Here is a 228,295-nt window from a genome sequence, read left to right as displayed (position 1 = left end):
CCTGAGTGGTCTCGAAGGTGCCGTTGGGCAGGTCACCCTTGGCTTTGCCTGTGCCCTCCCAGGAGATCTCCCAGGTGACGGAAGCCTTGAGCTGGTAGGGCTCCCCGCTCGTGGCGCGGAGGTAGGCGAGGCCGCACGGCGGGTTCTCCTGGGAGGCGCCCTTGGTGTAGGGAGTGCCGATGGAGCCGTCCTCGTTGACCGGGCAGTCGCCGGAGGCAGGGAAGGTCTGCGCGTCGCCAGTGCCCGGGTCCAGGTGCAGGGCCACCGGTTTCGCGGTCGTCACCGCGTACAGACCGGTGTGGGGCAGCGAGGCGCGTACCGTGACGTCTTTGAAGACGGCCTTGTCCAGCCACACCCAGGTGGGCAGGTTGACCGTCGACTTGCCCTGCGGCTTGAGCTCCACTTTGGTGTCCGGGACCCGGATCTTGTCGTAGGCGTAGGCCGCGAGTACTTCAGGAGTGGGGGCATTCGGATCGTCGGGGACGGTGCCGGCCTTCTGCCAGAACAAGTTCTTTGAGCAGTCCAGGCTTTCGGGGTCGTTCGCGCGGTCCTGGCGGGCAACCGCACGCCAGAACATGCCCTTCTTGCCGACGTTGTAGTTCTTGGTCGGGGTGTCTGTGAAGGTCGCATCGCCCTTGTCGAACGCGTCGACAAGGAGGTCCTTGCCCCAGCGGCGACCGAAGTTCACGGAGAACAGGTCGCCCTTGTTCATCTTCTCCGTCGCGTCCTTGAGCTGCTGTGGTGTGGCGAGTGGTTCGTACCAGCAGGCCGGCGGTTTCCAGTTCGGGTCGACAGCGGCCAGGCTGCCGGCGGACGGCTTGGTCGTGCCACCGCCGGGCTGTGTGACGACGATGCGGGTGCGGGTGACCTCGGCCCCCAATTCCGGTCCGCTAGCCGTGCCCTTGGCGCTGTCCTCGGCGGGCGGTTTGGCAGCCTCACCAGGGTCCGTTCCCCAGGCGAAGGCGGCCGATGGGGTCAGCAGCGTGACCACCAGGGACGCTGCGGTGAGCGTCACTGCGCGAGGGAGCGGCTTCCTCACTTGCAGGCTCCTCGCTCCGTCTGGACCATCGTGGTCTTCCAGACGCCTTCCTTCGTCTTGCGCAGCTTGGTGCGGTAGAGCACGAGGGCGTCATCCGCGGGGGTGGCGGTGACCTTGCCGGTCTTGGTGTCCTTGGTGGATCCCTTGCCCTCGTCCACGCAGTAGAAAAGCGTGCCGGAACCGTCTGGGCTGATGCGGGGCTGCGGCTGGAAGACCCGGCCCTTACCGATCAGGACGAGGTTCTTGTCCGTGAACCCCTTGACCCACTCGGTGCCGGTGCGCAGCGCGTCGCTCTCGCTGTAGAAGGTGAAGGCATCGTCCTGCGGGTCTTTGTTGATGATCGCGGCGTAGGAGGCACGGAGGCGCTCCTTGCCGTCGTCCAGGATGGCCTGCAGCTTCGGGTCGCTGTTCGTCCAGCCCTCGAAGGTGACTTGGACGGACTTGGGCAGCGTGATGTCCGGTCGCATGGCTCCGCCCGGCTTCGCCGATGGGCCGGCAGACGCTGAACTGTCCGTGTCTGCCCCGGAGCCTTTGATCTTGTCGGGCGCGTCGTCGTCACTGCCGCCCGAGCTGCAGCCGGTCAGCAGCAGCGCGGTACTTGCGGTGATGGCGACCGCAACGGACAGGAAACGGCGAGTCACGTCTGAACTCCTAGGAGGTATGGGGATTCTGAGCTGTACACGCTACCTACGGTGCAGATGTTTTCACGAGGGGTTTCCCTGGCACGGGGCCGGGTCCACGGTGTGGCTGAGATCCTGCCCAACCAAGCCGCGCAACCCAGGCATCACGCTGCGAACAGGACAACAGCGTTCCAAATGCGAACGTCTCACCAGGCCACGCCGGTGAGGACGAGGAGCGGGCCGTCGTGCGGCACCCCACACATGCCAGTCAGCACTCCTACAGCTCGCGCGGCGAGTTGGCCAATTCTGGACGTGGCGCAGGGACCCCGCGTACTGCCATCCCATGAAGCCCACGATGCGGGGCAGTAGCAGGACCCGACGCACCGACGGAGGTCAGCGTGAGCCCCAGGTGCGCACTTCAAGGTTGGTGATGTGGGCGCCCGAGTGGATGCGGCCGCTCTCCACGAGCCACTGGTGTACGGCTGCAGTGACATCGCCGCCCGATGCATCCACCTGCCGGGCGAAGTCGGTGGCGTCGAAGCCGCCGGTGGTGGCCGATCCGTAAGAGCGTTCCTCGGTGTGGTCGGTCCGTTGGATGACGTCGCGGCGGATGCCGGGTGAGTCGGTGCGACTGCCGGAGGGGTGCACGTAGCCGATCTTGGCCAGGCGGACGGTGAAGGCCAACTTCAGGTTCTGTCGGGCGGCTTCTGCGATCAGGAGGGCAGCCGGGTGGAGCCGGAGGCGATGGCCTGGACGGCGACGCGGCCGGTGCCGGTGGGGTGATCAGGACGGCTTTGGCACGTACCCGGGCGCGGGCGCCGGAGGCGGTGGTGCAGCGGGTTGACGTGGGGGGGCCAGGGCCGCGAGTTCGGACACCTCGGTGATGCCGCCGGTGGTGGCGGCGGGCAGGGCATGGACGAAGGCGGCTCCCTTGTGTTTTGTGTAGAACTGGGAGACCAGGGAGGCATCGCGGTTGATGATGCGAGCGATGTCACGTTTGGTGTAGCCGACCTCCCGGAGCTGGTCGGCGAGTTGGGCGGCCTCGTTGAGCTCCGGCGCCGGGCGGGCGCCGGGGCAGCGGCGGTTGCTCGCTGGTATCAGGTCCCCGTGGTGGTCTGGGTGAGGGCGGCGCGTCTGGCATCGCGCAGGCCAGGAGCTGTTCTTCGCTGGTGGGTGCGGGCAGAGGGCCGGTGAAGTGCCATTTCAGAAGGTAGTCGCTGGGCTGGTGCTGGTAAGGCCAGTCGTGGGCGCCGGTCAGATAGAGGGCATCCGTGCGGAAGGCGACAGCACTGCCCGGTGGTGTGTGCAGCGCTCAGGCGTAGGTGCCATGTTCGCGGTGGCGCTGGCTGAGCAGGGCGGCGCGTGCCCCGGACCAGATGGCAGCAGCCCATTCGGGGTGGGCGCTGGGGCCGTGGGCAAATCCGGTGGGCTTCTGCCAGGTGATCTGCTCGGCGTCGAAGTCGACGATTTCGTCGTCTGCGGGCACCTCGCGTTCCAGGGTGCGGGGGGGTGGTGCCGGTGACCATGCGGGGGCGTTGGGCGAAGGAGCCGATGCCATACAGGAGGATGGCGCGCACCGCGCGGGAGGCCAGGTGCGCGGCACGAGCCTGTGCAGGGTCCTGCTGGAAGTGGGACTGGGTGGCCAGGTTGGTCCAAACTTCTTTGAGTTTCTTGGCCCACTCGTCCAGGGGTTTGCCGTCGTCCCAAAGGATGCCGTCGAGGATTTCGATCCTCCACGGCTGGATGGTATTGGCCAGTGCGGTATGGATTTCGGGCACCTTCAGCTGACGGCAGGAGACTCCCGTGGAAACAAGATGTGGCATCCGCTCAGCGATGCATCGGCGCACCGGCAGCGGGTCCCAGGTGGACTGGTTCACGAACTGCTGCAGGTTCTGCTCGTTGCCCTCCGGCAGCGCGACGCCATGGCCTGGATGGACTTGCGGCGTCCGTCCAGCATCAAACCTCGCAGGTAGCAGTCGCTCTTGGCCCGCCGGTCTGTGCGCGGCACGGTGGCGAACACGTCATCGACGAAACGCCAATTTCGCCCGGACACGGTTCACTTCGTCGCGCCAGATCTGCTTCCTAGCTTCTGGCGCCCCGCTCGATGCGCGAGAGGAGCCCGATGTCTTCACCTTCAGCTGACGGCAAACGTGTTGCAAAGGCGTCTCCGCTCCAGTAGCCATTTCCGAACAGATACGAACCCATATCGGATCGTTCAACCTGCCGACCGTTCTTCCATCGGCGCGGCACCCAAAGCCGGAATCCGGTCACGGCTCACGCGCCGGCGTTCACGCCGAGGCCACACAGTCGCCTGGGCATCCCAGCCCTAAAGCACCCCAGGACCACAACGTCCGCACTGGCGCACACCTCGATTCACGCTCGCAACTCCTCACCCTCCGACGGTCTCACAACCACTGCCCCGCCCCTCGGCGAGCCGGCACCCCGAGCTCAGCCATGTGTCCATCTCACACAGCGATGCTGCCGGTGGGATACCGCGGTTGGTGCCGCCCCGGCACGGTGGTCCTGCGCGCGGCCATGCACGGAGCATGCGCCCAAAAGGGTCGTCGCCGAAGTACTGATAGCACACCAGATCGACGCTCCACCCGGTACTCGCGCAACGCGTGCGCGAGTACCGGGTGGAGCCGCCAGGAACACAGATCAGCCGCGGTACGCTCCGCGCGGCGCCACGCAGATTCGGTCGGTGAAGTACCAGCCCCCCTTGGACCGGGTCGCCCCCAGAACGCGTCCCTTCTCCCGAAGCCACGAGTAGCGACTTTGCAGTTCCGCGAAGTTGTCGTTCGTCACAACCATCGCCCCGGAGTCGTCTGCAATGGCCGCCACGAGGGCATCCCCCTTGCCTTCAGTACCGGCCGGCGGCTGGATGATGTCGCCCTTGCTGAGCGCAGCCTCTACTGCTTTCCGCTCTACCTCAGCCACCTTGTGCCTGAAGCTGGCGTCGACCACGACGTGGATCTCGGCCGCGGGGTACTTCTTCGCCAAGGCGGCCCGTGCGTCCTGAAGCTGCCTGAAACTCGGATGATCGCCATCCTCGTAGACACCCGGGCGAACCGGAGAACGACCGATCCAGGCAAGGTTGGAACCGTCCACCACCAAGGCGTGAGGGCTTCCGTCGACCGTCATTGGCCGCGCCTTCGGAGGCACGGGCACGGGGCGAGCGCCGTTAGCCGAAGGAGCCGTCCCCAGAAAGGCGGGGCCCGAATTGGCCTTCATCAGCCGGTCCAGCTCTGCGCGGACCTCGGGCGTGGGGCCACCTGACCCGAAGCTCTCGACCTCCTGGTCGACCACCACGTCCCCGGTGTGCTCCAGGGTGGCCTTGACATGGAGCAGACCGTTGGAGTCGTACGTGTACTCCAGGTTGAAGCGGGATTCGTCGCGGACCCGCGCAGTGGGGTACGTGAGGGTGAGCTCGGTGAGCTGCACGTTGTCCCTGTGGGCGAGCTCCTTGTCCGGGTCCCCCTCCCAGATCTCCACTGACAGCTTCCGCGCGTGGTCCTTGTGCGGTGTGTAGCTCTTGCGTTCCTTCCAGGGCAGCGGCGAGTTCCTCGGGATGATCTGGCTGAACCGCTTCCGTCCCGAGGAGTCCTTGACCATGGTGCCGAGCGCGTGACTGGTGGCCACCTGAATGACTCCCTCGGTCTCGCCAGCGAGCACCGCCGCCGCGATGGACGCACCGCGCGCCACCGCCGTCATCGGATCACACAGCTCAGTGGGCACGGGCTCTGTCTGCAGTGCCTCGGCCACTGCGGCCCGCACACTGGGGATCTGGCTCGTACCGCCGATCATGAGGATCTCGTCCACGTCGAGTGGCGCCATGTGCAGGTCTCTCAGGCACTGTTCCACCGGCGCGAGTGCGCGGTCGACCAGGTCGCCAATCGCCTCCTCCAGCTCGCCCTGGTAGATCTCGACGCCGATCCCGTCCGGGGTGATCACTGTCACGCTCGTCTGGGAAGAGAGAAGGATCTTGTTCCGTTCCACGTCAAGCCGGAACTGCCTTTCCTGCGCCGGAGTCCACGCCCTGCGTGCGGGTGCCCGTTCGAGGATCAGATCGCGCAGCCGCCGATCTATTTCCAGGCCGCCGAGCTCTGAAACTCCGCGTGATGCGCGCTCCTCGAAGAACCCGTCCGCGTAGTCCAGCACGGTGACGTCTATAGTTCCGCCGCCCCAATCGAAGACCAAGATCTGCGAATCCTCACGGAAGTCGTGGACGTACGAGATGGCAGCGGCGGTGGGTTCGTTGAGTAGAGCCTGAACCTCGATGCCGGCGAACCGCGCCGCAGCCCTGGTGCGGTAGCGGGCGGCTCCCGTAGCGTTGGCGGGCACGGTGATGACGGCACGATCAATATCGGTGAGGTTGTGCTGGGCACCATCGCGCATGGCGGTGAAGACACCCGCCGCGACGGTGGTCGCCGCGAAGCGCCTGCCCTGGACGGTCACGTACTCGTCGCTCTTGAGGAGCCGCTTGCAGGCTTCCGCCGCTTCCTCCGAGCGGAGCTTCGCCTCCCACCCGAACAGAGGGCCACGCCTCAGCGAGCTGAGCCCCACGACCGAGGGGAAGAGCTGCTCAAACCCCGGGTGGCGCCAGTCGGCGTCGATGTGGTGGGCGTCGAGTGGCAGGACCTCGGCGTCGTCCCCCTGCCACTGGGCCACGACCGAGTTGGTCGTTCCGAAATCGATTCCTGTCGCGGTCACTTGGCACCGCCTCCTGGCACATCCGCCTCTTCGGCCTGCTCCTGCGTCGACAGGTCGCTCGGCGTCGGGATACGGCGCAGCTGCCCGGCCAGCAGCAGCTTGCCGGTCGCCTGGTCCACGTAGGCCGGCCGAACTAGCTCGAAGCCTCGGCCCTCGCCTTCGACCACGACGAAAAGTTCGTGCTCGTCAGCCTCCTCAACCACACGGACCCCCATGTCGACGAGCGAGGACCGGACCGCCCGGCGGATGGCTTTCGCCCCGCGCTCGGGCGTGCTCGCGAGGAGGTCGGTTTCAACCAGGCGCGCGATGTGTTCATCCCGCGTCCGGAATGCGTCGAGCACGCCCTGCCGTAGCGCCGTGCTGACCGCTGCGGGCGCAGGCCGGGACTCCTGTGGAAGTTGTGCAAGCAGCGCTTCGGCCCGTTCCGTGAATCGGGCCAAGAGCTGGGCCGGATGGAGCAGTTCTTCTGGCCGGAGGGTGCGTAGCTTCATCTCTTCAACGAACTCACGCTTTTCCTTACGGCGCGTACGCCCTGTGGGCTTCTTCGCCGCTCCGGCCGCGCCCGGATTGTTCTTTCGGCCTGCAGACTGGCTACTCATGACGATGTCCTGTGGTCGTGATCGGGGCGCCTGGGCGCGGACAGCAGAGTGGGAAGGAGGGTGGCCAGCGCGCGATCGCGTACCGCCGAGAGGTCGGCGGCGGCCCCGGATGGGGTCCGGCGGGGCATGACGGCGGGCCGGGGAGTCAAGGATCTCGGGCGCACGGTCGGCAGTCGCAGGGCTGTGGGATCCAACGGCAGTACGAAGAAGTCGGACCAGTCCTCAGCCCTTTCGGCCTGCTCGATACGGCGCTTCGCCCAGTTGGCCTGCGCTGCCAGGTCAAGGTTGTCCCGGTCGGCACGACGGCGCTCACGCCACTGATGCTTCCACTGCTCGCTCTTGTGCGGCAGCCCCAGCTCCAAGTACGGATTGGCCGGCTGGCTCCTGTCGTTGCGCTTGGTCCGCCGTCGACGATCCAGGAGGGCCAGGTTGTCCTCAACCCTCCGGTCAGTACGGGCGACGCGTGCCAGGGAGACGTAGGCCAGATCGAGGTCGTCGTTGAGCAAGGCGAGATAGGCGAACATGTTCCAAGCCTCGGTCGCGGCACCGGCCTCGGCGTCCTCGTGATCGACAAGCTTGTTTACCTGTGCCTGGGCCTTCTTCCTCTCGCCCTGGCAGATGAGGTCGTAGGCATGTCGCAGCGCAACGAGGGCATAGAACGGGCCGCGGGCTGGATTGATTGCGGCTCTCGGCTCCCACAGGGCGCACAGGAGTCGCCACAGTCCACGATCGGCAGGGATGTCGGGATCCCACGTGCCGGTCACGGCGCCCTCCTGGATCTTGCGCAGTTGCAGCACCAAGTCGCGGGGCAGAAGCTCTTCGAGTTCCTTGAGTACTTCCGGCTCACCGTCCGCCACGCGCAGGAGCAGGTCATAAAGGCTGCCTGGTTTCGGATCGACCGGCTCGCCGGCCAGGAACGCCTCACGCTCGCGGGGCTCGTTCCAGCAGAGCGACTGAGCAAGGGCAGCTTCAACCTTTTCCGGTGCAAGCCTGGCCAGCAGGTAGCCCTGCTCAGCAGTATCCGAGCGCAGACTCCACGGCCTATTTCCACGGTCCAGCACGTCGGCGTCTATGAGGTCGTCGATGATTCCGAGGGGGGCCCAGGGGATAACGGCCCGCAGGGAATGCGCGGGTAACTCGTCCAAGTGCCCCCTGATGAGGGCGTGATACAAGGCGTAGGCGCCGACGGGATCGTCCTCAGCACGAGGGACATCAGCCGGTCCAAGTTCAGACGTTGCGACCGTCCCGGCGATCACTGCGAGGCGACGCTCACCAACGGGCGAGAGCCAAGGCATGCCGACTTCGTGAATGACGGAGAGCACGGCGGCGGTCTGCGCGACGGCCCGGTTCGGTTCGGCGGCTTCCAGCAGGGCTTTAACCGCAGGCAGGAGTTGGGGCGTTGGCTGCCCATCCAAACATGCGCGAATGGTATCGGCGCCCCAGCTCAGCGTGCCGTCTTCGGCAGCCACGGACGCCAAGAGAGCCCGCAGCACGTCCTCGACGCGGGCCACCGCCTCCGCGCCGAAGACTCCGGCCTTGCGCCACTTCCGCAGGGCGAATCCGTCAACCGGGTCCTCGGGGCCGCTCACCGCAGCAGCGCGGCGGGCGGCCCTGTGTGTCCGCCAGACCTCAATCATCTCAGCACGCGTCATCGCCCCCGTGATCGGAGTGTTCCCCCCGCCGAATCCGCCGCCGAGCCGCCCTGCCGACGCGTCTTCGTTCCCCATGCGTCCCCGTTCGTCTCTTGCATTCACACACCTGCATCATATTTTGACAGGTCTCCGCCCGGCGGTCACAAGGCCCTCACGTCTTCGAACAGGGCACTGCGTGAGGGGTCAGCGGCGATACGCCGAGCGCCGGCTCGGCCCAAGTCTCACCGACGCCGATGAGCAGCACACTGAGAGTGCGGCCAGCTCACTCACAGCCTGGCGCCCATGAGCTCCATGGCCCCTCCCCCCCCACCACCACCCGCACGTACGCCCCCGCTCTGCGAACCTGCACCGTACAAAACGCTGTCTGCTACCTGGGCAATGTGAACCGCAGCCGCAACGCATTCCCCACCAGGCGATACCCGGCAAGCCCAGGCGCCCCGTTGGGCAAGGGCGTGACGCGGCGACGGGCACCGTCCAACACATGCGAGACGTACACGACGATGTACGTCTCATCGGGTTTGAGGGTGCGTGCGCGCTCGACCTCGGACTCGTCCAACTGAATCTCCCCGTCGGCTCCCGCGGATGCCTTCGCCTCGAAGTACAGAGTCCGCTCCGGGGTGCCGACCCGGAAGTCGTAGCCGAGCCGGTCGTCCCCGACTCTGTCCGGGTAGACGTGCGAACGCAGGCTGGAACGCCACGACTCCTGCTCCGGCACACCAAGATGGCGGTGCAGCCACGCGCCGACGATTTTCTCTCCGGCCAGCCCGATGACCAGTTTCATCTCGGGATGCGCAGGCGTCACCACGTAGCCCTCACCGCTTTCGCCCCGCTCCCCACGGGGGCGGGGGATTGTCGGTGGAAGGGGGGCCAACGGTGTTGGCAGAACGGCGAGTTGGTCCTCGGTTACATCGGCTGCCACCTCGCGGGCCAGCGCGCGCAGGCTGTCCCGATCGATGGGTAGGCGCTTTCCGCTGAGCGGCATCCCGGTGCACGTATGCCTCCCGGCGGGGCTGGAGAACACGTCGGTCCTCACGGTCAGCCCCGAGGCGAAGGAGCAGTGCACCAAGGCGGCGATGGACGAGCTGCAGGAAAAGGCCGACAAGGCCTTCCTGTGAGCTAGTGCTGGATTCCTCAAACGGTGTACACATATCGGCGCCGGGGCAGGCGGGTTGGTGGTGTGGGTCTGCCCCAGATCCAGGGAGCAGCATGGTTGTTGAGCTGGCCGGTTGCCAGGTTGGTGGCGTGGTCGATGTCGTGGCGGTTGGCGAATGACTGGCCGGCGAGCGCGGCTTTGCGGAAGATGCGCCACCAGCCTTCTTGCAGGTTGAGCCAGCACGCTCCTACCGGGATGAAGGCGTGGTGGATGCGGGGGTGGTCTTCGAGCCAGTTCCGGGTGGACACGCTGTTGTGACTGGACAGGTTGTCGGTGACGATCCAGATATCCCCGTCCGGATTGGCGTCCTCGAGCAGTTGCAGGAACTGCTGATAGAACACGCTGTTGCGGGAGGAGGCGGTCATGGTGACTGCCTGGCCATCGGCCGGCCGCAGACCGCCGTAGATCCAGGTCTTCTCCGGTCCGCGGCTGTAGTCGAGTTCCGCTTTGATCCGGTGCCCGTCCGGTGACCAGCCGGGCGCGGGCGGGAAGGTACGCGGGATCACCGGCCCCAGTTCGTCGGCGCAGATCACCGTCGCACCGTCGGGCGGGTGGGTGTAGAGGCCGATGACCCTTGTCCTTTTGGGACGAAGTCCGGGTCCTTCGAACGTGTCCAGGACCGGGTGCGGCGCCAGCGCACACCCTCGGCGAGCAGGATGCGTCTGACCTGCGAGCGGCCCACCTCGATCCCTTCGGCACGCGCCCCCGCGGCCAGGGAATCCAGGGTCCACTCCGATGGGCCCTCTTCGTCGAAAGCCCACAGTTCCCCGACCGGCTCCCACCGCAGCCGCCCCGGCGGCACGCCCTTGACCAGGGCGATAATGCGAGAACGTTCCTCCTCGGTGATCCGTCGTTTGCGGCCCTGCCCACCCAGATCATCCAGCCCCGGCAGGCCCGAGCGATTGAAGCGATGCAGCCAGCAGCGGACCGTCCTCTGACTGCAGTCCAGTTCCGCAGCGATCGCCGGCACCCGCAGCCCCGACCAGCTCCACTCGACGATCCGGGCCCGCATCACGACATCGCGCGGAGCCTTCCGAGCCCGCGACAAGCGGCGAACGACGGCCCGCTCGTCCTCATCACGCCCTGGCCGTGCCCGTAAAACCATGACCCAGCACCCGCCCCGAGCACCATCAACTACCCCGCCACCAAGACATATACCCAGTGAAAGAGGAATCCAGCACTAGTAGTGCTTCGTTAGGTTCTGGCTCTGGTGAGTGGTCGGCCGCAGGTGGTGCAGGTGCCGGTCCAGCACCGCAGCATGTCCTGCAGAGTGTCGAGGACTTGGTAGAGGCTCAGGCTGGAGTCGGTGCTTTGGGGTGGAGCCGCCGGAGGGTGAGGAAGGCCTGGGCGGTGGTGACAAGGGTGACGTGGTGGTGCCAGCCGCGCCAGGTGCGGCCCTCGAAGTGGTCCAGGCCCAGGCCGTGTTTGACGCCGACGGAGTAGACGATCCCGAAGCGCCCGGCGGACATCAGCACGGCGTTGAACAGGTCGTCGCTGCGTCGTATCTCGAAGTTGCCCGGCCCGCCGTAGCGGGGCGTCCCGTAGAGCGCCCGCAGTTTCGTGTCGTCGGTCATCCGTACGGTAGTGGGGCTGGTCTCGGGTTCAATCCAGTAGTGCTTGCCGCCGTCGGTGACCAGGTGCATCGCCAGCACCGAATCCGCGATGGGCAGGGCTCGGAAGTCGCCTCCGTGCGTACCGGTGGTCAGCGCCGTGAAGACGGTCTGCCCTCCGGCGCCGCCCATGGTGCGAAACGCCCAAGGACCGAAATACGAGGTGTTGTTGTAGGCGTGCTGGAGGAGCACCGCCAGGCTGTCCGGGTTTCTGGTCGTCACCCCAGTCCATTTCGGCGTAGGCCTGGTAGACGCGTTTCCCGGTCTCGATGTGGAAGGGGTACAGCCCCACGTCCTCTTCGGAGTGCTCGGCGTCGTACGGTGCGGGGTGCTGTGTGGCGAGTCGCTCGATGAACTCTTCGGTGAGGCACCCCGGCACGACGTCGTACAGCGTGCGTCCCATGGCCGGGTGGACGTTGTTCGGATCATGGGTTTCGACGAAGACGTCGTCGCTCACGGCAGCCCGGGACAGCGCCCAGTGACTGCCGGCCGCCCGGACTCGCTCCGCCGGGTCACGGTTCTTGAGGAGATCGATCAGGTCTTCCAACGATGTCGGGTAGGCGATGGTCGGAGCGGACGGGATCAGGTCGACAACTGGTTCGTCATGCTTGCGTGTCCAGGGAACCTTGTGCACCTCAGTGGCAGCCATTGAGAATCCTTCCGTGGACCTGAGCTGAACCTTGGGGCAGCGCAGCCCCCGCACGTGGCGTCACGTCGTCTCCTCGTGGTCGAGCTCCTCGACCACGTCGTACCGGAGCCCGCTCGTACGAGCCCCTTGCCCGGCACTCCGCCGCTTCCCCACCCACAGATGGACGCTGCCGTCCGTCCAACGGGCGCGCTGCCAGGACCGGTTGACGACGGCGCCGGTGGCGGAGATCTCCTGCTCCGCGACGCGCAGCGGCGTACCGCCGGGATTGCGCAGCACCTGGGCGCGCGGGGCGCGGGTGCCGGAGAGTTCCAGCACCACGTTGTTCCAGCTGACGCCCGCGACGGTGCGGGAGATCAGCGAGGGCAGCAGCGGATACCAGGGGTCCGGGACCGCGGTCGCCATGCGGTACGTCAGCGCGGGCCCCGGCGCGGGTGGTGGCTCCTCGGCCGGGCCGCGCCGGCGGCGGTCCTCGGCGAGTTCGTGCGGTACCGCCGTGGTCCCCGCGGCTGTCTGGATCCGCTCCTCCACCGCCCAGACGATGTTGGCCGTCTCGTCCCGTACGAAGGCCACTTCCTCAAGTGCGGGACCGGACAGGGACGGGCCGAGCACGGGGGGCAGGAACAGGAAGTCGCCCCGCTCGGGGCGCCCCGACGGCGTCAGGCGGGTGAGGCGGAACATGCTCCACAGGCCCGCTCCGCCATCGGCCTTCTCGACGGGCCGGATCCCGACCCTCTCGCCGAACGAGGTACGCACCGTCAGCCCGTCGATCCAGCACAGCGAGCCGACGTCAAGATCGAGCGGAAAGTACAGGAAGTCGTTGCCGTAGACGAGGGCGAACTCCAGGAGCAGCAGCCGTCCCAGATCGTCGGGCGCGGCATCCACCGCACCGAGGTTCGTCGCGTCCTCGAACTCCCACCAGCGGGCGTTCGGCATGCCGGGAAAGCGGACCGGGGTGGGAATCGCGACGTTCCGCCACTCCTTCGTGGCCCCGGCCGCCCCCAGGGAAGCCCCGGCCTCGACGTCAAAGGCGTGCCAGTCGAGGCGGCCGCCCGGGAACGCCGGCGCCGACAGGACAGCTTCGCCGTCGTCGGCCGGTCCGGGTGCCGGTGCGGCGACGGCGAAGCGGTGAGCAAGCCGCTCCGGCTGCCACGCCTGCGGCCGGGATGCCGGACGCCTCCGCTCGTACCAGCCGAGCCAGGAGAGCGCGGTCGCGAGCACCGCGGCGGCATCCGCCGGCGCGATGGGCGGCTCTTCGGGGAGTACGGGGGCGCCGCCGCCCGGTGGCCGCAGGGCGGCGGAGAGTTCGGCGTAAAGGGCGTGCCCGTCGGGGACATGGCCGACCAGGACGTCAAGGAGCCGGAGGGAGGCGTCGTCCAGGGCGGTGGGGTCGGGCGGGGCCGTCAGCGGGTGGCGCAGGATGTACGCGGCGCGGTAGCGCGGGCCCAACTCCGGTCCCAGAGACCGCAGGAAGCACTGCCCGGCCTGCGCGGCGAACACCGTGCCCGAGGTCGCGGGGCCCTGTCCGGTCTCCGCCTCGACGACGGCCTCCAGGGGCGTCCCGGCCGGATACGGCTGCGGGGGCGCGCCGTCTGCCGGGGTGCCGGGCCGGTATCGGGTCAGGCGGCTGGTCCGCCCGGCCGCTTCGACGCTGATCGCGGACCCGGCGTCCGTCCCGAGGAACTCGCCGAGCTGCGCCTGCCGGGCGAGCAGCCACGCCGGGTCGTGGACCCGGGCCCGGATCGAGTCCAGCGTGCTGCTGCGGGTACGGGGTTCCAGGCGCTGCCACGTCGTGAGGGAAGACATGGGCGCCTACGCGATCGGGGCCTGGGTGGAGATGGTGTCGCCCTGCGGATCGCCGCCCACGTTGCAGGCGAGCATCAGGGCCGGCAGGTACTGGCCGAGGTCGGGCAATGCGTCGGGGTCGACGGCGCGCACGCGCGCGAGGTCGATCGTCTCCGCCAGGACGTCCTGGAGCGTGTCGGTGTCCCACGGCTGTCCGACGACCGGGGGTACTGCGAGCAGCAGTGCCTGCGGAGCGGTGTTGCCCGGGTTGTCGTAGTGGAAGGCCACGGCGGTTGTCTCCTCGTTGTTGGGGACGACTTCGACCCAGTCGTCGACGGCGAGCCCCGAGACGGTCGCGTCGGCGGCGGCCGGCGGCGGCCCGAGCGGCGTGTGCAGGGCCAGCGACAGGCGCCCGCCGGGCAGCCGTTTTCCGGCGGCGGGTTCGAGCCCGGCCCAGCGTTCCGGGGTGTCGCCCGCCAGCGGCAGTTGGGCGATGTCGACGCCGCCCAGCAGCGACTCCGTATGGGCCTCGGCGCACAGCAGGGCGCGGTCCAGGCGGCCGACTCCCTCGCGCACCTCGGCGAACCCGGCCAGCCAGGGCGCCGTGACGCCCGCGGTGGCGTCGCCCGCGCGGCGCCGCTCGGCCAGGGCCAGGACGTAGTCCTGGCTCGGCGGGGCGAACGTGGGAAGGATCCGCGTGTCCGCGCCAAGGAGTTCGGTGAGTCCGGTGGCGGGGTCGGCCGCCCGGCGGGCCGCGTCGAGCCGGCCAGCGCACTCCCGGCCCACCGCTGCGGTCTGCACGCTCAGGACGTCCCAGGCGTCGCCGTCGGCCGCCGAGCGGGGCACCGCCCCCTGCACGGCGCAGTCGGCGAGGGCGAGCAGCGCGTCGCGGATGGCCTCCGGCGCGGACCGGGCGGGGACCGCTGCGGCGTCGCCCGCGCGGGCGATGTCCAGCCCGGCCGGCAGGTCCAACAGGTTGTCCATCGTGCCGAGTTCACCCACCGGCACACCGAGGGCCCCGGCGATCGCCGCACGCGCGGCGGCCGGGTCGGTGAACGCGAAGAGTGCGCGCAGCGCGGCCACCGCCGCCTTCACGACGGTCACGGCGTCGGCGAGACGACGGGCCAGGTCGAGGCGCCCGGCGTCGGCGTCCGGGGCGCTGCCGGACACGAGGTCGGCCGGCCGCAGCGGCCGGCCCCCGCCGACCAGGTCACGTACGGCCCGGGCGACTTCGAGCAGCGCGCGGACACTGCGGGAGCCCGGGCCCGCGGCGGGCCCGAGGCGCAGGCGCGGCGGCGGACCGCTCCAGCCGGCCGGGGCGTGGCGCACGGCGTGCAGCAGCATGCGTCGTTCCAGGTCTCCGCCCGGTTCGGCGCCCGGGCAGGACAGGACGTCGAGCGGGCACAGGCCGAGGTCCCCGAGGGTGAAGGTGACGACCGAGTCGGGCAAGTCGCCGCCGGGGCCGGGGAATTGGGCCTGCCAGGTGACGCGCGCCGGGTCGCCGAGCAGCCGCGCCGCCCACGCGTCGAGCCGGGGCTCGGCCCGCGCGCGCAACGGCGGCCCGCCGGTTCGGGACGCGCTCCAGGCCCGTACGGCCGGATCGTCCGGGTCGGGCGGGGCGAGCAGGACGAGGACCCGGTGGGTGACACCGATGCCACTGCGGGCACTGGCGCTCACCTCGATCTCGGGGGGCGGGAGTTCACCTCGGTTCAGCGCGTCCAGGACCGCTCCGGCCCGGACCGGACGGCCCGACGCCGTCTGGTGGACGGCCTCCGCGACGCCGAGATCGGCGACGGCGTCGACCCGGTCGCCGAGCGCGTCGAGGATCGTCTTCAGCGCCTGCGCGTCGGTCGAATCCGCCTCCGGCAGCCCCGGCGGAGTCTCACCCCAGGGAATCGCGGACTTCTGGTGCAACCGCAGCAGGGCCAGCCCGTCGCAGACGCTCCGCGCGGCCACGGCGTCGGCGGGCACCCCTTCGGGGAGGGGCACCCGCTTGCCGGCCACCGACGGGCACAGCTGCCGGAACGCGCCGAGGTGGCGGGCGAGCGGCAGGTCGGGGTGTTCCACCAGGGCGCGCTCGAAGACCTGGCCGAGGAGCGTGCCGAGCGACTGGCCCGCGCGGATCCCGTCGAGCAGTTCCAGGGCGGCGCGGACCCGGGCGGACGACAGGTCGACGGCGAAGGTCTCGGCGGCCGGGGTGCCCCGGTGGCTGAGGTGGCCGCCGCGCAGCAGTGCCGCGGTGGTGGCGTGGGCGAGGGAAGGGGCGTGCACAAAGCCGGCGCTCTCCTCGGCGGCGTCGGCGTCGGCGGCGACCAGGTCCTCTGTCCAGCCGTAGCCGCCCAGTTGAATGCCGGTCGGCCGCTGCGCGCGCAGGGCGCGCAGGCGGGAGGTCGCGACCGCTGTGATCCACGCGTCGAGGCGGTGGCCGGACAGGTCGAGAGTCTCGGCCAGCAGCCGGTGCAGGGCGGCGGTGGGGCGGTCGGCCAACAGCCGTAGCGCGTCCCGCAGTTCGGTCACGTCGGCGACGGCGCCGTCGCCCGCGTTGCTGCGTACCTGTATCTCCCCGCCCAGGTCGCGGCCTTGCTGGTTCTCGCCGATGTAGCGCCAGGCGGTCAGGGTGCGGGGCGGGGCGGGCGGCGGGTCGGCGTCGGGGTGGGCGAGGGAGAACAGGTCGACGAGTTCCGGTTCGTGCCACGGCGGCCGGTCCGCGGGCATCGGTGGCGGTACGAGGCGGAGGGCGGCGTCGGCGTACCCCCGCAGCGTCGCATGACGCACGAGGCGCAGCAGGAGCGGGCTGCTGTCAGCGATGCCCCGGTGGCCGTGCAGCGCCTGCGGGTGGACGGTGGCGGCCCAGCGGAGGTAGTTCTCGGTCAGTGGTTCGGTCTCGGACAGCGGTCCGCTCTGGATCCATGGCGCGGTCCACTCGACGGCGGTGTCGGCGTAGCAGGAGCTGTCCAGGCGGGTGCGGACGGCGAGTCCCAGGTGCATCAGCTGGGTGTCGCAGCGCGCGGCGATCCGTGCGGGGAGGTCCGGCAGCGGCCCGGAACCCATGAGGGTGGACAGGGACTGCAGGTAGTCGGGTCCCATCAGACGCCTGACGTGGAGGCTGGTCGCATGGGCGTCGTGGGCGAGGATGTCCAGGAGGGTGCGGCCGGGATCGCCGCGGCCGACGAAGGGGACCCGCGGGGACGCGGCCCGGGCGAGCCACAGGCGGCGGGCGTCGCTCAGCAGGTCGACGAACGCCGACGGCGAGCCGAGCGGTGCGGGAGCGGGCGGGCGGCCCGCGTCGAGGAGTCCGAGGCACAGCCCGGCCGGACGCTCCCACGAGGGCGCGGCGGGGAACGGGCCCTGCCAGCCCGCCGCCACGCCGTCCTCGCCCAGACCGGAACCGATCCAGTAGGCGGCGTCGGTCAGCGGGGAGTGCGAGGCGACGAGCAGGAGGTCGTCCCGGCCGTCACCGTCGAGGTCGTGCAGGGCGACCCCCGCGGTGCGGACGGGGCCCGGTCCGGTGGGTGGCGGTGTCAGCGGGTCGGCCCAGGTGACGGTGAGGCGGCCGCGCTCGGAGAGCCGCCCCAGGCGGTACGAGAGCGTCTCGTCGCCGGCGGCGTCGGGCACCGCGAGCAGCGCCACGATCTCGGTTGGCCGCCCGCCCGTGGCGTGACCGGCCGCGAGGCCGACGAGCCGGTGCCCTGCCTCGGCGGACAACTCCCCTACGTCCACGGCCTGGTCCCAGCGGACCCGGTTGCCCTGCAGCGGGGTGCCGAAGGCGAGGTGCAGCCGGAACTGGCCGCGCCGGGCGATGAGTTGAGCGGCCAGCAGCCGCGGCCCCTTGTCCGCCGCCAGCGTCGTCAGGGCGACTCCGCGGTGTTCGGCGGCCAGGAAGGGGGGCGGGAAGGGGCCGAGCCAGTCGCCCTCAAGGGTGCCGCTCCGCTCGGCCCTCGGCCCGAGCCAGTGCGACGGGGCCTGCTGGGGTGTGCCGGGGTCGAGCAGGACCACCCCGGGCCGGGTGTCTCCGGGAAATGTGAGAAACGTGCCCGCGGCCCGTGCCGGATCACCGACGAGAGGAGGAGCCTCCCTGTCATGCCCGGAAGCGGCGGCAGACTCCCCCTGGGCGTCCAGCTCCCATCGGACATGGAGCCGGGACTGCGCCGCCGTGTCGGCGATCCGGTCAGAACAACAGGTCCGGACGGGACGGGTGGGGCCGCCACTGCGTCAGCGAGGTGACGGGCAGGACGCCGTACGGCTGATCACCGACCCGCACCGCGGGCAGCGGACCGCGGGCGCGCACCGTGTCGATCGTGAAGCGGCGCCAGTCTGCCAGGGGCATGCCGTCGAAGCCCGGCGAGAACAGTTCCCGCAGGTAGTAGCCCCAAGTGGCCGGCCACAGCGCGGCCGCCATCGCCGATGCCTCGCCCCCCTCGGTGCCGGCCGCGTGCGGCAGCCGCCACAGCGGAGACGTCCGCTCGGTCACCCCGAGGGCGTGGGCCAGGGCCGCGGCGTCACTGCCGTCGCCCGGCGCAGCGGGCGCCGCGTCCAGCGCGGCCAGGACGCCGGCCCCGTCCAGGGTCCGCGGGCGGCGTCCACCCGGGCGACCGGGTCCGTCGTTGTTGGTCGGGGTGCCCTGAGGCACCAGGTCCAGCCCCCAGGTGGCGGCGTGCGCGTCCAGCAGGCCGGAGAGCGCGGCCGTCGCCTCCGCCGCGTCGAGGGATTCGGCGACGCCGAGGACCGTGATCCGGTCGAAGCGGTCCGGGCTGCCCGGCGGCAACCGGACGCTGATCCCCATGCCGGCCAGCTCGGCGGCGGCGAAGTCGACCATCCAGCGCATGCCCGGGCCGACTTGGCCCACCTCGTTCAGGTCGTCGGCCGGGTCCGGCCCGGTGGCCAGCGGCCGTGTGATGGGCGCCCCGCGCTGCTCGAAGACCTTGCGGCCCCCGAAATGGCCGGTGGCCAGCCATCGGTCGGGCAGTACGGCGATACGGGACGCGCGCGTCCACGCGGCGTCCGCCGACGGGACGTCCGGCCACTGCGGCGGCGGCGACAGCGGAGCGTCGGCCGGGATCCGCTCGTCCGGACGCTGCCCCGGATTGACCGGGGTGAGCCGTTCGGCGATCCAGCGCGCCCGGTGAGCGCCGTGCCGTGCCACCAACAGCTGCCAGGCGGTGAGGCGTTGCTGCTCCCCTTCGACGCCCCGGCCCGCCCGCCACAGCGCCGCCCAGAACTCCTTCCCGCCGGTCGACTCCGCCGCCGTGAGGCCCGGCTCATGACTGTCCTGGTGGACATCGTCCGGATAGATCCGGATCTTCAGGACGCGCGCCCCGACGGCGTCGCGCGGGGTGAACCGCGTCTCCAGGCGGACCGGCAGCAGCAACAGCGGGATACCGGCGTCCAGTTGGGTGAACGTGGTCATGGCGGGGGCTCCAACAGGTCGCTGGCGTGGATCGCGGCACGGAAGGGGGCCTGCGTCGTGATCGCGGCCTGATGGGCGCTGGTGGCTCCCCACCGCAGCCCCAGCGGGTTGTCGGTGCGGTCGCCGAAACCTTGGAGCGGCTGGTCCAGGTCGATGTGGCCGCTCGGCGTGAGGGGCACGTTCCCCCACCACAGGTCGCGCCAACTGCCGGTCAAGGCGGTGGGTTCGGCGGTGTCGATCCCGAAGCGCAGCTCGGTGAGCTGCTGTTGGATGACGACGAAGAACCCGGGTCGGGACCCGGCCGGATCGGGGTCTCCAATGGCGGCCTCCGGTGTGACGGGGAAGGCGATGAAGGTCACGTCGGGTGCGAGGCTTCCCCTGAACAGCGGGTATTTCTCCGGGTGTTCGGGGGCTCCGGGGCTCAGTCCGGGCGGTGCGGACTTGGGGCGGCGCCGGGACGGCAGGCCCGTCCCCGGCTCGTACCACTCGCCCTGGGCGAGGTAGATCACCGCGTCGGGATAGCGGCGCAGGAGATCGCCGCGGAGCAGCAGCACGAAGTGCCGGCCGCCCCTCAGGTGCTCTCCCAGATCGCTTGCGGCGGTCCATTCGTGGAGCGCGGGGATGTCGTGGCGTTCCGCGGCGGTCGCCGGGGCCGGGACCCGGCCGGCCGGATCCCAGAACTGGCGGAAGCAGGTGCCTCGTTGGTCCGTCGGGAAGTGGCGGGCCAACAGCAGCCGGCCGACGTGGTGGTTGAGCCCGACCAGGAACGCCTCGACGAAGCGGGGGTTGATCGCGAGCCCGGCCACGCAGTTCGCCGGGATGTCGCCGACGCCCGGCAGTAGCAGGTCCTGTGAGAGGTCGGCGAGCGCGCGGTACATGGGCGTCGGGAAGGACGGCGCCACGAGGAGGGGGTCGAGGGGGTCGGCGGGGTGCCAGTCCGACGGAGCCGACACCCGGCCGGCCACGCGCTTGGGCACCGTCAGCTCCGGGTCCAGGGCGTTCAGCACGGAGACGGCGATGTCACCGGTGGGCAGCCGGGTCGGGGGGCGCGGCGGTGGCGGATGGCACGCGGGCATCGTGGACTGCTGCCGCACCGCGACGCTGCGGAAGTCCAGCCAGGCCCGGTACCGCGGGGAATCCTTGGGCGGCGGTTCGGCGTCCAGGAGGGCGTCCGGGGTACGGGTGCACAGGCCCGGCCCGTCGACGGCGGAGTCGAACGTCACCGTGCCCGGCGGGCCACGGCGGGGCCGGACACCGTGAGCGTGCCGTCGTTCACGGCGCGCAGCAGATCGGCGGCGCCGACGCCGGTACGCCGCCCGAGCGGCCCGCGCGGGCGCAGCGCACAGCGGAACGCGGCTCCCGTCATGGCAGGCGGCACGCGGCTGCCGCCGCCCTGCACCGTGCCGGCGACGGTGCGGGTGCCGTGCCGCACCCGAGGAGCGACCGGCGAGGTGATCTGGAGCAGCGCCTCGGCGTCCAGGGCGGCCAGCCCGCGGTGCAACAGGCGGTCGGCGGCCCGCGCGAGCTGTGCGGAGCGCAGCAGCTGATTGGCGCGGATGACCTCCCCGGCCTGCGCCCACGCCGAGGCCATCAACTCCTCCTGCTGGAGCTCCACGATGCGGGCACCGAGGCCCGCGGCCACCCGGTGGCACGGGTCGAGGTTGAGCCGGCGCAGCCAGGCCGCCCCGCCCACCGGCGGCACGGTCGGCTGCCCCGCCTGCCAGTGCCCGTACAGCGGCGGCGGCAGGACCAGGCCGGCCGGCGCGGGAGTGCCCGCCGGTGCCGGCAGCAAGGTGTTCAAAAGCGCGCGCAGCGCCTCCGTGAAGGACGGGGCGAGCGGGGTGCCCAAGTCGTCGCTCGCGGCGGAACCGGTCAACTGGTCCGGGCTCACCGCTTCCAGCGCCCCGGCCAGCGGGACCTCACCGAGGTCGGGCAGTCCGGCGGGCAGGCTCCGCACCGACAGGGGGCGGCGGCCGACCCGGCCCGGATCCAGTGCGACTCTCCGCAATTTGGTGACCAGCGCCTCGAAGTCCCCTTCCTCGCCGGTGCTGAACTCCCAGGAGTGGAAGACGGGCAGCTCCAGCGGACCGGTGTCGGTACGCCACGCCGGAGCCGTCTGCGCCGTCGACGCCACCTCGCCCGTCAGCCGCCCCAGCCCCGCGAGCCGGCCCTGCTCGAAGGTGGGCACGACGAGGGCCACGTACGCCGTGCGGGGACGCAGGAGGCGCGGGCAGAACAGCCGGCTGAGCGCCTGGCCGGGGCGGGCGGAGCGCAACGCGTCGGCGGGGGCGCCGGATCCGGGGACCTGGACCACCGCCCAGGCCCATGACTGCGCGAGGTTCGGCAACGTACGCCCGGCGTGTTCGAGACGGGCGATGGCCGGCCGGTCGTCCGGCCGCTGCACGGTCACCTCGGATGCTTCGAGGACCGCGAGACAGAGCCAGGGCCGCAGCCGGTCCTCGGAGTTGGCCGATGCCGGGGTGAACAGCCAGGGAAAGTCCGGGCGTTGGAACTCGATCAGGGGCAGATATCCGGGCTCGACGGCCGTACCGGGCGCCGGGTCCGTCCGCCGCACCTGGCGCGGGTCGATGCCGACGACGTCGGCGGGTCCGTGCAGGTGCAGCTGCACGGACGCAGTGCCGGAAGCCGATCCGCCGACGGCGGTGGTCACCTTCAGCGGTACGCGCAGGGGCAGCGGTGCGTCGCCGACCGGGTCCGTGGTGGTGAGCGCCGTGGCCAGCCCTTGGCGGGCCCAGGGCAGAAAGCGCGCGTCCGTCATGACACCACCTCCTGGGCTCCGACCACCTGAAGGGTCTCCGGCCGGGCCGAGCCCCGCAGGGCCTCCTCGGCCTCCGCCCGGCTCACGTACGTCACGGCGGACACGGCGGCCAGCGTGCTGCGCAACGCCAGCCGGTAGCCGGGGTCGCGTACGGCGATGCCCAGCCCGTCCCCGGCGAACCGGTTGGCTCCCGGCGAGGCCAGCGGGGATCGGGCGCCTGCCGCGTATCCGGCGAAGACCGTGAGGAGGTCCGGGTGCGCCGCGTAGGCGTCCGGGAGGTGCTGCTTGGGCTGCGCGGACGCCTCGTTGATGACGACGGTGTCGTAGGTGTCGCCGGGGCGAGCGACCGGAGCGCCGTGCGCCACCGGCATCCTGGGTTCACCGGTGTCCGGCGCGGCCGGGAATCCGATCGCGGAGCGCCCCGCGGGAAGCGGCTCGAAGGCGGGACGGCTGAGCTTCTCGTCGTCGGTGAGCAGCAGATAGTCGGCCGCGCTGAAGTGTTCGCGTACGTCCGCGCCCGCGTGCACGGCCGTCGGCCCGAAGCTGACGGAAGCGATGTCGAACAGGGCCGGCGCGGCCAGCTCCACGTTCTGGTAGCGGTCGATGGTCAGCGCCAGCGGGACCTCGCGCTGCCGCACCGCAAGCGAGCCGAAGGGATGAACGACCGTTCCCGCGCCGGGATCCAGGGAGCGCAGGGTGACCAGCCCCGCTTCTGCGGGGAGCGCGCCGGTCCAGTTCTGCGGATCGGCCAAGGCGGTCAGCAGGTCGCCCAGCGGATCCACCATGGCGCGCAGGACGGCGGCCACTTCCTCACCGACGGTGACGTCGAAGGGGATGGTGCGTTTGCCGATGAACTCGAAGGTGGCCTCGCCCCAGGCGTGCCACGGGGCCGGCCCGGCCAGGCTGAGCCGGATGTCGATGCCGAACAGCACCTTGCCGTTGCGCCGCAGCGACAGCCCTCCGGCCATGTCTACGATGAACGACGGAGGGGCGAGGACGAGCAACGCGTCGAACGACAGGTAGCCGGTCACCGAGAAGTAGCCGAAGATGCCGGCGTCGGCGGCGACGAAGACGTCCAGCCGGGCCCCGAACTGCACCGTGGCCGGGGTCGTCGCGAAGTACGACTCCAGCTGGAGCCGCGGGTTGTCCGAGTCCGCGAGGGCGATGGTCATACGGCGCAGTTCGGGGAAGCCCGGCGGCGGGGTGAAGCGCGGGTTGAAGCCGCCCGCGGACAGCGCGAAGGCGGGCGCGGCACCGAAGTTGAGCCGGACGGCCATGTCACCGCTTATGGTGAAGGCCGCGATCCGGGAGTCGTAGATCGTGGCGTCGACGGAGGCCTCACGACGGTCGAAGTCGAGGATGCCGACGACGTCCATCTTCAGCGACACGACGGGCTCGCCCTCGGGCAGCGCCAGCGCCAGACGTCCCAGGAGCGCGATCCGTACCGGGGAGGGCAGTTCGAGGATGATGCCGAGGTCGAGGGAGATCAGGGTGGGCGTTCCCCAGCCGAGGCGGGCCATGAGGCCGATGACGAACCGGCCGGGAGCGACCGGGAACACGGCCTGCACATCGGCAATGACCTGGGAGGCGTTGGCGACGGGGTCCTTGGGGAAGAGGATCGAGTCCAGGACGTGGTTGCGGACCCCGGCGCGCAGCGCGTCCACGGACATGGTCCGGTTGGCGCCGAGCAGACCGCCCAGTCCGTTGAGGGTGAACGAAGCCGAGCTGGATCCCCGGGAATTCGGCGGCGATGATGACGAGCAGCGAGAATCCCGGGGCGCCGTCCGGTAGTTTGGTGGTGATCAGGGCGATCGCGGTGACGGTGAACCGGTTCTGGATCTCCAGCTGGAGGATGCCGACGTAGAGGCCCCGGGCCTCGTCGAGCCGGATGTATCCGCCCCCGCGGACCGCGGTCGCGTCGAGGGAGAGTCCGGCGCCGTCCGGGGCTTTGAACCGGAACGCGAGGTCGGCTCCGCCCAGGTTGCCCGGCGGCGCCGGGGGACGGCGCGCCTCCAACTCGGCGCGCAGCCCGACCCGTTCGACGACCGCGCGCACCGGACCGAGGGAGAGGCGACCGCTGAGCGCGACGGTCAACGCCGCCCGGCCGGTCCCCGGCTGTACGCCGAGGACGACCTGGATGTTCTCCACGTCGACCACGCCGAGGATCGACAGGTGCACGGCGAGCGTCACGTCCAGCGTCGCCTGGCCGATGAACCGGAATCCGGCCGAGCGGCTCCAGCCGACACCCGCCCCGAAGTCGAAGCGGAGCGGCTTGCGTCCCAGGGCCTTCTGCAGGAACCCGTCGCCCTCCCCGAAGTCGACGACCAGGGCAACCCGGTCGGCGGCCGCCTCGATGTCGATGTCGAGATCGGGCGGTGTGCCGCGCACGCCGAGGGCGAGATGCGCCGCCCCGAGTTCCATCCGCGTCGAATCGCGAGCCCCGAACAGCAGCCAGGGGAGCGCGGGCATCGCGTCCAGCCGGACGGCGGCCGCCATCCGGCCCGTGACGCCCGAGGTGGCGATGCCCGCGCCCGTCGGGCGGATCTCCACCCGGATTCCTCCGGAGGCCTCAAAGCCGCCGGTGAAACTCAGGGACAGGGCGTCCGTGATCCTGATCGTCTCCGTGAGGTCTCCGCTGACCATCGGGAAGACGGAGAAGCCGACGGGGTCCGCGGTACTCGTGCCGAAGGCCGCGGGGGGTGGGATCGGTACCACCGCGAGCGCGGCCAGCAGCATGACGACGGACGGTCCGGCCTCGACGATGTCCCGGTGGAGCGGGATGTCCAGCTGTACGATGCGGGCGCGGGCTGGCGCGTCGGGGACCCAGTACGGATCGAGGGCGGCGGACGGCGCGGGGCCGAGGCCCGCGGGCAGCCCGAAGCATGCGCACAATTCGCCGAGGCCGGTCAGGAAGCGGACGTCGTCGAACGTACCGCCCCATCCGTAGACCTCGGCGAAGAGCTTGCCGGGATCACTGGCGAGCGTGGCGACGCGCGCCCAGTGGACGGTGTCGCGCCGGTAGCTGCCCCGGGTGGGCGTCGCCGGCTGCACCTCGGCGGTGGCGATGCCGGTGAAGCGCAGCAGCCCCCAGAGCTTCGGCTGCCTGCGCGAGAGGTAGCGGGCGATGAGCAGGTTCGGCACGTCCTGCGCGAGCGAGTTCCAGAAGGCGGGGTCGTCGAGCAGCGGGGGCGGGCCCTGGGCGGGTGGCCCGAGCGCGCTCAGCGCGGAGACGACGTCGGCCACCGCGCCGCCCAGCTTTCCGATGGCCGCGGCCACCGCGAGGGGGTCCGTGTCCTCGGGCAGGGCTGCCAGTTCGGCCGCGCGCTCGGCAAGCCGCGTCAGGGCGCCCGGAAGCGGCCCGAACGCGGTGGTGAAGGCGTCGGCCGGCAGGGTGGGCGACAGACTCCAGCCGAGCCGGCCGAGGAAGGCTGCCGCGGCCTCGGGTGAGGCGAGCGCGTCGGTCAGCGGCTCGAAGGCCTCGGCCAGCGCGCCGAGGACGTCGCCGACGAAGTTCTGCGCACTCATGAGGGCTCCCGGTAACCCTTGCCGTACTCCAGGCGGCGGACCAGGTCGGCCAGGTCAGGGGGGCGCAGGCCGCCCTGGTCGTCGCGTACGTCCTGCTCCAGCGCGGAGCCCACGCCGCTCGGGTCGGCGATCGTGCCGTAGTAGAGGTCCCACAGCAGGTCGGACCGTGTGCGCGTGACGCCGTTGTGCAGAAGAGCGGGCGTCTGGGCCCACGGGTCGGGGGCCAGGAGCGAGGGTCCGGTCTTGACCGCGGCCCGGAAGGACTGGAAGAAGGTCTCGCCGGCGCCGCTCTGCTAGAGGTCCGTCAACGGGGGCCATGGCTCGTTCGTGAACAGCCTTTGCCACAGGGCCTTTTGGTGGGCGAGGACGACGGCGGGGTCGAGCACCGCGCAGCACAGTTCGGTGTCGCACAGGAAAGAGCGCCGGTTCAGGTTCGCCGAGCCGCACACCAGGAGCGCCCCGTCGTACGTGTGGGCCTTGGCATGCACGTAGATGCCGCGATTGGCCGGTGCGTTCCCGGACGCCGACACGACGTTCCACGGGTTGAACACGGCGACCCGGTCCTGCATGCCCGAGGCGGTGAGCAGGGTGAGCGCGCGAAAGCGAGCCTCGTGGGCGGTATCGGTGAGGACGTCGGCATGCGGCGGCAGGACAATGATCACCCGCAGGCTGCCGACGGCACGCAGCCGCTGGTTGAGCAGGCGGGCGAAGGCCTCGCTCCACAGGTACTGATCGAAGATCCAGATGAGTTCGGTGGCCTGCTGCACCGCGTGGGCGATACCCGCCATGACCGTGAACTCGCCGCGCTCGAAGGGCGGTCCGACCCGATAGCGGCGCAGCGGAATCGTGCGCCACATCTGGACGAGGGAGGCCGCCCCCTGGAGGTCCGGCGGTGGCCGTGGGATCGGCAGTGGCCTGATGCCGTCGGGCTGCTGAATGGCGTGGCTCGTACTGAAGATCACCTGCTGGCCGGACCAGTTCCCGTCCTGGCTCAGGTCGAAGACACGGCCCGAGTCACGCCAGCGCTCCCCGAACTGGTGCTCCAGGGTCGCGACCGCGGGTCCTTCGATCTTCAGGTGCTGGTCGTGCCAGCGCTGACGGTGTCCGACCGCGGTGGGATCCGAGTCGCTGTACACCGCCGTGGGCAGGTCCGAACTGGGGACGGCGCGCTCAGGCGGCTTCACCTCGTCGGGCTTCGGGTAGCCGACGCCCGCCTGCCGGGGCCAGCCGCGCTGCGGATCGGGCATGCCGGCGCCCGCCTGCCAGTCGCCCGCTTCGGAGGTGCCCGGCGCGACGGCGTCCCGTCGGGTGAAGCCGAAGTCGACCCCGCCGACGAAGGCCAGATGGGTGGCACCGCTGCGGATGACCATCGTCTTCTGATGGTGCGACGCGGTGAGCCGGTCCGCGGTACGCAGGTCGAGGGCGACCACACCCAGCGGCTCGCCGTCCGGCAGCGGAGTCGGTCCCTTGGTCTGGTCCGCCACGATGCGGGCCGCGTAATGGTGGTCGAGCACATGGGCGTGCAGGTCTGCCGGGCAATACTGGCTGACGTGCAACGGCTGCCACAGCAGGACGCGGACCATCACGCCCGCCTGGACGAGCTGCAGCAGGAGACCGATGACCGTCTGATCGCGGGCGGCCTGCGTCCCGGCGAGGAACTGGTGCCACGGGCCGATCCCCCAGGCGTTGTCGGTGGACAGGTCGCGCAGGCCGTTCATCCGCCAGTCGCTGATGTACACACGCCCCTTGGCCGGCCCCTGCTGCTGCTTGGCCTCGGCTATGACGGCGACCAACGCGTCGCGCATGGCGTTCATCGCGTCGAACCCGCTGGTGTACGTCGTCACTCGGCACCCTGAGTCCCACGGGAGATACGTGGGCTGCCCCTGCGGCGGCTGCGCACGGCTGGCCATCTCGGTGCCGTCCGCCCAGGGCCGCCCCGCGCCGTGCGGCGCGAACTGCAGAAACCACTTCGCGGGATCAGGCGATGCCGCCATGGCGTGTCCCCCCCCAGCCCTGGACCCGCGCCACCGCCGGACACCCCCTGCGGCGTGGCAGGTCTCCCCCGGGAGCCATCAACCCATGGGGCGCGCACCAGGGGGAAGGAGGGCGAACCACGCTTTGTGTAACAAACCACCCCCCTAGACCCTGTTCTCCCCCGGCTTCACGCCTGTTCGGCCCAGGTCTCCGGAACGCGGCTTCCCTCCCCCTGTCGTCGGCGATCTCGAAGCGCGAGTCCTGGGTGGAGTCCGCCCTTGGGTGGGTGCGTCAGCCGTCGCTTGTCTTCCGTTCGTTCTCGGGCCCTCGCTCGGGCGACCGCGCATTCTGCGCCCGAGCCGCAACGGTCCGCTCCATCCACGCGGTCATCGGCGGAGAGGTGGTCTTCGGCACGAGCATCGCCGAGGGCGCCCTCGCCTACGACACCACCGCACCGGCCGGTGCCCGCTGCCCGAACTTACCGACCACGGCCTCGAGGTGCTCCGGCTAGTCGCTGAGGGCCGAAACAGACGCGCCCTCGACCCGACCGATTGCCCGCAGGGCACGATGGCGAGCACCGTTACACCGCGCCCCCAGTGGGCCAGTTGGGCAGCCACCGCGCCGAAGCCGCCGAGCAGTCCCTCGGCGAGGACAGTCCGACCGTCACCGGAAACGGCACGGTGGTGGGCGCCCGGTCGGCCATCAGACGGTCACGGAACTCACTCAGCACTGATTGGTCGAATCCAGGATCGGTTAACTCCAGCCCCAGAAGAACCTTCCAATCGGAAAAGCCTCCATCGAGCACTGTCGAGCAGCACGACGCAGACCGCCTCCGGGGTGAGCGCGGCCCGTCCTGAAGCCCCCGGGCTGCCGCGAAGGGTAGAGCTTGGGCTGTCCGCGATTACGGGGTGTCAGCGGACATGCGGCGCCGGACAACGCGTAGGTCGCGATGGGCAAGCGCGGTAGCGGCGACGGTAACCACGGCAAGTACGGCGACGATCCACCACTCGGTCTCACCGCTCCCGCCATCGGGCTTGAGCCCGAACAAGCCCTCGATCCACGTCGGCCAGACGGCCGTCACGATCGTCGTCATCCCGAGGGGGGCCGAGAGAACCACTTCGATCCGCGCCCTAACGAGTTGGTGCGTGATAGCGGGTGAGGTGTCGTGTCAGGTGGGTGGCATGATCCCGCTGTAGCGATCATGGTCAATCGGGCGGTGCTGGCGCAGCGGCTGTTCACGGGGCTCTCTCGGTCTCATCTTGCTGGTCTGATCGAAGAGTTGTCGGAGCCGTGGCAGACCGGGGTCGAGGGTCGTCGCCATGCAACGCGGGGCGGGGCCAGGAGGCGGGCCGCGGGTGCCGGCGCCCGCCATCAGCTGGTGTTCGTCGACAGGCTGGTGGCCACACTGATCCATCTGCGGCACGACCTGCCGCACTCGGTGCTGGGCTTGCTGTTCGGTGTCGACCGTTCCACGGTCACCCGGGCGATCGCAGAGGTGCGCACGCTCCTGGCGGAGCGGGGGTGCACGGTTCCCGACCCTCCCGGCCTGCGACTTCGGACGCTGACGGATGTATGTGCCTATGCCCAGGCCGAAGGCATCGAGCTGCGGCTGGACGCCACCGAGATCCAGGTCCGCCGGCCACCGGCCGGCCGCGGCGGACGTCGTGCCTTCGTCTCGGGCAAGAAGAAGCAGAACACGATGAAGGCCACCGTGATTGCCGACTGGCGAGGCCGCACGTTATGGACCGACGCCCTGCGACCTGGGCGTATGCACGACGCCACGGCCGCCCGCAACGCAGGCATCTCCGTCTGCTTCCGGCACTTCCCCGACGTCGAAGTCCTCCTGGACGACGGCTACCTCGGCCTGAGCCGCGAACACCGTGGCCAAGCCATCACACCGCCCAGAAAACCGCGGCCGGGAGCATTGCCCGGCAGAGTCGAGCAGTGGGAGCGGGACCGCCACGGGCACTCGTCCGACCGCATCACCGTCGAACACGCCCTTGCCGATCACAAACGCTGGAAGCAACTGACCCGCTGGACACGCCGGCGAGATGTCCTGCCCGACACCTACCGCGCCATCGCCGGCCTCGTCTCCGACCGCACTGCCAACATCTGAAAACCGGCCACGGCAAGGCCGAACACACCTCACCCGCTGCACCAACTCGTAAGAGCACCCGTGATCTTGGTGCCAACTAGCCGTCTTTTGTGCCAACTAAAAATCCTCGTCACAGTTCTCCGTCCGTCCGTCTGGCACTCGTCCTCGCAGGAACGACAGGTCAAGCTCTGCGCCTCTTCACGATCAGCAACAAATGGCGCTGCCTGCTTATAGGTTGGCGGGATGTCTGATCAGAGCGACATACAGCAGATCACTGCGATGTGGCAGCGGCTTACTGGTTGGCTGGCCGAGTACGCGCCTGCGTCTTATGCCTCGCTGCTTCCTGCGGCAGCGCCGGAGACAGTCGGTGCGGCGGAGACCCGTCTGATGCAGGCGCTCGACTATGGTTTCCCACCCGAGCTGAAAGCTCTGTGGCAGGTATGCGGTGGTGTCCAGAAGGTTGAGGTGCCGGGCAACGAGGACGGCGAGCTCTGGGCGGGAAAGTTCCTGCCCGGCGGGATCTTCCTCGATCCTGAAGCCGCGCTCTGGCAGCGTCTGCGCTTCGGTCCGGGGTAGGACGATCTGTGGAGGGACGCCGATTTCGTGTCGTTCCTCGACGGCGAGGAGCCAAGTGGCGCAGGCGAGTTCGGCTTGTACCTCTCCTACTCGCAGGACCCCACCCTGCGGGGGGTCGCTGGCTGGTCAACGATGACCGGGGGATCTCTCTCCCCCGGCCTGGCCCTCTGCGGCTGCCTACCTGGAGGCAGTCTACGAGTTGCTTCAGACAGGCGGCGGCCCTCTGCTGGACGCCCTAGGCGAGCAGCGTCCGGTGCTGGCGCTGGGGTGCTTGGCGTGGATTGACCCTGCTGAGGGTCTGGAGGTTCCCTGGCGACCGGTCCACGCGTGACATGTGCTTGGTGCGGGCCCGCCCTGGGCCCGCACGAAGCGGTCAGGTGCAGGGATCTACCTCGCGGTCATGGTGCACCGCAGGGGCTTCAGGGTCGCGTCGGTGGGGTCGCGCTTCCCGGTCATGCGGGTGTCGAGCCGGTAGGCGTCCTTGTCCATGATGCGCATCTGCTTCATGAAGCTGGCGAAGTTCGCGCCCATGGACTCCTGGTTATGGATACCTGAGATCGTTGAGCGCCCGCACACCGCGGCCGTCAGGTATCGCGTCCTCGACGGCGACCCCTTCTACGTGAAGATCACCGACTAGCCGGGAAAACACATGCCGCTCCTTCACGAGTACACCTGCACCGCCACACCGGGCCGCCGCGTCCTGGAGGTGTACGACGCCGAAACCTACCTCGGCGACACAGAAAGCCTGCACACCGCCGAAGAACAGGTGGTAGCCGGCGAGCGCCATCATCTCTACCTGGTCAGCCTCCAGCCAACGATCAAGGCCCAGGTCAGCATCCGTATCTGGGACACCGTCCCTCAGGTGCCTGCCGACGCCGAGGGCCGCGTGCCGGTCACCATCGAGTCGCGCACGGGCACCCTGGTCGTCAACGAGCTCGAGTTCGGCCCCGCCGGCGAGACGAATCTGCCCCGCCCCGGCGTGTATGAAGGCCACGCCTGGTGGCGCGGCCGACAAGCCGCCGGCGACTACTACGACAGCTACTTTGACCAGGAGACCGACGACTGGACCCTCGAACAGACCCGTAGCTACTTCGCCCAGTGCCCCGCCGGCGAGCACTACGTCCTCGACCTCGCCTACCACCGCGAGCCGGACCCACTCGACGCAAACGAAGCAGGTAATTGAGCCCCGTAACCAGTCGACCCGCGGGTGCCCTGAACAACAACCCCGAAGCGCGTCAACAGGCTGGTCTGCTGCCCCAGAACCTCCGGGACAGCAGACCGGGGTTCAGGACAGGCCCACCTTCCTGTCGGACCCGCTGGGGCGGAGCACCACCGACGGCAACGTGTTCTGCTTCGTGGGCGCCGCGAAGATCCCGGTGGTGTCGGAGGTCGTGTGCCCCCGTCGGCCTGAGCTAGGTCTCCCAGGTGTCGGACGGCAGGTCCGCCATCGCCTGCCGCCGCGCCGCAGTCCAGACCGCTCGATCATTCCTCCGGCCGAAGCCGCTGACGAGCAGCCTCAAGTCGCTGGTCATAGTCGGGCGTGAACAGCTCGGGAAGGGTCTTGTCGAGTGTTCCGGCGATTCGATGGATCGGTGCCCAGACCGCCGGATCATCGACAACACGGCTGAGGTCCGTCATCTGGAGCTTCTCCAGCCAGTGCGACAGCACCAGTGCCTCGTCACGCGTGAGCTTGATCGTCACCTGGCTAGCACTCATGCACACTCCTACGGTTCGGCCCACCCCTGACCGCACGAACCTACTGACCTCGGACCTTGTCCAAACACATAGGGCCGTCATCTGAGGCAGAGCCCATGCCCGGCCTCGGCCATGGCTGGCTCCCCAAACGAGCGACGGCCCCGAGCGCGCCGGTCACGGCGCACGGGGTCGCCGGTGATTAACGTATGAAGGGTCAGCAGCTTTCGAGCGTCCAGTGGTCGGCGTCGAGCAGAAGATAGCCGGGGCCGGTGACACTGATCGTTTCTCGGGTGCGATTGTCGTTGTGGAATTCCTTGCCGCCCCCGGACCCGGGACCGAAGAAGGTCAGAGTCCCCGGATGTTTCCCCTCGTTCCAGGTGATCCGCAGTTCCTTGCCAGAGTCCTCGACCCGCAGGACCCACGGCCCACGGCCGGACATGCGGCCCGCGACGAGCTCGATCTCCTCATCAGCCAAACGCGTCACCTTCCACGGGCCGAATCCCGACGTGCTGCTACTGCCGACGCTCCGGCGGAACACGTCCACGGAATCGAATTCCGAAGGCACGATGAAGCGGCGTCGTCCCGCACCCCAGACCGTGGCGGAGGGGCCACCCCCTCGACCGTCGTTTCCGTGCGCCGTAGTGAACTGATGTCTATCGCTGCCCCGAGAACACCCCGTACCGCAAGCACGATGGGCCCGGTGTCGCCCGCCTCGCGGACGACGAACTCGCGGCTGCGCCATGAGGACCACCGTTGTACCTGACTCTTCACGCCATTCCCCTCCCGAGCCATGCCTGTACGGCAGATCATCATGTCAGCGAAGGCAGAAAGGAAAGCCCACATGAAGAAGGCGACCAACTCTGCCCGTCCCGGGCGGGAGTGAGTCCGCAACGGCAGGCCCGACTCTTCGGCAGGATCATCGCCCGACCGCGGCCTCGGCGGGTCCAAGGGATCCGCGTCCTCGTCCTGGTTGACCGTCGCGAACATCCAGTACGCCCGAGTCAACTGGTCCACGGCATGAGCCAGCAGAAATGATCCACCGACCACTCCACCAGCGTTGAAGACGAAGGCACCGCCATTGAACTCGCTCTCGAATGCCGTCACCTCAACCTTCTTGACGTTACTAGCGCTCCGTGACGTCTTTGATCAGCTTGACCGTCTGGTCTGCCAAGGAACCGTCGTCAGCCATCATCCGCACCTAAAACGGGTGACGACCCCACATGCTGTTGGACCAGGCATGAAAAGCTGCCGCTCGGGGTCGGTGTGTTCAGTCGGTGGTGAGGCTCCAGTGCTGGGCGTTCAACAGGACAAACCCGGGTCCGGTCACACTGATGGTCTCGTGCGTGTGGTTCGGCGCGGACAGTTCCTTGCCGGCACCAAAGGCCGGGCCGAAGTGCGTCAGAACCCCTGCGTACTGCCCCTTGTTCCACGTGATACGCAGCCACTTCTTCACACCGTCAGCCACGCGCAGTACCCACGGCCCTTCGCCGGACATCTCGCCGGTGACAAGTTCGACTTCTTCCTCGGCCAACCGTCTGACCTTCCACCCGCCCACTCCTGTGAAGGTGGCCTTGCCTCCATGGCGGAAGAGCCGGAGGGAGTTGAAATCCGACGGCAGCACGATCCGCTGGCGGCTCCTGCCCCACATCGTGGAGCCGTACCCCGCCTTCTGCGTAGTCGCTGTGCGCTGCATGATGTGAGCGTCGAGCTGCGCGCCGAACACTCCTCGGATCTCCAATGGTATGGGCGCGGAATCACCGTCCGCCCGGATGAGGATTTCGCGGCTGCGCCAGGATGACCACTGCTGTTCCGGACCGTTCACGAGGCTCCCTCTCCTGATCCACACTGTCCCACAGATCATCGCCCGTCCGCCGTCGCGGCGGGAAGGCCAGGAGAAGAAAGCCGCCAGTTGCACCGCCGCCAGCCTGGGAGCGGCAGGAATCGCGTGCCGTACAACACCGGCATCCTCTGGGAGAGAGGCCACGCCCGGACGCGGGACGGGCTGCGGCGGGTCCAAGGGATCCGCGTCCTCGTCCTGATTGACCGTGGCGAACATCCAGTTCGCCTGCGCCAGTTGGTCCAGCGCGTGGGCGAGCAGGTAGTCCCCCACCGACCACTCCGCCACTTCCCCCCCAACCCTCCAACAACTCACTCCAATAGAACCAGTAACCACCATTCACCCAGGGCCTGTTGTGGAATTGCACTGCTGAGCACCTGGATCCTGCGGGTCGGTACAGTCGCATGCATGCTTAAACCATTGCTGCGCGTAGTTGAAGCGAGCGGTCGCACCGTGGACGATCCGACCGAGGAGGCCCTGGGCGACCTGCTGTCCGAGATGAACCTGGCGCACCGGTTCGTGATCCTGGAAAGGCTCGATCTGGAGCCCGCGGACCAGCACTACATCCACGTGTACCTCAACGACGACCGCAGCTACCAGATCGAATACCGCGAAGGCAGCGCAGACCAGCACTACCAAGCCCACATCCCAAGACTCCACGAAGTATTCGGCCCAGAAGCAACAATCGCCAAAACGATGATGGACTGGGCCCACAACCGGACAGAATGGCGGAAAGCACTGCCCTGGACCCCCATGTCACCGCAGTAACCCCTCGTTGACCACCACAACCACAACTGCCCCCCAGAGCGGCCAGCGAGCCTGTCCCAGCACCTGGCAACCGCGCCGATCCTCACGAAACAGCCAATCCCACACTCGACCACATAACACTCGCGGTAATCAGCCAACTCGAAGCGCGGCAGCCGACCGGCCCTGTACGCTGCGGGCACTGCACGAGCGGCTGGACCGACCGCGAGGCACCGCTCCTGTTCTGGAGGTAACCACCACGGCCTCCCCCTGATCGTCGCCCGGCGCCGTCTCCCCCGTCGGCTCCGGGCGACTTCCACGAAGCCCCCGGCGACCGCTGTACGCCCGCAGTCGCCGGGGGCCAGATCCAGTGCGCGGCCGCGGCATGCAGTTTCTCGCGCAGGCGGCCCTGCAAGACACCGACGCGTGCTCGGCCCTCTAGAACCTGTAATCCGCTGCCCATCGGGTCCAGGAGGCGCCGGTCGAAGAGGAGCGGCGGGCGGACCCCCCCCCACTACTTTCTTCGTAGCCCCGCAACTGGGTTACCGGCCTTCGGAGTTGGTATGACTACCTCCCCTTGTCGAGTGCATGGCCCGGGGGGTGGTGTCACCAGCTCCGAAGGCGCTGACAGACCGCTGATTAGGGGCATGACCACCAGCCTTTCCCAGGTCGGGAGGCTCTTCGTGATGTGGATGTGGCGATCGGCGCCGTGGCGAGGCCGGGTGAACAGCACCGAAGGAACCACGACGTGATCGACATCAGCAACATCGACGTCTTCCTCGGCCTGGACGTCGGCAAGGGCGAACACCACGCCACCGCCGTCACCACGACCGGGAAGAAAGCCTTCGACCGAAGGCTGCCCAACAGTGAACCCAAACTCCGCGAGGTCTTCGCGAAACTGCAGGCCAAGCACGGGACCGTGCTCGTCATCGTCGACCAGCCGCCTCGATCGGGGCCCTGCCGCTAGCCATTGCCCGAGCCATCGGCTGCCAGGTCGCCTATCTGCCGGGGCTGACCATGCGGCGGATCGCCGATCTCTATCCCGGCGAAGCCAAGACCGATGCCCGCGACGCGTTCGTCATCGCCGACGCGGCCCGGTCGATGCCTCACACCCTCCGCTCGATCGAGCAGGACGACGAGGCGGTCGCCGAGCTGGAGATGCTCGTCGGGTTCGACGACGACCTCGTCTCGGAGGCGAACCGGCTCTCCAACCGGCTCCGCGGCCTGTTCACGCAGGTCCACCCGCACGTGGAGCGGGTGCTCGGTCCGCGCATGCAGCACCCGGCCGTCCTGGCCCTGCTGGAACGCTTCGGATCCCCGGCCCAGATCCGCCGGCTCGGACGCCGACGGATCACCAGCCTGATACGTCCCAAGGCCCCGCGGATGGCTGACCGGCTGACCGGCGAGATCTTCACCGCGCTCGACGAGCAGACCGTCGTCGTCCCCGGCACCGACGCGGCCTCGTTGATCGTTCCCAGCCTCGCCCGGTCCCTGACCGCCGTGCTCGACCAGCGCCGTCTGCTGGACAAGCGACTCAACGAGCTGCTGGACGTCCACCCTCTTTCGAAAGTCCTGACCTCGATGCCGGGCGTCGGCGTCAGGACCGCAGCCCGCCTCCTCATCGACGTCGGGGACGGCTCCCGCTTCCCGTCCGCCGCCCACCTCGCCGCCTATGCGGGTCTCGCTCCGACGACCCGCAGCTCGGGTTCGTCCATCCGCGGCGAACAACAGTCGAGGAGAGGAAACAAGCAGCTCAAGCGGGCCTTCTTCCTCTCCGCGTTCGCCGCCCTGTCCGACCCCGCCTCCCGCACCTACTACGACAAGAAGATCAAGGAGGGCAAGCACCACACCCAAGCCCCTTCTCTGCCTGGCCAGACGCCGAGCCGACGTGCTCTTCGCGATGCTCCGCGAGGGCACTTTCTACCAACCACCAACCCCAGTTGCCTCTTAACCGAAGTCATAGAGGCGCCCCCGCCTCGACGAGGCTCTGCTTAAGACGAGGTCCCGCCACGACATCCCCACAGCTGCCGGCCCTCCCGCTCCCCTCGTGATCCGCCTCGCGCGACGAGGCTAGTGTCGACCACTGATAAGCAAAGTGTCCGCGGACTGCGGCCATCGCCCCGTGCATCCCTGTAAGGCCGGTGCACCATCCACAGCTGACCGGGGCCCCGGTCCTCTTGCGGTGCGCGTAGAGGTCGGCGGCCGCGCTCGCGGCGCAGGCAGTGGTGATCCGGCTGGCCCGACCGGCGGTTCGGCCCGGTTCTTCGTGAGCGCGTCGATCAGCTCGACGCCGGTCTGCTTCTGCTCGGCGTCGACGCACGTTCTCATCTGACCCGGATACGCGAAGGCCCCGCCCAGATGTCTGGACGGGGCCATCGTCTACCTTGCCCTTGCCCTGCGTTGCCGACTCCGGACCACCCAGAGCCCTATGAAAGTGAGCAGAGCGGCGGTGAACAGCGCTGATGCTGCGACGCGTATGACAAGCTACGCGTTGCCAGGCGGGTGCCACAATGCTTCTACCAGGTTCAACATACCCGCGAGTGAAAAGGTAAGCCGTACAGCGCTTTTAGTGCCGCTGGCGTACTTTCCGAACTCACTGATTTTCCTCCCACCCAGCCACCGGAAAACGGTACGCCGGGGGAAATCCTATCCGGCTTGCTTGAGTGTTCCTCGCCCCGTAACCGCACGCCCGGGGCCGTACCATGAATCATCTTCTGCCCTTGGCGGTCTGCCGCCTGATCATCAAGCCGCCGAGGAAGAGACCGAACCCTACGGCGGCCACACCCGCTCCCAAAAGCCAGTAGTCCCCCTGGCTTACGCCTATTAAGATGCAGAGAACCCCGAATAGTGTTGCCAGAACGGTGAACACGGTCAGTTTCACTTCGGGTCGCACGGGATTCCCCTTTGGCCAGGTTGATAGGAGTGGCCGCAGACTCTTCGCGGCCACTCCCAGTCAAGCGTTCCGATGAAGCATCATCCGTAGGAGATGATGTCAGCGTTCATGAATGCAGCCCCCGCTCCGACTGCGCATGCGGCACCACCTGCGGCTATCGTGCCAGGAGTCCCGAAGACCCCCGTGGCAGCAGTAAGAATGCCGGATTCACCGGCAGCACCGACCCCAGCGAGGCATCCTGTGGCTGCGGTGACGACCTTCTCAGCCACGTCCATCACGTCGGAGAAGCCAAAGAGCCCGGTCGGGTCGATGCGGTTGACGGAGTCGCCTCGGCGTAGAGGTAGGGGTTCTCTTCTTGGCCGGATGGGTCGGGCTGGGTGAAGCGGCCGATGTTGGGGTCGTAGTAACGGGCCGCAAAGTGGTAGAGGCCAGTCGGATCCTGGTAGCCGCCGGCGAACCGGTAGGGCTGGACGACCTTCTCCGCGGTCATCGACCGCTCTACGCCACGGAGGCTGTAGCTATACGTGTTGGCCTTCGCCCCCGATTCGTCGGCGAGTGCGATGACGGAGCCGATCGCGTCGGTGAGGTAGAAGTACGTCTTCCCATCCCGAGTCATGGAGTTGAGTGTGCCTCCGGGTTCGCGGTTGAAGCCGGTGTCGACGCCGCCGGTGGAGGTGGCGGAGAGGCCGTGGGGGCCGTTGTAGAAGTAGGTGTCGCTGAGCTTGATGCGTTCGCTCTGGTCGGTGGAGCCGTAACGGCCGTCATACGTCTTGCCTGCGACGGTCAGCGAGGTGAGCTGGCTGTGATCGGACCACTTCTCCCCGGTCCGGGTGCCCTCCGGGGTAGACGCGCCAGCGGTCTCGTTACCTGCCAGGTCGTAGGACCAGTTCGTCGATGAGCCGTTCTTCGCGGTGATCTGCTGGGCGTCGTTGACGCTGTACGTGGTGCCGCGCGGGCAACCCTCAGCAGTGCCCTGGCTCGTGAGATTGCCCGCCAAGTCGTAGCAATACTGCCAAGACGAATTGAGCGTAGGGCCCTTGTACTCGGCGGCGTAGAAAAAGCGTCCTGCGCCATCGTAGGTGTAGTTGGTCTTCCTGCCGGTCACCGCGTCGGTCTTGGTGCGGATCTTGTCACCGTCGGTCTTAGCGTCGGTGCCGTAGCCGTAGGTGTAGGCCAGGTCGACCAGGGTGCCCTTGCCGGACTTGACCGTGATCTTCTCCGGCCGGCTGGAGTTGTCGACATCGATGGTCTGCACGGTGCCGCCGGGGTAGGCGGTCTCGGTGCGCACGTCGTTTCGGTTGTACTTGTAGGAGGTGATATTGCCCGAGGGATCGGACAGTTCCTTGAGCTTGTTGACCTCGTTCCAGGCGTAGTCGGTCTTGCCGGCCGGGTCCTGGTAGAAGTCCGCGTTGCCCGTGGGGGTGTAGGTGAGCAGGGTCTGGGAGCCGTCCTGGAGGGTGCGGATCGTTTCGTAGGTGATGGTGCCGGTGGAGTCGTCGCGCTGGCGCAGGTTGCCGTCGCCGTCATACCAGTAGCGGACCGTGCCGTTGCTGGTGGAGACAGTTTTGATCCGGTCGAGGTTGTCGCAGGTGAAGGTCTTTTTGATGCCGCGGCCGTCGGTGAGGGTCTCGGTGCGGCCCAGGCTGTCGTACGTGGAAAAACTCACTGGCGTGGGGTAGCACGAGCACATGCCTCATAGCGTCGGCTTATGAGTCCATAGAGCTGCAACGCGTACCGGAGCTGCGGGGTGAAGTGTGAGGATAAAGATGTGGCTCAGCTCAGTTGCTGCCGGAGAGACACGGAAATAGCAAATCGCCACTCCTTCAGCACCAAGTAGGTGCAGCGTCAATGAACTCCCGCTGCTGAGAGCCACGTCATCGTGGCTGAGGCATCAGCAGCTGAACACGGACAGGATCCTCATGGCAGCCGCTACTACACAATCACCATCCGCCGTCGAGACCATCGGTCCGGTTACAGAGACCCGGCCCAGGCGACCGGGAAATGCGGTCGTGAAGTATCTGGCCTCCACCGACCACAAGGCGATCGGCACGCTGTATCTGGTGACGTCGTTCGCGTTCTTCTGCATCGGCGGTGTGATGGCGCTCCTGATGCGCGCCGAACTGGCTCGTCCCGGCACGCAGATCATGTCGAACGAGCAGTTCAACCAGGCGTTCACGATGCACGGCACGATCATGCTGCTGATGGTGGCGACGCCGCTGTTCACGGGCTTCGCGAACTGGATCACCCCACTGCAGATCGGAGCCCCCGACGTCGCTTTCCCACGGCTGAACATGTTCGCCTACTGGCTGTACCTGTTCGGCTCTCTGATCGCGGTCGGCGGGTTTTTTACACCGAGCGGGGCGGCCGACTTTGGCTGGTTCGCCTACAGCCCGCTCTCGGACGCGGTGCATTCACCCGGTGCCGGCGCCGACATGTGGATCATGGGTCTGATTCTCTCTGGCTTCGGCACGATCCTCGCTTCGGTCAACTTCATCACCACCATCATCTGCATGCGCGCACCGGGCCTGGCCATGTTCCGCATGCCGATCTTCGTGTGGAACGTCCTGCTGACTGCGGTGCTGGTCCTGCTGGCCTTCCCGGTCCTGGCCGCCGCACTATTTGCCCTGGAAGTGGACCGAAAGTTCGACGCCCACATATTCGATCCAGCCAATGGCGGTCCCTTGCTGTGGCAGCACCTCTTCTGGTTCTTCGGCCATCCAGAGGTGTACATCGTCGCTCTGCCGTTCTTCGGCATCATTTCCGAAGTCATCCCCGTGTTCTCCCGAAAGCCGATGTTCGGCTACACGGGACTGATCGGCGCGACGATAGCGATCGCGGGTCTCTCCGTGACCGTGTGGGCCCACCATATGTTCGCCACGGGCGGCGTCCTCCTGCCGTTCTTCTCCTTCACGTCCTTCTTGATCGCCGTACCCACAGGTGTGAAGTTCTTCAACTGGATCGGCACGATGTGGAAGGGGTCCTTGTCCTTCGAGACTCCGATGCTCTGGGCCATGGGGTTCCTGATCACGTTCGTCTTCGGCGGCCTGACGGGCATCTTCCTGGCGTCACCGCCGCTCAACTTCCACGTCACCGACACCTACTTCGTCGTCGCGCACTTCCACTACGTCATGTTCGGAACCATGGTGTTCGCGATGTTCTCCGGATTCCACTTCTGGTGGCCGAAGTTCACCGGCAAGATGCTCGACGAGCGCCTCGGAAAGATTACCTTCTGGACGATGTTCGTGGGATTCCACGGCACGTTCCTGGTGCAGCACTGGCTCGGTGCCGAGGGCATGCCGCGCCGGTACGCCGACTACCTCGCCGCCGACGGCTTCACCACACTGAACACGATCTCCACGATCTCCTCGTTCCTGCTCGGCCTGTCGATCCTGCCGTTCTTCTATAACGTCTGGAAGACCGCTAAGTACGGCAAGAAGATCAAGGTCGACGACCCATGGGGCTTTGGCCGTTCGCTGGAGTGGGCGACATCCTGCCCACCGCCGCGGCACAACTTCCTCACCCTGCCGCGCATTCGCAGCGAATCGCCGGCATTCGACCTGCACCACAAGGCCCTAGCAGCGGAGCAGACAGATGAATGACTTTCCTTCAAGTGGAGAGGTCACGCACGGCCTGCACCAGATGGAAGGATTCTTGTACTGGAAGGCAGAGGAGACGGGGGCACGCCGAGAAGCTGCGGCCTTCAGTGAAGAATTCCCATGGCTCAGCAACGCTGAGCGCCATGAAATCGCAGAACGATACTTCCGTATGCGGATGGAGCTGGCCGCGACCACGACGCGCCACATAGCGAAACGGCACATGGAGATCCGCGCAGATTTCGAGGACGCTCTCCAGCGTATACGTCGGCGCGCAGCATGCGGGCTGACGACCATGATCTTCTCTCTTTCCCTTCTCCTCACCCTGCTGCTGCTCACATGAACTCCGCGCTCCCAGCGCGCCTTTACTGAGCGGTTGCCTCACCTGGTGCAGGCACTCCCCGCTGAACACCACACGAACGCGGCCTTCATGGGCCGCACCCGCCCCTGCCTTCCCCTCCCCGTCGCTACAGCCATACGAAGGCCTTTTCATGAAAAGCCTCATCGATCTCGCCCGATACACCGCACTCGCGGTGTGTGCCACCAGCGCGGTCTTCGCTACGGCAGGGACGTGCGAGCAGTCCTGGTGGTGGTGGACGGTGGCCGTGCCGACGCTGGGGCTGACCGCGCTCGGGGTATGGGACATCGTGCAGCGTCGGCACGCGATCCTGCGCAACTATCCTCTGCTCGGACACGCCCGCTTCATGCTGGAGAGCATCAGGCCGGAGCTCCAGCAGTACTTTGTCGAGCGGAACTTCGACGGCCGCCCCTACGATCGCGCGGTACGGGACGTGGTCTACCAGCGCGCCAAGGGTATCGAGGCGAAAACAGCCTTCGGCACCGAGCGGGACATCTACGCCGAGGGCCACGAGTTCCTTGCTCCGTCCATGGCACCCAGGAGGGTTCACGAAATGCCGCCCACCGTACTCGTCGGCGGGCCGGACTGCACCCAGCCGTACGCCATGTCGCTGCTGAACATCTCCGCGATGAGCTTCGGTGCCTTGTCGGCCAATGCCATTCTCGCTCTCAACAAGGGCGCCCAGGGCAGGTTCGCCCATGACACCGGCGAAGGCGGGATCTCCGAGTATCACCTACGCCACGGTGGCGACCTCATCTGGCAGATCGGAACCGGATACTTCGGCTGCCGCACGCCGGAGGGGGACTTCGACGCCGATGCCTTCGCGGTCAAAGCCCGCCACCGGAACGTCAAATGCGTCCTCCTGAAACTCTCTCAAGGGGCCAAGCCCGGCTTGGGAGGGCTGCTGCCGGGTGCCAAAGTCGACACCGAGATCGCCGAAATCCGCGGAGTTCCGCCAGGCCGCACTGTCGCTTCCCCTCCCCATCACCGAGCCTTCTCGACGCCGCGCGAGTTGATCCGGTTCATTGCCCACATGCGAAACTTGGCAGAGGGAAAGCCCATCGGCATCAAGCTGTGCGTGGGGGACCGCGTCCAGGTCCTGGCTCTGTGCAAGGCCATGCTCGCCGAGGGTGTGAGCCCTGACTTCATCGTCGTGGACGGATCCGAAGGCGGCACGGGAGCCGCGCCGCTGGAGTTCGCCGACGAACTCGGAATGCCCCTCACCGAAGGGCTGATGACGGTGCACAACGCACTCGTCGGCACCGGGCTCCGCAGTCGGATACGCATAGGAGCCAGCGGAAAGATCGCCACCGGCGGGGACATCGTCAAACGCCTCGCCCAGGGGGCGGACTTCACCAACGCGGCCCGCGCGATGATGTTCGCCCTCGGATGCATACAGGCCCGAGCCTGCCACACCAATGCCTGCCCTGTCGGCGTCGCCACACAGGACACCCGCCGGGCCCGAGCACTGCATGTCACCGAAAAGGCCGACCGAGTACGCCGATACCAGGCCGCCACGGTCCGCAGCGCCCAGCACATCATTGCCGCCATGGGACTTGATAGCCCTGAGCAACTCCACCCTCGGATGCTGCGACGCCGACTCGGCGCCAGCGGAGAGATCCGCTCGTACGCCGATCTCTATCAGTGGCTGGACGAAGAGCAGCTGCTGAATGACCCTCCGGTGTCGTGGCGGGGGGACTGGCACGCCGCCGACCCCGACCGGTTCACGGCGTGACACGACAAACAACTTGGTTCGCGGCGTCGGCTGTTGACCCGCTGGCCCTTCGGCTTCCGGAATGGTGTGCTTGATCCGGCGTCGGCGCAGGTAGCGGAGGTTACGCCAGAACGAGTGTGAATCCCTCCCTTTCGCCTGAGTCTCACCCGCAAAGGCCCCCGCAAGGACTGGTCGAAGAAGATCTGATTCCTCCCGGCCACCGCCCCCTTCAGCGGTCCCACCTGCCCGAATGGCAAGATCCACAATGTGACCGGATGGATGCGCCACTCCCCGCGCTGGGCAGTCATCACCACCTGCTGCATCGCAGCCGCCATGCTGTTCATCGGTGCGCTCTCACACGTCGTCGACCTTCTCGCCCACGGCGTGAAGCCCTATGACTGGGCCCCCGGCTGGCTCAACCTCTACTGGTCGTCCTTGGCCGTGCTCGACACACTCGCCGCCATCTACCTGATCAGAGGCAAGCGCCGAGGGATCGATCTGGCCTGCGTGATCATGATTACAGACACAGTTGCGGACTGGTACGCAGTCCACACCCTCCAGAACAGCAGCCTCACCGCGCAACCCGGCCTCCAACGAATCATCGTGTTCAGCGCACTCGTTCTGGGATCAGCACCACTCATCCGACGGCACCTTCACGCCTGACCCCACCACCGGCGGTTCTCAGACACTCACTAAGCACCACCGAACAGCGCTGGGCCCCTGCCCTATGCATTTCGGCCGCAGCGCTACGCCCTCTGAACGCTTGTCCAGAGAAGAGGGTCTGAGCCTTCAGAGCCTGGCCTTGGGCCCCGGCCGGGCGACCTCGGTGACTGAATGATCTGTTGTGTGGGCTAGAGGCTGTCCCGCAACCGGTGTGGCTGTTGTGCCGCTGTCCGGCCATGGGTGGGGGGCTCAGCAGATGATCCGAAGTGGATCGAACCGTTCTCCGGGTTGAGCCCGGTACAGTTCGACCGGCTTGTCGCGCTGGTGCGGCGGCGGGCGGTGACCTCCAGCGGGCCCGACCGTGGCGGTTGCCCTTGGCGGGCCGGGGGTTACTGGGGGCCACGTACTGGCGCACGAACCTGACCTTGCGGCAGGTGGCGCCGCTGTTCGGGATCTCGGAGTCGGCCGCGGACCGGATCCTGGACCATCTGGCGCCGCTCTTGGCGATCTCTCCGCCCCGCCGCAAGTGAGAGGACACTGTCCACATCGTCGACGGGACACTGGTGCCCACCCGGGACCGCAGCATCGCGACCTCGAGCAAGAACTACCGGTACTCGGCGAACCTGCAGGTCGTCATCGACGCCGACAGCCGCTTGGTGGTGGCCATCGGGAACCCACTGCCCGGCAGCCGCAACGGCTGCCGGGCCTTCACCGAATCCGGAGCCGACCGGCCCTGCCGCGGGATTCCCACCATCGCGGACGGCGGCTACCAGGGCACCGGCCAGGTCAGGACCTTTTGAGCCCGCAGCAGGAGGCCGAGAACGCCGTCCACCGCCGGGCCCGGGCACGGGTCGAACATGTCTTGTCCCGGCTGAAGAACTGGAAGATTCTGCGGGACTGCCGACTCAAGGGCAGCGGCACCCATCAGGCCATCCTCGGCGTTGCACACCTGCACAACATGGGCGGTCAGGGGCTGCTGTGGATCGGGGGCGCTGGGTGGAGGCTTGGTTGTCGGGCCGGGGCTTGTCGCCGAGGAGGGAGAGAGCCGTCGCCCGTGCCGCAGGGGGTGGGCCTGATGCCGCAGTTGTCAAGGTCGGAGTGTCTCGCGCGAGCGGTATGAGGAGCTTGCTGCGCGGGAGCGTCAGCTCGTGCTGGACGAGACGAAAAGTCAGTTCAGTATGGGGAACGGCGCGTTGGATCTCTTTACCGACCGCAGGAGCTCGTGAACCGGCTCTGAACTGCGACGATTCATAGACTACATGTCCACGACGGTCGGTCAACGTTCTCCGAGGGATGACGAGCACTGGTGACGGCGGTAGCTGTCAGAGGTGTGCAGTACGGTCCTGTCATGGCAGCCAAAATCGATCTGACCCTCGATTGCGCGAACGCACAACTTCTCGCCGATTTCTGGAAGACGGCACTGGGCTATATCGACGAGCCGCCGCCTGCTCCCTTCAAAACCCGCGAGGAGTGGCTCGCGCAGTTTGACCTGCCGGAGGACGACTCCGAGGACGACGGGGCGTGGCTCTGTGATCCCGACGGCGTCGGCCCCCGCCTCTCCATCCTCAAGGTCCCCGAAACGAAGACAGCGAAGAACCGGCTTCATATCGACGTTCGGGTGCCGGGACACGGCAGTGCCGGTGAGCGGTGGGCGCGGATCAAGGCGGAGTCTGAGCGGCTGGTGAAGGCGGGCGGGGCCGTCCGGCAGGAGTTCGACGGGCACCACGTTGTGATGGCCGACCCGGAGGGCAACGAGTTCTGCGTCGCCGCAGCCTCGGCCTGAGGCTGGCAGAGGTCGGAGACGTTCCCCGGCCTCTGCTTTGGCTGGCCGAGCGCCGCTGCCACCGTCAACAATCCGTCGATGCCCCGTGATGGCAGCTCGGGAGTCCGGCCGCTGCAGGCGGCCGGACTCTCCGAACCGAGTCGTGCCGTCAGGCGTGTTTCCCGGCACTATCGCATCACTGCTGAACTCCCTGTGAGGGATTGGTGATCTGGGCTTCGAGATCGGCGAGGCGTCGGTCCTGAAAGCGAAGGTTGGAACGAGCGGCCTTGAGCCGCTCGTCGAGGGTCCGGTTGTCGGCGGTCAGCTGGCGGACCCGCTGCTTGAGGGTGATGTTCTCGGTGGTGATCCGCTGGATGCTCTCCTCGGTCCACTCGCTCTCCAAGTCGCGGACCTGGCCGAGGAGTTCACCGATTCGAGTCCGTTGGGCGAGGATCTCGGTGCGGGCAGCCTTGAGAGCGTCCTCGGCATTCAGCGCGCGTTCGCGCCAGGTCGCCTCGTGTTCGGCATCATGATCGGCGAGGCGCTGGGTCCGCTGTTCGCCGACGCTTGCCATCGCCGCGGAGACGGCGGCTCTGGCCTGCGGGTTGTCGTAGAGGAAGGTGCGGGAGACATTCGCGCGGCGGGCGATGGCGGCGACGCTGATCAGGGCCCCGTCTCGGCGGAGCCGGGCGAGAGCGTCGTGGACACGTCCCACGGCGGTCTCGGTGCTGCGGCGGTGGGCTACAAGAGCTGCGGCCGTCCGCGGTTCGGGGACAGTGCTGGTGTTCATGCGTATCCCTTCTCGTCGTCGGCGGTGTCCTCGTCGCCGTACGCGTTCTGGTCAGAAGCTGCCGCGTCGGCGAGGTCTGTGGCCCGGAAGGCGGTGGACCACATCCGGTGGAAGTAGTCCTGGGGGCGGCGTAGATCGAGTGCGAGGGCGTCCTCCAGGAGCCCGAGGCCGGCCAGGGCCTTCTCCAGGCCGTCGATGGCGCGGGCTGTGGGCTCGAAGACCTGGTGCAGGTAGTCGGCGGTGGCATCGTCCGGGGCCCGCTCCGCGATCGACATCCACTGTTCGCGTTTGCGGCGCCAGTAGAGGAGATCGGCGCCGGACATCACGAACTTGTCGCAGCTGTGGCAGTTCAAGTTCCAGGGGCAGGCGCCTCCGTCGACCACGGGCTGGAAGGTGCAAAGTCCGCCCTCGGCCGGAGTGCTGCGGCGGGTGAGGTCCAGGGCGAGGGCCTCGGCCTGGCGCCGGTCGAGCGGGGCGGTGCCGGTAGACAGCATCTCGCCGGGCCGGGCGGCGCCTGGGCCGGCGACCCAGACGTGCTGCAGCACGTCCTCGATCTCCGAGACCGCGACCTTCGCGTAGTGCTCGGCCATCCGGTTCGAGACCTGGCCGAGGAACCGCTTGATGTGGTGCAGGCCCGCGCCATTGGTTAGCAGCTTGGTGGCCAGAGTATGACGGGCCTGGTGGGTGACACAGGAGCCCAGGTCGAGCTTGGACACCCAGTCGTGGAACGCGGCCCCATACCAGCCGTAACTGACGGAACGTTCGAAGCCGGGATTGTGCTTCGGAGCAGGGAACAGCGCCATCCGGGCCCTCTCCGCGGCAGTCGCGGGACGGCCGAACCGGCCCTCGAAACGGACCAGGGTCTTGCGCTGACGATCGCGGATGCGCTGGTGGGTGTACTCGGGGATGCGGATGGCCTGGTCGTAGTTGCCGACCTTGGTCTGGTCGTGCCAGAGCATGGGGAGCTTGTTGTAGCGGCCGACGCAGTCCAGCTTCAGGTTGAGCACTTCGCTGGCCCGGCGACCGGTCACGATGATCGTCTCCCAGATGTCCCGCAGCCCCCGGTCACCGGCATCGTGCTCGTCGGCGAAGCGCTGGAGGTTCTCCTCCGCGGCGAGAGCGCGGGCGACCTCGTCGGTGAAGGGGCTGCGGGTCCGGTGGGGGCCAATGCCCATCGGCGGGAAGGCGATAACGAACTCACGGTTCAGGCCGCTGCGGTCAGCCTCACCGCTCTCCAGGCCCCACCGCATGATCTTGCGAGCGTGGCTGAGGATGAAATGCGAGGTCGTCGCGGTCACGGTGCTGGGCTCACCCGACTTCAACCGCACGACAAGCGACGGCAGTTGATTGCGGGCCCGATGGCGCTGGTCGGCCAGGAAACGGTGGACGTGATCGGCCTGCAAGAGCGCCGGGTCGCGTCCCCCGCCCTCAGCACTGACCTCGAGGAAGGCGCTCAGCTCCAGACAGGCTCGCCGCGTGTCGTCGTAGGACGACCTGGTGCGCGGACTACCCGGGGTGCGCAACTGGTGGGCGAGGTAGTCCCAGAGCAGGTCGCGCAACCAACGCTGGGCCACCCCGATCAGGTCGTAGTGGCTGGAGAAGCCGCGGATGCTCGATCCGAAGTGGTCGAGTTCGAGATAGCCAGCCTCCCGTGTCTCTGCCGGCGTCACGTAGACCACCCGCAGGGACTGCAGCATCACCTGGGCTAGGCCCCGGGACCGGCGGGGCAGGCCGTCCAGGTCGAGTTCGGTCAGCGTGTCCAGTGTCCGGCAGGAGTTCACCAGGCTCTGCACCGCGATCGGTGTCCAGCGGGAGCGGACGCTGTGCTGGAGACGTGCAAACAGGGCCCACTGGAACTCGGCCCGCAGCAGCGGGTGCAGGCCGAGCAGGTTGATCTCCCCAATCCGCAGTACCGGCTCGACGTGAGCGCACCACCTGCGGAACGCCTGCTGATCGTCGTAGCGGACGGTGACCGACGAGGGGTCCCGTTCGTAGGCGTGGGCCTAGTACCTCGGCGGATCGAGGTCGGCCCCGCCCGGTCGGCCCTCGCGCGTGTAACGCTGGTCGTGATTGGGACACAGGCCCAGCGGCGAGAGCGCTCCGTCGTGGCAGCAAGCCGCCAGGCAGACCCCGAACCCGGGGTAGGGCTCCTCTTCGCTCAGCCAGGCATCGAGGTCGAACTCGAGGCCTTGTGCCTGTGCACGGGCGGTCGCGCGGCGCCACCGGTTGTCGTGCCGGGGACAGAACCGGTGCTTGTGGCCCAAGGCCATGCGCTCGCAGCCGACGACCCGGCAGGCGCCGGGACGGACAGCCCTGGTCAGCTGCAGCGGCACGGCAGTGCGGAAGAACTCGGCGCGGTCGGCCTCGTCACCGCCCAGGGCACTCCACTGTTGGCGGTGGGTGTCGCAGAGGTCGCTGGTGCCGTGGGCGGCCCGCTCGCAGTGCGGGACCCGGCAGCACCAGCCGAACACCGGGTGCTCGGACGGGACTTCGATCACGTCGGCCCGCAGCAGCGGGTCGAATCCGGGCCCGTTGATCAGGGCGGTCAGGATCTCCAGCCGGTCGCGGGACTCACGCTGATCCGTGCCGGGAAGCAGCCGCAGGACTTCATGTCCTCCCGTCACGCTCGCTCACCCCAGACCTTGCGCAGCGCGGCGTCGAAGGCCGGGTCGTAGATGTCGACGTGGCCGTAGATCTCATCGGGGGTGCTGGTCGAGGCCCATCCACCCGCGTCCCGGGTGATTACCAGGTTGCCGCGGGAGGCGTCGAGGACCGCGGAGGCGAACTCGTGCCGGAAGGCATGGGGGTTCACGTTGCCCAGACCCGCGCGGGCTGCGGCCCGGCCGAGCATCCGCCGGGCGCCGACCGTCGCCCACGGCTGTCCCCGCTGCGGGCCGTGGAGTTGGACCAGCAGCATGCCGTAGCCCGCCTGCTTGGGGTACTCGCTGGTGATGTACTCGAAATGGGTGTGGATCATGTTCGGGCTGACGCGCTTGACCAGCCCGCCAGTCACCACTCCGCTCTCCACCGACCAGGGGTACTTCGTCTTCGCCCTCGCCCGGTTCGGATTCGTCTCCCGGTGACAGATGTGGACGTGCGGGGCCCGGCAGTCCCCGCAGGCCGCCCTCTCACGCAGATGCAGGTCCGCGAGGTGCAGGCCGCACATCTCGCCGATGCGGAAGCCGCCATCGGTCAGCCAACTCACCAGCATGCGGTCCCGGGCGGCGCGGACCTCCGCGAGCAGCCGTTCCTTCGCCCCCTCGGGCAGCATCTTCGGATGCCGCCGCCGCACCCGGCGCGGGGCGAGCGGGTTCGCCGGCAGAGAGCGGGTGACATGCCCGAGCAGAGCGCGGTCCCGGTCGGCCCGGGTCGGCAGCCGGGAGATATTCAGGGCCGAGCCCAGGTCCGTGTTGACGCCCAGCGACGCCAGCTGCAGATAGAAGCCCTTCAGGCAGGCCGCAGCCGTGGACAACGCCGCCTGCCCGTACGGGCGCTTGCCCAGACGCCATGGCTCGCCGAGAGGCAGCCGAACCTTCGCGCCGACGAGGCCCATGTACCGTTCGAGATCCCGCAGCACCACCGCATCGACGCCGCGGCACTCGTGCTCGAGCCAGCGCAGATGGTCCACCAGCAAGTACGCGTATGTCCGCTGAGTGCCCGAGCCTTCGTACTCGCGCAGGAACCGGTCCGCCTCCTGGTGAACAGTGCCTTCGGGCCACACGATCGTCCACGACCGCCGCCCATCCTTCCGGTCAATCTGCTGGACCCTCAAGTCCCCGATGACCACATGCCGTACCACTCGTCCTCCGTACCGACCCCAGGACATGACTGACGTCCTGGACCCGGTCGGTAAACGAGCCCGTGACGCCCACGTCACAGGCCCAGACGAACATCACGGGCACCACTATCTGCGGTCGGTAAAGAGATCGAGCCGCCGCGTCCGCATGGTGGTTCCCGTCCCGTACCGAAGAGTCGCTGATGGCGGTAGAGGTGGGGGATGGAAGCGGACACCTTCCAAGGCCGCTGCCTTGCTCAACCAAGCTTTCGAAGCGGAAGGCATCAGTGGAGGATGGGTTTTGGGGACTTACGTATAGAGAGAACGCCGGGTGGTGAACGAGTAGGCGCCGGCGAGAACAGCCGCCGTCACAGCCACGAGAGCCAAGGCGGCAACAGCTCCCGGCAACGGGGTGGGGGCAGTGGGGCTGAAGCCTCCGGTGAAGGTCATGTGGGGGTAGGCGAGAGCCATCAGGAGGTTGCGGGGATCGAAGCGCCCCATGATCGGCAGGACGAAGAAGAGGGAGATGAAGAGGGGGATGACGTGCAGCGGCCGTCGGGCGATCGTTCCTGTGCCCATGCCCAGGAGTGCGAAGAACGTGCCTGTGAGCAGGAACAGCAGCAGTGGCGGAATCAGGTCGGTGAGGGGCAGGTCGCCGGGGACGGAGACCAGGGGATCGTCGAGGCGTCCGGATGCCGCCCAGCTCAGGCTTGAGCTGATCAGCAGGCAGGCGGCCAGCGCCGCTGCTGTCAGGGCCGTCACCATGGTGACGAGCGTGGCGATCTGAGAGGCGAACAGGGTGCGGTGCCCGTCGCGTACGGCGCGGAACTTGAGGGTCTTGAAGTGGGCATCACGGGTCGCGGTGACTGCTCCGTGGGTGAAGAACAGGACCGGGGCGAGGACGAAGCACAGGACTTGGAGCAGGCTGACCGTGCCCTGCACGACGTGCAGGTTGGCCACCGCACTGCCGGCTTGGCGCCAGGTGTCCTCCAGCGGTGCGTCGGTCGGGTCGTTGCCCTGTCCGATGGCTCGAGTGAAGGTGTATCCGCCGTCCTCATGGAGGAATGTCCACTCCTGATGCAGGCTGCTGATCGCGCTGTGGGCTGTGCCGTAGGCGCCCACAGCGAAGGCCGCGGCGACGAGCACGCAGACGGCGAGCGCGTACAGGCCGTAGCGGGAGGTCCACTGGTAACGCAGGTCAGTCCGGATCGCGTGGGCAGTGCGCGAGGTAGGCGCCTTCGAGGCGGTCGCCGTTGGCGGGATGGAAGTCAAGCCGGGTGAGCCTGTTCTGTGCCAGGGCGAACACGTCGTCCGCCACGCGGTCGTAGAAGTCGAATTGGTGTCCCGCAGCGATCACGACGCTGTCCTTCTTGAGGTCTGTGATCACGGCCTGAAGCCAGGCCAGGCTGTCGTAGTCGAGCCCGTTGGCCAGCTCGTCCAGGAACACGTAGGGCGGCCGGGCCAGGGCCAAGGCGGTGATGAACACCTTCTTGCGCTGTCCGTACGACAGCGCTTTGCCCGGCTTGGTCAGCAAGGTGGCGGACACCTGCCCGCCTGTGGCTGCGTGCACATCGGCGATGGTGACCTTCCGCCTCACCAGCAGGTGCAGGTTCTCCCAGCCCGACAAGTGGGGGTACAGGGCGCAGTCGTCGAACACGGGGAACAGCTCCGGGCGTATCTTGCCCAGAGGCTGGCCGCCGAAGGTGATGGTGCCCTGGAAGGGTTCCAGCCCTGACAGGCATTTGAAGAAGGTGGTTTTGCCCGCGCCGTTTCTTCCGAGTAGGTAGCTCACCCGGCCCCGTCGGAACGTGGCGGAGACCTCGTGCAGGACGGGATGTGCTCCATATCCTTTGATGACCTGCTCGGCTGCTATCACCGGGTGTTCGTCCTCATCAGTTCGGGGAGCCGGCCATCCGGCAGACCACCAGGGAAGAAGAGAGAAGTAGTGTGGCGGCCAGCCGCATGGGGCAGTCCGGTGCGGCTGGCCGTATGCTGAGCTGCTGGCAGGTCAACCCTTCCATTTCCAGGCGCCGGACTTGCTGCCGGTGAAGTAGTGCATGTAGTCCTTCGAGTAAGCTTTCACGCTTCCCCAGGGAGTGGGGATTCCGGCTCCAATCGTGTTCTTGGCCCGCCACTTATGGGTCGCGCTCGTCGCGTGGTAGCGCGTTATTCCTTTGTTCTTTGCGATGTTGGGGAAGATATGCCCATTCGCCTGCCATCCCTTTGACGAGGTCACCTTGCCGCCGTTGAAGCCGAAGTAGACCGTGTCGCGGGTCCACATCAGCCGCCCGCCCCGCTTGAACTCTGCCTTGCGATACCGGGTCTTGGCGCGGGTCATCGGCTGGGTGCCGGAAGGATCGATGAGTCCGGCTTCTGTGGCGGATACTTCTCCACCGGTTGCCTGCGGCTCACCGGTGAGCGCTGCTATCTGTTCTGTACTCAGCTCGGACGGGTCTACGGCATGTCCGTCGGCGCTAGTCGCCAGAGGCTCGTCGGCAGCCGCAGCCAACGCGGCTGGGGCGGCGAGGGCAAGAGCAATACCGCCCGATACTGCCACTATGGCCAGTCGTTTACGCATTAGTGACCTCCAAGTAATTGCATATCGCCATTGCTTGCTACCTGCCGATACATCAGGTAGCCGGACATCCTCGAGGGGCGAAAGCCCTGCACCTTCAGGACCTCAGAAGTGATCTCAGTCGGTGTGATCGCTAGCCTGTCCGCTTAGGGTCTTCCTGGGCCGCTCGACCGCGCCGCACGCCGTCTCCAAGGCCTTCTCTCTTGCGCTGCGAGCGCCATAGCGCGACGGCGGAGCGCAGCATGCCGACCGTGTGCGAGGTGTGGTATCGGCGCCCGCCTTCTTAGGGAGCTACGCGTCGACGCCGATGGGCTGCCGCGGCCAGGACCGTGCCCAGCGCGACCGAGGTGCTGTCGGCGCCGAGTATCCACTCGGAGGCGTGGTTGCCCGTCTCGGCCAGGGAAGTGCCGCTCCCGTCGTGCCGGTCTCGTCCCCGTCGCTCTTCGGCCCGGCCCGTCCTCCTCCGAGCCCTGGGGCGGGAGCCGGTCAGGGGCGGTCACCGTTGCGTCCGGAGCCTCGGGCGCCTTCGCGGGTATGACACCAAGAAACGTCGGAGCAATCGTGGCGACCGTAGTGACGGCGGCGGCCATGTACATGAGTTTCACTGCGTCAATCCCTCTGTGTGGACCGGTGCTGCGGGTCTCAGCTTCGACGCAGTCAACGCATGATTGTAGGGGGTTTCATCTTATGTACTAATAAACCCTGCTTATGCCCAGTAGGCAGATACTTGGCCTGGCTCGGGGGATCCGACGCGGTCATGGCCGACCTGTGCGAGAACGACCTTTCAGAGCGCACCCTGCGCAACGCCGCTTCGGAAACGCGTCCGCCGGAAAGTACGCCCCTTGTCGTTGCAGGCGCGGCATGCCACGGGAAGCCGTGCGTGGCTGCCTGCGGGCTGTTCGACTGGGACCCCAATGATGAGGCCGAGGGGCTGACTGTTGCAGGATGCGCCACTGCTTCCTGACGGGTTCGGTTCCTCGGGCCGGGCGCTGCAGCCCTCACCTAGGCCGCCACCTGGACCGGCTTTCAGCTGCTGAACCTCTCCCCCGGCCCCCGACGGCGCCTACGCCACGCCCGGAGCACCGGCTGGGAACTGGTGTGGAACCTCAACGCCGCCCTGGTCGAGGAGACCATGCTGCTCGCCCTGCCAGTCGCGGTCATGACCCGCCGCGGCTTGACCTGGCCCGCCCAGTTGACCGTCCTCATCCTTCTGCGGCTGCCCTTCCACCTCTACTACGGCCTCGGCGCCACCGTCATGGTGAGTGTGCGGATGACCGGCTGGCTGTTCGTCTACCAGCGGACTGGCTCCCTCTGGCCCCTGATGCTGGCTCACTTCACCCTCAACTCCCTCCAAACCACCTGTGCCTTCCTGCCGCCTGGCACCGGACCGCTGCTCGGCGCTACCGCGCTGACGCTCGCGGCTGTGACCGCTTTCCGGTGGGCCCGCCAGAAACCATGACCCGATGGCTTCACATCGGCGGGTGAACCTGCGGCCGTCCGGCTGCGAAACTCTCGTGTCTCAGCGGCCGATACCGATGCCATAGGTCTGGCTCAGGAGTTCAGCTCGGGGCAACAGCAGCCTCGTTCGCGGCACTGCCGCGCTGAAACAGCTGCGGATTTCCGGAGTCGCTCCACCCTCCCCACAATCCTCTATGCCAGCCCTGGTGTGCCTCCGGCATCGGATTTCGCGTAGCGGTCAGGCGGGCTTCGCTGTAGGCGGTCCCGTCGGTGGTGGCGCGTCGGCGCCAGTGGGCGGCGGTGATGCGGGTGAGGTGCTGGCCGAACAGCAGCAGGATCGCTCCGGCTGCCCGCACTTCGAGTGGGAGACCGGTGTCGGTGAGGCGCTGATGCAGCAGGTCCCACTTGGAGTCTTCGTCCAGTCCGACGGGATCGGCCTTGGGCCGGTGCGGGACCTCCAGGGCGCGGGCGTGGTGGCGGCGGTGGGCCCAGATCATGAAGTCCCGGACGTCGTGGCGGGCTGGGTTCCCGGCGAGCCAGGCGTCGACGTCGTGCTGGGTCGCCTGGCTGATGGTCATGCCGCGGTCGGCCAGGGTGGCCAGGAAGGCGGCTGCGAGGTTGATGCGGGTGTAGGCCCAGTGGACCCGGTGCTTGAAGCTGCCGCCGCGCAGGCGCTGGCGGCGGCGTGCGCGGGGCAGCAGGGACCAGCGGACATAGGAGCGCAGCAGCACCGCATGGTCGGGGTGCCGGGTAGTGACCCGCTCGAGGTGGCGGGTGATGCGGGCGCCGAGTTCGTCGCGCTCGGGCAGCACCTGGTAGGCGATGAGGAGGCCGCCCAGGTACTCCGCGGTCATCGCCGTGGCCCGGCTGGTGGCGGTGGCGTCCAAATCGGCGTGCGTGAGCGGGCGGCCGGTGGCGACCAGGTCGGCGAGCAGGCGGGCGGAGCGGGAGTTGCGCAGCCAGTTCACGACGGTGCCCGGCTCCGGGCAGTCGGCCAGGGCCGCGCGCATGTGGGCGTACCGCTGCCGTCCTGATCGGGAACCGCGTCGAAGAGTGCGGCGAGACAGTCGTGCACCGTGCACCGGTCACACAGCCCCCGCACCTGGTAGGAACGGGGCTCGCCGCACCGGGGGCAGGCGTAGGGGTCGGGGTGGCCGGCGCAGGGCCCGCACGTGCGCTGCCGATCGGTACGGGCGATCAGCACCCGCAGCTTTCCGCGTACCGGGCAGAGGGCGGGGTGGCGGCGCGCTTCGCGGTAACAGGCTCTGAGCTTGTTCTTTAACCTGACGGATGCCCTCGGTATGATTCAGGTGCTGTCACGCATACCCAATGCTTCGGCACGTCCCTGCGGGCAGAGAGCATGGCTGATCGGGACTGCACATGCTGCGGTGTGTGTGGCCGCACCTCAGCGCGATGCTCACCCTTGCTTGAGTTGCCAGGATCTGCCAGGTCTACCGATGGCCTTGAGGGTCTCGGGGCGTTTCACGGTCTTGCCCACGTCGTAGCGGGGTGCGGGATGGCGGTTCTTGGTCCCGGGCGGTCGTCCGGGACCGGCGCCGCGTGATTGGGGAACACGGGCCGGGCAGAGCAGGTGGGCGCGGATGTTCCTGAACCCCCGGCGGACCCGGGCCGGGGTGAGGCGTTCGGGTTTGGCCGGCTTCTCCCAGGGCCGGCGGAGGTCGGCGGCCAGCGGCCGGGCGAGGCGGAGTTGGGTGTGGGCGACGACCACGAGCCAGGTCCACCGGTCCGCAGCCTCGGGGGTACGGACCTTCGGGGTGGTCCAGCCGAGAATTTGCTTTCCGAACCTGAAGGTGTGCTCAAGATCGAATCTCCTGAGGAACACCCGCCACCACAGATCCACGTCGGCCGGGGCGGCACCGGTCCTGGAGGACCACAGCCAGACCGGCGGTGCTTCCCGTTCCTTGGAGAGATGCTCGCCCTTCAGCCGGACCAAGGTGCCCTCGACGACGGGGAGTTCACCGTCGTGCTCCAGCCAGGCCGAACGGTGGGTCAGCCTCGGGTGGACCCGTTCCCACGCCTGGACTTCGGCCTTGCCGTAGTTGGCGGTGTCGGTGACCGTGGTGATCACCGCCTCGGGCCAGGTCTCGGGTTGGGCGAAGCGGAACTCCTTGCCGTGCTTCGGCGGCCTGCCGCCCTGGGGATAGGCCAGGGCGTACTCCTTGGGCGAGGGCTTGGCAGCCACATCACCCGGTCACTGCGGATCCGCCCGACCAGCCCGACAGGAAGATCCCGCAGTACCCAGGCCAGGCGGGTGACGTCGTAGCCCGCATCCATGACGATCGTGATGTCCGGATCGCCGGGCGTCCACTGGCCGGCTGAGATGAGCCGCTCCGCCACGGCACGGAGCTGGGCGGCGGTGAGGGCGGTCGCATCGTCTTCGGGCCCGAGCCGGACCACGTCCAGGATCGACGTCCACGAAGTGGCTCCCGGTTCGAGGACGGCGACGAAGGAGTACGGCCAGCCCGGGATGAACTGGGAGGCGGACTTCGCCCGGCCGTAGACGTGGCAGAACAGCCGGTCTGCCGAGCACGGCGCGTCCGAGCGCAGCCACGGCGACACGTCAACCGCCAGCACCAGGCGCCCGCCCTCGAACCGGGGCAACGGCAGCCCGGCGAGCAAGGTCCGCAGCCTCTCGACGTCGAACCGGCCCCGGTTGAGAGCTCCGTACAACGCGCCGTGCCCACGCCGGTGCTCGGGCGCCATCGTCAAGTCCACCGGCGAGGTGACCGGCCCGTCGACGCACAACAACGCGTCGGCCAGTTCGAAAAGTTCGTCACGCCGGGCGGTCAGACACTCGTAGAACTCCGCTCGGAAGCGTGACGCATCCGCTAACGCTTCCCGCCGAACATCCGGGCACACCACACTCATGACAACGGCCTTCGACTGGTTCTCCTCGTGACGGAGCACAGGATCAGACGAAGGCCACCCTCATGTCCGGCGAATGCCCAGGTGAGTGACCTCGTTCGGGACACCGTTCGAAGTCAGAAGATAAAGAACAAGCGCAGAACCTGTCTTTGAACCCCGTCGTCCGCGCTAACTGGCTCTAACAAAAGCTGCTGATCATGAGTCTGTCGGCTGTTCTGTCCGTAGGTCTGGGTATGGGAAAGCGTGAGTCGCGGCCGTGGATCGTGTCGGATGAACTGTGGTCGTTAATTGAGCCGTTGCTCCCGAAGCCGGGTCCGAAGCTGGTGGAGGGAAGACCGCGGGTGCCGGACCGGCAGGCCCTGTGCGGCATCCTCTTCGTCCTGCACACCGGCATCCAATGGGAGTACCTGCCCCAGGAGCTCGGCTTCGGCTCGGGCATGACCTGCTGGCGGCGCCTGGCCGCCTGGAACGAGGCCAGTGTCTGGGACCAGTTGCACGTGCTACTGCTGGAGAAGCTGCGGTCGAAGAACCAGCTGGACTGGGAGCGGGCGGTGATCGACTCCTCGCACGTCCGGGCCGCCCGACGGGGCCCAAAAGCGGACCCAGCCCGGTCGACCGCGCACGCCCGGGCAGCAAGCACCACCTCATCGTCGACGGCCAGGGCATCCCGCTCGCGGTGTCGCTGACCAGCGGCAACCGCAACGACGTCACCCAACTCCTGCCTCTGCTCGACAAGATCCCGCCCGTCGCGGGCACAGTCGGCAGGCCGCGTCGGCGCCCGGATGCTTTGCTGGCCGACCGGGGCTACGACCACGACATCTATCGCCGCCAGCTCTGGCAGCGCGGCATCCGGCCCGTGATCGCAAGACGGGGCGAGCCCCACGGCACCGGCCTGGGCATCTTCCGCTACGTCGTCGAACGCTCCATCGCCTGGCTCCACGGTTTCCGCCGCCTACGCATCCGCTGGGAACGACGCGACGACATCCACGAAGCATTCCTCGGCCTCGCCGTCTGCCTGATCACCCACCGACACGTCCAACGTCTTTGTTAGGACCTCTTAGCGACCGAAGCGCCTATCGCCCCAGTCCGAACCGGTTGGTCAACAGGGAGATTCCTGCCAGCGCCAGCGCCGCCGCCGCTACGTACATCCATACATTTCCGTCGGCTACGACCGCCAACAAGACGCCCACCACGAGACAGAGAACAGCAATTATCGCTGATAATGGCTGGCTGCTTCTGTTTGCCACGATGCCTCCTGATAGACGGGCTGTGTGCGCAACCTGAGTGGTGCGCCCGCAGAAAGTTGTCAGTCGCTCGTAAGGAACGCCACTACACCGGCTGCCGCTCCGACGGTGCCGCAGCCTACGCCGACGGGAGAGGGCCCTGCGGCAACAGCGCACACGGCTGTTCCAGCAGACACACCCGATGCTCCCTTGTTGACTTTCTTCTTCACACTCTTCGATGCGCACATGACGCCACCGGATATCTTCCCGAACGTGCTATCGCAGAAGCCCAGCCCTGACGGGTCAATTTTGTTTACGGGGTCCCCTGCCGCGTAGAGGTAGGGATTCTGTTCCTGGCCGGAGGGGTCGGGCTGGGTGAAGCGGCCGACGTTGGGGTCGTAGTAGCGGGCCGCGTAGTGGTAGAGGCCGGTGGGGTCCTGGTAACCGCCGGCGAACCGGTAGGGCTGGGTGGCCTTCTCCGAGGTGGTCGACCGCTCCACGCCGCGGGGGCTGTAGGAGTACGTGTTGACCTTCTCACCGGACCCGTCAGTGACCGCAATGACGGAGCCGAGCGCGTCGGTGAGGTAGAAGTAGGTCTTCCCGTCCCGGGTCATGGAGTTCAGCGTGCCCCCGGGCTCGCGGTTGAAGCCCGTGTCCACCCCGGCAGTTGACGTCGCCGACAGACCCAGCGGCCCGTTATGGAAGTAGGTGTCGCCGAGCTTGATGCGCTCACTCTGGTCGGTGGAGCCGTAACGCCCCTCGTACGTCTTGCCCCCGACGGTGAGGGAGGTGAGCTGGCTGTGATCCGACCACTTCTCCCCGGTGCGGGTGCCCTCCGGGGTGGAGGCGCCGGCCGTCTCATGGCCTTCCGGGTCATACGACCAGTTGGTGGCGGAGCCGTTCTTGGCGGTGATCTGCTGGGCGTCGTTGATGGTGTAGGTGGTGCCACGCGGGCAGCCCTCGGCGGTGCCCTGGCTGGTGAGGTTGCCGGCCAGGTCGTAGCAGTACTGCCAGGACTCGTTGAGGGTGGAGCCCTTCTTCTCCTCGGCGTAGGAGAAGCGTCCCGCACCGTCGTAGGTGTAGGTCGTCTTCATGCCGGTCACGGCGTCTGTTGTGGCGCGGATCTTGTCGCCGTCGGTTTTGCCGTCGGTGCCGTAGCCGTAGGTGTAGGCGAGATCGACCAGGGTGCCCTTGGGGGACGTCGCCTTGATCTTCTCCGGCCGGCTGGACTTGTCGACGTCGACGGTCTGGACGGTACCGCCGGGGTAGGAGGTCTGAGTGCGGATGTCGTTGTTGTTGTACTTGTATGTGGTGGTCTTGCCCTGTGGGTCCTTGAACTCCTTGAGTTTGTTGACCTCGTTCCAGGTGTAGTCGGACTTGCCGGTCGGGTCCTGGTAGTAATCAACGTTGCCCGCCGGGGTGTAGGCGAGCAGGGTCTGGGAGCCGTCCTGCAGGGTACGGACCGTCTCCCGCTGCAACGGGTCGAAGTCGTACTTCACCGTGCCGGTGGAGTCGTCGCGCTGGCGGAGGTTGCCGTCGCCGTCGTAGTGGTAGCGGACCGTGTCGTTGGTCGTGGAGACCGTCTTGATGCGGTCGAGGTGGTCGTAGGTGAAGACCTTCTTCACCCCGCGGCCGTCGGTGAGGGTCTCGGTGCGGCCCAACGCGTCGTAGGTGTACGTGGTTTCACCCAGCGGCTTGGGCGGGGTCACCTTCACCAGGTTGCCCTTGTCGTCGTACCTGAAGGACGTCTTCACCGTCTTCGTGGACGACATCTTCGTCTGGGTCGTGCACCGTTGGCCCTCGAAGCCGCCGCAGTCGGGGCTGGCGGGGTTGTAGGTGTACGAGACGTTGCCGCCGCCGGTGCCGGACTGCGCCACCGACTTGGTGTTGCCGGCCGTGTCGTAGGTGAAGGACGTCTTCTCGCCGTCGGCGTTGGTGGAATCCTTGGGCTTGTCGCCGCCGGCGATTGTCTGCCAGTTGGTCGTCGACTTTCCGCCGGTGGGCGACTTCACCGTCTCCAGGTTGTTGCGGGTGTTGAATCCGTAGTCGGACACGTTGCCGGGCGTGGTGCCGGTACCCATCGCGTCCGTGGCCGTGTCCACATTGTGGTCCGCGTCGTACTTCGTGGACCGCTTGTGGTCCAACGCGTCGGTGACCTTTTCGACTTCACCGTCACCATCGTGCTCGTAGCGTGTCACGTGTTCTTCGGGGTCGGTGACCTTCGTCGTTCCGGCGGCCGTGGGCGAGGTGGTGTCGTATTGGTAGGTCCATGTCGGGCCGGTGTGGCCGGAGCCGTTCAAGTCGGTGGCCCGCAGCATGGAGGTGACGCGGTTGGCGCTGTCGTAGGTGAAGACGGTGACGCGGCCCTCGGCGGTGGTGATTTTCTCCAGGCGGCGGGAGGAGTCGTAGCCGAAGGTGGTGGTCTTGCCTTCGGCGTCGGTGGTTTTGTGCAGGTTGCCGACCGGGTCGAGGTCGAAGACGGCCGTGCGACCGGAGTTGTCCTTCGCCTGCCACTGCGAGGCGTCGGTCTTGACCAGGTCGATCCAGCGGCCCGAGCGGGTTTCGGTCAGCTTGAAGCCCTTGTGCTCGCTGCCCTCGTCGTGCTGGGTGACGGTGATGGTGCCCTTGTTCTTGTCTGTGACCTTGGTCAGGGTGCCGTGCTCGTTGTAGGTGTCCTTGGTATGCGACTTCCAGTTGGTGACCGTGTAGGTGCCGTCGGCGTTCTTCTTCAGCTCCTTGGAGTAGCCCTTGGGCGTGGTGTAGGAGCCGTCGGCGGCCTTCTTGAAGCGCAGGGTGTCGCCGGAGGCGTCGTAGAGCACCACTTCGTCCTCCAAGACTTGGAGGTAGCGCTCGTACTGCTGCCACCATCGCTGGGAGACCTTCCCCCACGGCGCGTCCAGAGAGTTGTAGGTGCGCGCCAGGGTCAGTTCCTGACCGACGCCGGCGACGGAGAAGTCAGTAGGCACCCCACACGGCCGCGGCTAGTGTGCTCGCCGTCGTGGTGGTGCTCTTCACGCGTACATGGGTGCGGCGACGGGCAGTGGGCGATGTGCACGTCTTCAGGCGCTCCGCAGTGCTTTCCCAGGACACCGAGTTCCCTGATCCGGCTTGTCTGCTTGCCCTTGGCCCCGGACGAAATACGGACCTTGTCGGTGCATAGCATGCCGAACAGCGGGGCCCACCGTCACTGACGGTGGGCCCCGCTGTTCGGCATGCGTCTTCGTACCTCGTGTCAGCGCCTTGCAACCTCAGGATGAGAAGTGGTGGATCGATGTCAGGCCATCGCCTCCCGCGACGTGCAGGAACCCCGTCGAGGAGAAGGACAAGGCAAGCGGAATCTGCTCGACGGGGACCATTCCCATCGCGGCTCCCCCGGGCAGTTGCCAGGCGTGGACCGTCTTGGCGCGTGTGCCCGCCAGTACAACGGGGGTGCCCGCGATCGTGCAGACGGTGAGTGTGGTGACAGACATGTCAGTGGTGTCGAGTGTTGCCAGCTCCTCCCCCGAGAGCGCCTCCCACACCCGGATGGGACCGTCCTGTTCCGCGGCAGCAAGGACGCCAGTGTCGTTGATGGTCCCGAAGGCGAGGGCGCTGAGCGGACGCGCAGCGTGCAGGTCCGCCAGGCGGCGACCTGACATTGCGTCCCACACCAGGATCTTGGCGTCCTCGTCCGTTGAGGCCAGGACCGCGGTCGAGTCGGCTTCTCCGGCTGCCAATCCCGTCACCGCGCTCTCATGGCCACGCAGGCGTAAGAGGGGACGGCCATTGGATGCCTCCCAGGTGCGTACCGTGCGGTCAGCACCGGCGGAAGCGACGATGCCTCCGTCTAGGGGGAAGTAGGCGAGGGAGAGGATCCGGTCCGTATGGGGGGGTCGGCACCTGCTTGAGCGCTCCGTCCGCGGTGGCGTGCACCCGGACAGTGCCTCGTCCGGTTCCACAGATGACTGTGTCGCCTGCTAGACCGAAAGAGACCGAGGTGATGGGGCCGTCATCCGGGGCGAGTGTGAAGCGCGCGGAAGCGCTTTCGACGTCCCAGAGTGTGAGGGAGCCATCAAGGCCTCCCGCGGCCGCCGTCGTCGTCTGCCTGTACCTGGTCAGCGCGAGCGCCTGGACCGGACCGCGGTCCGCCTCCAGCACCTGCTGTGCAGTGCCGTGCGGGTCCCAGACGCGCACAGCACCGGATGCGCCTGCAGAGACAAGGACGGTTCCCTCGACTGACGAGGTTGCCGCCAGGCCGCCGGCCAGTCGTCTTGGGCGAGCCATGAGTGAAGGACACGCCCGGCCTTACCACCGCCGATGCAGATCCCGAAGCAGACCTCGCCGCCGAACTCGGTCGAGTCCAGACCGTCGGGGTCGATGCGGTTGACGGGGTCGCCTTCGGCGTAGAGGTAGGGGTTCTGTTCCTGGCCGGAGGGGTCGGGTTGGGTGAAGCGGCCGATGTTGAAGTCGTAGTAGCGGGCCGCGTAGTGGTAGAGGCCGGTGGGGTCCTGGTAGCCGCCGGCGAAGCGGTAGGGCTGGGGGTCTTCTCACTGGTCGTGGAACGGGCGACGCCGCGCGGGCTGTAGGAGTATGTGTTGACTTTCTCGCCGGCCTCGTCGGTGACCGCCACGATGGAGCCGATGGCGTCGCCGAGGTAGAAGAAGGCCTTCCCATTCCGGGTCATGGAGTTCAATGTGCCCCCGGGCTCGCGGTTAAAGCCCGTATCCACACCGGCAGTTGAGGACGCCGACAATCCCAGCGGACCGTTGTGGAAGTAGGTGTCGCCGACCTTGATGCGCTCACTCTGGTCTCGTGGCGTGGTTTACCGGTATAAGCCCGGCACAGGGTGCTCGCCCAACCCCAGGAAGAACTTCAAGGTGGTCTATAACCCGGGCCCGCTCGGGGGAAGGCCCGGCGGACTGACGCCTCAGGGGATCATCACGGCCAGTGTTGAGTACACTCCCCGCGCGCACGCTGCTTGTTAGAAGGGGAAATATGGCCACGGTGGAGCTAGTCCAAGAGAAACTCCAAAGCGAGCTTCTCGGGGTCCAAAGTCAGGGCGCTGGGACTTCTATTGAGATCGTTGAACTGCGCGTTGCTGAGATATGCCCGTCTTTGGTCATCGAAGTTGACCTGCAGGTTGAATACGAACGTTGGCGGGTCTCCCTGTCCTTTTCCGGGCAGGAGGCCAGCATGGTCAGTGGCGATCTCGATGATAGAGCTGCCAGCTACCTCGCGATGCTCGCGCTTACCCATCTTTTCGAGTGGTGGCATACGAAAAACAGAGAGAGGACGTCTAGGTGCATGGGGCGCAAGCTGAACTAGCAGCCGAGGAAGAGGTGCGGGTGATGGGTGGTCACCGCCCCCTGTCGCCCGCTCTTCCCCCCGCGTGTAAAGGGTGAACTTGCCCTCCTGGGGAGAGACCGAAGGGTTCCCGCGCCGCGCGAGCCTGCCCGGGGCGGAGGGACGGCTCGATGCCCGGCGCGGGTGCTGTGGCGGTGCGGGCGGGCGCACCGCCACGGCATAGCCGACATGCTGGCTTCTACGCCACGGCCGCGCTTTCCGGCGCGAGCACGTACTCCACTTCCTGCCTGCCGCGGCACTCGGCGAGGTTCTTGAGCGTGGCGACCTCGGCTTTGTTCGCGGTCAGGGACCACCTCAGCTTGGTCGACTGACTCATAGGCGATGAGATCGGCTGTGATGCCCCGGGGCTGATGACTGGTGACAGTGGCCTGCACTACTTGGCCCGGCTGAAGATCACTGAGGAGGAGCTTCGGCTCATCGGGCATAACAGCATCATCTCCCCGCTTCACCATCGCTTCACTCACAGGACCACCACGAGCTGCTGGACACTCGTTCCTGGGCACGGCTGAGTCTCCAAGCACGGCAGGCAGCCCCGCCCTCCGGTCGGGAGCCATGACACGGGGGCGGGCGACCTACGTAGCCGCGCCCCTGAACCCGCTGCTTGATAACCGGGGTTCAGGCGAACGAGGCCGTGGCACGCGAGGATATCTGCCGCGCGCGAGACCGGCTCTGGCGGCCAAGGAAATCGAACGCGGATATCGGCATGCGCCCCGCCTGGGAGAACCCCCACCGATGCGGGCACGCAGCCCACTGCGGTGCGCTGCTCCTCACGGCGCTCTGCATTGACCGCGTCGCCTGGCTGCGGAGGCCGGGTTCACCGCTTCTGTATTCGGACGGCCACCCTGCGCACCTCTGACGAGCGGTGGGTCAGCAGCCAGCCGGTCGGCGCGGCAGCACAGCCCGCTAATCCGGCCGCCACGAACCCACCCGCGGGAGCGAGGGCATCCATGGCTCCCCCGACGATCGGTGACCCGAGTGCGAGCCCCACGTTCTGCGCCGTCCATGGGACCTTCGGCGAGAACACCGTACTACTGTTCGTAGCGGAACATCACCGCGAGATCGGCATGATCACGCAAGTGCCTCTTCCAAGGAGGCCGCCGTCACCCGACGCCAGTCCTGCCCCAGGGCCTCAACCTGCCGCACGGCCCAGCCCTCGTCATCGGCCTCGAAATACAGCCACAGATCTTCGTCCTCATAGCAGATCCGGAGGCACGTCGTCAGGCCGCAATTGTGGCCCACGACTTGACCAAATCGATAGAGGCCCCCCCGAGACTGAATCATCGAGCGAGGGACCGGACAGGGCGGTCCGCCCATCGAGGTGCATCGATGCGAGGCCTCACAGCGGGCAAACGGCGCTGGCCGGTCACCCTGGATGAGGCGCAGCGAGCGCTCGTGGACGGGATCCGGGCGCTCGTCCACCGTCCACCTGACACAGCGCCCAGCCTGCTGGAATGAGCCCTGCCTCGCTCGGGACAAGGCAGGGCCGCTCCTCGGATACCCATGATCCGCGCCGGGATGCGGAGACCACCCATTCGGAGCAGGCTGGGCATATGGTCCGAACCGCTCCGACAGTCGTTCACCCGGCGTTTGGCGCGGGCGGCCGACGGGTCTCTGTGATCCTCGGCCTCGCGCACTCCGACAGAGATGTCGAGGGGTCCCTGCACCAAGCAGGCCTGCCGTACGCGGACGGATTGCTACAGGACCCGGCATGGGCAGATGGAGAGGTGGCTGCGCCCACCACCACAACGCCGCGTAGCCCCGCGGCTCCAGGCTGGAGGCAGCCATGGACGACGTACACAGGTGGGGTAGCGGGCACAACCAGGGCGGAGCGCAACCACCGCAGCCACCAAACACACCACGAAGGCGCCGTCGCCTGCCCGGGCCGTGGTGGCTCTGGGCCTTGGCTGCACTGTTCTTCACCCTGTTCTTGATCATGGCGGGGACCAAGACACCAGGGGACCCTGAACCCGCGCCGACCGTCACGGTGACAGAACCAGGCCCGACCGTGACAGAAACCGAGACCGCGGAGGCCTCCAAGCCGGCAGTCAACGACGAATCACCCGACGCATCCGAGCGCACCACTGACTCCCCGGAACCGACAGCCACGCCCACGACCGAGTCGAGCAGCCAGCAGGATGCGTACTACGCGAACTGCGACGAGGCGCGGGCTGCCGGTGCTGCACCGCTCTACGCAGGTGATCCGGGGTACAGCACAGACCTCGATCGGGACGGTGACGGAGTGGCGTGCGAGCCGTACGCCGGACCCTGACCGTGCGGGGACTCCCCTAGCCCGGGTAAACGGTCTCCCGGGTTCCGCCCTCGTGGGATGACCCGGGGTGCGCAGCGGGCGCCAGCTACCAGGGCCACGGGTTGCTCGGACTGTCTGGACTGCCGCACATGAGCCCCCCGGTTGCGGCCGGGGGCTCAACGGCGGCCGCGGTCACCGGGATCGTGGCCTTCGGGTGCCGCTTGCCTGTCGTCCAAGGCATGAACGGAGGGGTGCGAAGCACGGGGTCCTGACGGTCCGGGGTTCACCGAATGCCAGCGGCCCTCTTCCCACACCACCAGCCCCCCATTTATGTGGGCTACCACATCTGCCTCATCAACGGTCTTCACTCGAGGGCAGATCACCAGCGTGAGTAGTTCCGAGGTGAGGGGAAGGCCCTCGTGCATCAGCTCCGGGATGGTTAGTGGAGCCGGACTCAATGTGGTGATCGAAGCGGACGGGGCGGTGTTGTGATCACGGATCTGTGCGCGACGAGCCGGGACCGGTTGGAGAGCTGCCCGGGCGCGGCTGGCCCGGTGGCCGTGCTCGACCGCGTAGGTGTCCGTGACGGTCAGCCGTTCATTCTGGGAGGGGACGGATCGTATGACCTGCAACTGAACCGGTTTCTGCGTGAGTTGCCGAGTTGGGGTGTGCGTGCCGAGAACAGCGTGCTGGGTTACGCCCGGGACGTGATGCTTCTCGTCCGGTTCTTGGAGACCTCGCGGTATGGCAAGCCGATCTGGGCGTGCGACGGCGATGACCTGCGGGCTTACAAGCGGGTGCGGTTGTGGTGTGGCGGGCCGGGTGCTGTGTCGGTGGGGACGTGGAACCGGTCGATGGCGGCGCTTGACAAGTGGGTGGCGTGGTCACTGGATGCCGGGTTGTTGCAGCGGGCGCCGTTTCGGTACGTCGACAAGACGGTGATGACGCCTGCCGGCCCTCGCAGGGTCCACGTGAACGCCGAAATGGGGCAGTATGACGGTGTGGCTGATCTCCTGTGGGATGACGTGAGGTGCTTCTTCGATCCGGACCTGATGGGATTGCTACCGGACGTGAGTGTCCCTGATGCCTCGAGGAATAACTGGCAGGAGGTACTGGATCTCGTCGTGGAGAAGGGCTGGAAGTGCCAATACTCCGAAGGAGAGAGGGTGCTTCCCCTGCCCCGGGCGGAGGCTGCACTGTCTCGACCAGCGGATACGGAGTGCCCGAGCCTGCGTGTCTGGCTGAGAGCTGATGTGCTGGCGATCTTCCGCTTCTACTCAGACGAGGAGATCGATTTCGACGTTGATCTGCGCGAGTTGCAGGGGCAGGAGCGACTTGAGCTGTTCTGCGCCTTCTTGCGGGAGATCGGGCGGCGGTTGGGTAAGCCGGTGCTGATGCATCCGGAGGGTGCCCATGGTCATCCGGTGCTCGGATTCGATGTCGAAGCAGATCGAGTCGTGCTCCTTGCGGAGCCACGGGTCAAGTGACTGCGGCTGAGGGCCGGAGTTCGTGGAGAGTGCGGAGGAGCACCTGGTTCAGCCTCCGAGGCGGTGTGCGAGGTGGAGCAGATCTGTCAGGTGCAGCACCCGTCCGTCGAATCCTGGGAGGGGGACACGGAGCGGTTGGGTCCAGCGGGCGGGGATTGCGTCCAGCCCGTAGTACGCCCCCGCGAGGCCTCCGGTCACCGCGGCGACGGTGTCCGTGTCACCGCCGAGGTCGATCGCCGCGCGTATCGCGTCTTCGAAGCTGGCGGAGGTGCGCAAGGCCCAGACGGCTGAGCCCAGACAGGGCCAGACGGCACCGTTGAACTCGGTCGCCTGATCGGGGTGCCAGTCGGGCGCGAGGACGGTAGCGTAGCGGCCGCGGTGGTCGGGGTGGACAAGAGCCAGGACGTCCGGGAGCGCGGCGAGGGGGTCAATGTCCTCGAACGTGACACGGATGAGCTCGTGGAAGATCGCGGTGCCTTCCCAGGCCGCGCGGTCCCCGTGGGTGAGGGCAGCGATACGGCGGGCCGCCTCCATGGTGGCTTCTTGGCCGGCGGCCGCGAAGTGAACTGCGGAGGTCGACGCCCGCATCAAGGAGCCATTTCCCGCCGCTCGTTGGTTGACCTGGAAGTGGATCGCGGCGGCGAGGTCCCAGGGCATGCCGTTGGTCAGGACGTCTTCGGTCTGCAAGCCGATGTCCTTCGGCTCTGATGCCGCCCACCGCTGGAAGCGGGCGAAGATGTCCGGCAGATCCAGCCCGGCCCGCTCCAGCAGCGACTCCGCGACCAAGACGGCCATCTGCGTGTCGTCAGTGGCCTCGCCGGGGTCCCAGCCACCACCTCCGCACATCTCGCCACCGGCACCAGGCGCGGGAAACCGCGCAGAGAACGCTCCCTGGGGGCCAAACTCGAAGGGGGCGCCCAGAGCGTCACCCACCGCTGAGCCGACGACCGCGCCAGCGGCCCGCTGAATCCACTTCATTCGCGCAGGTTATCCGCGCCGCGCCGACGGCTGTCCTGTCCCAGATAAGTGTGGGCAGGGCGAGGACCTTGACCTGCGGTGCCTAGAGTTGAGCGGGACACGAGAGCGGCCAATGTCCCACTCGGCCGTAGGCAGGACGATGAGTCGCTCACGGGGCCAGCGGTGGCCTAGTCACCACCTGGCGCGCAGCACGCCGTCGCTATCCGGCAAGGCAGCATGGAACAGCGGGTGGCGCTCGTCGAGAATCAGGGGCAAAGAGCAGGCTGCTTTCGCGCCCGCGACCAGGGAGGCGAGCTGTTGGTGATCGGTTTCGTCGATGGTGACGTGGCGGATCGTTCCGTTTGGTGCCTCCCAGACGAAGTCCATGGAGGCGTCCGCGGGCAGCGCAGCAAGGACCTCGTCAACATCGGGGTTGAGGTCCGGCCAGATCGTCAGGATCGCGCGAGGACCGAGCTGATCGCGTACCGGGTCGAGATTGCTCGCGGTGAGGCGGTGCCAACGGGTCGCGTTACGGACGTAGGCCTCTTCCAGGAGCAGCGTCTGTTGCGACGCGAGTTCGACGCGGACTCTTTCCCAGAAGTCCTCGTCGGCAGCCTCGATCACTTCAGGTTCCTCAAGATCAGCCGCGTAGGGGGAGGCGCTGATCGGTTGTGCAAACAGGCCGAGTTCACGTGTCTGTGCGACCGCTGCGTCGCAGGGTCGGTCGCTGCTGACGTACACGTACTGGTCCCACCCGACGTGGATGGTGAACGTGTCCTCGCGCTCCAACCGGCACCAAGCACCCTCGTCGCGAAGCATGGTCCGCACCAGCTCCAACGCTACAGACAGTGAAACTTCGGCACCGTCGTAGTAGCCAGTTAGGTCCGGCGGGAACAGGCCGGCGAGGCCATGGCCGTCAAGCGGTTCTTCCAGGCCGAAGTTGACGAAGCCGGTGACCTCGGGTTCACGGATCTCCAGTGTGTCGATGCCCGCTTCCCGTGCGAAGGCGGCGATCGCCTCCAAGTAGGCCGCCTCGACCGGTCCGTGGTCGCTCACCGTGTCCTCAGCACCCGTGTAGTGCCCGCGCTCGTCACGGTCGGCGGGGTTGTACTTGGTTATCTGATGAGCGAAGGACGGCGGCACGAAGCTCCTTGAGCTGATGAGGCGGGGCCTCAGCATAAGTCGTGCCATCAGATGCAGATCCCGCCTACACACCACCGGAACGCGGGCCACTCACCCACAAAAGCGTGAGACTCCCTACACATAGCTGGGGCAGGACTCCGGGCCTCCGGAATGCCGCCGACTGACGGCACGACCGTAGGAGCCCGCAGCCACCGACACAAGGCCGACGGACTCGGAACTTGCCTACAGAAAACTCGAACGCGGGCACACTCGCCTACAGAAGAGCGGGGACTGCCTACACATCGTTGGGACCAGACAACGGCCGCACGACCCTATCTCCTTCCTCGACTCCCCGAACCATCGGCGGCGAACGCGTCTCTTCTACGGAGGTGCGCCGCCTGAGACACCTTGGGTCTGAGACACCCGTACAGGTCACATAACGCCGTCAAGCACAATGTCGCCGGGCAGCGCCGCGGCGGCCGCCACGCCCTCGGGCAAGGCATGGGTTATCACGGCCCCGCGGCGCGAACGCAGGATGACGCGGCCATCCGCGTAATAGCCGAGCAGCGACCGGCATCCGTCCTTCTCCAGACTTTGATGTGTCTCGCATGAGACATCAGCTCCAGTCTGTGCCCCCAGAAAAGATCAAGCACCGCATGGGCCGCTCGTGTCAGGATGCTGAGCATGTCTGGTCGCGCGCTTAGTTTCGGGGTGGTGGCGGAAGCTTACGAACGGTCCCGGCCGGGGTACCCCGTGGAGCTGTTCGACATGGTGATGGCCTATGCGGGCCGCCCGGTTCGGACAGCCCTCGAGATCGGCGCTGGGACAGGCAAGGCAACCCGCCTGTTCGCTCAACGAGGGGTCATGGTCACCGCGACCGATCCTGACGCGGCCATGCTCGCCGAACTGCGCAAGCACGTGCCGACGAGCGTCAGAACGGTGCAAGCCGCGTTCGAGGACTTGCAACCGGGCAAACGGTATGGACTGGTCAATGCGGCAGCAGCGCTGCATTGGACGAACCCAAAGGGCCGGTGGTCGCGCGTGGCCGCGCTGCTGGAACCGGGTGGCGTATTCGCCTCATGCGGCGGGCCATTTCAACTGGCTGACCCGGCTGTGGAGGCAGCTGTCCGCGCAGCGCGAGCACCATTCTTGGAGAGTGACGAGATTCCGTCGCCTGACGGGACGCCTCCGGATCATGAGATGCAGTGGCCGGGTACTGAGCTGCAACAGTCTGAGTGGTTCACCGACGTTCAGCAGTCCGTGATCGAACGGCGCCTGACGATGAGCCCTGGCGACTACGTTGGTCATCTCTCCACCATCTCGGCTTATCTCGTCTTGCCGACCGCAGAGCGAGAGCGGGTATTCAGCCAGATCATGCAGATACTACCGGACAGAGTCGAGATGGCCGCCGACATCACCGTCCATCTCGCGCGTCGGCGCCACGAGGATTGATCACGGCATCTCCCCAGGTCAGCCCGCCGGCCCCAGGCTGATTCCGAGCCACTTCCACTCGCGTGTGGCGTGTGCTGCATGGCCGTTTCGATGGCCTGGGCTACCGGTGCGGTGATCCACCAGTGGGCGGTGGGCAGGTCGGGATCGAGCTTGCGTTTGACCGACTTCACTGCCGGGGTGCCGAAGTACTCGGTGATGCCATCTTTGGTCATCTCGCGGCTCTCGCAGCTGGCCACGCCCGCACGCATCATCGCCAGCACAGCGACCAAGACATAGCAGGCATTGCACAGGGGCAGACACTCGACCGCGAGTTCGCGGTGCTGGAGACTGTCATGCCAGGGGCCGCAGCTGTCGTCCGGCCTGGTCACCTCGCGCAGTCCGTCGATCAGACTGGTGCGGATGCGGCCTTCGACTCGAACCCGACCAGAAAGGTCAACAGCTGCCAGTTCACCGCCAGTTTCCCCGTGAGCTGGTGCACGGGCAGTTGCCGGAACAGCGAGCGAGAGGAAACCCCACACCGCTGGAAGATCCCCGCCACCAACTCCGGGACGGATGCCGCCGAGCTGAAGAAACAGCTGGCGGACTAACCCTGCTGACCGCGCCCGTGCCTGAGCAGCAGCCAAATGCTCGCGGGCCTGCACATGCGCACAGTGCCAGAGCGCCCGTTACCGCGCACGGTAAAGACAACAGACAGCCACGCCCTGAAGTCGAGCAGCCCGTGAAGAAGGCTGTGCGGCACGCTGGCGAGGGGCGGCGTTGTAACCCGCTGAAGCCGCTCCCCCCAGGCTCGCACGAGCGGTTTGGGGTTACCAGTCGGTGAGGTTCACGACGTGGGTGCAGTGTGGATCGGAGTCATCATCTGTCCAGTACTGCTCCTCGTCGAGCAGCGACGGCAGGGAGGCAAGCAAGGCGGTGGTGGCATTTGCCGGGCGCACGTCGACGGCGATGGCACCGGGAGCCTCAGCGGTGGTGAGGTAGAGACGTAGTCGGTCCTCGTCCAGGAAGCAGAATCCGCGCAGCAGGGGCCTTGGCTTCTCGTCCGTGTAGGGCTGGGCGAAACAGCGCAGGATCCCAAGGGCGCGGTCATCCATGGTGGAGGCGGTTTCCTCGAGGGCTGTGGGATCCACGCGGACGAGGAGCATCCCCATTACCTGGCTGATGCGGTCACTCGAGTAGATGCCGGTCTCGGTGACGAGGGTTCGCAGAAGTGCCGTGATGTCCTGCGCAGTGGCCGATTCGTTGCCCCAACGTAGAGGGATCTCATAGGCGATCAAATCACCCGGAGCGTAGGCACTCGCTTCGCCCATGACCACGCGAACCACCGCAGGCGGCGCGGGTAGGGGTAGGACGCCCCGGATGAAGTGTGTGCCGGTTACTGGCGCGTGGACATGATGGAACAGCAGACGAGTGATGTCCGCCTGCTGCTCCGCGATTTCGTCGTGCATAAACGTCATTGGTTCACCCAGTTGTGTATCTCCTCCGACACAGACGACTACATCCCGGAAGCGAAGTGGCTCAAGGGTGCTGTCGAGGCCGGGCCGTTGATGCTGTTCAACGACAAGGTACGTCGGAAGGGGAAAGACGCTCTCGGTCGGTTCATCAGTGTCAACGGCTTCAGCTCGGGTGCTCGGTCGGCCTTCAACGAGCGGACGGCCTTCCTCACGGTCGACGGGCGTCTTCAATGACCGGGTGCGGCTTGACGAGCGCAGGCTCTGAACTCGCCGTGCAGCACCGCACGCTAGAGCAGCAACACACGCGGCGGGACATAGACATCCACGGTGGCGAGGGCCAGGCATCGCCCACGCACGGCACCTCAGCCCGACCAGTGCCGCCCGGGTTGCGGCACACCATTCGAGGAATAAGGGGTCGACCGAGCACTTGAACGAGGCCCCTTGATCGAGCGCCGGGCAGGACTTGCACCAGAATGCGTCGTGAAAGGGCCATCCCCGCAGACGCGGGGGCACGGATCGCATTGGACGCGTGGGACACCGCGCCCGGGACCATCCGGCGGGCGCGGGGAGCACCCGCACGGGCCCGCAGGTCGCACGCGTGCCCGGGGACCATCCCCGCGGATGCGGGGAGCACACGGTGATGCCGCCGGCTGAAGCCGGCCTCGGGAAACATCGGTACAGCGGATAACGCTAAGCCGGTGACCTTGGTCAGGCCGGAGTTCCGAGAGTGGTGACACGGTTCTCGTACTCGCAGCGGGCCTTGCGCTGTGCCGGGACCGCCGGGGTGCCCTGAGCGCCGTCGAGGGGCTGGCAGCGGGCAAGGAACTGGCGGTGGACGGCCGGGGTGGTGCTGACACGCAGGGTGTAACCCTGGCCGCGCCGTACGGTGACGCCCTGGTCGAGCGCGGCGCGTTCGGCGGGCTCCAGCTCGGCGGCGCGCAGGAAGTCGGCGACCTTGCCCGGCATGTCGAGGGTGACCGGCAGCTCCGAGGCAGGGACGTTTTCCTGGCTGTCAGTGGTGTACTCGGGCAGGAGGTCGGCGACGGCGGTACGGATCGCGCCGCGGCTGACGTCGTGTTCGCGGGCGAGGGTGGCGATCGAGCGGCCTTCCAGGTAAGCGATACGCACGTCGTCGGTCTTGTCGGTTGGCGCTGCCGGGGGGCGTCCGCCCTTGCTGCCCTTGGCCTCGGCGGCCCGCAGCCCGTCGTACGTCAGCTCCCGCTGGAGTTCGCCGGCGGCGGCGAGGGTCTGCACCATGAACTTCACGGTGGACAGCAGCTCGCCGGTGCGGGGGTGGCGAGCGGTGAGGTCCATCGCGGAGAACGCGCCGTCGTGGATGCGGAGGGCGAGGCGGTCGCGGTGGAGGACGTCGAGGATGTGCCCGGTGCCGCGCGCACCAGGCGGAACATCTCGGAGATGTGCACGGTGTCACCCGGCCGTGCGTAGGTGAGCAGTTCGCGGAACTTCGGGCGCTGGAGCGGGTGCAGGCGGCTGGAGGTGCCGCCGTCCTCCTCAAAGACGACCGGGTCCTCGATCCCGGCCTCGTCCAGGACGAGGTTCTGCCGGGCGGTGGACTGCTGGTCGGTCGAGACCCGCTTGTAGACCAGGTTCGCCACTGAAGGGTCCCTTCCGTACGGAGGATCGGACCCTAATTCCTTGCTAAGCACTCCGGGGGTGCCGGGTGGGATCAACGGCGTGTTCGAGCCGTGAGGTCCGTTACGTCTGTTCCGAGCTGGGTTCGTGAAGCCTCTGGTTAGAGCGTGCGGGCGGGCCTCGTGCTGGCTGTGGTGGCGGGCGCGTGGGCGTCGGGCGGATGCCTGGTGCGGGCCTGGCCTTGATGCCTCGGGCTAGAACGGTGGCGCCCGGCGTCCTCGCGGCCGTCGCCATCAGGCGGGATGTTGGCGGCCGTCGGTTCCGGGCGGATGCCCGATCGGACCCTGGTCTGACACCTCCAGATAGAGCGGTGGCGTCCGGGGCCGTCGAGCGTCAATACCCGCCTCCTTGATCCCTCGTTGGTGTTGGTGGGGCGAGCCCACTGCACGGTGACCTCTCGTTACGCCCGAGCGCTTTGAGCTCTCACATAGACCGAGGCCCGTGCGATGCGCTGGTGCCACGGTCAACAGCTAGTGAGGCGTCGGTCCGGCCCTGGTGGTTGAGGCCTTGAATTAGGGAGCTGCGTGGCCCGCATGCGCTCGTGACCAGCGCAAACATCACCACACGAAAAGAGAGCACAGTGATCTACTGCGGAATCGACTGGGCGGAGAAGACCCACGCTGTCGCCTTGGTCGACGACAGTGGCCAGTTACTGGCCAAACGGAACATAACGGATGACTCGACCGGCTACAAGATCCTGCTGGACCTGCTCGGCGAGTACGGCGACACCCGGGAGAACCCGATCCTGGTCGCCATCGAGACCTCCCGCGGCCTGCTCGTCGCAGTGCTGCGAACCGGTAAACGGCAGGTCTTCGCGATCAACCCGATGGCTGCCGCCCGCTATCGCGACCGCCACAGCGTCTCCCGCAAGAAGTCCGACCCCGGCGACGCCCTCGTCCTGGCGAACATCCTGCGCACCGACATGCACGCCCACCGGGCACTGCCCGACGACAGCGACCTTGCCCGCGCCCAGCAGGACTCATTGTGGAATCGGCAGCAGCTCGCCAACCAGCTCCGGTCACTCTTGCGCGAGTACTACCCGGCAGCCCTGGACGCCTTCGCCAAATGGCCTAATGGGCTGCCGGCCCGAGGCCCGCGAGCTCCTTAAGATCGCGGCTACCCCCGCCAAAGCCGCCCGATTGACCCGCGGCCAGATCACTGCCGCCCTCAAGCGGGCCGGGCGCAAGCGCGGCACCGCACGGAAGATGGGTCATATATGCGAACCAGCACAGCGGGCCCGCGCACAGGCAGCCCCGGCGCGGAGCCGACGTGTGGGGAGCGCGCCGTTGCCCTCTCGACCGGACAGCGTGACTCAACCCCGGCCAGGGAGGCACCCCTTGATCTCGTCGAGAGACCCTAGGTCAGCCGCTCGATCGCCTTCAGCACATGCCCAGCACCGTCCTCGGCGGCCATAGTGCAGGCGAGGCGTCCAGCGGAGCGCGCGTACGTCTCGTCACGGACCGCGCGGCCCAGCGCATCCGCAAGGCGGGGCGCGGTCAGGTCCTTGAAGGGGATGGGGACTGTTGCCGTACCGAGAGCGGCGAGACGGGCTGCCCAGAAGGGCTGGTCCGCCGTGACCGGGACGGGGACAGCCGGGACGCCCGCGCGCAGCGCCGCCGCAGAAGTGCCCGCGCCCGCGTGGTGCACCACGGCAGCCATCTCGGGGAAGAGCAGGGCGTGCGGGACCTCACCGACCGTCAGGATGTCGTCGCCGGATGCCGAGAGCCCCGCCCGTCCCGTCTGCAGCACACCACGCAACCCGGCCGCGCGCAGAGCCGACACCGCGATCTCGCTCAGCCGTGCGCCTTCCCCGCCCGCCATGCTCCCGAAGCCGATGAAGACCGGGGGCGGCCCAGCCCGCAGAAAGGCGTCGAGTTCCGGCGGCAGTGCGGTCTGCCGGTCGTGGTGCGGCCACCAGTTGCCGACGACGTCCAGGCCGGCGCGCCAGTCCGCGGGCCGGGGCACCACGGCCGGACTGAACCCGTGCAGTACCGGCCAGTCCGCCCGCTCCTGTCGGGCGCGGACCGCGCCCGGCGCGGCCGCGGGCAGCAAGAGGCGGGCGCGCAGGTCGCGCACTGCGTCGGCGTACACGCGGTCGACCATGCGCAGCGAGAAGCTCCCCAGAGCACGGTTGCCGAGGCCTCCGAGCGAGCGCGTGCCGCCGACCACGGGCGGGAAGGCCCGGGTGGGGTGTGCCGGTTGGAGATAGGCCCCCAGTGTGGGGATGCGCATCGCCTCGGCCAGCTGCCAGCCCAGCGGCGCGGTGGTCGTGGAGAGCACCAGTAGGTCGGCGCCCCGCACGGCCGCGTCGACGAGTCCGCCTCCGAGCTCGCGGACGAAGTCTGCCGCGGCTCGCATCAGCTCCTTGCGGCCGTTGGCACTCCGCTGGGCCTGCGTGTCGGCCGGCAGCTCGCGGAATCTCAGGCCTGCGGCCTCAACGAGCGGTGCGAAGGTGTGGTGGGTGGCGAGCGCGACGTCGTATCCGGCCTCGCGGAGGCGGCTGCCGAGGCCGGTGTACGGGGCGACATCGCCGTACGAGCCGGCTGCGGCGATCAGGATCCGGGTCATCGGCTTCCTCCAGGACTGGGGGTGTCTCTGTTCGCCTCTCGTTCGGACCGGTTCTTCGCGTTGGCGTGGACGGCGGTACGCAGATACGCGGCTAGTCCTGGGCGCTGCTGGGGTGGCGGCACGAGCAGGGCGAAGGCCCGCGGGTCGTCCGCGAAGTCATCCGCGATGCGCTGATGCATCGCGGGCGGGCAAGGTGTGAACCACCGGGCGATGTGCTGGCGATGGGCTTCCGCCAAGTCCTGGACCCGCCCACTGGATGCGGGCTCCCCGGCGGCGAAGGCTGCCAGCAGTTCCTCACGCCATCGCGCGGCCTCGGCCATGAGCTGGGCCCAGTCCTCCTTGGAGTGCCGGGCTGCGCTTGCCATGGCCGTCCGATGGCCCGTGCTGTCCCGCCACTTCAACCCGGCCTCGGTGGCGTAGCTCAGGTCAAAGGTGATCTCGCCGAACACCTCGAACCGTTCCTCGGGGCTGAGGTGCACCCCGGTCTGCTGCACTTCCATGGCCCGTTCGGCCACCTCCACGAGCCGCTCCAGTTTGCCGATCTGCTCGCGCAGCGACCGGCGCCTCGCCTTGAGCTGGGCGAGGGCGTTGGCCTGCGGGTCGGCCAGGATTTCGGCGATCTCATCGAGAGCGAAGCCGAGTTCGCGGTAGAAGAGGATCTGCTGAATCCGGGCCAGATCGGCGTCGCCGTAGAGGCGGTAGCCGCCGGGGCTGCGCTCGCCGGGCGTGAGGAGCCCGGCACGGTCGTAGTGGTGCAGGGTGCGGACGGTAATGCCGGCGAAGCCGGCGACCTGACCGACGGTGTAACTCATGGACCTCGCCTTTCGTCGACGGTCAGCCTGCAGCCTGACGTGACGTGAGGGTCAATCCTGGACCTTCCCTCCTCCTTAAGTCCCACCGGGTGCGCGGCGGCCCGACCTGACCAGCCGGGCGCGTCCAGCCGGGAACCCCGGTGAGGGGTGTCTGCGAGCGCGGGCGCCGCTCCCTCGCACGGCGATAGCCGGGCCCAGGACTTGCTGCAAGCATGGCCTGCCGAGCCAGAAAGGTGAGCAATGCTCGGCGGGCCCCGAGACCGACCGCTTCGTGTGTGTGCCGGGGCTTCGGGACACGGTTTTCGCGAGCCGGTCCCTGCGGGTCGCACGGCAGAGTGGTTCTGGGTTCACCCCTGTCGGGGTGCTGGGCCGCTGGTGGGCCGAACGGGCCGTTCATAGCGTTGTGTTCATGACGGATGACACGATCGAGAAACGACAAGGTGCTACCCGGCGGACGGCGCTGCGAGGGCTGGGACTCGCAGTGGGGGCGTAGCGTTGGCCACCGGGCTCGGAACGTCATCGGCCGCGGCTGTCCCGCGTCGCGGGCCCACTACTTACGTTCTGGTGCACGGTACCCACAGCGCCGGCGCGTTCTGGATGCCGGTTGCCCGGGAACTGGTGCTGCGCGGCCACCGCGTTGTCATGGTGGACCAGCCGTGGCACGGCGCGGAGGCCTTCGTGGCTGAGTCGTACCAGCGGCAGGACCTCACCGCGATGGCGGTCGAGCCCTCCCCGCTGAAGGACCTCGGGCTGGACGACTACCAGGCGCGCGTCACGGGCATCGTGCGGCAGGCCGCACACAACGGCCCGGTGGTGCTGGTCGGGCACAGCCTGGGTGGCGTATCGGTTAGCCGGGTCGGCGACGCCGTTCCGCACCTGCTGCACCACATCTGCTACATGGCCGCCTTCTGTCCCAGCCGCGTCCTGCCCACGGCGGACGCCTGCACGGCGGCACCCGAGAACGCGAACGCCGTCAGCCCAGTGGAGCTGACGGTGGGTGATCCGGACCGGCTCGGGGTCTTGCGGCTGAACTTCCGTACGAGGGCCAGCGGTGAGTTGGCCCTCCTGAAGGAGATGATCTGCGCGGACTACCCTGACGCCGACTTCCGCCGGATACTGGCCGGCATGCAGACCGACGAGCCCGTCGCGGCCTATGCGGGCCGAGCGGTCGGCCGGGCCGGCAGTTGGGGACGCATTCCCCGCACGTACCTACGTTTCGGCAGGGACCGTACGATCGCCACCGCGCTCCAGGACCGAATGATCGCGGAAGCCGACGCCTCCACGCCCGGCAACAGCTTCCGCGTGCACGATTTCCCCGGGGCGTCACACGTCGGCCCTCTGGACCCTGCCCCGGTTGCGCACGTCCTGGACTCACTCGCAGGGTAGGGGGTGGTGGACGCTGAGTTCTCGTGCCAGTGGCTCCATCACCTCGAGCATGGATTTCGGCTCCTGCTACACGTCTCTCTCCTTGTGGACCCGGCGAAGGCCGCACTGCCCAGGTGATGTTCGTACACGGACTCCCCGTGCGAAGGGGGTACAGGGAGGAGCAGGTCGCCGGAGGGTCGACATCGCGCCTCGCCATGCCCTGGAGAGGTGTCGGCGCGTGGTCGACGCCGCGGCTCAGCCTGTGGACGTCTCCTCGCACGTCTCCTGATACGGGAGGTCCGGCAGGTGCCGGCGCCATTCCGCTCGAGAGAGACCGTCCGTGACCCGGTCACAGAGGGTCGCCGCCGCCTGTCCCGGAGCGAGGTCGTAGGTTCGCGGTTGCGTGTGCTCCCCCGCGACCCGGAGCCGGCTGCCGTCCGCGCTGAACGCGAGGGCCCGCACTGTGTCGCCGGCGGTGAGCAGCGGTCCCCCGATCCGTTGGCGGGTGGCGGTGTCGAAGAGGCGTACGACGCCGTCCTCGAACCCCACGGCGAGCGTGCCGCCATCGGATGAGAAGGCAAGGGCCGACACGAATCGGTCCGCCGCTCCGGCGGAGAGAACGCCGACCTGCTGTTCCAGGTCGCCGTTCCACAGCACGGTGCGTCCGGAAGCGTCTCCGGTGGCCAGGTATCTCCCGTCCGGGCTGAATGTAAGGGCTGCGGTACTCCCGGGGGAATGCGCCCCGGACAGCTTCCGCCTTGCGGGCAGGGCGACCGCCTGGCCGCTCGATGTGACAAGCAGACGCCCGTCGGGGCGGAGTGCGAGGGTGCCGTTGACTCCGGGCAGGGTGGTGACGGGTGTGTGGCGGCGTAGGTCCCAGATGTGTGTCGCGCCGACGAAGGGAGCCTGGGCGATGATCAGTGACGCGTCACGTGGGCCGAACGCGAGGGAGGCGAGCCAGTTCCCTCCCCCGGTGAAAGCTTCCTTCAGCCGAGGGGAGGCTGTAACACGCCGCCGAGCGACATCCCACAAAGAGACGTGCAGAAGCGGGTGGGCGGTGGGCCGCTGCTCGCTGACGCCGTAGGCGAGCGTCCTGCCGTCGCTGCTGAAGGCCATCAGCGCCAGGCAACGGGGCGCGGACGTCTTCCGCTCGGCCCGGCACGGCATCTCCGGGAGTTCCACGGTCCGCCCCGGCTCACGCGCGTCACCGATCCGGAAGCGGACACGGCCCGCCGCTTCCATGTTCCTGGACGTCACCAGGGTCCGTCCGTCCGGACTGAAACGGGCCTCCGCGTCGTCGTCACGCCAGTCGTCGGTAAAGGCGTCTCCTACATCGAGGGTCCGTACGACCGATCCCCAGGCGCCCCGCGTCCCGCTGACGTAACGGATCCAGCCCTCCTCGGCGTCGACCCTCAGGTCGCTGACCGCCTCGGCGGGCAGGACATGACGGAAGACAGGCATGTGCGGCATGTCCGTCCGCCAGAGCAGGATCTCGTCGTTGCCGGCCGTCGCGAGGAAAGCCCCGTCCTCGCTGAAGGCGAGGGTCTGCACCGCGTCCGCGCGGAATGCGGCCACCTCTTCCCCGGAGCGAATGTCCCACACCCGTACGTCCTTGTCCGAAACGACCGCCAGACGACTGCCGTCAGGCGTGAAGAAGACCCGCTCGTTCTGGCACTGGTGCTGTGAGATGCGCGGTGCCCATGGCGCGGCGAGCATCCGCCGCTTCGCGACGTCCCACAGTTGCAACCGTCTGCCCGGCACGCACAGGGCGAGCAGCCGGTCGTCGTCTGCGACGGTCGCTTCCGGGTAGCCCCGTGCGTCGGACGTGCCCCGCCGGTCCTTGAGCTGAAGGATCTGTTGAGCGTCGGACAAGCCCGTCGTAACCGCGCCCGGCGCGGTCGCCCGGCGCGGCGCCCGCACGTCGAGCATGACGCGCCGTCGCTCCACGTCCCACAACCGGATCCGGTACGAGGAGCGGAGAGCGTCATAGACGACGAGACTGCGCCCGCTCGGCCCCATTTCGACACCCGCTCCGGCGGGGCCAAGGACAGCGCCCTTCCGCTCTCCCGTGGCCAGGTCGAATGGGACCACCGTGCCGCCCGGGTCCACGAACAGGGGCAGCCACCGCGCGTCGGCCCGCATCGTCCCGACCAACTGCAGGCGTTTGCCCAGTCCCGGCAGCGAGGCCGTTCTTCGGTGCGTCCCCACGTTCCACCGCACAATCTTCTTGGCCCCGACGCTGACGAGGGTGCGGCCATCGGCGCTGAGGTGGCGCATCGTGTCGGCGTCGTGGTCCGGGTCGACGAATGCCTCCCTCTCCGGCTGCGCCACGGCGCTGAGCAATGCGGAGCGGGTCTCGGGCAGGTCAGCGATATGCCAGGCGGCGAGGCTCAGCCTCATCGCGGTACCCGGGTCGGACGTTCTGAGGCTGTCGGCGACCCCGACGATGCGGCGGGCCTCGGCTTCGACACGGCGCCGCTCGCCGACCTGACTCTCCTGTCGGGCGACCAAAGCGGCGACGAGGCCAAGGACGAGGACGACGGCCAGGACCGCAGTACCGGCGCGACGGCGACGGCGCTCGCGCCCCCGCGTAGCCAGGCCTGCGGAAAGGAACTCCCGCTCCAGCGGCGTCAGGTCACCCGGCCCGTCCAGTCCGCCGCAGTGCTGTTCGGCCATGGAGAGGCGGACACCCCGGTAGAGCGAACCGGCATCGCGGCCGAGGGCCCGCCAGGTGGCCGCGGCCTCGGTGAGGTGGCGCTGAGCCCTGATCCGGTCACGGTCCTCGTCGATCCAGGTGCGCAGCCGGGGCCATGCCGTCAGGACGGCCTCGTGGGCCAGGTCGACGGTGCTGTTGTCGAGGGTGACGAGGCGGGCGCGAGCCAGGCGCTCGAGGACCACGCCCGCGTCGCCCGCGGATCCTGGGCCCAGCGCAGTGACCTCGGCGCGGTCGGCCGGACGGCGCGTGTCCTGGCTGCCCTCGCCGGGACTGACCAGACGCAGCAGAATCCGGCGGGCCGTCTCGGCCTCGTCGGTGGAGAGGCACGCGTAGAGGCTTTCCGCGGTGCGGGCGATCGCGCCGCGCACGCCGCCGGCGGCTTCGTAGGCCCTCTCGGCAAGGACCCGGCCGCTGCGGCGACGCCATGTCTCCAACAGGGCGTGGGACATCAGGGGCAGCCCGCCCGGCTCGTCGCCGACCTCGTCGATGATCCGGGCTGTCAGGCCGCGTTCCACCACCAGGCCACCTAGGGCGGCGGGCTTGACGATGGCCTCCCGCAGTTCGTTCCTTCCCATGGGGGTAACCAGCAGCGTGGCGCCCTGGGCGGCCCGCGCGAGGGAGGGGTGCTGAGCGAGATGGCCGAAGAAGTCGCCGCGGATGGCGAGGACGAGACACAGGCCGTACCGGGGCTCGGCAGCCTCCCCCACCCTGTCGAGGAACCGCGCGCGCTCGGCCCGGTCAGTGCAGAGCGTGAAAACCTCCTCCAGCTGGTCCACGACGATCAGGGTGCCTGAAGGCGTGGTGCGGGGGTCGAGCACTTTCGCGTGGGTGCGGTCCGGGTGCGGTCCCGGAGTGAGCACCCGGATAGCAGCGGGCCGCGTCCCGTTCGCTTCCGCGTGCTGTAGTTGGGCGATCAACCCGGCACGCAGCAGGGATGACTTACCGCACCCGGAGGGGCCGGTCACGACCGTCAGAGACGCCTCTCGGACCATCTCCATGAGTTGGCCGAGTAGTTGGTCTCGGCCGAAGAACCTTCCCCCGTCGTCGACACCGAGGCGCGACAGTCCCGGATACGGCGGCTCGGCGTCCGCGTCGTCGGCGCGGGCCGCCTCGGCCGCGTCCCGCGCCGCCTCGTGCCACCGGCCTTCCCACCACGCACGGTCGCCACCGCAGGCCGCCACATACGCCAGTGCCACCGCCAACGAAGGCAGTCGGTCTCCGGCCGCCGCCTGCGCCAGCGTCGCGGTCGAGTAGTGAGCCTTGACCGCCATGGCCCGGTAGGTAAGACCACCGGCCTCCCGGCGCAACTTGCGCAACTCGTCGGCGAAACGTGCAACGGGCCCATCGGCCGCGTCCAGTGGTCGTTCTCGACGCCCCATGACACCCCCGTCGGCGCGAATGACTACCACTCGTACGCTACGCATCCCTACGAGGGCCGGCCAACCGGCGCCACGGGGCGGCAAAGGCCCGCAGTCGCGCCACGGAATTGTCTGCGGTGGTGGAAGGGACCTGCCAGACAATCGGCCGACCGCGAAAGCTGAGGTCACGGCGGGGCCCGGAGCACACCGACACCAGCCCCGGCGTCCGGTGCACGGGCCGCTTCTCGACCCCCGCGCCGGGGAACTTCGCCCCGCGCAACGACCAGGGGGCATCCGATCCGACGGGGGGAGCACCACCATGCGACGCACAGCCGCCGCGCTCGGCGCCGGCACAGCCACCGTCCTGTGCGCACTGGCCGCGTGCACGGCGCCCGCCGCCGAGCCTGCACACCGGCCGACCTCGCCCCCACGGCTCACCGACGCCCAACTGGCCCGGATCGAAAGGGCTGAGGGGCTGTTGATTCAGCGGTGCATGGCCAGGAAGGGCTTCCAGTACACTCCCGTGCCGCCTTCCGTCGCCCAACCCACCCGCGGTTCCGGCTTCGTCCTCGACGACATCGCGTGGGCCCGTGCGCACGGCTACGGAAGCCGCGGACTGCACGAGCCGCGCGGCGGGAAGCGGCAGGACCCCGACCGCGGGTACTTAAGATCGCTCTCTGCCGCCCATCGTGCACGCTACTCGGCGACACTGTCCGGTACCGCCTCCGAGGGGGTCCTGACCGCCGAACTACCCACCGGCGGCACGCTCGCCACGGCCCGCGGGGGCTGCCGCGCCCGAGCGGAGGAGGAGCTCTACGGCGACCGCGCGACGTGGTTCCGCGTCAGCTCCACCGCCATGAACCTCACACCTCTCTGGGTACCGAAACTCGTCGAGGACACGCGGTTCAAGAAGGCACTCGGCGCCTGGTCGGCCTGTATGCGCGACAAGGGGCACCGCTACGCCGACCCATCAGAGATCCGCGCCGCGCTGCCCGCCTTGGCCAAGGGGCTGGGCAAGAACAAGGCCCGCGCCATCGAGATCGCGCTCGCGGTCGCCGAGGCCACCTGTGCCCGCGACTCCGCGCTCGCCGACCGCGCACGGGCCCTCAAACGCACCTACTTCGCTCCTGTGCGCGCGAAGTACCGCGAGGAGCTCGCTCTCCACGACCGTCTGGAGGCGGCCGCACTGACCCGTGCCGATGCTCTCATTCCGCGGAGCTGACCGGCCCGAAAACCGCCGCGGTAACCGAGCCGCGGACGAGCACATCCGAATAGGAACGAAGGAGACGAACATGCGCAAGACAACCACCGCTGCCGTTCTGTGTGTTGCGGCGATCGCTATGCCGGTACCCGCGACCGCCGCACAGGCGGCTCCCTCTGCCGACGTGCGCATCTTGGCCGACTGCTCCCCCCACGGGAGCGATGGCAAGGTGTACGCCTGGCTGCACTCGAACTGCTCGGGCACCCTCCTCGGCTCGGACGTCGGCAATGACGCGAACTGGGGCGACGCCTCGGGTCAGTTCCGAGGCAGTGACGACAACAACGCCACGTCGGTAGCGAACAACGGCCACGTCGGCGGCAAGGACGTGGTCGCGTTCTACCGGCTGACCGGTGGCGGAGACGCCTGGGCCGGCGGCTTCCTCTGCGCGGGGCCCGGTGTCGCCCTGACAGACCTGCACGGCTACGCCTTCACCTCTGGCCACAACGCGAACGACAGGATCTCGTCGCATCAGTGGGTATACCCCGCCGATTGCGCCCGCGACGCCTTCATCGACAGCTGACGACGGCCTCGACGGCCCGCCGGGACCCTGTGGTCCCGGCGGGTAGCGGGCCGGTCAGTCCCCATTTCCTCCAGGACCGTGACGACGTGGCCGAACCGCAGGCCCAGGGCCCGCAGCGGGGGTGGAGGGGCAGACCGGTTGGGACTACCGGTACCACCTGTCCACCGCGCCCGGCACGAAGCTGGGCGGGTACCCCGGCTGGGGGCAGGACCCGCAGCCCGCGGTCTGCACGCGGTGCGATGGGCCGATGGAGCACCTGCTGACGTTCGAGAGCGACGAGGGCGACGCCGAGCCCTCGCGGGCCTGGACTCCTGTTGAGGACCGCGCGGTGCGCCTCGAACACGGGGGGATGATGTTCGGTGACATGGGCGGGGTCTGCCTCTTCGAGTGCCTCACCTGCCCGGACCGGCCGCACACGCACCACGTCGACTGCGTGTAGCCCCGACCGGGGCGGGCCCGGTCGGGGCTGTGCGCGGTCGGGGCTGTGCGCGGTCGACGCGGGAGGTGTCAGGCAGCGGCGGGCGTGGCCTGCTGGGTGAGGCGGGCGACGACCTCGGTAAGGGCGGTGACCACCTCAGTGTCGTCCGCCGGGTGGATCTCGGCGAAGCGGGTCAGGGATGCGGGGATGGACAGCTTGACGTCCTCCACGACCACGCCGCCCGCGATGCCCGCGGCCTTGCGTGCGTCGTCCTGCGCCCACACACCGCCGTACTGACCGAAAGCGGTGCCCACGACGGCGACCGGCTTGCCGGAGATTGCGCCGGCGCCGTACGGGCGGGACAGCCAGTCGATCGCGTTCTTGAGCACGGCGGGCATGGTGCCGTTGTACTCCGGCGAGAAGAGGAGGAAGGCGTCGGCGCTTCCTGCGGCCTCGCGCAGACGGGTCGCGGCAGCCGGGACGCCGCCCTCGACGTCGACGTCCTCGTTGTAGAAGGGCACGTCCGCAAGACCTTCGAACAGCTCGACGTCCACACCTGCGGGCGCGTGCTTGGCGGCGGCCTCGGCGAGCTGGCGATTGTGCGAGCCGGCGCGGAGGCTGCCGACGAGGGCGACGATGCGTACAGACATGGCGGAACTCCTGAAAAGTGGGGGCGGGACTCTCAGATACGGATAACGACGCAATCGGACCGGGGTCCGTTTAAAGTTGTACCACCAATCCGGACCGCGGTCCACTTAGCGGCTCGGGGCGCTACGCTGGATTCATGACCGGCTCCGTTCTCCCTCCCCTCCCCTCGCCCGACAGACCGGGCGGGTCGATCGAGCTCGCCCTCACCCCGGTGGGCGAGCCGCCGTCGCTCAGGGCCGATGCGGCGCGCAACCGCACGCGGCTCCTGGAGGCCGCCTCACAACTGATGGCGGGATGCGGCGCCGCGCAACTGACCATGGACGCGGTGGCCACGGCGGCAGGCGTCGGCAAAGGGACCGTCTTCCGGCGCTTCGGCGACCGCACCGGGCTCCTGGTCGCCCTGCTCGACCACCGCGAGGAGCAGCTCCAGGCCGCGTTCCTCTCAGGACCCGCCCCGCTGGGCCCCGACGCCCCGGCCCTGGAGCGGCTGCACGCGTTCGGGCCCGCCCTGATCCGCCACGAGCGCGACCACCACGAACTGCTGCTGTCCTCACGGACCGACCCGCTGCGCACCTACGCGGTCCCGGCGCACCGGCTGCGGCTCACGCACGTCACGATGCTGCTGCGCCAGGCGGGCGTCGCGGGCGACGCGGAACTCCTCGCGCACACCCTGCTCGGGTCGGTCGACGGCGTCCTCGTGCATCACCTCACCGTCGAACGCGGCATGCCGCTGGACCGCCTGGACGCCGCGTGGCACGACCTCGTCACGCGCCTGACGACGCCAGCGTCCTCACCCGCCTGATTCCACCGCCCCGTAGAGGGCGTGCGGCGCGCCCGTCGCCAGGGCCCAGTAGCGGTCTCCGTACGACCAGTGCCACCACTCGGTGGGGTAGTTGACCAGGCCCGCCTCCCGCAGGACCGTTCCGAGTATGTCCCGGTTGCGACGGGCCTCGGCGGAGATGGTGTCGGCCTCGGTGTAGCAGGCGCCCTCGCTCTCCTCGGGGTCCGCGTTCATCCGGGTGCCGAGGTCGAGTTCGTGACCGTCGGCCTCGGCGAGGGTGAGATCGACGGCGGAGCCCGCGCTGTGCGGTGCGATGTCCGGCGGGGAGACATAGCGGCTCGCCGCCGCGTGCAGGCGCTCGGCGGGCCAGCCGGGATGCAGGGCCCTGAGCTGACCCGCGTACTCCTCGAAGTAACGGCGCTGCAGCCACGGCGGCCGGTAGCCCTCGACGAACAACAGGCGCAGTCCGTCGGGCAGCAGCGTCTGGGCGTGCACAAGGCGGATCAGGACGCCTTCGCGCAGCCGGGCGAAGGCGTCCTCGGGGTCCTGGGCGCGCGTATCGACCAGGAGCATGCTCTCGTGGCGTACGTCCACCAGGCGCTCCCCGCACTCCCGGACCGGTACGGCGGCCACCTTCGGGTCGGACATCAACGTGATCTCGCTCAGGTTCATGCAGTGATCATCGTCTACACGCCGATCGCGCCGTCGATCCGCTCGCGGAGCAGGTCGGCGTGGCCGTTGTGCCGGGCGTACTCCTCGATCACATGGATGAGCACCCAGCGCAGTGCGACCGCTCCGCGCCATCCGTCGTCGCCCTCGACGTCGAGGGCGGGTGCCTCGGCGGTCAGCCGGTCGGCGAACGCCACCTCGGCACGCCAGGCATCCCACGCGGCGGCGGTGACGGCCGGATCGGGGACGGCGCCGTCGAAGTCCTGGTCAGGGTGTTCGTCGGAGCCGCAGAGGAGCGGCGCTTCCTCTCCTGCGAGCACACGCCGGAACCAGCGGCGCTCCACGTCGGCGAGGTGCCGGACGAGACCTAGGCCCCAGTCCACGATCCTGCGGTTGCTGACCGAGAGGCACAACGACCTTGGTCAACGAGCGGACCCGCATCACCAACCGACTTCAAAAGCGTTGTGGACGCCGGGTCCACGATCGGCGAGGGCGCGCACTTCGAGCTCCGTGCAGAGTTGAAGAGCGAGCGCGCAGCGGGGGCGCGGTATTTCGGTGCGACTTCGCCACCTTGGGACGGCAGGCACTCCCAGCGGGCACCGCAGAGACTGGTCGAACCGCTTGACGGCGGAGGCCGGTTCGGCGGGCGCCAGATGTCGCAGGACCTGTCGCGAGGGGCTTTGTCCGAAAGCTGTTGTGCGAGAGGGTATGAGAACAAGAATCAGGGGCACACCGGATGCGGTCCGGTGGGGCCATGGCCCCTCAGAACAACTCATGCATGAGAGCCGCCGGACTCCCCCCGGCGCCGGACTCCTTTCACTGAAGTCCGCGTCATTCATCACCTGACGCGGCTGGGGTCGCCTGGATAGTCCGGCAGGGCGATGGTGCTGCTGACCCTCTCCCCCAGCTTGAGCATGACGTTCAGGAATAGGGGGCGCGAGAGCAAGGTGTTGCGGAGGCGCAGGCCGGTGGCGGTGGCAGGGGCCAGGAACTTGCCGGTGCGCTCTCCGCCTGCCTGACAGCCCTCCGCGTACTTGCGGAGCCTGCTCTCGTATCGGGTGAAGGCCCTCCGGTGCTCGCCTCGGGCTTGCGCCAGCTCGCCGGCCAGCACGTAGGCGGCGACCATGGCGGTTCCCGTGCCCATGCCGCCGATGGTGGCCCCGCAGGCGGCATCGCCGACGAGGCACACCCGCCCTTTGGACCAGGTGTCCACGTCGGCCCGACTGATCGAATCGAAGTACAGATCGGGGGCCTGATCGAGAGAGGCGAGCAGGTGGGGCACCTCCCAGCCGAGGCCGCAGAGGGCGTCGGTTATCAACTTCTTCTGTTGTTCGGGGTCGTGCCTGTCGTACGACAACTCGGGTGCGGCGAAGACGAAGAATGCTCCCGCCTGCGCCGGGTCCCGGTGGTCGGCACCGGCGGAGGCGAGCCGCCCCGGCGCGTTGTAACCGACTGAGCCCTTCGCGAGCCCCGGGTAGCTGTCTCTGGGGAGCTGCCATGTGGCGGCGTAGTAGCCGAGATGGCTGACGTAGTCCTGCTCCGGACCGAAGGCGAGGCGGCGGACGTTGGAGTGCAGCCCGTCCGCCCCGATCACGAGGTCGAAGTCGCGTGAAGCGCCGCTTTGGAACTCGACCCGCACGCCGGACGCGGTCTCGGCAAGTCCGGTGATCGAGTCGCCGAAGATGTACTCGGCGTGGGGGACGCTGTGCTCGTACAGCACCCGGGCCAGGTCTTCGCGGAGGACCTCTATCTCGCCGCCGGCAAACTCGGCGGGCAGGTGCAGCAGCGTTTCACCGGCTTCGTCGACAAAGCGCATCGGGCTACCACCGGTCTGGATGCGACGCAGTTCCGGCAGCAGGCCCATGCGTTCCAGCACGGTCAGGTGTGTCTCACCGCGGAAGTCGACGGCGTGACCGCCCGTGCGCAGGGCCGGGGCGAGTTCGACGACGGTGGGGTGGAAGCCGTGGCGACCCAGCCAGTAGGCCAGCGCGGGGCCGGCGATGCTCGCACCGGAGATGAGGACGTTCCTGTTCACGGTGTACCTCTCACTAAAACTGTGTCCAACGGACACTGATAATTACTGTGTACCATAGACACAGTTGAATTGCTTCGACAAGGCAGGACCGGAGGAGACTTGAGCGACCAGCACGCGGAGGCAGCGCGGCTGCTGTGGGGGCCGCACCCGAAGCCCGCGCGGGGCCCCAGGCCGACACTCGACCTGCCCCGCATTGCGCGGGCCGGCATCGAAATCGCTGACTCGGAGGGGTCCGCCGATGTCTCCATGCAGCGGGTTGCCGCACAACTGGGCGTCACCAAGATGGCGCTGTACCGGTACGTGCCGGGCAAGGCCGAGCTGGTCGCACTGATGGTCGACGCCGCGATCGGCCCCTACCCGACAGCAGAGAAGGCGCACGGTGGCTGGCGGGAGCAACTGGAGGACTGGGCCCGACAGTTGATCGCCGTCTTTTCCCAACACCCCTGGACGCTGGAGGCCACCCTCGGCTCGCGGGTGATGGGACCTGGGGAGTTGTCCTGGATGGAGCGCGCCGTCGCCGCACTGGACGGTACGGGGCTAAGCGGTGCCGAGCGGATGGACGCCGCCGTCCTTCTGGTCGGTCACGTACGCGGCATCACCCAGCAAGCCCGTGCAGCGGGCCCCGTGGGCAAACCCGAGGCCCAGCTCGGCGCCATCCTCGGCGACCTCATGCAGGCGCACGGTGAGCAATTTCCCGCGCTCGCCGGAGCCCTCGCCTCGGCAGCCCAATCCGAGGGGCAGGACCAGGCATGGGAATTCGGCCTCCAACGCATCCTGGACGGCTTGGCCGCCCTCATCGACCAGCGCGCCCAGTAACCGCCGTGCGGCCGATTCTCCTCATGACCGACGCGGGATTCATCACCACCGTCGCCGACGCCTCCGCCGTCCTCTACCGCGCCATGGTCCACCTCACCCGATCTCACGGCGACCACGGCAGCGAAGGCAACTGAGCCGCGAGCGCGTGCACGGCTTAACTGATCGTTTCAGAATGAGGTTCGAGAAGGCACCTGCGTTCCTGCCGGGGTTGTCAGCCGAGCTTGTCCAGGGCTTGCGGGATGCGCCGTTCGTGACAGGCGGTGCCAGGCCAGCGGCCCGCGTCACATGAGGCGCCCGCCAGCCGGACGCAATTGAGTTGGACACGGTGATCACGGCGGCCGTAGCCTCGACCCGTCCCAGCCTTCATACGTTCGAAGAGGTGTATTTGATGACGGTTCAGGTTCTCGCGGTCAGCTCCCGTCGGCCGCTCAACCCCGCCGTTGTGACCTCCACGAACCGAAGGAACCCCTGCCATGGATCTGCCGCGTAGCTTCACCATCCGCGAGAGCAGCCACCGCATCTGCAACCCGTTCACCAGCGACAAGCTCGCTCTCCTGGGCCAGGCCATCAGCCCTGCGCCGGGCACGCGCATGCTCGACCTCGCCTCCGGCAAGGGCGAGATGCTGTGCACCTGGGCCCGGGACCACGGTGTCTCCGGCACAGGGGTCGACATCAGCACCGTCTTCCTCGACGCCGCCCGTGAGCGAGCTGCGGAGCTGGGCGTTGCCGACCGGGTCGACTTCGTGCATGCGGATGCCTCGGGCCACGTCGCCGACGAGCCCGTCGGAATCGCCGCCTGCATTGGCGCGACCTGGATCGGTGCCGGCGTCGCCGGCACCGTCGAACTCCTGCGGCGCAGCCTCGCTCCCGGAGGCACGATGCTGATCGGTGAGCCGTACTGGCGCCGCGAACCGGAGGACCAGACGGTCGTCGAGGGCTGCCACATGGCCCGAAAGGACGACCTGCTCACCCTGCCGGAACTGCTCAAGCAGTTCGGGGACCTGGGCTGCGACGTCGTCGAGATGGTTCTCGCCGATCAGGACAGCTGGGACAGGTACGTCGCGGCTCAGTGGCTCAACATTCAGCGCTGGCTCGACGCCAATCCCGATGACGAGCTCGCCGATGAGATGCGCGCGGAACTGACCGCGGCACCGGTCCAGCACGCCAGGTATCAGCGTGAATACCTCGGGTGGGGCGTTTTCGTCCTGATGGACCGCTGACAAACCATTTGGTGTGAGCCCCGGCGCCACCTGCCGGGGCTCACCCTCGTGGAGCCATACTGGTCTTGCGCTCGCCGATCGTGGTCGGGAGGGTGTCCCGGTGCATACTGATTTTGTTCCGGACGACCTGTGGGAGCGGGTGGCCCCGCCGCTGCCGCCCGCTCCCGAACGACGACACCGGCATCCTGGACGGTGTCGTGTTCCGGACCGGGCAGGTCTCGTCGGCATCTTGTACGTCCTGCGGACCGGCGTTGCCTGGTGTGACGTCCCCGCCAGGACCGTGGGCTGCTCCGGAGTCACGGCCTGGCGCCGGCTGCGGGACTGGACCGGGGCCGGAATCCGGCCACGCCTGCATGCTGCCCTGCTCACCGAGCTGCGCCGCGCGAGTCTGCTGGACTTGGACGACTGCTCCGTGGACGGTTCTCACATCCGGGCCCTCAAAGGGGGGACCTCGTTGGGCCCTCACCCGTTGACCGTGCCCGCCCCGGCTCCAAGCACCATCTGATCGTCGACCGCCACGGAACTCCGCTTGCCGTCACGCTCACCGGCGGCAACCGTCATGACGTCACCCAGCTCCTGCCCCTGCTCGATGCCGTACCGTCGATCCGGGGACGGCGAGGACGCCCCCGCCCCAAACCCCGGCGCCTGTACGCCGACCGGGGCTACGACTTCGACAAGTAACGCCGCCTGCTGTGGAAGCGCGGGATCAAGCCGCTGATCGCGAGACGCGGCTTCGCCCACGGCTCCGGACTGAGCAAGGTGCGCTGGGGCGTCGAACGAGCCTTTACCTGGCTGCACCCGTTCAAATGGCTCCGCACCCGCTACGAACGACGCGCTGACCTCCACCAAGGTCTGCTTGAACTGGCCTGCAGCCTCATATGCCTCCGCCGCCTCCGAACCTCATTCTGAAACGATCAGTAAGGCTGGAGCGACCGCAACATAGTCGACGATCGCCGGTTTGGGTAACCGGGGATCCTCACTAATCCTTGGCCCCTGCGGCTCTGAACCCGTGGTCGCGGTAGAGCGCGCCCAGCATGTCTTGGGACGGCTCCCCCACGTCGCCGACCTTCTTGTAGAACTCGATGCGTACCCCGAGGATCACCTTGCCGCCGATCTTGGCATGCCACCGCGAGGGGTGTGGGCCATGCGGGAAACAACGGAGTCCGTCCGGGGCCGTCACCTCGGCCAGCCCTGCTGTCCCTGGGAGCCGTCGTGGCGCACGGTGCCGCCTTCCTCCGCTTTCTTCAGCTCTTCGTCCGCGTCGCGTTCCAATCAGCGCGACCATGCGACGGACAGTCACGTGAACTCGCTCGCGTTCAGCCGGGAATGATCGGCTGAAGGGGGACAGCACTCGGGCAAGTGCCGGTCTAGGTACTCGCGCCCCAAAGGCGAGCAGGTCGCGTTGGCCGCGCGGAGATTTGGTTCGGTGTACGTCGTCGTCCACCGAACGATTCGTTGGGGGCGGTCGCAGCGAAGTTCTTCTCCCCGTGCTGCCTCATGCCTGTTACTGCGGCGGCTGCTCGTTGTGGTCCCGGTCGCGGGTCTTCTTCCGGGAGAGCATCTTCACGCCCGGGCCGCCAAGGGCGATAAGCAGTCCCGCAGCGAGGTCACCGAGCACGTTGCCCAGGAGGCCGGTCAAGAAGTCGAGTACGGCGTTCGTAACCATGGTGTTCTCCCGTTTAGTTAGGGATCCGGCAGATGGACACCTAGCCTGGGGAGCGTTCTGATTGTCCGGCTGCTCATGGCGTGGAAGCCCAGGTGAGCGCAACGAGCGCTGGAGAATGGGCCGGACGGGGCCGGACAACTCCGGAGGGGGCGATGGGCAAGGCAGGGCGGAGCCGTGAGTTCCACGGCTCGGACGCGGAGCAGGCGCTGGCCAGATTCCTGGTCGACATCACCAAAAAGGCTGGCCTCGACACCGTCGCCAAGCTCGCGGAGCGCTTCCCTAGCGGTGGAAGCCGCTCGACATGGGCGGACTACCTCAACGGGAAGAAGCTCATTCCTCAGAGACTGCTGGGCGAAGTGCTCCAGGAGTTCCGGAATCAACAGGCCGACCACTGGAGCAACCAGCTCATCACCAGGGCCAACAGGCTCTGGAAGGACGCGGCGAACGGCTCTGCGCCGAGCGACGATGCCAGCACCGAGCTGCTCAGCCTCCACCGAAGGCTCAACCAGACACAGGACGCCCTGGTCAAGGCCCAGGCGGTCACGGTGGACAGCGAGCGGGTCATCCGTCTGCTGCTGCAGTTCTCGAGCCAGCAGGAAACGAGGATCGCGGCCCTCACCCGCGAGGTCAGCCACTTGCGGGACATTGAGCGTGCCAGATCCGCCCACCACCTGGATCAGGCCAAGTTTCGTCTTTCCCGTATCCAGACGGAGCTGGACCGTGCCAGGAGCGACCGCTATACCGCCGAGCAGGCCCAGACCGTGCTGCTCAGGGAGCGCCAAGAAGTCCTCAGAGAAATCGAGGCACTTCAGCGAAATGTCCCCGTCCAGGACGGACCCGGCGACGAGGCGTTGACGCCGGCGCTGTTTCCGGTCCCCGCGCACGGAAGCGCGCTGTCCGAGGAGGAGACGGACCGCGACGTCGACGATCGGCTCGACCTCGTGCACAACCGCAGCGAGCAGCGTGAGGAACTACTGTCCCAGGTTCTGCGACAGGCCGATATGACCTCCGGGGCGGCACAGAAGGGTCCCCGGACCGTTCCCGGAACCCTCATCAGCAAGGGCCCCCAGGAATCGGACGCCAGCCCGCTACCCGGCGCGACCCCGACCGACGCTGCCGCCGGATTGTCCAAGACAACCCACGACAACTCGACTACCGGCGAAAACTCCGCATCACCTCAGCGTCGCAAGTCCCGTCGTACGGCTGGCCTCGTGGCTGCCGCACTGCTCACTCCCCTCCTCGTCTGGGGGGGCGTACAGCGCCAGACCAGACTCCAGGCGCCCCGATGACCCCAGCGTGACGATCGGGATCGCGCAGGAACGGGCCGGCCGGTCCGCCGGTCAGCTGGGATCGGGGTACGAGAGGCGTGTCGGTGCCATGGCGGCCAAGGCACTCGGGAGGCAGCCGGGTTTCGTGCAGATGACCGCGGAGTCTCGAGAGGCCGCGCTCCAGCGGCGATCGGTCGAGTTCGTGATGCTCGCGATCACTCCATCTCGGATGAGAGGGTTCGACGTCGTCGGGCCGTACGTACGGGCCCCGTCTGCGCTGCTGACGCTGGCCGGCTCAGAACCCCTGACCAAGAAGTCCGATCTCGATGGCAAGGTCGTGTGCTCCCCCGACAGTTCCTTCAGCGAGGCGCTCGTGAAGACTTCTGGCGCAGAGCTCGAGAGGAGAGCTTCAGTTGGCGACTGTGTGAATGCCCTCCTGGACAAAGGAAGCGACGTCGCCGCTGTCCTCTCGGACGCCCTGACACTCTACGAATACGCCCGCGTGAACTCGAGGGTCACAGTCACCGGGCAGTCCGTCATACCGGGCTACGAGAATCACGGATTCGCCATGCTCAAGGGACAGCGGCAGAAGTGCGTTCTGATCAAAAAGTCGATCATGGACTACATCGACGACATGCAGTGGGCCGAGGACATCAGCGTCCTGCCGCAGGTCTTCCGTGAAGATGATTGGAAAAAATACCGACCGACTGACGAACAGATCAATGAGTTGTCCTGTCGCGAAACGCCGGGTCGCTAGCAGCCGCCTCAACTCCGAGTGCAGCGCACACCGTGGCTGGCGTACGCGGCGCTATACGCTCCCATCGGAGAGGAGCGCTACTGAAGCGACCGAAGCGACCCAACCGCAGACACTCACAACGGCACGACTGCGGTGCGGCGTTGTACCTGGGCGAGAGTCGCTTCAGTAGCTGAGGTGCTTCCAGCGCGCTGGGAACAGGAGGGGCCCACACCCCCGCGCCTTGCTCGATCAGCCCGGCAGCCCAGCGTCGGACTCACGGAGTGAGGTCCAGAACACGCACAGGCCTGTCTTCCCACTGCCGTGGGGCGGTGGTGGCGATGACGACGCCATGGGGCCGGTCGAGTGTGGGCTGGGCGGCGTGTTCGGCATGGGCGGCGGCCCAGGTCTGCTGCTGAGCCACTGCGAGCGCCGCGGGCAGGTCCAGGTCGAGGACCGTGATGCCGGGCAGCGCGGCGAGGTGCTCGGCGGTGCCGGGGCGCGCCCGGTCGGCTTCGACCGGGACGGGGCGTACAGGAACCAGCCCGTCTCGGCATGCGGGCGGTGGATCAGCCGCGAGGCCAGGACGTTGCCTGCACCGGCTGCGGCCATGGCCCACTCGTCCAGGACGACGTGCATGTCACCGGCTCGAGCAGAACACCGCGGCCGCCACCATCGCCACCGGCAACGGATCACCACACTCCCGGCACTATCGCCGGGCCGTCCCGCCAGCCCCCACAACCCAGATCATCCAGCCGTCTCTGCCTCACGGCCAGAGTTCGAAGACAACTACTCACGCTGAGCGTGGGGCGAACGGCGGGCCCCATGGCGTCTCCAGCGCCGCGCGCAGCGCATCGGCCTGCTCCCGGCCGATGCGCTCGGCGAGTTGCTGTTCCAGCCGTTCGAGGATGAGGCCGGCCTGGCGGTGCACACGCTCCCCTTCCCCGGTGCGCCGGATCAGCCGCTGCCGGCCGGAGGCTGGATCGGGGGTTTGCTCGAGCAGTCCGGCGGCGACCAGGCCGTGCACGGCCTGGTGCGCGGTCTGCCGAGTGACGCCCATGCGCCGGGCCAGCTCCGAGACGGTGGTGCCCTGGTCGTCCAGCGCGGCGAAGAGCTGTACCTGAGTTGGAGACACCGGCGCGGCTCCGTCTGCTTCCAGGGCCGCCAGCAGCCCGTCTTCGAACCAGCGCCGGGCGTCGCCGAGCAGTTGGGGGAGATTGCGGCGGGTGGGTTGCATCTGTTCCTCACCATGACGGGAAGCGGGGCCGGGTCGCCTGCACGGCTTGCTTGCCCGACCCCATCAATGTCAGGCTACCTGACGATTGTGGACGGGGCAGATCCGAGGAGAACACTCCATGACCATCGAGTACGCCACCCGCTACCGGCGGACCTCACGCATACCCGCGGAACCGGGCAAGCCCTACTTCATCGAGAAGGGCGAAGGGGACCGCGCTCACCTGTTCGGCGACCTCATCACCATCTACGCTGGCGGCGAGCAGACCGAGAACACCTTCAACTTCTTCACCGTCGAAGGCCCCAAAGGCGACATCATCCCGGCCCACCTGCACACCGACACTCACGAGGTCTTCTACATCACCGCAGGCGCCGTCCGGCTGTTCGTCGAGGACACCGAGGGCAACCAGCAGGAGAAGCTGCTCACCCCGGGAGACTTCGGTTTCGTGCCCAAGAACTGCCGGCACGCCTACCGCATGGAACGCCACCACAGCCAGGTCGTCGGCGTCGCCGCCGGACCCGGCGGCACCTTCGAGCGGTTCTTCGAAAACCTCGGCGCGCCCGCCGAGCAGCTCGGTCTGCCCGCCGAACCAGTCATCCCGGAACCGCACAAGTTCGCTGGCGTTCCTCAGCAGTACGACGTGCGCTTCCTTCCCGACCACCAATGGCGGACCCAGTGACGGCGTCCGGGCCCCGGTTCGGGAACTGAATCACCGCGCCCGACCGGGCTCTCTTCAAACTCAACTGCCCGATAACCTGGTTGGCCTTTCTCCGCGAGTATCCACGCCAGCGCCTCGGCACCCTGGCGTTCCACCTTGTGTGCCGAGCTTTCCATCGTCCGTGTGCGGAGGCGGGCTGCGAGGCCGTTGTCGAGGGTCTCGCCGATCGCTCGGACATCGCCGTAGCCGTGCAGATCATCGGCCAGCCGTTTTCCGAGCCCTTGGTGCAGTCGCTGCTTCGGCACAACGGCACGGGCGACGACGTCCTGCTGCCCTCGTACTGGCGACTCCTCAACACGCACATCATCGCCAGTGATTGGCAACTGGGCATGAGGATCCACCACGAGGTGTGTGAGGGCGCCGAGGAGGGTGATCCTGAGGACGACTTCGGGCCGTGGTGGCATTCCCACTGGATCCCCTTCGCCACAAGTGGCGGTGGTGACACTCTCATCGTCGATCAGCGCCCCAACCGCCGCCGCGGACGCATCGGGGAGGCCGACCACGAGCAGGGCACCCGCTTCCGCTCTCATCCCATGTGGTCATCACTGCCGGCGCTCATGGACGCCACGGCCACACCCCTGGAGACAGGACAAGCCGTAGATGGCTACCTGCCCGTAGCAGCTGACGAGACCGAACTGGACTGGGAGATCCTCTGAGAGCCCATCTCTGAACCTCCACTCATCGATCGCCATCACTCAGAACCGGCCTCGGGACCTGTGCTGGGGATTGCGGGACCAAGGGCGGGAAGGTCCAGCTCTCTCACCACCGGCCCGTCGATGTACATGGAAAGTCGGCCCTCAAGAAGGTCGCGGTCCTGTCGTAAGCCGCCCTCGCTTCTCGCATGAGTCCAGAAAGATCACCGTGGCGAGACGACCACCCTTCATCACCGGCCAGTTCAAGCACCGCTGCGTGACGGATGCTGAATGACACCTCCGTGAGCTCATCTTCCAGCGGGTGATGCCGGAGGCGCCGTCGCGGCCGCCAGGTGGTGGCCGGCGGCGGCACGGTGACCGGGAGGTGCTGGCCGCGATCGTGTTCGTGGCAACGTCGGGTTGCACCTGGCAGCAGCTGCCTTCCGCGTCGTTCGGCCCGTCCGGAGCGACGGCCCACCGGCGGTTTTCGCAGTGATCGAAGGCCAGGGTGTGGGCCAAGCTCCACCGCCTGGTCCTCGACGAACAGGGCGCACGTGGCGAGCTGGACTGGTCGCGGTGCGCGATCGACTCGGTGAACATGCGGGCCCTGAAAAGGGGGACCTGACAGGTCCGAATCCTGTCGACCGGGGCAAGTACGGCTCGAAGATCCACCTGGTTACGGAACGCTCCGGTCTGCCTGTCTCCGTCGGCATTTCCGGGGCCAACCTGCATGACAGCCAGGCCCTGATCCCTCTCGTGAAGGGCATCCCGCCGATCCGTCTTACGGCTTCGCCGGGCACAGGGAGAAGCAATGGAACCCGCCCCGCGAGGACGTCGAGGTGTACCTGGCCGGCCATCACAGATGATCTTTAATGGACTGTTTACGTTGTACCGGTTTCTGTCCATGGATCAGGTCGTTGGTCGGGTATGTCGACCAATACGAGTGCTCATGCCCCAAAAGATCCGCTCCTTGCTCCCCGTCGGGGCGAGCTGGCCTCGGTTCTCTTTCTGGACGGCGATACGGGACCCGATCTCCACTCCAGATGGTGCAAGGCGATTTCGACCGGCCTGTTCCGCCACCGCTGCGAGTTGTCAGTCAAGGAGCGGTGGCAGCAGTCGTACGAGCGGCTGCGTGCCCTGAACGAGGAAGTGCATGATGTGCCGGATCTGGTCCGGGACCCGCGAGCGCTGGCCGCACTGCACGAGTGGACATCGGTGGTGGACGGAGCCACGGCCACCGTGGCCGGCATCCACTACAACCTCTTCCTCGGCAGCCTCCTCGACGACGACGTTTCGCCTCCACGTGACCTGGCCGAGTTCGCCGAACTGGCGGTCAACGGAACCTTCCTGTGTACCGAGCACGGACACGGCAACGACGCGGCGGCGCTGGAGACCGTCGCCTGCTATGACCGTGACCGGGACGAGTTCGTGCTGCACACCCCGCACGAGGGCGCGCAGAAATACATGCCCAACACCAGCGCCGCGGGCGGGCCGAAGAGCGCGGTGGTCGCGGCCCGGCTGGTGGTCGACGGCCGGGACGAGGGCGTCCTTTTGTTTCTCACCCCGCTGAGTGACCGACGGGGAACCCTGCCCGGCGTCACGGTGGCGATACTGCCGGACCGGATCGGCAGCCCGGTGGACCACTGTGTCACCAGCTTCGACCACGTCCGCCTGCCGCGCACCGCACTGCTGCAGGGCGAGCACGGACGGCTGACGGTCGAAGGCACTTTGACCAGCGCCGTGGGGAGCGCGCGTAAAAGGTTTCTGCACGCCATCCGGCGGGTGACGGTCGGCAAGTTGTGCATGAGCGCGAGCACCTTGGGCGGCAGCCGCGCGGCACTGGCCATCGCGGTGCGCTACGCGTACCTGCGCCGTATCTCGGGGCCGGTGGCCGGAGAGCGCGTCCCGCTGGCCGCGCACCGCAGCCATCACGCCCGGCTGCTCGCCTGCACCGCCACGGCGTACGCCATGACCTTCCTGCACCGAACCGTCACCGAACGCTGGATCACGCACGGCCCTGAGGACCGGGAGGAGACGGAACGACTGGTGGCGATGGCCAAGGGGTGGATCACCTGGCAGGCCCGCGACATCACGATCGAAAGCCGGGAACGCTGCGGAGCCCGCGCGCTGTTCCCGGTGAACGGGCTTGCCGAATTTCCCGCCAACGCAGACGGAGCCATCACTGCCGAGGGCGACAACCTCGCCGTCTGGTGCAAGGCCGGAGCCGAAATGATTTTCGGCCACGCGGCCGCTCCGGAGCCGCAGACAGCCACCGGTCAGGAGTCCCTGACCGATCCCGCCTTCTTGCGCCGCGCCCTGGCCGCCGCCGAGCGCCACTGGCACCTGACCGCCCGCCGGGACATCCGCAACGGCACGGGGGACGGCCTCGGGCGCTGGAACCATGCCTCCTCCGCAGCCCTCGCCCTGGTCGAGACGCATACGGTGGGCCAGGCCGCCGACGCCTTCGCCGCTGCCTGCGCACAGGCCACCGACCCGAGTACTCGCGCCACCCTGGACGATCTGCACACCCTGTTCCTGCTCGAGCGGCTGGCCCCGCTCAGCGGACAGCTGCTGGCCGACCACATCTTCACCGCCGAACAGGTCCGCTCCTTGCCCGACACCCTGCGCGAGCTGACGGCGAGGCTCGCGCCGCATCTGGCGACCCTGACGGCGGCGTTCGACGTGCCGGAGGAGCACCTGGCGTCGCTGCCGATGCTGACGTCGGTGAATCCCGCCCCGGCATGACGCCCGTGAAACAGGGCGGCGGGTCGACCCCGGCTGGCTACCGGGGCAGAAGGAGCTGTCCGCGGAACTGCGTCCTCACTCGCTGTACTGCGCGTAGGCGTCCAGGATCGGCAGGATCTGGTCGGCGGGGCGGGTGGCAGCCAGCCCTGTCGGGCTGATCCGTGCCCCTCCCACCCGCGCGAAACCACTCCACCGAACTGGTCGAAGAGGCGCCCACGCCCGCGGCCTCCACGCAGACCAAGGGATCCGGCAGCGGCTGCGAGGACGGCTGGGTCAGCGCCGACATCACGAACCTCGCGCGGGCCTGGGCCACCAACCCGTACAACGAGAACATCCTGGGCGTCCGGGCCGCGGACGAGAAGGATCCGTACGCCTGGAAGCGCTTCAGCTCCCGCAACGCCGCAAGCGGCGTGCCGGTGATCTCGGTGACCTACGACCGCCTGCCCTCGACGCCCAGCGCCGTGAAGCTCGACCCGTCGGCAACCAACACCTTCAACAAGCGGACGTATGCCACCTCCAGCACCCCGACCTTCTCCGCGAAGGTCACCGACCCGGACGGCGGCACGGTCAAGGCGCAGTTCGAGGTGACCGCCGACCCGGGACCCGGTGACGCAGGCTCCTACTCCTGGACCGGCACGAGCACCGGCGTCGCGTCGGGCGCCACCGCCAAGGTGACGCTGCCGGCGGACAAGAAGCTCGGCTCCTTCGCCTACCGTGTGCGCGTGCGGGCCCACGACAGCTCCGGCCACGGCCCGTGGAGCGAGCACGTGACCTTCCGGGTGAACACGCTCAAGCCCGTTCGTCCCACCATCAGTTGCGACGGATTCGCGCAGGACGAGTGGACCGACAAGAGCGGCGACCTGAGCTGCACGTTCACCACCACCTCCAGCGACGGCCGCGGATTCCTGTACGGCCTGGACGACCCGAACACCCAGAAGCAGGTCAACGACCCGGCGGGCACCGGCGGCAAGCCGGGGACCGTGAAGCTCAAGGCCGCCAAGGGCTGGCACACCCTGCACGCCCGCACCGTCGACTCGGCCGGGCTGCTCTCGGGCACGAGCACCTTCCAGTTCGGCGTCGGCCCCAAGCCCGCCGCGCTGCTCGTCCCCGACCGGCCCACCACGCTCCAGGAAGGCGCGATCGACACCCCGGCCCCGCTCCTGTCGGGCGTCGTCACGTCCCCCGACCAGGCACGGGTCAGCGGCGCGTTCGCGCTGTACGACGCCTCCGGCGAGGAACTGCCCGGCGTCGTCCTGCCGCAGCCCAGCGAGGAGAGCGGCAGCCGGGTGGCGACCGCGGTCCCCGAGGGCACCCTCGTCCCGGGCACCACGTACCAGTGGGCCATGCGCGCCTGCGGTGAGGCCGCGTGCTCCCCGTGGACTCCCAGGCGCACGTTCACCGCGAAGGACGCGAAGGCCGATCCGGTGCCGCACACCCGGACCGTCGAGATCACGGCGCTCTCGGACGCCACCGCCCCGGTCGGCGCCGAGGACTGCCCGGGCAAGGACTGCGCCGCCGTCCGTGACGAGACGCTGCACGTGGGCACACCCGGCGGCGCCTCCTGGCGCTCCTGGCTCAAGGCGGACCCGGCCGCGATCCCCGCCGGAGCCCGGATCACCGACGCCCGCCTGAAACTGCACCGCGCGGACTGTTCCGCCGACGACGACTGCGTCGAGCCCGCCCCGACCCTGAAAGACCTCGCCGAGGCCTGGAGCCCCGAGCAAAGTGGCCAGGCCCTGGCGGCCGCCGCAAGCGACGAGGCGTTCGACACTGAGGAGGGGCTGCCGCTCCCCCTCCAGGACCTCAACGTCGGCCCGCTGGTAGCGGACTGGCTGGAGACGGGCGAGAACCACGGGCTGAGCCTCCAGCTCGGTGACGAGAAGGACGCCGCCCCCGGCATGGCCTACCACTCGTCACGCGCCGCCGACCCGGCGAAGCGACCGCGGCTCGCCGTCTCCTACATCTCCTCGGCCGCGCCCGGCGCCCCGCAGGACGTCAAGGCCGTTCCGGCCGACGGCGGGCTCCTCGCCACCTGGAACGCCCCGCAGGACCCGGGCTCCGCGACCGACGCCCTGAAGTACACCGTGGTCGTCCACAAGGGCGCGACCGAAGTCGCCCGGCAGACGGTGGACGACACCCGCGCGGTCTTCTCCGGCCTCGCCAACGGCGCCGCCCACGCCGTCACGGTCAGCGCGACCTCCGAGTTCGGCACGTCGAAGACGACCGACTCCGTGCCCGCGAAGCCGGTGAAGGTCGCCTCCCAGGACCGCTACGCCCAAGCTGTACGGGACTACTTCGAGGCCCGGGCCGCGCTCCTCAAGGGCACACACACCACCGCGGAGAAGGCCGCGGCCGCGTCCCCGCACGCGGCGATGTTCCGCGACCTGCTCGCGGGTCAGGCACCCGACCTGATCCTCACCCGGGAGGCCAACGCCCGCCACGGCCGCCACTTCTCCCAGGTCGAGGCCACCCTGGACGAGCTGCTCACGGGACCGGGCCCGGACGACACGGTCGTCGTGCGCGGCCGGGTCGCGGAGCGGACCGTCCTCACCGACAAGGACGGCGACCAGGAACCCGAGGAGGGTGAGGTCCCCGGCCGGTTCGTCTTCGCCGACGGCGTCCTGCGCATGGAGGCCGACGACGCCGCCGTCGAAGTCACGATGCCCACCGACGAGGCCGCCGCCCAGGCCGCCACCGTCGCCCCGCCCGCCGAAGACAGCCTGGCGGGCATCGTGTCCCCCGAAGACGAAGGGCTCCCCATCGAGCTGGACGCGGACGGCATGCTCGTCGATGACCCGGCCGCGTGGCCTCGTCGATCCAGTCCCCTGCGTGGATCACGACGTCCGCCGCGTCGATGTCCTTCATCAGGTCGTCCGGCAGACGTTTGGCACGGGCCGGCACGTGCGTGTCGGAGGTCAGCAGCAACTGCATGTACGCAGCGTAGGCCCCGCCTCGCCCGCGACTACTCCCCCACGCTCTCGAAAGCCAGCAACAAATCCGCCGCCACACTCACCGCGATCGTCGCGGGCTCCTTGCCCGTGATGTCGGTCAGGCCGATCGGGGTCTTGATGCGGTCGATCGTGGTGTCGTCGTGGCCGCCCTCGGTGGCCAGGCGTTTGCGGAAGCGTGCCCATTTGGCCGCCGAGCCGATCAGGCCCACGGAGCCGAGGTGTGTCGTGCGCAGGGCGGCGTCGCAGAGGGCCGCGTCCTCGGCGTGGTCGTGGGTCATGATCAGGATGTGCGTGCCGGCGGGCAGGTCGTCCAGGATCTCCTCCGGCAGCAGCGGCGTGTGGTGGACGTGCACCTGTGCCACCGCGTCCGACAGCGCGTCGAGCCGGGCGTCCGTGAGCGTGTCGGCTCGGCTGTCGATCAGGTGCAGGTCGAGGTCCTGGCGGGCCAGGATCCGTGCCAGTTCCAGGCCGACGTGGCCGACGCCGAAGATCGCCACCGCCCTTACGACCGGCAGCGGTTCGAGCAGGATGGAGACCGTGCCGCCGCAGCACTGCACGCCGTGCTGGTTGGTCACCTTGTCGTTCAGGGCGAAATCCATCAGCTCCGGCTCCGCCTTGGCCGCGACGAGCAGCTCGCGTGCGCGGTCGATCGCGACGGCCTCCACGTTGCCGCCGCCGATCGAGCCCCATGTCTCGCGGTGCCCGACGACGAGCTTGGCTCCGGCCTCGCGCGGGGCGTGACCGCGCACGGTCGCGACGGTCACCAGCACGCCGGACTCCCGGCGCGCCCGCAACCGCGCGACCGCGGCGATCCACGTCATGTCAGGCACCGTTGAGTGCGGTCGCGTCGGCCCGCGCCGGGTCCGTGGCGGCGTCGGCGTCGGCGTCGGCGTGCGCGGCGAAACCGTTCGCCGACGGCGCGTCGAGCGCATGACCGCTCCGGGACGCGGACGCGGACGCGGCCGTGGCCCGCCGCGCCTCCTCGATCGCCCAGAACACCGCCTCCGGCGTCGCGGGCGAGGCCAGCTCGACGCTGTGGCCGTTCGGCCCGAACGCCGCGGCGGCCTGCCGCAGTGCCTCACGTACCGAGAACGCGAGCATCAGCGGCGGCTCGCCCACCGCCTTGGAGCCGTAGACCGCGCCCTCCTCGGTGGCCCGTTCGAGCAGCGTGACGTTCAGCTCCTCCGGCATCTCGGAGAAGCTCGGGAGCTTGTACGTGCTCGCCGCCTGGGTCTGCAGACGGCCGCGGTTCGGGCCGTCGCTCGTGTCCCAGCGCAGGTCCTCCAACGTCAGCCAGCCCGCGCCCTGCACGAAGCCGCCCTCCACCTGACCGATGTCGATCATCGGGGAGAGGCTGTCACCGACGTCGTGCACGATGTCCACGCGCCGGATCCGGTAGGCGCCGGTGAAGCCGTCGACCTCCACCTCGGTCGCCGCGGCGCCGTGGGCGAAGTACTTGAACGGCGAGCCCCGGAACGTCTTCGCGTCCCAGTGCAGGCCCTCGGTGCGGTAGAAGCCCGCGGCCGACAGCTGGACCCGCTGGAAGTACGCGGTGCGCACCAGGTCGTCCCAGTCCACCGCCTTGTCGCTGCCCAGGGCACGTGCGACGCCCTCGACGATGCGTACGTCCGACGCGTTCGCGCCCAGCTGGGTGCCCGCCACCTGGAGCAGGCGCTCGCGCAGCTGCTCGCAGGCGTTCTTGATCGCGCCGCCGTTGAGGTCGGCGCCCGCGCTCGCGGCGGTGGCGGAGGTGTTGGGCACCTTGTCGGTACGCGTCGGCGCGAGGCGTACCTTCCGCAGCGGGATGCCGAGCGTGGTCGCGGCCACCTGCATCATCTTCGTGTGCAGGCCCTGGCCCATCTCGGTGCCGCCGTGGTTGATCAGGACCGAGCCGTCCTTGTAGATCAGCACGAGCGCGCCGCCCTGGTTGAAGGCGGTCAGGTTGAAGGAGATGCCGAACTTGATGCCGGTGACCGCGACGGCACGCTTGGTGTGCGGGTGCGCGGCGTTGAACGCGGCGATCTCGCGCTTGCGGTCGGCGATGCCCGCGTCGTTCCGCACCTGCTGCCAGACGGTGGAGATCCGCTCGGCCTGCGTGACGGGCTGGCCGTAGGGCGTGGTCTGGCCCTGGCCCGGCCGGTAGAAGTTGCGTTCCCGCAGCTCCATCGGGTCCAGGCCGAGCATGGGCGCGCAGCGGCCCAGGATGTCCTCGATCACGAGCATGCCCTGGGGGCCGCCGAAGCCGCGGAAGGCGGTGTTGGAGACGGTGTTGGTCCTGGCGATCCGGCCGGCCACGCGTGCGTTGGGGATCCAGTACGTGTTGTCGATGTGGCACAGCGCGCGGGCCAGGACGGGCTCGGAGAGGTCGAGGCTCCAGCCGCCGTCGGCGACGAGGGCGGCGTCCAGGGCCTGGATACGTCCCTCCGCGTCGAAGCCGATCTTCCACGTGGCGTGGAATCCGTGCCGCTTGCCGGACATGGTCAGGTCCTGGGTCCGGTTCAGCCGGAACCGGACCGGGCGGCCGGTGAGCTTGGCGCCGAGCGCGGCGACGGCCGCGAACCCGTGCGGCTGCATCTCCTTGCCGCCGAAGCCGCCGCCCATCCGCAGGCACTGCACGGTCACCTCGTGAGCCGGAACGCCGAGCACGTGGGAGACGATCTCCTGCGTCTCCGACGGGTGCTGGGTGCTGCTCTGGATGAACACCTGCCCGTTCTCGTCGATCTGGGCGAGCGCCGCATGCGTCTCGAGGTAGAAGTGCTCCTGTCCCGCGAACTGGAACTCACCGCTGAGCACGTGCGCGGAGTCGGCGAAGCCCGCGTCGATGTCACCGGTCTCCATCAGGGGCCGGGCACCGTGGTAGCTGTCGGCCTCGATCGCCTCCTTGAGCGTGACCAGGGAGGGCAGTTCCTCCAGGTCCACCTCGACGGCCGCCGCGCCGAGCCGGGCCGCCTCCAGGGTCTCGCCGAGCACCCAGGCGACCGCGTGGCCATGGAACATGACCTCGTCGGGGAAGAGGGGCTCGTCGTGCTTCATGCCCGCGTCGTTGACGCCGGGCACGTCGGCGCCGGTCAGCACGCGGACCACGCCGGGCACGGCGAGCGCGGGCGCGGTGTGCAGCGCGGCGATCCTGCCGCGGGCCTTCATGACCTGCACCGGGTACGCGTGCAGGACGTCCTTGGTGCGCTGGACCAGGTCGTCGGTGTAGAGCGCGGAGCCGGTGACGTGCTGCACGGCGCTCTCGTGCGGCATGGAGACGCCGACCACGGGCTTTTCGGGACGCTCGGACAGATGACTCATGAGGGGACCGCCTCGGTGGTTTGTGCGTGCAGCTTGAGCAGGCTCTGGCCGAGCATCGCGGAACGGTAGAGGGCGCTGGCGCGGTGGTCGCTCATCGGGGTGCCTTCCCCGCGCAGCACCCGGGCGGCTGCCTCGACGGTCTCCGCCGACCACGGCTTGCCTTCGAGGGCGGCCTCCGTGGCGAGGGAGCGGATGGGGGTCGCGGCCACGCCCCCCAGACCGATGCGTGCCTTGCGTACGGTCCCGTCCTCGATGTCGAGCGCGAAGGCGACCGCGACACTGGAGATGTCGTCGAAGCGCCGCTTGGCGATCTTGTGGAAGGCCGTGACCGGCGACAGCGGCAGTGGAACGCGGACCGCCCGGATCAGCTCGCCGGGGCGGCGGACGCTCTGCCGGTACCCGGTGAAGTACTCCGCGAGCGGGACCACGCGCTCACCGTCGGCATCGGCGAGCACCAGCGACGCGTCGAGCGCGAGCAGCACCGGCGGGCTGTCGCCGATGGGCGAGCCGGTGCCCAGGTTGCCGCCGAGAGTGGCGCCGTTGCGGATGAGCCGGGACGCGAACTGCGGGAAGAGATCGGCGAGCAGCGGAACGGCGGGTACGTCTCCGCCCAGGCGACGCTCGATCTCCGTGAGCGTCAGCCCGGCCCCGATGTCGAGGTGGCCGGGCTCGACGCGCAGCTCCCGCAGTTCGGGCAGCCGGTCGATGGCGACCACGCAATCGGCCCTGCGGGAGCGGATGTTGACCTCGACGCCCCAGTCGGTGGATCCGGCGACGACGACGGCGTCGGGCCGCTCGCGCAGCAGCCGCAACGTCTCGTCCAGGGTGTCCCTGCGCAGGAACGTGGCGCCGTCCCGGGTGTACTCGGTGGCGACGGGTGCGGGCGGGGCCTGCTCCCGGCGATGGGCCAGCGGGTCGCCCTCGGCGGGCGCGCCGACGGCGAACGCGGCGTCGCGGATGGGGCGGTAGCCCGTGCAGCGGCACAGGTTTCCGCTCAGGGCGTGCAGGTCGAAGCCGTTGGGGCCGTGCTCGGGGTCGGAGTCGCCGTTGGCCTCGGGACCGGGGGTGTGCTCGAGGTCGGGGGTGTGCTGGCAGCGGCCCGGACGGTAGTACTCCGCGGCCATGCTGCAGACGAACCCCGGTGTGCAGTATCCGCACTGGGAACCGCCGCGAACCGCCATCTCCTCCTGTACGGGGTGCAGCGAGGGCATCGTGCCGGGCTCCCCCGCCGTGGCGAGGCCCTCGGAGGTGATGATCTCCTGCCCGTCGAGTGCGGCGGCGGGGACCAGGCAGGCGTTGACCGCGACCCAGTCGGTGGGCTTGTGCACGCCGGGCCTGGCCACCATCACCGAGCAGGCGCCGCACTCACCCTCGGCACAGCCCTCCTTGGTGCCGGTGAGGCCGCGCTCGCGCAGGAAGTCCAGCGCTGTCGTGTGGGGCGCGGCAGGCGAGAGCGGTGTCTCGTTCCCGTTGACCGTGATCCGCGCCTCTGACACGGCGCCGGGCAGCCGTTCCGGTGCGCGATCGGTCGATGTCGTGTTCGCCAATTTCAGGCAGCTTTCTGTGTTCAGACGCGCCTCACGGCAGAGGCGGGCGCGGGAGGGCACGGGACAGCGACGTGCCGAAACATGGTGAGGAGAAGGAGAGGAGAACCGGGACGTGCCGCGAAGGGGCACATCAGGACGGCGTGCTCAGCAGCCGTGCGCGATCCGGCCCGGGACCCAGGCGGTGCACTGGGCGAGGCGACCGAGGTCAGAGCTGGTGTACATCTGCGGGTCGCCTCCGTTCCGTGCGGTGGATCAGTGCTGTGAGTCGGTGCCTTGGGCCCGTGCCACTAGGTCCGTGCCGCGAGTCCATGCCGCGGCGCGGGTCAGTGTCATCGCAAGGTAGTGACTTGCTTCACGCAGGTCAAGGGGGTGGCTTCGGTACGGGGCCCTCTCCGGCGGCAATCCGCCGCCGTGACGGCCCGGGGAGACCGCCGCTCGGTCCCGGCCGGGCATCGGCGTGGCGCCTGCAGGGTCCGGGAAAGGCAGAGCCCATGTTCCGATGGAGTGCGGCAACAAGAGCATGGCAAACGGCGAGTTCGACGACCACGGACGACTACGAGCGCGTCGGCGGCCCCGGCGCGTGGTCCGTGACCCCGCGGTGAACCGACCGATCAGCCGAGGCGCAGCACGCGGCACGCAACCTGGGTACGCGCAGGCACGACAACCGCCGGTCGAGTTACGCGGCGAGGGCCTTGTCGCGCTGTCCGGCGCCCGGACGACGGCTGCAGCCCGCCGCCAGCAACGAGTCGGCTGTGTCCAGAGCCCGGCCGATGTCCTGGCAATCGGTCATCACGCACAGCGTGTAGCTGACGTCTTCCAGTGCGCGGGAGGTGGCGCCGGTGGGGCGAATGTCGTGCTCGATGCGTGCGTGCGCGAAACGCGCCAGCACCGTGCGCAACGTGTTCTCCGCCGGGGCGATCATCACTTCTCCTTGAGGTGGGCAGGGCGATCTCTGCAGCGCCCGTCTGCCCCGTCCTGCGGGAAGTACGCCCTCGGGCATGTGCCCGGGGTGTGGTGCGGCCGTCCCGCCGCCCGCGGCGAACAGCGAACGGCTCGCCACTTCGCCCACTGGTGAGTGCAACGCGCATCCAGGGGCAGACGGTTGATGAGACGGCTGCCGCGCCGAGTGGCCGTACTTACTCTGTGTGGAGGTGCGAGCAATGAAGCATGCCCAGGTACTGGGAACGTTTCCGGCGGGATCCCCCCGCGGCTCCTGGCCCGCCGAAGAACTCGCGGCGCGCCTCCGCTCACAGGGGCGAGCGGCCGAGGTCGTCATGGATCTCGCCACCGACGCCTTCCTGGTGGTCGCGCCCGGTCCCGCCGAGGTCGTTCACGTGGACACGGTGGAAGCGGCCCCCGCACAGGCGCAGTACACCGCAGCTTCGTAACCGGCCGCCCGCAGGGCAGGGAAGAGCATGGGCAGCCCCGGCCCCGGCCCATCCCCTTCCCTGCCGCAGCTCACGCGAACTACTTGAGATCGCGCTGCTTGGGAACCACGACGCCGAAGCGGTCCTGGATCGTGGCGAGGGCACTCTCGTGGACCTGCCGGGCGGGGATGCCCCGAGGGTTGCCGTTGACCGGGAGCGGGCGGGTCGCCGAGGCGTCGCCGACCACGGTCGGGTCGTAGCCGTTGTACACGGCGCCCTCGGCGGTGAAGAGCGTGCACATGTGGGTCATGAAGCCGGAGATGATCACGTTCTTGCGGCCGGTCTTCTTGAGCTCGGCGGCGAGGTCGGTGTCATGGAAGCCGTTGGGGACGGCCTTCTCGACGACGGTCTCCCCCTTGGCCGGCTTGAGGGCCGGGATGATCTGGCCCGCCTTCGACTTGAGGTCGTAGCCCTTCTCCACGATGTGGATGACGGGCGTGTGCTCCCTGCGGGCACGCTCCAGGAGGGTCTTGGTGTTCTTGACCGCGTCGCGCCAGCCCGTGAGCTCCATCGTGCCGTCGGTGTACACGTTCTGGTAGTCGACCAGGATCAACGTCGCGTCGGACAGCTTCGCGGGCGTCTCGTCCAGCTTCATCAGCTGACGCAGCGTCGTGGTGTCCTTGGCGTGGTTCTTGCCCTTGCCACGGTTGTCGTCCTTGTCGTGGCTCTTCTCGTTGCGCTGGTCACGGCTGTCGGTGCGCGTGGCGGCCTCGGAACTTCCGCCGCACGCCGTGAGCGTGGCGGCGAGCACGGCGGCGGCGCCCAGGGCGGCGGCCGGACGGAGCAGTTTGGGCAGCGTGGCCGGCATCAGACGATCTCCTTCTGCGTGGCGACCACGACTCCGTACAGGTCGGCGATGGTGGCCAAGGCACTGTCGTGCACCTGGCGGGCGTCGAGGTCGGTGCCGGTGACGGGGAGGGAACGGGTCGCGGTGGCTTCGGCGACGACGGTGGGGCGGTTGCCGTTCAGGAACGCGCCCTGCGCGGTGAACGCCACGCACATGTGCGTCATCCAGCCGGCGATGACGACGTCCTGACCCTCCTTGAGGTGCGTGTCGAGGTCGGTGCCGACGAACGCGTTCGGGGCCTGCTTGACGACGACCGGCTCGCCCTCGCGAGGCGCGACCTTGGGGTGGATGCTGCCGATCTCGGCACGGATGTCGTACGGGGTGCCCTCGCCGCCGTCGTTGATGACGTGCACGACGCGCGTGCCGGCCTCGCGGGCCCGTGCCAGCAGCTGCGCGGCGGCGTCGAGGGACTGCTCCCAGCCGTCGAGTTCCATGACGCCCTGGGTGTAGGTGTTCTGGAAATCGATCAGGATCAGCGTCGCGTCGGCCAGCTTCGCGGGCGTCTGGTCGAAGCCGTTGAGCTCGCGCAGCGTCGTTCTGGACATGGGGGAACCACCTTCAGGGTTACGCGGAATTACGTGGGATGTGCAGTTCGCGGTGTTCCGTCGAGCTACGTCGATCACGCTATGACGACGCCGACAGGTCGGCAATGACGTGTAACCTGCAGATCCAGACACGCCAGAGTCGGTCTGCAAGGCCCACCCGACCAGGGAGACCCGTGCCGCAATCCGCCGCGAGACGGCTCATCGTCATCGTGCTCTTCGACGGCGTCGACCTGCTCGACGTCACCGGGCCCCCGGAGGTGTTCTCGCTGGCGCTGCGCGAGACCGACGAGGCGGCGGGCTACGAGGTCGTGCTCGCCGCCGCGACCATGGAACCGGTCACCACGGGGGCGGGCGTACGCATCCTGCCCGACGTCACCTTCGAGGAGGCCGCACGCCGCAGCATCGACACGCTGCTGGTGCCCGGCGCCGTGGAGGTGGACGAGGAACGCCGCGTACACCCCCTGGTGGAACCCCGGCTCGTCGAGTGGGTGAAGGCCCTCGCCGGGCGCTCGCACCGGATCACCTCTGTGTGCGTGGGCGCACATCTCCTCGCGGCGGCGGGCTTGTTGGACGGCAAGCGGGCGACCACGCACTGGTCGACCGCCCAGCAGTTGGCCGCCGATCACCCGGCGGTCCAGGTGGACGCCGACCCGATCTTCATCCGCGAGGACAACGTGTGGACCGGGGCCGGCATCAGCGCCTGCCTCGACCTCTCGCTGGCGCTGATCGCCGACGATCTCGGCGAGGCGGTCGCGCTGCGGGTGGCCCGCCAGCTGGTCATGTACCTCAAACGACCCAGCGGGCAGAGTCAGTTCAGCGTCCCGCTGACCCAGGTGTCCACGACCCGGCGCATCGAGGACCTGCGCCACCACATCCTGCGCCACATCGACGAACCGCTCACCGTGACCGCCCTCGCCGAGTACGCGCACGTCAGCGACCGGCACCTGACGCGCCTGTTCAAGACCGAACTGGGCGTGACCCCGCACGCGTACATCGAATCGGTACGGGTGGAGAAGGCGCGCCACGCCCTGGAATCCTCGGACTCGACGCTCGAACGGATCGCGTCCGACTGTGGTTTCGGCACCATGGACACGTTGGTGCGGGCGTTCCGACGCCGCCTCAACACGACACCGAGCGAATACCGGCGCGGGTTCCGAGTACCTCAACTGCCTTGAGGTGCAGGCAGGTTCAGTGAAGCCCACTGCGGTGGGAGCGGCAACGGCGAAGGGGATCAGCATGCGGACCGGCATCGTCATGAGCGCGCGCCCGGGTCTGGAGCGTCTGGCCGCGCGTGCGGAGGAACTCGGCTTCAGCAGTTTCTGGGTGTACGACACTCCGATGGTCCACGGCGATCCGTTCGTCGGCCTCGCGCTCTGCGCCAAGGCCACCGGCCGGATCAAGCTCGGCATCGGGGTCACCTCACCGGCACTGCGGTCCGCGCCCGCCGCGGCGGCAGCGCTCGGCAGTCTCAACGCCCTTGCTCCCGGCCGCGTCATCTGCGGAGTCGGCACCGGCAACACCGCACGCCGAACGCTGGGCATGCGTCCTGCGAAGCTCGCGGAGCTGGAGTCGTTCACGGGCGCCCTGCAGGACCTCACGGCCGGCCGCGAAACCGAGTACCGCGAGGGGACCCGGACCAGCAGGGTGCGTTTCCTGCACGCGGACGGCTACGTCAACACCGACGACCCGGTGGAGTTCGTGATGGCCGCGTTCGGCCCGAAGGTCGCCGCCATCGCCGGCCGCCTGGGTACGGGGCTGATCTCCTTCGCGCTGCACGCCCCGTCGGCCTGGTCCGCTCTCGGCGAGGCCCGCCGGGCGGCAGCGACGCCGACAGCCGCGTACGACGCCGAGCGTCCGCCCTCGTACCTCATCTCATCCCTGTACGTTCTCGGCGACGGCGAGGACCGTTACGGCCAGGCCGTCAAGGACGCGATGGGGCACATCGCGGTGAGCGCGTTGATCCTCGCGGTGGAGAACCCCGCCTTCCGCGCGGCGCTCCCGCCGGAGGAGTCCGCGGCCGTCGAGCACCTGCTCCACCTGCGCGGCACCACCGCCACCGCCCCCGACCGCCACCACACCCTGTACCGCGACTACCTCGGCCGTCTCCCCGCCGAGGACCGCGGCCTCGTCGTGCCCTCACTGGTGGACAAGTTCGGCCTGGTCGGCACCTGGGACGAGATCACGCGGCAGATCGACGCGCTGGAGAAGTCAGGAGTCGACGAGCTCGTGATCCACCCCGTGGCGGACCCCGAAGCGGAAATGACCGCGCTGGCGCGGCTCTTGCGGTGAAGCGGTGAAGCGAGGGGCCGGGGCACCGGGCTCGGCGAGTTGCCCACCGGAGCACGTGAACAGCGGATGTCGCACGTCAAACGTCTGGATCACGTAACGGAGTTCACGAGGCATACAACCCTCGCCCCCAAGGGCCTGTCTCCTCCCACGTCACAGCCGTTCCCGACAGGAGGACCCGTGCCCCGCCGCACACTCATCAGCGCCATCGCCGTCGTAGCGCTGACCGCACCCCTTGCCGTCTCCGTCACCGCCGGCACCGCGGCCGCTGCCCCGCAGCCGCCCCGCACCCCGGTCGTCGACTTCAACCACGACGGTTACGCCGACCTGGCCGTCTCCGCGCCGGACGGCACCGTCGACGGCGTCGAGAAGGCGGGCTACGTCTCCATCGTGTACGGCACCGCATCCGGGCCCGGCACCGAGTCCCACCAGCGCATCAGCCGAGCCACCCCGGGCGTCCCCGGCGAGCTCCAGGGCACGTTCGCCTTCGGTTACCAGACGGTTCCCGCCGACCTCGACGCCGACGGCTACACCGACCTGCTGGTGACCGGCGGTGACGACAGCGGCAACAAGGCCACGGTCCTGTGGGGCTCTGCCGCCGGGCTGACCGGCGCGGACACTCTCCTGCCGCATGCGAACTCCGAGTTCGCCACGGGTGACTTCAACGGCGACGGCAAGCGCGACCTGGTCGTCAACGACGTACCGAGCGACGACCCCGACGTCTCCGGGATGACCGTCGAGTACGGCCCGTTCACCCGCGCCGGCAAGCCCGCGTCCCAGGACAGCGTCGTCACGAGCGACGGGCCCACCGGCCTGCGCTCCTTCATCACCGGCGACCTGACCGGCGACGGCGTCGACGACATCGTCAGCACGCACGGCTTCGAGGAGATGACGCACGACGCCCGCTTCTTCAAGGGCGGCCGCAGCGGCGTCAGCCACACCTCCACCAAGCTCGGCACGGCCTACAGCGGCACCGTCGGCGACGTCGACGGCGACGGGTACGGCGACCTGATCACCCGCGACATCGGCAGCGTCACCGAAGTCATCGACTCCCACCCGGGCAGCATCACCATCCAGTACGGCAGCTCGGCGGGACCGACCGACGCGCGCAAGAAGGTCATCACCCAGGCGACCGCGGGCGTCCCCGGGGCGAGCGAGGACGACGACGCGTTCGGCGCCTCCCTCAGCGCCGGCGACGTGGACGGGGACGGCAGGGCCGAGGTCGCCGTCGGCGTCCCCGGCGAGAGCCTGGACGCGGCTGCCGGCACCGGTGCGGTCGTCGTCCTCAAGGGCGCGTCCAAGGCCGAAGGCGGCATGACCGGCAAGGGCGCCGTCGCCTACAACCAGACCACCGCGGGAGTGCCCGGCGTCGCCGAGAGCGGTGACGACTTCGGCCGCCAGGTGCGCCTCACCGACCTCGACAAGGACGGCCACGCCGACCTGACCGCCACGGCCCCCGGCGAGGACGGCACCTTCACCGATTCGGGCGCCCTGTGGAACCTCTACGGCACCACGGGCGGCCTGACCACCACCGGCGCGAGCACGCTCGCGCCCGCGAAACTCGGAGACCCCGAGAAGGGTGCGAAGTTCGGCCTGCAGCTCGCCGGCTGACGACCCTCACGAGACATGACCGCAAGCGTGGCGGCCGCACCAGTGGCGGCCGCCAACGGGCGGCTGCGACGGGCACGTTCAATCCACGCCCTGGTCGGAGGGTGACCCGTCGGCGACCTGGTTGCTGCGAACGATCTCCGGCATGTGCGTCTCGGCCCAGACCCGCAGCGCGGAGAGCGGCCCTTCGAGGGACAGGCCGAGCTCGGTGAGCCGGTAGTGCACGGCGGGCGGCACGGTGTGCTCCACGCGGCGCGCGGCCAGGCCGTCGCGGACGAGGCTCTGCAAGGTCACGGACAGCATCTTCTGGGAGATGCCGGGGATACGGCGTCGCAGTTCCGCGAACCGGAGCTCGTCCGGCGCTTCCTCCGCCAGCACCTTGACCACCATCGACGTCCACTTGGTGCCGATACGGTCGAGCAACTGGCGGGTCGGGCAGAGCGGATTCAGCACATCACCCCGCTCGCCGGGCCGCCTGCTGCGTTCTCCGGGCCTCGATGTGGTCACTCCGGGTTCACCACCTGAAGGGAAAGTGCCGTCTTGGAGGAAGCAGAGTAGTTCCCTAGCGTGACGTGGTCACCAATCTTCACCGGACCACCCCACCTGGAGCCTCTCCATGCCCGAAATGCAGCGCGCGCCCGCCACAGAAGGGCGGCGCGTCCCGGTCACCGAACTGCGACGCGTCCCCGTCAACGGCGTCGAACTGAACGTCGCCCTCGCCGGATCGGGCCCGGCCGTCCTGCTGCTGCACGGGTTCCCGCACACCTGGGAGGTCTGGACTGACGTCATGGCCGACCTGTCCGACCGCTACCGCGTCATCGCGCCGGACCTGCGCGGGTTCGGCGCGAGCAGCGGGACCGCCTCCGGGTACGACGCGGGAACCCTGGCCGAGGACGCCGCGGCGCTCCTCACCGCGCTCGGCGTGCCCTCGGCGGCGGTGGTGGGCATCGACGCGGGTACCGCACCGGCCTTCCTCCTCGCCCTGCGCCGCCCCGGTCTCGTCCGGCGCCTGGTCGTCATGGAGTCCCTGCTGGGCAGGTTGCCCGGCGCCGAGGAGTTCCTCGCCGACGGGCCGCCGTGGTGGTTCGGCTTCCACTCCGCCGCGCCCGGCCTTGCCGAGACCGTGCTGGAGGGCCACGAAGGTGACTACGTCGACTGGTTCCTGCGCGCCGGCACGCTCGGCGAGGGCGTGCACCCCGCTCTCCGGGACGCCTTCGTCCGCGCATACACCGGCCGCGAGGCGTTGGGCCGCGCGTTCTCGTACTACCGGGCACTGCCCGAGAGCGCGACACAGATCGAGCAGGCGGTCGCCACCGCCCGCCTGAAGGTCCCGACCATGGCGTTGGGTGCCCGGCCCGTCGGTGCGGCACTGGAACGCCAACTCCGCCCGATCACCGACGATCTCACGGGCCACGTCATCGAGGACTGCGGCCACATCATCCCGCTGCACCGCCCCCGCGCCCTGCTCGCACTGCTGCGTCCGTTCCTGGCCGACGAGAACGCCGAAACAACGTGACCGGGCCCGGGAGCCCGCCCCCGGAGGAGAGTTGCCCTTCGATACACGTCCTGTCCCGCCCCTAGGGCCTGTGTCGGAACTCCCCGGAGCGCGCAGCTCTCACGGTGGCCTGAACGTATCGGCCCACTCCCGGCGCGCCGCCTCGCCCTCCCGACTCCCCCCTCTCCTCGCAGCACGTTCGACGCGCGAGTACGCCCGCTCTCCGCCCGTCCGCCCGGCCCCAATCCGCCCGAAGCGTGGATCTCGCCGCATATCCGTCCACGTCGACGTCCGCTCACAGCCAGTGATCACCGCATCGAACTGGCCGAATGATCTCGCGTTCGAAAGGCCGCCATTGGGACACCCGCGCGACCGCGACACGGCGCCCCACGCGGCGCGTACGCATCAGCCAACTCGCCTGCACCACAGTCAGTTTGCTGCCGCCCCTCGATCAACCGCAGGGAGCGAGGGGGAGCCACCCCTCGCCTGCCAGGGCGGCGGCACCTCGCAGCACCGCCGTACACACACGTCTGCGAGCGTCCGAGCCCCGGCGGCACAGCACCCAAGTGCGCCGGGTGGCCCCGTGGTTACGCATGGCGACGCCCACTCGTCGCGTGGCCGAAAGATGCACCTGTACAGCCAAACAATCTTGGAATCCCTGGCCATGCGCCTCTCCAGGCACTTAAGTACCTGTCGGGCACTCGCTACCGGCCACGGGCGAAAGCCACCGGCCCGGTCTTGCGCCAGCGGTCGTCTCCGCCCTGCTCGTCGGCCACACCGCTGTCCCCGGTACGACCGTGCCACCCACCCCCACTGCCCCGAGGATCCTTCTACCCATGGCCGCCAGTGCACACCGCCCGGTGTCGTGCTCACACTTCCCGGCGGGCCTCGGCGCTCATGACGGGATTCAGCAGGCGGCTCCGCCGACCCGATCGGCTGTCCCGGCTCACGCCGACAGACCCCCGTACTCCCGCCTGTGCCGCCCGTCCGGCCCCAAGGGGCGCTGATGGAGAGCTCAAGCCCCGCAGGCGGTGTGAACCCGGCCGGACGCGACACGGATCTGTACGCGGCCGTGCAGGACATTCGGGCCGGTTACTGGATGCAGATGCGGCAGGTGTTGGCTCGTACGGGCAACTGGCCGCAATGGACGTCCCGCACCCAGGTGTTGGGCGTCGTCGCGGCGCAGGCCAACGTCGTGGAGTTGTGGCTGAAAGAGGAGCCGGAGAGCCTCGCGGCCCGCGTGATGTACGCCCGGGTCGCCACCGAACGAGTGTTGCAGGCCCACCGGCGGGACTGGGCGCGTGACTACCGCAAGGCTCAGGACCTCGACAAACTCATGGCCCGTGCCCGGGATGCGTGCCATCAGGCGAGCGAGGGCAACCCCGATGACGCGGTGCCCTGGATCTGCCGCCTGGCCCTGGCCGAAGCGGACAGCGCGGGGCGCTACCCGGAGCATCATCTGACTCCGCCGCCCCACGAGTATCTGCTGCCCGGCGGGCCGTGGGGGCTGCTGTCGGAAGTGCATCGACGAGATCCGTTCAACCGCGAGGCATGGCACCGCATGTCCCAGGCGCTCCAGGCCCGCCCGGGCCCCGCGGGCCGCCAGGCGGTCGCGACGGATTTCGCCCGCTGGACGGTCTCCTTCGCGCCGCCGGACTCACCGCTGCTTCTGCTGCCCCTCTACGCCCGCGTGCAGGAGCACCGCGAGCGACGGGACAACGGCGGGGCGGTCATGCTGAACCTCCTGTGGACCAGGGAGGACACCACCCGGGCCATCACGCAGGCCTTCGAGGGCTGGTTCCGCAAGAGCGAGCCGGCCACCAGTTCCCAGCTGGACCTGAACTACCTCGCCTACGCCCTGGCGAGGGGCGGTTTCGCCCAGTGGGCCGCCGAAGTGTTCGCCGCCATCGGCGACTTCGCCACTCCCGCCCCGTGGCACTACGACGCCCGGTACCCGGCGGACCAGTGGCGCAAGGCATTCGAGGAGGACCGCGTCGCCTGCCTTAGATCCCAGCCGCGGCACACGGGAGGCCACCCGTGACCGCGGACCGACCTGACCGCGTCGCCGACGAGGCCGACGAGGCCGACGAATACGAACCCAACCACTGGCCGGCACACCGCCCCACCCCGCCTGCACCCCCGACCCAGCTTCCCCGTGCGGAGAACCGATGACTGCGATGAGAACACCGCGCCAGCAAAGGAACCCGGCCGACCTCGGCGTCGGCCAGGGCCCGGACCACAACGTCGACCGCGACGGCGAGGACGCGCGCCTCCTCCAGTCGCTGGGCTACACCCAGCAACTGCACCGCCGCATGGGAGCTTTCGGCAACTTCTCCGCCTCCCTCTCGGTCATCTCGATCATGTCGGGGACCTTGCTGCTGTTCGGCTACGGCCTGAACTCGGGTGGCCCCGCGGTCATCACGTGGGGCTGGCTCGCCGTCGGACCGCTGGTGCTGTGCCTCGCCGCGGCCCTGGCCGAGATCACCTCCCGCTACCCCACCAGCGGCGGCCTGTACTACATGGCCCGTCAGCTCGGAGGCGAGCGGTGGAGCTGGTACACCGGCTGGCTGAACCTCCTGGGCCTGCTCGGCGGCATCGCCGCCCAGGACTTCGGCATCGCGACGTTCACCGCCGCGTGGCTGAACCTGCAGTTCGACTACACCGCGAGCTCGGGCTCCTTGCTGACCATCTACGCGGTCATCCTCGCCCTGCACGCGATCCTGAACCTCTTCGGCACCCGACTGATGAACATCTTGACGTCCATCAGCGCGTGGTGGCACCTGGCCGGAGCCGTCGTCATCATCGGCTCCCTGGCGCTCGTGCCCTCCCACCACCAGTCGGCCGGCTTCGTCTTCTCCGAGTTCACCAACCACACCGGCTGGGGCGCCCCGGCGTACGTGATTCTGCTGGGCATGTTGCTGCCCGTCTTCGCGCTCGCCGGCTACGACACCTCGGCCCACCTGAGCGAGGAGACCAACCACGCGTCCGTCGCCGCGGCGCGCGGTGTCTTCCGTTCGGTGGCGGTGTCCTGGATCGCCGGCGGCATCCTGCTGACGACGCTGCTGTTCGCCGTCCAGGACTACACGGCGACCCTGGCGAGCCCGACCGGCGTGCCCGTGGCGCAGATCCTCCTCGACGCGCTGGGCATGGCGGCCGCCAAGGCCCTGCTCCTCGTGATCATCGTGGCCCAGTTCCTCTGCGGCTACACCGTGACCGCGAGCGCCAGCCGAATGATCTACGCCTTCGCCCGTGACGGCGCCCTGCCCGGATCGGCGCGCTGGAAGAAGGTCAGCCGCCGCACCGCCATCCCCGCCAACGCGGTCTGGCTCGCGGTCGTCGTGGCGTTCGTACTCGCGCTGCCTTCCCTGTACTCCAACACGGCGTTCTCAGCCGTGACCGCCATCTCGGTCGTGGGCTTCACCTCGGCATACGCCATCCCGGTACTGCTCAGGCTCATCCACCGCGACCGGTTCTCCCCAGGCCCCTGGAACCTGGGCCGCTGGAGCCGGCCGATCGGCTGGATCGCGGTGGTGTGGGCGGCGGCGGTCACGGTCCTGTTCCTGCTGCCGCAGAGCAGCCCGGTCACGGCCAGCACGTTCAACTACACGCCCGTGGCCGTGGTGGTGGCCTTCCTCATCGCGGCCCTGTGGCGGCGCTTCGACCGCGACTCCTACCATGTGCCCCGCTCCAGCTCCCCCACCGAGGACAAGCAGTTCGAGGGCATCATCTGATGACAACGACACCGAGGTCCTCGACGACATCCTCAACGGCCTCGACTACCTCTGGGAGTACGGTGACTGACCCCACGGCGTCCACGGCGTCCATCGAATCGGCACGACAGCTCACCGTGGCCTGGCGGGGCCTGGTGCTCGACCGCGACGCGGACGCGGATGTACGCGACCTCCCCGGCATCGCCGTCCGCTGGGCGGACTGCCAGTTCTCGTTCTACAACACCATCACGCTGACCGAATCAGGAGTGGGACCCGACCTCCTCGCACAACGCCTCACGCAGGCGGCGGACATCATGCGGGCGAAGAAGCACCCGGGCTTCCTGTGGCTCTTCGAGGACCTCCTCGACGGCGAGGCCCGCACCACGCTGACGGCGGCGGCCGAGCGGGCGGGCCTGCAGTACGCCTTCCCCGGCACGGGCATGGCCGGAGACCTCCTCCCCGTCCCCGACCCGGTCCACCCCGACCTGACGTTCGTGCGCGTGCGCACCGAGGAGCACCTGCGGGCCTACGCGGACCTCCAGTCACGTGCGTACGGCTTCCCGTTGGAGGAGGGCCGCGACGGTCTGACCGGCTCCGCGCACTGGACGAGCGAGATGTACGCGTACCTGGCCATGCGCGGCGACGTTCCGGTGGCGTGCGCGGCGACGGTCGAGGCGGAGGGCCGCCTCTTCGTGGCCTTCGTGGCCACCGACCCGGAGTGGCAGCGCAAGGGCTACGGCGAAGCGGTCACACGCAAGGCCCTCTACGAGGGCGCCACGGCGACGGTCCTGACCCGCGCCACGTTGCACGCGACTGTCGCCGGGGCACCGGTGTACCCGCGCATCGGCTTCGAACCGAACACGCCGATCCACTTCTACAACTTGGCGGAGTGATCGGTCGGGGCCGGCTCCGCCCTCCCGCGGCCGAGGAGGGGACCGGCCCCTGACGCGTACCAACTCCAGGTCGCATATACGCCCGTGGCCGCGCTTGGCATCAGGAACGCACTGCGGTGTCATGCTCCCGTCGAGCCTCGGGTAGGGTCCGCGTGCACCGTGATCTGAGGCAGCCGCGGTGCTCGTGGCTGCCTGCTGCCTTTCTCGCGTACGGGGGTACGTACCGCATGGATTTCGTCTTCCACGTCTTCTTCCCGCTGCTCATCGTGCTGGCTCTCTGGGCCGCCTACGCGATCGTGCGCCGGACGCGGGAACGGCGCGCGGCATGGGAGAGCGGGCTCACCGCGCAGGCGCGGGTGGTGCGTGCCTGGATCACCGTCCAGATGGTCAACAACGTGGCGCGGCGCATTCAGTGGCACGAGTACGACTTCACGACGACGAACGGCATGGCCGTCCGGTTCAAGGAGTCGGGTGGCCCGCCGAGCCGCGAGGCGGGCGACGAGACCCTCGTGTACTACGCGGGCGACGAGCCCGACAAGGCCACCGCCTCCGAGCCCGGTCCGGGCAAGGACATGTTCCGGACGGTGCTGGGTCTCGGCGTCCTCGGAGTGGGGATCATCATCTGCACCAACATGATGATCCAGTACTGGTGAGGGTGGTGGTTGCGCGGCGCCGAAGGGCGACCCGGCAGCCCGCGGTCAGGTGCGGCGGGCTGCCCAGACCGTGCGGTCCGTGCGTACCGTGAGGTCCTCGCGGCGCAGGACGCTGTGCGGGCCGTCGGCGTCCAGGAGTTCGTCGAGGGCGGCGAGGTCCTGGGGGCTGAGCGTGGCCTCGGCGGCGCCGCGGATGCGTTGGAGGCTGCCGTGGGCGTAGCGGCCCACGGCCTCGCTGCGGTTGCCCTCGATGTTGACGGTGACGGTGCGCTCGTCCTCGACGGTGAACCCTGCGGCGGCCAGCATCGGACCCCAGTCGGCACCACGGTGCGGGACGTGTTCCGCGTGGAAGCTGTCGGTCGCTCGGTGGGCGCGCTCCTCCAGTCCCGGCCGACCCTCGGGGGCGTCGGCCGGCAGGAAGCGGGGGAAGCCGTCCAGCTCGACGACGGCGAACAGGCCGCCCGGCGCGAGCAGTTGGTGAACACTGCGCAGTGCGTGGTCGGGGTCGGCCATGTGGTGCATCGACGCCGAGGCCCACACCAGGTCCGGTGTGCCGAGGTCGGGCCAGTCGCCGAGGTCGAGGTCGGCCTGCACGGTGCTCACCCGGTCCGAGACGCCGCGGGCGCAGGCCTTCTCGCGCAGGAGCTGCAGATGCCCGGCTGAGGCGTCGACCGCGGTCACGTTCGCCTCGGGGAAGCGTTCGAGGAGCGCGAACGTACCCGCGCCCGTGCCGCAGCCCAGGTCCACGATCCGGCGCGGCTCGGCCCGCAGGGGAAGCCACGCGGTGATGGACGCGATGTGCTCCGCGAGCACCTCGGCGTCCAGGTCGAGGATCTCCGCCTGTCCTCTGTCGTCGTGGTGAGTGTGCGTGTGTGAGTGTGCGTGTGCGTGTGCGTGCGTCATGTCCGCAACCGTACGAGCGTCATGCGTGGAACGCTCGAGTTCTTGCTTCAAAAGCAAGACGATGGCGCGGTCCGATGCTCGGCCCGCAACAACAGCACCAGCCTGAGCACCACCTCACCCCGCTCCCTGCGTGCCGGCCCTCTCGCCGCTGCCGTCGGCGTCCCGCTGGTGGCCGCGGCGGGCGTCCCGGTCGAAGATGCCCATGATCTCGCACGGGCCGCCTTCGGCCCCGATCGCGTGCGGCATCATCGTGGGGAATTCGGCGGCCTGGTTGGTCTCGACGCGGTACCGGCGGTGGCCGAGCATGAGGATCGCGGTGCCGGAGAGCACGACGAGCCATTCGCGGCCGGGGTGCGCCCGCATGCGGGCGGGGTTGTCGGGCGGGGGTTCGGTCATGCGCTGACGCATGACGCTCAGGCCGGGGTCACCCTTCACGGGCCACCGCATCAGACCGTGGGCACCGTCGATCGTCGGGCTGATGACGACGTCGTCGGCGGCGTTCTCCACAAGCTGGTCCAGAGTGGTGTCCAGGGCGCGGGCGAGGGTGACGAGCTGGTCCAGTGCGAGGCGGCGCTGCCCGTTCTCGATCCGGCTCAGTGAGGACTGGCTGAGATGGGCGCGGGTGGCCAGCTCCTCCAAGGACCAGCCCTGGGCGACGCGCAGGGCGCGGATCCGTTTGCGTACGAGGCTGTCCAGCGCCCCATCTTCTTGCGTCATGGGCAACATCGTATGCCTCTTGTGCAAGGTGTGCTTAACGTCGGATGCCTGGTGGCCCCGTACGACGGAATGGCGCGACATGTCGCGGGCGGGCCCGGTGGCGAGGCGCATGCGGACGTCTCGCACGCCCTTTTCGAGAGGAAAACATGAGTGACAACCAGCCTCCCCAGACAGTTGCCACACCCACAAGTGGTATCGGCGGCACGCCGGACGCGCGTCAGCTGCGCGCGATCCTCATCGCCGTGTCGATCGCGCTGATGGCCGTCATCGCGTCGGTGTCCGGCCTGAACGTCGCCCAGACCCACATGGCCGTGGAGTGGGGCGCCTCGCAGACCACGGTCCTGTGGATCATCAACATCTACACCCTCGTCCTCGCCGCCCTGCTGCTGCCGCTCGGTGCGCTCGGCGACCGATGGGGCCGCAAGCCCATGCTGGTCGCCGGACTGATCGTCTTCGGCACGGCCGGCGTCGTCGCAGGGCTCGCACCATCGGCCGCGGTGATGATCGGCGCGCGCGTGGCCGCGGGCGTCGGCGCCGCGATGATCATGCCGATCACGCTGGCCGTCATCACCTCCACCTTCCCGGAGGAGCAACGGGGCAAGGCGATCGGAGTGTGGACCGGCGTCGCCGGGGGTGGCGGCATCCTGGGCATGTTCCTCTCCGCGCTCCTCGTGGACGTCGCGGACTGGCGGTGGCTGTTCACCCTGCCCGTGGCACTGGTCGTCGTCGCGCTGGCGATGACCGTGAAGTCGGTGCCCAACTCCCGTGAACACTCCGCCCATTCCTTCGACATCGTCGGCGCGTCGTTGTCCGCCATCGCCGTGGTCGGGCTCATCTTCGTCCTGCAGGAAGGCCCCGAGCGCGGCTGGACCGCCCCTGTCTCGCTCATCGGTCTGGCCGTCGGTGGCGTCGCCGCCGTCGCCTTCGTGGCCTGGGAGCTGCACCGGCGCGACGCGTCACTGCTGGACGTACGCCTCTTCCGTCGGCGCGGGCTGGCCGGCGGTTCCCTTACGCTGCTCGTCGTCTTCGGTGTGCAGGCCGGTATCGCCGTCGTCCTGTTCCCGTTCTTCCAGGCCGTGCTGGGCTGGTCGGGCCTGCTGTCCACGGTGGCGATGATGCCGATGGCCGTCATGATGATGGCGACGTCCGGCCTGGCCCCCAAGATGGCCGCCAGGGTCGGCGCCCGCTCCACCATGACCGTGGGCATCGCCCTGTCCGCCCTCGGCCTCGCCTTGATGGCGCTGTTCGTCTCCGTCGACGGTGGTTACCTGTCCGTTCTCGCCGGCATGCTCGCCATGGGCATCGGCATGGGCCTGTCGATGACTCCCTCCACCGAGGCCATCACCGGTTCCCTGCCCCGCGCCGCACAGGGCGTCGCCTCGGCACTCAATGACGTCACACGCGAACTCGGCACCGCCCTGGGTGTCGCGATGCTCGGCGCGCTCCTGGCCAACGGTTACCGCGGTGCCATCGCCGACAAGCTCGACGGGATCCCGCGGGGCGTCGCGGAGACGGCACGCCAAGGCGTCGCCAACGCCGTCGAGGTCGCCCCGAGCACGGGCAGCCACTCTCGGGATCTGGTCCACACCGCGCAACAGTCCTTCGTCGACGGCTGGCAGCAGGCCATGTGGGCGGGCGTCGCCGTCATGGGCGTACTGCTGGTCTACGTTGCTCTTCGAGGCCCGAGGGACTCGGGTTCCGCCGCCGTTGCGGATGGGGTGGACGAGGCGGCGGGAACAAGGACAACGGGGGCGGCTGAGAGCGCCGCCGTCCAGTGACCGCGCAGCCGTATGGCTGTGGCACTGACGCTGGCTGCGGCTGTGCAGCGGCTTAGCTGCCCCGTCTCTGGGCACATCAACCCTCATGCGCGTCCAGCGGCGCGGTACAGGCTGCGCGGTACCGCGCTGCTGGGCGCCCGAGCTCAACAGAGCACGTCGCACTGCACCGCCGAGCGCACCCTGGAGTAGGTCACATGACCGCCATCGACCTGCGGCCGGCCACTGCCGCGGACAGCGAGTACTGCTTCCAGCTGCACAGAGCGGCCATGGGCGACCACATCACGAGCATCTGGAGCTGGGACGAAGGGACCCAACGCGGCTTCCACGCAAGCGCGTTCACACCTGACCGATGGCAGATCGTCACCGCCGACGGCACGGACGTCGGCATGCTCCACGTCGAACACCGGCCGACCGAGATCTACCTGGCACGGATCGAGATCCACCCGGACCACCAGGGAAGCGGCATCGGCAGCCTGCTCATCCGCGGCCTCCTGCACCAGGCCCGCCGACAGGGCCAGGACCTCGCCTTGGACGTCCTCGTCGTCAACGAGCGGGCCCGCGCCCTCTACCAGCGACTGGGCCTGCACGAGGAATTCCGGCACGGCGAGAACAACATCAAGATCAGAATGACCACCAAGCCGTCCGGCCCGGAACGTGATGAACCGGAACGTAATGAAGAGGCGGCCCAAGGGCGGCACGCGGGAGACTCGGCCGGGTGATCATGATGCAGCCCGTAGCCCCATCGCGTCCGGCGGTCTGCGGGTCATCGACGACTCCACCGGCGGTTTCGGACACGACCCCGTCTCACCGACAGCGGAGCGCTTCGGCGACACCGTCCGGCTCACCGTGAACATCGAGGAGAGCGACAGTCCGGTGATCGAGTTGGGCGTACCGGAGCTCCGTCACCTGCTCGTCGGTGTCGAGCGGGACCTGACCGGCTTCCTCGCGCTGGCAGCCGAGTGGTCCTCCGCTCACCTGCCGGACCACTGCACTGCCGTCACGGCCGCGGTGGCGCGCTCCCTCGATCTCCCTGCGCCGGGTCCCACGGCCTGACCGTGATGGCTCTCCGCCCGTCGCCGCCGGCGGTTGCCTGTCACCTTTTTCCCTCGCGCTCCGTCGGGACAGTGACAGCAACTCGACAACCCCGAGGAGATGGTGACGATGACGGCAGCACGTTCGATCACGACGGAGCCCCGGATGGTTCCGCGCATGTCCGATGACCCCGCGGAGCTCGTTCCCGAGCTGGCGGAGGTGTCGGCGGCGTTGTTCAAGGTCACCGGCAACGGCTCGGTTCCGCGTTCCACGATCGGTCTGGTGCAGTTGCGTGCCGGTCAGATCGTCGGCAGCACTTACCTCACCGTTCTGCACACGGGATTCCTTCGGAAGGCCGGGGAGTCCGAGGAGCGGCTCACCTCGGTGGCGTCCTGGCAGGACTCCCCGTACTTCACCGGTGCCGAGCGTGCCGCACTGGCGCTCGTGGAAGCGGTGCTTCAGCCGTCCACGGGCGGCGAGAGGGTCTCCGACGGGCTGTACGCGCAGGCGGCCGAGCACTACGGGGCCAAGGCGCTCGCCACCCTGATGTTCGCCATCGGCCAGGTCGGCTTCTTCATCCCGGTGGCGCTGATCGCCAAGCCGGTGCCGGGCCGGTCGTTCACCGATCCCTGGAAGTGACGCGACGGGGGGGTCCGGGCGCGGGTGCCGCACCCGCGCTTGAACAGAAAATCGAACATATGATCTAGTACGAGGCATGCGCCGCCACTCGATCCCCGACGACCTCGTGCAGACCCAACGGGCATGGACGGCCACCTACCGACAGCTCGCCGACCAGCCCGGCCGGACCGAGCTGCGGCGCCGCCTGCTCCGGCTGTCGCAGCAGCTCGCCGCCCGACCCATGTCACCGGCCGAGCGCGCGGAGCTGCGGCGCCGGGCACGCTCAGGTGGATGAGAGGTCCGTCTCACGCCTCGACCTGCTCCGGTTCCTGAGGCGCGTACAGGCGCGGGACCTGGCACGCACCGACCGGTGGATCGCGGACGAGGAACGGCGCGAGGCCGAGCGGACACGCGGCGAGCAGGTCCGTCCGCCGGCCCCGGAGTGGATCGTGGAGCGGGGCATCGGACAGGGTGGCCCGCCCATCGAGGTGCACCGCGGCGACTGTTACGCGGCCGGGAAGCGACGCTCCCCCGTGACGCGGGACGAGGCGCGGTGGGAGCTGGCGCGTGGCACTCGGGCGTGTACGCACTGTCGGCCAGACAGTGCGCTGGGCGTGCTGGAGTAGATCCCCCGGAGACAGTGAGCTGGGCGTGCTGGAGTAGCCCCCGGAGGCGAACCTCGTCCGCTAGTCCTTGCGCAGCAGCGCGCAGACCAGGTTCTCCTCCACGCTCCGCACCCGCTTCAGCAGCCTCGGCTTGGTCTTCTTGTTGATCTGGGTGGTGAGGGAGACCGTCAGTGACCGCTTGCCGTCCGGGGTGGCGGCGATCAGTTGGGTGTAGCCGGGGAAGTTGCCCGTGTGGCCGTAGACCACGCCGCAGCGGGTCTTGTACCGGAAGACGGCCAGACCGGCCTTGTTCTGCCCGGGCCCGGCGGGTTCGGATGCGCCGTTCACCCACTTCAGCTGCTGCCGGCGAGTCCTGTCGGAGATCAGCTTTCCGCCCGCGTAACCGCGGATGAAGGCCGTCATGTCCTTCGGCGTGGAGATGATCCCGCCCGATGCCCAGACGCCCGAGGCGCTCAGCACCTCGCTGACGTCCTCCGGCGGGTCCGGCGGGGTGACGTCGTAGCCGTGCATGTACGGCCTGGGCATGCGGTACCCCTGCGGGAGGCTGGTGCCGCGCAGATTCAGCGGGCGGTACACGAGCCGGTCGAGCAGCTCCTCGTAGCGGCATCCCGTCGCCGCCTCCGCCATCAGCGCCACGGCGATGTTGTCGGAGTTGGAGTACGCGTACCGGCTGCCCGGACGGAACTCCAGCGGCTCGTCGGCCACGAAGTCCAGCAGTCGGCGGGAGTCGAAGTGGCGGCGCGGATCCTCTCTCACCAGGGCGAGGAACTCCGGGTTCGCGCTGAAGTCCGGCAGCCCGCTGGTGTGGTCGAGGAGTTGCCGCAGCGTCACCCGGTGCCAGGCGCGCGGCAGCTGGGGAAGCACCTTGCCGATGGTGTCGTTCAGTCGCAGCTTCCCCTGGCTGACGAGCCGAAGGGCGACCGCGCCGCTGAACGCCTTGGCCGTGCTCGCGATGCGCATGTGATCGGTGGTCGCGATCGGACGGCCGGGGCCCGTCCTGGCTACTCCGGCCCGGTAGACCTCGGTGCGGGATCCGCGCTTGAGGACGGCGATCACACCGGGCGGCCCGCCGGGGGCGGCGGTCAGTTCCCGCAACTGCCGTCGCAGCGCGCGGTCGTCGTCGGCGGATGGGCCCGCGGCCTGGGCCGGGGCGGACACCAGCCCGGCCGCACAGGCGACGGCCAGCAGGGTGACGAGGGGAAGGCGTGGCCGCCGTGGGCTGCGAGCTGGCACCGGAGGACTCCTGAGGCGTGGGCGCGATGGGAGGTCCAGCTTCACCCGTGCGTCACGAACCTGCGCGCGGCTGTGCTCCAACCGGTCGAGTGCGTGGGGCGGTACACGGGTCACGGGACGCGGGGCCTCCCCTCAAGCGGGACGCGGGACCTCCCCCGCAGCGGGACGCGGGACCTCCCCTCAAGGCCTCCCCCGCCCGTCACGGGATGCGCGCCACCGCCGCGTAGATCCCGCAGTCCTCCGTGTCCGGCTGCGCGGTGCCGTTGAACCACTCCGTGGCTGTCACCAGGCCCGGCTCGCGGAGTTCGAGGCCGTCGAAGAAGCGGGCGACCCCGGCGCGGGTACGGAAGCCGAGCTGGATGCCGCCCTTCGCGTACTCGGCAGTGACCTGCGCCGACAGCTCGGGGAAGAGGTCGGAGGAGGCGTGGGAGAGGACCAGGTGGCTGCCCGAGGGCATGGCGTCGACCAGCGTGCGCACGATGCCGTAGGGGTCCTGGTCGTCGGGCAGGAAGTGCATGAGCGCGATCAGGGAGAGCGCGATCGGCCGGTCGAAATCCAGCAGGGTGCGGGCATGCTCGAGGATCTCCAGCGGCTCGCGGACGTCCGCCTGGATGTAGTCCGTCATTCCCTCGGGCCGGCTGACCAGCAGGGCTTCGGCGTGCCGCAGCACGATGGGATCGTTGTCGGTGTAGACGACCCGCGCCGACGGCACGATCTCCTGGACGATCTGGTGCAGGTTCGGTTCGGTGGGGATACCGGTGCCGACGTCGAGGAACTGGTCGACGCCCTGGCTCGCGAGCCAGGCGGTCGCGCGGTGCATGAAGGCACGATTCTGCCGTGCGGCGTCCCGCGCCTGGGGCGGCAGCTTCTCCCCCACGGCCTCGTCGATGGGGTAGTTGTCCTTTCCGCCGAGCAGCCAGTCGTAGACACGGGCGGGATGCGGATTGCTGGTGTCGATCGTCGGCTTGGGTGCACCTGCGGTCATGGCCTACTCCGTTGCTGCTGCGAGACGTGGCGCGCCGCAGTCTGCCACAGCAACACCACCTTGCGGACCTGGCATTGGCGCTCCTCTCCGCAGTCAGGCGCGGTCAGGGCCGGGCCGCGCTCCGCGCCCGTACGAGCTGGTCGTACGCTCGCTGTACGACATACGACTTCAGGTGTCGCGTCGCGTCACGGGAGGGGAGGCCCAGTGAAGATCGTGTTGCCAGGAGGGACCGGCCAGGTGGGCGGCGTGCTGCGCCGGGCGCTGGCCGCCGCGGGCCACGAGGTCGTGGTTCTGACACGACATCCGGAGCGGGACGGTGAGGTCCCGTGGGACGGACGCACGCTCGGCCCCTGGGCGGAGGCGGTGGACGGCAGTGACGTCGTGATCAATCTCGCGGGACGCAGCGTCAGCTGCCGCTACACCGACGAGAACCTCCGCGCCATGATGGACTCGCGCGTCGACTCCGCGCGCGTCGTGGGCGAGGCGATCGCCGCCGCCCGGAAGCCGCCCCGGGTCTGGCTCCAGATGAGCACCGCCACCATCTACGCCCACCGGTTCGACGCACCGAACGACGAGGTCACCGGCGCGATCGGCGGCGATGAGCCCGGCCTCCCCGGCTACTGGTCCTACAGCGTCGAGATCGCGCGGAACTGGGAGCGGGAGCAGGAGCGGGCCGCGACGCCGGACACGCGCAAGGTGGCCCTGCGATCGGCGATGGTGATGAGCCCCGACCGCGGCGGCGTCTTCGACTACCTGCTGTGGCTGGCGCGGCTCGGCCTCGGCGGGCCGGTCGCGGGCGGCGCGCAGTACGTGTCGTGGATCCACGACCGCGACTTCGTACGGGCCGTGGAATTCCTGATCGACCGGGACGACATCACCGGACCGGTCAATCTCGCCGCTCCCGGCCCGCTGCCGCAACGGGAGTTCATGCGTGCGTTGCGTGGCGCCTGGGGCATGCCGGTCTGGCTGCCCGCGACGCGGTGGATGGCCGAGGTCGGCGCCTTCGTGTTGCGCTCCGACACCGAACTCCTCCTGAAGAGCCGTCGGGTGGTGCCAGGGCGACTGAGGGACGCCGGGTTCACCTTCGAGTACGGAGCCTGGCCGTCCGCGGCGGCGGATCTCGTACGGAGGACGCGGCAGACACGTCGGATGCGGCAGACACGGCAGCCGCTCCGGATGCAGCGCGCGCGTCGGTGACGGTCCCGCACACGACAATCCCAAGTCGGCGCCTGAGCGTGAGCCTGAGCCCTGAGCCGACACCACAGCCCGGAGGCGGCCTCCGGTCAATCGGCCGACGTCACCGGGGACCGGACGCCGAACCACTGCTCGGCACCGAACTCCTCGAACCGTGCCACCTCCACGAACCCCAGCTTCGCCGCGAGGCGCATCGAGCGGTCGTTCGCTGTCTGGGTGCAGAGCACCACCGGCTCGCCGGGAAGCACGGCGGCGAACCAGTCGAGTGCCGCGGCGCACGCCTCGGCGGCGTACCCGCGTCCCCACGCGCTCGGCAGGAGCATGTACCCGAGCTCCGCCTCCGCCCCCTCCGGGCCGAGGTGCCCAGGACGCTCCGCGTCGCGTCGGTCGAGCATGACCGTGCCGATCGGCGCCCCGTCGAGCTCGACCACGAAGACACCGGGGCGGCGCCCGGGTATCTCCGGCACGGCGCGTTCGAGTTCGTCGCGCGGACGAGGACCACCGAGATACGTGCGCACCTCCGACGACGCGAACAGCTCGATGAACGCCGTACGGTCCCCTGCCCGGGACTCACGGAGCACGAGCCGCTCGGTCCTCATCGGAGCGGGTGGCCAGGCGACGGCGCCGAGTTCAGCCATGGTGGGCAACCTGTCGCTCGTCCGGCCCGTGGGACCCCGCCCCGGCTCGGTGGCCCCGGCCCGCCGCGGCCTGTGCGGAGCAGTCGTGTCCGTCGCCGGGCAGGCCCATCACGTGCAGCACGGGGTCCTCGCCCTCGGGGATCGCGAAGGTGAAAGTCGCCCTCGACGGGGTGACGAGGAGCGTGCGCTGATCGCCGAAGGTCAGCGGGGCGTACGGCTCCCAGGAGCAACCTGTGGTGTCCAAGGCGGCAACGACGTCCGTGTGCCCGAGCTCTGCCGGGAAGGTGTCCGTCCCCCCGGCCAGTGACGGCGGAAAATCGATGACGTCACGCCAGGTCTGCACGCAGATGAGCGAGACCTTCCGGCAGCGGCAGACGCTCAGTTCAAGGTCCCCGTAGGCGAAAAGCCTGGGCCACTCGCGCCTCCGGCTCATCGTCCCGATGTCCCACGGCTCGCCGAGTGCCGCCGTCACGTCGTTCCAGTCGGCTCCGATGAAGACCGGGCCCAGCCTGCCTGTCTTCGCCATGGTGGTCAGGACATCGAGAATGTTCACGAGGCCGAGCCTCGCAGGTGCGCTGATCAGGAGTCCAGCGGTACCAGCGGTATTGGTATCGGCGGCCGCCACAGGGAGCCTCGAGCCGAGCCCCCTGCCTCCCAGCTCCCAACTACCGCCGCACGTGGGGAGGCCTGAGACCCGTTGTCAGTGGCGGCGGCGACAATCGCCGTATGACCTCACCCGAACATCTCGACGAGCTCCTCGAAGACCTGGGGCTGCAGGTGGCAGCCACGTTCACGGCCGTGTGCGGCGGTGATGAGGACGCCGTGATCCGGGCCTTCGGCGGCGACCCCGCCGATGCCCGGCCCGTACGCCTGGAGGACCTGCGCGAGCTGGACGACGACGGGGACTACATCCTCGTCTCCAGGTCGGGAGCGACGGTCGTCGCGGTGGAGAGCAACAACTTCCAGGGGTCCCGCGAGGAGGTCCTGCGCCCGCTCTCCCGCCTGGGCCGCACCGCCAGCGCGTTCTGGAACGTCAACGCGGTGGCCCAGCTCAGCCTGGCCGAGGACGGTCTGCTCCAGTCCGTCCTCGACATGGTCGTCCCCGAGGACCCGTACGGTGCGCGGCCGGACGCATGGGAGCCCTTGCTCAAGGGCCTGACTCTGGGAGTCGGGGGCACCTGGGGATCAGGGCTCGCGGCTGTCGAGCGCGCGACGGGTGCGCGGTTCGACCAGGCATGGGTGCGAGGTCCCCATCGCTGTGTACGGATAACGGAAGTCCCCCGATATGTGCTCGGCCAGGGGCTCGTGGACTCACCGCTGCTGGAGCGGGAGCCTTTCGTCAGCTATGTGTCGGACTTGGGCCCCGCGCTGATGGGACGCATGCGCAGGCACGCACTGGAACTGGCCGTGGCACACGCCGACTTGTGTGCCCACCCGCTGGCTGTGTCCGCTCTCGCGATGGACGACACGACGGCTGCCGAACGTGACCGAACACGGCACGAACTCGACGCCGCGGGCACTCTCGCGCTCTCCCGGTCCCATACGTTGCTGGCCGACGAACCCGAGGAGTTCACTCCGGAGTGGGAGCGGCCCTCCCACCTGCTCTTCCGGCAGGCCATCGTCTTCGGCATCCTCGCGACGTGTGTGGCGGAACACCGGCCCGGCACGAAGGCCTGCTTCCCGGACATCATGAGCTCGTTGGTCTCGGCGATGACGGGGGACGGCGAACGGGTGCGGGAGTTCTGGATGGTCGATCGTCTTCACGACGCGGCTCGACGAGCGGGCTGAGTTCCCCCGCGATGGAACTCGGGTCAGGGTGTCGGTGAGGCCTCTGTGAGGGCCATCCAGTCGCGGACCGTGTCCTGGTGCGAACCGCTCGCTGTGCTCGCGGCCACCGCTTCGGCAGCCTCGGCTGAGCGGGGCGTCCCTGCTCGGGTGAGCAGGGAGAGCGGCCACGCGGGGCCCGGGCCGGCCGGCTCTCCGTCGAAGGGGGTCCAGTCCCAGGGACCGTTGAACCGCCATGCCCGACCCATGGCGTCGGCGACTTCGTCGCCCGTTTGGAGAAATGCGTAGGGGCGCAGCAGCAGTTCGAAGGTGTAGGGAATCCCGTCGCCCGGGTGGATGCCGTATCCCGAGCCGTCGAGGTGGCTCTCGTCCGGGAACTCGCGGTAGGACAGACCTCGGCGCAGCACGGTCACGGTGCGGGTGGGGTGCGGCAGCGAGCCTGTCCGCAGTGGGGGGGCGTGGTCTTCGACGGCTGTCACGTGCACCACGGTCGGTGGTATGCCGACCCGGCAGACGTCTCCCGCTTCGAGGTGTTCGGGCGGAGGGTCCGTTCGGAACACCTCGACCGCCACCTCAGGTGCGGCATACCCATTGCCGGGCACGCCGAGGGCGACCATCCCGTTCCAGCGTACGAACTCGTTGTCGCTGTCGATGTCCCACCAGGGCCAGCGAACCGATACGTGGTCCCACGTGAGGGCCCTCTCGATGGTGGTTGCCGTGAAAGGGCAGGCGATCGACAGCACGTCACCGGCCCGGAAGTCCCCCGCATCCATCATCGGGCCAGGGTAGACGCGTGCCGGAGTGCGCAGACGTGTCCCGGATCGGGAGCGGTCAGGAGCTGCCGGTGAAGCAGGGACCGGCCCAGCCTGTCGCGGCCGTCACCTCCCGCGCGATGTCGACGACCGGCCGCCCGTCCGTCACCACGCGCACCGTCCCCGCGGGGGCCCGTCGGTCCAGGATCCGTGCCTTGCGGGCGCTTCCTTCGAGCTCGTGCTCCAGCTCCGAGCCGATTTCTCGTCCCACCAGGCGCTCACGGGCGGTGGCGTCGGACGCGGTGAGCAGGACGCGTACGAGCCCCACTTCGGCGCCCATCGCCCGTTCGAACATGCCTGTCGTCTCCGGCAGGACGCTCATGGTGTTCGTGTAGATCAGGCGTCGGTAGCCGAGCTCCGCGTAGTTCGCCCACACGGCCGTCAGGTTGCTCTCGGTGATCTCTGTGCGGTTCGGGTCGCCCTCCGGCGCCGGGTGCACCATCCCCATGAAGTCGCCGTCGATGACCGCGTGAGCGACGGCCGCGGAGCGCAGCAGCGCCGAGACCTCCCATCCCACCGTCGTCTTGCCGACGCCGGCGCGTCCCCCGATGAGCAGTACTTCCGCGTGATCCATGGGAGCAGAGTGCCAGCGGACGAACACCTCACGCGATCCGATATTTCCTGAGCGGTTGGACAGGAGGGCGATCCGCACGACAGCTCCGGAGGGCACCCACGTATCGTGCAGTCGGATACGGCGTACGAAGTGAGAAGTGACGTGAAGGGGGCGCCATGATCGGTGTCGAGGAGCTGGAGGCCGCAGCGGCCAGGATCGCCGGTCACGTGGTGCGGACTCCCACACTGCCCAGTCCTGGGCTGAGCGCGCTGCTCGGGGTTCCGGTCACCGTCAAGCTCGAACTGCTACAGCGCAGCGGCTCGTTCAAGGCACGAGGTGCCGTCTCGAAGCTGCTGACGCTGACCGACGAACAGCGTGCGGCCGGCGTGGTGGCGGTGTCCGGCGGCAATCACGGCGTCGCCGTGGCGGAGATGTCGGCCGCGCTGGGCGTGCGGGCGACGGTGGTCATGCCGCAGGCCGCGCCCACGCGCTCCGTGGCACAGGCCCGTGCCGCCGGAGCGGATGTGCGGCTGACCCCCACCATGGCCGAGGCGTTCGCCCTCATGGAACAGCTGGAGACCGAGGGCCTCACGCTCCTGCATCCCTTCGCCGACCCGGTGGTGATCGCGGGGCAGGGCACGGTGGGGCTCGAACTCGCGCAGGACGCGGGCGATTTGACGGACGTCCTCGTCTCCATCGGCGGGGGTGGACTGATCGCCGGTGTGGCGGCGGCGCTGCGGGCGCGGCGTCCGGGTGTACGGGTGTGGGGCGTGGAGACTGTCGGCGCCGACGCGATGTCGCAGGCGCTGACCCACGGCGGGCCGGTACAGGTGGACGTGAACTCGCGGATCACCACGCTCGGTGCGCCCACGGTCTCTCCTCTGACCTACACCATGGTGCGCGACCTGGTCGACGAGGTCCTCGTCGTGCCCGAGGCCGATGCCTTCGCCGGTGTCCGGGAGCTGGCCGAACACGCCAAGGTGTGGGCCGAACCCGCGGCCGGCTGCCTCCTGCCGGCCGCCCGCCGCGTCCTCGCCAAGACCGGCGACGAGACGCGACTCGGCCTGGTGATCTGCGGCGGCAACGCTTCGGTGGACGACGTGATTGCGTACGCGGGCTAGCGCGTCCATCTCCACCGCGCCGCGATCTTCATATGGGCTGGGCTCGGCGCTGCCCCGGTGTAAGCGCTGCCCTTTCGGCGGTGACTGCGGCAACAGTAACGACGCCCCCTGCTCGACTGGCTGACGGGAAGGTGAGCTCCCCAGACCGTGACGGCGATGCGTCACCAGTCGATGTGCGCCTCGATCCAGCGGGCCATCCCCTCCGGGTCGTCCGCGAGCGGCATATGAGGGGCCATGCTCAGGGGGGAGGCGGCGAGTTGCAGGTGGGTGAGGTAGCCGTACGGGCCGTTGTCCGCGTGTGGCCCCACGATCACGGCGTGCGTGGCGGTGCGCCATATCCGGTGAGGCATCGGCGGGCCCGTCACCACGGCCGCGTCGCTCGTGACCGTCCTCTCCGGAGCAGCTCCGAGATGAGCGGCGACGGCATCCGCGGCTCGGTCGAGGACCTCGGCGCACTCCTGCAGTGAGAACGGACGTCGCACCGTCCAACCCGGGGCCCGGCCCCAGTCGTCCACGAGTTCGCCCAGCCACGGCATGTTGGTGAGGTCCTCGTCGTCCGGATCGACGGGGTACAGCTCGCCGAACACCAGGAAGGCCCGCGCCTCCGGATCTCCGAAAGGAGAGTCGCCCTCGGTGCACAACGGATGCCCGTGACCCGTGCGGTAGGAGTCCGTGAGGCATTCGTGTTCCCAGCTCCAGCCCCGAGCACGCAGAACGGCGTCGAGCGCGTCGAAGTCCTCCGCGGGACCCGGCTGTTCCGGCAGGGCCAGGAACTCTGCCACGGCGGCCGGGGTCAGAGGGCAGTAGGCCAGTGCGTGCACGGAGGTGGACTGGGGATGGGGCACTGAGGCGGGTGCTGGGGTGGACATGGGGGTCAGGCTAGGGACGGCTGTGGATCTTGTCGACGGCGGGGCCGTCAGGTGGCGGGGCACGCTGTTGGAGGAGGCAGGACACAGACAGGACACGCACTCCGGGTGCTGTGCGCGTGTCCGTGTCGCCGGGACGGGTCCGTGTAGCCGGGACGGCACCAGGGGCGAGCAGTCGTCGTACGGTCCGGTCCGGTACCGGGCGACGCATCGCGGCGTCGAAACCCGCGACGTACCCCGGCTGGCTCTCTCCAGCGCGCCGGATCGCTCCGGCTCTGGCTTGCATGAGTAGCAGACGCGGCACCCAGCGACCCGCCCGGTCCGGCCGCGTCCGGAACGAGGACGAGCCATGCGTGCCATATCCGCCGTCGCCACCGCCGCCCTGACCACGGCCACCGCGTTCACCATCGCCGTGCCGTCGGCGACCGCGGGTGACCAGCCTTCGTTCTCCGCCACCCCCGATCCGGCCAAGCCCGGGGACGACGTGGTCCTGTCGGTGTCGGGCGGCTGCGAGGCCGAGTCCGCGACCGCCCGCTCCGACGCGTTCGAGTCCCAGGTGACCCTGTCGACCGGGTCGGCCGGCATCTACACCGGTACGGCGAAGATCCGTCCCAGCACGCAGGCCGGCTCATACGACGTGGACGTGGACTGTGAGGGCGGCGTGTCGAGCTACTCGCTCGATGTCGCCGGGTCGGTGATGCCCTCCCCGCCGCACCCGATGCCCACACGTGGCTCCCACGCCGGAATCGGCGGCTCCGGCGGCGGCGGTTCGGACTGGGCGACCATCGGTCTCGGCGCGGGTCTGGTCGGGGCCGTGTGGGGTGCGGTGTGGTTCAGGGTGCGGCGCCCGGAGGACGGGCAGGGGCACTAATGGTGTCGGTGGCGCCAACGCCGACGCCGGCGGTGGACCGTGACCGCGGCCGCCAGGACCACCGCCGGCTTGCGGGCGGCGGGGCGTCACGGAGGCAGGCCCGGCAGGGCGTGACCCCTGGGTGAGCGCGTCCCTCACCCTCTCGTGACGTTCACCCTGCCGGGGGCTGGGGCGCCTCAGGCGGCGGAATCAGGGGTGACGTCCTCGTCCGCGGTCGGCTGAGAGTCCGGGGCTGCGGCGCCGCTCTTCTCCATCCAGGAGGTGAGGCTGCCGCCCGGGGTGAGCTTGATGTGCAGGCCGTTGTGGTTCGCCGTGGCGCTCTTGCCGTTGGCGATGAGCGTGCCGCCCTTGGGGCCGAGGATGACGGCCTTGGCCTTGTTCTTGCCGAGCTTGTAGACCTTGGCGGTCGAGCCGTCACGCAGCTTCACGATCTTCGGCTTCGGCGTCGGCTTCGGCTTGGCCTTGGCGTACGCGGCGGACTCGGCGCTGACGCTGGACGGGGTCGCGTGGTCCGGGGTGGCGGCCATGGCGCCGGAAGCGGCTCCCAGGCTGATGCCGGCGGTGGCGATGACGGCGATGGCGCTGTTGCGCAGGGTGCGAGTGTTGCGCATGGTGAACGTCCCTCTCGGGTCGGTGGGGGGGGTGTGGGGTGGGACGACGGTTCCGCTTCTTTGCGGTTCGTCCGCCCCGTTGTGTTGACATCTACGAAGCTACGCACCCGACATCAAGGCGATCGATAAGGGATGTAACACCTATTGCTCGCATTCACCGCAAAAACATGTCTGCGGGAGGTACCGCGCCGTAAATTCTGCTGCCCTGCACCACGAGCGGGCCCCCGGCACGGATGCCGTACACGCCAGTGCTGACACCGCCACCGGCACCGCCACCGAGGACCCGTCGACCGAGCGCTACGAGCGGGGCAGCGAGGTGTTGGTGATCGGCAGTTTCTGTTCCGCGCCCTTCACGTACAGGTCCCCGGGAGCCGTACGGAGCCGGAACGCGTTGTCGTCGCGCGACACCCGCACGGACAGCACGAAGAATCCGTCCTCCTCGGCGGTCGTCTTCACGTGGTACTGGTTCTCCCAGTAGGTCTGCAGGAAGATCTCCGTATCGCCCGGATACTCGCCCTGGGGGACGGTGACCTTGCCCTGGACGGTGAGGATGTCGCCTGCCTTCACCTTCGTCTTGTTGACCTTGTAGGTGAGCGAGCTCGACTTGGCGGTCGTGGCCACGGTGGTGTCCGCGTAGGAACCGTCCTGCGGGGTGTCGAGGTCGCCGTCCTTGTCGTACTGGGCCGTGATCTGCACGTCCCGCTCGACGTTGAGGAGGCTGCTGCCGCCGACGTGGTCGATCTCGACGTCGCGCAGGGTGAACTCGCCGTTGGCGTCGCTCACCGGTTTGCCCAGGTCACGGGGCTCGTAGTAGTGGGGGTCGATCGGGTCGCCCCACGGGTTTCAGGTGGTGAAGCGGATGACCTCCTGGAGCGTGACGGGAACGCCGGACACGGGCGTGCCGTCGGCCTTGGTGACGGTGCCGGTCACGTCGACCTTGCGGTTGTCGTAGTCGGTCTTGGCCGGGTCGGCGCTGACCTTCAGGACATAGGCGTCGCCGGGCGCGGGGGATTTCGTCTCGGCAGCGGCGGCGGGAACGGACAGGGCGCCTGCGACGAGGAGCAGTGCGGCGGTCGCGGCCGACCGTACGGGCAGGATGTTTCTGGGCATGGGGTCAACTCCGTTGCTGGGTCCGCGCTGTGCGCGTTGCGGGCGCTGTTGACGCCGTTCGCGCTGTCAGCGCTGTCGGGCCTGAGGAAGAGCGGTGCGGCTGCCGCCGGCCGCGGCGGCACCGGTTCCGCCGCCAGTCGGAGCAGTTGTGTGATGCACCGGGTTCGACAGGCCGACCGGGAGGGGAGTTGTGCATCCTGCGGCCGCCGTTACAGGGCCGTGGCAAGGGGGTGATTCATCCCGATTACGGCTTCAACTCGCCCTTGGCCGCAGAACACCGACCGTTCACGTCATGCGATCGTTCGCGGTACGCGACCGTTCACGGCACGCGCCGCCAACGTCACGCGACCCCTAACGGCACGCGATCGTTCACATCGCGCTCAGCCCGAAGCCGCCCGCACAGGACGAGCGGCAACCAGCCGCGCCGCCATGGCGATCGGGGCGACCGCCTGGTACCCCATCCACACCTCACCACCGGCAGCGCCACCCTGCCACGCCACCAGGAGACCGACCGCGGCTGCGACCGCCCATCCGGCGTCGTAGGCGATCATGAGCTGCCTCAGCAAGGGTGTCTTCCTCGGACTGACCCCGGGCGCGGACGAGCAGTACTTCGCCGACACCGCCCGCGCGTTGGCCACGGGATTGCCTGTCGGGGACGCCCCCGCGGACGTGTCGTAGGGACCGCGCTCCGCCGCGCCATATGACCCTTTCCCGCACCTCTTACTCTCGCCGGACGCACATAGAAGTCGGACGGGTGAACCTGCACCGCGCACCGAACTGCCATTGCCGTGTGCTGCGTCGACCCCGGCATGAACAGCCGTGATCTTCATCTGACGGAGCCGGGCACGGCCCGGATCATCATCCACTCCGGTGACGAGCACACCGTGACCGTGCTCGCCTACGCGATCGCCGCGCACCTGAATGCGACGGGACCCTCCGAGCCGTACGCGGTCTCGGGAGAGGGCGGAGTCGCGGTCACCCTGTACGCCTCCACACGCTCCACCGGCGGACCGTCCGCGGCCTGGTTCGGGCGGAGATGAGGGCGCCGCCGCTGCCCGGCACGCCTTCCGTCGGCCGCCGCGTCAGGCGGCCGGTGCGGAGGTGATGGTCAGCGCGCGGACCAGGGCCTCCTCCGTCTCCTTGCTGAAGAACCCCGTGATGCCGCGCAGCAGTTGGAGCGCGGTGCGTACGCCGACGGGGAGCGGGAAGGGCATGCCCGCGGTGGGTACGACGTGCTTCTCGGGGGCGGTCCGCGCCGCCTCCAGATGCGCCTGGGCCAGGCCCAGATCGCCACTGCCCGCGTGCTGGACCGCGCAGGTCAGCTCATGTGCGGCGCTGCGCGAAAGGTCGAGGAGCGCCTGGAGGGCGGAGGCCTCCGGGTCGCCGGGAAGGGCGGGCGTCCGGGTGTGGTCGCGTACCGCGGCGCTCAGGTGGCCGCCGGCCCGGTCGAGGATCTTCACGATGGCGGACAGCCGGCCCGCCTCAACGATTGCCTGAGATGCCATGCCGAATCCTTTCATCACCTCGTTCGTCGACTCCGTGACTCAAGCGTTATCACCGGGCCCGGACCGGTGCGAACCTCTCCGCGGGGGCGCACTGCACGCGCAGAGGGAAGCTCCGCCGCGCACGGAGGGGAGTTGAGGCACACGGCGGCGCACATCCGGCCGAGCTCTAAGATCACGCCATGACTGCTGATGCCGCGTTCACCCGCGAGCCGTTTTGACCACCAAGGCGTCGGGACGGAGCCACCTCACCCGAGGTTTGGCCGAGCACAGCGCCCTCGGGCTGCGCTCCGATTCGTAGGCTCCGCAGCCCGGTGAGAACGAGTTGTGAGCAGTGCGGCATTCGGCGAGAACAGGAGCATGCGGTGGGTGGGGTTGAGGGGCAGGACGGGTCCTCGGTGTCCGACGAGGAGTGGGATCGGTTCCTGCGGGAGTCGGTGAAGGGGGCGGCCGGGGCTCCCGTGGAGCCGTCGGCGCGTGCCCGTGGGGTGGAGCGGCGCCTCAAGGAAGCGGCCGGGCAGGCGGAAGGCTGGCGTACGTACTCACCGGCGCGGCCCCGGCGCAGGACCGGCTGGTACGTGGCCGGGCTGGTCGCGGCCGCGGCCCTGCTGGGCGTGGGGCTCTTCCCCCAGCAGGTGTTCGGGCTCTTCGACGGCGATGACGGCAGACAGAGCGAGACTCCCCTGGCCGCCGAGTCGAAGAGGCCGGGTGCGGCTCCCGGCGCCGCACCGGCGCAACGTCCCACCTGGGACGAACCCTTCCGGGGTTCGCCCGCCGCCCGCTGGGCAGACGGGGCGGCAGGGATCACCGTGCCCGCGGCCAAGGCGACCGGGTGGATGGATGCCGCGCAGGTCGACAAGGCTCTGGAGCAGAGCCGGCGCTTCCTGGTGGATGCCGGACTCGACCGCGGCGTGCTGCGCGGCGAACGGCCGACGAAGGCGATCGGGCTGCTCAACCCGCACCAATCCGACGTACAGGACTATCTGCGTACCGCCCTGTCGTCGAAGACGCCCACGCCCACCACCGACCCGCTGCTGCTGTTCAGCCGCTTCCGGCCGCGGCAGGCCCAACTGGTCGGCGACGTGGTCAAGACGCGCGGCCGGCTCTCCTACCGCGAGGGCAGACGAGGGGCGCTCGAAGTGACGGCGGACGTCACCTTCGTGTACCCGGTGGCGCCCGCGGGCGAGCGGGGGCGGGACACCGACATCGTCCGTACGATCGTGCGGCGTGAGGTGGTGATGAGCTGGGACGACCCGGACAAGGTCATCACCGAACCGGGCACGATGTCCCTCGTCTCCTACACGCTCGACCTGACCAACGGCGGCTGCTCCGGCCCGACCGGCTACTTCACGCCGCCGTTCGACGCCGCCGACAAGCAGCACGCCGACTCGGAACACCGACTGGATCCGTACGACCGCAGCAAGCCCGTCGACAGCGACGACGCGCAAGCCGACGGCAAGAAGTGCGTCACGGCCACGCGCTCTTAGTGCCTGAGCGCGCAGTCGCGGGGTAAGGCAGCGGCCGCGACAGCGAATCGGGGTCTGTGGCAGGCCCTTGTAGGTTCGTCGCATGGACTCCGAAAGCAGCACGGCCTGGAAGACCGACCGGATCGGGAGCGCGCTCAGAGGTGAGAACCCCTCCGTGCTGCGGAGGCTGGGGGCGGGGTTCGCCGTGATCGGGGACGTGCAGTTCCTGCCGGGGTACTCCGTCCTCCTCGTCGACGATCCCGGAGTGCAACGGCTTTCGGAGTTGCCCCGGAAGCGGCGGCTCCAGTTCCTGGCCGACATGGACCAGCTCGGGGAAGCCGTCGAGCAGACCTGTCGACGGGCGGATCCGGGCTTCCGGCGCGTGAATCTGGAGATCCTCGGCAATACGGATCCCTTTCTGCACGCCCACATATGGCCGCGCTACGAGTGGGAGCCCCCGGACCTCGTCGGCGAGCCGGTGTGGCTCTACCCGCGCGAACGGTGGAGTGACGACCGGTTCGCGCTGGGGTCGCAGCACGATCCGCTGCGGGAGAACATCGGCGCCGAGCTCGACCGCCTGCGCCGATCAGCACCCTGACCTGCGGCTACGCAAGAGCGCCGGATAGAATCCCGGGTGAGTACGCGGATATCCCCACCCGGACCGCCGCCGGTGCCCACGTCCCTGCCGACCGCGAGGGAAGACGGGCCGACTCCTGCCCTTCTGCCATCGCCGTCCGGGTCTCCCGTCGGCCCTGCCCCGGAATCGCACCGTCTTGAGCACCGACGAAATCGTTGACGCGCAGCCTGTCTGCGCATCCGCTGCCCCCGTGTCCTGCGCGCACGTACCGGGTGCCCCTGTACCCGTTGTCCCCCTTGCCCGCTCCGGCCGTTCCCGCTTCCGCGCCCGCCTCGCCGGTCGTGCGCCCGCCCCTCCCTCGCCCGGCGCCGCCCTGCACAACATCAGCGCCGCGACCGCCGTGCTGCTGGTTCTGGTGGCGATAGGTTCCGTCATCCACGAGCCCGTGCTGATACCCCCGCTGGCCGCGTCCGCGGCGATCATCCATGGCGCGCCGGCGCTGCCGCTCGCCCAGCCCCGCAGTGTGATCGTCGGGCATCTGCTGTGCGCCGCCGTGGGCTACGCGGTCGTCGCCGCGTCCGGCAGTTCGCCGTGGGCGGCGGCCCTCGCCGCCGGGATCAGTCTCGCCGTGATGACCGTGGCCCGTACCCCGCACTCCCCCGCGTGCGCGACCGCAGTCGTCATCGTCCTGAACACGCCGCGCCCCGCCACCTTCGTACCCCTGCTCGTGGGATCCGCCGGGCTGCTCGTCCTCGCGGGCTGGGCCGCCTCATACGCCCGCCCCCGGACACCGCGCTACCCCGCCTACTGGTGGTGATCCCCACCCGCGGTGAGCCCGGCGGATAATCGCGTGCCCCCGCCCGGCGGGCTCGTTATCCTCGGCCACATGAACGTCACAGGCCCACGCACCGACGCGACCGCGCGAGCGACCAGCTCGCCGGTTGCCGCCGCCTGACGTCTTTCCCCCCTCTCCATCGGCGACCGGAAACGGCCCGCCGATGGACATCGCCGGATCCCTTCGTCGATCCATCACCGCGCGGACCGTTGTCCGGTGCCTCCCCGCTCTCCACGCGAAGGAGCCACCTCATGCACACCGACCAGGTCGTCCGCACGTTCATCGACTATTTCCAGGAGCGCGGACACCACAGGATCACCGGCTCGACCCTGCTGCCGCCGCCCGGCGACCCCGTCCTGTTCACCACGTCGGGCATGCACCCCCTCACCCCGTATCTGGAGGGGCGCCCGCACCCGCTCGGCAACCGGCTCGTCAACGTGCAGCGCTGTCTGCGCACCACCGACCTCGAAGAAGTCGGCGACCCCACGCATCTCACCGTCTTCGAGATGCTCGGCACCTGGTCGCTCGGCGACTACGAAGGGCCGCAGAGCCTGCGTTGGGGGTACGAGCTCCTGACCGAGGGGTTGGGCGTCGACCCACGGTCGATGCACGCCACCGTCTTCGGCGGCGACGACCGCACCGGCCCCGACACCGCTTCCCTGCAGGTGTGGGAGGAGCTCGGGGTTCCGGTGGAGTTGACCGTGGAGGACAACTGGTGGTCCAACGGGCCGACCGGACCGTGCGGTCCCGACTCGGAGATCTTCCTCTGGACCGGGAGTAGAGCCGGTGGCGATGACGTTCCGCCGCGGTCGACGCCCTCCCAGGACGACCGCTGGGTGGAGATGTGGAACCACGTCACCATGCGTTACCGGAAGCTCGACGACGGCTCCCTCGTACCGCTCCCCCAGCGCAACATCGACACCGGACTCGGTCTGGAGCGGCTGGTCGCCACCCTGCAGGGCAAGTCGTCGGTGTTCGAGAGCGATGTGTTCGAGCCCTGGCGCCTGCTCGTGCCGGGACTGTGGCCGCTGGACGAGACGTCGCTGCGGCTCGTCTGCGACCATCTGCGGTCCGCCGTCGTCGTCATCGGGGACGGAGTGCGGCCGAGCAACACCGGCCGCGGGTATGTGCTGCGCCGGCTGGTGCGGCGCCTGCTCACCGTCCTCTGGCGTGAGGAGCACGGGTCACGCGGTCTCGGGGACCTGCCGGACGAACTGCTGCGGCACACTCTGGACCACTTCCGGCAGGACATGGACCCCGGCGACGTACGCGTGCTGCTGCTCGACGAGGAGCAGCGGTTCCGGCGGCTTCTGGAGCGGGGGCGACGGATCCTGGCCCAGCCCCGGTTCCGCGGGCCGCTGGACGAGGAGCGCTTGCGCTATCTCCACGACACGCACGGCCTGCCGCGCGACCTCGTGCTCGGCCTGCGGCCGGAGTGACCGTCCCGGTGGGTGAAGGCCGGCTCCGTCACGGCGCCGGCCCTCTCCGGGTTGCCAGTGTCGTGGGCGCCCGCTCGACAGGCGGCGGAGAGGTGATCCGGTGCCTCTCCCGGCACGGATACGGCTGGGTGAACGACAGGCCTTCCGACACAGGCCCGAGCACCGGCCAGCACACCCCGGTCACCTAGACTCGACCAATGGCCAAGTACTTCGACGTGCACCCCGACAACCCCCAGCGGCGCAGCATCAGCAGCGTGGTCGACGGGATCCGATCCGGCGCGCTCGTCGCGTATCCGACGGATTCCTGTTACGCGCTGGGGTGTCAGCTCGGGAGCCGTGACGGCATGGACCGCATCCGGTCGATCCGGCGGCTCGACGACCGGCATCATTTCACCCTGATGTGCGAGAGCTTCGCGCAGATGGGGCAGTTCGTCCATCTCGACAACGACGTGTTCCGTGCCATCAAGGCCGCCACGCCCGGCAGTTACACGTTCATTCTGCCCGCCACCAAAGAGGTGCCGCGCCAGATGATGCACCCCAAGAAGAAGACGGTCGGCGTGCGCATCCCCGACCACACGGTCACCCAGGCCCTCCTGGCCGAGCTCGGCGAGCCACTGCTGTCCAGCACGCTGCTGCTGCCCGACCAGGAGGAGCCGCTGACCCAGGGCTGGGACATCAAGGAGCGTCTCGACCACCTCGTGGACTCGGTCATCGACTCCGGCGACTGCGGTACCGAGCCGACCACCGTCATCGACTTCTCCGACGGCGAGGCGGAGATCGTGCGGCGCGGCGCGGGCGACACCTCCCGCTTCGAGTAGGAGCAGGTGGCGCCTGCGGAGGGGGCGCTGCGCTCAGCCCACCGGCGCGCAGCACCCGTCTCTCCGCATCAGGCGCCCCACCTTCAGCCAGTCCGCCTCCCCCTCGTCCCGCCGTCGCCGCTCGAAGGCCGAGGTCAGGTCCGCGGTCCTGTAGAGGTTTCCGGCCCTGAGCACCGACACCGTCCGCACCATCGTGTCGAAATCGGTGAACGGGTCGCCGTCCACCACGGTCAGGTCGGCGATCTTTCCCGGTTCGACCGTGCCCAGCTCCCGGTCGAGGCCGAACACCCGGGCCGGCCGCAGGGTCGCGGTGCGCAGCGCCTCCGCCGGGGTCAGGCCTCCCAGGTGGAGGGCGCGCAGGCCCAGGTGGAGGGCGAGGCCCACCGGGACGATGGGCTGGTCCGTGCCGAGGGCCACCTCGCCGCCCTCTGACAGGATGCGGCGGTAGATGTCGGTCTCCCGGCGCAGTGTCGCCAGCTGGGCCTCGCTCGGCGGTGCGGCCGCGCCCGCCTTCACCGCCGCCGCGTCCCACGGCGGCATCACCGCGGTGACGCGCGGGTCGTCCGCGAGTGCCGGGTCCGCGCCGAGCAGGGGCGCGGAGGTGAACGGTGTGGCGATGAGGGAGAAGGCCGCGCCCCGGCCGCTGTAGATCTCGATGACGTCGTCCCACGCGCGGCCGGTGGCCGTGATGGCGTGCCCGAACTCCGCGCGCTGGGTGGCCTGCAGGTGGGACGTGAGGTCCTGGCCGAGTTGGATGCCTGGCGAGAGGAGGTGGCCGCCCGTGCGCACTCCGAGCTTCTCGTGCGCGAAGCGTGCCGCCTCCTCCATCACCCAGCCCGGCGCCCGCACATAGGTTTTGACGAAGTCCCAGTCGAGTGCCGCTCCGCGTCGCAGCGAGCGACCCAGTGCCGCCCGGCTCCGGTGGGAGCGGCCCATGCTGTACGCGACGCGCGCGCCGTCCAGCAGTTCGCCGGTCGTGAGCAGGCGGGGGCCCGCCAGTTCGCCCGCGTACACCGCCTCGCGGATGCGGGCCTGTTCGTAGGCGAAGCCGCCGAGTGAGACGGCTGTGGTGATGCCGTACGTCAGTTGGCCCGCTGTCTGGCGTCCGCCGTAGGTCGTCTGCCAGGGGTGCGTGTGCGTGTCCCAGAGGCCGGGGACGACCGTGCGGTGCGAGGCGTCGACGCGGCGGTCCGCGGGGCGGGCCGGGCCTGCGGGGCGGTGGGGTCGTACGGAGGTGATGCGGCCGGCGCTGATCACGATGTCGACGTCGTCCCGGACCTCGTCGCCGGTGCCGTCCCACAGCCGACCCGCGTGGACGACGACGTCCGCGGGCGCTGGCCTGCGCCGGTCCAACGGCACCCGCACCGTGCGCGGGCGATCCCCTCCCGTACCGATGCCGACGAGGCGCAGTTTCCCGCTCGACAGATAGAGGAGCGACTTCGAGTCGCCCGCCCACGACGGGTGGTCGGCCGGTTCGTCGGAGAGGACCCGGAGTGCGCCGCGCGGCGTGCCGTCGGGCCGTACGGGCAGCAGGCACAGCGCCGATTCGACGATCACGGCGAGCCAGCGGCCGTCCGGCGACCAGACGGGCCCCGAGTCGTACCGGTCGGAGAGCGAGGCGTGCGGGGCCACGGCGTACAGGCGGTCGGCTCCGGTGTGCGCGTCGACGACGCGGATCAGGTTGTAGCCCTCGCGGAAGCGGTGATTGATGCGGTTCCGGTCGCAGAGCGCCACGTACCGGCCGTCGGGCGACCAGCTGGGCCGGCCGGGGAGGCCTCCTCCGCCGAGCGGGGTGACCAGCGCGCGTTCGGTGCCGGACGCGAGGTCGCGTACGACGAGGCGGCCGGTCATGTCGAGGCAGGCGAGCCGTTCGCCGTCGGGCGAGAGGACGGGGTGGACGCGGCCTCCGGTCGCCAGTGCGGTCTCGGCTCCGGTGGCGAGGTCGTGGCGGTACACGCCGAGCAGTCCGTCGCGGTCGTCGGCGTAGACCAAGGATTTGCCGTCCCGTGCCCAGGCAGGGGCGAGCAGGTAGCCGGTGGCCGGGGCGCGGTGCAGCCGCCGGGGCGGCTTGCCGCCCGAAGTGGGGGCCAGCCAGAGCGAGTTGAGCGCGGCGAAGGCGATGCGACGGCCGTCGGGCGAGAGGGCGGGCAGGTGGATGCCGCGCGTGGGACGGGCCCGCCCGAGGCCCAGGTCGTACTCCTTGACCCGGTAGTGCGGGCGTCGCACGGGCAGGGTGGCGTCGAAGGGGATCACTTCCGGGTCGCCCGGGACCGGACCTCGCCCCGGGGGCAGAGCTCGATCAGAGCCCTCCGGCTCGCCGACGCTGTGGGGACGATCGGGACCGTCGGAACGGTCGGGACGTACGAGCGTGAACCGGCCGTCCACCGTGAGCAGGAGCCTCCCCTCCTCCGTCCAGCGCGGCGGCACGGGAGCCAGGTCGCCGTCGAGTGCGACGGGCCTGCCGTCGACGACCAGCGTGCAGGACCCGTGGGGCGCGGCCGTGGTCCGCAGATACGCGAGGCGTTCTCCGTCCGGGGCGAGGGCGGGCGTCATGACCTGCGCCTTCGCCGTCTCGGTGTGGGTGACCGTGACGGGGCCCGCTCCCCCGGCCGGGACGGACGCGATGGTGCGGGCCTCCAGCGTGGTGCTGCCCGTCTGCGTCGCGACCGGTTTGCCGCGCACGAAGAGGAGTCGCCCGCCGTCCGGCGACCACGTGGGGTCGAAGTCCTCCCACGGGCCGTCCTGCAGAGGGCCGTCCTGACCGGGGCGCCCGGTCACGCGGACGATGTCGCCGCTCGCGACGTCCAGGACATGGATGCGGTACGAGCCGCCGCGCACCGGATCGCCGCCCCGCTCCGACGCGAAGGCGATCCGCGAGCCGTCGGGCGACCAGGCCGGGCCCCGGTCGTCCCAGGGCCCCTCGGTGCGCTGCCGCAACCCCGACCCGTCGGCGCGCATCGTCCAGATGTGGAATCCGCCGTCCTGGTACGCGCAGAACGCGACCGACGTCCCGTCCGGCGCGTACACGGGACGGTTCGGCTCCAGCCCCGCCGGCGTCAGCGGCACCGCCTCGCCGCCGGTGCGGGGCAGGGACCACAGGGTGGCCTGCGCCTCGACGATCAGCCGGTCCGCGCCCGGTACGAGCGTCGCCGCGCCGTTCGTCACGCGGGTGAACGAGAGGGGGACGGTGGTGCGGGGCCGGGCCGGCGCCGGGGCGGCGGTCCCGAGGGCGGCGACGGCCCCGGACGCGCCCGCGGCGACGAACAGTTGACGTCGGGACAGGGGCAACACCGTGTTGTGCCGGTCACAGTCCATAACACAGAACACTCGCCCATCGGCACCGTCGTGGACAACACCCATCGACGCCAACACGCCGGTGTCTTGAGCCGCTTTCGCGCAGAACCGTCACTGCCCCTACGTGGGGAACTCGCCGAGCCAGTCGCGCTTGAGGAGGTGCTTCGGCAGGTACGGCGACGCCTCGTCGACGGGAAAGTCCGAGTCGTACGCCAGGCATGCCAGGGCGAGCGGACCGAGGGCGATGCGGTGGTAGAGCGCGGTGGTTCCGGCGTCGGCCCTGTCGCTCCAGTACCGCTCGTGGTGCGCGAGCGCTTCGGTGAGGGCCTCGGCGAAGGCGGCACGGTCGCCCGCGATCAGGCGGTGCATGAGGGCGGCCGGCTGGTAGTCGATGAGGTTGAGGAAGTCGCCGGGGGTGCTGGTCGCGACGTGGGGGTGGGAGGTCTCCATGGTGGCGATGAGGTGCTGGACGACGTCGTCCATGGGCTGCCTGAGCCAGAACGCCCGCAGGGTCCGGATCCAGTGGAAGACGTACTCGTCGGCGGGGGCGGCCCGGCGCAGGTCGTCGAGCGGCACGTTGCAGAGCAGCGTCAGGCGGTCCTGTTCCCTGCAGACGACGGCGAGGTAGAAGGCGTCGAGCCAGGCGCGGGCGTCCGCGCCCGGTACGGGTCCTGTGGCGGTCAGGTGCAGGGTGCGATCGGTGATGCGGCACTCGACCGTTCCGCCGGTCTCGGCGGTCGTGCGGAACAGCGCCGAGCCGGTCTGCATCGCCCACACCCACGCCTCCCAGGTCTCCAGGCGCGCGCCGTCGGGGTCGGAGGCGAAGCGGACGTCGCTCAGCCGCTTCGTGGCGGCGAAGGTGTGGGCGACGCCTGCCTCGCTCTGCGCGAGACGGGCGATGCCCTCGGCCGCGGCGGCGGGGTCGAGGTCGGCCGCGTCGGCCTCCGCTCCGACCGGCTCCCCACCGGGTGCGCCGACGGGGGCGGTCTGCGGTGCCGCGGGGGCGGGCGGGCTCTCCGCGTGGAGCTTCTTCATCAGTTCCATCAGATCGGGCGGGGGCACCACGGAGAAGGAGCGGGTCTCGTGGTCGATGGCGGTGAGCGAGGTCATCCGTCCCTCGTGCCACCAGTACAGCCGCGGCGAGAGTGCGCCGGGCCCGTCGTCGTAGGCGCCGAGCGCGTACGCCCCCAGGTCGTTGACCGCGTCCACCACCGTGCCGTCCTCGATGGGGTGGAACGCCAGCAGGTTGCGGCTGGGCAGGACGACGAGCGCGCCGGCCTCCGGCAGGTCGCTGCCGGTGGTCGCGCGGGCCAGTTCGGGGAGCACGAGTGCCTTGCTGGCCACGAAGTGGGAGTCGCCGTACACGGTCCACAGCCGCGCGCCCTGCGGTCCTGTCACCTCGTCGTGCTCGACGAGTTCGCGGATCAGGTTGTTGCGGGCGGCCACCCAGAGCTGGTCCAGTCCGGCGCGTGCCACGTCGTGGTCGGTGAGGATGCGCACCGAGGTGGGGGTGTCGAGGGCGAGCGCGAGGAGCAGGCCTTCGGCGACCGGCCGCGCGTAGCGGAAGCTGTTCGCCGTCTCGCCGGGGAAGGAGTCGTCGGGCAGGAGCCGCAGGACGGCCCCTTCGAGCAGTTCCCGCGCGCTCTCCCCACCCCGCGAGCCGTTCTCCAGCGTCGTGAAGTGCTGTTCGATCAGGCGGGGCCAGTGCTCGTCGGCCGTGGCGCGGCACTGGTGCGCCAGGTTCGGGAGCGGACTGCGGCGTCCGTCGCCCCACAGCACGGCGTCGCCCTCGATCCGCGGGCGTATCCCGTGGCGGGTGAGGAGGTGCTCGGCTGTCAGGCCCCTCAGGCGTTCGGCCTGCGGGAAGGTCAGCATCGGCAGGTGGGGATCTGGTGCGTGGTGTTCGTTCACCCGGTGACTCTACGAAGGGCGGGCCCGGCGCGTCACAAAGGGGGGTTGGGGAAGTGAACGGGGAGGGTCTTGAAGGGGGTGGCGTACGCCTGGGAGCTGATGTCGTCCGCGCGCGTACGCCCAGAGTCTGGCAGTGCGCGGTACCAGGGGCCGACGCGGCGTCAACTGACGCCGAACTAGCGTCCTTTGCCATGACAGCATCACGGAGCGCCGCGCACAGACGCGCCCTTGCCACCGCCCTCGTCCTCTCTCTCACCGTTCCCCTCGCGGGCGCCGCGACCGCCTTCGCCGCGGCGTCGGACGGGCCCGGCCACGCCTCGGCGAGTGCCGTCCCGCCGGTCGACAAGTCGACGGTGTCTCTCCGGCTTCCGCGCCCCACCGGTCCGTACACCGTTGGACGCGACACGCTGCACCTCGTCGACAAGAGCCGTCGCGACCCGTGGGTGCCGTCGGCCGGCGCTCGTGAGCTGATGACGTCCGTGTACTACCCCGCGCGGCACGGAGGCGGGCGCCCCGCCTCCTATACGTCGGAGGAGGAGGCGCGGCTCCTGCTGGAGTGGTGGAAGAAGGAGGACGTGCTTGCCCCGGCCGCGTACGCGGGGACCCGTACCCACGCGCGCACCGGGGTGCGGCCCGCGCCGGGACGGTTCCCGCTGATCGTGCTCTCCCCCGGGTTCACCGCCCCGCGCTCCACGCTGACGCACCTGGCGGAGGACCTGGCGAGCCGGGGCTTCGTCGTGGCCACCGTCGACCACGCCTACGAGTCCGTCGGCACGGCGTTCCCCGGTGGTCGCGTGCTGACCTGTCAGGCGTGCGCCCCTGTCGAGGAGCCGGGCGGTGGCGAACTCGCAACGAAGGGGCGGGCCAAGGACATCTCGTACGTCATCGACCGGCTGACCGGCGGCAAGAACGCCTGGCGGCACGCCCGCATGATCGACGAGGAGCGGATCGGCGCGGGCGGTCACTCCATCGGCGGGTCCGGCGCGCTCGCCGCCATGACCACGGACCGTCGGGTGCGGGCCGGCATGAACATGGACGGCCACTTCCACACTCGTCCCACCGGCCTCGGCGACCGGCCGTTCCTGATGATCGGCACCGAGACCATCCACACGCCGGGCGTGGAGGACGGCAAGAACTGGGACGAGACGTGGGAGGGGATGGACGGCTGGAAGCGGTGGCTCACCGTCAGGGGCTCGGGGCACTTCACGTTCACCGACGTGCCCGTCCTCGCGGCGCAGGCGGGGGCGGTCGATCCCGAGGTGCCGCTGTCCGGTGAGCGCTCCGAACAGATCACTCGTGCCTACATCGGCGCGTTCTACGAGCGGCATCTGCGCGGCGTCCCGCGGCCGCTGCTCGACGGGCCGACGCCGGGGAATCCCGAGGTGACCTTCCAGCGGCGCTGACCCCGGCGGTCCGCGACGCAGAAAGGTTGGTCCGCACCAACTCCTTGACGGGGCCCAGGAGTCTGCCTTAAATCAAGTACTGAACGAAGTGAACGCGACGGGTCGTGCGTCGCGTTCACTTCTCGATGCCCACTTGTCATGCACATGCCCCCCACGCGAAGCGATGTGATGACCATGCCCACCTCCCTCAGCCGCCGCACCAAGCTGGGCGCCCTCGCCCTGGTCTGCGGCGCCGCAAGCCTCGGCGCACTCCCCACGGCCTCGGCGGAGAACGCGCCCCCGGCCCCGGCCCGCTCCGCCGCTCCCACAGCGTCCACGTTCACCGACGACTTCAACGGCCCCGCAGGAGCGGCGGTCGACGGCGGCAAGTGGCAGATCGAGACCGGCGACAACGTCAACAACCACGAGCGGCAGTACTACACGTCGGGCAACAAGAACGCGGCCCTCGACGGCCAGGGCAACCTGGTCATCACCGCCCGCAAGGAGAACCCCGGCAACTACCAGTGCTGGTACGGCCGTTGTGAGTACACATCGGCACGGCTCAACACCTCCGGCAAGTTCACGAGCACGTACGGCCACGTCGAGGCGCGGATGAAGGTGCCGCGCGGCCAGGGCATGTGGCCCGCGTTCTGGATGCTCGGCGCCGACATCGGCAATGTGGGCTGGCCGAACAGCGGCGAGATCGACGTGATGGAGAACGTCGGCTTCGAGCCGTCCACCGTCCACGGCACACTGCACGGCCCCGGCTACTCGGGGGCGGGCGGGATCGGCGCGGGGTACACGCTGCCCGGCGGGGAGGCCTTCGCGGACAAGTTCCACACCTTCGCCGTGGACTGGTCGCCGAACAAGGTCACCTGGTCCGTGGACGGCAAGGCCTACCAGACCCGCACCCCGGCCGACCTCAACGGCAACAGGTGGGTCTTCGACAAGCCCTTCTTCCTCATCCTGAACCTCGCGGTCGGCGGGTACTGGCCCGGCGACCCCGACGGCAGCACGACCTTCCCCAAGCAGCTCGTCGTCGACTACGTCCGCGTGACCGGCGGAAACGTGGCTCCGAACGGCAGCTGAGGCCCTGCCGCGGGCACGTCTCCGTACCTCGCGGCGGCACGCTTCCCGGGCCCGGGCGGGGTCCGGGAGGCGGCCGCCGAGACCGTCCCCGACCACCCGGGAAATCCGGTGACCCAGGCCACTCCGAGGGCTCCGCGGCTGTGAAGCCCCTCATCGGGGCCACGTCACATGCTAAGGACGGTAGTAGTCGCCCCGAGGCGTCCCCCGGGGCCTGGGGCTCCGCGGGGCACTGTCTCCACCAGGGCTTCTTCGTATCGCGGTAGTACGTCACATCATTGCGCCCGGCCCCGGGCGCCGCTAACCCTGGCTGAGTCTTCGGGACGCCCGGGATCGCACAGCAGGCACATTCGCCCGCTCGGTCCGGCGCCCCTCTCGTCCCCACCCAGGAGTTGCACCCGTATGTCCCTGACGCGCACCGCTCGCACCCGCAAGTTCTCCGTCGCCGGCATCGCCGTGGCGGGAGCGGCCGCCGCCGCGCTGACCGTCGTCCCCTCCCCCGCCCACGCCGCGGCGCCCGCACAGGCCCCCGCTGCCGCGCCGCACGCCGCCGCGGGCGACAAGAAGTACCCCGAGAACCTCGACGGCTGGATCCGCGAGTCCCTCGACATCATGAAGTCCAAGGGCATCCCCGGCTCCTACGAGGGTCTGCACCGCAACATCATGCGCGAGTCCGCCGGTGACCCGAACGCGCAGAACGGCTGGGACGTGAACGCCCAGAACGGCACCCCGTCCAAGGGCCTGCTGCAGGTCATCCAGCCGACCTTCGACGCCTACCACGTCGCGGGCACCCCCAATAACCTGACCGACCCGGTCGCCAACATCACCGCCGCCGCGAACTACGCCGCCGACAAGTACGGCTCGATCGACAACGTCGACTCCGCGTACTGAGTCCAGGACCACTGAGTTCCCCGGACACCTGATTCGCGAAGAGAGGCAGCGCATGCCGCACGAGAGCCAGCACGAGCACCCGGCACACCCGGCGGACGGCCCCTCGGTGCCCGCCTACGGGCCCGCCCGGGTCCGCGGCTCGCGGCGCAAGCCCCGTAAGAAGACCCTGCGGTACGTCGCGTGGGGCGCCCTGGGCCTGGTGCTCGCCGGTGGCGGAGGCGTCGCCTACGCCTGGCAGCACCTCGACGGCAACATCCAGGGCACGGACGTCGACGCCGCGCTGGGCCACGACAGGCCCGCACAGCAGCGCGACGGATCGATGAACATCCTCCTGCTCGGATCCGACTCCCGGGCAGGGACCCACGGCCGGTACGGCACCGGCGTGAGCGGGGCCCGAGCCGACACGGCGATGGTCCTGCACGTGGACAAGACCCACCAGAAGGCCTCGGTCGTCAGCATCCCGCGCGACACGATGGTGAAACGGCCCCGGTGCACGACGTCCCACGGCGGCGGCGCGGGCGCCCAGCAGGCCATGTTCAACTCGTCGTACCAGGTGGGAGGGCCCGCCTGCACCGTGAAGACGGTCGAGCAGATGTCGGGCCTGCGCATGGACCACTACCTCGAAGTCGACTTCAAGGGGTTCCAGAAGCTCATCGACGAGCTCGGCGGCGTGGACATCACCACCCACAAGGCCATCAAGGACCCCAACAGCGGTCTCTCGCTGACCCCCGGCAAGCACACGCTGAAGGGCGAGGACGCCCTCGCGCTCGTCCGCACCCGGCACGGTGTGGGGGACGGCAGCGACCTGGGCCGGATCCAGCTCCAGCAGGCCTTCATCAAGGCCCTGATCCACCGCGCCAACACGGTCGACCCGCTCAGCAGCCCCGCCAAGTCCTACGGCCTCGCGGACACCGCGACCAAGACGGTCAGCGCCGACTCCGACCTGGCGTCGGCCGACAAGCTGCTCGGCCTGGCGAAGGAGCTGAAGGGCATCAGCCCCGACGACACCAACATGGTGACGATGCCGGTCACGTACGACGCGCAGGACGCGGGCCGCGTCCTGCCCCTCGACAAGGCGTCGCACCGCGTCTGGAACGCACTGCGCCAGGACAAGCCCATACCGAAGTCCGCGACCGAGCAGTCCGTGGGCGACAGGACGGACTCGCCGGTCTCGGCGGGCTCCTGAACGCCGACGACGGCCTCGACCCCCTGGATCACGTCCGACCCTCGACCTCATGTCGAGGGTCGGACTGCACTCGATACGGTCAGCAGACCGTATGAGACGGAATCCGCGCGCTTTTTGTTCGCGGTTTCCGTTATCGAGGCGGGCGCAGGGCGTCTCCCATGTGTCGGAGGAGACAGGCCCCCCACGAAGAGAGTGGACACAGCGTGAGCAGCGAACGCCAAGTCGCGATGATCAGGGCAGCGCAGGACGGGAACCAGCAGGCGCAGGACGCGCTGGTGGCGGAGTACCTGCCGCTGGTCTACAACATCGTCGGACGGGCCCTGAACGGCCATGCGGACGTGGACGACGTGGTGCAGGAGACCATGCTCCGCGTCCTCGGCGGCCTGGACGGTCTGCGCGGCCCGGAGACCTTCCGCAGCTGGCTGGTCGCCATCACCATGAACCAGATACGCGGGCACTGGCGCGAGCGCGCCTCGGGCGCGATACCCGCCGGCGGCGGCCTGGCCGACGCGTACGACGTGGTCGACCCGGGCGCGGACTTCGTCGACCTGACCATCACGCGGCTCGGGCTCTCGGGGCAGCGCAGGGAGACCGCCGAGGCGACGCGCTGGCTGGACGAGGACGACCGGGCGCTGCTGTCGCTGTGGTGGCTGGAGTCCGCGGGCGAGCTGACGCGGGCCGAGGTCGCCGAGGCGCTTCAGCTGTCCCCGCAGCACGCGGCGGTGCGGGTGCAGCGCATGAAGGCCCAGCTGGAGACGGCGCGTGTGGTCGTGCGTGCCCTGGCGGCCAACCCTCCGTGCGGCGGGCTCCGGCAGATCACCGCCGGCTGGGACGGCGTGCCGTCGGCGCTGTGGCGCAAGCGGCTGGCCCGCCATGCCCGGGGCTGCTCGGCCTGCGAGGGCCACTGGTCGAATCTGGTGCCCGCCGAGGGGCTGCTGGTGGGGCTGGGGCTCGTGCCGGTGGGTTCCGCGCTCGCGGGGCTTGTCGTGCCGCCCGATCTGGTCGAGGTCGGTTCGGCGTCCGCCGCCTACGGGGACGGTTCGTCCGCTCCCGTCTCCGCTCGGGCGCAGGCCCGCCGTGATCGCGCCCGACGCCGGCGTCGTACGACGGGAGTGGCCGCCGCGGTCGTGGCCCTCGGCATCGGAGGCGCCGCGGTGCACCTCCTCACGAGCCCGGACACAGACGAGAGCACGCCGGCCACCGCCGCCGCGCCCGCCTCGCCCACCACCCCCGCGGCCTCGACGAGCGCCTCCCCCTCCGCTTCCCCCAAGCGCTCCGCCTCCCCCAGCGCCAAGCCGAAGCCGAGCAAGACGAAGAAGAAGGCGAAGCCCACGCCGACCCGCACCCCGGACAAGCCGAAGCCGAAGCCGACGACGCCCAAGGCGCCCGATCCCGATCCGGCGCCGCAGCAGCCGAGCGGCACGGCCGAGCAGGTCGTCGCCCTGGTGAACAACGAGCGCGCGAAGGCGGGCTGCGGACCCGTCCGCTCCAACAGCAAGCTCGCCTCGGCGGCCGCCAAGCACTCCGCCGACATGGCGGCCCGCGACTACTTCGACCACACCAGCCCCGACGGCACGGATCCCGGCGACCGGATCACCGCGGCCGGCTACCGCTGGAGCACGTACGGCGAGAACATAGCCCGCGGCCAGCAGACCCCGGCGTCGGTGATGGACTCCTGGATGAAGAGCCCCGGTCACAAGGCCAACATCCTCAACTGCGACTTCAAGGAGCTGGGCGTGGGCATCCACAACGGCTCCGGCGGCCCGTGGTGGACGCAGGCCTTCGGCACGGCGCTCTGACGGTCACAGCGAGCTGGGCACCACGAACAGGCCCCAGGTGACGAGGGGGCCGACGAGGCTGATGCCGAGGCCCCACGCCATGAGGCGGCGGAAGACGAAGTCCCGTTGGTCCGCGGGTGTGTTGGCGGTCACGAGCGCCCCGCTGGTGGAGAACGGCGAGGCGTCCACGACGGACGCGGAGATGGCCAGTGCGGTGATGAGTCCGACGGCTCCCACCTCGCCCGCGAGCAGGAAGGGCACGGCCAGCGGGATCAGCGCGCCGAGCATGCCGGTGGTCGAGGCGAAGGCGGAGACCACGGCGCCGATGAGGCAGATCAGGAGGGCGCCCACCAGGGGTGCCTGGATGGACGCGACCTGCTTGCCCAGGTAGTCGATGGTGCCCATGCGCTCCATCTGGCTGACGTAGGTGACGATGCCGCAGACCAGGAGGACGGTGGACCACGCGCACCGGTCCACGGCGCCGGTGACCGATTTCGGGGAGACCAGCGACAGGACGACGGTGATGGTGAGTGCCATCAGGCCGACGTCTAGGTCGAAGAAGAGGGCTCCGGCGACGAGGCCAAGGAGGCCTGCGAGGGTGAGCGCGCGCGGGCCGTCGAGCTTGAGCGGCTCCTCCCGCGTCGTGGGTGCGGCGGTCGCGGTGGCGGCGGGCGTACGACGGGGAGCGGCGCCCGCCTCGACCAGCTGACCGCCGTGCGGCGGCGCGTCGTCGGGGCGCGCGGGGTCGGCGTTCCCGCCACCACCTCCTTTGTGTGTCTCCACGCGTTGCCCGAGCAATTGCCGGCCGCCGAAGGTGAAGAAGATGATGACGCACAGCGCCACGTTGAACAGGAACGAGGCGGTGAACAGGAGGGCCGGGTTGCCCGGCAGGTCGTTGCGCTCGACCACGTTGTTGGTGATGCTGCCGAACACGCCGATCGGCGAGAAGCCGCCCGCGCTGGCTCCATTGGCGATGAGGAGGCCCATGAGCACGGGGTTGATGCCGTAGGCGACGGCGAAGCCGAGGCCGATGGGGGCGATGATGCCGACCGCGGCCGGGGTGACCGCACCGACCGCGGTGAGGACGGCGGTGACGAGGAACATGACCCAGGGGATGAGGGCGATACGGCCGCGTACCGCTTTCACCGCCGCGTCGACGAGCCAGTCGACCGTGCCGTTGTTCTTCGCTATGGCGAACAGCAGGGTGACGCCGACGAGGACGACGAACAGGTCGCCGGGGAAGCCGGCGAAGAGGTCGTCCGTCGACTCGTCCGCCACGGTGGCGCCGACGATGAACGCGGCCACAAGGGCGAGTGCGCCCAGGTGGGCGGCGGAGAAGGTGGCGATGGCGAAGACGAGGACCAGGGCGATGATGGAGATGACTTGATCTGACACGAGGGCTCCCTTGCCGTCGGCCGATGTCATGTCGCGGGGCGCCGCGGCGCGTCACGAAGGGTGCGCGGGGCGCCGGGAGTGCGCGGTGGATGGTGGCGCGCACGGACGTCCGCCATGGGCCGGAAGAGCCCAGGGGGATTTGGAATTCCGCCTAGCGGAATTTCACTTTCGCAGTGGGGAGTATCGAAGCGGGCTTCCGGTGGCGTCAAGAGGGACGCCCGAATGCGCTGCGCGGGACGCGACCCGCTAACGTCCCACCGCGGGGCCGCCCGCCCCACCCGGCCGCGCATGGCCCAGAGCCGCGCTGACCTGCTGCGCGGTCTCGCTCACCAGCGCGCCGTAGGCCACGCTCGCCTCCCGCGTCATCCGGCTCGTCGGCATGTTGACGCTGATGCTGGCGACCGGCGCGCCCGACTCGTCCCGCACGGCGGCCGCGACCGCGGACACGTCGTCCCGCCACTCGCCGCCGTTGGTCGCGTACCCCCGCTCCCTGATCCGCGCGAGCTCGGCGAGCAGCCGTTCCCCGTCGGTGATGGTCGAGTCCGTGAACCCTTCGAGACCCGCGTCCAGGTGACGGGCGATCACCTCGGCGGAACAGGCGGCGAGGACCGCCTTGCCGTTCGCGGAGGCGTGGATGGGCAGTTGGGTGCCGAGGGCGAGGATGATCCGCACCGGCTTCGACGTCTCCAGGCGCTCGATCAGCACCACCCGGTCGCCGTCCGGCACGGTCAGGTGAACCGTCTCGTCGATGCGCCGCCGCAGCTCCTCCATGAGTGGCAGGGCGACGTCACGCAGGCTCAACTCCCCCGTGGCGCGGCGTCCGACCTGCAACGCCTTGGTCGTCACGACCCAGCGGGTGACCTCGCCGGCGGCCGGGCGGATCCAGCCCGCCTCGTGCAGGGTGCGCAGCGCGCGCTGCGCCGAACTCTTGGGCAGCTCAAGGCTTCTGGCGAGGTCGGCGACGCCGATCGGCTGCCGCGCGGCGACCTCTTCGAGCACGCGAAGTGCGTTGAGAACGCTCTGCATCCGTTGACTCCCCACCGGGTCGGCCCTACGCTCCCCGTGCCACCTTACGACACACCGTGCCACAATGCGGCACGCATTTCAAGGGAGTTGGCCACTGTGACCTCTCGAACCGGGCGGCACTTCCTGCAGATACCAGGCCCCACCAACGTCCCCGACCAGGTGCTCCGCGCCATGTCGGCGCCGACCATCGACCATCGCGGCCCCGAATTCGCGGCGCTCACCACGGAGTTGCTCGCCTCGCTGAAGCCGGTCTTCGGCACCTCCGGCCCGGTCGTGATCTTCCCCGGCTCCGGCACCGGTGCCTGGGAGGCGGCCCTGGTCAACACCCTCAGCACCGGCGACCGGGTGCTGCACGTGGAGACCGGCCACTTCGCCACGCTCTGGCAGCAGATGGCGGCGAGCCTCGGGCTGTACGTCGACTTCCTGCCCGGCGACTGGCGCCACGGCGCGTCCCCCGAGGCCGTCGCCGAACGCCTCGCGGCCGACACCGCCCGTACGATCAAGGCGGTCTGCGTCGTGCACAACGAGACATCGACCGGCGTGACCAGCAGAGTCCCCGAGATCAGGCGGGCGATGGACGCGACGGGCCACCCCGCCCTGCTGCTGGTCGACACCATCTCCTCGCTGGGGTCGATCGACTACCGGCACGACGAGTGGGGCGTAGACGTCACCGTCGCCGGGTCCCAGAAAGGGCTGATGCTGCCGCCGGGGCTCGGCTTCAATGCCGTGAGCGAGAAGGCCCTCGCCGCGTCCCGCACGGCGAGGCTGCGCAAGTCCTACTGGGACTGGCAGCCGATCATCGAGGCGAACCGGCGCGGATTCTTCCCGTACACCCCCGCCACCAACCTCCTCCACGGGCTGGCCGAAGCCCTGCGGATGCTCCGGGCGGAAGGACTCCCCGCGGTCTTCGCCCGGCACGACCGGCATGCGGCGGCGACCCGGGCCGCCGTGCGCGGCTGGGGCCTCGAAGTGCTCTGCGCCGACGACCGCGAGCATTCGTCCTCACTCACCGCGGTGCTGATGCCCGAGGGCCAGGACGCCGACAAGGTGCGCGAGATCATCCTCGAACGGTTCGACATGTCGCTCGGCGCGGGCCTCGGCAGGCTCGCCGGACGGATCTTCCGCATCGGCCACCTCGGCCACCTCAACGACCTCACGCTCGCGGGCACCCTCGCCGGAGTGCAGATGGGTCTGCAACTGGCGGACGTGCGCATCGATCCCGGCGGGCTCACCGCCGCCCTGGACGTCCTGCGCGCCGAGTGACGGCGGCCGCGCGCCCGCCGACCTTCCCATCCCGCCGAGGAGGCCCCCGAGCATGACCGTCACCGAGGGCGCAAGCCCGACGCACGAGAGCTCCGAGTTCGAGGGCCGGGCCCACGAGCTCCGGAAGGACCTGGTCCGTGACCTCGACGGAGAGGTCCAGTTCGACGACTACACACGGCACGTGTTCGCCAGGGACGCGAGTATGTACGCCATCACGCCCGTCGGCGTGGTCTTTCCCCGGCACGCCGACGACGTCGCCGCGGCGGTCGCCGCCGCGGCCGCCCACCGCGTGCCCGTCGTGCCGCGCGGCGCCGGGACGAGCCTCGCGGGCCAGACCGTCGGCCCCGGCCTCGTCCTCGATCTCTCCCGGCACATGAACCGCGTCGTGGAACTCGACCCCGGCAGCGGAACGGCCCTGGTCGAGGCGGGCGTCGTACAGGACCAGCTCAATCGGGCCGCGAACCCGTGGGGGCTGATGTTCGGCCCGGACACCTCGACCAGCAATCGGGCCACCATCGGCGGGATGATCGGCAACAACTCGGCCGGCAGCGGATCGGTGCGCTACGGCATGACCATCGACCACGTCCGCGAACTCGACGTGGTCCTCTCGGACGCCAGCCGGGTGCCCCTCGGCCGGGTCGAGGAGGCCGAACGCGCCCACCGCGCCGAGCAGCCGACTCTGGAGGGCGCCCTCTACAGGGAGCTGCCCGAGATCGTGCGGGCCAACGCGGCGGCCATCGCCGAGGGTTTCCCCGCGCACTGGCGCCGCGCCTGCGGCTACCGCCTGGACCGGCTGGCCCGCGAGGACACCCCGTTCGACCTCGCCAAGTTCGTCGTCGGCTCGGAGGGAACACTCGCCGTCGTGACCCGCGCCCTCGTCGATCTGGTGCCCAAGCCCCGCCTCACGGTGATCGCCGTCGGCCACTTCGGCTCGGTCGCGGACGCCATCGCGGGCACGCAGGACGCGCTGGCCTGCGACCCGGCCGCCGTGGAACTGATGGACCGCACGATCCTCGACCTGTCCCGGCAGAAGATCGAGTACGCGGCGCTCGGCGACATTCTGGAAGGCAGACCCGAAGCCCTCCTCTTCGTGTCCTTCACCGGCGACGAGGAGGCCGAACTCCTTGACCGGATGCGGCGCCTCACGAAGCTCTGGACGCGCCACGGGCACGGCTACCACACCCTTCAGGCCGTCACCCCGGCCCAGCAGTCGTCCCTGCTGAAGGTCCGCAAGGCCGGGCTCGGGCTGCTCATGGCGGCCAGTGAGGGCACCCGGCGCCCCCTCGCCTTCGTCGAGGACACCGCGGTCGACCCGGAGCATCTCGCCGACTACACCCGCAGGTTCAAGGACGTCCTCGACCGGCACGACATGACGGCCGGCTTCTACGGCCACTGCTCGGTCGGCTGTCTGCACATCCGGCCCTACCTCGACCTGACCGACCCCGCCGACATCCGCCGGATGCGGGCGGTCGCGGAGGAGATCAAGGATCTCGTCGCCGCGTACGGCGGGGTGAACTCCAGCGAACACGGCGACGGGCTCGCCCGCAGCGAGTTCAACCGGGAGATATTCGGCGAGCAGCTGTACGAGGCGATGCGTCAGGTGAAGCGGCTCTTCGACCCCGATCACCTCCTCAACCCGGGCAAGATCGTGGACGCGGCGCCGATGACGGAGAACCTCCGCGACGCGGCGCTGGCGCCCGCGGAGCCCGTGCGCACCCGGCTGTCCTTCGAGGTCGTCGGCGGTGGTGGGATGCGCGCCGCGGCCGACCGGTGCATGAACATCGGCCTGTGCCGCAAGTCCGGCAGCGGCGCCATGTGCCCCTCGTACATGGCCACCCGCAAGGAGGAGGACTCCACCCGCGGACGAGCGGGCGCCCTGGTCAAAGCCCTCTCCGAGCCCGACCCGAAGGCCGCTCTCGGGGACGAGCGGCTGCACGAGATCCTCGACCTGTGCCTGATGTGCAAGGCCTGCAAGAGCGAGTGCCCTCTCGGCGTCGACATGGCCACCCTCAAGAGCGAGACCCTCTCGCATTACCACGACGCCCATGGAGTGCCGCTGCGCTCCCGCCTGTTCGGGGCGATCCACCTCCTGAACCGGCTGGGGTCGGCGACGGCGCCCCTGTCCAACCTGCCGGGGCGCGTCCCACCGCTGCGCCGGCTCATGGACCGCCTGGTCGGCATCGCTCCGCAGCGGCCGCTGCCGGTCTTCGTGCGCCGCAACCTGCTGCGCTGGCACCGGCGCCGGACGCCTGTCGCGCACCCGGTCACCCAGGGCACCGTCACCTATCTCGCCGACTCCTTCACCACGTACACCGAGCCCGGCATCGGCCGTGCGGCCATCCAGCTCCTGGAACGGGCGGGGTGGCAGGTGCGTCTGGAGAGCGGCGGCTGCTGCGGCAGGTCCAGCCTCTCCAAAGGCCTGGTCGACGACGCGAAGACCAAGGCACGCCACCTCGCCCACTCCTTGGCGCGGTCGACGGAGGCCGGCTCACCGATCGTGGGCTGCGAGCCCACCTGTCTGATGACCCTGCGCGACGAACACCGGTCGCTGCTGCCGGACGACGCCGCCGTCGAGGACATCGCCGGGAGGGTCCGTCAGGTCGAGGAGCTCCTGACGGAGGCCGTCGACGCGGGGCGGCTGAGGCTGCGCACCGACTCGTGGCTGGCCGGGCGCACGCTGCTCTACCACGGCCACTGCCACCAGAAGGCGGAGGTGGGAACCGCCGCGACCGTCGCGCTCCTGAACCGCATCCCGGGCGTGACCGTGACCGAACTGGACGCCGGGTGCTGCGGGATGGCGGGTTCGTTCGGCTTCGAGTCCGAGCACTACGAGGTGTCGATGACGGTCGGCGAGGACCGGCTGTTCCCCGCGATCCAGGCGGCGGCGGACGACACGGTCGTGGTGGCCACCGGCGTCTCCTGCCGTCAGCAGATCTTCCACGGGACCGAGCGGAACGCCTGGCATCCGGTGGAGTTGGTGTGGGAGGCGGTGGAGCACGGGCGGTGAGACACCGGTGATTTCGCCGATGTCCGTGCACCGCCATCGGCGCCACGGTGGGACCGCCAACGAAACGGCGGTCTCCACCAGGGCGATCTCCTCTCCGCGCATGCCGCCCCGCATGTCGCCCCGCACACTGCCCCGGGTGGTCCCGCCACGACCGAGAGGACCCCTCCGTGCAGCTGCACGTCTTCTCCCGCCCCGTGGTGCGGGCCTGCCTCGCCGCCGCGGTCGCCACCGCGGGACTCCTCGGCACCGGACTCGCACCGGGAGCCCGGGCCGCCGCGGACAACCCGTACGAGCGCGGCCCCGACCCGACCGTCTCCAGCATCGAGGCACCGCGCGGCTCCTACGCCGTCTCGCAGACCACCGTCTCCTCGCTCGGCGTGTCCGGGTTCGGCGGCGGCACCATCTACTACCCGACGTCGACCTCCGACGGCACGTTCGGCGCGGTGGTGATCTCGCCCGGGTTCACCGCCTATCAGTCGAGCATCGCGTGGCTCGGACCACGGCTCGCCTCCCAGGGCTTCGTGGTCTTCACCATCGACACCCTCACCACCCTCGACCAGCCCGCCAGCCGGGGCCGCCAACTCCTCTCCGCACTGGACTACTTGACCACGTCGAGTTCGGTGCGCAACCGGGTCAACGCGTCGCGGCTCGGCGTGATGGGCCACTCGATGGGCGGCGGCGGCACGCTGGAGGCCGCCAAGAGCCGCACGTCGCTCAAGGCGGCGATCCCGCTGACCGGCTGGAACCTCGACACGACCTGGCCGGAGCTGCGGACGCCGACGCTGGTCGTGGGCGCGGACGGTGACACCGTCGCCCCCGTCTCCGGTCACTCCGAGCCGTTCTACCAGTCGCTGCCGGGCTCGCTGGACAAGGCGTACCTGGAGCTCAACAACGCGACGCACTTCACGCCGAACACGTCCAACACGACGATCGCGAAGTACAGCATTTCCTGGCTGAAGCGGTTCATCGACAGCGACACCCGCTACGAGCAGTTCCTCTGTCCGCTGCCGAGGCCGAGCCTGACGATCGAGGAGTACCGGGGCAACTGCCCGCACACGTCCTGACCGCCTCCTCTCGTCAGGCGTTGCGACGGCCGTCGTCCGGTGCCGGACGGCGGCCGTCCTGTGCCCGTGCACAGGCGCCTTTGGTGGCCTGCCCAGAGCCGCGGACGTGGGGCTTCCGGGCCGAGTTACGCGACAGTAACGTGCGGGCGTGACCCTTCAGATGCCGCCCGAACTGTTCGGCCGCCGCGAGGAGATCGCCGCCCTGGAGTCCCTGGTGGGGCGCGTACGGGCCGGGCACGGCGGTGTGCTCGTCCTGACCGCGCCGCCGGGCATCGGCCGTACCGCGCTGGTGGAGTACGCGCGGGGGATCCACGACGGCAGTGGGCCGCGGCTGACCTGTCTCGACGACGTGCACCGATGGGACCACGCATCCCGGACGGCTCTCGCCGCGGACCTCCGGCGGATGTCCGGCCCGACCCCCGTGGCCGTACTGCTCACCCTCGCTGAACACCACACCGACACGGACGAGTTCGCGGGGCTGCCGACGCTGCGGCTGGGGCCGCTCGACGACGGTGCGGCCGCCGCGCTGCTCGACCGGCTCACCCGGGGCGCCGCCGACCCCGCCGTCGGTGCCTGGCTGGTCCGCGAGGCCGTGGGGAATCCGCGGTTGCTCACCGCGCTCGTCGCGGCCCTCACCCCCGACCAGCTGACCGGCCGCACCCCGCTGCCCGACACCCTGCCCGGCGGCGAGGACCTCTTCGCCGACCACGCGCTCCGCGTCGACGAACTGCCCTCCCCCGCACGCGCGCTGCTGCTGCTCGCCACGGCGGCCGGAGAGCACGAGCCCGACGGCGCGGGCGCGGACCTCTCCCTGATACTGCGGGCCGGCGGCGACCTCGCGGGGCTCACCCCCGCCGAAGCGGCCGGGATCGTCGTCAGGGCCGGCGGACGGCTCCACTTCACCGACACCCTGCTGCGCCGTGCGGTGCTCCGACGCACCGCGCCCGCCCGCCGCAGGACCGCCCACCTCCGCCTCGCCCGTGCCTGCCGCGACCGTCTCCCCCGCCTGATCCAGCTCGCCTGTGCGGCGGACGAGCACCACGCGCGGCTCGCCGCGTCCCTCGCCGCCGCGGCGGCCGCGCACCCGTCGCACGCGGGTCGTTCCGCCGCCCTGGCACGCGCCGCGGCGCTCACCGCCGAGCCGGAGGCACGAACCGACCGTCTCGCCGAGGCAGCGGAAGCGGCCCGCCTCGCCGGGGATCCCGTACGGGCGCGTGCGCTGCTCGCCCGGGTCGGTGCCGTCCCCGCACACGGCGGCGTCCACCGGGTACGCGGACTGCTCGCCCTCGCCGACGGGCCGGCCGACGACGCCAGGGAGTCCCTGCTCACCGCCGCGGCACTGCTCCCGCCCGCGCGGGCCCGCCGCGCGCTCATCGGCGCGGCGGAGGCCGCGTGGGCCATGGGCGACGCGGCCGCCTACCGGGAGGCGATGACGCGATTACCGACGTGCGAGGACGACCCGATGCTGGAGGCGTACCGCACAGGAATGTGCGCGGTCCTGACGGGCCGCACCTCGGAGGGCCACGCACTGCTGCGCCGCTGTTTGGACGGTTTGCGCGGGGTGGGAGGGGTCGCAGGGGTTGGTGGGGCGGACGTGCCCGCTGGGTTGTTGCGGGGCGGGACAGCGGCTTCTGGGGCGGGTGAGCCCGGTGGGTTGTTGCGGATCGGGGGTGCCGCTCTGGTCGTTGGTGAGGTCGAGGCCGCCTGTGTTGCCGGGGCGCGGGCGCTCGCTGCCGTGCGGGCCTACGGGCCCGAGGTCCTGTTGCCCCGTACTCTGGAGCACCTGGCCTACGCGGAGTTGCGTGCCGGGCGTCATACCGGCGCCCGTGCTCACGCCCTCGAAGGGCTGCGGGCCGCGCACCGGATCGGGCAGCCCAACGTCGCCGTTTCGCTGCACGCCGTCCTCGCGCTCGCCGCGTCCGTGGAAGGGGACGCCGACGCCTGCGCCTCGCACGCGGCGGCCGCGGCCGCGGGTGCCGGGCCGCACGGTCTCACGCAGGCCGCCACCCTCGCCGTCTGGGCCGTCGCCCGGACGGAACTCGGCGCGGGTCGTCCCGCCGACGCGGCGGCGCGGCTCGCCCCACTGGTCGCCCCCGGGCCTCGCCGCGGCCACTTCGCCGTGCGCATGCTGGCCGTCCCCTGTTTCGTGGAAGCGGCCGTACAGGTCGGGCGCGCGGCGGAGGCGCGGCTTGCCACCGCGGAGTTCACCCGCTGGGCCGACGCGACCGCCGACCGGCTCGCGTCGGCCCAACTCGCGCGCTGTCGCGCCCTGTTGGCACCGCCCCAGCAGGCGGCCGCGGCGTACGAGAGCGCGGTCGCCCACCACGACCGTCTGCCGGGCGAGTTCGAACGCGGCCGTACGCAACTCCTGTACGGGCAGTGGCTGCGGCGCCGTCGTCGTACCCGCGAGGCGCGCGGGCCGTTGCGTGACGCGCTGGTCGCCTTCGAGCGGTGCGGCGCGCGGGCCTGGGCGGACCGCAGCCGCGCCGAACTGCGGGCCGCGGGCGAGGCGGTCGCCGGGGAGCCGAACCCCGGGCCCCTGGCCGCGCTGACTCCGCAGCAGCAGCGCATCGCCCGGCACGTCGCGGAGGGCGCCACCAACCGGGAGGTCGCGGTGCGCCTCTCCGTGAGCCACCGCACCGTCGACCATCACCTGCGCAACGTGTTCGCGGCCCTGGGCGTACGGTCCCGCGTCGAGCTGTCGCGGCTGCTCGCCGGGGAGGCAGGCAGCGGCGTCGTCACCGTCGGATGAGGCCGAGCTGGGTGCCGACGGCGACGGCGGACGTGCGGGAGTCGACGTCGAGCTTGGCGTAGATACGGGCCAAGTGCGATTTGACGGTGCCTTCGGTGAGGTGGAGTCGGGCGCCGATGGCCTGGTTGGACAGGCCGTCGGCGACGAGGGCGAGGACTTCGGTCTCGCGTCTGGTGAGGGTGGTGGCGGGGGTGCGCAGGCGGTTCAAGAGGCGGTCGGCGACGGTGGCGGCGAGCGTGGTGCGGCCCGCGGCGGCGGTGCGTACGGCGGCGGCGAGTTCCTCGGGCGGGGCGTCCTTGAGGAGGTAGCCGGTGGCTCCGGCCTCGATCGCGGGCAGGGTGTCCGCGTCGGTGTCGTACGTGGTGACGATGAGGACGCGCGGCGCCTGCGGGCGTGCGGTGATGGCGGCGGTGGCCTGCGCGCCGTTCATGCCCTTGCCGAACTGCAGGTCCATGAGGACGACGTCGATGTCGCCCTGGGCGGCGCGGGTGACGGCCTCTTCGGCCGTGGCGGCCTCGGCCGTCACGGTGATGCCCTCCTCCGTCTCCAGGACGGCGCGCAGTCCGGCGCGTACGACGGGATGGTCGTCGGCCAGGAGCAGCCGGATGGGGATGTCGGGCGTCACTGATGGGCCTCGCGTGCGGGGTCGGGGGCGGGGAGCGGCCCGCCGGGGTCCAGGGGCAGTCGGACGGCCAGTGCGGTGCCGTCGCCGGGCGCGGATTCGATGGTGAGGGTCCCGCCGAGCGCGTCGACTCGGGAGCGCATGGCGGCGAGGCCGAATCCGCCGGCTTCGGGGTCGGGGGCGGGCAGGTGGTCCGGGTCGTAGCCCTGTCCGTCGTCGACGACGTCCAGGGCTACGCGGTCGCCGAGGTAGTGGAGGGTGACAGTGGCGCTGCGGGCGTCGGCGTGGCGGACGGTGTTGGCGAGGGCGGACTGCGCGATCCGCAGCAGCGCGACCTCGTGTGCGGTCGGCAGGGGTACGGGCTCGCCGACGCGGAGGAAGTCCGCGGTGATCCGGTGGCGGGTGCCGGTGGTGGCGCAGAGTCGTTCGAGGGCGCCGGCCAACGTGGTGCCCTCCAGGCCGGGCGGGGTGAGGGCGACGACGAAGCGGCGGGCTTCGGCGAGGTTGTCCACGGCTGCCTGGCGGGCCTGGTCGACGTAGCGTGCGGCGCTGTCGGGGGCGGTGGGCAGGGCGCGTTCGGCGGCGCGCAGCAGGAGCTGGATGCTGGAGAGGCCCTGGGCGAGGGTGTCGTGGATCTCGCGGGCGAGCCGTTCACGTTCGGCGAGCACTCCGGCCGTGTGCTGTGCGGCGGCGAGGTCGGAGCGGGTGGCGGTGAGCTCCTCGATCAGGCGCCTGCGCTGGTCGCTCTCCCGGTACAGGGCCTGGTACCCCCACACCACCGCGACAGCGACGGCCGCGCCGAGGGCGGGTCCGACGGCCATGGCGACGCCGAAGGTTCCCTGGTGGGCGGCGTAGCCGGCGATGGCCGCCGCAGCGGTCGCCGTCACGGCGACGAGTCCGGCGCGGCGGGGCAGCAGGTGGAGCTGGAGGAAGTTCAGCGGGAACGCCAGCCAGACCGCGTCGCCGGACAGTCCGAGCAGCCCGAGCCAGCCGGCTCCCACCGCGGCCAGCCACAGCGCGGCCGCCCGTCGCGAGCGCCGCACCGCGGGCAGCGCGGGGCCCACCGCGTAGACCAGGCCGCACACGGCGGCCACGGCGACGACCCACCCGGCGTGCGGACGCCCGTCGGCCACGGCCCGTACCGCGGTCAGCGCGAGCAGGCCGACGACCAGGAGGTGCAGACACCAGGCCAGGGCGCTGGTGGTGGGAGTCGAGGCTGGGGCGGCGGTGGTGTTCACAGTCCTCCCAGCCTAAGGAGAAGCCGGGGGCGGGGCCTCCATCGAAAGTTAGAACTCGCGGGCCGCCTTTGGGCGCGCCGATTGCTGTCCTGCGCCAGATGTCCCTGGTGGGGGCCGGCGGCGACGGTGGAGGCACACCACTTCCACCCACGCACCTTGAAGGAGCGGGCCCACGCCGTGTTCGTCGCCTGGAGAGACCTGAAGTTCGCCAAGGGGCGCTTCGCCCTGATGGGTACCGTGATCGTGCTCATCACCCTGCTGGTCGGGCTGCTGTCCGGGCTGACCGCCGGGCTCGGCCGGCAGAACACTTCCGCGATCACCGGCCTGCCCGCGGACCGGATCGCCTTCAGCGCGCCGGGCAGCGGCGAGGAGTTGTCGTACGCCGATTCCACCGTCACGGAGCGGCAGTGGCAGCGGTGGGCCGAGGCGCCCGGCGTGCGCGGCGCCGAACCGCTGGGCATCACGACGACCAGGGCGAGCGCAGGAAGCACGAGCGCGGGCGTGTCCGCCTTCGGCGTACGGCCCGGTTCGGGGCTCGCCCCGGACGGCGACGAGCTCGACGACCGCACCGCGGTCCTGTCGGCCGACGCCGCGGACGCGCTGGGTGTGGCCGCGGGCGACACCATCGACCTGGTGGGGCAGCGGCTGACCGTCGCCGCGGTGAGCGGAGACGCCTCCTTCAGTCACACCCCCGTCGTCTGGACCAGCCTCCGCACCTGGCAGCGGGCGGCGCCCCCGACCGGCGGCGACGGCCGAGGGCCGACCGCGACCGTCATCGCCCTGAGCACCACGTCCGGCTCCGACCTCGACGCCACCGACCGGGCCGCCGGCACCCGGACGGTCGCCAAGGACGAATCGCTGTCCGCGATCGGCTCCTACACCTCGGAGAACGGCTCCCTGCAACTGATGCGCGGCTTCCTGTTCGCCATCTCGGCGCTGGTCATCGGCGCCTTCTTCACGGTGTGGACGATCCAGCGCGGCGGCGACATCGCCGTCCTCAAGGCGCTGGGCGCCTCGACCGCCACGCTGCTCAGGGACGCGCTCGGCCAGGCCGTCGTCCTGCTGACCGGCGGAACCGTGATCGGGACGGGCATCGCCGCGGGGATCGGAGCCCTGGTCGCCGACTCCACCGTGCCGTTCGTCCTCACACCCGCCACCGTCGTCGTCCCGGCCGCCGTGATGGTCGCCCTCGGCGCGCTGGGGGCCGTCCTGTCCGTCCGCCGCATCACGTCCGTCGACCCGTTGACCGCGCTGGGGAGCGTCCGATGAGCCTCACCCTGACCGACATCACCCTCACCTACCCCGACGGCGACGCCCGTCTCACCGCCCTCGACCGCGTCTCCCTCGACGTGCCGAAGGGCAGCCTGACCGCCGTCCTCGGCCCCTCCGGTTCCGGCAAGTCCAGCCTCCTCGCGGTCGCCGCCACGCTCGTCGCGCCCGACGCCGGCACCGTCACCGTCGACGGTACGCCCACCACCGGTCTGTCACGCCGCGAGCTCACCGCGCTGCGCCGCCACAGGATCGGCATCGTCTTCCAGCAGCCGAACCTGCTGCCCTCCCTCACGGCCGCCGAGCAGTTGCAGGTGATGGCGGAGATCGACGGCCGCAGGGCACGTACCGCACGGAACCGGGCCGCGGAGCTGCTCGACGCCGTCGGACTCGCCGACCGGGCGGACCGCCGCCCGCACCAGCTCTCCGGCGGCGAGCGCCAGCGCGTCAACATCGCCCGCGCCCTGATGAACGGCCCCACCGTGCTCCTGGTCGACGAGCCGACGAGCGCCCTCGACCACGAACGCGGCGCCACCGTCATCGACCTGATCGCCCGCCTCACCCGCGAACGCGCCACCGCGACCGTCCTGGTGACACACGACCGCACGCACCTCACCGCGGCCGACCGGGTCGCGGAGGTCCGCGACGGGCGTCTCTCGGCGGCAAGGACGGAATCGGTGGCCATTTGTCACGCGGGTGGCTAGTCCCCCAGACGTCGCTGCCCGACGGTGGTCCCAGGCTTCACCGTCGGGTCGCTGTCCGGGATCGCGGGGGACGCGCAGGGCCGTGCCGCCTGGATCTCGGGGTGGAACTACCAGGACCAGAGCCGCAGTACGTATCTGCACCGGGACGGCGACGGCTGGACGGTCGTGCGCGGCCCGGCGGGCGGGGCGACGGCTCCGTACCTGAACGACGTGACCGCCGTGCCCGGTACCGGCGGGTTCTGGTCGGCCGGCATGACCAGCCCGGTGCCGGCCCCGCCGACCGAGGCGTACACGGAACGCCTCGACGGCTGACGGAGGAACCCCGCACGGCAAGGCGGGGCCGCGACCGCAGAGAGTCACGTGCAAAACAGTGGCTGATCCACGGCGCGACAAGACACCAGGAAACCCCCTGTGCGCCCGCCTGGTGGATTTACAGGGAATTGACGCAGGGGGGATCGCCTGTCGCAAAGTTCGACCCACACGGAGCCATATAGAGGCACTCTTGCCCCTCCGATGGTGCACACCTTCGGTATTCTGGACAGCGTCCCGGCAGTCGTCCGTCCCGAGGCTCACGAGCCCCGGGGCCTCGTTCGTGCTGCCCTGCCCCGTCTCCGCCAGCTGTCCGGCCGCTCCGCCACCACGAGGTGCCGGAGCGCGATCCGCCATGCCCGAAAGAGAGCATCAGTGACCACTTACGACGACACTCGCCTCGCCGCCGACTCGTACGACGCCAACGCGATCACCGTTCTCGACGGCCTGGACGCCGTGCGCAAGCGTCCCGGGATGTACATCGGCTCCACGGGCGAGCGGGGGCTGCACCACCTGGTGCAGGAGCTCGTGGACAACTCCGTGGACGAGGCGCTCGCGGGGGTGGCCGACCGCATCGACGTGACGATCCTGGCCGACGGCGGCGTGCGGGTCGTCGACAACGGCCGCGGCATCCCGGTGGGCATGCATCCGGTGGAGAAGCGCCCGGCCGTCGAGGTCGTGCTGACCGTGCTGCACGCGGGCGGCAAGTTCGGGGGCGGCGGATACGCGGTCTCCGGCGGTCTGCACGGAGTGGGTCTGTCCGTGGTCAACGCGCTGTCGACCCGGCTGTCGGCGGAGATCTGGGCGGACGGGCACCGGTGGACGCAGGAGTACAGGGACGGTGTTCCCGTCTCCCCGCTGGCCCGCCACGAGACCACTCCGAGGACCGGCACCTCGCTGACCTTCTGGGCGGACGGCGCCATCTTCGAGACCACCACGTACTCTTTCGAGACGCTGGCCAGGCGCTTCCAGGAGATGGCCTTCCTCAACCGCGGTCTCACCCTGACCCTCACCGACGAGCGGCCCTCCGCGTCGGCCACGGCGGCGGCCGACGGCGCCGGCCCGGCGCCGGCCGCGAAGACCGTCTCGTACCGCTACGACGGCGGCATCACCGACTTCGTCGCCCACCTCAACGCCCGCAAGGGCGAGCCGGTCCATCCGTCGGTCGTCACCCTGGCCGCCGAGGACCCGGAACGGCTGCTGTCGGTCGAGGTCGCGCTGCAGTGGAACGGCCAGTACACCGACAGCGTGTACTCGTACGCCAACGCCATCCACACCCACGAGGGCGGCACCCACGAGGAGGGCTTCCGCACGGCCCTCACCACCGTGGTCAACCGCTATGCGCGGGAGAGGAAGCTGCTGCGGGAGAAGGACGCCAACCTCTCCGGCGAGGACATCCGCGAGGGCCTGACCGCGATCATCTCGGTCAAGCTCGGCGAGCCGCAGTTCGAGGGCCAGACCAAGACCAAGCTGGGCAACTCCGAGGCACGCACCTTCGTGCAGAAGGTCGTCCACGAGCATCTGACGGACTGGTTCGACCGGAACCCGAACGACTCCGCGGACATCGTGCGCAAGGCGGTCCAGGCGGCGACGGCCCGGGTCGCGGCCCGCAAGGCGCGCGACCTGACCCGCCGCAAGGGACTCCTCGAAACGGCGGCGCTGCCGGGCAAGTTGTCCGACTGCCAGTCGAACGACCCGGCGCTGTCGGAGATCTTCATCGTCGAGGGGGACTCCGCCGGGGGCTCCGCCAAGTCCGGCCGCAACCCGCGGTACCAGGCGATCCTGCCGATCCGCGGCAAGATCCTCAACGTGGAGAAGGCGCGGATCGACAAGATCCTGCACAACCAGGAGATCCAGGCGATCATCTCCGCGTTCGGCACGGGCGTGCACGAGGACTTCGACCTCGCCAAGCTCCGCTATCACAAGATCATTCTGATGGCGGACGCCGACGTCGACGGCCAGCACATCAACACCCTGCTGCTGACCTTCCTGTTCCGCTTCATGCGCCCGCTGATCGAGGACGGGCACGTCTACCTCTCCCGTCCGCCGCTGTACAAGGTCAAGTGGAGCCGGGACCACGTCGAGTACGCCTACTCCGACCGCGAACGCGATGTGCTCCTCGAGCAGGGGCGGCAGGCCGGCCGCCGGGTCAAGGACGACTCCATCCAGCGGTTCAAGGGTCTGGGCGAGATGAACGCCGAGGAGTTGCGCGTCACCACCATGGACCCCGAGCACCGGGTCCTGGGACAGGTCACCCTGGACGACGCGGCCGTCGCGGACGACCTCTTCTCCGTCCTGATGGGCGAGGACGTCGACGCACGCAGGCACTTCATCCAGCGCAACGCCAAGGACGTCCGGTTCCTCGACATCTGATCCGGCACCGGCCGACCCGACACCCACCCCCGTTGCCCAGGAGAGCACGCGTGAGCACACTCCCCGTCCCGGCCGGCGGCGGCCGCCCGCAGGACGGCTCCGACTACACCGCACGGCACCTGATGGTGCTCGAAGGACTCGAAGCCGTACGCAAACGCCCCGGCATGTACATCGGCTCCAGCGACAGCCGCGGCCTGATGCACTGCCTCTGGGAGATCATCGACAACTCCGTCGACGAGGCCCTGGCCGGCGTCTGCGACCGCATCGAGGTCGTCCTGCACGACGACGGCTCCGTGGAGGTCGCCGACAACGGCCGCGGCATCCCCGTGGACACCGAACCCCGCACGGGCCTTTCCGGGGTCGAGATCGCCTACACCAGACTGCACGCGGGCGGAAAGTTCGGCGGCGGCTCCTACGCCGCCTCCGGTGGCCTGCACGGCGTCGGCGCCTCCGTCGTCAACGCCCTGTCCGCGCGGCTCGACATCGAGGTCGACCGGCACGGCCGCACCCACGCCATCAGCTTCCGGCGCGGCACGCCCGGCACCTACGACGGCCCCGGACCCGACGCCCCGTTCACCCCCGCCCAGGGTCTGCGCCAGACCTCCGGAATCCCCCGCTCCCGCACCGGTTCGCGCGTGCGCTACTGGGCGGACCGCCAGATCTTCCTCAAGGGCGCCGAACTCTCCCTGGAGCTTCTGCACCGGCGCGCCCGGCAGACCGCCTTCCTGGTCCCCGGGCTGACGATCGTCGTCCGCGACGAGTACGGGCTCGGCGCGGACGGCGGCAAGAGCGAGGAGACCTTCCGTTTCGACGGCGGCATCGACGAGTTCTGCGCGTACCTGGCGCAGGACAAGGCGGTCTGCGACATCCTGCGGTTCTCCGGCCGGGGCACCTTCAAGGAGACGGTCCCGGTCCTGGACGAACGCGGCGAGCTGACGCCCTCGGAGGTCGTGCGGGAACTCGGCGTGGACGTGGCGATGTCGTGGGGTACCGGGTACGACACGACGGTCAGGTCCTTCGTCAACATCATCGCCACTCCCAAGGGCGGCACGCACGTCTCGGGCTTCGAACAGGCCGTCACCAGAACGCTCAACGAGGTGCTGCGCGCCAAGAAGCTGCTGCGCGTCGCCGAGGACGACATCGTCAAGGACGACGCCCTGGAAGGCCTCACGGCGGTCGTCACGGTCCGCCTCGCCGAGCCGCAGTTCGAGGGCCAGACCAAGGAGGTCCTCGGCACGTCCGCGGCCCGCCGTATCGTCAACGGCGTGGTCGGCGAGGCGCTCAAGGCGTTCCTGACCTCCACCCGGCGGGACACCGCCCAACAGGCCCGTGCCGTCATGGACAAGACCGTCGCCGCCGCCCGCACGCGCATCGCGGCGCGTCGGCACAAGGAGACGCAGCGCCGGAAGACGGCCCTTGAGTCCTCGTCACTGCCCGCGAAGCTCGCGGACTGCCGCAGCGACGACGTGGAGCGCAGCGAGCTCTTCATCGTCGAGGGAGACTCCGCGCTCGGCACGGCGAAGCTCGCGCGGAACTCCGAGTTCCAGGCGCTCCTGCCGATCCGCGGCAAGATCCTCAACGTTCAGAAGGCGTCCGTGGCGGACATGCTGAAGAACGCCGAGTGCGGGGCGATCATCCAGGTCGTCGGGGCGGGCTCCGGGCGGACCTTCGATCTGGACTCCGCCCGCTACGGCAAGATCATCATGATGACCGACGCCGACGTGGACGGCTCCCACATCCGCATCCTGCTCCTGACCCTGTTCCACCGCTACATGCGGCCCATGGTCGCGGCCGGCCGCGTCTTCGCCGCCGTGCCACCGCTGCACCGCGTCGAGCTGATCCAGCCGAAGAAGGGCCAGGACAAGTACGTCTACACCTACTCCGACCACGAACTGCGCGACAGGCTGCTTGAGTTGCGCAGCGAGAACATCAGGTACAAGGACACGATCCAGCGGTACAAGGGCCTCGGCGAGATGGACGCCGATCAGCTGGCCGAGACGACGATGGACCCACGCTTCCGGACCCTGCGCCGGGTCAATCTCACGGACCTGGAAGCCGCCGAAGGAGTCTTCGACCTGTTGATGGGCAACGACGTGGCGCCGCGCAAGGAGTTCATCGCCGACTCCGCCGCCACGCTCGACCGGTCGAGGATCGATGTCTGAGGTCTAGTCACCCATGGGCTCGATGTCCATGGCCTCGGTGTCCGTGGCTCGAAATCGCTCAACCCCTTTCCCCCCCGGGCAACCCTCGTGCCGGCCGTCCGGTCCCCCGCCTTCGACGAACCCGTCGAGCGAAGGGACAGCACATGTCAGCAAGGACCCCTCTGACAGCCATCGCCGCCTCGGCCGTCTCGGCCGCGGTGACGGCCGGGGCCCTCGTGGCGCCCGCCGCGGCGGCCCCCGCGCACCCGCACGGGCCGTCCGGCGGTCGCCACGCAGGGACCCAGCGGGCCATGGACGCCGCCGTCGAGGACGGCGTCCCGGGTGTGACGGGCCAGGTGAAGGACGCGCACGGCACCTGGAACGGCACTTCGGGCATCGGAGACCTCACGACCGCAAGACCGCGCGGCCCCCGCGACCACTACCGCATCGGCAGCGTCACCAAGACCTTCGTGGCGACGGTCATGCTGCAACTCGTGGGAGAGGGCAGACTCGACCTGGACGACACCGTGGACCACTGGCTGCCCGGCCTCGTGCGGGGCAACGGCCACGACGGCCGACGCGTCACCGTCCGCCAGCTCCTCAACCACACCAGCGGCATCTACGACTACTACGCGGACGACGAGTTCGCGGCCTCCTTCCGCCTGCGCGACGGCTTCTTCGAGCACCGCTACGACACCTGGCGCCCCGAGCAACTGGTGGCGGTCGCCATGCGACACGAGCCGACCTCCTCCGAGCCCGGCAAGACCTGGCACTACTCCGACACGAACTACATTCTCGCCGGCATGATCCTCGAGAAGATCACCGGACATTCGTACGCCGACGAGGTCCGCGAGCGCATCATCGAGCCGCTCGGGCTGCGCGAAACCACGGCCCCCCGCACCGGCCCCGCCCTGCCCCGCCCCAGCAGCCGTGCGTACTCGAAGCTCTCCGACGACAGCACGGGACCGTCGTACGACGTCACGGAGTTCAACCCGTCCGCCGCCTGGACCAGTGGCGGGATGATCTCCGACTCGGCCGACCTGAACCGCTTTGACGAGGCGCTGCTGGGCGGCAGGCTGCTGCCCGCGCGGCAGCTCGCCGAGATGATGACGACCGTTCCCATGAGCGCGGAGCATCCGGAGGCCGCTCGCTACGGACTCGGCATCGCCGAACGCAAGCTGACCTGCGGCCGGAAGGTGTGGGGCCACCACGGCGGCATCCTCGGCTCCACCACCGAGTCGGTGACGACCGAGGACGGCCGCCACTCGCTCTCCTTCAACTTCAACGCCGACTGGACGGGCGACAGCGACGCGGTGATCGAGGCGGAGTTCTGCGGGCCCGGGACGAGGCCGGGAACGAAGCCGGGGACGAAACCGGGGACGGAGGCGGGCGGCAATGACTGACCAGGGCACGGGAACCTCGTACGGCTCCCGCCGCGTCCTGGCTGTAGTCACCACGAAACCGCGCGGAGGTCCGACCACAGCATGGCGCACGACGGAACCCGGCCGACCCACACTTCGGCCGCCGGCATCGACGGCCGCCCCGCCGAGCAGACGGCTCGCGGGAACCTCGGCGAGACGCTCGGTGCCTTCAGACGTCAGCCCCGCGCGGTCCACGGCTTCACCCTCCGCGTCTCCGCCCTGACCGTCGTGCTCGGCTGTGCCGTGCTGGCCGGCGGATTCGCGGCGGCGTGGGACACCTTCGAAGGCGTACGGCAGTACGCGGACCGCAACATCGCCAACGAGGACTCCTATGTGGCCTACGCCGACGGCGCCACGCCCGAGTTGGCGAAGGTCGCCTTCGTCATGATGCCCGCGCTGCTGGTGCTGGCCCTCCTCGTCCTCTCCGTCCTGCACGCCGCCCACGCCGTCGGCGCCTCGCATGCCGCGCACGACGGCGGACCGCTGTCCGCACGCGAGGTGTGGCAGCGCACCCGGCGGCGGCTGCCCGCCGCGCTCGCCGTCAACGCGCTGACCGGGCTCGCGGTGGGCACCGTGGTGGTGGCGGCACTGATGCTGTGGGCATTCGTCGAGAGCGGCGGGGTTCCCGGTGTGGAGCGCACGCCGATCGGCGAGACCGCGGCCCCGCAGTACACGCTGGTGGGATGGGTGCTGCCGATCGCCGTGGGCTGCCTCGGCCCGCTGCTGTACTCACGGCTCGCGTTGGCCACGGCCGAGACGGTGCTGGCGCGCCGCTCCCCGTTCGCGGCGCTGCACCGCTCCTGGGTACTGACGCGCCGCGCGCGGCTGCGCACCCTCGGCGTGGGCGCGGCTGTCACCGCGGCCGCGTTCCTCTTCCTCTGGCTGGCCCCGTACGCGGCCGCTCCCCTCGTCCACTACGCCGGCCTCGGCATGCTCCGGCTCAGCGACGACAACGTGTGGATCACCGGAGTGCTGATGAAGGTCCTGCCGACGGCCGTGGCCCTCCTGCTCCTCCCCCCGCTGGTCATGCCGGTGGTCTGCTCGGCGTTCGCCCGGCTCCGCGAGGACTTGGGGTCCGCTGCGGCACAGAGGGGAAACGTGCCCACGGGAGCGTACGAGGGTTCGTAGGATCGACGCATGGGACGCTCGACGCCGATAGAACCGTTGTCGCAACCGCTCGCCGACGGGGTCGTGGCCCTGCGGCTCCGGCGTGCGTCGGATCTGCACCCCATCCAAGCAGCCGGCCGCGACCCCGACACGGTCCGGTGGCTCGACGACCCGCCCATGGATGACGCCGCTCGCCGCACGAGCCTGTCCCGGGTCGAGGAGGCGTGGCGAACGGGCCGGGCGGCGCCCTTGGTGATCGCGGACGCCCTGACGGACGAACCGGTCGGCATCATCAACCTGCAGTTCCGGGACGATGACGTGGCGACCGTGGCGTACAGCGTGTTTCCCGCCCGGCGCGGCCACGGCATCGCCCCCAGGGCCGTGCGACTGCTCGCGAGTTGGGCTCTGCACGAGCTCGGGTTGCGTCAGGTGCTCCTCGAAGCCGACGAGGACAACGCCGCGTCGATCAGGGTCGCCGAGAAGTGCGGATTCCGGCGGACGGGCAGTCGCACCGAGGAGCAGGGGGACGGTTCGCGCACGCTGCTCGTGTTCGCCCGTGCTACCGCACGAACTTCCATGTGACGCCGTTGATCACGCCGACGTCGAGGGGCGCCAGACGGCGGAACGCGGTCTGGCTGAGGTCGATGTGCGTCGAGGCGCAGGACGGGCACTTGTCCCGGACCGGCACGGTGATCGTCCTGCCCTGGTAGGTCACCTGCACAGAAATCCCCTGGCACAGAGGGTCGTTGTTGAGGTTGGCCGTGGTCCACCACGCGGCGGAGACGGCCACGAGGTCCTGGGTCGACGCGTCGATGGGTGTCCCGCAGGCGCCGTACCCCTTGTCGTTGTAGTACGTGGACTTCCCGGACATCGGCTGGCCGATGGGTATGTCGGCGTGGGCCGTTCCGGTGCCGACCGCGACACCGACCACCGCCGCGGCCACGACACCGCTCCACCGTCTGAGCCTCATGATGCGCCACCCCACTCCCGTCACGGGCGCTCTCACGCCGAGAGCGCTCTCATGCGGCGAGAGCCTGCGAGCAGCCGCTGTGTGGCCGCAAGGTTCCCGGGCAGTGCGTGGCGTCAACCCGCCCTGACGTGATGGCCTTTGCAGATGTCACGTCTGTACGGCTGACGTGGTGAGGGAGGGCGGCGCCCCGCCCCGCACCCGCCCTGCGATACACGTCCGGGAACGGCGTGATGGCGGTGCCGTCAGGACGCGTCGACGCGTACGCGCTCGCTCGCCTTGTCCGACAGGAACATCGCCACCGCACGCCCTTCCTCCGCGACGTCCGCGCGCTCGGCGCGGGTGAAACGCCGCAGCGGCTTCGCCACCACGGTGTCCTGCTCCACGGTCCACGTCGCCGAGACGCGCCCGTCGACCAGGACGACCCGCTCCCCGGCGACCGACAGTCCGCGGTGGGCGTCGTCGATGATCCGGCCGCGCTCCTGATAGCCGAGGATCGCGTTGTCGAACGCGGGCAGGAAGCGGACAGGCGCCGGGGTGTCGGGGTCCGGGCGTGGCGCGTCGGGGAGGTCGAGCAGTTCGCGGCCGCGCTCGTCGCGGAAGGAGACGAGTTCGGGGCGGGCGGCGGCGACCGCGGCCGGGAGCCCGGCGAGACCGCTCCAGGCGCGCAGATCGGCCGTGGCGGCGGGGCCGTAGGCGGCCAGGTAGCGGCGCAGGATGGCCTGGCCGACGGGGTCGGAGCCGTCCGGGGAGGCGTCGTTCGGGGCGTCGGAGTTCGTGGCGGACGGGTCGGGGGCCGGTTCCCTTCCCAGCCAGGTGGCGAGCGGAAGGTTGCGTACGCCGCCCTTCGTCCGCCACAGGCCGCGCGGCGGCAGCTGCACCATGGGCACCACCCCGGCGATCAGCATCTCCCCCAGCGCCCGCGCGGGCACCCCCGGCCAGCGGTCGGCGACCGCGCGCGTCAGCTCGGCCATGGTGCGCGGTTCCCCGTCGGACATCGTCTCCCGGCCCGCCGCGGCGAGTTCGCCGAGGTCCACGCCGTCGAGTTCACGGCGGTAGACGCCGAGCACCCGCTGGCGCAGCATCGCGTCGTGCCGGGTGCGCCAGGCCAGGGCGTCATCGGCGGTGACGAGGTGGACCGTACGGCGCATGAGGTGGGTGCGGACCACGCGCCGCTGGACGAGCAGGTCACAGAGGGTGCCCGGCTCGAAGGCGCGCAGCCGCGACCAGAGTCCGACGAACGGTTCCTGCGGCTCCTGGGCCTGGAGTCCGCAGAGGTGGGCGACCGCGTCGAGGGCCGGCAGGTCGGCGCGGTCGAGGAGCAGTTGCCGTGCGAGGGTCGCTCGGTTCAGGGTCCGGGTGTCGAGGACGGTGACGTTCGCGGACATGCGGCTGCTCCTGGGTGCTCGGTGCTCGGTTCTGTGCGGCCGAGCACCACGCTCCCAGACAACGCGGTCAGCTTCTGTCCTCTACTCCGCCCCGGTCCCGTGCATATCTTTCGGGTTCCTCAGATCGCGATCGACTGCTGGAGCCAGCGGCTGACCCGGTACGGCAGCCACCACGCGTACGGGCCGATGTCCAGGACGAGCTGTTCGCCGCGGAAATCGTCCAGGACCGCCTTCGGCACGGTGTCGGCGAGTGCGCCGTGGTCGAGGCGGTCGATGGTCGTCTCGTACTCGGGTTCGTCGGCGGTGAAGCGGCGCAGCTCGCCCCATCTGCGGTCGCGGATCTGGATGAAGCCCGGACCCTTGCGCCACAGGCATTTGCACAGGTAGTGGCCGCGCCGCCAGGTGTTCAGCGCGTCCTCCGCGCCCTGTGGGCCGAGGAGCACCGCGGGCGGCTGGAGGTGACTGAGCATGCGCCACCCGTCCCCCGAGTCGGGGTCGAGCCGCAGTTTCCACTCGACCATGACGGCTCGCGCGGTCAGGTCCCGCACGAGGCCGAGCCCATGCAGGGCGGCGGCCGGGTCCGCGGTGGCCGTGAGGTCGACGGGGTCGGGCAGGCGCACCCGACGCGCACCGAGCTGCCAGAGGCGTTCGGCCTGGCCGTGTGGCGGTCCCGGCAGCGGCACCTCGCCCAGGAACATGCCGGGCAGCGCGCACGCGGCGGGGTCGTAGTCGCGCCAGGCGAGCAGGGTCGGCGTGGCGAGGGTGGCGGTCACTGTGCTCCTCCGGATCGGGCGGGCTCGGGCACGGTCGCGGACTCGGACAGCGACGCGAGGGGCGTCTCCTCCGCGTGGATGTGCCGCATGAAGTCGAGGCGGAGCAGGTCCTCGTTGACCGCGGCCGGTGCGATGTGGACGTACTGGCCGGCGTCGGAGAAGACGATGCCGAGAGCGAGCCAGGAGTCGAGGAGTTCCTGGACCCTGGTCTCGTCGAGAGTCATGTCGGAGACCCGTGCGGCGGCCTTCCGCAAAAGTGCCTGGACGCTGTGCGGCTGGTCGAGGAGGCGGAAGACGGCCAGCTCGAAGGGGTCGGTGAGCTCCATGGCGTGCCAGGAGAAGGTGCGCCGGCGGCTGACGAGGATGATGCGGTCGCCGTGGTCGTCGTGGGTGAGGCGGGCGTCGGTGTGGTGTTTGCGCCAGTCGGCGAGTGCCTCGTTGAGAGCCTTGACGGTGGTCTCGCCGATGCCGCGGGCGGGAGCCTCGAAGACGTACGCCATGCCGTACAGCTCTTCTTCGGGCAGGTCGTAGGTGAAGCGGTAGTGGCCTTCGGGGCGCAGGCCGGTGAAGCCGAGTTCGGGGCGCTCGAAGTAGGGGCTGAAGCGTTCGATGGCGATGCGGGCGGAGAGGTCGACCGGTGGGTCGAGGTGTTCGAGGGCGGGGATCTGCGCGATGACGGGGTCGTAGTCCTCGGCGCTCTCGCCGGGGAATCCGTGGAGGTAGTTCCAGGCGACGGAGAGTCCGGTCTCGGCGCCGTCGCGGAGCATCCGGACGTTCTGGCAGCCGCTCACGCCCTTGTCCATCAGGTCGAGGACCCGGCTGTTGAGGCTCTCGATGCCGGGCTGGACGTAGATGAGTCCCGCGTCGGCGAGGGTGCGCAGTTGGCTGCGCTTCATGTTGGCCTTGATCTCGATGTGCAGGCGCAGGTCGTAGCCGCTCTCGATGATGCGGGGCAGCACGGTGGTGAGGTAGCGCATGTCGAGGATGTTGTCGACGACGTACATGTCCAGGACCTTGTGGCGGCGGGCCAGTTCCATGATCTCGTCGTAGAAGGTGTCCGGGCTCTTGGAGCGGAACTCCATGAACGAGCCGTTGAGCCCGCAGAAGGTGCAGTGGTGTTTCTCGCCCCACCAGCAGCCGCGCGCGCCCTCGACGACGAGTTTGGGCTCGACCCAGTTGCGGGCCACGGACGCGGCGAGGCGTTCGAAGTAGCCGCTGTAGTCGGGCGGCAGGATCGCGGCGGGCGGCAGCGGCCGGGTGGCCATGGCGTTGGCGACGCTCTTGCCCGTGGCGTCGCGATGGCAGAGCCCGGGAATGTCGCCGAGCGGGGTCCTCTCCGTGAGGGCGGTGAGGAGCGCGGGGAAGGCGGCCTCGCCCTCACCGCGCACGACGTGGTCGACGAAGGGGAAGTTGCGGTGCACGGCGGCGCCCTGTTCGCCGTCGCAGTTGGCGCCGCCCATGACGGTCACGAGGTGCGGGGCGAGTTCCTTGACGCGGCGGGCGCAGGCGAGGGCGGCGGTGTTCTGCTGGAAGGTGGAGGTGAATCCGACGACGTCGGGGTCGCTCGCCACGACCTGTTGGGCGATCATCTCGACGAACTCGGGGACGACGCGGTGCAGTGCGCGCGTCATCTTCATCCGCGCGGCCTTCAGTTTGCCGGTCATGACGGTGGTGAACTCGTCGTCACGCCACTCCGGGTCGTCGTAGAGGGCCGATGAGAAGACCCAGTCGCCGCAGCCCATGAAGTACGAGGAGAGCGCGTAGTACTCGTAGTCGTCACCGGTGAACTCGGTGCGTTCGGTGATCCAGTCGGTGAAGGCGAGGTTGGCGTGCAGGACCTCGGCGGTGGCGCCGGGGACGCGCTCGTCCACACTCCGTTTGAGGATGCCCAGGGCGAGCGACGGAAGGTCGATGGGCGACCAGGGCATGTTGACAAGCAGTACGCGCACGGGCGCTCCTCCGGGGGGTGTGAGGGCCGGCCGGCCCCCGGGGTGTGCCAGGGGGCCGGCCGGTGGGGATCAGTCCTCGACGGTGTCTTCGCCGTCCTCGGCGTTGCGGAACGGGACGGTGACCGTGATGCCGACGCTCGGCCTCCGGTTCGTCTCGTCCTCCGCGAGCGGGTCGTTGTGGATGACGTCCTTCTGCATGGGCTCTCTCCTCTCGGTAGTTCAGTGATTCAGTGCGGAACGGTGTGGTGCACTGACCCCTCACCTCTCGGAGCGGGGCGTCTGGGTGGGCGGAGCTCCCGGTCGAGGAAGAGCACCGCGCGGCGCAGTACGGTCATGTGGTCGCCGCCGTCGTAGCCGTCGTGCCCGGAGTCCAGCCACAGGGACTCGTGCCGGGCACCGGCGGCGTCGAGGGCGCCGAGGTAGGAACGGACCTGCTGTGCCGGGCACTTGGTGTCGTGCGTGGCGGCGACGACGAGCAGCGGGTCCCGTACGCGGGCGGCGTACCGGATCGGGGAGCTGTGCGCGTATCGCGCGGGCACCTGGTCGGGTGTGCCGCCGAACAGCCGCTCGTCCAGGGCGCGCAGGGCGACGGTGCCCGCGGCGTGGGCGGCGGCGTAGTCGGCGACGGGCTTCACGGCGACGCCCGCCCGCCACAGTCCGGGCCGCGTGCCGAGGGCGAGCAGGACGAGGTAGCCGCCCCAGGAGGTGCCCCACAGGCCGGTCGCGTCCGGGCGGATCAGGCCGCGCGCGGTGAGGTCGGCGTGGACGGCGGCGAGGTCGGCGACCTGGGTGTGGCCGACGCCGTCGCGGTAGGCACGCTGCCAGCTGGGTCCGTAGCCCGTGGAGCCCCGGTAGTTGACGCGGGCGACGGCGAATCCGGAGGCGACGAGGGAGTGCACGGTGCCGTCGTAGGCGTCCCTGTCGTGGTCGGCGGGGCCGCCGTGCACGAGGAAGACGGCGGGGTGCGGTCCGGTGCCGTCCTCGGGGAGGCTCAGCAGGGTGTGCACGGGGCCGTCGGGGCCGGGGGTGCGGATGTCGCGCACGGTGCCGGGGACGTGGCCGGTGACGGTGCCGAGCGGTGGCAGGGGTGTGCCGGTGCTGGACGTCATCGTCGGCGGGTGCGTGGTGTCGGTCCAGAGGGTGTGGAGGTCGCCGCCGGGGCGCGGGGCGGCGTCCAGGAGCGTGCCGGGCGGGGTCGGTACGGGCGTGAGGGTGCGGTCGTCGAGGTGCGCGCGGTGGAGCAGGGAGCGGCCGTGGCGGTCCTGGCGGATCAGGACGGAGTGGCCGTCCGGGTACCAGCGGGCGGTGATCTGGGTGTCGAAGGCGCACCAGTCGTGGGTGGCGGCGCCGCGCGCGGGGGTCCACGTGGCGAGCAGGTAGCGGTCCTCGTGCTCGCGGACGAGGAGGAGCGTGGGGCGTGGTCCGGTGGGTGCGAAGCCGAGGGCCCAGAGTCTGCCGTGCGGGCCGTCGCCGGGCAGGACGGCGACGACGGTGCCGTCGGGCGTGAGGAGGGTGACGGCGGCGGGCGAGTCGGCGGTGCGGGTGAGGGCGAGCAGGTCGCCGCTCGGGGCGATTCCGGCGAGGGCGGCGGGTCCTTCGACGCGCGTCACCTCGCGGCCGGGGCCGCCTCTTCTGCCGATGCGGATCGTGGTGCTGTCGTCGAGTCCGATGCCGATGGTGGCGATGGGGCCGCCGATGACGGCGAGGCCGCGGGCCGTGCCGTCCGGGACGCCGGTGAGGCCCGGCCTGTCGGGTCCGCCGGTGAAGGCCTGGTGGCGCCATTGCCCGACGCCCCGGGCGTCCTCGTCGAACCACCAGATCCGCGCGTCGCGGTCGATGGCGCCGTGCAGGGTGCCGCCGGGCCGGTCGGTGACGCGTCGGGAGCGGCGGGTCGCGGTGTCCCACGTGCAGATCTCGCAGCGGCCCTCGGCGTCGGCGGTGAAGACCATGCGGCGCGGGTCGGCGGAGCACACCTCGGGCAGTGCGGCGCGGTAGACCTGGAAGCGGCTCACGCGGCGGCCTCCGTGAGGGCGGCGCGCCGTGTGGTGTGCACGGCGAGCAGGGTGAGCAGGGCGGCACAGCCCAGTGCGGGTGCGGCGGTGCCGATCCGGTCCGCGCACAGTCCCGCGAGGACGGGGGCGAGGGCGGCGGTGCCACCGGACGCCGTCGCGAGGACCGCGCCGACGCGTGCCTGCAGCGAGGGTTCCGTCACGAGAAGGGCGCGCGCCTGCAGGACGACGGCGGGCAGCGGCACGAGCAGGCAGACCGCGCCGAGCAGCAGGCCGTACGTCCAGGGCCCGGCGGCGGTGGCGAGGGCCGCGGTGAGCGGTACGAGGAGCCAGGTCACGGCTACGAGGACCCGGGCGGCGCCGACGCGTACGGCGACCCGGGGCGCGGCGAGCGACCCGGCGAGACCGGTGGCCCCGGAGACCGCGAGGACGACGCCCATCGGGAGGGCGCCCGAGCCGGAGCGTTCCAGCGCGAAGACGGCGGCGTAGTAGAGCGCGACGGCGACGCCGTTGACGAGGGCGATCCACACCAGGACGAGGCGGAGCAGCGGTTCGCGCCGCACGAGGCGCAGCCCGGCGGCGGCCTCACGGAGCAGCCCTCCCCCGGTGGGCTCCGCCGGGGCTTTCAGTTCGGCCCGCATGCCGCGTACACAGCATGCGGCTACGGCGTACGAGAGGGCGTCGGCAAGGAACGGCAGCGCACGCGAGAGCTGGTAGGCGGCGCCGCCGAGGGCGGGGCCGAGGATGAGGGCGCCCTGGTCGGCGGCGGCGAGCCGGGCGACGGCGCGCGGCTGGTCGTCGGGCGGGCAGACCAGGGCGACGGTGCCGCGTGAGGCGGCGTCATGGGTGGCGGTGGCGAAGCGTTCGACGAGGACGGCGCCCAGGAGGTGCGCGAGCGTGAGGTGTCCGAGGGCGAGGACCAGGGCGACGGAGCCCATGGCGAGCGCGGAGACGGCGGCGGCCCAGAACATGATCGTCTTGCGTGCGCCACGGTCGGCGGGGACGGCGGCGAGCGGTCCCAGCAGGATTCCGGCGGCCAGCGAGAGGCCGGCGACGAGCCCCGCGGTCTGCGCGGAGTGACCGAGGGAGAGGAGCAGCAGCGGGAGTACGACCCCGGATGCCTGGGTGCCGAGCGCGTCGGTCGCGTTGGCCCACCAGAAGAGGCGGTAGTCGCGGGCGGAGGTGCCTGCGGAAGTGAGGGGTAACGACTCCACGCAATTCCTCCATGAACATGAAGCTGCCGTGAAGAGATGTGAAGAAAGTGGTATGGGAGTGAAACGAGAGCGGGATCGTAGCCAGCGCTCCGAGCGCGCTACAAGGTGCGGGATCCGCTGTCCGAAAAGCGCGGCGCGGGGTGCGCAGGGCGGACCATCGGCGCCACCACAAAGGGAGGCGCGAGTTCCGTCAGGACGCACGTGACGGATGGGATATGAGCGTCGCCTGTGACGTGAGGGACGTCATGACGGACACGTACATCCATGTGCGACAGAGGGGAATTACGTACGCAGACGCCCTCACCCACGGGACCTGACGCGGGCGCCGGCGGAGCCTGCCCGTCCGGACAATGGCCGGTTCGCGACGATCCCCGCGGACGCCGCCCGGATCGCGGACGTGTGTCCCATCGACAACAGTGGGCACGAGGAGGGACGGAAGACCGTACGGCCGGGGTGAGGACGAGTGATGGAACCGAGTGACCAGGGCCGGGTGCGGTGATGGAACCCACTGGCCAGAGCTGGGTACAGCTGGCCGAGTTCGCCGTGGCCTTCGGCCTGTCCGCCGCGATCGGCCTGGAGCGTGAGATCCGCCAGAAGGCCGCGGGCCTGCGGACCTACACGACCGTCGGCGTGGGCGCCGCGCTGTTCACGCTGGTCAGCAAGTACGGCTTCACCGATGTGCTGCAGTCCGGCACCGTCACCCTCGACCCGTCCCGCGTGGCCGCGCAGATCGTCTCCGGACTCGGCTTCATCGGCGCCGGCGTCATCTTCGTGCAGCGGGGATCCGTGCAGGGCCTGACCACGGCCGCGACCATCTGGCTGACGGCCGCCGTGGGCTCCGCGGCGGCAGCCGGCCTGCCCCTGCTCGCGGCGCTCGCCACCGCGTCGTACTTCCTCGTCGCGTACGCCGTGCGCCCCCTGGCCCGCCGACTCTCCCTGCTGCGCTCGGTACCCGTCCACTACCGCATCACGTACCTGCAACGTCCGGGCCTGCTGCAGGACCTGTTCGCGGAGTGCGCACGCGCCGGCTTCGACATCGCAGAGGTGCGCACACTCAGCGCCTCCGTCCCCAAGGGCGCCTACGCCGACGAGACGGAGCACACCGTCGAGGTGCTCCTCGCCGTGGTGGGACGCGACGACGGCGACAAGCTGACGGCACGGTTCGTGGCGGTGGACGGGGTGGTGGCGTGCGCCCGGCCCGGTTACGGGGACGAATGAGCGGCGCCGACGACCACCCGCCTTACCCGCACCGCGCCTACGAGGGGGCGTCGAGCACTCCGGCCACCAGCCGTCGCGCGTAGGCCGCGTCGCATCCGGACGGGCGGAACAGGATGCGGTACATCATGGGCGCGACGACGTGGTCGAGCACCGTCTCGACCTCGGGCGCGCTCTCCCCGCGGTCCGCCGCGCGGGCGAGGATGACATCGACCTGTTCGGCCGCGTAGGCGGAGCACCGGCCCGCGTTGCTGCCGTCGGGGTCGCCGAGCAGGGCGTCCCGGATGTACGCGCGACCCGCGGGCGAACCCATCTCGTCGAGGAACTGCTCGGCCCAGGAGCGCAGATCGCTCCCGAGGTCCCCGAGGTCCTCCGGCGGCGCCTCCGGACGCAGCCGTTCGACCGCCACGTCCGACAGGAGCGCCTGCAGGTCGCCCCACCGACGGTAGACCGTGGACGGGGTGACCTCGGCGCGGGCCGCGATCAGCGGAACGGTCAGCGCGTCGCGGCCCACCTCGTCCGCGAGTTCGCGTACAGCTGTGTGCACCGCCTCCTGCACGCGGGCACTGCGCCCGCCGGGGCGCGCCATCGGTCTACGACTCACGACCACACCCTAAAGGGCGCCGCCCGGCCCGCCCGCCGGGACTGTCACCGGAGCGGGTCCACGCGCGGGCACCGCCTCCTCGTACGCGTGCCCCACCCGCAGCACCATGGCCTCGGCGAGCGGCCGTCCGAGCAGCTGCATGCCGATGGGCATCCCCGCGGCGTCACGGCCGACCGGGACCGAGAGCGCCGGGACACCGGTGATGTCCGCGGGGGCCGACAGGCGGACGTACGCGTCGGAGACGCTCTCGCTCGTGCCGTCGGGCCACACGACGACCTCCTGACCCGTACGGACCGCCGACAGGGGAACGGTCGGCGCGGCGATCACGTCGACCTCGTCCAGCATGCGCAGCCACGCCTGCCGCATGAGGGTGCGGGCCCGCTGGGCGCGCAGATAGTCACCGGCGGACATGAGCGCGCCGGCCTCCAGCAGGACACGGATGTCGGCGCCGTACTGTTCGGGCGCCGAGCGCAGGGTCTGCTCGTGATAGGCGGTGGCCTCGGGAACCATCAGGCCCCACTGGGTGGCCTGGACGTAGCGGGTCATCGGGATCTCGACCTCGACGAGCGTCGCGCCGAGGGCCTCCAGCTGCTTGACGGCGCCGCGCACGGCCACCTCGACCTCGGGGTCGACGTGCTCGAAGTAGTAGTTGCGCGGTACGCCGACCCGTACTCCCGTCAGGTCCGCGCCCGGGAGCGGCCGGTACTCCACGCCGGGCGGCGTGGGGAGACTGGCGGGGTCGCGGGGATCGTGGCCCGCGAGGACGGACATCACCAGCGCGGCGTCCTCGACGGTACGCGTCAGCGGGCCCACGTGGTCCAGCGACCAGGACAGCGACGTCACGCCGTGCCGGGGCACGAGGCCGTACGTCGGCTTGAGGCCGACGACGCCGTTCAACGCGGCCGGTACGCGGATCGACCCTCCGGTGTCGGTCCCCAGGGCGAAGGTCGCCGCGGCGGCCGCGACGGCGACGGCCGACCCGCCGCTGGAACCGCCCGCCACGCGGTCCGGGTCCCAGGCGTTGCCGGTCTGGGGCGTGGTGAGCCCGTAGGCGAACTCATGGGTGTGCGTCTTGCCGACGAGGGCGGTGCCGGCTTCGGCCAGGCGGGCGGCGACCGTGCTGTCCGCGGCGGCCACGGGGTGGTCCGCGCGGACGCGGGAGCTCGCGGTGGTCGCGACACCGGCGACGTCGATGAGGTCCTTCAGGGCCACGGGGATTCCGTGCAGCGGCCCGTGCGAGGAGGCGGCGGGGGCGCCGGGGGCGGTTGCGCGTTCGGCCGCGCGCGCCGACGCGCGGGCCCGTTCCGCCGTCACCGTGACATAGGCCTGGAGGGAGGGTTCCGTCCGAGCGATCCGGTCGAGCACCGAGTCCACCAGCTCGACGGGGGACAGTCGCCGCGTCCGTATCTCCTCGGCAGCGGCGGCGAGGGTCAACTCATAGGGCTGCATTGTGAATCTCCGAACCGTGGGTTCCGTGAGCTCCGTAGGTTCCGTGAGCTCCGTAGGTTCCGTCGTTTTCCTCCGCCGCGCGGTGAGCGGTGGGCGGAGTATCGGCGAAGTCCAGTTCTCGCAGGACGGAGACGACCGAGTGAATGTGGTCGGCCGTGACTGCGACCGCCTGGGCACGGTCCCCGGTCAGCGGCAGTCCGGAACGTGCCGCCCACCGGGCGGCTTCCGGCGGGGTGAGAGGCGGTTCTACGTCGGGCATGGGGCCTCTTTCTCGGGTGGTGGGGCGGATGCGTGGGGTGTCAAAGACGGGCCCCCGCTAAAAGCTAACCGTTTGCGTTAGCCCGAACATAGGACCTACGCTCACTTAAAGCAAACACTTAGCCTTAACGAGGAGCACGCATGCAGGCGCAGACCCCACCCCCGCTCCGAACCCCGCACTGGACCGTCGGCGACGTCACCATCCACCGCATCGACGAGATCCCCCTGCCACCCGAAACCGGCCCCTGGCTGCTCCCGTCCGCGACGCCGGATGTGACGAACCAACACCCTTGGCTGCAACCGGACTTCGCAGACCCCACAGGCACCCTGCACCTCGACAGCCACACCTTCGCACTCACCGTGGGAACGCTCCGCGTGCTGGTCGACACCGGCATCGGCAACGGCAAGACGCGCGCCAACCCGGCCTGGCACGACCTCCGCACCGACTACCTCCAGCGTCTCACCGACGCCGGCTTCCCACCGGACTCGGTCGACCTGGTCGTCCTCACCCACCTGCACACCGACCACGTCGGCTGGAACACCCGCGAGGAGGCGGGCACGTGGCTCCCCACCTTCCCCCGCGCCCGCTACGTCACCTCACGCGCCGAGCGGGAGTTCTGGGCCGGCCACGCCATGGACGAACCGCGACAGCAGATGTTCCGCGACTCCGTGCATCCGATCGAGGACGCGGGACTGCTCGACCTCGTCGACGTACCGGCCCAGGGCGCCGAAGTCGCCCACGGCCTGCGGCTGATACCCACCCCAGGTCACACCCCCGGCCACCTCGCCGTCCAAGTGAGCAGCAACAGCCAATCAGCCCTGATCACGGGCGACTTGCTCCACCATCCCGTCCAACTCCCCCACCCCCACATAGGAAGCTGCGTGGACATCGACCCCGCGCTGGCCGAAGCCACACGCAGCGATCTGCTCGCCTCGCTCGCCGACACGGAGACCCTGCTCCTCGGCACCCACTTCCCCGACCCGACGTCCGGCCGCGTGGTGTCGGACGGGGATGCGTACCGTCTGGCGCCGGTCCCGCCGCAGCGCGCCACGCCCTCCCGACGGTCCTAGGGTTTGTGTCCGATCACACCGGGCGGCGGGCGAAGGAGGCGAGACGATCGGCGAACTCGGCGACGAGCCCGCGCAGCTCGTCGGGGCGTTCGATGACGAACGGCCGGTCGAGCGACGCGAGGAGGGGCGGCAGCCAGTCGAGGCGCTCCACCCGCAGCTCGCCACGCACCCAGGGCTCACGGCGAACAGTCCCCTCACCCTCGTCGTCGTTCTCGTCCTCGCCCGCGCACTCCTCCAGAATCGCGACGCTCACAGGAAGGCGTGCGCGGACCTGCTCGACCGTGCCCCGGATCCGCAGCGTCACCTCGTAGCGGTACGCGGCCGTGGCGAACCCGGTCAGTACACGGTCCGCCGGATCGAACCCGTCCGGCACCTCGAACGAACCGCCCACCAGAGGCCGCGCCGATGTGATGCGGTCGAGCCGGAGGGTCCGGTCCTGGTCGATGTCCGGGTCCTCACCCGTGACGTACCACCGGCCGGCGTGGGCGACGATCCCGTACGGATGCAGGGTGCGGTCGCCGCGCGCCCCTTTGCGGTCCGTGTACCGGAGAGCGACCGGCCTGCGATGACGTACCGCGTCGGCCAGAGTCAGCAGCACCTCCGAGTCGGGCGCGGGCAAGGCGCCCGACTCCCCGGTGAGGGCCAGGGAGTCGAGGACCGCGTCGAGCCGACGGGCGATGCGGGCGGGCAGCACACGTCGGATCTTGGCCGCCGCCGTCTCACCGGCTGTGCCCCCGGGGGTGAGGCCCGCGCGGCGCCCGGCGATCAGCCCGAGCAGTACGGCGAGCGCCTCGTCGTCGCCGAACATGAGCGGGGGCAGCGCCGTACCGGGGGCGAGCCGGTAGCCGCCGTAACGGCCGCGCACGGACTCGACCGGCACATCGAGGTCGATCAGCTGGTCCACGTAGCGCCGTACGGTCCGCCCGTCGACGCCGAGCCGTTCGGCGAGCTCGGCGACCGTGCGGGTGCCGCCGGACTGCAGGAGTTCCAGGAGCGTGAGCACGCGGCCGACCGGTCGAGACATGTCTGCACCCTAACGTCGATACAGGACCGATTCTGTCCACTATTCGTCCTAGCGTGCAGAGCACATGGACCGCGGCACACAAAGCGGCGCGGTACGACACGGCGCGTCGCAGCGCCACTCAGCGACCGAGGAGCAGAGCAACATGCACGCCACCGCAACGACCGACTTCGTCTCCATCCGCGTCATCACCGACGATGTCGCACGTCTCGTCGTCTTCTACGAGAAGGCCACCGGAACCCCCGCCACCTGGGCCACCGAGGACTTCGCCGAGCTCAGGACCCCGACCGCGACCCTGGCGATCGCGAGCACCCGCACGGTTCCGCTCTTCGCCCCCGGGTCCGCGCGTCCGGCCGCCAACCACAGCGTGATCATCGAGTTCCTCGTCGACGACGTCGACCACGTGCACAACGCCCTGACCAGCTGGGTCACCGACTTCGTCAACGAGCCGACGACCATGCCCTGGGGCAACCGCTCCCTGCTCCTGCGCGACCCCGACGGCAATCTCGTCAACTTCTTCACCCCCGCCGCACGCCGGTCGGCGGACTAGGCACCCCTTCGACGGGGATGCGCCTCGCGCCACGCCGCCATGGAGAGGTTCCACTCGTCGCCGTCGAGCGCCGTGAGGGAGGCCGGGAAGAGGCCGTCCTCCTCCTTGGCGATGTGCCGATGGAGTTCGTCGACGGCCTCGGCGAGGGTTCGTACGTCGGCGGGATCGGTCAGGTCGAGGGCGGGCAACAGGGCCGCGAGCTCGCGGTGTTCCGACTCCAGGTTCGCGATGTACTCCACGTACTCGGGGTCCTCGCGCATCACCTTGAAGAGGCCGTTCTCCTCGCCGCGCCAGTGCGCGTCCAGTTCGCGGGCCATGTCGTCCACGAGTACGCGCGCCCGGTCCGTCTCCCCCCGCTCCAGCGCGCGGAGCGCGTCTCCCGCGGCGTCGGTGACGCGCTCGTGCTCGGCGATGAACTCCTTGATCAGAGGGATCTCTCGGCAACCGCAGTAGTGGCACATGGGGGTGTTCTAGGCGAGAGGCCGTCCACGAGCGGGGCGCCACGCGCGCGTGGCGCCCACGATCACCCCACGCATCCGTACGTCACGCATCCGTACGTCACGGGTCCATCGGCGTGGCGGCCGCGTCGTACGGGAGCGTGGAGAGGGCGTCTGCGTATCCCCGTTCCATGGCCTGCCGTTGGCGGGCGACGTGCGGGGTCGCCGGGCGCGTGTCCAGGCGTGCCATGCGTTCCTCGTGGCTCCGGGTGATCTCCGCTGCCGTCGCTCGCCAGTCGGCGTCGTCCGGTACGCGGACCAGCTCGACGCAGGCCGGGACCGTACCCTCCGCCAGTGCGGCCGCCCCGCGGTCGTGGCCGTCGAGGAGCAGCCAGCCGTCCAGGAACGACACCCACCACAGCAGCACGGGCGCGAGGGTTCCCTCGCGGACGTGCTTGCGGAGTGCCTTGACACGCGGGGCGTCCGGCGCCGGGAGCGGGCGCAGCGGCAGAACTCCGTGCCAGCCGCCCCCGCAGAGCAGCTCGATGGTGGCGTCGGGCCAGTCCTCGACGAGGTCGCAGCTCCAGATGCCGGGAGCGAACGTCGTACGCGGGGACAGCCGCCAGCGCCCGGGCCTCAGCGGACCGTACTCGGCCGCGTCCTCCAGCCCGCGTGCGTACCGGTGGGTCCAGTCGCCCCCGGCCCGCATCGTCGCCGCGCACAGGGGCGGCAACGGGGAGCGATAGCCGGGAAGGCGGCGCAGGTGGAGGTCGTGACAGCAGCCGTCACCTTCCGACCGGCTCTGGATCAGCGGCCGCTCGTTCTGCAGCAGTGTCCAGCGGCGGCCCGTCGCCTGTTCGAAGCGGAGCGACGGGGGCGGGGGCGTGCCGGGCGCGCTCTCAGGCATGGGCAGGGCCAGGACCAGCCCGCCTTCCGGCAGTGGTTCCCTCGTCGCTCTGTTCATGGCGTCAGTGTCCTGACGAGGAGCCGCGCCCGGCAAGGACGTTTCGGCGCGCCTCGGCCGGAGCTTCCCCTCAGCCGGGACTGCCTTTATTTGTCGTCGGCCTCAGGTTTGTCGTCGGTGTCAGGCGAGCGCGTCGCCGATGCGGGCGAGCCAGCGGTCCACGGCTCCGGCCGTGAGCACCCCGCTGCCCGCACCGGCCAACTGCCCGGCAGCCGGCAGCAGGCGTGCCCCGACCCGCTCCAGACCGGCCCGGTCCCCCGCCCGCAGGGCCGCCTCCGCCTCCACGCAGCACAGGGCCTCGTAGAGCAGGTCCGGCGGTGGTTCGGGGAGGGCTCCAAGCGCCGCTCGCGCCTGGGCGTGGCGTCCCGACTCCGCGAGGGCCAGCGCCTCGGCCCAGGGGCGGTGCGGTCCCCAGTCCAGTGCGAGGTCGACGTCGGGCGGCAACAGGTGTGCCAGGCGCAGGGTGACCAGCGCGAGCGGCAGCAGCCCCGTGCGCATCCCCGGCATCCCGGCCGAGTCCAGGTGCGCGCCCGCGGCCCGCATGGAGGTCTCGGCCTGTGCCACGTCTCCGGACGCGGCCTGCCGCAGGGCGTCGTACCACCGCGTGAAGACGCCGACCAACGGCAGTTCGTGCCGCTCCGAGAGACGCGTCGCGGCGGCCGCGTGGGCATCGGCCCCCGGGAAGTCGCCGAGCCCGGCGCGTGCCTGAAGGCGGATGAGGTGGCCGAGCACTTCGAACGTCACCAGGCCCTGGCGCGCGGCGAGTTCGTCGAGTTCGGCACCGATGGCGTCCCGCTGCGGGGCCAGGCCGGCGCGGGTGAAGGACTGCATGTACGTTCCGTTGAGCGCGAACGCGAGCAGCGCGGGGTCGTCGAGGTGCCGAGCGAGCCGCTCCGCCTCGCGGGCGGCCTGTGGTCCGCGCGGCGTTCTGGCGCCGCGCGTCTCCACCGCGACGGTGGCGAGGAGCCGGCAGCGTGTCACGTCGGAGGCGTCCTGCGGCAGGTGCGCGAGGGTCCGCTCCGCGGCCGCGACGATCCGCCGGGCGAGTTCCGGGTCGTCGCCGCGGGTCCAGATCGCCGGCACGTCGAAGGCGCCGATGACGCGCGCGGTCAGTTCCGCGTCGCCGTACTCCTCGGCCGCCTCGACGACCGCCATGCGGTGGCGACGGGCGGCCTCCAGTCCCCCGGCGCCGGTGACGGCGAGGTTCCGGATGAGGCCGACAGTCGACTCCAGGCGGGCGCGGGCACCGGCCTCGACGGTGCGGTCGTACGACGCCGCCGCCTCGCTCCAGAGCCGGGACGCCGACCGTCCCACCGGATCCAGGGCCGCGTCCTGCGCGAGGATGTCCGCCTCCAGGCGGCGCAGGCCGGGGCCCGGGTCGAGGCCGAGTTCATCGGCGAGCGTGGCCCGGGCGCGGCGCAGTGTCGCGACCGCGTCTCCCTGCCGTCCCGCCCGGTAGAGCGCGAGGGACAGCAGCCGCCAGGCGTCCTCGCGCCACGGGTGGCGGGTCACGTGCGCGTCGAGGTCGGGCACGACGTCGGGAGCGCCGCCGCATGCCAGCGCGGCCTCGGCGCGCCGCTCGACGGCCAGCGCACGCAGTTCGGCGAGCCGGGAACGCTCCGCGCGCGCCCACTCCTCGTCCGCGAAATCGGCGTAGGCAGGCCCCCGCCACCAGCCCAGCGCCTCGTCGAGGCGGCGCAGCGCGTCCGGCGGCGGCAGCTGCCGGGCCTCACTCACGGCCGCCTCGAATCGCCAGGCGTCGACGGCGTCCGGTGCGGCCCGCAGCGCGTAGCCCGGACCGTCGGTGACGAGGAGGCGGGCGGGCGCGCGGTGCGGCCGGTCGGGTTCGAGGGCCTTGCGCAGTGCGGCGACGAACGTCCGGACCGTCCCGAGCGCGCGCTCCGGCGGGTCGTCGTCCCACAGGTCGTCGATCAGGCGCGTGACGGGGACGACGTGACGGCGGGCGACGATCAGGCGGGCCAGGACGGCGCGCTGCCGCGGCCCGGCAAGCGCGATCGGGCCGTCGGAGTTCCAGGCCGCCATGGAACCGAGGACCCCGAACCGAACGGCTCCCGACGGCTCCCGCCGCTCCGTTCCTTTCACCGCTCCACCCGTCCTGCCGCTCACTGATCGATTGCTGATTCACCGGCGGGAGGCTGAAGGCGTCCGCCGCCGGCGGCCTCGCCCCATCCTCCCGGAGAGCCCACCATGACACCGACCGTCCCCGGCTTCGATCACCAGCTCGTCCCTGTCGCGGACGGCGTACGTCTCCACGTCGCCGTCGGCGGCTCCGGCAGCCCCGTCGTGCTGCTGCACGGCTTCCCGCAGACGCACCTGATGTGGCGGCACGTGGCGGCCGACCTCGCCGCGGAGCACACCGTGATCTGCCCCGACCTGCGCGGATACGGCGCCAGCGACAAACCGGCCGACCTCGACGGGGCGACGTACTCCAAGCGCACGATGGCGGCCGACGTGGTCGCGCTGGCCCGTGCCCTCGGGCACGAACGGTTCGCCCTGGCCGGGCACGACCGCGGCGCCCTCGTCGCCGTACGGGCCGGGCTCGACCATCCGGAAGCGGTCACGCACCTCTTGTCCCTCGACGTGCTGCCGACGCTCGACATGTGGGAGGTCATGCACGGAACCACGGCCGCCGTCGGCTTCCACCTGTACCTGATGGCCCAGCCGCCCGGCCTTCCCGAGGAGTTGATCGGCGGCGCACCTGACGCGTTCTTCGGTCACTTCCTCGACATCTGGACGCGCGATCCCGCGGCGATCCCCGCCGACGTACGCGCCGCCTACCTCATGGCGTGTCGCGAAGCCGTGCCCTCCATCGTCGCCGACTACCGCGCCTCCGCACACATCGACGTCCGGCACGACCTGGCCGACCGGGAGGCGGTCAACCTGCTCGCCATGCCGGTCTCCGTGCTCCAGCAGGACTGGGGCGCGTCGCTCGGCTTCGACGCCGCGGAGCTGTGGCGTGCCTGGGCCCCCGACCTGCACCACGCGACCGTGTCCTGCGGCCACTTCATGGCGGAGGAGGAGCCTGCCGTGGTCGGCGGGGCGATACGCGACCTGCTCGCCCGCTGAGCCGCTTCCCCCCGTCCTACCGCTTGCGGCGGTCGAGCTGCTCGATCAGGTCGGGCAGGTCATCGGCGTGGAGATCGAACGTGTCGGAGGGGACGGGCGGGTCGCCGACGGGGCGCGCCACGTAGGCGGTGCGCAGGCCGAGGCTCTGCGCGGCACGCAGGTCCCACGCGTGGGCGGCGACCATGAGCAACCGCTCGGGCGGGCGGCCCGAAACGGTGACGGCCAGGCGATAGACCGCCGGGTCGGGCTTGTAGGTCCGGGCGTCCTCGGCGGACAGCGCCTGGTGCCAGCGCAGTCCGGCGTACGCGTTGAGCTCCAGGAGCGCCGACCTGCTCGCGTTGGAGAGCCCAAGCACCGGAAACCGTTCGGCGAGCCGGGCGAGCCCGGCCACCGTGTCGGGCCACGGCGGGAGCCTGCGCCCGGCCGACGCCAGTGCTGCCACCGCATGCGGATCGTCGACTTTGACGGCGTCGGCGACGAGTTGCGCGGCTTCCAGGTCGAGGGCGTCGCTGGGGCGGTAGGGCCGAACGCCGTCGACCATGTGCCGTTGCTCGCGCTCGACGTGCTTCTGCCACAGCGACTGGAGACGCTCGACCTCGAACGCGTCGAGCGAAGGGGCCAGGACGCCGATGCCGGCCTGGATCCCGGCGGGTTCGTCGACCAGCGTGCCGAGGACGTCGAACACGATGGCGTCGATTCCGAGCTCTGGCATGGGAAGGGTCTCCTCGGGCGGGACGGCTGGGCGGCGGAGCGGGGCATGACGGGTCGTTGCCGGGCGGCGGCGCGATGCAGCCGGGGTGACGCCTGTCGCCCCAACACCGCACCGTGACACCAGAATTCCCTCGCTTCACGCCGACACACGTACTGCGGGGCCGGGCAACAGCTGTTGCCCGGCCCCGCAGTACGTGATGAAGCAGACGGCTCAGTGGTTGTCCGTGCCGTTGCCGGACAGCGCCGAGATGTCGCTGACGAGGTGCGACAGCGGCTCGTCCTCCTTGGCCTGCGTGGAGTTCTCGGTGCACTGCTGGTTCTGCGGCGCCGAGAGGACCGGGATGTCCTGGACGGCGATCGGCACGAGACCGACCAGGGCGCCGACGTTCGCCTTGACGGGGATACCGGCACAGACCTTGTTCAGCGAGCCGGCGACCAGCTGCGGCTGCGCGCTCTGGTCTCCGTGGGTGGCGGCGTTGCCGAAGGCCTGCTCGGCGCCGTTGCCGCTGAGCGAGTTGGTGCCGGTGTCGTCGCCGATGGCGGCGGCGGTCCCGGCACTGCCGGCGAGCGCGGCGGCGGCGAGGCTCAGGGCGAGGGGGAGATTACGGGTACGCATGTCACTCCAGTACGGAACTCAGGAACTCAGGTGCCAGAAAGGGCAGGGCCCAGTACATCGGGCAATGCTCTGAATCCGACCCAATTCACCCGTTGGCGGAGTGTCGCCGATCACGAAGCTGACGTAGGAGCGGGCACTTTGTGGACCGCCGTGTCGTCGGAGGTCAGGCGCCGCCCGTCCGCGGACAGCACTTCGAGGACACGGAGTCCCTGACCCTGTCGGCGGTCGACCAACTGCGAGTGCGGCTCGCCGGGCGCGAAGAAGTTCTGCTCGCCCCACTGCCGCAGCGCCACGATGACGGGGAAGAGCGCCTTGCCCTTGGGCGTGAGCACGTACTCGCGATAGGCGCTGCCGTCCGATGCCGGGACGGACTCGAGGACGCCGCCGTCCACGAGGGTGCGCAGGCGCGCGGTGAGGATGTTCTTCGCGACGCCGAGACTGCGCTGGAACTCGCCGAAGCGCCGGCTTCCGTCGAAGGCGTCCCGCACGATCAGCAGGGACCACCAGTCACCGATGGCGTCCACCGACCGGGCCACCGGGCATTCACTGTCGTCGAAGCGCGTCCTGGTCACCATGGCGTCCGCCTCCCACTCTCCGTCTGGCTGCAACATGACCTGGTTGCAACATGCTACCAGCGAACGCTACCGTCACCATTCCCACTGGTGGCAACTTGCAACCAGTCATCGACAGACGGAGGTGCGTCCGAATGCCCTGCGACGGCGAGGCCGCGACAAGACGGTTCCGGGCCCCGGCACAAAGCCGCTGCAGGGAGCCCGCGTTCACCCTCTCCCGCGGGATCGTGCTCGCCTTCGCCGTCGCCTGCGGAGCGGCCGTGGCCAACGTGTACTTCTCCCAGCCGCTCCTGGTGACCATGGGCCGCGACCTCGCCATGAGCCCCGCGCTCGTCGGCAGCGTGGTCACGCTCACGCACATCGGGTACGGCCTCGGGCTCTTCTTCCTCGTACCACTGGGAGACGTGGCCGACCGCAGGCGCCTCATCGTGACCCAACTCCTCTGCCTGGTGGGCGCGTTGGCCCTGGTGGCCACCGCCGGCACGGCGGGCGTGCTGCTCGCGGGAATGGCCGCCACGGGACTCCTCGCGGTCGTCACACAGACACTGGTGGCCTTCGCGGCCTCACTCGCACCCGCCGCAGGCCGCGGACGGGTGGTGGGCACGGTCACCAGCGGGGTGGTCGTCGGCATCCTGCTGGCCCGCACCGCGTCCGGCGTGCTGGCCGACCTCGCGGGCTGGCGCTCCGTCTACCTCGCCTCGGCCTCGCTCACCGCCCTCCTCGCACTGGTCCTGCACCGAGTGCTCCCGCCCGGCGGCGACACTCCCCGAACCACCCTTCGCTACGGTGAACTCCTGCGCTCCACCGTCACCTTGTTCGCCCGGGAGCGGCTGCTGCGACTCCGCGCCCTGTTCGGCCTGCTGGTGTTCGCCGCCTTCAGCACCCTGTGGAGCAGCGTCGCGCTGCCGCTCAGCGAGGCCCCGTACTTCCTGTCCCACAGTGCGATCGGCGCACTCGGACTGGTCGGCGCCGCTGGCGCGTTGGCCGCGACCGTGGCGGGGCGCCTCAACGACCGCGGACTCTCCCGGCGCACGACCGGCATCGCGTTGGTACTGCTCGCCGTCTCGTGGGTGCCGCTCTCCTTCACCCGCGGCTCCCTCGCGGCACTGGTCGCCGGCGTGGTCCTTCTCGACCTCGCCGTCCAGGCGGTGCACGTCACCAATCAGACCCTGATCTACGCGCTGCACCCCGATGCGGGCAGCCGGCTGATCGGCGGGTACATGGTCTTCTACTCGGTCGGCAGCGCCACCGGCGCCCTCGCCGCGACCTCCCTCTACACGGTGGGTGGCTGGGGGGCGGTGTGCGCCCTGGGAGCGGCGTTCAGTTGCGTCGCGCTCGCGCTGTGGGCGGTCACCCGGCGGAGTGCGGACGGGGTGGCCAGCGGGGCCGTCGGAGCCAACGGAACCAACAGGACCAACGGGACCAACGGGGCCGCCGCCGGGGCGGAGTGATTCAGCGTCAAAGGCCGTTGTCAGTGCCTCCACATAGAGTGAATACATCACTCGGGGAACATCACTCGGGGAACCTCGAAGGGGGAGCACTGACGTGTCCACAAACAGGATTCAGCACAAGGTGAATCACGTCGCGCTGGTAGTGGACTGTTCCGGTTCGATGCAGCCGCACCAGAGCCAACTCATTCGCGTGGTGGACGAGTTCGTGGCGGGTCTGAAGGCCGAGTCGGACAGCCTCGGTCACGAAACCCGTATCAGCCTCTATTCCTTCGACCACAAGGTGGAGAACCTGGTCTGGGACATGGACGTGAAGCACCTCCCGTCCATGCGCGGGCTGTACCGGGTGAAGAACGGAGCGACGGCACTCATCGAGGCTTCGCTGAAGTCGCTGGACGACCTCGGCCACATCTGGGAGGAATACGGCGAGCACAGCTTCCTCCAGATCGTGGTCACGGACGGCGAGGAGAACGCCTCCGGCGGGGACCGGCGCCACGACGGCGACATGACCATCCTCGGCCCCTGGCTCGACAGGATCACGGCGAAGATGGGCGGGCTGCCCGGCCACTGGACGTCCGCGATCCTCGTCCCGAACTCGCTGGCCAAGCGCACCGCGCAGAACTACGGCTTCCCGGCAGGCAACATCGCCATCTGGGACGCCGACTCCCAGAAGGGCGTCGAGGACGCGATCGGCACCGTCCGCGCCGCCGCCACCAGCTTCCTCCGCGGCCGGGAGCAGGGTGTGCGCGGCACGAAGAACCTGTTCGCCGTCGGCCAGGACATATCGGTGGACGAGGTGCGCGCGAACCTCGAACCGATACCGGCGGACAAATACCGTCTCCTGAAGGTCGACAAGGAGACCGAGATTCGCCCCTTCGTCAACTCGCATCCGGGCGTGACGTACGAAAGGGGTGCCTGCTATTACCAGCTGGGTGCGCGGGCCCAGGTGCAGCAGAACAAAGAAGTCATCGTGGTCGAGAAGGAAACCGACCGCGCCTATACGGGCGACGCGGCGCGCAGCCTTCTGTTCGGCACGGGCATTCACGGAACCGTCTCCGTGAAGGCGGGCAACAATCCCAAGTTGGAGGTATACGTCCAGAGTCGTTCGGTGAACAGGAAACTCAAGCCGAATACGCGTCTGCTCATCATGCTCTGAAAGTCCGGAGAAGGAGGCGAAGGACGAGTGACGGTCGACCGGGCGATCACATCAGATGAGAATTCGGGGATTTGGCAACGTCGGCGTACTCCGACAATTCGACGACGGTGACGCCGGTGTCCTCGACACGACCGGTGCCGGGCGTGTCGGGCCGCCGCCAGGCGACGACCACCCGGCGCACCCCGGCGTCGCGGATCAGCGCGGCACAGGGGCGCGGCCTGGAGCCGCCTTCCGCGCACGGCTCCAGCGAGGCGTAGAGAGTGGCCGCGGCCAGGCGCGGGTCGTTCGGCCGGAGTTTGGCCAGGGCGCCTTCCTCGGCGTGGTGGTGTGCGCCGCTCTCACGGGAGTAGGAACGGGCGAGTTCGGTGCCGTCGTCGGCCACGACGACCGCGCCCGCGCTGAACTCTGATGCCGAGGGCGGGCTCGCCGTGGCGAGCTGGCAGGCGACGGCGAGCCAGGCCCCGTCGGCGACGGTGGTCTGGTCGCCGGGCCCGGGCCGGCCGCAGGCGGTGGGAGAGTGCTCGTTCACGTTCATGGAGTGTCGGTCTCCTTGAGGGCTACCCGCAGGAGTACCACGTCCCCCGCCACGGCTCGGTTCAGAAGATACGTGTACGTATGCCCGGCATTTCTCCGACAAGACATCGACTGACCACGTCAGCCGTGACGGCCGTGTCAGGGACCTGCGGTTTCCCGCCGGCCGTCGCGGGATGAAACGATCGAGGGATGTCTGACTTGATCATTGCCGCCTGTGACGGTGCGGCGAAGAAGAATCCCGGGCCCGCGGCCTGGGCGTGGGTGGTCGCCGACGCGGACGGCCACCCGCAGCGCTGGGAGGCCGGTCCGCTCGGTCACTCCACGAACAACGTGGCCGAGCTGACCGCGCTGGCAGAACTCCTGGAAGCCACCGATCCCGCCGTGCCGCTCGAGGTGCGGATGGACAGCCAGTACGCGATGAACGCGGTCACCAAGTGGATCGCGTCCTGGAAGCGCAACGGGTGGCAGACCGCGGCGAAGAAGCCGGTCGCCAACAAGGACCTGGTCGTGCGCATCGACGCGCTGCTGCAGGGCCGCGAGGTGACGTTCCGGCACGTGGCCGCGCACCGCGTGGACGGCGACCACCTCAACGCGATCGCGGACGTCGCGGCGAGCGACGCGGCGACGAGCCAGCAGCCCGCGGGCACGGCCCACGGCGCGACGGAGATCCCGGAGCCGCGGGCGGACCGCATGACCTCATCCCCCGCGAGCCGTACGCCTCGCAAGTCCACCGCCCGTACGGCGAAGGCAGCCTCGGGCAAGGCGTCCTCGGGGGCCGTCATCAAGGCCAAGTACCCCGGCCGCTGCCACTGCCAGAAGCCGTATGCCGCCGGCGAGAAGATCGCCAAGAACGCGCACGGCTGGGGCCATGTCGAGTGCCGGGAGACCGCCGCCGAGTGATCTCGCGGGCCGGTCGGCGGGGTGCGGGGCCGTGCGTCGCATCACGGCCGTTGCGGCATTCGGGCGAGAACGCGTGTCCGGCCGCGGGTGCGCGCGTTGATCAGCGCGGGCGCCCAGAGTTGTGCTGCTCCGGTCGCGCACGGCGTGTGGTGACCCGACCGGGCGCCCTCAGGCACATTTCGACTGCAAGGAGATCCACCATGTCCGCAACGAAGAAGACGCTGAGCGTGGTCCTGGGCACCGGCGCCCTGGTGATGGGCGCGGCGGGTATGGCCTCGGCCGACGCCGGCGCGCAGGGCGCGGCCCTCAACTCGCCGGGCGTCATCTCGGGCAACGCCATCCAGGCCCCGATCCACATCCCGGTCAACGCGTGTGGCAACACGATCAACGTCATCGGCCTGCTCAACCCGGCCTTCGGCAACACCTGCGTCAACGACTGACCCGACACCCCGCGCCGTGGAGAGCCGTCACCGGCCTCCGCGGCAGGAGGTGAGCGAGCGCGCCGCCGACCTTCCCTTTCGGCGGCGCGCTCGTGTGCGCCCTGCGGGGCGCGCCCGCCGGTGGGCGGGGCTACCAGTTGTCCGGCCGCACCTCGTAGGTGAGGGTGTAGTGGGCGCCGTCACCGCGGAACACGGCGACCTGCTCGCCGCGGCCCGACGAGGCGGGACTGATGTGGAAGTCGCCCAGGTGGTCGTCGGGGTCGAAGTCGTCGTGCTCCCACACGGAGACGACGTCCGCCCCGCTGTTGGACAGAGTGAACGGCCCGTTGTTGACGTTGATGACGTCACCCTTGCTGACGTCTCCGCGACCCCAGACGCGGCCGCCGCGGAAGTCCACCCACGTCTCGTCCTCGCCGTTGTCCTCGGTCTCGATGCAGCGCAGTTGGTAGAACTTGACCTGGTATCCCATGTCCGTCTCCCTGGTCTGTCTCGTCGTCGGACGGGTTTCCGACACCCACGAGAATGCGCGCATCAGGACTACCATCGCGTCCACTCTGGAGTGGATTACTGGTGTACGACCCAGGGTGTACGTTTCTGCGTGGAGACGAGCACGTTTCATGGACCCATGAGCGACTCGAGCGACCCCATGGATGCGTCAACCGCGCTGGTCACAGCCGCGGACGTCACCCTCGAACCGATCGGCGCCCGGGCGCTCCTCGTGGACCGGGACGTGCTCCTGGTCCCCGATCCGCCGCCGCTCCTCGTCGATCCGCCGGGGGCGCTGGTCGCGGTGATCACGCCGGTGCCGGAGGGGAGCGGTCCCGTGGAGCGGATCGGGGTGGCCGACGTCGAGCATCTCGTCCAGGGCGAGGGCCAGGACCAGGACCGGGAGGAGGGCCTGGGCCTCGGGCAGGGCCGGGGCGAACCGTCGTCGGGCGTGCTGGCCAGTGTCGTCAGACTCTCCGGCCCGTCGCGCTATGTGGTCCGGGCCGAACCGGCCACACAGCAGCGGCTGGCCGAGGCGCTGCGCGCCGAGGACGGTGACCTGTGGGCGGCGATGCGCGACCTCGGCTACGACTCGCCGGTGCCCGCCCGCCCCAGAAAGGCGGGACCGACCACGCTGAGCGAGGACCGGCTCGACGCGCTCGCCGCCGGCCCGTGCCGGGTCATCCGCACCTGTCTGCCCCACCCGCCGCACCCCGACACGCCCCACGCGCCGACCGGACCGTGATGACCGTCCCCGGAACCGCTCTCGGGAAGCTGTACCGGGCGGCGCCCGTCGTCCAGGACTCCGTACTGGCGGTCGCGCTCCTCCTGCCCGACCTGTTTCTCTTCTCCGACTTCGCGCTCCCACTCGTCGGGCTCGCCGACCGGCTGCTCACGGTCGGGTACGCGATCCTCGGTTACGCGGCGCTCGCGGTACGTCGGCGGGCGGCTCTCGCGGTGTTCGCCTACGTGTGGGCGCACGCGCTCGGCGGTGAACTCCTCACCGCCGCCGGGGTGTTCGACTACAGCCCGACCCTGGCCCTGCTCGCCGCCCTCTACACCGTCGCCGCCCTGCGGAGCGCCCGGCCCGCCGTGTCCGCGCTGGTCTCCGTGGTGGTACCGGTCGCGCTCTCGGTGCGGGCGGCGCTCGCCGACGTACCCGAAGCGGAGCGGCTCACGTCCCTGATCGGGGTGGCCTGCTTCTACGGACTGCTCAACCTGGAGGTGTGGGCGGTCGGCCGGTGGGTGCGTGCGGGGCGGGCGGCGGCGGTCAGGGACCGGCTGGCGGTGGCCCGCGCCGAGGAGGCGGTGCTGTCCGAACGGGCGCGTACGGCACGCGAGTTGCATGACATCGTCGCCAACGCGGTCACCGTCATGGTGCTGCAGGCGGGCGGCGCCCGCCATGTGCTGCGGACCGATCCGGGCCGGGTCGAGAACGCGCTCGACCAGATCGAGTCGTGCGGCAAGACCGCCGTCGCCGAGCTGCGGCACATGTTGCTGGTGCTGCGCACCGAGGGCGAACGGCTCGCCGCCGAGGAGCCGGGCTTCGGCCTCGCCGACCTGGACCCGCTCCTGAACGGGGTGCGACAGGTGGGCCTGACGGCTCATTTGCGGGTCACCGGCGTTCCTGCCTCGCTCACCCGAAGCGTCGACCTGACCGCGTACCGGCTGGTGCAGGAAGCGCTGACCAACGCGGCCAAGCACGCGGGCCCGGGTGCGGTCACGGTCGTACGGCTCGACTGGCACCCGGTGGACGGCCGGCTGGAGATCGCGGTCGAGGACGACGGGCGTGGTGCCCCGGCGACCGCTCGCTCCGAGCTGTCCACCGGGCACGGCCTGTTGGGGCTGCGCGAGCGGGTGGCGGTGTGCGGCGGCACGTTCGAGGCGGGTCCGCTCCCTGACGGCGGCTTCCGTGTCGCCGCGGGACTGCCGACGCGGAAACTCTCTCCGCAGGAGGTCGGAACATGATCCGGGTGTTGATCGCGGACGACCAGGCGATGGTGCGTTCCGCGCTGGCCATGCTGCTCGCCGGCGAGGACGGCATCGAGGTGGTCGGCGAGGCCGCCGACGGCGCCGAGGCGGTGGCGCGCGTCGCGGAGCTGCGTCCCACGGTCGTCGTCATGGACGTACGGATGCCCGGTACGGACGGCGTCGAGGCGACCCGGCGGATCACCGCCGACGCCTTTCCGGGCGAGGCACGCGTGCTCGTCCTGACGACGTACAACGTCAGCGAGGCCGTCTACCAGGCGCTGCGCGCCGGTGCCTCCGGCTTTCTGCTCAAGGACGCCGCGCCCGGTGAACTCGTGAGCGCGGTCCGGGCGCTCGCGGAAGGGGACGGCTGGCTGGACCCGGCGGTGATCGCCGACATGCTGGCCGAGTTCGCCTCCCGGCCGGAGAGGATCCGTCCGGCTCCCGCGGAGCTGGCGGCGCTCACCGGCCGGGAGCGCGAGGTCCTGGTCCTGGTCGCGCACGGCTTCTCCAACGCGGAGATCGCCGGCCACCTGTTCATCGGCGAGGCCACGGTCAAGACCCACGTGGGGCGGATCCTGCTGAAGCTCGGCATGCGGGACAGGGCCCAGGCGGTCGCGGCGGCCTACCAGTGCGGCCTTGTCACACCGGGCTCGTCCCCGCCACTGCCCTGACCCGACGGGGCGCGGGCCCTCACAGGCAGGCGATGAGTTCCTCCCTGCCGGTCACGCCCGTCTTGCGGTAGACCGCTTTGAAGTGGTCGTTCACGGTGTGCGGTGACAGGTCGAGGCGGCGTGCGATCTGTTTCGCGGCGAGCCCCTGCAAGGCCTGCTCGACGACCGTCCGTTCCCTGGGTGAGATGCCGTACCACTGGGCGAGCGCTGGGAGCAGCTCCGCGGCCGGGGCGGGCTGGAGGGTGACGACCACGTCGCCCGTCATGGCGCCGTCCAGCGGGTGCGCCTGGAGCGAGAACCATCCCAGGGGCGTGGGGGCGCGGGTGATCGCGGGCATGCCCGTGCGCCGGACCGTGTAGGTGATGTGCCAGACGAAGCTGAACAACTCCTGTTCGCCGGCCGGGTAGACGCCGGGCAGGATCCCGCGCAGCGCCTCGCGCCCGGTGGGGGTCGCCCCGGCGATCTCGTCGTTTCTGCCGATGACGACGATGGCCGGAGGGAGGTGGATCTTCCGGGGGCGCAGCGGTTTGTCCGCCACATAGCGCGTCACGGCCGCGGTGAGCGGCTCCGCCAGTTCTGCCGCGCGCACGGTCTCCGACGGCGAGAACGGTCTGGCGCCGCGCTCGCGCAGCAGGACCAACGCGCCCCGGGCGACGCCGCGTCGGGACAGGGCGATGCACAGCTCGCTCCCGTAGGCGTCGGCGGCCATGATGCCGTGGAGCCTGCGCGTGTCGGGGCACGGATCCTGCGCGCCCGCACCGAGCACGACGGCCGGGCAGGGGCCGTGGAGGAGGTCGGCGACGGGTCTGCGGGTCCGGCCGAGGGCGTTCGCCCGGTCCATCCGGCGCCGTGCGGGGGTGCTGTAGCTGTTCTCGCAGGCCAGAAAGCAGCGTGCGCCCGTCACGGGGTCGAACCCCGAGAGCAGGTAGCCGTCGTGCGGCAGGACTGTGGCGAGATGCCGGGAGAGCACCTCGCCCAGTTCCGCCACGGTTTCCGCGCGCGCCGCCGCCTCCGGCACGGCGCGGCTCACCGCGTCCACGGAGCACGTCGAGCCCGTCCCCAAGACCATGGGTCGAGCGTGACAGCTTTCCCCCGCAACTTCCGGTATTTTCAGGCTCTTTGCCGTTTGGTCCGACACAGGCCCCTAGGCCGTCGGGACGGCGTCCGTCCGCAGCGAGTCGGCAGCCGTGTAGGTGGAGGCGAAGGTGAACGCCCGCGGCGAAGGCCCGTTCGCCCGCAGGTCCGCCAGCCGCTCCAGAGCCTCGTCCACGGTCGGGATGTGTCCGGCGGGCACCCACCACAGCACCAGGTACGCCTCGACGTGCCGGTCGAACCATTCACGCCGCCGCCGCATCACCTCCAAGTGGCCGCTGCGGTAGGTGAATTCCCACAGCGCCTCGGGCGTCTCCCACACCGACATGGTGACGATGACGTTCTCACCCGCCGGGCGCATGGCGGTGGCGTCGGGCGCTCCCTCCTCGACGAGGCGCCATACGAAGCCGGGTGCGCCGTCGGCGGCGGCGTTCACGGGATTGAGCAGTTCGACGAACGGCTCAATGCGCGGGTCGTCCAACGGATGACGGAGCTTGGCGAGGTTGAGCTCGGCGAGGTGGGCGGCAGGCGCGGCTGAGGTCATGCCCTCATCCCAGCACGAGCCGCTTTTCTATGTCAATCAATATTGTTTTTAGAAGGCTCGATGATCACGCAGCACTCCCCCGGCCGGGCGTCCATCCGGGCGCGCACCGCCCCGTCCGCTCCGATCAGCCCCTCCAGCAGGGCGAGGTTCATGCCGCAGACCAACGGCGGGAAGCGCTCGGCCACGGCGTGGAAAGGGCAGTTGCGCATGCGCAGGACGCGGGCCTCGGCGTCCTCGGCGTCCTCGATGTGTGGTTCGTAGCCGCGCGCGGCAAGGAGTTCCCTGGCCGCGTCGAGGTCGTCGCAGGGCTCGGCCGATCCGCGCAGGGCCTCGCCCCGGCGTCGGGCGGCCGCGCAGAGCCCGTCGTCCAGTCCGGCTTCCTCGGCGGCCTCGGCGAGGAGTTCCGCGGCGGTGCGGTAGTCGCGGGCGGGCAGCGAGACCGACCGTTCGGCCCGTGACCGCGTGTAGACCTTTGCGGGGCGGCCCGCACCCGGACCCGAACGTCCCGTCAGGCGTCGGCTGCCGCTTTCCAGGAGCCCGGCCGCGGCCAGCTTGTCCAGGTGGTGGGCCGCGAGCGTGCGGGCCACCCCGGTCGCCTCGGCGGCCTCGTTGCGCCCGACCTCACGGCCTTGCCCCGCCACGTACTCGTACAGGCGACGCCGCACCGGGTCCTGCAGCGCCGCGATCGCGTCGATGTCCTCCACCTGGCCATTCTAGGAACAACGCGGTGGGACCCCTTCCTCAGCCGGAGGCCTGGGCCGCCGGTTCGTCCAGGAGGAACGAGGCCACGAGGGACGTGACCGCTTCGGGGCGCTGCAACGGCAGCATGTGGTCGCAGTCGGGAAACGACACGAACCGGCTGCCTTCGATCGTCGCGGCGAACTCCAGCAGCTTCTCGTGCGGGTTGAGGTGGTCGTGGCCGCCACTGAAGACCAGCGTGGGCACCCCCGACAGGCCGTCGTGCAGGGGGCGGCGCCGGGTGACCAGGGCGGTGGCGAGCAGGTCCACCTTGCGCGGCACGTGAGCCGCGTTGCGCATGAAGCGCCGCAGATATCCGCGGGTCAGTTCGCGGCGGTGGACGTGGTGGCTCTCGTCGAGGCACAGCAGTCCGTCGGCCATCAGGGCGGCGAAGCCGTCCGCGTCGCCGGCCCTGGCGCAGCCGACGGCCGTGCGCAGGTGCGTCTCGATCTCGTCCGTGACGTCACCGGGTACGCCCCCGAGGAGCAGCCGTGCGACGCGCTCCGGATGGCCCTGCGTGTACTGCAGCGCGACGGCCGCGCCCAGCGAGTAGCCGTAGAGCTTCACGCGCGGGGCGCCGAGGTCCTCGACGATGCCCGCGAGTCCTTCGCAGAGGAGGTCGAGGCCGTCCCCGTCCTGGAAGGCGGCGGGGTCGAGGCCGGGCAGGTCCACGGTGACCAGGCTCGCCCCGGGCAGGACGGCCCCTTCCAGGTACGCCCAGTCGTGCATGCCCTCCAGCACCCCGCCCAGCGCGATGACCGGCTCGGCGGGCGGACCGCCCGCCGCCTCGCCGCGTGCCTCCGCGGCGGGGTCCGTCTGCCGCAGCACCCGGTAGTTGTACGGCACCCCGTGCGCGGTCACTGTGCGGACGTATTCCTCGATCATGCTTCTTTCCGGTTCAGTCGCGAGCGTTTCGGTCGCGGGCGGTCAGGCTCGGGCGAGGACGAGTACGGAGTTGTGCCCGCCGAAACCGAGCGACGTGCTCACGGCGCAGTCCAGGCGGGCCGGTTCGGCGGCCCCGGCCACCACGGCGACGGGTACGCGCGGGTCCTGCGTCCGGAGGTTCACGGTGGCCGGCACCAGCTGCTCCTCCAGGGCGAGGACGGTGAACGCGGCCTCGATGCCGCCGGCGGCGCCCAGCGTGTGCCCGGTCATGGACTTGGTGGAGGTCACCAACGGGCCTTCGCCCAGGACGCGGTGCAGCACGGCGGCTTCCACCAGGTCGTTCATGACGGTGGACGTGCCGTGGGCGTTGACGTGGCCGATGTCGCCCGGGGCCACGTCCGCGTCGGCCAGCGCGGCGCGCAGCGCCAGCTCGATGCCGGCTTCGCTGGTGGCGACGGGGGAGGAAGCCTCGCTGGAGGTGGCCGCCCCGTACCCGCGGAGGGTGGCCCGGGTCCGGGCACCGCGGGCCCTGGCGTGGTCCGCACGCTCGAGGACGAGGATCCCGGCCCCCTCCCCCACCACGAACCCGTCCCTGTCGACGTCGAACGGACGGCAGGCGTGGATGGGGTCCGTCGTGCGGGTGGACAGCGCCTTCGCGTTGCACGTGCCGGCGAAGACGGCGCGGGAGCACATGGACTCCGCGCCGCCCGCGACGGCGATGTCGCAGGCTCCCGCGCGCAGCAGGTGGAGGGCGGTGCCGATCGCGTCGGTGCCGGACGAGCAGGCGGTGGCCACCGCGAGGCTGGGGCCGCGGGTGCCGAGGTCCCGGGCGACGCTGCCCGCCGCTCCGTTGACGACGGTCAGCGGCGCCATCCTCGGGGACACCCTGCGAGGACCGCGCTCGGTGAGGGTGCCGTGCTGCTCGTCGTAGAAGTTGAGGCCGCCGTGGGCCGAGCCGACGACGACGGCGACGCGTGTGCTGTCCCACGCGTCGGGGCCGAGTCCGGCGTCGGCCACGGCCTCCCGGGCCGCGACGACGGCCAGCTGCGCGAAGCGGTCCATGAGCCGGTGGCTGGCCACACCGAGCACGGCGTCGATGTCCAGGTCACCGTCGTCGATCGTGTACATGAAGTCGCAGGGCAGGTCCCGCAACGGGTCCGGGCGCCGCACTCCTTGGGGGGTGGTGGCGTTGGTGACCTGGTGCCAGGTGTGCTTCACCCCGACGCCGGCGGCGGTCACCAGGCCGAGGCCGGTGACGACGGCCGCGGCGGGCTCACGTGTCGCGGCCGCGGTCGTCCTCGACGCCGTCATGCCGCCGCCTTCTGGCGTACGACGGCCATGAGCGTGGCGACGGTGTCGCGCGAGGAGAGGGTCTTGTCGGCCAGATCGATGGCGCACTCGTCCTCGATCAGCAGGAGTAGTTCCTCCAGCGCGAGGGAGTCGATGGACAGTTGGTAAAGGGGGGCGTCCGAGGACACGTCGTCGAGACGGACCCCGAAGTTCTTCTGCAAAAGAACCGTGACACGCTCAGTTGCTTCCACGTCGGTACCGCTCCTTGGTCGCGATGGTCGACTGGGGAACGCGCCACCGCACGGGAGGTCACGGGTCACGGGTGGCAGGGGGTGCATTCCCCGGCGCCGACGCGACGGCCGCACGCGACATCCGCACACGTCGTCCGCATATGCCTCGGGCCGGGCGGCGGCCCGGCCCGAGGTACACGACGGCTCAGCTGGTTCGGATGACTCAGTGGTTGTTCGTGCCGTTGCCGGACAGCGCCGGGATGTCGCTGACGAGGTGCGACAGCGGCTCGTCGCCCTTGGCCTGCGTGGAGTTCTCGGTGCACTGCTGGTTCTGCGGCGCCGACAGGACCGGGATGTCCTGGACGGCGACCGGCACGAGGATGCCGACGAGGGCGCCGACGTTGGCCTTCACCGGGATACCGGCGCACAGCTTGTTCAACGAGCCGTCGACCAGGCGCGGCTGCGGGCTGAGGTCTCCGTGCGTGGCGCTGTTGCCGAACGCCTGCTCGGCGCCGTTGCCGCTGACACTCTGAGTGCCCGTGTCGTCGCCGATGGCGGCCGCGGATCCTGCACCGCCGGCGAGAGCGGCGGCGGCGAGGCCCAGGGCGAGGGGGAGATTACGGGTACGCATGTCACTCCAGTACATAACGTGAGTTGCCGGAAAGGCTGGAAAAGCCAGTACATTCAACGACGCATCCCGCCTCGCGCCATTCACTCGTTGGCGGAGTGTCGGCGCGGCAAGACTGACGCCGGGTCGGCCGAATGCCGCCTATGCGCGGACGTGTGCATGCCAATATGCTGTGCGACCTTCGCGTCCTGGGGGTCTTGTGAACGGTCTCCGTGCTCTTCGTGCTCTCCGTACGGTCATCATCTGCGCGGTGATCGCATGCGCCGCGGTCGTGTCGCCGGCCGCAGCCGCGGAGCCCGAAGCGGCGTCGCACTCCCGCTGGTCGGCCCTGCCCGTACCGGCGGCCGCCCTGCCCCCGTCCGTCTCCGATCTCGCCGCGCGCGGGCCGCACGAGGCGTGGGCGACCGGCTCCGAGCAGGCCGCCGACGGACAGCGTCCGATGCTGTACCGATGGGACGGCGCGGCGTGGAGCCGGGACACGACGTTCCCCGGCGCGGATGTGCCCGGCCGCCTCGGCAAGGTGCAGTTCGTGGGCGAGGAGACGTGGATCTTCCGTACGCGCGACGGCGCCGGGGAGATCATGCGCCGGTCGGCGCAGGGCGGCTGGAGCACCGTCCCGCTGCCCCAGGCCCTGTGGACGTACCAGGACTTCGCGGCCGTGCCGGGTGCCGCGTGGGTGGTCGGCGAGGACAGCACCGGACTGAAGGTGCTGCACTACGACGGTTCCCGCTGGACCTCGCAACCCGCCCCGGACGGCGTGCTGTACCTGATGGGGATCACCGCGCGTACGGCCACCGACGCCTGGGCCTGGGCGGACACCAGCACCGGAGCCGGAACCACCGTCCTGCACTGGGACGGCGCCCGGTGGCAGGACGCGAAGGTGCCGCTGCCGACCAACAGCAACGTCCACACGATGCTGCTCGAACCGTCCGGCCGGATGACGATCGTCGGCAGCCAGTACACGGACGGCGTGGGCCGCACCTACCTGATGACCTGGAACGGGCGCGAATGGCGCACCACCTACCCGGCACTGGGCGACGCCTACGCCGCCGCCCTGGTGCGCGGGCCGGACGGCGCGCTGTGGCTGCCGGTGCGCAGTGACCGGGCGTTCCAGTCGAAGTACGCGCGCGTGGACGGCCGTCGCCTCACCTACTCCTACGGCCCCGAACGCACGAACGCGATCGACGTCAAACCCCGGGTGCTGGCCACCGTGGGGACCTCGCTGCTGTCCTTCGGGACCGTCGAGATCTACGGCTCGAAACCGAATCTGCTGAGCGAGCGGCTGGGAGGCCGACCATGATGCGCAGACGTCGGCTCCCCCTCGGGAGACGTCTCCTTGTCGCCGTTCTCGCTGCCGCCCTGACAGCCGTGGCCGTCGTGGCCTCGGCCGCGGCGGAGCCCCGCTCGTGGCGGCACGTGCCGGTCCCGGCGCAGGTGCGCCCGCAGGCCGGTCTGAACGAGGCCGTGGCGTCCGGCCCGGACCGTGCGTGGGCGGTGGGCGCCGACGCCGTCGGCCGCGAGGCGCCGGGGTTCCCGCTGGTGCTGCGCTGGGACGGAAACGCCTGGCAGCGCCAGGGGCTGCCCGGGGTGAGCTGGCAGGGAGAGCTGCTGTCCGTCGCCGCGAATTCGGCGGGCGCCGCCTGGGCGGTCGGGCGTGACGCGGCGGGCGGCGCACGCCTGCTCCGCTTCGACGGCAAGGCGTGGCACGAGAGCCGGGCGCCGCGCGGTGTCGCGCTCACCAAGGTCGTGGCCGGTGGCGGCGAGACGTGGCTGATCGGGTCGCGGGAGGGCGCGCAGGTGCTGCTGCGCCGGGACGGCGGTGGCTGGCGGGACCTGCCGGTGCCGCCCGGAGCGGTGTACGGCCTGCACATCCTGGCCGCCGACGACGTCTGGGCGGCGGGCTCCAGCGGTTCGGGGGCGACCGTGTCGCACTGGGACGGGAAGGCGTGGCAGCAGACGGTCGTGGACGGGTTCCCTCGGGCGGGCGTGGGCACGGTGCTGGCGACCTCGCCGACGGAGGTGTGGGCGGGTGGCACGGCCGGCTTCATCGGCGGCCCGCCCGGCAAGCCGATCCCGCCGCTGCTGGTCCGCTGGGACGGGGAGTCGTGGAGCCGGGTGGCCGTGCCCACGAGCTTCGGCGCGATCACCTCGCTGGCGCCCTCCGCGTCCGGCAAGCTGGGCTGGGTCTCCGTGGCCCGCTCGCAGAAGTGGGGCCCGCCGGGCACGTACCCTCCGCTCGTGCCCGGGCCGGACTTCCTCGCCTGGGACGGGCAGTCCTTCGCCGAGTACAGCGAGCCGGCGGTGCAGGGGGAAGGTGACTCCTCCGTGCTGCAACTGGCGCCGGTGCCGGGCACGGAGTCGGTCTGGGCGGTCGGCCGTGCCGCCGGGCCGGAGGGTACGTTCGCTCCGCGCATCCTCCGGTTCGACTGAGACTCAGGACGGGGAGGGCGGAGAGGCCGCGGAGTCGGGCGCGGCGAGTTCGGCCAGGTGGTGCAGCGAGTTGGTGAGGTGCTCGGGGCCGAAGGGCGGGAAGTGGATGTACTCCCGGATGTGCGGCGGCACGGCGGACCAGTCGTAGGTGAGCGTGACCTCGGTTTCACAGGGGCCGAGCGGCGCGAGGTCGTACCGCCAGAGCCAGCCGCCGAACGCCGGCCGGCCGTCCTCCTTCTCCTCCCCCGTCAGCCAGCCGATGGTGCGCGGCGGATCGAGCACCGCGACCTGGTTTGCCACCTGGTAGTCGCCGTCCGGGTGGTTGACGTGGTACATCCCCATCCGGAAGATCTGCCCCACGGCTGTCAGGGGTTCGGGGTCGACGGGCTTCCGGACCCAGCCGGTGCCGTCGATGGCGGCGTGGGCCGCGGGGTCCGCGAGGACGGCGAACACGCCCTCGACGGACGTGGCGACGGTCAGGGTGGCGCTCACGTTCTCGTGTCCCACGGGGTGCACACTCCTAGTTCGGTTCTCGAGGTTTCCTCGTGGTGCAGACCGCGCCCGGAGGCGTAACTCATCGGTGGTCCGACCGAACCTGGCGTCGCCTCCCGCGTCTACGCGAGCTTCGCGCTCTGCGCGTCCACCACCGCCTTGCCGATCTTCGCGTTGCCCGGGCGGGCCTGGGTGAAGGCGAGGCCGTCCACCGCGTAGTAGAGCGCGATGGTGTCGCCGTGGCGGGCCGCCTGGGCGCGCATCGTGTGGGTCATGCCCTCGTACTTCGTCGTGACCTTGAAGGCCAGGGACTCGTCGGCGCCGCTCGGCTCGGGGGCGGTCTCGGCGGTGATCGAGGAGTACGAGCCCGTGTTGCGGCCCGCCTTGGCGGAGAAGCCCGTGCCGCAGGAGCGGACGGCCTCGGACAGGTCGGCCAGGGTGGCCTTCGCCTCACCGCTCCCGTAGGTGGCGAGCGTGACGTAGGTGAAGTCGCCGGGGCCCTTGGCTCCGGTGGCGACACGGATCAGGTCGGCTTTCGGGGTGCCGAGGGGGAGTTGGTTCGTCGCGTAGGCGACCGGGGCGCAGGCGGCCTTGTCGACCTTCAGCTGGTCCTGGGACGCGGCGAACGCGTACTTCTTGTCGGGCTTCTTGACCGTGAACCCCTTGACCTCGTGCTCGGCGAGCGCGGCACGGCTCAGCTCCGCCACCGGGTCCGCCGGTTTCTCCGGGGACTTCCCCGAGTCCTTCGACGTGCCGGTGGAGGCGGAGGCGTCCTCGGAGGACGAGGACGACGAGTCCGAGTCTCCGCAGGCGCTGAGCGTCAGGACCGACACCAGGGCGAGAGCGGGCGCGGCCAGGGCGGTTCGGGTCCGCTTCATGAGGATGGGGGCTCCTGTCTTCGGGGCGTGGGTCCGCGGCACTCTAGTGTGTGCGGACCTCAGGAGGCACACGCGTCCCACGCCCCGGGGCTGGTTCTCACCGGTCGGCTAAGGCCGCGGCGCCGTCGCGTACGCCTTCGCCAGCAGCTCCGCCACCAGACCGCTCTTCGCATCCGTGTAGGCCGCCCTCCCCGCGGCGTCCCCCGTGAACCGTCGCGCCAGCGCTCGCTTCAACTCGGCGTAGCGCCGCACCTCGTCGGGGTTGCGGCGGAGGTGGTCGCGGAACAGGACGTGGTCCAGGTGGGGCTTCGTGCCCTCGACGACCCCGTACAGGTGGTGCGGAACGGGGTGCTCGGGCGCTCTGAACGCCTCGCGTCCCGTGATGCCCAGGTCACCTTCGTGGCGGTAGCCCCGATCGGTCAGGCGCGCGATCAGCGTCGGCATGACCGAGGCGTCCGCCACCACGATGTCCACGTCGATGATGGGCTTGGCGGCGCACCCCGGCACGGCCGTACTCCCGACGTGTTCGATGGACACCGATATGTCCTCGACGTGCGGGGCGAGTTGGGCGTGCAGCTGACGGAACTGGTCGGCCCAGTGCGGGGTGTGGTCGCTGATGACGATCGAGTCGCTCATGCCGTCAGCTTCCCAGGGGGACCGATCTGCGGCGGACCAGCCCCCACTGGTAGGCGATGGAGACCAGTTCCACCCGGTTCCTCGCGCCCAGTTTGCCCATGATGCGGCAGGCACGGGTCTTGGCCGTCGTGCAGGAGATGAACTGCTTCTCGGCGATCTCCTGGTTGGAGAGGCCCGTGCCGATCAGCACCAGCATCTCCCGCTCGCGCGGCGTGAGGTTGTCCACGGGAAGAGCGGGGACCAGCTCGGCCCCCTCGCGCAGGACGCATTCGTCGATGACCCGCTGCACGATGCGCGGAGAAAGGTGCGCCTGCCCCTGGGAGACCACGCGGATCGCGCGCAGCAGCTCCTCGGGCTCGGCGTCCTGGAACAGGAACCCGCACGCGTGCGCCGCGAGCGCGTCGAACACCTGCGAGTCCGCCGCCGGGGCGGCCATCGCGAGGACGCGTACGCCGGACAGCTGCGGGCGGGCCGCGATGCGCCGGGTCGCCTCGATGCCGCTCATGAAGGGCAGCTGCGGGTTCATCAGGACGACGTCCGGGCGGAGCCGCTCGGCGAGCTCCACGGCACGGGCCCCGTCTCCGGCCTCCCCGACCACCGCTATGTCCGGTTGCGCGGCGAGCAGCGTGGCGCAGCAGGTGCGCAGCAGGGCGTCGGTGTCCACGAGGAGCACGGAGATGCTCATGGCTTCTACTCCCGGGGCGAGCGGAGAGGGATGGGCGGGCCGACGGTTCGCGCCACCGGCTGGCGGCTGCTGCCGTCTCCCTTTATTGACGAATCAGAACGGGGACATGTGAGGCCCCCGGCCCGAACCCACTCGATCAGGTCGTGCTCGCCGTCGGCTGTGCTCCGGGTGCCGGAATCCTCGGGATCTGTTGGGAGTGGAACTGTTCCAGGCGCCTCTGCGCGAGCAGCAGCGTGCCGCGTTGGCGGCCGGGCACCTGGCGGCGCAGGGAGACCAGGGCGGGGCCCAGGGCGCGGACCGCCTCGGCGTCCTTGATGCGGTCCCAGAGGTGGTGGGCGCGGTCCGCTGCCGCTTCCACCTCGGGGGAATCGGGGGCCTGGCCCGACGTGAGGCGGGCGGACGCCACCGCGAGCCACGTCTCGCAGCTGCGCGCGTGGTCACCGGCGAACCTAGCCAGGTCCGCCCGTACTTCCATCCAGTGGATGGCCTCCTTGGAGCCGGGGCCGTGCGTCCGCAGCGCGCTCTGTTCCCAGGACGCCGCGAGCGAGGCCGCCTCGCCGTGCCGGCCCGCCTCGACGGCGGCGGTGATCGCCGCGTGCGGGTCCATGGGGGCGTCGGCGGGCCGCGGCTGGTCGTACGGGTCACGCGCCGGGGGCGGGGGCGCCGCGGGGTCGTGGAACGGCAGCAGGTCCGGGGCGTCGTCGCCGAGGCCCTGCGCGGCGGCCTGCTGGTGGAGTTGGAGCGGCGGCGGGCGGTGGCCGCTGCGGAGGATGGTCGCGACGGCCTTCATGTACGCGGGGACGGCGGGCGTACGTCGCCGGGCGGGTGGCGCGATGCGGGCGTGGAGCGCGACGTGGGGGCCCGCGTCGAGGGGGTGTTCGGTGAGGGCCTGCCAGCTCTCCGTGTCGGAGTGCAGGTCGGCGATCACTGTGGTGCTGCCCGCCGGGCGGAGCCGCAGTTCCTGTGTGAACCAGTGCCACGGGAAGCCGGTGTAGCGCACCGTCGCCGTGGTGGTGCGGGCGAGCGCGACGTGCAACTGCCGCTGGCGCCGGTCGAGGTGGACCTGCCCGACGAGGTAGACCGTCAGGGGTCCCGGCGTCATCGCCGCGGCTCTCAGCCGGGTCAGCACGGTCTGCGGGTCCAGCGGGTCCGCCAGTTCCACGATGCTCGCGGTCGGCGTCCCGGCGAGCGTCTCCGTGGGCACCGCCGCGAGGACGGGAAGCACGGAAGCGGCGTCCACCAGGCGTCCCTTGCCCACCGGGGCGGCCGCGACGAGCAGCACGGTTCCAGGCACGGGTCCCTCCCTCTCGATCATCACGTCAGCACCGTATCCGCATCTCACGCTCGACGCGCCCCTCGGGGTTTCCCGCGGTACGACGGCCGGGGTGGAGACCGGTGGGGTGACCGTACCGGGCGCGGCTGCCGTGAGTGGTGTGGTTCCGGTCGCGGGCCCCAACTGTGGCCTGGGCTTTTGGAGTCGGCGACGACGCGGCGCGGGCTGCGGCGCCGGAGGATCGGCCGGGACCGGCGCTCAGTGAGCTCACTGAGCTCGCCGAGGGAAAGGGCCGCGCCCCATGATGGTGCGACGTACGCGACGTCCGATGCTGGGAATCCTGGGCGGGATGGGGCCGTTGGCCACGGCCACGTTCTACCGCAAACTGGTCGAACCCACCCTCTGCGGACGCCGATCAGGGGCATCTGGATCGCCTCGGCCACCGGTGTCCTCAAGGAGCAGGGCGCGCAGGTGGTGGTCGCGGCCTGTACCGAGGTCCCGCTGGTCGCCGGGGAAGCGGCCCGTGTGCTGCCGTTGGTCGACTCGGCGGAGGCGCTCGCCGACCGCGTGCTCGACCTGATGTGGCGACCGGCTCGGGAGGCGTCCGTTCCCGGGTTTGCCCCCGGGGTTCGTTCCGGGGTACGGGAACGGCCGCGTAATCTCGTATCCACGTACGGATGCGCAGGAACGCACCGGCCCTAACCTGCGGAGATGATCAGCCACATGTCGACGCACCCCGCCCGCGGTCTCAGCCGGGTGCTCGAGGACCTCGGGCCTTCGCTCCTGGATCTGCTCCTCGGCGACCCCGCCGCCGCGACGGAGCTCGGCGGCGTCGGCATTCACGACCCGCACGACGAACAGCACTATCCGGAGCGTGCCGTCGTGCTGGGCGTCGGTGTGCACGGGGCGGAGGAGACCGCGCGGCTGATGCGCGCGCTCACCGGTGCGGGCGCGGCCGCGCTGGTCGTGCGCGGGCCCGTCGACACGGCGGCCCTGGAAGCGGTGGCGGAGGAGACCGGGATCGCGCTGCTCGCGCTCACGCGCGGGGCGTCCTGGGCACAGCTGGCGGCCATGCTGCGGACCCTGCTGTCCGAGGGCGACGTGGGCGGGGTCGATGAGCAGACCCTGGGCGGCGTGCCATCCGGGGACCTGTTCGCGCTGGCCAACGCGATCGCGACGCTGCTGGACGCGCCGATCACCATCGAGGACCGCCGCTCGCGCATCCTGGCCTTCTCCGGACGTCAGGACGAGGCGGACCCGGCTCGGGTGGCGAGCATCCTGGCCCGGCGGGTGCCCGAGCGGTATCTGCGCCTCCACGAGGAGCACGGCGTCTTCAAGGAGCTCTACCGCAGCGACCGGCCCGTCCACATCCCGCCGCCGACGTTCGGCGACGAGGTCGCGCTGCCGCGCGTGGCGATCGCGGTGCGGGCCGGCGACGAGGTCCTCGGGTCGGTGTGGGCGGCGCTGCGCAAACCGCTGACCAAGGAGCGGGAAGAGGCGTTCATGGAGGCGGCCGAACTGGTCGCCCTGCACATGCTGCGCTTCCGGGCGGGCGCCGACGCCGAGAACCGGCTGCGCGCCGATCTCGTGACGACCGCGCTGGAGGGCGGCTCGGGGGCGGTCGCCGCGCTCGGCCGGCTGGGTCTCGCCGACGAACCGCTCCTCGTCCTGGCCATGGGACTCGAACCCACGCCCCCGACGAGCGGCGACCACGCTCAGCTCGCCGCCGAGCGGCAGCGGCTCGCCACGGCGCTCGCCGTGCATCTGACGGCGGTCCAGCCGCGTTCGGCCGTGGCGCTGCTCGGCGACGTCGCCTACGCGCTGTTCCCCGTCTCCGGCGACTCGGCGGCCGCGCGGGAGCGGGCCGTGCAGGTGGCGGCGAACTTCCTGCAGCGCACCGGGGACCGCGGCGACGCGGTCATCGGCATCGGCTCGGTGGCACCGGAGCCGGCCGCGCTGGCCCGGTCCCGTACGAACGCGGACCGCGCGCTGCGCGTGCTGGCCGGCCGCCCCGGCGACGGCACGCGGCGCGTCGCCGCCATCGCCGACGTCCACACCGACGCGCTGCTGCTCGAGATGCGGGACCTCGCGGTCGCCAACCGCGACGAACTGTCGGGGCCGCTGGCCCGGTTGGCGGCGTACGACCGGCGGCACAACGCCCATCTGGTCGAGACGCTGCGGGCGTGGCTGGACGCGTTCGGCGATGTGATCGGCGCGTCGGCGAGCGTCTTCGTCCACCCCAACACCTTCCGCTACCGGATCCGGCGCGTCGCCGAGGTGGGGCAGATCGACCTGCGCGATCCGTCCGCGCGGTTCGCGGCGATGCTGCAGTTGCGGCTGATGGGTGCGTACGACAAGGGCAGCGCGTCCGAAGAGGGCGGGCCGTCCGGGTCGGCGCGCCGCACGGACGGCTGATCAGAGCCGGACCCCCGGCGGCACCGCCAGGTCGGCGTGCGTGTCGTGGAAGGTGTTCGCCCGCTCGATGGTGCGCACCCAGTCATAGAGGAGTTCCTTGGCGGAGAGCGTCTCGATGCCGACCAGGCCCTCTGATCGGCGACCGGGCCGCGGCCGTGCACCCCGACCGCATCAACCAAGGAGCCGACGGCGCCCACTGGTCGGGCACCGACGCCCTGGGGCGCGACCCGCTGGCCCGCACCCTGGTCGCCACGCGCTTCACCCTCGGCCTCGCGTTCCTCGCCACCCTGATCGGCACCTGCGGAGGGGTGTTGCTCGGGGCGCTGCCCTCCCTGCTGCCGCGTCGCGCGGGCCGCCTGGTCGTCGCCGCCGTCGACCTCCTCGTGACATTTCCCGCGCTGCTGTTCGCCATGTTCACCGCCGTCGTCACGGCCAGTACCCCCACGAGTTGTCCGGGGCAGGCGGCAGCGTGCCGTCATCGCCATGGGACTCATGGGCACGCCGCGGCTGATCATCGCCGACGAACCGACGACCGCTCTCGACGTCACCGTCCAGCGCGAGGTGCTGCGCGTCCTGCGCGACGTCGTCTGTGACAGAGGTGCCGGAGCGCTGTTCATCTCCCACAACCTCGCCGTGGTGCGCTACGTCTGCGACGACATCGCCGTCATGCGCCACGGCCGGCTCCTGGAGGCCGGGCCCGTCCAGGAGGTGCTCACCGCGCCCGGGCATCCCTGCACCCGCACGCTTCTCGACGCCGTGCCGTCACTGGCGCACGCTTGACGGCCTCACCCGCCGCGTCCGTCCGACCGACCCTCCGACCCGGCCCTCCGAAGGGACCCGCACCATGCCCCGAGACCTCCACTCCCGCACCGTTGTCGCCGACGCGCACAACGACCTCCTGATGGCGGTGAGCGCCCGGCCGCCGGAGCGTTGGGCGAGCTTCTTCCGGAGCGCTGGCTGCCCCAGCTGCGCGACGGCGGCATCGACATCCAGGTGCTCCCCGTCTTCATCGACGACCAGTACCGGCCCGAAGGCGCGCTGCGGCAGACCCTGCGCATGATCGAGTGCGCCCACGTCCTCGCCGAGGGCAACGCCGACCACGTCGCCCTGTGCCGCGACGGGGAGGAGATCGCCGCCGCCCTGGCCGGGGGCAGGATCGCCCTTGTCCTCGCTCTGGAGAGCGCGCCCGGGGTCGATGCCCAGGTGGAGCTGTTCTCCACCCTGTTCCGGCTCGGCGTGCGGATCGCCTCGATCGCCCACTGGGGACGCACGCCGCTCGCCGACGGCAGCCGCGAGGACGCCACAGGCAGCAGGCTGACGGCACCCGGCGTCCGGGCGCTCCAGGAGATGGAGCGGCTCGGCATGCTCTTCGACGTCTCCCATCTCGGTGCGAGCGGTGTCTCCCACGTACTGGAGATCACCACCCGGCCGCTCGTCGCCACCCACTCGTGCGCCCGTGCCCTGCGCGACCACCACCGCAACCTGCCCGACGAGCACCTGCGCGGCATCGCGGCCACGGGCGGTGTGATCTGCGTGAACTTCATCCCGGACTTCCTCACCGACGGCCAGGACAAGGTCGGCGTCGACCGTGTCGTCGACCACGTCGAGCACATCGCCGCCGTCGCGGGGATCGACCACGTGGGGCTCGGCTCCGACTTCATCCAGGAGGTCGTGACCGACCTCACCCCGCCGTGCTGCGAATCCCTGGACGACGAGGACCCGCTCTTCGACTTCCCCGGGCGCGAAGGCCCTGCCGGCATGCCGCTCGTCACGGGTGCGCTGCTCGACCGGGGGCTCGCCGAGGACGACGTCCGCAAGGTCGTGGGCGGCAATCTGGAGCGGCTGATGAGCTCGCACATGGGCGCACGCATGGGCTGACGGAGGCGGACGGGAGGCGTGGTGCGGGGGTCCGGGCCGATTCGGTTCGGCGTACGAAAGCGCGGGCGACATGTGTGACCCGCGTACGAACCCGGCCCGCGGCTTCCTGCCTAGCGTGGTGGACATCCGTGGTCATCCCACCACCTGGAGGACTCCCCCGTGCAGGCCGAACACCCTTCCCACCCGGCGCCGCCGCTCAGCGTGCTGCTCGACGACCTCGGAGAGCTCGTGACCTGCGAGTCGTACTCCGCCGATCACGCGGCCGTGGCCCGTAGCGCGCGGGTCGTCGCCGATCAGGGCAGCAGGCTGCTCGGCGCCCGGCCGCGGACGCTGGAGATCGGTGGGGTCACCCACCTGCGGTGGACCTTCGGGACCCCGCGCGTCCTGCTCCTCGGCCACCACGACACGGTCTGGCCCCTCGGCACCCTCAAGACCCATCCGTTCTCGGTGCGGGAGGGTGTCGCGCGCGGGCCCGGCGTCTTCGACATGAAGGCGGGGCTCGTGCAGATGTTCCACGCCCTGTCCCTGCTGCCCTCCCTCGACGGCGTCTCCGTCCTCGTCACCGGTGACGAGGAGGTCGGCTCGGACACTTCGCGCGCGCTCATCGAGGACGCGGCGCGCGCCTGCCGGGCCGCCCTCGTCCTGGAGGCGTCGGCGACCGGCGGCGCTTTGAAGACCGCCCGCAAGGGCGTCTCCCACTACGACATCACGGTCCACGGCCGGGCCGCCCACTCCGGCCTGGACCCCGAGAAGGGCGTCAACGCCGCGACGGAGCTCGCCCACCACCTCCTCGCCCTGGGCGGCATCACCGACACGGTGAACGCCCGCACCGGGCCGGGCACCACGATCACGCCGACGGTGATGTCGGCCGGTACGACCACCAACACGGTTCCGGCCCACGCCCGTCTCAGCATCGACGCGCGCGTCCCCACCCCGGCCGCCCAGACAGCGGTCGACGACCTGCTCAAGAACCTCGCCCCGCACCACCCCGAGGCCCGCCTGGAGGTCGGCGGCGGCCCCAACCGCCCGCCCCTGGACGCCGAAGCCTCCCAGAACCTGTACGCGCTGGCCGCCGACATCGCGGACCGCATCGGGCTCGGCCCGCTCCGGCAGGCGGCCGTCGGCGGCGCGTCCGACGGCAACTACACGGCAGGCGTCGGCTGTCCGACGCTCGACGGCCTCGGTGCCGTCGGCGACGGCGCGCACGCCGACCACGAGCACGTCGTGACCGCCGAGATGCCGGCCCGCACCCAACTCCTCGCCCACCTCGTCGGAGCACTGCTGTGAACCACCTCGACATCCGCGAACTCCACACCATGGAGGAGTTCGAGACCGTCTGCCGTCTGTACGCCGACATCTGGGGCACCGAGCCGAGCACGGGTCCGATCTCCGCCGAGGTCATGCGCGCGCTGAGCCACGCGGGCAACTACGTCGGCGGAGCGTACGAGAACGGACGCATGACGGGCGCCTCCGTGGCGTTCTTCGCGGAGCCCGCGGGCACCACCCTGCACTCCCACATCACGGGCGCCGTCATGGGCCGGGGCACAGGCCTCGCCCTCAAGCTGCACCAGCGCCAATGGGCCCTGGACCGCGGCCTGAAGCGCATCACGTGGACGTACGACCCCCTCATCCGCCGCAACGCCCACTTCAACCTCACCAAGCTGGGGGCGCGGCCCGAGGAGTACCTGCAGTCCTTCTACGGTGCCATGGACGACGCCATCAACGGCGGCGACGAGTCGGACCGCGTCCTGACCGCCTGGGACCTGTCGGCGCCGCGCCTCGCGGCCGAGCACGACGGCATCCCCCTGCCCGCCGGCGCCGCACACGCCGTGCGCGACCTGGACGGCCTCCCGCGGCTCGGGCCCACCGACGCCGAGTTCGTCCTGATCGACCTGCCGGACGACATCGAGGCGCTGCGCCGCACCGACGCCGCCGCGGCCCGCGCCTGGCGGCTCGCCGTGCGGGAGACCCTCGGCACGCTGCTCGCCGACGGCGCCCGCGTCCTCGGCCTCCACGACCGGCGCAGCTACGTCGTCCACCGCGCCCCCGCCACCTCCGCACACCTGCCCACCGGGAGCAACCAGTGACCAAGTCGAAGATCACCGGCGTCGAACTGCGCCGCATCGCGATGCCACTCGTCGCGCCGTTCCGCACCTCGTTCGGCGTCGAGACCGCCCGTGACGTGCTGCTGGTGCGGGTCGTCACCGCCGACGGGGAGGGCTGGGCCGAATGCGCGGCGATGTCCGAGCCGCGCTACTCCAGCGAGTACGTCGACGGGGCGCAGGACGTCCTGCGCAAGTTCCTCATCCCCGCCCTGCCCAAGGACGGCGTGGACGCGACCGCCGTGGGCCGCGCCCTGGAGCCCTTCACCGGGCACCACATGGCCAAGTCCGCCCTGGAGAGCGCGGTCCTCGACGCCCAGCTGCGGGCCACCGGCGAGTCGTTCGGGTCGTACCTGGGCGCAGCGCGCGACCGCGTCCCCTGCGGTGTCTCGGTGGGCATCATGGACTCGATCCCCCAACTCCTCGACGCCGTCGAGAAGTACGTCGCCGAGGGGTACGTCCGGATCAAGCTGAAGATCGAGCCGGGCTGGGACATCGAGCCGGTGCGCGCGGTGCGCGAACGTTTCGGGGACGACCTGCTGCTGCAGGTCGACGCGAACGCCGCGTACACCCTCGTCGACGCCCAGCACCTGGCCAAGCTGGACGACTTCGGGCTGCTGCTGATGGAGCAGCCCCTCGCCAACGACGACATGGTGCAGCACGCGCAGCTCGCGAAGCTCCTGCGCACCCCGATCTGTCTGGACGAGTCCATCGAGTCGGCCGCCCACGCGGCGGCCGCCATCTCGCTCGGTGCCTGCTCGATCATCAACGTCAAGCCGGCCCGGGTGGGCGGCTATCTGGAGGCCCGGCGCATCCACGACATCGCGCGCGCCCACGGCGTTCCCGTGTGGTGCGGCGGGATGCTGGAGACCGGCATCGGCCGTGCCGCCAACGTCGCGCTCGCGGCGCTGCCCGGGTTCACGCTCCCGGGCGACACCTCGGGCTCGCACCGCTACTTCGCGACCGACATCACCGAGCCGTTCGTGCTCGCGGACGGCCACCTCGAAGTTCCCACCGGTCCCGGCCTCGGAACCGAGCCGCTGCCGGACCTCCTCGCTCAGGTGACGACGGCCACGGAGTGGATCGCCCTCTAGGGCCTCGGCCCGGCGCGGCGCGGCCGCTGTCCACCTCGGCCGCGCCGCGCCGTGGTTCGCCGGAGACCCGGTCCTTTCAGAGAGGCCGGAGGACTCCGTACCTCGACGAGTTCCACCCTGAATCCAATGCGCGATGCATCGCTGTCCCTTTCCCCTCGATGTCTCAAGACGTCCCGTGTCAGTGCGTGCGTGGCGGGCCCCGTGTCCTCCGGATGGCGCAGCCGAGGTGCGTACCCACGCCCCTGACGGTCTGCTGAGTGAGATGGGCCACCACATAGAAAGCCCGCGTGAAGCGGGCACCACGCGACGTGACGTACTGGGCATGGCAGCGGTGCTGCTGGCGGGCGGCGCCCTCACGGCGGGGGCGGCCGCGCCGCGGGCCGACGAGGAGCTCGACTCCTGCGACGCCGACTACGACGCCGAGTTCGAGTCGGCGCTCGTCGACGGCGACGCGGAGTTCCCGGAGGACGAGGAGCGCGGTTTCGCGGCCGGTCCCCGCCGGTTCGCCCTTCCGCTGCGGCGCAGATACCGGATCACCACCCGGTACGGGGCGCGCGGCAACTGGCTCGCGGGCCACCACACCGGCATCGACCTCGCGGTCCCGAGCGGCACCGCCGTGTACGCGGTGGGCGGCGGGGTCGTGGTGCTGGCGCGCTGGTCCGGGGCGTACGGCAAGGCTGTCACCGTACGGATGCCGGACGGGCACTACGCGGTGTACGGGCACCTCTCCCGCATCCGGGTGCGCAAGGGTGCCCGCGTCCGCGCCGGGACGCGGCTCGGGAGCAGCGGCAGCACGGGGCGTGCCACCGGTCCCCATCTCCACCTGGAGATACGGGCCCGGCGCCACTACGGCTCGGACGTCAGCCCCTACCGCTATCTGGCGCGGCGGGGCGCCCGCCTCTGGTAACACGGCCGGCACCGGAGGTCTTCAGGAGCCGAGGGACTTGAACGCCCGCGTCTGCTCGACGATCGCCCGTTCCGTGGGCAGCCGTTCGATGGACGAGGCGCCGAAGAAGCCGACGATGCCGGTGGTGTGCTCCAGGACGTACCGCGCGTCCTCGGGCTCGGCGATGGGACCGCCGTGGCAGAGCACGAGGGCGTCGGGGTTCACCCTCTTGGCGGCGTCGTGCATGTCCTGCACGGCGGCCGCCGCCTGGTCGAGGGTCATGGCGGTGCCCGCGCCGATGGATCCCTTGGTGGTGAGGCCGACGTGCGGGACGAGGACGTCGGCGCCCGCTCGCGCCATCTCGGCCGCCTGCTCCGGGTCGAAGACGTAGGGCGCGGTGAGCAGGTCGCGTTCGTGGGCGGCGCGGACCATGTCGACCTCCAGGCCGTACCCCATGCCGGTCTCTTCTAGGTTGACGCGGAACGTGCCGTCGTACAGGCCGACGGTGGGGAAGTTCTGCACGCCGGTGAAGCCCATGGCCTTGAGCTGGTCGAGGAAGAGGTCCATGCGGCGGAACGGGTCCGTGCCGCAGACGCCCGCGAGGACCGGGGTGTCGCGGACGACGGGCAGGACCTCGCGGGCCATGTCGACGACGATCTCGTTGGCGTCGCCGTACGGCAGGAGTCCGGCCAGGGAGCCGCGGCCCGCCATCCGGTAGCGGCCGGAGTTGTAGATGATGAGCAGGTCGACGCCGCCCTCCTCCGCGCACTTGGCGGAGAGTCCGGTGCCCGCGCCCGCTCCGACGACGGGTCGGCCCGCGGCGACCTGGGCGTGCAGGCGGGCGAGTGCTTCCTTGCGGTTCATGGGGTTGCTCCTCGAAGCGGTGGGGTCAGCGGGCGGCCTGTGAGGCGGCGCGTTCGCCGATCAGTTGGTGCAGGCGGTCGGCCATGGCCACCGCGAACGTCCCGTCGTTGATGTGGGCGTCGACTTCGTGGAGGCGGACGCCGCTGCCGCAGACGGTGGCGCGCAGGGCGTCGAGGCCCGTCCTGTCGGCCACC

At 70.0% G+C, this 228,295-nt stretch carries 195 protein-coding genes and 20 pseudogenes (2 of these 215 cut by a window edge); 101 read left to right on the top strand and 114 right to left on the bottom strand.

The genetic code is table 11. The features are described from left to right. The 9 genes and pseudogenes from DEJ48_RS38950 to DEJ48_RS38910 form a co-directional block, all read right to left on the bottom strand. On the bottom strand, window positions 1-1,015 hold the 5' portion of the coding sequence (locus DEJ48_RS38950; RefSeq protein ID WP_190537867.1) for a hypothetical protein. It extends 38 nt beyond the left edge of the window; the window shows 1,015 of its 1,053 coding nt (coding positions 1-1,015); the start codon lies at window positions 1,013-1,015; its stop codon lies beyond the left edge, outside the window. Between the two features lie 20 nt (window positions 1,016-1,035). Continuing rightward, window positions 1,036-1,680 (bottom strand): hypothetical protein, encoded by a 645-nt coding sequence (locus tag DEJ48_RS38945; protein ID WP_150220774.1) that lies wholly within the window; start codon window positions 1,678-1,680, stop codon window positions 1,036-1,038. A 372-nt stretch (window positions 1,681-2,052) separates the two neighbouring features. After that, the gene (locus DEJ48_RS40670) at window positions 2,053-2,343 is read right to left on the bottom strand and encodes a hypothetical protein (protein WP_223832390.1); all 291 of its coding nucleotides are present in this window, start codon (window positions 2,341-2,343) and stop codon (window positions 2,053-2,055) included. A 628-nt stretch (window positions 2,344-2,971) separates the two neighbouring features. Further along, entirely contained in the window at window positions 2,972-3,145 is a 174-nt protein-coding gene (locus DEJ48_RS40665) for a hypothetical protein (protein WP_223832567.1), read from the bottom strand. 334 nt (window positions 3,146-3,479) lie between these two features. Continuing rightward, window positions 3,480-3,734 (bottom strand): annotated as a pseudogene (locus DEJ48_RS38930) (transposase); the annotation flags it as partial. 583 nt (window positions 3,735-4,317) lie between these two features. Continuing rightward, on the bottom strand, window positions 4,318-6,369 hold the full coding sequence (locus DEJ48_RS38925) for an Hsp70 family protein (protein WP_150220773.1): 2,052 nt from the start codon (window positions 6,367-6,369) through the stop codon (window positions 4,318-4,320). Beyond that, window positions 6,366-6,968 carry a hypothetical protein gene (locus DEJ48_RS38920; protein WP_150220772.1) on the bottom strand — a complete coding sequence of 201 codons (603 nt, stop codon included), beginning with the start codon at window positions 6,966-6,968 and terminating at the stop codon, window positions 6,366-6,368. Before DEJ48_RS38920 ends, DEJ48_RS38925 begins: the two co-directional genes overlap by 4 nt. Then, a complete protein-coding gene (locus DEJ48_RS38915) occupies window positions 6,965-8,695 on the bottom strand; it encodes a hypothetical protein (RefSeq protein WP_150220771.1) in 1,731 nt (576 codons plus the stop codon). The genes DEJ48_RS38920 and DEJ48_RS38915 overlap by 4 nt, the downstream gene beginning before the upstream one ends. Before the next feature lie 292 nt (window positions 8,696-8,987). Beyond that, window positions 8,988-9,401 (bottom strand): protein NO VEIN domain-containing protein, encoded by a 414-nt coding sequence (locus tag DEJ48_RS38910; protein WP_150220770.1) that lies wholly within the window; start codon window positions 9,399-9,401, stop codon window positions 8,988-8,990. A 172-nt stretch (window positions 9,402-9,573) separates the two neighbouring features. Here DEJ48_RS38910 and DEJ48_RS40015 point away from each other — a divergent pair, with 172 nt between their 5' ends. After that, a complete protein-coding gene (locus DEJ48_RS40015; RefSeq protein WP_190537865.1) occupies window positions 9,574-9,735 on the top strand; it encodes a hypothetical protein in 162 nt (53 codons plus the stop codon). Between the two features lie 16 nt (window positions 9,736-9,751). On the opposite strand, the gene DEJ48_RS38905 is transcribed toward DEJ48_RS40015, so the two are convergent. The 11 genes and pseudogenes from DEJ48_RS38905 to DEJ48_RS38855 form a co-directional block, all read right to left on the bottom strand. Next, a complete protein-coding gene (locus DEJ48_RS38905; RefSeq protein WP_223832389.1) occupies window positions 9,752-10,306 on the bottom strand; it encodes a transposase in 555 nt (184 codons plus the stop codon). Beyond that, window positions 10,303-10,785: a helix-turn-helix domain-containing protein gene (locus DEJ48_RS38900; protein WP_223832388.1), complete on the bottom strand. Its 483-nt coding sequence runs from the start codon at window positions 10,783-10,785 to the stop codon at window positions 10,303-10,305. The genes DEJ48_RS38905 and DEJ48_RS38900 overlap by 4 nt, the downstream gene beginning before the upstream one ends. Before the next feature lie 280 nt (window positions 10,786-11,065). Continuing rightward, window positions 11,066-11,203: pseudogene (locus DEJ48_RS38895) on the bottom strand (IS701 family transposase); the annotation flags it as partial. 889 nt (window positions 11,204-12,092) lie between these two features. Then, on the bottom strand, window positions 12,093-13,835 hold the full coding sequence (locus tag DEJ48_RS38890; protein ID WP_150220768.1) for a hypothetical protein: 1,743 nt from the start codon (window positions 13,833-13,835) through the stop codon (window positions 12,093-12,095). A gap of 6 nt (window positions 13,836-13,841) precedes the next feature. Continuing rightward, window positions 13,842-17,810: a hypothetical protein gene (locus tag DEJ48_RS38885; protein WP_150220767.1), complete on the bottom strand. Its 3,969-nt coding sequence runs from the start codon at window positions 17,808-17,810 to the stop codon at window positions 13,842-13,844. A gap of 172 nt (window positions 17,811-17,982) precedes the next feature. Further along, on the bottom strand, window positions 17,983-19,221 hold the full coding sequence (locus tag DEJ48_RS38880; RefSeq protein ID WP_150220766.1) for a hypothetical protein: 1,239 nt from the start codon (window positions 19,219-19,221) through the stop codon (window positions 17,983-17,985). Continuing rightward, complete coding sequence (locus tag DEJ48_RS38875) at window positions 19,218-20,444, bottom strand: hypothetical protein (protein WP_150220765.1); 1,227 nt, start codon at window positions 20,442-20,444, stop codon at window positions 19,218-19,220. Before DEJ48_RS38875 ends, DEJ48_RS38880 begins: the two co-directional genes overlap by 4 nt. Further along, window positions 20,441-22,000 carry a hypothetical protein gene (locus DEJ48_RS38870; RefSeq protein ID WP_150220764.1) on the bottom strand — a complete coding sequence of 520 codons (1,560 nt, stop codon included), beginning with the start codon at window positions 21,998-22,000 and terminating at the stop codon, window positions 20,441-20,443. The genes DEJ48_RS38875 and DEJ48_RS38870 overlap by 4 nt, the downstream gene beginning before the upstream one ends. Beyond that, window positions 21,997-24,421 (bottom strand): annotated as a pseudogene (locus DEJ48_RS40985) (DUF6603 domain-containing protein). Before DEJ48_RS40985 ends, DEJ48_RS38870 begins: the two are co-directional and overlap by 4 nt. Before the next feature lie 1,397 nt (window positions 24,422-25,818). Next, window positions 25,819-27,519: a phospholipase D-like domain-containing protein gene (locus DEJ48_RS38860; protein ID WP_150220762.1), complete on the bottom strand. Its 1,701-nt coding sequence runs from the start codon at window positions 27,517-27,519 to the stop codon at window positions 25,819-25,821. Window positions 27,520-28,202: 683 nt separating this feature from the next. Next, window positions 28,203-28,283: pseudogene (locus tag DEJ48_RS38855) on the bottom strand (transposase); the annotation flags it as partial. Between the two features lie 417 nt (window positions 28,284-28,700). On the opposite strand from DEJ48_RS38855, the gene DEJ48_RS38850 reads away from it, so the two are divergent. From DEJ48_RS38850 to DEJ48_RS38840, 4 genes are all read left to right on the top strand, one after another. Next, on the top strand, window positions 28,701-29,615 hold the full coding sequence (locus DEJ48_RS38850) for a transposase family protein (RefSeq protein ID WP_190537863.1): 915 nt from the start codon (window positions 28,701-28,703) through the stop codon (window positions 29,613-29,615). 222 nt (window positions 29,616-29,837) lie between these two features. After that, complete coding sequence (locus DEJ48_RS38845; protein WP_150220761.1) at window positions 29,838-30,170, top strand: hypothetical protein; 333 nt, start codon at window positions 29,838-29,840, stop codon at window positions 30,168-30,170. Between the two features lie 505 nt (window positions 30,171-30,675). Next, window positions 30,676-30,807 (top strand): hypothetical protein, encoded by a 132-nt coding sequence (locus DEJ48_RS40870; RefSeq protein ID WP_263399475.1) that lies wholly within the window; start codon window positions 30,676-30,678, stop codon window positions 30,805-30,807. A gap of 12 nt (window positions 30,808-30,819) precedes the next feature. Then, complete coding sequence (locus tag DEJ48_RS38840; RefSeq protein ID WP_150220760.1) at window positions 30,820-31,353, top strand: hypothetical protein; 534 nt, start codon at window positions 30,820-30,822, stop codon at window positions 31,351-31,353. Between the two features lie 299 nt (window positions 31,354-31,652). Here the strand turns inward: DEJ48_RS38840 and DEJ48_RS38835 are convergent, their stop codons facing one another. From DEJ48_RS38835 to DEJ48_RS38820, 3 genes are all read right to left on the bottom strand, one after another. Beyond that, window positions 31,653-31,886 (bottom strand): hypothetical protein, encoded by a 234-nt coding sequence (locus tag DEJ48_RS38835; protein WP_150220759.1) that lies wholly within the window; start codon window positions 31,884-31,886, stop codon window positions 31,653-31,655. A 193-nt stretch (window positions 31,887-32,079) separates the two neighbouring features. Continuing rightward, the gene (locus DEJ48_RS38830; RefSeq protein WP_150220758.1) at window positions 32,080-32,340 is read right to left on the bottom strand and encodes a hypothetical protein; all 261 of its coding nucleotides are present in this window, start codon (window positions 32,338-32,340) and stop codon (window positions 32,080-32,082) included. 792 nt (window positions 32,341-33,132) lie between these two features. Continuing rightward, window positions 33,133-33,975, bottom strand: a complete 843-nt coding sequence (locus DEJ48_RS38820) for a hypothetical protein (protein ID WP_190538132.1) — start codon at window positions 33,973-33,975, stop codon at window positions 33,133-33,135. A gap of 135 nt (window positions 33,976-34,110) precedes the next feature. On the opposite strand from DEJ48_RS38820, the gene DEJ48_RS38815 reads away from it, so the two are divergent. Together DEJ48_RS38815 and DEJ48_RS38810 are read left to right on the top strand one after the other, a co-directional pair. Continuing rightward, complete coding sequence (locus DEJ48_RS38815; protein WP_223832387.1) at window positions 34,111-34,470, top strand: hypothetical protein; 360 nt, start codon at window positions 34,111-34,113, stop codon at window positions 34,468-34,470. Window positions 34,471-35,194: 724 nt separating this feature from the next. Beyond that, a pseudogene (locus DEJ48_RS38810) lies at window positions 35,195-36,397 on the top strand (IS110 family transposase). 1,216 nt (window positions 36,398-37,613) lie between these two features. On the opposite strand, the gene DEJ48_RS38805 reads toward DEJ48_RS38810, so the two are convergent. Beyond that, window positions 37,614-39,005, bottom strand: coding sequence for an RHS repeat-associated core domain-containing protein (locus DEJ48_RS38805; protein WP_411757518.1), 1,392 nt, complete (start codon window positions 39,003-39,005; stop codon window positions 37,614-37,616). A 316-nt stretch (window positions 39,006-39,321) separates the two neighbouring features. On the opposite strand from DEJ48_RS38805, the pseudogene ctaD reads away from it, so the two are divergent. The 6 genes and pseudogenes from ctaD to DEJ48_RS38775 form a co-directional block, all read left to right on the top strand. After that, a pseudogene (gene ctaD / locus DEJ48_RS38800) lies at window positions 39,322-40,920 on the top strand (cytochrome c oxidase subunit I); the annotation flags it as partial. Between the two features lie 10 nt (window positions 40,921-40,930). Next, window positions 40,931-41,275, top strand: coding sequence for a hypothetical protein (locus tag DEJ48_RS38795; RefSeq protein WP_150220756.1), 345 nt, complete (start codon window positions 40,931-40,933; stop codon window positions 41,273-41,275). Between the two features lie 148 nt (window positions 41,276-41,423). Next, complete coding sequence (locus DEJ48_RS38790; RefSeq protein WP_150220755.1) at window positions 41,424-43,025, top strand: FMN-binding glutamate synthase family protein; 1,602 nt, start codon at window positions 41,424-41,426, stop codon at window positions 43,023-43,025. 246 nt (window positions 43,026-43,271) lie between these two features. Further along, window positions 43,272-43,667: a hypothetical protein gene (locus DEJ48_RS38785; RefSeq protein ID WP_223832386.1), complete on the top strand. Its 396-nt coding sequence runs from the start codon at window positions 43,272-43,274 to the stop codon at window positions 43,665-43,667. 240 nt (window positions 43,668-43,907) lie between these two features. Continuing rightward, window positions 43,908-44,640: pseudogene (locus tag DEJ48_RS38780) on the top strand (transposase); the annotation flags it as partial. A gap of 375 nt (window positions 44,641-45,015) precedes the next feature. After that, complete coding sequence (locus tag DEJ48_RS38775; protein WP_150220754.1) at window positions 45,016-45,450, top strand: VOC family protein; 435 nt, start codon at window positions 45,016-45,018, stop codon at window positions 45,448-45,450. A 175-nt stretch (window positions 45,451-45,625) separates the two neighbouring features. Here DEJ48_RS38775 and DEJ48_RS38770 read toward each other — a convergent pair whose 3' ends face one another. The 7 genes from DEJ48_RS38770 to DEJ48_RS38740 all read right to left on the bottom strand — a co-directional run bounded on the left by DEJ48_RS38770 (window position 45,626) and on the right by DEJ48_RS38740 (window position 52,572). Next, window positions 45,626-46,219, bottom strand: coding sequence for a DUF6262 family protein (locus DEJ48_RS38770; protein WP_150220753.1), 594 nt, complete (start codon window positions 46,217-46,219; stop codon window positions 45,626-45,628). Beyond that, entirely contained in the window at window positions 46,216-48,012 is a 1,797-nt protein-coding gene (locus DEJ48_RS38765; protein WP_150220752.1) for a tyrosine-type recombinase/integrase, read from the bottom strand. The genes DEJ48_RS38770 and DEJ48_RS38765 overlap by 4 nt, the downstream gene beginning before the upstream one ends. 210 nt (window positions 48,013-48,222) lie before the next feature. Beyond that, the gene (locus DEJ48_RS38760; protein WP_150220751.1) at window positions 48,223-48,843 is read right to left on the bottom strand and encodes a hypothetical protein; all 621 of its coding nucleotides are present in this window, start codon (window positions 48,841-48,843) and stop codon (window positions 48,223-48,225) included. Beyond that, on the bottom strand, window positions 48,840-49,940 hold the full coding sequence (locus DEJ48_RS38755; RefSeq protein ID WP_223832385.1) for a tyrosine-type recombinase/integrase: 1,101 nt from the start codon (window positions 49,938-49,940) through the stop codon (window positions 48,840-48,842). Before DEJ48_RS38755 ends, DEJ48_RS38760 begins: the two co-directional genes overlap by 4 nt. A 363-nt stretch (window positions 49,941-50,303) precedes the next feature. Further along, the gene (locus tag DEJ48_RS38750) at window positions 50,304-51,266 is read right to left on the bottom strand and encodes a hypothetical protein (protein ID WP_150220749.1); all 963 of its coding nucleotides are present in this window, start codon (window positions 51,264-51,266) and stop codon (window positions 50,304-50,306) included. Further along, window positions 51,193-51,870 carry an ATP-binding cassette domain-containing protein gene (locus DEJ48_RS38745; RefSeq protein WP_150220748.1) on the bottom strand — a complete coding sequence of 226 codons (678 nt, stop codon included), beginning with the start codon at window positions 51,868-51,870 and terminating at the stop codon, window positions 51,193-51,195. The genes DEJ48_RS38750 and DEJ48_RS38745 overlap by 74 nt, the downstream gene beginning before the upstream one ends. Before the next feature lie 132 nt (window positions 51,871-52,002). After that, window positions 52,003-52,572, bottom strand: a complete 570-nt coding sequence (locus DEJ48_RS38740; protein WP_150220747.1) for a hypothetical protein — start codon at window positions 52,570-52,572, stop codon at window positions 52,003-52,005. 1,093 nt (window positions 52,573-53,665) lie between these two features. Between DEJ48_RS38740 and DEJ48_RS38735 the strand changes: the two genes are divergently transcribed. Further along, on the top strand, window positions 53,666-54,028 hold the full coding sequence (locus DEJ48_RS38735; protein WP_150220746.1) for a type II CAAX prenyl endopeptidase Rce1 family protein: 363 nt from the start codon (window positions 53,666-53,668) through the stop codon (window positions 54,026-54,028). Between the two features lie 100 nt (window positions 54,029-54,128). Here the strand turns inward: DEJ48_RS38735 and DEJ48_RS38730 are convergent, their stop codons facing one another. After that, the gene (locus DEJ48_RS38730; RefSeq protein WP_150220745.1) at window positions 54,129-55,037 is read right to left on the bottom strand and encodes a hypothetical protein; all 909 of its coding nucleotides are present in this window, start codon (window positions 55,035-55,037) and stop codon (window positions 54,129-54,131) included. 407 nt (window positions 55,038-55,444) lie between these two features. After that, window positions 55,445-56,916 (bottom strand): annotated as a pseudogene (locus DEJ48_RS38725) (NF041680 family putative transposase). Between the two features lie 230 nt (window positions 56,917-57,146). Between DEJ48_RS38725 and DEJ48_RS38720 the strand changes: the two are divergent. After that, a protein-coding gene (locus tag DEJ48_RS38720; RefSeq protein WP_411757517.1) for an IS5 family transposase occupies window positions 57,147-57,964 on the top strand; the annotation gives its coding sequence in 2 pieces (ribosomal slippage) (window positions 57,147-57,476 and window positions 57,479-57,964; 816 coding nt in all). Window positions 57,965-58,219: 255 nt separating this feature from the next. On the opposite strand, the gene DEJ48_RS38715 is transcribed toward DEJ48_RS38720, so the two are convergent. The 3 genes and pseudogenes from DEJ48_RS38715 to DEJ48_RS38705 form a co-directional block, all read right to left on the bottom strand. Beyond that, window positions 58,220-61,102, bottom strand: coding sequence for an RHS repeat-associated core domain-containing protein (locus DEJ48_RS38715; RefSeq protein ID WP_150220744.1), 2,883 nt, complete (start codon window positions 61,100-61,102; stop codon window positions 58,220-58,222). Between the two features lie 282 nt (window positions 61,103-61,384). Next, window positions 61,385-62,074: a WD40 repeat domain-containing protein gene (locus DEJ48_RS38710; RefSeq protein WP_150220743.1), complete on the bottom strand. Its 690-nt coding sequence runs from the start codon at window positions 62,072-62,074 to the stop codon at window positions 61,385-61,387. 156 nt (window positions 62,075-62,230) lie between these two features. Beyond that, window positions 62,231-62,925 (bottom strand): annotated as a pseudogene (locus DEJ48_RS38705) (RHS repeat-associated core domain-containing protein); the annotation flags it as partial. Between the two features lie 185 nt (window positions 62,926-63,110). On the opposite strand from DEJ48_RS38705, the gene DEJ48_RS38700 reads away from it, so the two are divergent. Further along, window positions 63,111-63,440 carry a hypothetical protein gene (locus DEJ48_RS38700; protein WP_150220742.1) on the top strand — a complete coding sequence of 110 codons (330 nt, stop codon included), beginning with the start codon at window positions 63,111-63,113 and terminating at the stop codon, window positions 63,438-63,440. Between the two features lie 217 nt (window positions 63,441-63,657). Here DEJ48_RS38700 and DEJ48_RS40010 read toward each other — a convergent pair whose 3' ends face one another. Then, window positions 63,658-63,795 carry a hypothetical protein gene (locus tag DEJ48_RS40010; RefSeq protein ID WP_190537860.1) on the bottom strand — a complete coding sequence of 46 codons (138 nt, stop codon included), beginning with the start codon at window positions 63,793-63,795 and terminating at the stop codon, window positions 63,658-63,660. A gap of 1,584 nt (window positions 63,796-65,379) precedes the next feature. Between DEJ48_RS40010 and DEJ48_RS38685 the strand changes: the two genes are divergently transcribed. The 3 genes and pseudogenes from DEJ48_RS38685 (at window position 65,380) to DEJ48_RS40000 (ending at window position 67,214) form a co-directional block, all read left to right on the top strand. Further along, on the top strand, window positions 65,380-65,748 hold the full coding sequence (locus DEJ48_RS38685; RefSeq protein WP_223832383.1) for an excalibur calcium-binding domain-containing protein: 369 nt from the start codon (window positions 65,380-65,382) through the stop codon (window positions 65,746-65,748). 467 nt (window positions 65,749-66,215) lie between these two features. Next, window positions 66,216-66,605, top strand: a pseudogene (locus DEJ48_RS40005) (site-specific integrase); the annotation flags it as partial. Between the two features lie 123 nt (window positions 66,606-66,728). Beyond that, window positions 66,729-67,214: a hypothetical protein gene (locus DEJ48_RS40000; protein ID WP_190538113.1), complete on the top strand. Its 486-nt coding sequence runs from the start codon at window positions 66,729-66,731 to the stop codon at window positions 67,212-67,214. 48 nt (window positions 67,215-67,262) lie between these two features. Here DEJ48_RS40000 and DEJ48_RS38675 read toward each other — a convergent pair whose 3' ends face one another. Both DEJ48_RS38675 and DEJ48_RS38670 read right to left on the bottom strand, forming a co-directional pair. Next, on the bottom strand, window positions 67,263-68,192 hold the full coding sequence (locus DEJ48_RS38675) for an ADP-ribosylglycohydrolase family protein (RefSeq protein WP_150220740.1): 930 nt from the start codon (window positions 68,190-68,192) through the stop codon (window positions 67,263-67,265). A gap of 171 nt (window positions 68,193-68,363) precedes the next feature. Further along, the gene (locus DEJ48_RS38670; RefSeq protein WP_190537858.1) at window positions 68,364-69,314 is read right to left on the bottom strand and encodes an RNA-binding protein; all 951 of its coding nucleotides are present in this window, start codon (window positions 69,312-69,314) and stop codon (window positions 68,364-68,366) included. 732 nt (window positions 69,315-70,046) lie between these two features. Between DEJ48_RS38670 and DEJ48_RS38665 the strand changes: the two genes are divergently transcribed. Further along, complete coding sequence (locus tag DEJ48_RS38665; protein ID WP_223832382.1) at window positions 70,047-70,745, top strand: class I SAM-dependent methyltransferase; 699 nt, start codon at window positions 70,047-70,049, stop codon at window positions 70,743-70,745. A 71-nt stretch (window positions 70,746-70,816) separates the two neighbouring features. Next, window positions 70,817-71,332 (top strand): hypothetical protein, encoded by a 516-nt coding sequence (locus DEJ48_RS38660; RefSeq protein WP_150220738.1) that lies wholly within the window; start codon window positions 70,817-70,819, stop codon window positions 71,330-71,332. Window positions 71,333-71,551: 219 nt separating this feature from the next. Here the strand turns inward: DEJ48_RS38660 and DEJ48_RS38655 are convergent, their stop codons facing one another. Further along, on the bottom strand, window positions 71,552-72,058 hold the full coding sequence (locus DEJ48_RS38655) for a hypothetical protein (RefSeq protein ID WP_150220737.1): 507 nt from the start codon (window positions 72,056-72,058) through the stop codon (window positions 71,552-71,554). A 69-nt stretch (window positions 72,059-72,127) separates the two neighbouring features. On the opposite strand from DEJ48_RS38655, the gene DEJ48_RS38650 reads away from it, so the two are divergent. Beyond that, a complete protein-coding gene (locus tag DEJ48_RS38650) occupies window positions 72,128-72,430 on the top strand; it encodes a hypothetical protein (RefSeq protein WP_150220736.1) in 303 nt (100 codons plus the stop codon). Window positions 72,431-72,904: 474 nt separating this feature from the next. On the opposite strand, the gene DEJ48_RS38645 is transcribed toward DEJ48_RS38650, so the two are convergent. Both DEJ48_RS38645 and DEJ48_RS40655 read right to left on the bottom strand, forming a co-directional pair. Next, window positions 72,905-73,510, bottom strand: coding sequence for a hypothetical protein (locus DEJ48_RS38645; RefSeq protein WP_223832381.1), 606 nt, complete (start codon window positions 73,508-73,510; stop codon window positions 72,905-72,907). Continuing rightward, window positions 73,459-73,812: a recombinase family protein gene (locus tag DEJ48_RS40655; RefSeq protein ID WP_223832380.1), complete on the bottom strand. Its 354-nt coding sequence runs from the start codon at window positions 73,810-73,812 to the stop codon at window positions 73,459-73,461. Before DEJ48_RS40655 ends, DEJ48_RS38645 begins: the two co-directional genes overlap by 52 nt. 593 nt (window positions 73,813-74,405) lie before the next feature. On the opposite strand from DEJ48_RS40655, the pseudogene DEJ48_RS38640 reads away from it, so the two are divergent. Further along, window positions 74,406-75,039, top strand: a pseudogene (locus DEJ48_RS38640) (IS110 family transposase); the annotation flags it as partial. A 166-nt stretch (window positions 75,040-75,205) separates the two neighbouring features. Here the strand turns inward: DEJ48_RS38640 and DEJ48_RS38635 are convergent. Together DEJ48_RS38635 and DEJ48_RS38630 are read right to left on the bottom strand one after the other, a co-directional pair. Further along, complete coding sequence (locus DEJ48_RS38635) at window positions 75,206-76,417, bottom strand: glycosyltransferase (protein WP_150220735.1); 1,212 nt, start codon at window positions 76,415-76,417, stop codon at window positions 75,206-75,208. Then, a complete protein-coding gene (locus tag DEJ48_RS38630; RefSeq protein WP_150220734.1) occupies window positions 76,414-77,229 on the bottom strand; it encodes a MerR family transcriptional regulator in 816 nt (271 codons plus the stop codon). The genes DEJ48_RS38635 and DEJ48_RS38630 overlap by 4 nt, the downstream gene beginning before the upstream one ends. Window positions 77,230-77,826: 597 nt before the next feature. Here DEJ48_RS38630 and DEJ48_RS38625 point away from each other — a divergent pair. Then, complete coding sequence (locus DEJ48_RS38625) at window positions 77,827-78,615, top strand: alpha/beta fold hydrolase (RefSeq protein WP_263399494.1); 789 nt, start codon at window positions 77,827-77,829, stop codon at window positions 78,613-78,615. Window positions 78,616-78,849: 234 nt separating this feature from the next. Here DEJ48_RS38625 and DEJ48_RS38620 read toward each other — a convergent pair whose 3' ends face one another. Further along, entirely contained in the window at window positions 78,850-82,581 is a 3,732-nt protein-coding gene (locus tag DEJ48_RS38620) for a hypothetical protein (protein ID WP_223832378.1), read from the bottom strand. Window positions 82,582-82,987: 406 nt separating this feature from the next. Here DEJ48_RS38620 and DEJ48_RS38615 point away from each other — a divergent pair, with 406 nt between their 5' ends. From DEJ48_RS38615 to DEJ48_RS38605, 3 genes are all read left to right on the top strand, one after another. After that, window positions 82,988-83,890: a hypothetical protein gene (locus DEJ48_RS38615; protein WP_150220731.1), complete on the top strand. Its 903-nt coding sequence runs from the start codon at window positions 82,988-82,990 to the stop codon at window positions 83,888-83,890. 70 nt (window positions 83,891-83,960) lie between these two features. After that, window positions 83,961-84,449, top strand: coding sequence for a hypothetical protein (locus DEJ48_RS38610; protein WP_150220730.1), 489 nt, complete (start codon window positions 83,961-83,963; stop codon window positions 84,447-84,449). 121 nt (window positions 84,450-84,570) lie between these two features. After that, window positions 84,571-84,888, top strand: coding sequence for a hypothetical protein (locus DEJ48_RS38605; RefSeq protein ID WP_150220729.1), 318 nt, complete (start codon window positions 84,571-84,573; stop codon window positions 84,886-84,888). Between the two features lie 68 nt (window positions 84,889-84,956). On the opposite strand, the gene DEJ48_RS38600 is transcribed toward DEJ48_RS38605, so the two are convergent. Then, window positions 84,957-85,517 (bottom strand): NAD(P)H-dependent oxidoreductase, encoded by a 561-nt coding sequence (locus tag DEJ48_RS38600; protein ID WP_150220728.1) that lies wholly within the window; start codon window positions 85,515-85,517, stop codon window positions 84,957-84,959. A 134-nt stretch (window positions 85,518-85,651) separates the two neighbouring features. Between DEJ48_RS38600 and DEJ48_RS38595 the strand changes: the two genes are divergently transcribed. Continuing rightward, complete coding sequence (locus tag DEJ48_RS38595) at window positions 85,652-86,317, top strand: TetR/AcrR family transcriptional regulator (protein WP_150220727.1); 666 nt, start codon at window positions 85,652-85,654, stop codon at window positions 86,315-86,317. Here DEJ48_RS38595 and DEJ48_RS38590 read toward each other — a convergent pair. The 3 genes and pseudogenes from DEJ48_RS38590 to DEJ48_RS38580 form a co-directional block, all read right to left on the bottom strand. Beyond that, window positions 86,306-86,962, bottom strand: a complete 657-nt coding sequence (locus DEJ48_RS38590) for a M15 family metallopeptidase (protein WP_150221657.1) — start codon at window positions 86,960-86,962, stop codon at window positions 86,306-86,308. The genes DEJ48_RS38595 and DEJ48_RS38590 overlap by 12 nt on opposite strands. A gap of 20 nt (window positions 86,963-86,982) precedes the next feature. Beyond that, window positions 86,983-87,336: pseudogene (locus DEJ48_RS38585) on the bottom strand (DUF664 domain-containing protein); the annotation flags it as partial. A 467-nt stretch (window positions 87,337-87,803) separates the two neighbouring features. Beyond that, window positions 87,804-89,000, bottom strand: a complete 1,197-nt coding sequence (locus tag DEJ48_RS38580) for an FAD-dependent monooxygenase (RefSeq protein ID WP_150220725.1) — start codon at window positions 88,998-89,000, stop codon at window positions 87,804-87,806. Window positions 89,001-89,099: 99 nt separating this feature from the next. Between DEJ48_RS38580 and DEJ48_RS38575 the strand changes: the two genes are divergently transcribed. From DEJ48_RS38575 to DEJ48_RS38565, 3 genes and pseudogenes are all read left to right on the top strand, one after another. Continuing rightward, window positions 89,100-89,816 carry a TetR/AcrR family transcriptional regulator gene (locus tag DEJ48_RS38575; protein WP_150220724.1) on the top strand — a complete coding sequence of 239 codons (717 nt, stop codon included), beginning with the start codon at window positions 89,100-89,102 and terminating at the stop codon, window positions 89,814-89,816. Window positions 89,817-90,289: 473 nt separating this feature from the next. Next, window positions 90,290-91,036 (top strand): SAM-dependent methyltransferase, encoded by a 747-nt coding sequence (locus DEJ48_RS38570; protein ID WP_150220723.1) that lies wholly within the window; start codon window positions 90,290-90,292, stop codon window positions 91,034-91,036. A gap of 100 nt (window positions 91,037-91,136) precedes the next feature. After that, a pseudogene (locus DEJ48_RS38565) lies at window positions 91,137-91,945 on the top strand (IS5 family transposase). A 70-nt stretch (window positions 91,946-92,015) separates the two neighbouring features. Here the strand turns inward: DEJ48_RS38565 and DEJ48_RS40865 are convergent. Together DEJ48_RS40865 and DEJ48_RS39995 are read right to left on the bottom strand one after the other, a co-directional pair. Next, entirely contained in the window at window positions 92,016-92,138 is a 123-nt protein-coding gene (locus DEJ48_RS40865) for a hypothetical protein (RefSeq protein WP_263399474.1), read from the bottom strand. A gap of 402 nt (window positions 92,139-92,540) precedes the next feature. Next, window positions 92,541-92,702 carry a hypothetical protein gene (locus tag DEJ48_RS39995; protein ID WP_190537856.1) on the bottom strand — a complete coding sequence of 54 codons (162 nt, stop codon included), beginning with the start codon at window positions 92,700-92,702 and terminating at the stop codon, window positions 92,541-92,543. Between the two features lie 152 nt (window positions 92,703-92,854). Between DEJ48_RS39995 and DEJ48_RS38560 the strand changes: the two genes are divergently transcribed. Both DEJ48_RS38560 and DEJ48_RS38555 read left to right on the top strand, forming a co-directional pair. Then, complete coding sequence (locus DEJ48_RS38560; protein WP_150220722.1) at window positions 92,855-93,991, top strand: hypothetical protein; 1,137 nt, start codon at window positions 92,855-92,857, stop codon at window positions 93,989-93,991. 7 nt (window positions 93,992-93,998) lie between these two features. Continuing rightward, window positions 93,999-94,727 carry a transporter substrate-binding domain-containing protein gene (locus DEJ48_RS38555; protein ID WP_150220721.1) on the top strand — a complete coding sequence of 243 codons (729 nt, stop codon included), beginning with the start codon at window positions 93,999-94,001 and terminating at the stop codon, window positions 94,725-94,727. Window positions 94,728-94,980: 253 nt separating this feature from the next. On the opposite strand, the pseudogene DEJ48_RS38550 reads toward DEJ48_RS38555, so the two are convergent. Together DEJ48_RS38550 and DEJ48_RS38545 are read right to left on the bottom strand one after the other, a co-directional pair. Further along, window positions 94,981-95,342 (bottom strand): annotated as a pseudogene (locus tag DEJ48_RS38550) (hypothetical protein). Between the two features lie 154 nt (window positions 95,343-95,496). Beyond that, window positions 95,497-95,940 carry a MarR family winged helix-turn-helix transcriptional regulator gene (locus DEJ48_RS38545; protein WP_150220720.1) on the bottom strand — a complete coding sequence of 148 codons (444 nt, stop codon included), beginning with the start codon at window positions 95,938-95,940 and terminating at the stop codon, window positions 95,497-95,499. Between the two features lie 118 nt (window positions 95,941-96,058). Between DEJ48_RS38545 and DEJ48_RS38540 the strand changes: the two genes are divergently transcribed. From DEJ48_RS38540 to DEJ48_RS40650, 5 genes and pseudogenes are all read left to right on the top strand, one after another. Further along, on the top strand, window positions 96,059-96,616 hold the full coding sequence (locus DEJ48_RS38540) for a quercetin 2,3-dioxygenase (protein WP_150220719.1): 558 nt from the start codon (window positions 96,059-96,061) through the stop codon (window positions 96,614-96,616). An 80-nt stretch (window positions 96,617-96,696) separates the two neighbouring features. After that, window positions 96,697-97,311, top strand: a complete 615-nt coding sequence (locus DEJ48_RS38535; protein WP_223832377.1) for an SMI1/KNR4 family protein — start codon at window positions 96,697-96,699, stop codon at window positions 97,309-97,311. 286 nt (window positions 97,312-97,597) lie between these two features. Beyond that, window positions 97,598-98,082 (top strand): annotated as a pseudogene (locus DEJ48_RS38530) (IS5 family transposase); the annotation flags it as partial. Between the two features lie 132 nt (window positions 98,083-98,214). Next, window positions 98,215-100,032 (top strand): acyl-CoA dehydrogenase, encoded by a 1,818-nt coding sequence (locus DEJ48_RS38525; protein ID WP_150220718.1) that lies wholly within the window; start codon window positions 98,215-98,217, stop codon window positions 100,030-100,032. A gap of 161 nt (window positions 100,033-100,193) precedes the next feature. Beyond that, window positions 100,194-101,975, top strand: a pseudogene (locus DEJ48_RS40650) (DNRLRE domain-containing protein); the annotation flags it as partial. 859 nt (window positions 101,976-102,834) lie between these two features. On the opposite strand, the pseudogene DEJ48_RS40645 reads toward DEJ48_RS40650, so the two are convergent. From DEJ48_RS40645 to DEJ48_RS38485, 5 genes and pseudogenes are all read right to left on the bottom strand, one after another. Continuing rightward, window positions 102,835-102,963: pseudogene (locus tag DEJ48_RS40645) on the bottom strand (metallophosphoesterase family protein); the annotation flags it as partial. Between the two features lie 31 nt (window positions 102,964-102,994). Beyond that, window positions 102,995-103,804 (bottom strand): xanthine dehydrogenase accessory protein XdhC, encoded by an 810-nt coding sequence (gene xdhC / locus DEJ48_RS40640; RefSeq protein ID WP_150221655.1) that lies wholly within the window; start codon window positions 103,802-103,804, stop codon window positions 102,995-102,997. Window position 103,805: 1 nt separating this feature from the next. Further along, window positions 103,806-106,280 (bottom strand): xanthine dehydrogenase molybdopterin binding subunit, encoded by a 2,475-nt coding sequence (gene xdhB / locus DEJ48_RS38500; protein ID WP_150220717.1) that lies wholly within the window; start codon window positions 106,278-106,280, stop codon window positions 103,806-103,808. Next, the gene (locus DEJ48_RS38495; RefSeq protein WP_150221654.1) at window positions 106,277-107,776 is read right to left on the bottom strand and encodes a xanthine dehydrogenase small subunit; all 1,500 of its coding nucleotides are present in this window, start codon (window positions 107,774-107,776) and stop codon (window positions 106,277-106,279) included. The genes xdhB and DEJ48_RS38495 overlap by 4 nt, the downstream gene beginning before the upstream one ends. Before the next feature lie 727 nt (window positions 107,777-108,503). Continuing rightward, window positions 108,504-108,749, bottom strand: coding sequence for a DUF5133 domain-containing protein (locus DEJ48_RS38485; protein ID WP_150220715.1), 246 nt, complete (start codon window positions 108,747-108,749; stop codon window positions 108,504-108,506). A 238-nt stretch (window positions 108,750-108,987) separates the two neighbouring features. On the opposite strand from DEJ48_RS38485, the gene DEJ48_RS38480 reads away from it, so the two are divergent. Next, window positions 108,988-109,215, top strand: a complete 228-nt coding sequence (locus DEJ48_RS38480) for a hypothetical protein (RefSeq protein ID WP_150220714.1) — start codon at window positions 108,988-108,990, stop codon at window positions 109,213-109,215. Between the two features lie 79 nt (window positions 109,216-109,294). On the opposite strand, the gene DEJ48_RS38475 is transcribed toward DEJ48_RS38480, so the two are convergent. Next, on the bottom strand, window positions 109,295-110,062 hold the full coding sequence (locus DEJ48_RS38475) for an isochorismatase family protein (protein WP_150220713.1): 768 nt from the start codon (window positions 110,060-110,062) through the stop codon (window positions 109,295-109,297). Next, window positions 110,062-110,646 carry an isochorismatase family protein gene (locus DEJ48_RS38470; RefSeq protein ID WP_150220712.1) on the bottom strand — a complete coding sequence of 195 codons (585 nt, stop codon included), beginning with the start codon at window positions 110,644-110,646 and terminating at the stop codon, window positions 110,062-110,064. Before DEJ48_RS38470 ends, DEJ48_RS38475 begins: the two co-directional genes overlap by 1 nt. A 209-nt stretch (window positions 110,647-110,855) precedes the next feature. On the opposite strand from DEJ48_RS38470, the gene DEJ48_RS38465 reads away from it, so the two are divergent. The 3 genes from DEJ48_RS38465 to DEJ48_RS38455 all read left to right on the top strand — a co-directional run bounded on the left by DEJ48_RS38465 (window position 110,856) and on the right by DEJ48_RS38455 (window position 114,543). Then, window positions 110,856-111,821: a GlxA family transcriptional regulator gene (locus DEJ48_RS38465; protein ID WP_411757565.1), complete on the top strand. Its 966-nt coding sequence runs from the start codon at window positions 110,856-110,858 to the stop codon at window positions 111,819-111,821. Window positions 111,822-111,882: 61 nt separating this feature from the next. Then, a complete protein-coding gene (locus DEJ48_RS38460; protein WP_150220710.1) occupies window positions 111,883-112,935 on the top strand; it encodes an LLM class flavin-dependent oxidoreductase in 1,053 nt (350 codons plus the stop codon). A gap of 177 nt (window positions 112,936-113,112) precedes the next feature. Continuing rightward, window positions 113,113-114,543 carry an FG-GAP-like repeat-containing protein gene (locus tag DEJ48_RS38455; protein ID WP_223832376.1) on the top strand — a complete coding sequence of 477 codons (1,431 nt, stop codon included), beginning with the start codon at window positions 113,113-113,115 and terminating at the stop codon, window positions 114,541-114,543. Between the two features lie 78 nt (window positions 114,544-114,621). Here DEJ48_RS38455 and DEJ48_RS38450 read toward each other — a convergent pair whose 3' ends face one another. After that, complete coding sequence (locus DEJ48_RS38450; protein WP_150220708.1) at window positions 114,622-115,047, bottom strand: winged helix-turn-helix transcriptional regulator; 426 nt, start codon at window positions 115,045-115,047, stop codon at window positions 114,622-114,624. Window positions 115,048-115,156: 109 nt separating this feature from the next. Here DEJ48_RS38450 and DEJ48_RS38445 point away from each other — a divergent pair, with 109 nt between their 5' ends. The 5 genes from DEJ48_RS38445 to DEJ48_RS38425 all read left to right on the top strand — a co-directional run bounded on the left by DEJ48_RS38445 (window position 115,157) and on the right by DEJ48_RS38425 (window position 121,291). Then, window positions 115,157-116,056, top strand: coding sequence for an alpha/beta fold hydrolase (locus DEJ48_RS38445; RefSeq protein WP_150220707.1), 900 nt, complete (start codon window positions 115,157-115,159; stop codon window positions 116,054-116,056). 985 nt (window positions 116,057-117,041) lie between these two features. Then, window positions 117,042-118,076: a hypothetical protein gene (locus DEJ48_RS38440; protein WP_150220706.1), complete on the top strand. Its 1,035-nt coding sequence runs from the start codon at window positions 117,042-117,044 to the stop codon at window positions 118,074-118,076. A gap of 127 nt (window positions 118,077-118,203) precedes the next feature. After that, entirely contained in the window at window positions 118,204-119,766 is a 1,563-nt protein-coding gene (locus tag DEJ48_RS38435; protein ID WP_150220705.1) for an amino acid permease, read from the top strand. 62 nt (window positions 119,767-119,828) lie between these two features. Continuing rightward, window positions 119,829-120,638 (top strand): GNAT family N-acetyltransferase, encoded by an 810-nt coding sequence (locus tag DEJ48_RS38430; protein WP_223832375.1) that lies wholly within the window; start codon window positions 119,829-119,831, stop codon window positions 120,636-120,638. A gap of 227 nt (window positions 120,639-120,865) precedes the next feature. Then, a complete protein-coding gene (locus DEJ48_RS38425) occupies window positions 120,866-121,291 on the top strand; it encodes a DUF3592 domain-containing protein (protein ID WP_150220703.1) in 426 nt (141 codons plus the stop codon). A 45-nt stretch (window positions 121,292-121,336) separates the two neighbouring features. On the opposite strand, the gene DEJ48_RS38420 is transcribed toward DEJ48_RS38425, so the two are convergent. Both DEJ48_RS38420 and DEJ48_RS38415 read right to left on the bottom strand, forming a co-directional pair. Then, window positions 121,337-122,194, bottom strand: a complete 858-nt coding sequence (locus tag DEJ48_RS38420; RefSeq protein WP_150220702.1) for a class I SAM-dependent methyltransferase — start codon at window positions 122,192-122,194, stop codon at window positions 121,337-121,339. A 114-nt stretch (window positions 122,195-122,308) separates the two neighbouring features. Further along, window positions 122,309-122,911, bottom strand: coding sequence for a helix-turn-helix domain-containing protein (locus DEJ48_RS38415; protein WP_150220701.1), 603 nt, complete (start codon window positions 122,909-122,911; stop codon window positions 122,309-122,311). Between the two features lie 146 nt (window positions 122,912-123,057). Here DEJ48_RS38415 and DEJ48_RS38410 point away from each other — a divergent pair, with 146 nt between their 5' ends. From DEJ48_RS38410 to DEJ48_RS38385, 6 genes are all read left to right on the top strand, one after another. Further along, the gene (locus DEJ48_RS38410; protein WP_150220700.1) at window positions 123,058-124,689 is read left to right on the top strand and encodes an MFS transporter; all 1,632 of its coding nucleotides are present in this window, start codon (window positions 123,058-123,060) and stop codon (window positions 124,687-124,689) included. Window positions 124,690-124,883: 194 nt separating this feature from the next. Further along, window positions 124,884-125,408: a GNAT family N-acetyltransferase gene (locus DEJ48_RS38405; protein ID WP_150220699.1), complete on the top strand. Its 525-nt coding sequence runs from the start codon at window positions 124,884-124,886 to the stop codon at window positions 125,406-125,408. Beyond that, window positions 125,362-125,742, top strand: coding sequence for a hypothetical protein (locus tag DEJ48_RS38400; RefSeq protein ID WP_317850949.1), 381 nt, complete (start codon window positions 125,362-125,364; stop codon window positions 125,740-125,742). Before DEJ48_RS38405 ends, DEJ48_RS38400 begins: the two co-directional genes overlap by 47 nt. A gap of 156 nt (window positions 125,743-125,898) precedes the next feature. Next, complete coding sequence (locus tag DEJ48_RS38395) at window positions 125,899-126,360, top strand: carboxymuconolactone decarboxylase family protein (protein ID WP_223832374.1); 462 nt, start codon at window positions 125,899-125,901, stop codon at window positions 126,358-126,360. Window positions 126,361-126,436: 76 nt separating this feature from the next. Continuing rightward, window positions 126,437-126,634 (top strand): hypothetical protein, encoded by a 198-nt coding sequence (locus DEJ48_RS38390; RefSeq protein WP_150220697.1) that lies wholly within the window; start codon window positions 126,437-126,439, stop codon window positions 126,632-126,634. Continuing rightward, the gene (locus DEJ48_RS38385; RefSeq protein ID WP_190537852.1) at window positions 126,627-126,965 is read left to right on the top strand and encodes a DUF6233 domain-containing protein; all 339 of its coding nucleotides are present in this window, start codon (window positions 126,627-126,629) and stop codon (window positions 126,963-126,965) included. The genes DEJ48_RS38390 and DEJ48_RS38385 overlap by 8 nt, the downstream gene beginning before the upstream one ends. Window positions 126,966-127,025: 60 nt before the next feature. On the opposite strand, the gene DEJ48_RS38380 is transcribed toward DEJ48_RS38385, so the two are convergent. Together DEJ48_RS38380 and DEJ48_RS38375 are read right to left on the bottom strand one after the other, a co-directional pair. Further along, window positions 127,026-128,198: a serine hydrolase domain-containing protein gene (locus tag DEJ48_RS38380; RefSeq protein ID WP_223832373.1), complete on the bottom strand. Its 1,173-nt coding sequence runs from the start codon at window positions 128,196-128,198 to the stop codon at window positions 127,026-127,028. A 199-nt stretch (window positions 128,199-128,397) separates the two neighbouring features. Continuing rightward, on the bottom strand, window positions 128,398-129,183 hold the full coding sequence (locus tag DEJ48_RS38375) for an SAM-dependent methyltransferase (RefSeq protein ID WP_150220696.1): 786 nt from the start codon (window positions 129,181-129,183) through the stop codon (window positions 128,398-128,400). Window positions 129,184-129,387: 204 nt separating this feature from the next. Here DEJ48_RS38375 and DEJ48_RS38370 point away from each other — a divergent pair, with 204 nt between their 5' ends. Beyond that, on the top strand, window positions 129,388-130,380 hold the full coding sequence (locus DEJ48_RS38370) for a TIGR01777 family oxidoreductase (protein WP_150220695.1): 993 nt from the start codon (window positions 129,388-129,390) through the stop codon (window positions 130,378-130,380). An 86-nt stretch (window positions 130,381-130,466) separates the two neighbouring features. On the opposite strand, the gene DEJ48_RS38365 is transcribed toward DEJ48_RS38370, so the two are convergent. Beyond that, a complete protein-coding gene (locus DEJ48_RS38365) occupies window positions 130,467-131,015 on the bottom strand; it encodes a GNAT family N-acetyltransferase (protein ID WP_150220694.1) in 549 nt (182 codons plus the stop codon). Then, window positions 131,008-131,568 (bottom strand): hypothetical protein, encoded by a 561-nt coding sequence (locus tag DEJ48_RS38360; RefSeq protein ID WP_150220693.1) that lies wholly within the window; start codon window positions 131,566-131,568, stop codon window positions 131,008-131,010. Before DEJ48_RS38360 ends, DEJ48_RS38365 begins: the two co-directional genes overlap by 8 nt. Window positions 131,569-131,741: 173 nt before the next feature. Here DEJ48_RS38360 and DEJ48_RS38355 point away from each other — a divergent pair, with 173 nt between their 5' ends. Next, window positions 131,742-132,803 (top strand): DUF6461 domain-containing protein, encoded by a 1,062-nt coding sequence (locus DEJ48_RS38355; RefSeq protein ID WP_150220692.1) that lies wholly within the window; start codon window positions 131,742-131,744, stop codon window positions 132,801-132,803. A 23-nt stretch (window positions 132,804-132,826) separates the two neighbouring features. Here the strand turns inward: DEJ48_RS38355 and DEJ48_RS38350 are convergent, their stop codons facing one another. Beyond that, entirely contained in the window at window positions 132,827-133,576 is a 750-nt protein-coding gene (locus DEJ48_RS38350; RefSeq protein WP_150220691.1) for a hypothetical protein, read from the bottom strand. Window positions 133,577-133,631: 55 nt separating this feature from the next. After that, on the bottom strand, window positions 133,632-134,186 hold the full coding sequence (locus DEJ48_RS38345; RefSeq protein ID WP_150220690.1) for a hypothetical protein: 555 nt from the start codon (window positions 134,184-134,186) through the stop codon (window positions 133,632-133,634). Between the two features lie 155 nt (window positions 134,187-134,341). Here DEJ48_RS38345 and DEJ48_RS38340 point away from each other — a divergent pair, with 155 nt between their 5' ends. Next, a complete protein-coding gene (locus DEJ48_RS38340) occupies window positions 134,342-135,286 on the top strand; it encodes a threonine/serine dehydratase (RefSeq protein ID WP_150220689.1) in 945 nt (314 codons plus the stop codon). Window positions 135,287-135,447: 161 nt separating this feature from the next. Here DEJ48_RS38340 and DEJ48_RS40635 read toward each other — a convergent pair whose 3' ends face one another. Beyond that, complete coding sequence (locus DEJ48_RS40635) at window positions 135,448-136,155, bottom strand: hypothetical protein (RefSeq protein WP_223832372.1); 708 nt, start codon at window positions 136,153-136,155, stop codon at window positions 135,448-135,450. Window positions 136,156-136,501: 346 nt separating this feature from the next. Here DEJ48_RS40635 and DEJ48_RS38330 point away from each other — a divergent pair, with 346 nt between their 5' ends. Further along, the gene (locus DEJ48_RS38330) at window positions 136,502-137,023 is read left to right on the top strand and encodes a hypothetical protein (RefSeq protein WP_150220688.1); all 522 of its coding nucleotides are present in this window, start codon (window positions 136,502-136,504) and stop codon (window positions 137,021-137,023) included. A 176-nt stretch (window positions 137,024-137,199) separates the two neighbouring features. Here DEJ48_RS38330 and DEJ48_RS38325 read toward each other — a convergent pair whose 3' ends face one another. From DEJ48_RS38325 to DEJ48_RS38315, 4 genes are all read right to left on the bottom strand, one after another. Then, window positions 137,200-137,634 carry a hypothetical protein gene (locus DEJ48_RS38325; RefSeq protein WP_150220687.1) on the bottom strand — a complete coding sequence of 145 codons (435 nt, stop codon included), beginning with the start codon at window positions 137,632-137,634 and terminating at the stop codon, window positions 137,200-137,202. Between the two features lie 297 nt (window positions 137,635-137,931). Next, window positions 137,932-138,417 (bottom strand): hypothetical protein, encoded by a 486-nt coding sequence (locus tag DEJ48_RS40630; RefSeq protein WP_223832371.1) that lies wholly within the window; start codon window positions 138,415-138,417, stop codon window positions 137,932-137,934. A 60-nt stretch (window positions 138,418-138,477) separates the two neighbouring features. After that, on the bottom strand, window positions 138,478-138,744 hold the full coding sequence (locus DEJ48_RS40625; protein WP_223832370.1) for a hypothetical protein: 267 nt from the start codon (window positions 138,742-138,744) through the stop codon (window positions 138,478-138,480). A 380-nt stretch (window positions 138,745-139,124) separates the two neighbouring features. Then, the gene (locus tag DEJ48_RS38315; protein ID WP_150220686.1) at window positions 139,125-139,310 is read right to left on the bottom strand and encodes a hypothetical protein; all 186 of its coding nucleotides are present in this window, start codon (window positions 139,308-139,310) and stop codon (window positions 139,125-139,127) included. On the opposite strand from DEJ48_RS38315, the gene DEJ48_RS38310 reads away from it, so the two are divergent. After that, window positions 139,294-139,422, top strand: a complete 129-nt coding sequence (locus DEJ48_RS38310) for a hypothetical protein (protein WP_317850948.1) — start codon at window positions 139,294-139,296, stop codon at window positions 139,420-139,422. The genes DEJ48_RS38315 and DEJ48_RS38310 overlap by 17 nt on opposite strands. 131 nt (window positions 139,423-139,553) lie before the next feature. After that, window positions 139,554-139,784 carry a DUF6207 family protein gene (locus DEJ48_RS38305; RefSeq protein ID WP_150220685.1) on the top strand — a complete coding sequence of 77 codons (231 nt, stop codon included), beginning with the start codon at window positions 139,554-139,556 and terminating at the stop codon, window positions 139,782-139,784. A 42-nt stretch (window positions 139,785-139,826) separates the two neighbouring features. Here the strand turns inward: DEJ48_RS38305 and DEJ48_RS38300 are convergent, their stop codons facing one another. Then, window positions 139,827-140,249 (bottom strand): hypothetical protein, encoded by a 423-nt coding sequence (locus DEJ48_RS38300; protein ID WP_150220684.1) that lies wholly within the window; start codon window positions 140,247-140,249, stop codon window positions 139,827-139,829. 362 nt (window positions 140,250-140,611) lie between these two features. Here DEJ48_RS38300 and DEJ48_RS38295 point away from each other — a divergent pair, with 362 nt between their 5' ends. The 5 genes from DEJ48_RS38295 to DEJ48_RS38275 all read left to right on the top strand — a co-directional run bounded on the left by DEJ48_RS38295 (window position 140,612) and on the right by DEJ48_RS38275 (window position 145,381). Further along, window positions 140,612-141,733, top strand: a complete 1,122-nt coding sequence (locus DEJ48_RS38295; RefSeq protein WP_223832369.1) for a hypothetical protein — start codon at window positions 140,612-140,614, stop codon at window positions 141,731-141,733. Window positions 141,734-141,815: 82 nt separating this feature from the next. Continuing rightward, on the top strand, window positions 141,816-142,310 hold the full coding sequence (locus DEJ48_RS38290) for an HIT family protein (RefSeq protein WP_150220683.1): 495 nt from the start codon (window positions 141,816-141,818) through the stop codon (window positions 142,308-142,310). A gap of 229 nt (window positions 142,311-142,539) precedes the next feature. Beyond that, the gene (locus DEJ48_RS38285; RefSeq protein ID WP_150220682.1) at window positions 142,540-143,106 is read left to right on the top strand and encodes an HPP family protein; all 567 of its coding nucleotides are present in this window, start codon (window positions 142,540-142,542) and stop codon (window positions 143,104-143,106) included. A gap of 269 nt (window positions 143,107-143,375) precedes the next feature. Then, a complete protein-coding gene (locus tag DEJ48_RS38280) occupies window positions 143,376-144,563 on the top strand; it encodes an alanine--tRNA ligase-related protein (RefSeq protein WP_150220681.1) in 1,188 nt (395 codons plus the stop codon). A gap of 197 nt (window positions 144,564-144,760) precedes the next feature. Then, entirely contained in the window at window positions 144,761-145,381 is a 621-nt protein-coding gene (locus DEJ48_RS38275) for an L-threonylcarbamoyladenylate synthase (protein ID WP_150220680.1), read from the top strand. Window positions 145,382-145,414: 33 nt separating this feature from the next. On the opposite strand, the gene DEJ48_RS38270 is transcribed toward DEJ48_RS38275, so the two are convergent. After that, window positions 145,415-148,696: an amidohydrolase family protein gene (locus DEJ48_RS38270; protein WP_150220679.1), complete on the bottom strand. Its 3,282-nt coding sequence runs from the start codon at window positions 148,694-148,696 to the stop codon at window positions 145,415-145,417. A gap of 99 nt (window positions 148,697-148,795) precedes the next feature. After that, window positions 148,796-150,586, bottom strand: a complete 1,791-nt coding sequence (locus DEJ48_RS38265; protein ID WP_223832368.1) for an immunity 49 family protein — start codon at window positions 150,584-150,586, stop codon at window positions 148,796-148,798. Between the two features lie 191 nt (window positions 150,587-150,777). Between DEJ48_RS38265 and DEJ48_RS38260 the strand changes: the two genes are divergently transcribed. The 5 genes from DEJ48_RS38260 to DEJ48_RS38240 all read left to right on the top strand — a co-directional run bounded on the left by DEJ48_RS38260 (window position 150,778) and on the right by DEJ48_RS38240 (window position 156,930). Next, complete coding sequence (locus tag DEJ48_RS38260; protein ID WP_150220678.1) at window positions 150,778-151,989, top strand: alpha/beta hydrolase family protein; 1,212 nt, start codon at window positions 150,778-150,780, stop codon at window positions 151,987-151,989. Window positions 151,990-152,163: 174 nt separating this feature from the next. After that, window positions 152,164-153,057, top strand: a complete 894-nt coding sequence (locus tag DEJ48_RS38255; RefSeq protein ID WP_223832367.1) for a family 16 glycosylhydrolase — start codon at window positions 152,164-152,166, stop codon at window positions 153,055-153,057. Between the two features lie 399 nt (window positions 153,058-153,456). Then, window positions 153,457-153,945, top strand: a complete 489-nt coding sequence (locus tag DEJ48_RS38250) for a transglycosylase SLT domain-containing protein (protein WP_150220676.1) — start codon at window positions 153,457-153,459, stop codon at window positions 153,943-153,945. Between the two features lie 52 nt (window positions 153,946-153,997). Further along, window positions 153,998-155,131, top strand: coding sequence for an LCP family protein (locus tag DEJ48_RS38245; RefSeq protein ID WP_150220675.1), 1,134 nt, complete (start codon window positions 153,998-154,000; stop codon window positions 155,129-155,131). A 203-nt stretch (window positions 155,132-155,334) separates the two neighbouring features. Next, on the top strand, window positions 155,335-156,930 hold the full coding sequence (locus DEJ48_RS38240) for a sigma-70 family RNA polymerase sigma factor (protein ID WP_150220674.1): 1,596 nt from the start codon (window positions 155,335-155,337) through the stop codon (window positions 156,928-156,930). Window positions 156,931-156,933: 3 nt separating this feature from the next. On the opposite strand, the gene DEJ48_RS38235 is transcribed toward DEJ48_RS38240, so the two are convergent. Both DEJ48_RS38235 and DEJ48_RS38230 read right to left on the bottom strand, forming a co-directional pair. Beyond that, on the bottom strand, window positions 156,934-158,304 hold the full coding sequence (locus tag DEJ48_RS38235; RefSeq protein ID WP_150220673.1) for an SLC13 family permease: 1,371 nt from the start codon (window positions 158,302-158,304) through the stop codon (window positions 156,934-156,936). 246 nt (window positions 158,305-158,550) lie between these two features. Next, a complete protein-coding gene (locus DEJ48_RS38230; protein WP_150220672.1) occupies window positions 158,551-159,330 on the bottom strand; it encodes an IclR family transcriptional regulator in 780 nt (259 codons plus the stop codon). A gap of 96 nt (window positions 159,331-159,426) precedes the next feature. Between DEJ48_RS38230 and DEJ48_RS38225 the strand changes: the two genes are divergently transcribed. The 4 genes from DEJ48_RS38225 (at window position 159,427) to DEJ48_RS38210 (ending at window position 167,416) form a co-directional block, all read left to right on the top strand. Next, window positions 159,427-160,593, top strand: coding sequence for a pyridoxal-phosphate-dependent aminotransferase family protein (locus tag DEJ48_RS38225; protein ID WP_150220671.1), 1,167 nt, complete (start codon window positions 159,427-159,429; stop codon window positions 160,591-160,593). A 52-nt stretch (window positions 160,594-160,645) separates the two neighbouring features. After that, entirely contained in the window at window positions 160,646-163,600 is a 2,955-nt protein-coding gene (locus DEJ48_RS38220; RefSeq protein WP_150220670.1) for an FAD-binding and (Fe-S)-binding domain-containing protein, read from the top strand. Between the two features lie 167 nt (window positions 163,601-163,767). Then, a complete protein-coding gene (locus DEJ48_RS38215) occupies window positions 163,768-164,664 on the top strand; it encodes an alpha/beta hydrolase family protein (RefSeq protein ID WP_150220669.1) in 897 nt (298 codons plus the stop codon). A 160-nt stretch (window positions 164,665-164,824) separates the two neighbouring features. After that, window positions 164,825-167,416: a helix-turn-helix transcriptional regulator gene (locus tag DEJ48_RS38210; protein ID WP_150221648.1), complete on the top strand. Its 2,592-nt coding sequence runs from the start codon at window positions 164,825-164,827 to the stop codon at window positions 167,414-167,416. On the opposite strand, the gene DEJ48_RS38205 is transcribed toward DEJ48_RS38210, so the two are convergent. Together DEJ48_RS38205 and DEJ48_RS38200 are read right to left on the bottom strand one after the other, a co-directional pair. Further along, the gene (locus DEJ48_RS38205) at window positions 167,403-168,041 is read right to left on the bottom strand and encodes a response regulator (protein ID WP_150220668.1); all 639 of its coding nucleotides are present in this window, start codon (window positions 168,039-168,041) and stop codon (window positions 167,403-167,405) included. The two genes, DEJ48_RS38210 and DEJ48_RS38205, sit on opposite strands and share 14 nt — an antisense overlap. Continuing rightward, window positions 168,038-169,276: a sensor histidine kinase gene (locus DEJ48_RS38200; protein WP_150220667.1), complete on the bottom strand. Its 1,239-nt coding sequence runs from the start codon at window positions 169,274-169,276 to the stop codon at window positions 168,038-168,040. Before DEJ48_RS38200 ends, DEJ48_RS38205 begins: the two co-directional genes overlap by 4 nt. 177 nt (window positions 169,277-169,453) lie before the next feature. On the opposite strand from DEJ48_RS38200, the gene DEJ48_RS38195 reads away from it, so the two are divergent. From DEJ48_RS38195 to DEJ48_RS38160, 8 genes are all read left to right on the top strand, one after another. After that, window positions 169,454-170,545 carry an ABC transporter permease gene (locus DEJ48_RS38195; protein ID WP_150220666.1) on the top strand — a complete coding sequence of 364 codons (1,092 nt, stop codon included), beginning with the start codon at window positions 169,454-169,456 and terminating at the stop codon, window positions 170,543-170,545. Next, window positions 170,542-171,249 (top strand): ABC transporter ATP-binding protein, encoded by a 708-nt coding sequence (locus DEJ48_RS38190; RefSeq protein ID WP_150220665.1) that lies wholly within the window; start codon window positions 170,542-170,544, stop codon window positions 171,247-171,249. Before DEJ48_RS38195 ends, DEJ48_RS38190 begins: the two co-directional genes overlap by 4 nt. 24 nt (window positions 171,250-171,273) lie before the next feature. Continuing rightward, window positions 171,274-171,561, top strand: coding sequence for a hypothetical protein (locus DEJ48_RS38185; RefSeq protein ID WP_223832366.1), 288 nt, complete (start codon window positions 171,274-171,276; stop codon window positions 171,559-171,561). Window positions 171,562-171,933: 372 nt separating this feature from the next. Further along, window positions 171,934-173,931 (top strand): DNA topoisomerase (ATP-hydrolyzing) subunit B, encoded by a 1,998-nt coding sequence (gene gyrB / locus DEJ48_RS38180; RefSeq protein WP_150220664.1) that lies wholly within the window; start codon window positions 171,934-171,936, stop codon window positions 173,929-173,931. A 50-nt stretch (window positions 173,932-173,981) separates the two neighbouring features. Beyond that, on the top strand, window positions 173,982-176,093 hold the full coding sequence (locus tag DEJ48_RS38175; RefSeq protein ID WP_150220663.1) for a type IIA DNA topoisomerase subunit B: 2,112 nt from the start codon (window positions 173,982-173,984) through the stop codon (window positions 176,091-176,093). A 143-nt stretch (window positions 176,094-176,236) separates the two neighbouring features. Next, window positions 176,237-177,475, top strand: coding sequence for a serine hydrolase domain-containing protein (locus tag DEJ48_RS38170; RefSeq protein WP_190537848.1), 1,239 nt, complete (start codon window positions 176,237-176,239; stop codon window positions 177,473-177,475). 81 nt (window positions 177,476-177,556) lie between these two features. Continuing rightward, a complete protein-coding gene (locus DEJ48_RS38165) occupies window positions 177,557-178,621 on the top strand; it encodes a hypothetical protein (protein WP_223832365.1) in 1,065 nt (354 codons plus the stop codon). A 9-nt stretch (window positions 178,622-178,630) separates the two neighbouring features. Further along, window positions 178,631-179,182, top strand: coding sequence for a GNAT family N-acetyltransferase (locus DEJ48_RS38160; protein ID WP_150220662.1), 552 nt, complete (start codon window positions 178,631-178,633; stop codon window positions 179,180-179,182). On the opposite strand, the gene DEJ48_RS38155 is transcribed toward DEJ48_RS38160, so the two are convergent. The 7 genes from DEJ48_RS38155 to DEJ48_RS38130 form a co-directional block, all read right to left on the bottom strand. Continuing rightward, entirely contained in the window at window positions 179,160-179,570 is a 411-nt protein-coding gene (locus DEJ48_RS38155; protein ID WP_150220661.1) for a cysteine/serine endopeptidase inhibitor, read from the bottom strand. The genes DEJ48_RS38160 and DEJ48_RS38155 overlap by 23 nt on opposite strands. A gap of 242 nt (window positions 179,571-179,812) precedes the next feature. Continuing rightward, on the bottom strand, window positions 179,813-180,955 hold the full coding sequence (locus DEJ48_RS38150) for a winged helix DNA-binding domain-containing protein (RefSeq protein ID WP_150220660.1): 1,143 nt from the start codon (window positions 180,953-180,955) through the stop codon (window positions 179,813-179,815). Between the two features lie 119 nt (window positions 180,956-181,074). Beyond that, window positions 181,075-181,728: a DUF5825 family protein gene (locus DEJ48_RS38145; RefSeq protein ID WP_150220659.1), complete on the bottom strand. Its 654-nt coding sequence runs from the start codon at window positions 181,726-181,728 to the stop codon at window positions 181,075-181,077. Continuing rightward, window positions 181,725-183,677, bottom strand: a complete 1,953-nt coding sequence (locus tag DEJ48_RS38140; RefSeq protein ID WP_150220658.1) for a RiPP maturation radical SAM C-methyltransferase — start codon at window positions 183,675-183,677, stop codon at window positions 181,725-181,727. The genes DEJ48_RS38145 and DEJ48_RS38140 overlap by 4 nt, the downstream gene beginning before the upstream one ends. A 69-nt stretch (window positions 183,678-183,746) precedes the next feature. Next, window positions 183,747-183,875: a hypothetical protein gene (locus DEJ48_RS40860; protein ID WP_263399473.1), complete on the bottom strand. Its 129-nt coding sequence runs from the start codon at window positions 183,873-183,875 to the stop codon at window positions 183,747-183,749. Between the two features lie 29 nt (window positions 183,876-183,904). Next, window positions 183,905-185,689, bottom strand: coding sequence for an alpha/beta hydrolase family protein (locus DEJ48_RS38135; RefSeq protein ID WP_223832364.1), 1,785 nt, complete (start codon window positions 185,687-185,689; stop codon window positions 183,905-183,907). Continuing rightward, the gene (locus DEJ48_RS38130) at window positions 185,686-186,900 is read right to left on the bottom strand and encodes an MFS transporter (RefSeq protein WP_223832363.1); all 1,215 of its coding nucleotides are present in this window, start codon (window positions 186,898-186,900) and stop codon (window positions 185,686-185,688) included. Before DEJ48_RS38130 ends, DEJ48_RS38135 begins: the two co-directional genes overlap by 4 nt. Window positions 186,901-187,398: 498 nt before the next feature. Here DEJ48_RS38130 and DEJ48_RS38125 point away from each other — a divergent pair, with 498 nt between their 5' ends. Beyond that, window positions 187,399-188,118, top strand: a complete 720-nt coding sequence (locus DEJ48_RS38125) for an MgtC/SapB family protein (RefSeq protein WP_150220657.1) — start codon at window positions 187,399-187,401, stop codon at window positions 188,116-188,118. 37 nt (window positions 188,119-188,155) lie between these two features. Here DEJ48_RS38125 and DEJ48_RS38120 read toward each other — a convergent pair whose 3' ends face one another. From DEJ48_RS38120 to DEJ48_RS40620, 3 genes and pseudogenes are all read right to left on the bottom strand, one after another. Then, window positions 188,156-188,704, bottom strand: coding sequence for a TetR/AcrR family transcriptional regulator (locus DEJ48_RS38120; RefSeq protein WP_150221644.1), 549 nt, complete (start codon window positions 188,702-188,704; stop codon window positions 188,156-188,158). Window positions 188,705-188,728: 24 nt separating this feature from the next. After that, window positions 188,729-190,168 carry an amidase gene (locus DEJ48_RS38115; RefSeq protein WP_150220656.1) on the bottom strand — a complete coding sequence of 480 codons (1,440 nt, stop codon included), beginning with the start codon at window positions 190,166-190,168 and terminating at the stop codon, window positions 188,729-188,731. Window positions 190,169-190,235: 67 nt separating this feature from the next. After that, window positions 190,236-190,427, bottom strand: a pseudogene (locus DEJ48_RS40620) (hypothetical protein); the annotation flags it as partial. Between the two features lie 140 nt (window positions 190,428-190,567). On the opposite strand from DEJ48_RS40620, the gene DEJ48_RS38105 reads away from it, so the two are divergent. Then, on the top strand, window positions 190,568-191,497 hold the full coding sequence (locus tag DEJ48_RS38105; RefSeq protein WP_150220655.1) for an MBL fold metallo-hydrolase: 930 nt from the start codon (window positions 190,568-190,570) through the stop codon (window positions 191,495-191,497). Window positions 191,498-191,510: 13 nt separating this feature from the next. On the opposite strand, the gene DEJ48_RS38100 is transcribed toward DEJ48_RS38105, so the two are convergent. Further along, on the bottom strand, window positions 191,511-192,521 hold the full coding sequence (locus DEJ48_RS38100) for a helix-turn-helix transcriptional regulator (protein ID WP_150220654.1): 1,011 nt from the start codon (window positions 192,519-192,521) through the stop codon (window positions 191,511-191,513). A 142-nt stretch (window positions 192,522-192,663) separates the two neighbouring features. On the opposite strand from DEJ48_RS38100, the gene DEJ48_RS38095 reads away from it, so the two are divergent. After that, on the top strand, window positions 192,664-193,068 hold the full coding sequence (locus tag DEJ48_RS38095; RefSeq protein ID WP_150220653.1) for a VOC family protein: 405 nt from the start codon (window positions 192,664-192,666) through the stop codon (window positions 193,066-193,068). Here the strand turns inward: DEJ48_RS38095 and DEJ48_RS38090 are convergent. The 3 genes from DEJ48_RS38090 to DEJ48_RS38080 all read right to left on the bottom strand — a co-directional run bounded on the left by DEJ48_RS38090 (window position 193,065) and on the right by DEJ48_RS38080 (window position 196,512). Next, entirely contained in the window at window positions 193,065-193,529 is a 465-nt protein-coding gene (locus tag DEJ48_RS38090; protein ID WP_150220652.1) for a hemerythrin domain-containing protein, read from the bottom strand. The genes DEJ48_RS38095 and DEJ48_RS38090 overlap by 4 nt on opposite strands. Before the next feature lie 97 nt (window positions 193,530-193,626). Beyond that, window positions 193,627-194,469 carry a hypothetical protein gene (locus DEJ48_RS38085; protein WP_223832361.1) on the bottom strand — a complete coding sequence of 281 codons (843 nt, stop codon included), beginning with the start codon at window positions 194,467-194,469 and terminating at the stop codon, window positions 193,627-193,629. Window positions 194,470-194,589: 120 nt separating this feature from the next. Next, on the bottom strand, window positions 194,590-196,512 hold the full coding sequence (locus DEJ48_RS38080; RefSeq protein ID WP_150220651.1) for a BTAD domain-containing putative transcriptional regulator: 1,923 nt from the start codon (window positions 196,510-196,512) through the stop codon (window positions 194,590-194,592). 165 nt (window positions 196,513-196,677) lie between these two features. Here DEJ48_RS38080 and DEJ48_RS38075 point away from each other — a divergent pair, with 165 nt between their 5' ends. Next, window positions 196,678-197,556 (top strand): alpha/beta fold hydrolase, encoded by an 879-nt coding sequence (locus DEJ48_RS38075; protein WP_150220650.1) that lies wholly within the window; start codon window positions 196,678-196,680, stop codon window positions 197,554-197,556. A gap of 16 nt (window positions 197,557-197,572) precedes the next feature. Here DEJ48_RS38075 and DEJ48_RS38070 read toward each other — a convergent pair whose 3' ends face one another. From DEJ48_RS38070 to DEJ48_RS38060, 3 genes are all read right to left on the bottom strand, one after another. After that, window positions 197,573-198,268 (bottom strand): haloacid dehalogenase type II, encoded by a 696-nt coding sequence (locus DEJ48_RS38070; RefSeq protein ID WP_150220649.1) that lies wholly within the window; start codon window positions 198,266-198,268, stop codon window positions 197,573-197,575. 210 nt (window positions 198,269-198,478) lie between these two features. After that, window positions 198,479-198,883: a rodlin gene (locus tag DEJ48_RS38065; RefSeq protein ID WP_150220648.1), complete on the bottom strand. Its 405-nt coding sequence runs from the start codon at window positions 198,881-198,883 to the stop codon at window positions 198,479-198,481. A 110-nt stretch (window positions 198,884-198,993) separates the two neighbouring features. Continuing rightward, window positions 198,994-199,458 (bottom strand): winged helix-turn-helix transcriptional regulator, encoded by a 465-nt coding sequence (locus DEJ48_RS38060; protein WP_150221642.1) that lies wholly within the window; start codon window positions 199,456-199,458, stop codon window positions 198,994-198,996. Window positions 199,459-199,589: 131 nt separating this feature from the next. Between DEJ48_RS38060 and DEJ48_RS38055 the strand changes: the two genes are divergently transcribed. Beyond that, window positions 199,590-200,906 carry an MFS transporter gene (locus DEJ48_RS38055; protein WP_150220647.1) on the top strand — a complete coding sequence of 439 codons (1,317 nt, stop codon included), beginning with the start codon at window positions 199,590-199,592 and terminating at the stop codon, window positions 200,904-200,906. A 94-nt stretch (window positions 200,907-201,000) separates the two neighbouring features. Then, window positions 201,001-202,059 carry a vWA domain-containing protein gene (locus DEJ48_RS38050; protein WP_150220646.1) on the top strand — a complete coding sequence of 353 codons (1,059 nt, stop codon included), beginning with the start codon at window positions 201,001-201,003 and terminating at the stop codon, window positions 202,057-202,059. Between the two features lie 46 nt (window positions 202,060-202,105). Here DEJ48_RS38050 and DEJ48_RS38045 read toward each other — a convergent pair. Next, window positions 202,106-202,579, bottom strand: a pseudogene (locus DEJ48_RS38045) (5-amino-6-(5-phosphoribosylamino)uracil reductase); the annotation flags it as partial. 203 nt (window positions 202,580-202,782) lie between these two features. Here DEJ48_RS38045 and DEJ48_RS38040 point away from each other — a divergent pair. After that, on the top strand, window positions 202,783-203,493 hold the full coding sequence (locus DEJ48_RS38040) for a ribonuclease H (protein ID WP_150220644.1): 711 nt from the start codon (window positions 202,783-202,785) through the stop codon (window positions 203,491-203,493). A 200-nt stretch (window positions 203,494-203,693) separates the two neighbouring features. Next, window positions 203,694-203,933, top strand: coding sequence for a chaplin (locus DEJ48_RS38035; protein WP_150220643.1), 240 nt, complete (start codon window positions 203,694-203,696; stop codon window positions 203,931-203,933). A gap of 130 nt (window positions 203,934-204,063) precedes the next feature. Here the strand turns inward: DEJ48_RS38035 and DEJ48_RS38030 are convergent, their stop codons facing one another. Then, window positions 204,064-204,402, bottom strand: coding sequence for a hypothetical protein (locus DEJ48_RS38030; protein ID WP_150220642.1), 339 nt, complete (start codon window positions 204,400-204,402; stop codon window positions 204,064-204,066). 156 nt (window positions 204,403-204,558) lie between these two features. Here DEJ48_RS38030 and DEJ48_RS38025 point away from each other — a divergent pair, with 156 nt between their 5' ends. From DEJ48_RS38025 to DEJ48_RS38015, 3 genes are read left to right on the top strand one after another with little or no spacing between them, the layout of a single operon-like run. Continuing rightward, the gene (locus DEJ48_RS38025) at window positions 204,559-205,164 is read left to right on the top strand and encodes a hypothetical protein (RefSeq protein ID WP_150220641.1); all 606 of its coding nucleotides are present in this window, start codon (window positions 204,559-204,561) and stop codon (window positions 205,162-205,164) included. Beyond that, window positions 205,164-206,387 carry a sensor histidine kinase gene (locus DEJ48_RS38020; RefSeq protein ID WP_150220640.1) on the top strand — a complete coding sequence of 408 codons (1,224 nt, stop codon included), beginning with the start codon at window positions 205,164-205,166 and terminating at the stop codon, window positions 206,385-206,387. Before DEJ48_RS38025 ends, DEJ48_RS38020 begins: the two co-directional genes overlap by 1 nt. Further along, complete coding sequence (locus DEJ48_RS38015; RefSeq protein WP_150220639.1) at window positions 206,384-207,061, top strand: response regulator; 678 nt, start codon at window positions 206,384-206,386, stop codon at window positions 207,059-207,061. The genes DEJ48_RS38020 and DEJ48_RS38015 overlap by 4 nt, the downstream gene beginning before the upstream one ends. A gap of 19 nt (window positions 207,062-207,080) precedes the next feature. Here DEJ48_RS38015 and DEJ48_RS40615 read toward each other — a convergent pair whose 3' ends face one another. The 7 genes from DEJ48_RS40615 to DEJ48_RS37980 all read right to left on the bottom strand — a co-directional run bounded on the left by DEJ48_RS40615 (window position 207,081) and on the right by DEJ48_RS37980 (window position 212,471). Further along, window positions 207,081-208,130, bottom strand: coding sequence for a helix-turn-helix transcriptional regulator (locus tag DEJ48_RS40615; RefSeq protein WP_223832360.1), 1,050 nt, complete (start codon window positions 208,128-208,130; stop codon window positions 207,081-207,083). A 75-nt stretch (window positions 208,131-208,205) separates the two neighbouring features. Beyond that, the gene (locus DEJ48_RS38005) at window positions 208,206-208,697 is read right to left on the bottom strand and encodes a DUF3291 domain-containing protein (protein WP_150220638.1); all 492 of its coding nucleotides are present in this window, start codon (window positions 208,695-208,697) and stop codon (window positions 208,206-208,208) included. A gap of 32 nt (window positions 208,698-208,729) precedes the next feature. Next, window positions 208,730-209,401, bottom strand: coding sequence for a helix-turn-helix transcriptional regulator (locus tag DEJ48_RS38000; RefSeq protein ID WP_150220637.1), 672 nt, complete (start codon window positions 209,399-209,401; stop codon window positions 208,730-208,732). A 37-nt stretch (window positions 209,402-209,438) separates the two neighbouring features. Continuing rightward, a complete protein-coding gene (locus tag DEJ48_RS37995) occupies window positions 209,439-210,320 on the bottom strand; it encodes an alpha/beta fold hydrolase (RefSeq protein ID WP_150220636.1) in 882 nt (293 codons plus the stop codon). A 42-nt stretch (window positions 210,321-210,362) separates the two neighbouring features. Further along, complete coding sequence (locus DEJ48_RS37990) at window positions 210,363-211,631, bottom strand: beta-ketoacyl-[acyl-carrier-protein] synthase family protein (RefSeq protein ID WP_150220635.1); 1,269 nt, start codon at window positions 211,629-211,631, stop codon at window positions 210,363-210,365. Then, a complete protein-coding gene (locus DEJ48_RS37985) occupies window positions 211,628-211,861 on the bottom strand; it encodes a phosphopantetheine-binding protein (RefSeq protein WP_223832359.1) in 234 nt (77 codons plus the stop codon). The genes DEJ48_RS37990 and DEJ48_RS37985 overlap by 4 nt, the downstream gene beginning before the upstream one ends. 202 nt (window positions 211,862-212,063) lie before the next feature. Then, the gene (locus DEJ48_RS37980) at window positions 212,064-212,471 is read right to left on the bottom strand and encodes a rodlin (RefSeq protein ID WP_150220633.1); all 408 of its coding nucleotides are present in this window, start codon (window positions 212,469-212,471) and stop codon (window positions 212,064-212,066) included. 247 nt (window positions 212,472-212,718) lie between these two features. Between DEJ48_RS37980 and DEJ48_RS37975 the strand changes: the two genes are divergently transcribed. Together DEJ48_RS37975 and DEJ48_RS37970 are read left to right on the top strand one after the other, a co-directional pair. Further along, on the top strand, window positions 212,719-213,768 hold the full coding sequence (locus tag DEJ48_RS37975; protein WP_223832358.1) for a hypothetical protein: 1,050 nt from the start codon (window positions 212,719-212,721) through the stop codon (window positions 213,766-213,768). Then, window positions 213,765-214,898 carry a hypothetical protein gene (locus DEJ48_RS37970; RefSeq protein WP_223832357.1) on the top strand — a complete coding sequence of 378 codons (1,134 nt, stop codon included), beginning with the start codon at window positions 213,765-213,767 and terminating at the stop codon, window positions 214,896-214,898. The genes DEJ48_RS37975 and DEJ48_RS37970 overlap by 4 nt, the downstream gene beginning before the upstream one ends. A 3-nt stretch (window positions 214,899-214,901) precedes the next feature. Here DEJ48_RS37970 and DEJ48_RS37965 read toward each other — a convergent pair whose 3' ends face one another. The 5 genes from DEJ48_RS37965 to DEJ48_RS37945 all read right to left on the bottom strand — a co-directional run bounded on the left by DEJ48_RS37965 (window position 214,902) and on the right by DEJ48_RS37945 (window position 218,883). After that, window positions 214,902-215,405 (bottom strand): polyketide cyclase, encoded by a 504-nt coding sequence (locus DEJ48_RS37965; protein ID WP_223832356.1) that lies wholly within the window; start codon window positions 215,403-215,405, stop codon window positions 214,902-214,904. 107 nt (window positions 215,406-215,512) lie between these two features. Continuing rightward, entirely contained in the window at window positions 215,513-216,268 is a 756-nt protein-coding gene (locus tag DEJ48_RS37960) for a hypothetical protein (RefSeq protein WP_150220631.1), read from the bottom strand. A gap of 108 nt (window positions 216,269-216,376) precedes the next feature. Continuing rightward, window positions 216,377-216,904, bottom strand: coding sequence for a GrpB family protein (locus DEJ48_RS37955; RefSeq protein WP_150220630.1), 528 nt, complete (start codon window positions 216,902-216,904; stop codon window positions 216,377-216,379). 4 nt (window positions 216,905-216,908) lie between these two features. Beyond that, complete coding sequence (locus DEJ48_RS37950; protein ID WP_150220629.1) at window positions 216,909-217,589, bottom strand: response regulator; 681 nt, start codon at window positions 217,587-217,589, stop codon at window positions 216,909-216,911. Window positions 217,590-217,725: 136 nt separating this feature from the next. Next, a complete protein-coding gene (locus DEJ48_RS37945; RefSeq protein ID WP_150220628.1) occupies window positions 217,726-218,883 on the bottom strand; it encodes a hypothetical protein in 1,158 nt (385 codons plus the stop codon). A gap of 690 nt (window positions 218,884-219,573) precedes the next feature. Between DEJ48_RS37945 and DEJ48_RS37940 the strand changes: the two genes are divergently transcribed. From DEJ48_RS37940 to DEJ48_RS37910, 7 genes and pseudogenes are all read left to right on the top strand, one after another. Continuing rightward, window positions 219,574-221,277: a PucR family transcriptional regulator gene (locus tag DEJ48_RS37940; protein ID WP_411757516.1), complete on the top strand. Its 1,704-nt coding sequence runs from the start codon at window positions 219,574-219,576 to the stop codon at window positions 221,275-221,277. 483 nt (window positions 221,278-221,760) lie between these two features. Continuing rightward, complete coding sequence (locus DEJ48_RS37935) at window positions 221,761-222,057, top strand: hypothetical protein (RefSeq protein WP_150220627.1); 297 nt, start codon at window positions 221,761-221,763, stop codon at window positions 222,055-222,057. A gap of 64 nt (window positions 222,058-222,121) precedes the next feature. Next, window positions 222,122-223,155 (top strand): annotated as a pseudogene (locus DEJ48_RS37930) (dipeptidase). Window positions 223,156-223,359: 204 nt separating this feature from the next. Continuing rightward, complete coding sequence (locus DEJ48_RS37925) at window positions 223,360-224,442, top strand: M20 family metallopeptidase (RefSeq protein ID WP_150221637.1); 1,083 nt, start codon at window positions 223,360-223,362, stop codon at window positions 224,440-224,442. Beyond that, a complete protein-coding gene (locus DEJ48_RS37920; protein ID WP_150220626.1) occupies window positions 224,439-225,242 on the top strand; it encodes a GNAT family N-acetyltransferase in 804 nt (267 codons plus the stop codon). Before DEJ48_RS37925 ends, DEJ48_RS37920 begins: the two co-directional genes overlap by 4 nt. A gap of 41 nt (window positions 225,243-225,283) precedes the next feature. Beyond that, entirely contained in the window at window positions 225,284-226,351 is a 1,068-nt protein-coding gene (gene menC, locus DEJ48_RS37915; RefSeq protein ID WP_150221636.1) for an o-succinylbenzoate synthase, read from the top strand. Window positions 226,352-226,673: 322 nt separating this feature from the next. Further along, a complete protein-coding gene (locus DEJ48_RS37910; RefSeq protein WP_223832355.1) occupies window positions 226,674-227,258 on the top strand; it encodes a M23 family metallopeptidase in 585 nt (194 codons plus the stop codon). Between the two features lie 21 nt (window positions 227,259-227,279). On the opposite strand, the gene DEJ48_RS37905 is transcribed toward DEJ48_RS37910, so the two are convergent. Further along, window positions 227,280-228,101 (bottom strand): phosphoenolpyruvate hydrolase family protein, encoded by an 822-nt coding sequence (locus tag DEJ48_RS37905; RefSeq protein WP_150220624.1) that lies wholly within the window; start codon window positions 228,099-228,101, stop codon window positions 227,280-227,282. A gap of 25 nt (window positions 228,102-228,126) precedes the next feature. After that, on the bottom strand, window positions 228,127-228,295 hold the final stretch of the coding sequence (locus DEJ48_RS37900; RefSeq protein ID WP_150220623.1) for a Tm-1-like ATP-binding domain-containing protein. The gene runs 1,085 nt beyond the window's last position; only the last 169 of its 1,254 coding nucleotides appear in the window; the start codon falls outside the window, past its right edge; its stop codon occupies window positions 228,127-228,129.

It is taken from the genome of Streptomyces venezuelae, from assembly GCF_008642315.1.
GTDB lineage: Bacteria > Actinomycetota > Actinomycetes > Streptomycetales > Streptomycetaceae > Streptomyces > Streptomyces venezuelae_D.
Note: the sequence above shows the minus strand (reverse complement) of the source record. Positions and strands in the feature narration are given on the sequence as shown.

Bases quoted from the DNA above. Each gene is read 5' to 3' on its own strand.
- DEJ48_RS38075 (WP_150220650.1), top strand. From the start codon at position 196,678: ATGACACCGACCGTCCCCGGCTTCGATCACCAGCTCGTCCCTGTCGCG.
- DEJ48_RS38480 (WP_150220714.1), top strand. From the start codon at position 108,988: ATGAAGCATGCCCAGGTACTGGGAACGTTTCCGGCGGGATCCCCCCGC.
- DEJ48_RS38890 (WP_150220768.1), bottom strand. From the start codon at position 13,835: ATGTCTTCCCTCACGACGTGGCAGCGCCTGGAACCCCGTACCCGCAGC.
- DEJ48_RS37995 (WP_150220636.1), bottom strand. From the start codon at position 210,320: ATGATCGAGGAATACGTCCGCACAGTGACCGCGCACGGGGTGCCGTAC.
- DEJ48_RS38090 (WP_150220652.1), bottom strand. From the start codon at position 193,529: ATGTGCCACTACTGCGGTTGCCGAGAGATCCCTCTGATCAAGGAGTTC.
- DEJ48_RS40870 (WP_263399475.1), top strand. From the start codon at position 30,676: ATGAAGCTGGCGAAGTTCGCGCCCATGGACTCCTGGTTATGGATACCT.
- DEJ48_RS38475 (WP_150220713.1), bottom strand. From the start codon at position 110,062: ATGCCGGCCACGCTGCCCAAACTGCTCCGTCCGGCCGCCGCCCTGGGC.
- DEJ48_RS38795 (WP_150220756.1), top strand. From the start codon at position 40,931: ATGAATGACTTTCCTTCAAGTGGAGAGGTCACGCACGGCCTGCACCAG.
- DEJ48_RS38900 (WP_223832388.1), bottom strand. From the start codon at position 10,785: ATGCGGGCCCGGATCGTCGAGTGGAGCTGGTCGGGGCTGCGGGTGCCG.
- DEJ48_RS38375 (WP_150220696.1), bottom strand. From the start codon at position 129,183: ATGACCGCAGGTGCACCCAAGCCGACGATCGACACCAGCAATCCGCAT.
- DEJ48_RS37955 (WP_150220630.1), bottom strand. From the start codon at position 216,904: ATGAGCGACTCGATCGTCATCAGCGACCACACCCCGCACTGGGCCGAC.
- DEJ48_RS38080 (WP_150220651.1), bottom strand. From the start codon at position 196,512: ATGGCGGCCTGGAACTCCGACGGCCCGATCGCGCTTGCCGGGCCGCGG.
- DEJ48_RS38170 (WP_190537848.1), top strand. From the start codon at position 176,237: ATGTCAGCAAGGACCCCTCTGACAGCCATCGCCGCCTCGGCCGTCTCG.
- DEJ48_RS38355 (WP_150220692.1), top strand. From the start codon at position 131,742: ATGACCTCACCCGAACATCTCGACGAGCTCCTCGAAGACCTGGGGCTG.
- DEJ48_RS38060 (WP_150221642.1), bottom strand. From the start codon at position 199,458: ATGGTGACCAGGACGCGCTTCGACGACAGTGAATGCCCGGTGGCCCGG.
- DEJ48_RS40625 (WP_223832370.1), bottom strand. From the start codon at position 138,744: ATGCCCAGAAACATCCTGCCCGTACGGTCGGCCGCGACCGCCGCACTG.
- DEJ48_RS40635 (WP_223832372.1), bottom strand. From the start codon at position 136,155: ATGTCCACCCCAGCACCCGCCTCAGTGCCCCATCCCCAGTCCACCTCC.
- DEJ48_RS38570 (WP_150220723.1), top strand. From the start codon at position 90,290: ATGGATCTGCCGCGTAGCTTCACCATCCGCGAGAGCAGCCACCGCATC.
- DEJ48_RS37980 (WP_150220633.1), bottom strand. From the start codon at position 212,471: ATGCGTACCCGTAATCTCCCCCTCGCCCTGGGCCTCGCCGCCGCCGCT.
- DEJ48_RS38250 (WP_150220676.1), top strand. From the start codon at position 153,457: ATGTCCCTGACGCGCACCGCTCGCACCCGCAAGTTCTCCGTCGCCGGC.
- DEJ48_RS38260 (WP_150220678.1), top strand. From the start codon at position 150,778: ATGACAGCATCACGGAGCGCCGCGCACAGACGCGCCCTTGCCACCGCC.
- DEJ48_RS38085 (WP_223832361.1), bottom strand. From the start codon at position 194,469: ATGAACAGAGCGACGAGGGAACCACTGCCGGAAGGCGGGCTGGTCCTG.
- DEJ48_RS37935 (WP_150220627.1), top strand. From the start codon at position 221,761: ATGGGACTCATGGGCACGCCGCGGCTGATCATCGCCGACGAACCGACG.
- DEJ48_RS38840 (WP_150220760.1), top strand. From the start codon at position 30,820: ATGCCGCTCCTTCACGAGTACACCTGCACCGCCACACCGGGCCGCCGC.
- DEJ48_RS38210 (WP_150221648.1), top strand. From the start codon at position 164,825: ATGCCGCCCGAACTGTTCGGCCGCCGCGAGGAGATCGCCGCCCTGGAG.
- DEJ48_RS37970 (WP_223832357.1), top strand. From the start codon at position 213,765: ATGATGCGCAGACGTCGGCTCCCCCTCGGGAGACGTCTCCTTGTCGCC.
- DEJ48_RS38280 (WP_150220681.1), top strand. From the start codon at position 143,376: ATGCACACCGACCAGGTCGTCCGCACGTTCATCGACTATTTCCAGGAG.
- DEJ48_RS38340 (WP_150220689.1), top strand. From the start codon at position 134,342: ATGATCGGTGTCGAGGAGCTGGAGGCCGCAGCGGCCAGGATCGCCGGT.
- DEJ48_RS38160 (WP_150220662.1), top strand. From the start codon at position 178,631: ATGGGACGCTCGACGCCGATAGAACCGTTGTCGCAACCGCTCGCCGAC.
- DEJ48_RS39995 (WP_190537856.1), bottom strand. From the start codon at position 92,702: ATGGTTACGAACGCCGTACTCGACTTCTTGACCGGCCTCCTGGGCAAC.
- DEJ48_RS37950 (WP_150220629.1), bottom strand. From the start codon at position 217,589: ATGAGCATCTCCGTGCTCCTCGTGGACACCGACGCCCTGCTGCGCACC.
- DEJ48_RS37990 (WP_150220635.1), bottom strand. From the start codon at position 211,631: ATGACGGCGTCGAGGACGACCGCGGCCGCGACACGTGAGCCCGCCGCG.
- DEJ48_RS38770 (WP_150220753.1), bottom strand. From the start codon at position 46,219: ATGAACACCAGCACTGTCCCCGAACCGCGGACGGCCGCAGCTCTTGTA.
- DEJ48_RS38100 (WP_150220654.1), bottom strand. From the start codon at position 192,521: ATGTCTCGACCGGTCGGCCGCGTGCTCACGCTCCTGGAACTCCTGCAG.
- DEJ48_RS38245 (WP_150220675.1), top strand. From the start codon at position 153,998: ATGCCGCACGAGAGCCAGCACGAGCACCCGGCACACCCGGCGGACGGC.
- DEJ48_RS38420 (WP_150220702.1), bottom strand. From the start codon at position 122,194: ATGACGCACGCACACGCACACGCACACTCACACACGCACACTCACCAC.
- DEJ48_RS38310 (WP_317850948.1), top strand. From the start codon at position 139,294: ATGAGCTGCCTCAGCAAGGGTGTCTTCCTCGGACTGACCCCGGGCGCG.
- DEJ48_RS38460 (WP_150220710.1), top strand. From the start codon at position 111,883: ATGCGGACCGGCATCGTCATGAGCGCGCGCCCGGGTCTGGAGCGTCTG.
- DEJ48_RS38165 (WP_223832365.1), top strand. From the start codon at position 177,557: ATGGCGCACGACGGAACCCGGCCGACCCACACTTCGGCCGCCGGCATC.
- DEJ48_RS38190 (WP_150220665.1), top strand. From the start codon at position 170,542: ATGAGCCTCACCCTGACCGACATCACCCTCACCTACCCCGACGGCGAC.
- DEJ48_RS38815 (WP_223832387.1), top strand. From the start codon at position 34,111: ATGCTTAAACCATTGCTGCGCGTAGTTGAAGCGAGCGGTCGCACCGTG.
- DEJ48_RS38390 (WP_150220697.1), top strand. From the start codon at position 126,437: ATGCGCCGCCACTCGATCCCCGACGACCTCGTGCAGACCCAACGGGCA.
- DEJ48_RS38560 (WP_150220722.1), top strand. From the start codon at position 92,855: ATGGGCAAGGCAGGGCGGAGCCGTGAGTTCCACGGCTCGGACGCGGAG.
- DEJ48_RS40015 (WP_190537865.1), top strand. From the start codon at position 9,574: ATGGGTAGGCGCTTTCCGCTGAGCGGCATCCCGGTGCACGTATGCCTC.
- DEJ48_RS38470 (WP_150220712.1), bottom strand. From the start codon at position 110,646: ATGTCCAGAACGACGCTGCGCGAGCTCAACGGCTTCGACCAGACGCCC.
- DEJ48_RS37960 (WP_150220631.1), bottom strand. From the start codon at position 216,268: ATGAAGCGGACCCGAACCGCCCTGGCCGCGCCCGCTCTCGCCCTGGTG.
- DEJ48_RS38255 (WP_223832367.1), top strand. From the start codon at position 152,164: ATGCCCACCTCCCTCAGCCGCCGCACCAAGCTGGGCGCCCTCGCCCTG.
- DEJ48_RS38440 (WP_150220706.1), top strand. From the start codon at position 117,042: ATGGAGAGCTCAAGCCCCGCAGGCGGTGTGAACCCGGCCGGACGCGAC.
- DEJ48_RS38095 (WP_150220653.1), top strand. From the start codon at position 192,664: ATGCACGCCACCGCAACGACCGACTTCGTCTCCATCCGCGTCATCACC.
- DEJ48_RS38005 (WP_150220638.1), bottom strand. From the start codon at position 208,697: ATGACCTCAGCCGCGCCTGCCGCCCACCTCGCCGAGCTCAACCTCGCC.
- DEJ48_RS38920 (WP_150220772.1), bottom strand. From the start codon at position 6,968: ATGAGTAGCCAGTCTGCAGGCCGAAAGAACAATCCGGGCGCGGCCGGA.
- DEJ48_RS38220 (WP_150220670.1), top strand. From the start codon at position 160,646: ATGACCGTCACCGAGGGCGCAAGCCCGACGCACGAGAGCTCCGAGTTC.
- DEJ48_RS38540 (WP_150220719.1), top strand. From the start codon at position 96,059: ATGACCATCGAGTACGCCACCCGCTACCGGCGGACCTCACGCATACCC.
- DEJ48_RS38410 (WP_150220700.1), top strand. From the start codon at position 123,058: ATGAGTGACAACCAGCCTCCCCAGACAGTTGCCACACCCACAAGTGGT.
- DEJ48_RS38055 (WP_150220647.1), top strand. From the start codon at position 199,590: ATGCCCTGCGACGGCGAGGCCGCGACAAGACGGTTCCGGGCCCCGGCA.
- DEJ48_RS38230 (WP_150220672.1), bottom strand. From the start codon at position 159,330: ATGCAGAGCGTTCTCAACGCACTTCGCGTGCTCGAAGAGGTCGCCGCG.
- DEJ48_RS38300 (WP_150220684.1), bottom strand. From the start codon at position 140,249: ATGGCATCTCAGGCAATCGTTGAGGCGGGCCGGCTGTCCGCCATCGTG.
- DEJ48_RS38040 (WP_150220644.1), top strand. From the start codon at position 202,783: ATGTCTGACTTGATCATTGCCGCCTGTGACGGTGCGGCGAAGAAGAAT.
- DEJ48_RS38910 (WP_150220770.1), bottom strand. From the start codon at position 9,401: ATGAAACTGGTCATCGGGCTGGCCGGAGAGAAAATCGTCGGCGCGTGG.
- menC (WP_150221636.1), top strand. From the start codon at position 225,284: ATGCCACTCGTCGCGCCGTTCCGCACCTCGTTCGGCGTCGAGACCGCC.
- DEJ48_RS38625 (WP_263399494.1), top strand. From the start codon at position 77,827: ATGCCGGTTGCCCGGGAACTGGTGCTGCGCGGCCACCGCGTTGTCATG.
- DEJ48_RS37905 (WP_150220624.1), bottom strand. From the start codon at position 228,101: ATGAACCGCAAGGAAGCACTCGCCCGCCTGCACGCCCAGGTCGCCGCG.
- DEJ48_RS38270 (WP_150220679.1), bottom strand. From the start codon at position 148,696: ATGGACTGTGACCGGCACAACACGGTGTTGCCCCTGTCCCGACGTCAA.
- DEJ48_RS38290 (WP_150220683.1), top strand. From the start codon at position 141,816: ATGGACTCCGAAAGCAGCACGGCCTGGAAGACCGACCGGATCGGGAGC.
- DEJ48_RS38860 (WP_150220762.1), bottom strand. From the start codon at position 27,519: ATGGCGGCATCGCCTGATCCCGCGAAGTGGTTTCTGCAGTTCGCGCCG.
- DEJ48_RS38645 (WP_223832381.1), bottom strand. From the start codon at position 73,510: ATGGACCTCACCGCTCGCCACCCCCGCACCGGCGAGCTGCTGTCCACC.
- DEJ48_RS38365 (WP_150220694.1), bottom strand. From the start codon at position 131,015: ATGGCTGAACTCGGCGCCGTCGCCTGGCCACCCGCTCCGATGAGGACC.
- DEJ48_RS38305 (WP_150220685.1), top strand. From the start codon at position 139,554: ATGAACAGCCGTGATCTTCATCTGACGGAGCCGGGCACGGCCCGGATC.
- DEJ48_RS38445 (WP_150220707.1), top strand. From the start codon at position 115,157: ATGCCCGAAATGCAGCGCGCGCCCGCCACAGAAGGGCGGCGCGTCCCG.
- DEJ48_RS38740 (WP_150220747.1), bottom strand. From the start codon at position 52,572: ATGCGTAAACGACTGGCCATAGTGGCAGTATCGGGCGGTATTGCTCTT.
- DEJ48_RS38330 (WP_150220688.1), top strand. From the start codon at position 136,502: ATGCGTGCCATATCCGCCGTCGCCACCGCCGCCCTGACCACGGCCACC.
- DEJ48_RS38120 (WP_150221644.1), bottom strand. From the start codon at position 188,704: ATGGCGCGCCCCGGCGGGCGCAGTGCCCGCGTGCAGGAGGCGGTGCAC.
- DEJ48_RS38345 (WP_150220690.1), bottom strand. From the start codon at position 134,186: ATGGATCACGCGGAAGTACTGCTCATCGGGGGACGCGCCGGCGTCGGC.
- DEJ48_RS38115 (WP_150220656.1), bottom strand. From the start codon at position 190,168: ATGCAGCCCTATGAGTTGACCCTCGCCGCCGCTGCCGAGGAGATACGG.
- DEJ48_RS37910 (WP_223832355.1), top strand. From the start codon at position 226,674: ATGGCAGCGGTGCTGCTGGCGGGCGGCGCCCTCACGGCGGGGGCGGCC.
- DEJ48_RS37940 (WP_411757516.1), top strand. From the start codon at position 219,574: ATGATCAGCCACATGTCGACGCACCCCGCCCGCGGTCTCAGCCGGGTG.
- DEJ48_RS38595 (WP_150220727.1), top strand. From the start codon at position 85,652: ATGACCGGCTCCGTTCTCCCTCCCCTCCCCTCGCCCGACAGACCGGGC.
- DEJ48_RS38620 (WP_223832378.1), bottom strand. From the start codon at position 82,581: ATGGCGGTCAAGGCTCACTACTCGACCGCGACGCTGGCGCAGGCGGCG.
- DEJ48_RS38790 (WP_150220755.1), top strand. From the start codon at position 41,424: ATGAAAAGCCTCATCGATCTCGCCCGATACACCGCACTCGCGGTGTGT.
- DEJ48_RS38775 (WP_150220754.1), top strand. From the start codon at position 45,016: ATGGCAGCCAAAATCGATCTGACCCTCGATTGCGCGAACGCACAACTT.
- DEJ48_RS38425 (WP_150220703.1), top strand. From the start codon at position 120,866: ATGGATTTCGTCTTCCACGTCTTCTTCCCGCTGCTCATCGTGCTGGCT.
- DEJ48_RS38150 (WP_150220660.1), bottom strand. From the start codon at position 180,955: ATGTCCGCGAACGTCACCGTCCTCGACACCCGGACCCTGAACCGAGCG.
- DEJ48_RS38915 (WP_150220771.1), bottom strand. From the start codon at position 8,695: ATGGGGAACGAAGACGCGTCGGCAGGGCGGCTCGGCGGCGGATTCGGC.
- xdhB (WP_150220717.1), bottom strand. From the start codon at position 106,280: ATGAGTCATCTGTCCGAGCGTCCCGAAAAGCCCGTGGTCGGCGTCTCC.
- DEJ48_RS38850 (WP_190537863.1), top strand. From the start codon at position 28,701: ATGGTCAATCGGGCGGTGCTGGCGCAGCGGCTGTTCACGGGGCTCTCT.
- DEJ48_RS38545 (WP_150220720.1), bottom strand. From the start codon at position 95,940: ATGCAACCCACCCGCCGCAATCTCCCCCAACTGCTCGGCGACGCCCGG.
- DEJ48_RS38405 (WP_150220699.1), top strand. From the start codon at position 124,884: ATGACCGCCATCGACCTGCGGCCGGCCACTGCCGCGGACAGCGAGTAC.
- DEJ48_RS38870 (WP_150220764.1), bottom strand. From the start codon at position 22,000: ATGACGGACGCGCGCTTTCTGCCCTGGGCCCGCCAAGGGCTGGCCACG.
- DEJ48_RS38400 (WP_317850949.1), top strand. From the start codon at position 125,362: ATGAAGAGGCGGCCCAAGGGCGGCACGCGGGAGACTCGGCCGGGTGAT.
- DEJ48_RS38015 (WP_150220639.1), top strand. From the start codon at position 206,384: ATGATCCGGGTGTTGATCGCGGACGACCAGGCGATGGTGCGTTCCGCG.
- DEJ48_RS38880 (WP_150220766.1), bottom strand. From the start codon at position 19,221: ATGACCACGTTCACCCAACTGGACGCCGGTATCCCGCTGTTGCTGCTG.
- DEJ48_RS38275 (WP_150220680.1), top strand. From the start codon at position 144,761: ATGGCCAAGTACTTCGACGTGCACCCCGACAACCCCCAGCGGCGCAGC.
- DEJ48_RS38610 (WP_150220730.1), top strand. From the start codon at position 83,961: ATGCGCAAGACAACCACCGCTGCCGTTCTGTGTGTTGCGGCGATCGCT.
- DEJ48_RS38635 (WP_150220735.1), bottom strand. From the start codon at position 76,417: ATGACCCGGATCCTGATCGCCGCAGCCGGCTCGTACGGCGATGTCGCC.
- DEJ48_RS38835 (WP_150220759.1), bottom strand. From the start codon at position 31,886: ATGAGTGCTAGCCAGGTGACGATCAAGCTCACGCGTGACGAGGCACTG.
- DEJ48_RS40010 (WP_190537860.1), bottom strand. From the start codon at position 63,795: ATGAGTCAGTCGACCAAGCTGAGGTGGTCCCTGACCGCGAACAAAGCC.
- DEJ48_RS38730 (WP_150220745.1), bottom strand. From the start codon at position 55,037: ATGCGCGCGGCCCTGGCCGACTGCCCGGAGCCGGGCACCGTCGTGAAC.
- DEJ48_RS38700 (WP_150220742.1), top strand. From the start codon at position 63,111: ATGGCCACGGTGGAGCTAGTCCAAGAGAAACTCCAAAGCGAGCTTCTC.
- DEJ48_RS38395 (WP_223832374.1), top strand. From the start codon at position 125,899: ATGTCCGATGACCCCGCGGAGCTCGTTCCCGAGCTGGCGGAGGTGTCG.
- DEJ48_RS38025 (WP_150220641.1), top strand. From the start codon at position 204,559: ATGAGCGACTCGAGCGACCCCATGGATGCGTCAACCGCGCTGGTCACA.
- xdhC (WP_150221655.1), bottom strand. From the start codon at position 103,804: ATGACGTGGATCGCCGCGGTCGCGCGGTTGCGGGCGCGCCGGGAGTCC.
- DEJ48_RS38105 (WP_150220655.1), top strand. From the start codon at position 190,568: ATGCAGGCGCAGACCCCACCCCCGCTCCGAACCCCGCACTGGACCGTC.
- DEJ48_RS38615 (WP_150220731.1), top strand. From the start codon at position 82,988: ATGCGACGCACAGCCGCCGCGCTCGGCGCCGGCACAGCCACCGTCCTG.
- DEJ48_RS38525 (WP_150220718.1), top strand. From the start codon at position 98,215: ATGTCGACCAATACGAGTGCTCATGCCCCAAAAGATCCGCTCCTTGCT.
- DEJ48_RS38675 (WP_150220740.1), bottom strand. From the start codon at position 68,192: ATGAAGTGGATTCAGCGGGCCGCTGGCGCGGTCGTCGGCTCAGCGGTG.
- DEJ48_RS38065 (WP_150220648.1), bottom strand. From the start codon at position 198,883: ATGCGTACCCGTAATCTCCCCCTCGCCCTGAGCCTCGCCGCCGCCGCG.
- DEJ48_RS38125 (WP_150220657.1), top strand. From the start codon at position 187,399: ATGGAACCCACTGGCCAGAGCTGGGTACAGCTGGCCGAGTTCGCCGTG.
- DEJ48_RS38600 (WP_150220728.1), bottom strand. From the start codon at position 85,517: ATGTCTGTACGCATCGTCGCCCTCGTCGGCAGCCTCCGCGCCGGCTCG.
- DEJ48_RS38070 (WP_150220649.1), bottom strand. From the start codon at position 198,268: ATGCCAGAGCTCGGAATCGACGCCATCGTGTTCGACGTCCTCGGCACG.
- DEJ48_RS38155 (WP_150220661.1), bottom strand. From the start codon at position 179,570: ATGAGGCTCAGACGGTGGAGCGGTGTCGTGGCCGCGGCGGTGGTCGGT.
- DEJ48_RS40860 (WP_263399473.1), bottom strand. From the start codon at position 183,875: ATGCAGAAGGACGTCATCCACAACGACCCGCTCGCGGAGGACGAGACG.
- DEJ48_RS38035 (WP_150220643.1), top strand. From the start codon at position 203,694: ATGTCCGCAACGAAGAAGACGCTGAGCGTGGTCCTGGGCACCGGCGCC.
- DEJ48_RS38435 (WP_150220705.1), top strand. From the start codon at position 118,204: ATGACTGCGATGAGAACACCGCGCCAGCAAAGGAACCCGGCCGACCTC.
- DEJ48_RS38325 (WP_150220687.1), bottom strand. From the start codon at position 137,634: ATGCGCAACACTCGCACCCTGCGCAACAGCGCCATCGCCGTCATCGCC.
- DEJ48_RS38030 (WP_150220642.1), bottom strand. From the start codon at position 204,402: ATGGGATACCAGGTCAAGTTCTACCAACTGCGCTGCATCGAGACCGAG.
- DEJ48_RS38020 (WP_150220640.1), top strand. From the start codon at position 205,164: ATGACCGTCCCCGGAACCGCTCTCGGGAAGCTGTACCGGGCGGCGCCC.
- DEJ48_RS38485 (WP_150220715.1), bottom strand. From the start codon at position 108,749: ATGATCGCCCCGGCGGAGAACACGTTGCGCACGGTGCTGGCGCGTTTC.
- DEJ48_RS38415 (WP_150220701.1), bottom strand. From the start codon at position 122,911: ATGACGCAAGAAGATGGGGCGCTGGACAGCCTCGTACGCAAACGGATC.
- DEJ48_RS38845 (WP_150220761.1), top strand. From the start codon at position 29,838: ATGTCTGATCAGAGCGACATACAGCAGATCACTGCGATGTGGCAGCGG.
- DEJ48_RS40615 (WP_223832360.1), bottom strand. From the start codon at position 208,130: ATGGTCTTGGGGACGGGCTCGACGTGCTCCGTGGACGCGGTGAGCCGC.
- DEJ48_RS38630 (WP_150220734.1), bottom strand. From the start codon at position 77,229: ATGAGTTACACCGTCGGTCAGGTCGCCGGCTTCGCCGGCATTACCGTC.
- DEJ48_RS38350 (WP_150220691.1), bottom strand. From the start codon at position 133,576: ATGATGGATGCGGGGGACTTCCGGGCCGGTGACGTGCTGTCGATCGCC.